The organism is Limosilactobacillus vaginalis (genome assembly GCF_025311515.1).
GTDB classification, from domain to species: Bacteria; Bacillota; Bacilli; order Lactobacillales; family Lactobacillaceae; genus Limosilactobacillus; species Limosilactobacillus vaginalis.
Genome location: NZ_CP104399.1, coordinates 1 through 230,686 on the forward strand (window position 1 = coordinate 1; position 230,686 = coordinate 230,686).

181 protein-coding genes, 6 tRNA genes, 6 rRNA genes, 7 pseudogenes, 1 riboswitch and 2 other annotated features (1 of these 203 cut by a window edge) are annotated in these 230,686 nt (G+C 41.7%); of the genes and pseudogenes, 165 read left to right on the forward strand and 35 right to left on the reverse strand.

The genetic code is table 11. The features are described 5' to 3' along the window. The 15 genes from dnaA to N4627_RS00075 all read left to right on the forward strand — a co-directional run bounded on the left by dnaA (nt 1) and on the right by N4627_RS00075 (nt 18,039). A complete protein-coding gene (dnaA, locus tag N4627_RS00005; protein WP_003716310.1) occupies nt 1-1,320 on the forward strand; it encodes a chromosomal replication initiator protein DnaA in 1,320 nt (439 codons plus the stop codon). A gap of 173 nt (nt 1,321-1,493) precedes the next feature. After that, a complete protein-coding gene (dnaN, locus tag N4627_RS00010) occupies nt 1,494-2,633 on the forward strand; it encodes a DNA polymerase III subunit beta (protein ID WP_098044944.1) in 1,140 nt (379 codons plus the stop codon). Nucleotides 2,634-2,845: 212 nt separating this feature from the next. Next, the gene (gene yaaA, locus N4627_RS00015; protein WP_003716308.1) at nt 2,846-3,067 is read left to right on the forward strand and encodes a S4 domain-containing protein YaaA; all 222 of its coding nucleotides are present in this window, start codon (nt 2,846-2,848) and stop codon (nt 3,065-3,067) included. 8 nt (nt 3,068-3,075) lie between these two features. Then, the gene (gene recF / locus N4627_RS00020; protein WP_003716307.1) at nt 3,076-4,200 is read left to right on the forward strand and encodes a DNA replication/repair protein RecF; all 1,125 of its coding nucleotides are present in this window, start codon (nt 3,076-3,078) and stop codon (nt 4,198-4,200) included. Next, a complete protein-coding gene (gyrB, locus tag N4627_RS00025; RefSeq protein ID WP_003716306.1) occupies nt 4,197-6,143 on the forward strand; it encodes a DNA topoisomerase (ATP-hydrolyzing) subunit B in 1,947 nt (648 codons plus the stop codon). The genes recF and gyrB overlap by 4 nt, the downstream gene beginning before the upstream one ends. Before the next feature lie 88 nt (nt 6,144-6,231). Continuing rightward, nucleotides 6,232-8,751: a DNA gyrase subunit A gene (gene gyrA / locus N4627_RS00030; protein ID WP_191336911.1), complete on the forward strand. Its 2,520-nt coding sequence runs from the start codon at nt 6,232-6,234 to the stop codon at nt 8,749-8,751. A gap of 198 nt (nt 8,752-8,949) precedes the next feature. Beyond that, nucleotides 8,950-9,246, forward strand: coding sequence for a 30S ribosomal protein S6 (gene rpsF / locus N4627_RS00035; protein WP_003716304.1), 297 nt, complete (start codon nt 8,950-8,952; stop codon nt 9,244-9,246). 36 nt (nt 9,247-9,282) lie between these two features. Continuing rightward, a complete protein-coding gene (gene ssb / locus N4627_RS00040; RefSeq protein ID WP_003716303.1) occupies nt 9,283-9,828 on the forward strand; it encodes a single-stranded DNA-binding protein in 546 nt (181 codons plus the stop codon). Between the two features lie 32 nt (nt 9,829-9,860). After that, nucleotides 9,861-10,097, forward strand: a complete 237-nt coding sequence (gene rpsR / locus N4627_RS00045; protein ID WP_003716302.1) for a 30S ribosomal protein S18 — start codon at nt 9,861-9,863, stop codon at nt 10,095-10,097. Nucleotides 10,098-10,271: 174 nt separating this feature from the next. Next, entirely contained in the window at nt 10,272-12,296 is a 2,025-nt protein-coding gene (locus tag N4627_RS00050; RefSeq protein WP_003716301.1) for a DHH family phosphoesterase, read from the forward strand. A gap of 5 nt (nt 12,297-12,301) precedes the next feature. Continuing rightward, nucleotides 12,302-12,754 carry a 50S ribosomal protein L9 gene (gene rplI / locus N4627_RS00055; RefSeq protein WP_040530596.1) on the forward strand — a complete coding sequence of 151 codons (453 nt, stop codon included), beginning with the start codon at nt 12,302-12,304 and terminating at the stop codon, nt 12,752-12,754. Between the two features lie 27 nt (nt 12,755-12,781). Then, a complete protein-coding gene (gene dnaB, locus N4627_RS00060) occupies nt 12,782-14,182 on the forward strand; it encodes a replicative DNA helicase (protein WP_003716299.1) in 1,401 nt (466 codons plus the stop codon). A gap of 160 nt (nt 14,183-14,342) precedes the next feature. After that, nucleotides 14,343-15,545, forward strand: coding sequence for an MDR family MFS transporter (locus tag N4627_RS00065; protein WP_003716298.1), 1,203 nt, complete (start codon nt 14,343-14,345; stop codon nt 15,543-15,545). 163 nt (nt 15,546-15,708) lie between these two features. After that, on the forward strand, nt 15,709-16,698 hold the full coding sequence (locus tag N4627_RS00070) for an asparaginase (protein WP_098044943.1): 990 nt from the start codon (nt 15,709-15,711) through the stop codon (nt 16,696-16,698). A 219-nt stretch (nt 16,699-16,917) separates the two neighbouring features. Continuing rightward, entirely contained in the window at nt 16,918-18,039 is a 1,122-nt protein-coding gene (locus tag N4627_RS00075; protein ID WP_003716296.1) for an NAD(P)-dependent alcohol dehydrogenase, read from the forward strand. 89 nt (nt 18,040-18,128) lie between these two features. On the opposite strand, the gene N4627_RS00080 is transcribed toward N4627_RS00075, so the two are convergent. Beyond that, nucleotides 18,129-18,201: transfer RNA gene (locus N4627_RS00080), tRNA-Lys, on the reverse strand. A 174-nt stretch (nt 18,202-18,375) separates the two neighbouring features. Between N4627_RS00080 and N4627_RS00085 the strand changes: the two genes are divergently transcribed. Beyond that, nucleotides 18,376-19,020 (forward strand): HAD hydrolase-like protein, encoded by a 645-nt coding sequence (locus N4627_RS00085; RefSeq protein WP_003716295.1) that lies wholly within the window; start codon nt 18,376-18,378, stop codon nt 19,018-19,020. Nucleotides 19,021-19,469: 449 nt separating this feature from the next. Here the strand turns inward: N4627_RS00085 and N4627_RS00090 are convergent, their stop codons facing one another. Both N4627_RS00090 and N4627_RS00095 read right to left on the reverse strand, forming a co-directional pair. Then, nucleotides 19,470-19,769 carry a MerR family transcriptional regulator gene (locus tag N4627_RS00090; protein ID WP_260964790.1) on the reverse strand — a complete coding sequence of 100 codons (300 nt, stop codon included), beginning with the start codon at nt 19,767-19,769 and terminating at the stop codon, nt 19,470-19,472. A 115-nt stretch (nt 19,770-19,884) separates the two neighbouring features. Continuing rightward, nucleotides 19,885-19,957, reverse strand: a tRNA-Lys gene (locus N4627_RS00095). 239 nt (nt 19,958-20,196) lie between these two features. On the opposite strand from N4627_RS00095, the gene yycF reads away from it, so the two are divergent. The 12 genes and pseudogenes from yycF to N4627_RS00150 all read left to right on the forward strand — a co-directional run bounded on the left by yycF (nt 20,197) and on the right by N4627_RS00150 (nt 33,548). Beyond that, nucleotides 20,197-20,904, forward strand: coding sequence for a response regulator YycF (gene yycF, locus N4627_RS00100; RefSeq protein WP_040530594.1), 708 nt, complete (start codon nt 20,197-20,199; stop codon nt 20,902-20,904). 13 nt (nt 20,905-20,917) lie between these two features. After that, nucleotides 20,918-22,786 (forward strand): cell wall metabolism sensor histidine kinase WalK, encoded by a 1,869-nt coding sequence (walK, locus tag N4627_RS00105; RefSeq protein WP_003716292.1) that lies wholly within the window; start codon nt 20,918-20,920, stop codon nt 22,784-22,786. Continuing rightward, nucleotides 22,764-24,056, forward strand: coding sequence for a YycH family regulatory protein (locus N4627_RS00110; protein WP_003716291.1), 1,293 nt, complete (start codon nt 22,764-22,766; stop codon nt 24,054-24,056). The genes walK and N4627_RS00110 overlap by 23 nt, the downstream gene beginning before the upstream one ends. Before the next feature lie 14 nt (nt 24,057-24,070). Then, complete coding sequence (locus N4627_RS00115) at nt 24,071-24,913, forward strand: two-component system regulatory protein YycI (RefSeq protein WP_003716290.1); 843 nt, start codon at nt 24,071-24,073, stop codon at nt 24,911-24,913. Between the two features lie 14 nt (nt 24,914-24,927). Continuing rightward, nucleotides 24,928-25,734, forward strand: a complete 807-nt coding sequence (locus tag N4627_RS00120; protein ID WP_260964791.1) for an MBL fold metallo-hydrolase — start codon at nt 24,928-24,930, stop codon at nt 25,732-25,734. Between the two features lie 91 nt (nt 25,735-25,825). Further along, entirely contained in the window at nt 25,826-27,073 is a 1,248-nt protein-coding gene (locus tag N4627_RS00125; protein ID WP_003716288.1) for a S1C family serine protease, read from the forward strand. A gap of 252 nt (nt 27,074-27,325) precedes the next feature. After that, nucleotides 27,326-27,823 carry a phosphatidylglycerophosphatase A family protein gene (locus tag N4627_RS00130; protein WP_040530591.1) on the forward strand — a complete coding sequence of 166 codons (498 nt, stop codon included), beginning with the start codon at nt 27,326-27,328 and terminating at the stop codon, nt 27,821-27,823. Between the two features lie 454 nt (nt 27,824-28,277). Then, on the forward strand, nt 28,278-28,757 hold the full coding sequence (rlmH, locus tag N4627_RS00135; RefSeq protein WP_040530899.1) for a 23S rRNA (pseudouridine(1915)-N(3))-methyltransferase RlmH: 480 nt from the start codon (nt 28,278-28,280) through the stop codon (nt 28,755-28,757). Nucleotides 28,758-29,020: 263 nt separating this feature from the next. Further along, the gene (locus N4627_RS00140; RefSeq protein WP_260964792.1) at nt 29,021-31,465 is read left to right on the forward strand and encodes a mucin-binding protein; all 2,445 of its coding nucleotides are present in this window, start codon (nt 29,021-29,023) and stop codon (nt 31,463-31,465) included. 18 nt (nt 31,466-31,483) lie between these two features. After that, nucleotides 31,484-31,588: pseudogene (locus N4627_RS09220) on the forward strand (hypothetical protein); the annotation flags it as partial. A 98-nt stretch (nt 31,589-31,686) separates the two neighbouring features. After that, nucleotides 31,687-32,235: an NADPH-dependent FMN reductase gene (locus N4627_RS00145; protein ID WP_040530588.1), complete on the forward strand. Its 549-nt coding sequence runs from the start codon at nt 31,687-31,689 to the stop codon at nt 32,233-32,235. 140 nt (nt 32,236-32,375) lie between these two features. Then, nucleotides 32,376-33,548, forward strand: a complete 1,173-nt coding sequence (locus N4627_RS00150; protein WP_098044939.1) for an iron-containing alcohol dehydrogenase — start codon at nt 32,376-32,378, stop codon at nt 33,546-33,548. A 109-nt stretch (nt 33,549-33,657) separates the two neighbouring features. Here the strand turns inward: N4627_RS00150 and N4627_RS00155 are convergent, their stop codons facing one another. The 5 genes from N4627_RS00155 to N4627_RS00175 all read right to left on the reverse strand — a co-directional run bounded on the left by N4627_RS00155 (nt 33,658) and on the right by N4627_RS00175 (nt 37,426). Beyond that, the gene (locus N4627_RS00155; RefSeq protein WP_124031524.1) at nt 33,658-34,524 is read right to left on the reverse strand and encodes a DUF4097 family beta strand repeat-containing protein; all 867 of its coding nucleotides are present in this window, start codon (nt 34,522-34,524) and stop codon (nt 33,658-33,660) included. Next, nucleotides 34,521-34,865, reverse strand: coding sequence for a hypothetical protein (locus tag N4627_RS00160; protein WP_003716280.1), 345 nt, complete (start codon nt 34,863-34,865; stop codon nt 34,521-34,523). The genes N4627_RS00155 and N4627_RS00160 overlap by 4 nt, the downstream gene beginning before the upstream one ends. An 18-nt stretch (nt 34,866-34,883) precedes the next feature. Beyond that, nucleotides 34,884-36,374: a cardiolipin synthase gene (gene cls, locus N4627_RS00165; RefSeq protein ID WP_040530585.1), complete on the reverse strand. Its 1,491-nt coding sequence runs from the start codon at nt 36,372-36,374 to the stop codon at nt 34,884-34,886. A gap of 152 nt (nt 36,375-36,526) precedes the next feature. Beyond that, entirely contained in the window at nt 36,527-36,988 is a 462-nt protein-coding gene (locus tag N4627_RS00170; RefSeq protein WP_040530582.1) for an NUDIX hydrolase, read from the reverse strand. 12 nt (nt 36,989-37,000) lie between these two features. Further along, nucleotides 37,001-37,426, reverse strand: a complete 426-nt coding sequence (locus N4627_RS00175; protein WP_003716277.1) for an OsmC family protein — start codon at nt 37,424-37,426, stop codon at nt 37,001-37,003. Between the two features lie 433 nt (nt 37,427-37,859). Here N4627_RS00175 and N4627_RS00180 point away from each other — a divergent pair, with 433 nt between their 5' ends. From N4627_RS00180 to N4627_RS00190, 3 genes are all read left to right on the forward strand, one after another. Continuing rightward, nucleotides 37,860-38,081: a transcriptional regulator gene (locus N4627_RS00180; protein ID WP_098044937.1), complete on the forward strand. Its 222-nt coding sequence runs from the start codon at nt 37,860-37,862 to the stop codon at nt 38,079-38,081. Between the two features lie 56 nt (nt 38,082-38,137). Then, nucleotides 38,138-40,339 carry an ATP-dependent Clp protease ATP-binding subunit gene (locus tag N4627_RS00185; protein ID WP_313957844.1) on the forward strand — a complete coding sequence of 734 codons (2,202 nt, stop codon included), beginning with the start codon at nt 38,138-38,140 and terminating at the stop codon, nt 40,337-40,339. A 102-nt stretch (nt 40,340-40,441) separates the two neighbouring features. After that, complete coding sequence (locus tag N4627_RS00190) at nt 40,442-40,792, forward strand: type II toxin-antitoxin system PemK/MazF family toxin (protein ID WP_003716274.1); 351 nt, start codon at nt 40,442-40,444, stop codon at nt 40,790-40,792. Between the two features lie 77 nt (nt 40,793-40,869). Here N4627_RS00190 and N4627_RS00195 read toward each other — a convergent pair whose 3' ends face one another. Further along, nucleotides 40,870-41,151, reverse strand: a complete 282-nt coding sequence (locus tag N4627_RS00195; protein WP_003716273.1) for a hypothetical protein — start codon at nt 41,149-41,151, stop codon at nt 40,870-40,872. Between the two features lie 38 nt (nt 41,152-41,189). Then, complete coding sequence (locus tag N4627_RS00200) at nt 41,190-41,768, reverse strand: GNAT family N-acetyltransferase (protein WP_003716271.1); 579 nt, start codon at nt 41,766-41,768, stop codon at nt 41,190-41,192. 131 nt (nt 41,769-41,899) lie between these two features. On the opposite strand from N4627_RS00200, the gene cls (N4627_RS00205) reads away from it, so the two are divergent. The 10 genes from cls (N4627_RS00205) (at nt 41,900) to N4627_RS00250 (ending at nt 59,677) form a co-directional block, all read left to right on the forward strand. Continuing rightward, nucleotides 41,900-43,378 carry a cardiolipin synthase gene (gene cls / locus N4627_RS00205; RefSeq protein WP_098045195.1) on the forward strand — a complete coding sequence of 493 codons (1,479 nt, stop codon included), beginning with the start codon at nt 41,900-41,902 and terminating at the stop codon, nt 43,376-43,378. A gap of 33 nt (nt 43,379-43,411) precedes the next feature. Next, nucleotides 43,412-44,179 carry a sulfite exporter TauE/SafE family protein gene (locus N4627_RS00210; protein ID WP_003716268.1) on the forward strand — a complete coding sequence of 256 codons (768 nt, stop codon included), beginning with the start codon at nt 43,412-43,414 and terminating at the stop codon, nt 44,177-44,179. Between the two features lie 129 nt (nt 44,180-44,308). Beyond that, nucleotides 44,309-48,085 (forward strand): PD-(D/E)XK nuclease family protein, encoded by a 3,777-nt coding sequence (locus N4627_RS00215; protein WP_191336918.1) that lies wholly within the window; start codon nt 44,309-44,311, stop codon nt 48,083-48,085. Beyond that, nucleotides 48,085-51,945: a helicase-exonuclease AddAB subunit AddA gene (gene addA / locus N4627_RS00220; protein WP_260964793.1), complete on the forward strand. Its 3,861-nt coding sequence runs from the start codon at nt 48,085-48,087 to the stop codon at nt 51,943-51,945. Before N4627_RS00215 ends, addA begins: the two co-directional genes overlap by 1 nt. Further along, the gene (locus N4627_RS00225) at nt 51,945-52,880 is read left to right on the forward strand and encodes a LacI family DNA-binding transcriptional regulator (RefSeq protein WP_240411372.1); all 936 of its coding nucleotides are present in this window, start codon (nt 51,945-51,947) and stop codon (nt 52,878-52,880) included. The genes addA and N4627_RS00225 overlap by 1 nt, the downstream gene beginning before the upstream one ends. A gap of 218 nt (nt 52,881-53,098) precedes the next feature. After that, a complete protein-coding gene (locus N4627_RS00230; protein WP_040530578.1) occupies nt 53,099-54,445 on the forward strand; it encodes an SLC45 family MFS transporter in 1,347 nt (448 codons plus the stop codon). Nucleotides 54,446-54,542: 97 nt separating this feature from the next. Further along, nucleotides 54,543-56,795, forward strand: coding sequence for a glycoside hydrolase family 65 protein (locus N4627_RS00235; RefSeq protein WP_260964794.1), 2,253 nt, complete (start codon nt 54,543-54,545; stop codon nt 56,793-56,795). A gap of 20 nt (nt 56,796-56,815) precedes the next feature. Continuing rightward, nucleotides 56,816-57,478 (forward strand): beta-phosphoglucomutase, encoded by a 663-nt coding sequence (gene pgmB / locus N4627_RS00240; RefSeq protein ID WP_191336922.1) that lies wholly within the window; start codon nt 56,816-56,818, stop codon nt 57,476-57,478. A gap of 184 nt (nt 57,479-57,662) precedes the next feature. Next, nucleotides 57,663-58,160: an Lreu_0056 family protein gene (locus N4627_RS00245; RefSeq protein ID WP_098045199.1), complete on the forward strand. Its 498-nt coding sequence runs from the start codon at nt 57,663-57,665 to the stop codon at nt 58,158-58,160. Between the two features lie 176 nt (nt 58,161-58,336). Beyond that, nucleotides 58,337-59,677 carry a glutamate--cysteine ligase gene (locus N4627_RS00250; RefSeq protein WP_098045200.1) on the forward strand — a complete coding sequence of 447 codons (1,341 nt, stop codon included), beginning with the start codon at nt 58,337-58,339 and terminating at the stop codon, nt 59,675-59,677. Nucleotides 59,678-59,718: 41 nt separating this feature from the next. Here the strand turns inward: N4627_RS00250 and N4627_RS00255 are convergent, their stop codons facing one another. Next, entirely contained in the window at nt 59,719-60,438 is a 720-nt protein-coding gene (locus N4627_RS00255) for a gamma-glutamyl-gamma-aminobutyrate hydrolase family protein (protein ID WP_098045201.1), read from the reverse strand. A 129-nt stretch (nt 60,439-60,567) separates the two neighbouring features. Between N4627_RS00255 and N4627_RS00260 the strand changes: the two genes are divergently transcribed. The 11 genes and pseudogenes from N4627_RS00260 (at nt 60,568) to N4627_RS00310 (ending at nt 71,802) form a co-directional block, all read left to right on the forward strand. Continuing rightward, on the forward strand, nt 60,568-61,434 hold the full coding sequence (locus N4627_RS00260) for an aldo/keto reductase (RefSeq protein ID WP_260964795.1): 867 nt from the start codon (nt 60,568-60,570) through the stop codon (nt 61,432-61,434). A 122-nt stretch (nt 61,435-61,556) separates the two neighbouring features. Then, nucleotides 61,557-63,083: a Y-family DNA polymerase gene (locus N4627_RS00265; RefSeq protein WP_098045203.1), complete on the forward strand. Its 1,527-nt coding sequence runs from the start codon at nt 61,557-61,559 to the stop codon at nt 63,081-63,083. Nucleotides 63,084-63,085: 2 nt separating this feature from the next. Continuing rightward, the gene (locus N4627_RS00270; RefSeq protein WP_260964796.1) at nt 63,086-63,505 is read left to right on the forward strand and encodes a hypothetical protein; all 420 of its coding nucleotides are present in this window, start codon (nt 63,086-63,088) and stop codon (nt 63,503-63,505) included. A gap of 63 nt (nt 63,506-63,568) precedes the next feature. After that, nucleotides 63,569-65,356 (forward strand): glycerophosphodiester phosphodiesterase, encoded by a 1,788-nt coding sequence (locus tag N4627_RS00275; RefSeq protein WP_260964797.1) that lies wholly within the window; start codon nt 63,569-63,571, stop codon nt 65,354-65,356. A 143-nt stretch (nt 65,357-65,499) separates the two neighbouring features. Continuing rightward, nucleotides 65,500-66,108, forward strand: coding sequence for a GTP pyrophosphokinase (locus N4627_RS00280; RefSeq protein WP_003716255.1), 609 nt, complete (start codon nt 65,500-65,502; stop codon nt 66,106-66,108). Nucleotides 66,109-66,120: 12 nt separating this feature from the next. After that, entirely contained in the window at nt 66,121-66,786 is a 666-nt protein-coding gene (locus tag N4627_RS00285; protein WP_040530896.1) for a response regulator transcription factor, read from the forward strand. A 6-nt stretch (nt 66,787-66,792) separates the two neighbouring features. Continuing rightward, nucleotides 66,793-68,055: a sensor histidine kinase gene (locus N4627_RS00290; protein WP_003716253.1), complete on the forward strand. Its 1,263-nt coding sequence runs from the start codon at nt 66,793-66,795 to the stop codon at nt 68,053-68,055. A gap of 290 nt (nt 68,056-68,345) precedes the next feature. After that, on the forward strand, nt 68,346-69,503 hold the full coding sequence (locus tag N4627_RS00295; RefSeq protein ID WP_040530571.1) for a 2-hydroxycarboxylate transporter family protein: 1,158 nt from the start codon (nt 68,346-68,348) through the stop codon (nt 69,501-69,503). A gap of 35 nt (nt 69,504-69,538) precedes the next feature. After that, nucleotides 69,539-70,690 carry a M20/M25/M40 family metallo-hydrolase gene (locus N4627_RS00300; protein WP_003716251.1) on the forward strand — a complete coding sequence of 384 codons (1,152 nt, stop codon included), beginning with the start codon at nt 69,539-69,541 and terminating at the stop codon, nt 70,688-70,690. 72 nt (nt 70,691-70,762) lie between these two features. Continuing rightward, nucleotides 70,763-71,419: pseudogene (locus N4627_RS00305) on the forward strand (nitroreductase). A 47-nt stretch (nt 71,420-71,466) separates the two neighbouring features. Then, nucleotides 71,467-71,802, forward strand: coding sequence for a HigA family addiction module antitoxin (locus N4627_RS00310; RefSeq protein ID WP_003716249.1), 336 nt, complete (start codon nt 71,467-71,469; stop codon nt 71,800-71,802). A gap of 257 nt (nt 71,803-72,059) precedes the next feature. On the opposite strand, the gene N4627_RS00315 is transcribed toward N4627_RS00310, so the two are convergent. Further along, complete coding sequence (locus N4627_RS00315) at nt 72,060-73,034, reverse strand: GMP reductase (protein WP_240410861.1); 975 nt, start codon at nt 73,032-73,034, stop codon at nt 72,060-72,062. A 200-nt stretch (nt 73,035-73,234) separates the two neighbouring features. Between N4627_RS00315 and N4627_RS00320 the strand changes: the two genes are divergently transcribed. From N4627_RS00320 to pyrF, 4 genes are all read left to right on the forward strand, one after another. Next, entirely contained in the window at nt 73,235-74,524 is a 1,290-nt protein-coding gene (locus N4627_RS00320; protein ID WP_260964798.1) for an adenylosuccinate synthase, read from the forward strand. A gap of 251 nt (nt 74,525-74,775) precedes the next feature. Beyond that, a complete protein-coding gene (locus N4627_RS00325; RefSeq protein ID WP_164476903.1) occupies nt 74,776-75,582 on the forward strand; it encodes a DUF5011 domain-containing protein in 807 nt (268 codons plus the stop codon). A 173-nt stretch (nt 75,583-75,755) separates the two neighbouring features. Continuing rightward, on the forward strand, nt 75,756-76,295 hold the full coding sequence (gene pyrR, locus N4627_RS00330) for a bifunctional pyr operon transcriptional regulator/uracil phosphoribosyltransferase PyrR (RefSeq protein WP_003716245.1): 540 nt from the start codon (nt 75,756-75,758) through the stop codon (nt 76,293-76,295). A gap of 114 nt (nt 76,296-76,409) precedes the next feature. Next, on the forward strand, nt 76,410-77,147 hold the full coding sequence (pyrF, locus tag N4627_RS00335; protein WP_098045213.1) for an orotidine-5'-phosphate decarboxylase: 738 nt from the start codon (nt 76,410-76,412) through the stop codon (nt 77,145-77,147). A 58-nt stretch (nt 77,148-77,205) separates the two neighbouring features. On the opposite strand, the gene N4627_RS00340 is transcribed toward pyrF, so the two are convergent. Then, nucleotides 77,206-77,607 carry a hypothetical protein gene (locus tag N4627_RS00340; RefSeq protein ID WP_003716243.1) on the reverse strand — a complete coding sequence of 134 codons (402 nt, stop codon included), beginning with the start codon at nt 77,605-77,607 and terminating at the stop codon, nt 77,206-77,208. Nucleotides 77,608-77,727: 120 nt separating this feature from the next. Here N4627_RS00340 and asp1 (N4627_RS00345) point away from each other — a divergent pair, with 120 nt between their 5' ends. Together asp1 (N4627_RS00345) and asp1 (N4627_RS00350) are read left to right on the forward strand one after the other, a co-directional pair. Then, the gene (gene asp1, locus N4627_RS00345; RefSeq protein WP_260964799.1) at nt 77,728-79,272 is read left to right on the forward strand and encodes an accessory Sec system glycosyltransferase Asp1; all 1,545 of its coding nucleotides are present in this window, start codon (nt 77,728-77,730) and stop codon (nt 79,270-79,272) included. Beyond that, nucleotides 79,272-80,768 carry an accessory Sec system glycosyltransferase Asp1 gene (asp1, locus tag N4627_RS00350; RefSeq protein WP_003716241.1) on the forward strand — a complete coding sequence of 499 codons (1,497 nt, stop codon included), beginning with the start codon at nt 79,272-79,274 and terminating at the stop codon, nt 80,766-80,768. Before asp1 (N4627_RS00345) ends, asp1 (N4627_RS00350) begins: the two co-directional genes overlap by 1 nt. A 68-nt stretch (nt 80,769-80,836) precedes the next feature. Here the strand turns inward: asp1 (N4627_RS00350) and rlmD are convergent, their stop codons facing one another. Continuing rightward, nucleotides 80,837-82,231 (reverse strand): 23S rRNA (uracil(1939)-C(5))-methyltransferase RlmD, encoded by a 1,395-nt coding sequence (gene rlmD, locus N4627_RS00355; protein WP_240412233.1) that lies wholly within the window; start codon nt 82,229-82,231, stop codon nt 80,837-80,839. A gap of 265 nt (nt 82,232-82,496) precedes the next feature. On the opposite strand from rlmD, the gene N4627_RS00360 reads away from it, so the two are divergent. From N4627_RS00360 to N4627_RS00425, 15 genes and pseudogenes are all read left to right on the forward strand, one after another. Next, nucleotides 82,497-83,063: an NADPH-dependent FMN reductase gene (locus N4627_RS00360; protein WP_040530564.1), complete on the forward strand. Its 567-nt coding sequence runs from the start codon at nt 82,497-82,499 to the stop codon at nt 83,061-83,063. Nucleotides 83,064-83,065: 2 nt separating this feature from the next. Beyond that, nucleotides 83,066-84,310 carry an NAD(P)H-dependent oxidoreductase gene (locus N4627_RS00365; protein ID WP_098045220.1) on the forward strand — a complete coding sequence of 415 codons (1,245 nt, stop codon included), beginning with the start codon at nt 83,066-83,068 and terminating at the stop codon, nt 84,308-84,310. Then, a complete protein-coding gene (locus tag N4627_RS00370; RefSeq protein ID WP_260964800.1) occupies nt 84,303-85,226 on the forward strand; it encodes an FAD:protein FMN transferase in 924 nt (307 codons plus the stop codon). Before N4627_RS00365 ends, N4627_RS00370 begins: the two co-directional genes overlap by 8 nt. 203 nt (nt 85,227-85,429) lie before the next feature. Beyond that, nucleotides 85,430-85,783 (forward strand): transposase, encoded by a 354-nt coding sequence (locus N4627_RS09195; protein ID WP_278791919.1) that lies wholly within the window; start codon nt 85,430-85,432, stop codon nt 85,781-85,783. Between the two features lie 423 nt (nt 85,784-86,206). Further along, nucleotides 86,207-86,983: pseudogene (locus tag N4627_RS09245) on the forward strand (transposase); the annotation flags it as partial. A 152-nt stretch (nt 86,984-87,135) separates the two neighbouring features. Then, nucleotides 87,136-87,357 carry a hypothetical protein gene (locus tag N4627_RS00380; RefSeq protein ID WP_260964801.1) on the forward strand — a complete coding sequence of 74 codons (222 nt, stop codon included), beginning with the start codon at nt 87,136-87,138 and terminating at the stop codon, nt 87,355-87,357. A 297-nt stretch (nt 87,358-87,654) separates the two neighbouring features. Then, nucleotides 87,655-88,950 carry a serine--tRNA ligase gene (serS, locus tag N4627_RS00385; RefSeq protein ID WP_098045218.1) on the forward strand — a complete coding sequence of 432 codons (1,296 nt, stop codon included), beginning with the start codon at nt 87,655-87,657 and terminating at the stop codon, nt 88,948-88,950. 269 nt (nt 88,951-89,219) lie between these two features. Next, on the forward strand, nt 89,220-89,507 hold the full coding sequence (locus N4627_RS00390; protein WP_191337222.1) for a PD-(D/E)XK nuclease family transposase: 288 nt from the start codon (nt 89,220-89,222) through the stop codon (nt 89,505-89,507). A 3-nt stretch (nt 89,508-89,510) separates the two neighbouring features. Further along, nucleotides 89,511-90,062 (forward strand): Rpn family recombination-promoting nuclease/putative transposase, encoded by a 552-nt coding sequence (locus tag N4627_RS00395; RefSeq protein ID WP_260964802.1) that lies wholly within the window; start codon nt 89,511-89,513, stop codon nt 90,060-90,062. Nucleotides 90,063-90,205: 143 nt separating this feature from the next. Then, nucleotides 90,206-91,309: a P-loop NTPase fold protein gene (locus tag N4627_RS00400; RefSeq protein ID WP_003716228.1), complete on the forward strand. Its 1,104-nt coding sequence runs from the start codon at nt 90,206-90,208 to the stop codon at nt 91,307-91,309. Between the two features lie 117 nt (nt 91,310-91,426). After that, a complete protein-coding gene (locus N4627_RS00405) occupies nt 91,427-92,557 on the forward strand; it encodes an IS30 family transposase (RefSeq protein WP_260964803.1) in 1,131 nt (376 codons plus the stop codon). Nucleotides 92,558-92,860: 303 nt separating this feature from the next. Then, the gene (locus tag N4627_RS00410; protein WP_098045150.1) at nt 92,861-94,321 is read left to right on the forward strand and encodes an ABC transporter substrate-binding protein/permease; all 1,461 of its coding nucleotides are present in this window, start codon (nt 92,861-92,863) and stop codon (nt 94,319-94,321) included. Between the two features lies 1 nt (nt 94,322). Then, nucleotides 94,323-95,066 (forward strand): amino acid ABC transporter ATP-binding protein, encoded by a 744-nt coding sequence (locus tag N4627_RS00415; RefSeq protein ID WP_191337219.1) that lies wholly within the window; start codon nt 94,323-94,325, stop codon nt 95,064-95,066. A 556-nt stretch (nt 95,067-95,622) separates the two neighbouring features. Further along, entirely contained in the window at nt 95,623-96,963 is a 1,341-nt protein-coding gene (locus N4627_RS00420; protein WP_260964804.1) for an amino acid permease, read from the forward strand. Nucleotides 96,964-97,741: 778 nt separating this feature from the next. Next, entirely contained in the window at nt 97,742-98,854 is a 1,113-nt protein-coding gene (locus tag N4627_RS00425; RefSeq protein ID WP_098045147.1) for a PTS transporter subunit IIC, read from the forward strand. A gap of 123 nt (nt 98,855-98,977) precedes the next feature. Here N4627_RS00425 and N4627_RS00430 read toward each other — a convergent pair whose 3' ends face one another. Next, the gene (locus N4627_RS00430) at nt 98,978-99,760 is read right to left on the reverse strand and encodes a MerR family transcriptional regulator (protein ID WP_098045146.1); all 783 of its coding nucleotides are present in this window, start codon (nt 99,758-99,760) and stop codon (nt 98,978-98,980) included. An 81-nt stretch (nt 99,761-99,841) separates the two neighbouring features. Between N4627_RS00430 and N4627_RS00435 the strand changes: the two are divergent. The 3 genes and pseudogenes from N4627_RS00435 (at nt 99,842) to N4627_RS00445 (ending at nt 104,420) form a co-directional block, all read left to right on the forward strand. Further along, a pseudogene (locus tag N4627_RS00435) lies at nt 99,842-100,597 on the forward strand (SDR family NAD(P)-dependent oxidoreductase). A gap of 272 nt (nt 100,598-100,869) precedes the next feature. Further along, nucleotides 100,870-103,146 (forward strand): glycoside hydrolase family 68 protein, encoded by a 2,277-nt coding sequence (locus N4627_RS00440; RefSeq protein WP_260964805.1) that lies wholly within the window; start codon nt 100,870-100,872, stop codon nt 103,144-103,146. A gap of 248 nt (nt 103,147-103,394) precedes the next feature. Continuing rightward, nucleotides 103,395-104,420 carry a hypothetical protein gene (locus N4627_RS00445; protein WP_098045144.1) on the forward strand — a complete coding sequence of 342 codons (1,026 nt, stop codon included), beginning with the start codon at nt 103,395-103,397 and terminating at the stop codon, nt 104,418-104,420. A gap of 77 nt (nt 104,421-104,497) precedes the next feature. On the opposite strand, the gene N4627_RS00450 is transcribed toward N4627_RS00445, so the two are convergent. Then, complete coding sequence (locus N4627_RS00450; protein WP_124032057.1) at nt 104,498-105,481, reverse strand: aldo/keto reductase; 984 nt, start codon at nt 105,479-105,481, stop codon at nt 104,498-104,500. Between the two features lie 515 nt (nt 105,482-105,996). Here N4627_RS00450 and rsmG point away from each other — a divergent pair. The 18 genes and pseudogenes from rsmG to N4627_RS00540 all read left to right on the forward strand — a co-directional run bounded on the left by rsmG (nt 105,997) and on the right by N4627_RS00540 (nt 124,333). After that, nucleotides 105,997-106,722, forward strand: coding sequence for a 16S rRNA (guanine(527)-N(7))-methyltransferase RsmG (gene rsmG / locus N4627_RS00455; protein ID WP_040530553.1), 726 nt, complete (start codon nt 105,997-105,999; stop codon nt 106,720-106,722). 18 nt (nt 106,723-106,740) lie between these two features. Continuing rightward, entirely contained in the window at nt 106,741-107,715 is a 975-nt protein-coding gene (locus N4627_RS00460) for a nucleoid occlusion protein (protein WP_124032058.1), read from the forward strand. Nucleotides 107,716-107,726: 11 nt separating this feature from the next. Next, nucleotides 107,727-108,497, forward strand: coding sequence for a ParA family protein (locus tag N4627_RS00465; protein WP_003716216.1), 771 nt, complete (start codon nt 107,727-107,729; stop codon nt 108,495-108,497). After that, the gene (locus N4627_RS00470) at nt 108,484-109,371 is read left to right on the forward strand and encodes a ParB/RepB/Spo0J family partition protein (RefSeq protein WP_003716215.1); all 888 of its coding nucleotides are present in this window, start codon (nt 108,484-108,486) and stop codon (nt 109,369-109,371) included. The genes N4627_RS00465 and N4627_RS00470 overlap by 14 nt, the downstream gene beginning before the upstream one ends. A gap of 15 nt (nt 109,372-109,386) precedes the next feature. Continuing rightward, nucleotides 109,387-109,587: a DUF951 domain-containing protein gene (locus tag N4627_RS00475; protein WP_003716214.1), complete on the forward strand. Its 201-nt coding sequence runs from the start codon at nt 109,387-109,389 to the stop codon at nt 109,585-109,587. A gap of 37 nt (nt 109,588-109,624) precedes the next feature. Further along, the gene (gene ychF, locus N4627_RS00480) at nt 109,625-110,722 is read left to right on the forward strand and encodes a redox-regulated ATPase YchF (protein WP_003716213.1); all 1,098 of its coding nucleotides are present in this window, start codon (nt 109,625-109,627) and stop codon (nt 110,720-110,722) included. Nucleotides 110,723-111,115: 393 nt separating this feature from the next. After that, nucleotides 111,116-111,892, forward strand: coding sequence for a DUF1129 domain-containing protein (locus N4627_RS00485; protein WP_098045141.1), 777 nt, complete (start codon nt 111,116-111,118; stop codon nt 111,890-111,892). A 174-nt stretch (nt 111,893-112,066) separates the two neighbouring features. After that, the gene (deoC, locus tag N4627_RS00490; RefSeq protein ID WP_240411299.1) at nt 112,067-112,738 is read left to right on the forward strand and encodes a deoxyribose-phosphate aldolase; all 672 of its coding nucleotides are present in this window, start codon (nt 112,067-112,069) and stop codon (nt 112,736-112,738) included. Nucleotides 112,739-112,755: 17 nt separating this feature from the next. Further along, nucleotides 112,756-113,949 carry a phosphopentomutase gene (locus N4627_RS00495; protein WP_260964806.1) on the forward strand — a complete coding sequence of 398 codons (1,194 nt, stop codon included), beginning with the start codon at nt 112,756-112,758 and terminating at the stop codon, nt 113,947-113,949. Between the two features lie 217 nt (nt 113,950-114,166). Further along, entirely contained in the window at nt 114,167-115,309 is a 1,143-nt protein-coding gene (gene guaB / locus N4627_RS00500; protein WP_003716208.1) for an IMP dehydrogenase, read from the forward strand. 807 nt (nt 115,310-116,116) lie between these two features. Then, nucleotides 116,117-116,662, forward strand: a pseudogene (locus tag N4627_RS00505) (LCP family protein); the annotation flags it as partial. 660 nt (nt 116,663-117,322) lie between these two features. Next, complete coding sequence (gene tet(W), locus N4627_RS00510; RefSeq protein WP_260964808.1) at nt 117,323-119,242, forward strand: tetracycline resistance ribosomal protection protein Tet(W); 1,920 nt, start codon at nt 117,323-117,325, stop codon at nt 119,240-119,242. A 34-nt stretch (nt 119,243-119,276) separates the two neighbouring features. Further along, nucleotides 119,277-120,146 carry a DUF4368 domain-containing protein gene (locus N4627_RS00515; RefSeq protein ID WP_449279980.1) on the forward strand — a complete coding sequence of 290 codons (870 nt, stop codon included), beginning with the start codon at nt 119,277-119,279 and terminating at the stop codon, nt 120,144-120,146. Nucleotides 120,147-120,219: 73 nt separating this feature from the next. Further along, a pseudogene (locus tag N4627_RS00520) lies at nt 120,220-120,729 on the forward strand (LCP family glycopolymer transferase); the annotation flags it as partial. A 351-nt stretch (nt 120,730-121,080) separates the two neighbouring features. Next, complete coding sequence (locus tag N4627_RS00525; protein WP_098045137.1) at nt 121,081-121,770, forward strand: response regulator transcription factor; 690 nt, start codon at nt 121,081-121,083, stop codon at nt 121,768-121,770. 28 nt (nt 121,771-121,798) lie between these two features. Next, nucleotides 121,799-122,941: a sensor histidine kinase gene (locus N4627_RS00530; protein ID WP_003716205.1), complete on the forward strand. Its 1,143-nt coding sequence runs from the start codon at nt 121,799-121,801 to the stop codon at nt 122,939-122,941. A gap of 136 nt (nt 122,942-123,077) precedes the next feature. Beyond that, the gene (locus N4627_RS00535; protein WP_003716204.1) at nt 123,078-123,959 is read left to right on the forward strand and encodes an AzlC family ABC transporter permease; all 882 of its coding nucleotides are present in this window, start codon (nt 123,078-123,080) and stop codon (nt 123,957-123,959) included. Nucleotides 123,960-123,973: 14 nt separating this feature from the next. Further along, the gene (locus N4627_RS00540) at nt 123,974-124,333 is read left to right on the forward strand and encodes an AzlD domain-containing protein (protein ID WP_003716203.1); all 360 of its coding nucleotides are present in this window, start codon (nt 123,974-123,976) and stop codon (nt 124,331-124,333) included. Between the two features lie 81 nt (nt 124,334-124,414). Here N4627_RS00540 and pyrE read toward each other — a convergent pair whose 3' ends face one another. Together pyrE and N4627_RS00550 are read right to left on the reverse strand one after the other, a co-directional pair. Next, nucleotides 124,415-125,065 (reverse strand): orotate phosphoribosyltransferase, encoded by a 651-nt coding sequence (gene pyrE, locus N4627_RS00545; protein WP_003716202.1) that lies wholly within the window; start codon nt 125,063-125,065, stop codon nt 124,415-124,417. Nucleotides 125,066-125,309: 244 nt separating this feature from the next. Next, on the reverse strand, nt 125,310-126,365 hold the full coding sequence (locus N4627_RS00550; protein WP_098045136.1) for an AI-2E family transporter: 1,056 nt from the start codon (nt 126,363-126,365) through the stop codon (nt 125,310-125,312). Nucleotides 126,366-126,502: 137 nt separating this feature from the next. Between N4627_RS00550 and N4627_RS00555 the strand changes: the two genes are divergently transcribed. The 4 genes from N4627_RS00555 to purB all read left to right on the forward strand — a co-directional run bounded on the left by N4627_RS00555 (nt 126,503) and on the right by purB (nt 131,049). Then, nucleotides 126,503-127,675, forward strand: a complete 1,173-nt coding sequence (locus N4627_RS00555; RefSeq protein WP_098045135.1) for an SAM-dependent methyltransferase — start codon at nt 126,503-126,505, stop codon at nt 127,673-127,675. A 418-nt stretch (nt 127,676-128,093) separates the two neighbouring features. Next, the gene (purE, locus tag N4627_RS00560; protein WP_003716199.1) at nt 128,094-128,579 is read left to right on the forward strand and encodes a 5-(carboxyamino)imidazole ribonucleotide mutase; all 486 of its coding nucleotides are present in this window, start codon (nt 128,094-128,096) and stop codon (nt 128,577-128,579) included. A gap of 1 nt (nt 128,580) precedes the next feature. Then, a complete protein-coding gene (gene purK, locus N4627_RS00565; RefSeq protein WP_260964809.1) occupies nt 128,581-129,696 on the forward strand; it encodes a 5-(carboxyamino)imidazole ribonucleotide synthase in 1,116 nt (371 codons plus the stop codon). A 57-nt stretch (nt 129,697-129,753) separates the two neighbouring features. Beyond that, nucleotides 129,754-131,049 carry an adenylosuccinate lyase gene (gene purB, locus N4627_RS00570; protein ID WP_098045133.1) on the forward strand — a complete coding sequence of 432 codons (1,296 nt, stop codon included), beginning with the start codon at nt 129,754-129,756 and terminating at the stop codon, nt 131,047-131,049. A 65-nt stretch (nt 131,050-131,114) separates the two neighbouring features. Here purB and N4627_RS00575 read toward each other — a convergent pair whose 3' ends face one another. Continuing rightward, nucleotides 131,115-131,867, reverse strand: coding sequence for an NADPH-dependent oxidoreductase (locus N4627_RS00575; protein ID WP_003716196.1), 753 nt, complete (start codon nt 131,865-131,867; stop codon nt 131,115-131,117). 69 nt (nt 131,868-131,936) lie between these two features. Here N4627_RS00575 and N4627_RS00580 point away from each other — a divergent pair, with 69 nt between their 5' ends. Next, nucleotides 131,937-132,683, forward strand: a complete 747-nt coding sequence (locus N4627_RS00580; RefSeq protein WP_098045132.1) for an alpha/beta hydrolase — start codon at nt 131,937-131,939, stop codon at nt 132,681-132,683. A 22-nt stretch (nt 132,684-132,705) separates the two neighbouring features. Here the strand turns inward: N4627_RS00580 and N4627_RS00585 are convergent, their stop codons facing one another. From N4627_RS00585 to N4627_RS00595, 3 genes are read right to left on the reverse strand one after another with little or no spacing between them, the layout of a single operon-like run. Beyond that, nucleotides 132,706-133,947, reverse strand: a complete 1,242-nt coding sequence (locus tag N4627_RS00585) for a homoserine dehydrogenase (RefSeq protein WP_124031956.1) — start codon at nt 133,945-133,947, stop codon at nt 132,706-132,708. A 21-nt stretch (nt 133,948-133,968) separates the two neighbouring features. Next, on the reverse strand, nt 133,969-135,258 hold the full coding sequence (locus N4627_RS00590) for an O-acetylhomoserine aminocarboxypropyltransferase/cysteine synthase family protein (RefSeq protein ID WP_260964810.1): 1,290 nt from the start codon (nt 135,256-135,258) through the stop codon (nt 133,969-133,971). Then, nucleotides 135,255-136,127: a homoserine O-acetyltransferase/O-succinyltransferase family protein gene (locus N4627_RS00595; RefSeq protein ID WP_003716192.1), complete on the reverse strand. Its 873-nt coding sequence runs from the start codon at nt 136,125-136,127 to the stop codon at nt 135,255-135,257. The genes N4627_RS00590 and N4627_RS00595 overlap by 4 nt, the downstream gene beginning before the upstream one ends. A gap of 85 nt (nt 136,128-136,212) precedes the next feature. Then, nucleotides 136,213-136,462 (reverse strand) — a binding site (T-box leader). Nucleotides 136,463-136,778: 316 nt separating this feature from the next. On the opposite strand from N4627_RS00595, the gene purC reads away from it, so the two are divergent. From purC to N4627_RS00695, 20 genes are all read left to right on the forward strand, one after another. Further along, on the forward strand, nt 136,779-137,498 hold the full coding sequence (gene purC, locus N4627_RS00600; RefSeq protein ID WP_003716191.1) for a phosphoribosylaminoimidazolesuccinocarboxamide synthase: 720 nt from the start codon (nt 136,779-136,781) through the stop codon (nt 137,496-137,498). Then, nucleotides 137,499-137,747: a phosphoribosylformylglycinamidine synthase subunit PurS gene (gene purS / locus N4627_RS00605; protein WP_003716190.1), complete on the forward strand. Its 249-nt coding sequence runs from the start codon at nt 137,499-137,501 to the stop codon at nt 137,745-137,747. After that, complete coding sequence (gene purQ, locus N4627_RS00610) at nt 137,748-138,428, forward strand: phosphoribosylformylglycinamidine synthase subunit PurQ (protein WP_003716189.1); 681 nt, start codon at nt 137,748-137,750, stop codon at nt 138,426-138,428. A gap of 3 nt (nt 138,429-138,431) precedes the next feature. Further along, nucleotides 138,432-140,660: a phosphoribosylformylglycinamidine synthase subunit PurL gene (gene purL, locus N4627_RS00615; RefSeq protein ID WP_260964811.1), complete on the forward strand. Its 2,229-nt coding sequence runs from the start codon at nt 138,432-138,434 to the stop codon at nt 140,658-140,660. After that, nucleotides 140,636-142,099 carry an amidophosphoribosyltransferase gene (gene purF, locus N4627_RS00620; protein WP_260964812.1) on the forward strand — a complete coding sequence of 488 codons (1,464 nt, stop codon included), beginning with the start codon at nt 140,636-140,638 and terminating at the stop codon, nt 142,097-142,099. Before purL ends, purF begins: the two co-directional genes overlap by 25 nt. Continuing rightward, the gene (gene purM / locus N4627_RS00625) at nt 142,096-143,133 is read left to right on the forward strand and encodes a phosphoribosylformylglycinamidine cyclo-ligase (protein ID WP_003716186.1); all 1,038 of its coding nucleotides are present in this window, start codon (nt 142,096-142,098) and stop codon (nt 143,131-143,133) included. The genes purF and purM overlap by 4 nt, the downstream gene beginning before the upstream one ends. 9 nt (nt 143,134-143,142) lie before the next feature. Then, nucleotides 143,143-143,721, forward strand: a complete 579-nt coding sequence (purN, locus tag N4627_RS00630; protein ID WP_003716185.1) for a phosphoribosylglycinamide formyltransferase — start codon at nt 143,143-143,145, stop codon at nt 143,719-143,721. Nucleotides 143,722-143,724: 3 nt separating this feature from the next. Then, nucleotides 143,725-145,263, forward strand: a complete 1,539-nt coding sequence (purH, locus tag N4627_RS00635) for a bifunctional phosphoribosylaminoimidazolecarboxamide formyltransferase/IMP cyclohydrolase (RefSeq protein WP_003716184.1) — start codon at nt 143,725-143,727, stop codon at nt 145,261-145,263. Nucleotides 145,264-145,328: 65 nt separating this feature from the next. Next, complete coding sequence (purD, locus tag N4627_RS00640) at nt 145,329-146,585, forward strand: phosphoribosylamine--glycine ligase (protein WP_040530546.1); 1,257 nt, start codon at nt 145,329-145,331, stop codon at nt 146,583-146,585. Nucleotides 146,586-146,715: 130 nt separating this feature from the next. Beyond that, entirely contained in the window at nt 146,716-147,402 is a 687-nt protein-coding gene (locus N4627_RS00645) for a 2,3-diphosphoglycerate-dependent phosphoglycerate mutase (RefSeq protein ID WP_003716182.1), read from the forward strand. Nucleotides 147,403-147,630: 228 nt separating this feature from the next. Then, a riboswitch (THF riboswitch) is annotated at nt 147,631-147,724 on the forward strand. A gap of 59 nt (nt 147,725-147,783) precedes the next feature. Then, complete coding sequence (locus N4627_RS00650) at nt 147,784-148,332, forward strand: folate family ECF transporter S component (RefSeq protein ID WP_003716181.1); 549 nt, start codon at nt 147,784-147,786, stop codon at nt 148,330-148,332. Nucleotides 148,333-148,531: 199 nt separating this feature from the next. Next, nucleotides 148,532-149,539 carry a hypothetical protein gene (locus tag N4627_RS00655; RefSeq protein WP_003716180.1) on the forward strand — a complete coding sequence of 336 codons (1,008 nt, stop codon included), beginning with the start codon at nt 148,532-148,534 and terminating at the stop codon, nt 149,537-149,539. Nucleotides 149,540-149,634: 95 nt separating this feature from the next. Further along, nucleotides 149,635-149,837: a binding site (T-box leader), on the forward strand. Between the two features lie 57 nt (nt 149,838-149,894). Beyond that, nucleotides 149,895-151,148, forward strand: coding sequence for a tyrosine--tRNA ligase (tyrS, locus tag N4627_RS00660; RefSeq protein ID WP_003716179.1), 1,254 nt, complete (start codon nt 149,895-149,897; stop codon nt 151,146-151,148). A 539-nt stretch (nt 151,149-151,687) separates the two neighbouring features. After that, nucleotides 151,688-153,262, forward strand: a 16S ribosomal RNA gene (locus N4627_RS00665). 89 nt (nt 153,263-153,351) lie between these two features. Continuing rightward, a tRNA-Ile gene (locus tag N4627_RS00670) sits at nt 153,352-153,426 on the forward strand. A 5-nt stretch (nt 153,427-153,431) separates the two neighbouring features. Next, nucleotides 153,432-153,504 (forward strand) — tRNA-Ala (locus N4627_RS00675). Nucleotides 153,505-153,662: 158 nt separating this feature from the next. Continuing rightward, nucleotides 153,663-156,584: ribosomal RNA gene (locus N4627_RS00680) — 23S ribosomal RNA — on the forward strand. A gap of 76 nt (nt 156,585-156,660) precedes the next feature. Further along, nucleotides 156,661-156,777: ribosomal RNA gene (rrf, locus tag N4627_RS00685) — 5S ribosomal RNA — on the forward strand. Together the 16S, 23S and 5S rRNA genes with 3 tRNA genes alongside form the textbook arrangement of a ribosomal RNA operon. A 5-nt stretch (nt 156,778-156,782) precedes the next feature. Then, nucleotides 156,783-156,855: transfer RNA gene (locus N4627_RS00690), tRNA-Thr, on the forward strand. A 495-nt stretch (nt 156,856-157,350) separates the two neighbouring features. Continuing rightward, a complete protein-coding gene (locus N4627_RS00695; protein WP_040531928.1) occupies nt 157,351-158,202 on the forward strand; it encodes an alpha/beta hydrolase in 852 nt (283 codons plus the stop codon). 23 nt (nt 158,203-158,225) lie between these two features. Here the strand turns inward: N4627_RS00695 and N4627_RS00700 are convergent, their stop codons facing one another. Next, nucleotides 158,226-158,603: a PaaI family thioesterase gene (locus N4627_RS00700; protein WP_260964813.1), complete on the reverse strand. Its 378-nt coding sequence runs from the start codon at nt 158,601-158,603 to the stop codon at nt 158,226-158,228. A gap of 32 nt (nt 158,604-158,635) precedes the next feature. Here N4627_RS00700 and menB point away from each other — a divergent pair, with 32 nt between their 5' ends. Together menB and N4627_RS00710 are read left to right on the forward strand one after the other, a co-directional pair. Then, nucleotides 158,636-159,457: a 1,4-dihydroxy-2-naphthoyl-CoA synthase gene (gene menB / locus N4627_RS00705; protein ID WP_003717942.1), complete on the forward strand. Its 822-nt coding sequence runs from the start codon at nt 158,636-158,638 to the stop codon at nt 159,455-159,457. 17 nt (nt 159,458-159,474) lie between these two features. After that, on the forward strand, nt 159,475-160,899 hold the full coding sequence (locus tag N4627_RS00710) for an o-succinylbenzoate--CoA ligase (protein WP_260964814.1): 1,425 nt from the start codon (nt 159,475-159,477) through the stop codon (nt 160,897-160,899). A 220-nt stretch (nt 160,900-161,119) separates the two neighbouring features. Here N4627_RS00710 and N4627_RS00715 read toward each other — a convergent pair whose 3' ends face one another. Beyond that, nucleotides 161,120-162,211: an FRG domain-containing protein gene (locus N4627_RS00715; RefSeq protein ID WP_003717940.1), complete on the reverse strand. Its 1,092-nt coding sequence runs from the start codon at nt 162,209-162,211 to the stop codon at nt 161,120-161,122. A 165-nt stretch (nt 162,212-162,376) separates the two neighbouring features. On the opposite strand from N4627_RS00715, the gene N4627_RS00720 reads away from it, so the two are divergent. The 4 genes and pseudogenes from N4627_RS00720 (at nt 162,377) to N4627_RS00735 (ending at nt 164,973) form a co-directional block, all read left to right on the forward strand. Continuing rightward, nucleotides 162,377-163,741 (forward strand): APC family permease, encoded by a 1,365-nt coding sequence (locus N4627_RS00720; protein WP_240411039.1) that lies wholly within the window; start codon nt 162,377-162,379, stop codon nt 163,739-163,741. 71 nt (nt 163,742-163,812) lie between these two features. Further along, a pseudogene (locus N4627_RS00725) lies at nt 163,813-163,917 on the forward strand (SDR family NAD(P)-dependent oxidoreductase); the annotation flags it as partial. A 187-nt stretch (nt 163,918-164,104) separates the two neighbouring features. Then, nucleotides 164,105-164,542 (forward strand): OsmC family protein, encoded by a 438-nt coding sequence (locus N4627_RS00730; protein ID WP_003717938.1) that lies wholly within the window; start codon nt 164,105-164,107, stop codon nt 164,540-164,542. A 17-nt stretch (nt 164,543-164,559) separates the two neighbouring features. Further along, on the forward strand, nt 164,560-164,973 hold the full coding sequence (locus N4627_RS00735; RefSeq protein ID WP_003717937.1) for an OsmC family protein: 414 nt from the start codon (nt 164,560-164,562) through the stop codon (nt 164,971-164,973). Between the two features lie 67 nt (nt 164,974-165,040). Here the strand turns inward: N4627_RS00735 and N4627_RS00740 are convergent, their stop codons facing one another. Continuing rightward, the gene (locus tag N4627_RS00740) at nt 165,041-165,316 is read right to left on the reverse strand and encodes a hypothetical protein (RefSeq protein ID WP_003717936.1); all 276 of its coding nucleotides are present in this window, start codon (nt 165,314-165,316) and stop codon (nt 165,041-165,043) included. 206 nt (nt 165,317-165,522) lie between these two features. Between N4627_RS00740 and N4627_RS00745 the strand changes: the two genes are divergently transcribed. The 4 genes from N4627_RS00745 to N4627_RS00760 all read left to right on the forward strand — a co-directional run bounded on the left by N4627_RS00745 (nt 165,523) and on the right by N4627_RS00760 (nt 169,561). After that, nucleotides 165,523-166,491: a DUF3114 domain-containing protein gene (locus N4627_RS00745; protein WP_260964815.1), complete on the forward strand. Its 969-nt coding sequence runs from the start codon at nt 165,523-165,525 to the stop codon at nt 166,489-166,491. An 83-nt stretch (nt 166,492-166,574) separates the two neighbouring features. Further along, nucleotides 166,575-167,618 carry a hypothetical protein gene (locus tag N4627_RS00750; protein WP_098045433.1) on the forward strand — a complete coding sequence of 348 codons (1,044 nt, stop codon included), beginning with the start codon at nt 166,575-166,577 and terminating at the stop codon, nt 167,616-167,618. 123 nt (nt 167,619-167,741) lie between these two features. After that, the gene (locus N4627_RS00755; protein WP_260964816.1) at nt 167,742-169,280 is read left to right on the forward strand and encodes a multicopper oxidase family protein; all 1,539 of its coding nucleotides are present in this window, start codon (nt 167,742-167,744) and stop codon (nt 169,278-169,280) included. A gap of 71 nt (nt 169,281-169,351) precedes the next feature. Continuing rightward, on the forward strand, nt 169,352-169,561 hold the full coding sequence (locus N4627_RS00760) for a hypothetical protein (protein ID WP_003717932.1): 210 nt from the start codon (nt 169,352-169,354) through the stop codon (nt 169,559-169,561). A gap of 74 nt (nt 169,562-169,635) precedes the next feature. Here the strand turns inward: N4627_RS00760 and N4627_RS00765 are convergent, their stop codons facing one another. Beyond that, a complete protein-coding gene (locus N4627_RS00765) occupies nt 169,636-170,475 on the reverse strand; it encodes a metallophosphoesterase (RefSeq protein ID WP_164476896.1) in 840 nt (279 codons plus the stop codon). 597 nt (nt 170,476-171,072) lie between these two features. On the opposite strand from N4627_RS00765, the gene N4627_RS00770 reads away from it, so the two are divergent. The 9 genes from N4627_RS00770 (at nt 171,073) to N4627_RS00810 (ending at nt 187,099) form a co-directional block, all read left to right on the forward strand. Then, a 16S ribosomal RNA gene (locus N4627_RS00770) occupies nt 171,073-172,647 on the forward strand. Between the two features lie 203 nt (nt 172,648-172,850). Then, nucleotides 172,851-175,772 (forward strand): 23S ribosomal RNA (locus N4627_RS00775). A 76-nt stretch (nt 175,773-175,848) separates the two neighbouring features. Continuing rightward, nucleotides 175,849-175,965: ribosomal RNA gene (rrf, locus tag N4627_RS00780) — 5S ribosomal RNA — on the forward strand. A 329-nt stretch (nt 175,966-176,294) separates the two neighbouring features. Further along, complete coding sequence (locus N4627_RS00785; protein ID WP_003717764.1) at nt 176,295-176,819, forward strand: GNAT family N-acetyltransferase; 525 nt, start codon at nt 176,295-176,297, stop codon at nt 176,817-176,819. 593 nt (nt 176,820-177,412) lie between these two features. After that, nucleotides 177,413-180,991, forward strand: a complete 3,579-nt coding sequence (locus N4627_RS00790) for an SEC10/PgrA surface exclusion domain-containing protein (RefSeq protein ID WP_260964817.1) — start codon at nt 177,413-177,415, stop codon at nt 180,989-180,991. A gap of 124 nt (nt 180,992-181,115) precedes the next feature. Continuing rightward, nucleotides 181,116-183,962: a DEAD/DEAH box helicase gene (locus N4627_RS00795; protein WP_098045399.1), complete on the forward strand. Its 2,847-nt coding sequence runs from the start codon at nt 181,116-181,118 to the stop codon at nt 183,960-183,962. Nucleotides 183,963-184,218: 256 nt separating this feature from the next. Continuing rightward, a complete protein-coding gene (locus N4627_RS00800; protein WP_260964818.1) occupies nt 184,219-185,172 on the forward strand; it encodes an aldo/keto reductase in 954 nt (317 codons plus the stop codon). A gap of 7 nt (nt 185,173-185,179) precedes the next feature. Further along, the gene (locus tag N4627_RS00805) at nt 185,180-185,680 is read left to right on the forward strand and encodes a phosphatase PAP2 family protein (protein WP_003717769.1); all 501 of its coding nucleotides are present in this window, start codon (nt 185,180-185,182) and stop codon (nt 185,678-185,680) included. Nucleotides 185,681-186,163: 483 nt separating this feature from the next. After that, nucleotides 186,164-187,099: a DMT family transporter gene (locus N4627_RS00810; protein WP_003717770.1), complete on the forward strand. Its 936-nt coding sequence runs from the start codon at nt 186,164-186,166 to the stop codon at nt 187,097-187,099. Between the two features lie 87 nt (nt 187,100-187,186). Here the strand turns inward: N4627_RS00810 and N4627_RS00815 are convergent, their stop codons facing one another. The 3 genes from N4627_RS00815 to N4627_RS00825 are packed head-to-tail and all read right to left on the reverse strand — an operon-like array spanning nt 187,187 to nt 190,077. Further along, a complete protein-coding gene (locus tag N4627_RS00815; RefSeq protein WP_003717771.1) occupies nt 187,187-188,422 on the reverse strand; it encodes an ABC transporter permease in 1,236 nt (411 codons plus the stop codon). After that, on the reverse strand, nt 188,409-189,107 hold the full coding sequence (locus tag N4627_RS00820; protein WP_056974611.1) for an ABC transporter ATP-binding protein: 699 nt from the start codon (nt 189,105-189,107) through the stop codon (nt 188,409-188,411). The genes N4627_RS00815 and N4627_RS00820 overlap by 14 nt, the downstream gene beginning before the upstream one ends. A gap of 1 nt (nt 189,108) precedes the next feature. Next, nucleotides 189,109-190,077, reverse strand: coding sequence for an efflux RND transporter periplasmic adaptor subunit (locus N4627_RS00825; protein ID WP_056974613.1), 969 nt, complete (start codon nt 190,075-190,077; stop codon nt 189,109-189,111). A gap of 241 nt (nt 190,078-190,318) precedes the next feature. On the opposite strand from N4627_RS00825, the gene N4627_RS00830 reads away from it, so the two are divergent. From N4627_RS00830 to N4627_RS00885, 12 genes are all read left to right on the forward strand, one after another. Continuing rightward, a complete protein-coding gene (locus N4627_RS00830; protein WP_040531763.1) occupies nt 190,319-191,710 on the forward strand; it encodes an MFS transporter in 1,392 nt (463 codons plus the stop codon). A gap of 154 nt (nt 191,711-191,864) precedes the next feature. Beyond that, nucleotides 191,865-192,854: a LacI family DNA-binding transcriptional regulator gene (locus tag N4627_RS00835; RefSeq protein ID WP_003717774.1), complete on the forward strand. Its 990-nt coding sequence runs from the start codon at nt 191,865-191,867 to the stop codon at nt 192,852-192,854. A 563-nt stretch (nt 192,855-193,417) separates the two neighbouring features. Then, nucleotides 193,418-194,695, forward strand: coding sequence for an MFS transporter (locus N4627_RS00840; RefSeq protein ID WP_260964819.1), 1,278 nt, complete (start codon nt 193,418-193,420; stop codon nt 194,693-194,695). A 224-nt stretch (nt 194,696-194,919) separates the two neighbouring features. Further along, nucleotides 194,920-196,278, forward strand: coding sequence for a glucose-6-phosphate isomerase (locus N4627_RS00845; RefSeq protein ID WP_152378507.1), 1,359 nt, complete (start codon nt 194,920-194,922; stop codon nt 196,276-196,278). Between the two features lie 12 nt (nt 196,279-196,290). Next, nucleotides 196,291-197,169, forward strand: coding sequence for a fructokinase ScrK (gene scrK, locus N4627_RS00850; RefSeq protein ID WP_003717776.1), 879 nt, complete (start codon nt 196,291-196,293; stop codon nt 197,167-197,169). Between the two features lie 215 nt (nt 197,170-197,384). Then, entirely contained in the window at nt 197,385-197,795 is a 411-nt protein-coding gene (locus N4627_RS00855) for a VOC family protein (RefSeq protein WP_003717777.1), read from the forward strand. Between the two features lie 71 nt (nt 197,796-197,866). Further along, nucleotides 197,867-198,886 carry a zinc-dependent alcohol dehydrogenase family protein gene (locus N4627_RS00860; RefSeq protein WP_191337225.1) on the forward strand — a complete coding sequence of 340 codons (1,020 nt, stop codon included), beginning with the start codon at nt 197,867-197,869 and terminating at the stop codon, nt 198,884-198,886. A gap of 155 nt (nt 198,887-199,041) precedes the next feature. Continuing rightward, nucleotides 199,042-199,308 carry a SemiSWEET family transporter gene (locus N4627_RS00865; protein ID WP_040531767.1) on the forward strand — a complete coding sequence of 89 codons (267 nt, stop codon included), beginning with the start codon at nt 199,042-199,044 and terminating at the stop codon, nt 199,306-199,308. A gap of 149 nt (nt 199,309-199,457) precedes the next feature. Beyond that, nucleotides 199,458-200,645, forward strand: a complete 1,188-nt coding sequence (locus N4627_RS00870) for an MFS transporter (protein ID WP_260964820.1) — start codon at nt 199,458-199,460, stop codon at nt 200,643-200,645. A 53-nt stretch (nt 200,646-200,698) separates the two neighbouring features. Continuing rightward, complete coding sequence (locus N4627_RS00875) at nt 200,699-201,565, forward strand: PPK2 family polyphosphate kinase (RefSeq protein ID WP_003717781.1); 867 nt, start codon at nt 200,699-200,701, stop codon at nt 201,563-201,565. Between the two features lie 85 nt (nt 201,566-201,650). Further along, complete coding sequence (locus tag N4627_RS00880; RefSeq protein ID WP_003717782.1) at nt 201,651-202,634, forward strand: zinc ribbon domain-containing protein; 984 nt, start codon at nt 201,651-201,653, stop codon at nt 202,632-202,634. A 156-nt stretch (nt 202,635-202,790) separates the two neighbouring features. Then, nucleotides 202,791-204,116 (forward strand): MFS transporter, encoded by a 1,326-nt coding sequence (locus N4627_RS00885; RefSeq protein ID WP_040531770.1) that lies wholly within the window; start codon nt 202,791-202,793, stop codon nt 204,114-204,116. Between the two features lie 53 nt (nt 204,117-204,169). Here N4627_RS00885 and N4627_RS00890 read toward each other — a convergent pair whose 3' ends face one another. Both N4627_RS00890 and nth read right to left on the reverse strand, forming a co-directional pair. Next, a complete protein-coding gene (locus N4627_RS00890) occupies nt 204,170-205,342 on the reverse strand; it encodes a mandelate racemase/muconate lactonizing enzyme family protein (protein ID WP_260964821.1) in 1,173 nt (390 codons plus the stop codon). A 258-nt stretch (nt 205,343-205,600) separates the two neighbouring features. After that, nucleotides 205,601-206,242, reverse strand: coding sequence for an endonuclease III (nth, locus tag N4627_RS00895; protein WP_098044821.1), 642 nt, complete (start codon nt 206,240-206,242; stop codon nt 205,601-205,603). Between the two features lie 745 nt (nt 206,243-206,987). Here nth and N4627_RS00900 point away from each other — a divergent pair. The 7 genes from N4627_RS00900 (at nt 206,988) to N4627_RS00930 (ending at nt 214,471) form a co-directional block, all read left to right on the forward strand. Continuing rightward, nucleotides 206,988-208,415 carry an APC family permease gene (locus N4627_RS00900; RefSeq protein ID WP_040531773.1) on the forward strand — a complete coding sequence of 476 codons (1,428 nt, stop codon included), beginning with the start codon at nt 206,988-206,990 and terminating at the stop codon, nt 208,413-208,415. Between the two features lie 81 nt (nt 208,416-208,496). Further along, nucleotides 208,497-209,843, forward strand: coding sequence for an aspartate aminotransferase family protein (locus tag N4627_RS00905; protein WP_040531776.1), 1,347 nt, complete (start codon nt 208,497-208,499; stop codon nt 209,841-209,843). A 79-nt stretch (nt 209,844-209,922) separates the two neighbouring features. Further along, entirely contained in the window at nt 209,923-210,354 is a 432-nt protein-coding gene (locus N4627_RS00910; RefSeq protein ID WP_260964822.1) for a MarR family winged helix-turn-helix transcriptional regulator, read from the forward strand. Beyond that, nucleotides 210,341-211,723, forward strand: coding sequence for an MFS transporter (locus tag N4627_RS00915; RefSeq protein WP_040531779.1), 1,383 nt, complete (start codon nt 210,341-210,343; stop codon nt 211,721-211,723). The genes N4627_RS00910 and N4627_RS00915 overlap by 14 nt, the downstream gene beginning before the upstream one ends. A gap of 41 nt (nt 211,724-211,764) precedes the next feature. Further along, nucleotides 211,765-211,837: transfer RNA gene (locus N4627_RS00920), tRNA-Thr, on the forward strand. Nucleotides 211,838-212,192: 355 nt separating this feature from the next. Then, entirely contained in the window at nt 212,193-213,341 is a 1,149-nt protein-coding gene (locus tag N4627_RS00925; protein ID WP_240410717.1) for a trans-sulfuration enzyme family protein, read from the forward strand. A 5-nt stretch (nt 213,342-213,346) separates the two neighbouring features. After that, on the forward strand, nt 213,347-214,471 hold the full coding sequence (locus N4627_RS00930) for a trans-sulfuration enzyme family protein (RefSeq protein WP_098044817.1): 1,125 nt from the start codon (nt 213,347-213,349) through the stop codon (nt 214,469-214,471). A 440-nt stretch (nt 214,472-214,911) separates the two neighbouring features. Here N4627_RS00930 and N4627_RS00935 read toward each other — a convergent pair whose 3' ends face one another. After that, entirely contained in the window at nt 214,912-216,267 is a 1,356-nt protein-coding gene (locus tag N4627_RS00935) for a ClC family H(+)/Cl(-) exchange transporter (protein WP_124031666.1), read from the reverse strand. A gap of 136 nt (nt 216,268-216,403) precedes the next feature. Here N4627_RS00935 and N4627_RS00940 point away from each other — a divergent pair, with 136 nt between their 5' ends. The 4 genes from N4627_RS00940 (at nt 216,404) to ndk (ending at nt 222,084) form a co-directional block, all read left to right on the forward strand. Further along, a complete protein-coding gene (locus tag N4627_RS00940; RefSeq protein WP_098044815.1) occupies nt 216,404-217,567 on the forward strand; it encodes a cation:proton antiporter in 1,164 nt (387 codons plus the stop codon). Between the two features lie 79 nt (nt 217,568-217,646). Beyond that, the gene (locus tag N4627_RS00945; protein WP_260964823.1) at nt 217,647-219,191 is read left to right on the forward strand and encodes a gluconokinase; all 1,545 of its coding nucleotides are present in this window, start codon (nt 217,647-217,649) and stop codon (nt 219,189-219,191) included. 42 nt (nt 219,192-219,233) lie between these two features. Next, complete coding sequence (helD, locus tag N4627_RS00950) at nt 219,234-221,546, forward strand: RNA polymerase recycling motor HelD (protein ID WP_390893937.1); 2,313 nt, start codon at nt 219,234-219,236, stop codon at nt 221,544-221,546. Nucleotides 221,547-221,640: 94 nt separating this feature from the next. Beyond that, the gene (gene ndk / locus N4627_RS00955; RefSeq protein WP_260964824.1) at nt 221,641-222,084 is read left to right on the forward strand and encodes a nucleoside-diphosphate kinase; all 444 of its coding nucleotides are present in this window, start codon (nt 221,641-221,643) and stop codon (nt 222,082-222,084) included. A 112-nt stretch (nt 222,085-222,196) separates the two neighbouring features. On the opposite strand, the gene N4627_RS00960 is transcribed toward ndk, so the two are convergent. Continuing rightward, complete coding sequence (locus tag N4627_RS00960; RefSeq protein WP_260964825.1) at nt 222,197-223,030, reverse strand: AraC family transcriptional regulator; 834 nt, start codon at nt 223,028-223,030, stop codon at nt 222,197-222,199. 291 nt (nt 223,031-223,321) lie between these two features. On the opposite strand from N4627_RS00960, the gene N4627_RS00965 reads away from it, so the two are divergent. From N4627_RS00965 to aguA (N4627_RS00980), 4 genes are all read left to right on the forward strand, one after another. After that, nucleotides 223,322-225,544 (forward strand): alpha-galactosidase, encoded by a 2,223-nt coding sequence (locus N4627_RS00965; protein ID WP_260964826.1) that lies wholly within the window; start codon nt 223,322-223,324, stop codon nt 225,542-225,544. Nucleotides 225,545-225,862: 318 nt separating this feature from the next. Further along, a complete protein-coding gene (ptcA, locus tag N4627_RS00970; protein WP_260964827.1) occupies nt 225,863-226,900 on the forward strand; it encodes a putrescine carbamoyltransferase in 1,038 nt (345 codons plus the stop codon). 53 nt (nt 226,901-226,953) lie between these two features. Beyond that, nucleotides 226,954-228,333, forward strand: a complete 1,380-nt coding sequence (locus N4627_RS00975; RefSeq protein WP_260964828.1) for an APC family permease — start codon at nt 226,954-226,956, stop codon at nt 228,331-228,333. After that, on the forward strand, nt 228,330-229,424 hold the full coding sequence (gene aguA / locus N4627_RS00980; protein WP_260964829.1) for an agmatine deiminase: 1,095 nt from the start codon (nt 228,330-228,332) through the stop codon (nt 229,422-229,424). Before N4627_RS00975 ends, aguA (N4627_RS00980) begins: the two co-directional genes overlap by 4 nt. A gap of 133 nt (nt 229,425-229,557) precedes the next feature. On the opposite strand, the gene N4627_RS00985 is transcribed toward aguA (N4627_RS00980), so the two are convergent. Further along, nucleotides 229,558-230,358, reverse strand: coding sequence for a MurR/RpiR family transcriptional regulator (locus N4627_RS00985; protein WP_260964830.1), 801 nt, complete (start codon nt 230,356-230,358; stop codon nt 229,558-229,560). A 12-nt stretch (nt 230,359-230,370) separates the two neighbouring features. Further along, nucleotides 230,371-230,686, reverse strand: partial view of an agmatine deiminase gene (gene aguA / locus N4627_RS00990; RefSeq protein WP_260964831.1) — the 3' end only. 773 nt of this gene lie beyond the right edge of the window; only the last 316 of its 1,089 coding nucleotides appear in the window; its start codon lies beyond the right edge, outside the window; the stop codon is at nt 230,371-230,373.

Sequence of the window (230,686 nt, forward strand, 5' to 3'; positions counted from 1 at the left end):
TTGACTGAGCTCGATTCTCTATGGGAAGCGATCCAAAATTCATTTCGTCAAAGTAAAAGCCAAGTTACCTTTGACACGTTAATTGCTCCGGCAAAACCACTCTCTCTCTCTCAAAATCAATTAGAAGTTGAAGTACCCACAAAAGTCCACCGTGATTTTTGGGAAAAAAACTTAAAGGCTGAACTAAAGCAGTATGCTAAAGCAGTTACTGATCAAGAGATTGAACCGCACTTTGTTCTTGAGGGAGAATTCGATCCTTATCAAAATGATCGACCAGCAGAATCAAATAATTTTGAAATGGATACGCCGCTTAATCCACACTACAACTTCAAAACTTTTGTTGTTGGTGAAGGAAACAAAATGGCCCATGCTGCTGCCTTTGCAGTTGCCGAAAGTCCCGGTGGTCTTTATAACCCGCTTTTCATCTATGGGGGAGTGGGATTAGGAAAAACTCACTTGATGGAAGCAATCGGTAACCATATGCTCCAACTCAATCCGGCAGCAAAAGTAAAATACGTTACTAGCGAAGAATTCACTAATGATTTTATCCATTCTATCCAAAGCAACTCTACGGAAAAGTTCCGTGAAGAGTACCGTAACCTGGACTTATTATTAATTGATGATATTCAGTTCCTTGCTAATAAGGAAGGGACTCAGCTTGAATTCTTCAATACTTTCAACGCTCTTCATGACAATAAAAAGCAAATTGTCATGACTTCTGATCGAATCCCAAACGAAATTCCAGAATTGCAGGATCGTCTTGTTTCACGATTCCGTTGGGGGTTAACGGTTGAGATTACTCCGCCAGATCTGGAGACTCGGATTGCTATTTTGCGGAGTAAAGTAGAGGAAGATCACATTAATATTGGAAATGACACCTTGAATTACATTGCCGGGCAGATCGATACCAATATTCGTGAACTTGAGGGGGCGCTAACCAAGGTTCAGGCATTCTCTAACTTAAGCCAAGAACCAATTACTCCCCACCTTGCATCACAAGCCCTGCGTGGACTGCAAAGGACTACTAAAACAACAATTACGATCACGTCAATCCAAAAAAATGTTGCTGAATTTTACAATATTACCCAAAGTGACATTATTGGGAAAAAGCGGGTCAAGCAAATCGTAGTTCCGCGCCAGATCGCAATGTACCTTTCTCGTGAACTAACTGATTACTCATTACCAAAAATCGGCAAAGAGTTTGGCGGAAAAGATCACACAACCGTTCTTCACGCAATTGATAAAATCGAAGAAGAGCTTCGAACTGATAATGAACTTCAAGAGCAGCTAAATACATTAAAAGCAAAACTAAAAGCATAGCTGTGGAAAACTTGAAAGTTATTCCCAACTTTGTCCACAGTTTATCCACAAGCAAATAAGTTGATTTTTCTTAGCCGAACTAAGTTATCCACAATATTAACAGGCTCTACTACTTCGACTATATTTTAAAGTATTAATATAAATATATATAACCTAACAAAGGAGCATTGATAATGAAATTTACCATCAATCGTTCAGCATTTATTAGTCAATTAAATAATGTTCTTCGGGCAATTTCGTCTAAAACTACTATTCCAATTCTGACTGGTTTAAAGATGGTAGTAGCTAATGATAGCATTACACTAACTGGTAGTAATTCAGACATTACGATTGAAAGTGTAATGTCAGCTAGTAATGAAGATTATGAATTAAAAATCGCTGAACCTGGTTCAATTGTTTTACCAGCCCGGTTCTTCAGTGAGATTGTTAAGAAACTTCCAGATAAACATGTAACTATTGAAATTACTAGTGGCTTTCAAGCTGATATTACTTCAGGTAGTGCAAAATTCCAAATTAATGGACAAGATGCAGAAAACTTCCCTCATTTACCAGAAGTTGAAGCAAATAATACTGTGGTTCTTGCCAATGACATGCTTAAAGAAGTCATTCGGCAAACCGTAATTGCTGTTTCTAAACAAGAAAGTCGGCCAATCCTTGCCGGGATCCACGTAACGTTGCATGATGGATTACTGACGGCAGTCGCTACTGATAGTCATCGACTCGCGCAACGGAAAGTGCAATTAGATGGTGTTGGCGACGTTAATTACGATGTTATTATTCCAGGGAAGAGTTTAGATGAACTTTCTGGAATGATTAGTGACGTTGACGATGACGTAAAGATGCAAGTTACCGATAACCAAGTTTTATTTATTTTTGGTAATACGCACTTCTATTCAAGATTGTTAGAAGGAAATTATCCGGAAACGAGTCAGTTGATTCCAGACACTTCAGATACGACAGTGGAAGTAGATGCCGGAACCTTCTTATCTTCAATTGACCGGGCTTCGTTACTTTCACATGAAAGTCGGAATGATGTTGTTAAATTAACCATTAAGCCTGGTGAAAAGCTGGTTCGGATTAGTGGTGACTCACCAGATATCGGAATGGTGGAAGAAGACGTTGCCACATCAGCGGTTGAGGGAAATGATTTGGAAATCTCCTTCAATCCTAACTACATGAAGGATGCGTTACGGTCCTTTGGTCAATCGACAGTTAAGATTTCATTTACTTCTCCACTACGTCCGTTTACGTTAGTTCCAACGGAAGATACAGAAAACTTTGTTCACCTGATTACACCAGTTCGGACATTTTAATACCATGGAAAAGGATTATGATAATTAGTTTGTCATAACCCTTTTTTATTTTAAAAATTTGCTGAAATCGTGTTTTAAGCAAATTAAGCGTTTTTAACTTGATTTTGACAAAAAAGACTAATAACCACTAAGAAGCCTAAAAAAGGCTATCTGCGCGTTTTTAACCTCTTAAATGTGGTATAATAGTATTTGTGAAAAGTAGGTGATTAAGTGTGGAAAACAAGACCATAAAAATAGATCGGCCTTTCATCACCTTGGGACAACTACTCAAGGAAGAGGGAATTATCCCAACCGGTGGTGCAGCCAAGTGGTTTTTGAAGGAGCATGATGTTCGGATTAATGACGAACTTGATAATCGGCGTGGCCGGAAGTTATATCCGGAAGATGTCGTTATCATTCCCGAGCATGAACCAATTATGATTAAGAGTAAGTAGGAATTTGCATGATTCTTTCAGAATTGCACTTACATAATTTTCGTAATTACGAAGATCTGACAGTTCATTTTGCTCCTGGAGTTAACGTCCTGATTGGTCACAACGCTCAGGGAAAAACGAATATGTTAGAGGCAATTTATGCATTGTCATTAACACGGAGTCACCGGACCCATAACAACCGAGAACTCATTAATTGGCAGCATAAATCAGCAACCATTAGCGGAATTGTTCAAAAGACGAGTGGACGTGTTCCGCTAGAATTAGAATTTACTTCTAAAGGAAAGCGAGCCAAGGTCAATCATCTTGAGCAAGCTCGATTATCTACATATGTTGGTCAGCTAAATGCCATTTTATTTGCGCCGGAGGACTTGTCCCTAGTTAAAGGAGCACCAGCACTACGGCGTCATTTTATGGATATGGAATTTAGTCAGATGAGTAGTAAGTATCTTTATAATGCCGGGCAGTATCGGACTTTACTGCGCCAAAGAAATAAGTATTTGAAGCAGTTAAAATATGGTCAGCAGCACGATAAGGTTTTACTTGGCGTGCTTTCTGATCAATTAGCTGCATACGGTGCAGAGGTTATTATTGCCCGTTATCAATTCCTGCAGCATTTGGAAAAGTGGGCTTCGCAGCTTCATGAGAAAATATCATTAAATGCTGAACAGTTAAGGCTGGACTACATTACCCAATTAAAACTGAACGAAGAAACGACTGTTGAACAGGCATACCAAGACTTGCTTGGCCTTTATCAGTCCCATGTAAATTGGGAAATTGAAAAGGGAACTACAATGTATGGACCGCAACGGGATGATATTCACTTTATGGTTAACGGGAAAAATGTTCAGTCGTTTGGCTCACAAGGTCAGCAGCGAACAACGGCATTATCTGTTAAGTTGGCGGAGATCGACTTAATGAAGGAGCAGACCGGGGAATACCCGTTGCTGCTTTTAGATGATGTCCTATCTGAATTAGATACGATTCGTCAGACACACTTATTGACTGCCTTTCAAGATAAGGTACAAACCTTTCTGACAACAACAAGCTTAAATGATGTTGCACGGCAGTTAATTCATCAACCGAAAATCTTTGAAATTGAACATGGTACTTTGAGCAAGGGGGAAACACAGTGAGCGACGAGCAAAAAGAAACAAAAGCTGAGTTAGCGAGCGAGTATGATGCCAGTCAAATTCAGGTCCTTAAAGGGCTTGATGCAGTACGAAAACGGCCAGGGATGTATATTGGTTCGACCTCGGCTCAAGGACTACACCATTTAGTTTGGGAAATTGTCGATAACGGAATTGACGAGGCCCTGGCTGGATTCTGTAACGAAATTAACGTGATTGTTGAACCAGATAATAGTATTTCTGTTACTGATAATGGACGGGGAATTCCTGTCGATACCCAAAAAGAGACCGGAAAACCAGCCCTTGAAACAGTATTTACTGTTCTTCACGCCGGTGGTAAGTTCGGCGGTGGCGGATATAAGGTCTCCGGTGGATTACACGGGGTCGGTGCTTCAGTCGTAAACGCCCTTTCTACAGAACTTGATGTTAAGGTTTCACGTCAGGGTAAGCGTTACTACATGGACTTTGATCATGGTCACGTTAAGACCTCAATGAAGGTAATTGACGAAAATGTACCGGAAGATATTCACGGGACAACGGTTCACTTTAAGCCGGATCCGGAAATTTTCCGCGAAACAACTACATACAACATTAAGACCTTAACAAACCGTCTTCGTGAGTTGGCATTCCTGAATAAGGGACTAAAGATCACAATTGAAGATAAGCGTGACAAGGAGTCAGAACGGCAAGAATTCCATTATGAAGGTGGGATTCGGCACTACGTTGATTTCTTGAATGAAGGGAAAACGACCCTCTTTGAACCACCAATTTACGTTGAAGGAAAAGAAAACGGCATCACTGTAGAAGTTTCTCTTCAATACACTGATTCTTACAGAAGCGATTTATTGACGTTTACTAACAACATCCACACCTATGAAGGTGGAACGCACGAAACTGGGTTTAAGATGGCCTTAACCCGGGTAATAAATGATTACGGTCATAAGGCAGGTGTCTTAAAGAGTAACGAGACACTTTCTGGTGATGATGTGCGTGAAGGATTAACCGCGGTTGTTTCTATTAAGCACCCGGATCCTCAATTTGAAGGCCAGACTAAGACTAAACTTGGAAACTCTGATGCACGAACGGCAACTGATCATGTTTTTGCAGCGACATTTAACCGATTCCTGCTTGAACACCCTGATGAAGCACGACAAATTATCGAAAAGGGACAACTAGCATCTAAAGCTCGGGTAGCAGCAAAACGAGCACGTGAAGTTACACGGAAAAAGAGCGGCTTGGAAATTAGCAACTTACCAGGAAAGCTAGCCGATAACACTAGTAAGGATCCAAATATTTCTGAGTTATTCATCGTCGAGGGGGACTCAGCCGGTGGTTCTGCAAAGCAGGGACGTTCTCGGTTGACGCAAGCTATTCTACCAATTCGGGGGAAGATCCTGAACGTTGAAAAGGCAACCCTTGACCGGGTCTTGGCAAACGATGAGATTCGTTCTCTATTTACAGCACTTGGAACTGGTTTTGGTGAAGACTTTGACATTACTAAGGCTAACTACCATAAACTAATCATCATGACTGATGCCGATGTCGATGGTGCGCACATTCGAACACTGCTCCTGACACTTTTCTACCGGTTCATGAAACCAATGATTACACACGGCTATGTTTACATTGCCCAACCACCGCTATATCAAGTTCGTCAAGGAAAGTTTGTAAAGTACATTGAATCAGATGAAGAACTCGATCGGGTTGTTAATTCACTTCAACCAAGTCCTAAGCCAGTTATCCAACGGTACAAGGGTCTTGGTGAAATGGATGCCGAACAATTGTGGGAAACAACGATGGATCCTGAAAAACGCCACCTGCTCCGGGTAAATCTTGATGATGCCAAGGCGGCAGAGGAAATCTTCCCAATGTTGATGGGGAATAAGGTTACACCGCGGCGTGAATTTATCGAAAAGAATGCTAAGTTTGTAGAAAATCTTGATTTATAAGATTGGTGTGTGAACCGAAGAAAAAGCTTGTTAATTACTAGAGCCTTTTTCGGGCTATACACTCAAATTTAAAGGAGGAACAACGATAGTGGCTGAAAACGATCTATCAAATAACCGGATCACGGACGTTAACCTGACTAGTCAGATGAAAAATTCATTCTTAGACTACGCCATGAGTGTTATCGTTTCTCGGGCGCTCCCGGATGTGCGTGATGGGTTGAAACCAGTACAACGACGGATCCTATACGGGATGAATGAATTAGGGGTTACTCCTGATAAGCCATATAAGAAATCTGCCCGGATTGTTGGGGATGTTATGGGGAAGTTCCACCCTCATGGTGATTCTTCAATTTATGAAGGGTTAGTACGGATGGCACAGGACTTTAGTTATCGGTACATGTTGGTTGATGGTCACGGTAACTTTGGTTCAATTGATGGTGATAGTCCTGCCGCCATGCGGTATACCGAAGCTAAAATGAGTAAAATTGCCGTTGAAATGTTACGGGATATTAACAAGAACACTGTTGATTTTCAAGATAACTATGACGGAACTGAAAAGGAACCAACTGTGCTACCAGCGCGGTTCCCTAACTTACTTGTTAATGGTGCTTCAGGAATCGCTGTCGGAATGGCAACGAATATTCCAACCCATAATCTCGGGGAAGTTATTAGTGCGATCCACGTATTGATGGATAACCCGGACGCTACAACTGAAGACTTGATGAAGGTCTTGCCAGGGCCAGATTTTCCAACTGGTGGCGTTGTGATGGGCAAGTCCGGAATTCGGAAAGCCTATGAGACCGGTCGAGGAACAATTGTTGTTCGGGCTAAAGTTGATATTGAAGAACGAAAGAACGGTAGACAACAAATTGTCGTTCACGAAATTCCTTATATGGTTAACAAGGCAAAGCTGATTGAACGGATTGCTGACTTAGCCCGGAATAAGGAAATTGAAGGAATTACTGACGTTAATGATGAAACCGACCGTGAAGGAATGCGGATTGTAATTGATGTCCGGCGTGATGCTAGTGCTGAAGTGATCTTGAATAATTTGTACAAGATGACCTTGATGCAGACAACTTTCAATTTCAATATGCTAGCAATAGTTAATGGTGCACCAAAGATCCTTAGCCTGAAGGAAATTCTTCAGTATTACCTAGAACACCAAGAAAATGTTGTTCGGCGGCGGACAGAATTCGACCTGAAGAAAGCCGAAAATCGTGCTCATATTGTTGCTGGGTTACGAATTGCTTTAGATCATATTGATGAAATCATTAATATTATTCGGAACTCCCAAACAAGTGAAATTGCGAAAAACCAATTGATGGAAAACTATGGACTATCGGATCGTCAAGCCCAAGCAATTCTTGATATGCGATTAGTTCGTTTAACCGGTTTGGAACGAGAAAAGATTGAAGCCGAATACAAGAAGTTAATGGCAGCAATTGCCGACTACAAAGACATCCTTGCTCATCAAGAACGGATCAACCAAATTATTTACGACGAATTATTGGAAATTCAAAAGAAATTTGGCGATAAGCGGCGGACAGAGCTTCAAGTTGGTGACATTACTAACATTGAAGATGAAGATTTGATTGAAGAAGAGTCAATTATTGTGACCTTAACGCATAATGGTTACATTAAGCGGTTGCCAGTAGATGAATTTAAGTCTCAACACCGTGGTGGTCGTGGTGTTAAGGGAATGGGTGTTCACAAGGATGACTTTATTGAGCAATTAATTTCTAGTGATACTCATGACCTGCTCCTCTTCTTTACCAATTCAGGAAAGGTTTACTCCATGAAGGGGTATGAAATTCCAGAGTATGGTCGTTCTGCTCAGGGAATTCCGATTATTAACTTACTTGGAATTGACAACAAAGAGAAGATTAGTGCTGTGATTAACGTTTCACATGAAACCAACGATGATGATAAGTTCCTCTTCTTTACCACTAAGCAAGGAACCGTAAAGCGGACACCAGTTACCGAATTTAAGAATATTCGAAGTAATGGGTTGAAAGCGATTAACCTTCACGATAATGATGAGCTGATCCATGTTGATATAGTTAAGGATCAACAAAACATGATTATCGGAACGCACCATGGTTACGCTCTAAGCTTTAACTCATCTGTTGTCCGGTCAATGGGACGTTCAGCGGCAGGGGTTCGCGGAATTCGCTTGCGGGATGATGATTATGTCATCGGTACTGCACCGCTTCATGATGATAGCAATGTCCTAGTAATTAGTGAGTTAGGTTACGGTAAACAAACGCCTGCTAGCGAGTATCCAATTAAGGGTCGTGGCGGTTTAGGTGTTAAGACCGTTAACGTAACTAAGAAGAATGGACCTCTGGTTGGCCTAACAACTGTTAAGGGAGACGAAGATATTATGCTGGTCACGGACCATGGTGTGATTATTCGTTTCGGTGTTGAAACAGTATCGCAGACTGGACGTTCAGCATTAGGAGTTCACCTAATTAAGATGGACAACGGAACGCATGTTGCTACGATTGCGAAGGTTGAAAAAGAAAGTGATGAAGATAGTGAAGACGATTCTTCATCAAATGAAAATTCAACTGAAGAAGCAACTACGGAAGAAAAAACTAAATAAATAAAATAGAAATCCTGATTTGTTACGTCTTTATTAATTAGACCGCAAATTCAGGATTTTCTTGTTACCTGTTCCTTGTTTTAAACCAATGTCTGTGGTATATTTTATTCTTGTGAGTATACGTAACAGACGTCTACTCTCCTTGTTCTTCTTAATCTTTACGGGAAGAGCCAGAGTCCATAAGGAGGTGTAACATTCATGGAAACACGTAAATATGAAATTACTTACATCATTCGTCCTGATATGGAAGAATCTGCAAAGAGTGACCTTGTAGCTCGCTTTGACAAGATTCTCGAAGACAATGGTGCAACCATCGCTGATTCCAAGGATTGGTCAACACGCCGGTTTGCTTACCCAATTGACAAGTACACTGAAGGTACTTACCACGTGGTAAACCTTACTACCGACACTGACGAAGCCTTAAACGAATTCGATCGTTTAGCTAAGTTCAACGATGATATCCTACGTCACATGATCATCAAGCGTGAAGCTTAATTTGATCTTCAATTAATAGAGAGGAGACGAGATCTAATGATTAATCGTGCAGTACTTACTGGACGCTTAACAAGAGATCCTGAGTTGCGGTACACAACCAGTGGAACAGCTGTTGTATCATTTACATTAGCTGTTGATCGTCAATTCCGAAACCAAAATGGGGATCGGGATGCTGACTTTATCAATTGCGTCATTTGGCGTAAGTCTGCTGAAAACTTTAGTAACTTTACTCATAAGGGATCCTTAGTTGGTATCGAAGGACGGATTCAAACCCGGAATTACGAAAACCAACAAGGTAACCGAGTTTATGTTACCGAAGTTGTTGTCGATAATTTTGCACTGCTTGAACCACGCCAAAATGGTGGTGGCCAACAATACGGCAACCAACAACCATTTGGTGGTCAAGGTCAACCGCAGTACAACGATAATCAACCACAACCTGGAAATAATGCTCCTCAGTCTAATTCGTCTAATGGCTTTGGTGGTAATAATAACCAACCAAGTCAACCAGATAGCCAATTTCCTAATAATGGGGACGATGGTCAATCCATTGACTTATCTGATGACGAATTACCATTCTAAAGAATTCTTTAACCAGATAGGAGGGTAATTTCATGGCACAACAACGTCGTGGCGGTCGTCGTCGTCGTAAAGTCGACTTTATCGCCGCAAACCACATCGACTACATCGATTACAAAGACACTGATTTATTACGTCGGTTTATTTCTGAACGGGGTAAGATTTTACCACGTCGGGTTACTGGTACTAGCGCCAAGAACCAACGTAAGTTAACTATCGCTATTAAGCGTGCACGGATTATGGGTCTTTTGCCATTTGTTGCTGAAGATTAATTCCGTAAAATAAAGAATCGTAACAATTATTTGTTGCGATTCTTTATTTTTAAAAGATTTTTCATTCCGGATGTGTTGAGATGCAGTCAAATAGGCCAATGTGATATTATAGATACTGATTTGTTTAACAAAAATTAATAATTAACGAAAAACGTTAAAATCGGGAGGACCAGTATGAGAGATCTTATTAGTCGAGAATACTGGCGAGAGCTGTTTAAACAGCCAGCAGTTCGGTGGAATTTTATTTACATTTTAATTTTAACGATTCTCAGTCTAGCGCTGGGATTCTATATTAACTGGCTTCTTGGGATTGCGATCCTGGTGGTAGCTCTTTTCGGTAGTCAGTTTAGTATAAGTCGTTTACGAACAATCGTTGTTGATGCTCATGAGTACTTAGCAGATTTAACTTATCGGGTTGAGCAGGGACAACAAGAAGCGCTGCTCGAAATGCCTTTAGGAATGATCTTGATGAATAAGCTGGGCGAAATTCAGTGGATTAACCCTTATATGGCTAAGTACTTTGATCTAAAAATTGTTGTTGGAAAAAAACTCAAAGAAGTCGATAACGAGCTTGCCAAACTAGAAAATGAACATCGGAATGATAAAAGGCCGACAATCGTTACGTGGCAGGATCGGCAGTTTGAATTCTTGGTTCAAAAAGATAATCACGTTATCTACATGATGGACGTGACAAGCTATGAAGAAATCAATAAACGTTATAAACAGCAACAAATTTTCCTGGGAAACATATATTTAGATAACTATATTGAATTAACCCAGGGGATGAGTGACTCAGATGTTTCTAATTTACATAACTATGTAACATCGGAAATTAGTAAGTGGGCAGCGGAGAATCACTTACTAATGAAGGTAATTGATGACGACAATTACTTGATTATCGGTCACCAAGTTTCATTGAACCGATTGGAAGAGAAGAAGTTTAAGATTCTCGATATTATTCGTGAAAATACTTCAAAGCAGAACTCGCCAGTAACACTAAGCGTTGGAATTGCTTATGGTGAAAATGATTTGGTAAAATTAGCTGATACTGCTCAAAATAACCTTGACCTTGCGCTGGGACGAGGTGGTGATCAGGTTGTTGTCCGGGCTCAAGATTCTGAAGCACGTTTTTATGGTGGAAAAACCAATCCAATGGAGAAACGGACACGGGTTCGAGCACGGATGATTAGCCAAGCTCTTCAGGAGTTAATGGCACAGGCGGATCAACTTTTTGTAATGGGGCATAAAAATCCTGATATGGATTCACTTGGTGCTTGCTTAGGGATTCGCCGAATTGCGGCAATGAATAACCGTGAGTGTTGGATTGTTATTGATAATGAGCAGGCGCACTCTGATGTTCAGCGTCTTTTAAAGCAAATGGATAATTTCCAAGAGATCAAGGAGCATATTATTACCCCTGAAGAGGCTCTTGAGAAAGCTACCCCTAATAGTCTCCTGGTGATGGTTGACCACGCTAAGAAGGGGATTACAATTGCTTCAGAGCTTTATGAACGATTGCAGAATCGCCTTGTGATTATTGATCACCACCGGCGCGGTGAAGAATTCCCTGAAAATCCATTATTGGTTTACATCGAACCATATGCATCATCAACCTGTGAGTTAATTACTGAAATGTTTGAATACCAGCCACGAGAGGGTAAAGGGTTGAATAAGCTTGAAGCCACTGCAATGCTGACGGGGATTCAAATTGATACTAAATCCTTTACCAAGAGTGCAGGGACACGGACATTTGACGCGGCAAGTTACTTGCGTTCTGCAGGGGCTGATGGGATGATGATCCAGATGTTCATGAAGGAAAATGCAGATAGTTTCATGAAACGTAATCACTTGATCTCATTGGCAGAATTAAATGACTCAATTGCGATCTGTGCCGGAGAAGAAGAACAGGTCTATGATCCAGTAACGGCTGCTCAAGCGGCTGATATGCTTCTTCAGGTTAACGGAATAGAGGCTTCGTTTGTTATTACTAAACGGGCTGATGGAATGGTCTGCATCTCTGCACGTTCAATGGGTGACGTGAATGTTCAATTAATCATGGAAAAGATGGGTGGCGGTGGTCACCTAGCTAATGCCGCAACCCAAATTAAGGGCAAAACAATTGCGGAAGTTAAGCAAACTCTGATTGACCAATTGGCTAAAACAGAGGATGATGGAAATAAAGAATCAACTGAGGAGTGACTAAGATGAAAGTTATTTTTATTCAAGACGTTCGTGGTCGCGGAAAGCGTGGACAAGTAAAAGATGTTCCCGATGGCTATGCCCAAAATTACCTCATTAAGCGGGGCTTAGCAAAGCAGGCAACCCATGCTGCAATGAGTCAGTTAGCGGGGCAACAACGTGCAGAAGAAAAGCACGCTGCTGAAGAACTAGCTGAAGCTAAAGAGTTGAAGAAGGTTCTTGAAAATGACAAGACCGTTGTTGAACTAAGTGGAAAGGCTGGAACTGATGGCCGGATGTTTGGTTCAATTTCAACAAAACAAATTGCAACTGCATTACAAAAGCAATTCAACGTCAAAATTGATAAGCGGAAGATTGAGCTTGCAGCACCAATTAAGGCGTTGGGTTATGTTAACGTGCCAATTAAATTGCACCCACAAGTAATGGCTGAAATTCGAGTTCACATTGCTGAAAAGTAAGCTCATTGATTAAAGGAGCGTATCGTCATGGATAATGCACCAGTGCAAGAAGAGCCACGTGACATCGATGCGGAAAAGGCAGTTCTTGGAGCTGTCTTTTTAAGTAAAGATGCCCTGGCTGATGCAATGGAATATTTAGAGCCACGCGATTTTTACCGTAAAGCCCACCAAATCATCTTTCAGAAGATGGTTGATTTAAATGATGAAGACCAGCCAATTGATGTGGTAACGATCCGGAGTGCGCTGGACAAGGATAATCAGACTGAAAATATTGGTGGAGTTGCTTATATTGCTGAAATTGCTACGGCAGTACCAACAGCAGCCAACGTTGCCTATTACGCTAAAATTGTTCATGATAAGGCAACGAGACGACGGCTAATTAATACAGCAACGAAGATTATTAATAATAGTTATGCTGATAATGATAGCGTGTCGGATCTGCTTGATAATGCTGAACAGCAAATCATGCAGGTTTCTCAAGATAATACCCAGAATGGTTTTCAAAACATTAAGGATGTCCTAGAGGCTTCTTTAAAACACGTTAATGACTTATCGAAAAACGATAGTGAAGTTACTGGATTGTCAACTGGTTATCAGCAATTGGATGAAATGACAACTGGTTTGCATAAGGACGAGTTAGTGATTATTGCTGCGCGGCCTGCTGTTGGGAAAACTGCATTTGCACTAAATATTGCCCAGAATGTTGCAACTAGTTCGGATACTGCTGTAGCAATCTTTAGTCTGGAAATGGGAGCGGAATCTCTCGTTAATCGGATGATCTGTGCTGAAGGAAATATTAACGCTAACCACTTGCGGACGGGGCAGTTAACTCAGGATGAGTGGAATAGTCTTTTTATTGCAACTGGGTCCCTTTCTAAAGCTAATATTTATATTGATGATACTGCTGGAATTAAGGTTGCAGAAATTCGTGCACGGTGTCGTCGATTAGCAAAAGAAAAGGGCAATCTTGGATTAATTGTGATTGACTACCTTCAGTTAATTGAAGGGACTAATCCCGATAACCGGCAACAAGAAGTTTCCGAAATTTCACGGCAGTTAAAGAAGCTTGCTAAGGAATTAGAGGTACCAGTTATTGCCCTATCTCAGCTTTCTCGTGGAGTTGAACAGCGACAAGATAAGCGACCGGTACTTTCAGATATTCGGGAATCCGGATCGATTGAACAGGATGCGGATATTGTTAGTTTCCTGTATCGTGATGATTACTATGAGCACGATGAAGATGGTGATGGCGAGGATAATCAGAATAATTCTCAGCAGGATAATGATGACGATGGATCGAACGTGAGTGAAGTTGAAGTCATTATTGAAAAGAACCGTAGTGGTCCGCGGGGAACGGTAAAGTTGTTATTTGCGAAGTCGTATAACAAGTTTGCTTCCGTTTCCTATATTCCAGAAGATAATAATTAATCGAATAATGAGGGCATCTAAGAGCGATCGTAGGGGCCCTTTTGTGCGTTTTTAAAAGAATGGCCGGTTCTATCCCAACCATTTGATAATAAAAAGGGTTATAGTCAAGATGGTAGATCTGTTTGGTTGAAAAGATGATTAAGAAAAGAGGAGGCGTAAGATGAACCGTCAAGGAATTGAATTAAAATGGTTGCTATTAGGAATGTTTTTAGGAAGTATCGGTAATAGTTTTGTTTGGCCGTTAACTACCATTTACATGCACCAACAACTACATGAATCATTAACTGTTTCAGGAATTGTCCTTTTACTCTATTCCGGTGCTAATGTTGTGGGGAGTTATATCGCCGGAACATTGTTTGATAAGAAGAATCCACGGCAATTAATGCTTGGCGGAACAGTTACGGCTACTGTAATTATGGCTCTGCTAATTGCATTTAATGGCTGGCCAGTTTATGGAATCCTATTAACTGGTGTCGGCTTTATGAATGGTTGGATAATTACCATGGTGAACTCTTACGGAACCCAGTCTGGACAAGATGGCCGATATGTTTTTAACATGTTGTACTTTGCCAATAATTTAGGAATGGTGATTGGAACAACAATTGTGGGGCCGCTTTACCAGTATGCTCACGGTAATATTTCACCGATGTTTTCAATTACGACAGTCCTTTATGTTCTTTTTAGTGCCGTTGTCTTTTTCTTCTTTAAGGATAACAAGAGCACTCGAAGAAGTAATCGGGAAGTTGACGTGGACATGGCAGAAGAAAAGGAACAGGTTAAGATGCCCGTTAGCAACCTGGTTATTAGTTGGACTTTCTTTGCGGCACTAATGATTATCTGGACGATGTATGAACAATGGGCAAGTAACCTTTCCGTCTTTATGACTGATCAGGGAATTTCAATGACCAAGTATAGTCTGTTGTGGACGCTTAACGGAGTCTTAATTGTGATTATCCAGCTGATCATTACCTGGATTAATCGGTACCGTTCAAACCTTTATTTGCAGGTATTCCTTGGGATCTTCACAGTCGGTTTCTCCTTTGTTCTATTGTTATTTGCTAAGTCCTACGTTTGGTTTGTCTTAGCAATGACGGTGCTAACAATCGGGGAAGCAACCGCGTTTCCAACCATGCCGGCAATTGTTAATGAATTATCACCGGTTAATATTAAGGGTAAATATCAGGGAATCCTGAACGCCTTCTCTTCACTTGGTAAGGCAATCGGACCGCTATTTGGCGGGATCCTAATTGAACTTTCCAGTTACCGGATCTTGTTCGTCGTTTGTGCGGTGGCGGTTTTTGCTACTTTAGCAGTTGTCTTCGTTGTAGTTAAGGCAAATCAATCGCGAACAGTTCGTTATTAGAAATATTACCCGGGAAATATAATAAAGGGGGAATATGAAACAGGATCGGGAAAGATCGCTGTCATATTCCCCCTTTATTATTAGAGTAGTTATTGGTTGAAAGTCACTCCAATTATTAAGGTTATGTTGTATAATCAAATTTAAAAATTATGGGAGTAATCAAATGAAAAAAATATTACTACTTTCAACGGGAGGAACCATTGCATCAGTTGCCTCAGATTCAGGATTAGTTCCTCGAGAATCTGGTGAAGGACTAATTAAGATGCTCGGCCAACTTCCATATAAGATTGAAGTTCGTGACATTTTACAGTTGGACTCATCAAATATTCAACCCGAAGAATGGGAATTTATTGCTAAAAAAATTTATGAATACCGAAACGATTATGACGGAATTGTCGTTTCACACGGGACTGACACGATGGCCTATACAGCATCAATGCTCTCGTTTATGCTACAAGGAATTAATTTACCGGTAGTGCTTACGGGAAGCCAGGTACCAATTAATGTTATCCTTAGTGACGCGCCAGATAATTTGCGGTTAGCTTTTGCCGCAGCTGCAAATTGTCGTCCAGGGATTTACTTAGCGTTCAGTGAGAAGGTGATGCTAGGCTGTCGAAGCGTGAAGGTCCGAACGACTAATTTTGATGCCTTTGAAAGTGTTAACGTCCCACCGGTTGCGACAGTAACGTCAGATGGCTTAGTCCTTAATCCGCAACAAGCAAACTTTCCCCATGCTGATCACTGTACATTAAACACGAAAATTGATCCCCGCGTATCCCTGGTTAAGTTGTTCCCTGGATTTGACCCGCAACTCCTATTTGCGATGGTTGAAAATGGCTGTAAGGGAATCGTAATTGAAGGCTATGGGCTTGGTGGAATGAATTTCATTCGTCGCAACATGGTTGGTGCGATCGGTGAATTAATTAAAAATGGGATTCCCGTAATTGCGACAAGTCAGTGTTTATACGAACGGAGTGACTTAACTAAGTACGAAGTTGGTCGTGAAGCCTTGCTAAAGGGAGCAATCAGTGCTCATGATATGACTTCTGAAAGCACCATTACCAAGTTGATGTGGGCTTTGGGACAGAAAATGGATGTTCATCAAGTTGCCAAATTCTTTGATCGGAATGTTGTTGGTGAGGTTAGTCTTTGATAAAAGTACTCTTCGTCAAAAAATGCTGAGGGAGAGTTATGAATGAATTTTCATGTATTATAAATAATAGCTATAATATGCAATTAATATAAATCCTGTTTTTACAAGAATTTGTTGTTATAATAAAGTAAGCGTTTTCTGATAAGGGCTTATCAAATGTTCAATTGTGATAGTATGAACATTGTAGAGATGTTAGCTAAATAAACAGGAGATATTTTTATGAAGATTAAAGCTGCAATTGTTGATCAAAAGGGAGCAAAATTTGATATTCGTGATGATGTTGAATTAGCAGATATGCAAGCTGATGATTTACAGATTCACATGGTTGCTTCTGGAATTTGTCACTCAGATGAAGCTTTACGGAAAGGTGACGCAGAAATCGGCTACCCAATCATCCTGGGCCATGAAGGTTCTGGGATTGTTGAAAAGGTTGGTCCTGAAGTTAAGAACTTCAAACCCGGCGATCATGTAATTCTTTCATTCTATGGTTGTGGTAATTGTATTAACTGCTTGAAAGGGAAGCCAACAAAGTGTCTGAACTATGCTGCTAATAACCTTTCTGGTGTTCGTCCCGATGGAAGTGCTCATTTTACTGAGGATGGTCATCAAGTTGACGATATGTTTGATCAATCTTCATTTACAACAACGACCGTGGTTCGTGAACGGAACGCCGTTAAGGTTCCTAAGGATCTTGACTTGCGGAAACTAGGTCCTCTAGGCTGTGGTTACGTTACTGGTTCAGGAACGGTCTTCAATACATTAAAGCCAGAACCAGGTTCTACAATTGCTGTAACTGGTACCGGTGCCGTTGGTTTAGCGGCAATGATGGCTGGTAAGATTTCAGGATGCACTAAAGTCATCGCTATTGATCGTGTCCCTGAACGGCTTGAGTTAGCTAAGGAGTTGGGAGCTACTGACGCAATTAACACTAATGACCAAGACATGGTTAAGTCAATCCAAAACTTAACTGATGGAAAAGGCGTTGATTATATTGTTGATACTACCGGTGTGACTAAGGTTATGGAAGATGCAATTCAATCGCTTGCCCAAGGTGGAACATTGGCACCAGTTGCGGTTACCGCAAACCATATTGATGTTGATACCTGGAACGATCTTTGCCCTAGTGACCGGACAATCGTCGGTGTTAACATGGGTGACTCGATTCCACAAGTTGATATTCCACGGCTAATCGAATTCTACAAGTTGGGAATGTTTGACTTTGACAAGACTGAAAAGTTCTATGACTTCGATCAAATCAATCAAGCCAACGCCGATTCAGTATCAGGAAAGACAATTAAGCCAGTTCTAATTATTGATAAGGACTATCAACCTGGCGACTAAAAGTCTAGCAGCAATGTTGGTAACTATGTTTTTAGAAGTCATTAATATATCAAAAAAGGCCACCGAATAATCGGTGACCTTTTTTACGATGGGCAGTCAGGGGATCGAACCCTGGACCCACGGATTAAGAGTCCGTTGCTCTGCCAGCTGAGCTAACTGCCCATGTCATTGACAACAGATATTATCTTATCAATCTTTAATTGAATTTGCAAGACCTTTTTTGAAGAAAGTGAGGTTAAAATGAGAACGAGAAGGAATAGAAATTGATTGAAGATTCTTGCTTGTATCTGTAAAGTAGGAGTTAAGAATAATTAATTGATAAAGGGATGAAAAATAGTGAAGGGTGCAATTTTAAGCCTCAATCAAATTATTTTGGATACCGATGAATTACAATTCGAAGCATGGCGTAATTTAGCGATGTACGAATTTGGCATGGGGCTACCTGGAAAGGTGGCTCATCAATTAGCTGGACTAGATCGACACCAAGCGTTAGAAGTGGTCCTAAGTCATTTTAACCAAACGGACGCCGACAAGGATGAACTGTTAAATGAGCAATATGAAATGTACACCAAGGTTATTGAAGGAATCGGTGAAGATAAACTTTACCCAAATGCTAAGCGATTACTAAATAACTTCTACGATCATTATGTTGATATGGCTGTTAATGATGTTGACGGGCATGCAAAAGAGATTCTCCAGAAATTAAAGGTCGATGATTTCTTTGATGCCTTTGTTTCTCCAGTAGATAGTGATAACCCATACCTAAAAGCAAGCCAAGAGTTAAATGTTCAACCAGCTGCATGTATTGGGATTGGGTCTAATGCTAAGCAAATTGCACTAATAAACGATACGGGTGTTGTTTCAATTGGTGTTGGTGATGCAACTGAATTGAAAGCTGCTAAGTATCAAGTAAGTCAAGTTGGTGATCTGAAGTACCCAATGATCCGTAAAGTATGGGAAGACAATGAATTAGATGAGTAGATAATAAATCCCCGAGTGTCAGGTTTAAGGCATCCGGGGATTGTTTTATCGATATTCTTCAACACAAAAATTTTTTTGATGACAATTCGGACACGTTAACCTTCTGGTGTTGGGAGTATGTGCGGCCCCAACCCATATTCTGAATGAGGGAACAAATTCAGATTGGCAGTGAGGACAAAGGTAGATTGAGTGTTGGTAATAAGCATAGGTGAGCTCACCACTGATAGCAAGAGAGAAAATTAATCCTAAAACAAACCACCAAATTGAAGCACCGTGGTAAATAACGTATATCAAACTTCCCCACAGCAGAAAATCAACAATAAGTCCCCATCCCAACATTTTTAACCGTAAATAGTGGAGTTTTTTGGTCATATTCATACTAGATAACACCTCTTTTTGTACTTCAGTTGAAAAATTATCTATAGAATTAAGCTGTTTTTGTAGGTGTTTCAACCCTTCAAGCTGTGATTCGACTTGGTGAAGTTGTTCTTGTAGCGAATTTGTTTATCAATTAATGATGATAGAATTTGAGCTGATTGGTCATGATCCATTAGCTTTTGAATATCGTTAAGCTTAAAGCCGAGCTTGCGGTAGGTAAGGATCTGTTGAAGACGTAAAAGATCTTTCTTATCATACTCCCGCCGATTACTGTGGCTTCTTTTAGCATGGAGCAACCCCTTTTGATCATAGTATTGAACTGTTCTAATAGAAGTATGACATCGTTGTGCCAATTGTCCGCTAGTAAGCACTGAATAATTCCTCCCTTCTAAATAACTTTATCTTACATAATGACGTTAGGTAACAATCAAGGAAAAATTTAAAAAAGAAAAAGACCACCAAAATGGTGATCTTGTAAACCTCTGATGGGCAGTCAGGGGATCGAACCCTGGACCCACGGATTAAGAGTCCGTTGCTCTGCCAGCTGAGCTAACTGCCCATATATCTTGTTCAATCAGAACATATATAAATGTATCATCATTCTTTAACACTGTCAATAATTTATTGGAATTTAAATTGATCTTTTACTGATGTGGTATAATGTTAAAAGAGTAATTGGGCGATCTATTAGTGATTTTCGCCCTTTTGGTGGAGTAATTTAAATTATAAACAAAGCTGGAAACTATAAATTTCCAGTCCTTAATAATCAACTGTACCTATGTGGAGGTAAGTATTGATATGGCAAAAAAAATCTTAGTTGTTGATGATGAAAAGCCAATTTCAGATATCATCAAATTTAATCTTGAAAAAGAAGGCTATGAAGTCGTTGTTGCCTTTGATGGGGAAGAAGCCCTAGAAAAAGTTGAAGGTGAAAAACCTGATCTAATTATTTTGGATTTAATGTTGCCTAAGATTGACGGCCTTGAAGTAGCTAAGCGAGTACGGGCAAAACACACTACCCCAATTATTATGGTTACTGCTAAGGACTCTGAATTAGATAAGGTCCTTGGCCTAGAACTTGGTGCTGATGATTATGTTACTAAGCCATTTTCTAATCGTGAATTAGTTGCTCGGGTAAAGGCAAATCTTCGTCGTCAAGCGGCAGTTAAGGCACCAGCTGAGGAGGATAATAACACTGACATTCAAGTTGGCGACTTAGTAATTCACCCGGAGGCATATACAGTTTCCAAGCGTGGCGAAAACATTAATTTAACTCACCGTGAATTTGAACTCCTCCACTACCTTGCAGAACATATTGGACAGGTAATTAACCGTGAGCACCTCTTGCAAACGGTTTGGGGCTATGACTACTTTGGTGATGTGCGGACCGTCGATGTTACAGTTCGTCGACTCCGGGAAAAGATTGAAGATAATCCAAGCCATCCTCAATGGTTGATTACCCGTCGTGGTGTTGGTTACTACTTAGCAAATCCTGATCAAAATTAGAGGCTAGCCAGTTGTGAACAGCAAATTAAAATTTTATCAGTCAATCAAATTCAAAATCGCCCTCGTTTTCGCGTTAATGTTGATGTTAACGTTGGAATGCGTTGGGGCGGTTTTTGTGCGTCAATTGGAACATCAGAATTTAAATACGTTTAAGCAAACAATTGAGCTTCCTTCTTACGTTGATAATTCGTTAAGTGAACAGCTAGTAAACACTAACCATAAGAAGGCTAATCAAAAGATCCGGAAAATTCTGGCTGAGGTTAATAACAACAATATTTCAGAAATTCGGGTAATTGATAGTCAGGGTGTTGTTCGTGGGACCAGTAATTTTGATAATCGAAATATGATTGGTCAAAAAACTACCGAGCAAATGGTAAAGGCAACACTGGTTAATAACCGTTCCCACACCGAAAATGTCTATGATAATAGCAACCATACACGCTACTACGTTAATATTATTCCGTTAGTGGATAATAGTAATAATAACGTGGTTGGGGTTGTTTATCTTCGTGCCAGCTTAGAGAGTGTTTACTCTAACATCAACAGCATTACGTTAATTTACCTTTCTGCTGCCCTGATCACGATCGTAATTGGACTATTGCTGGCAATTATTATTTCCCAGGAAATAACCCGACCGATTGAAGAAATGCGGAAACAGACCCTTCGAATTGCCCGTGGTGATTTTTCTGGTCAAGTTCGGGTAATGGGAAATGATGAGTTAGGTCAATTAGCCGGGGCAGTTAACAACCTTTCAGTTCGGGTTGAAGAGGCCCAGGAGTCGAGTGATTCTGAGCGACGGCGGTTGGATAGCGTCCTATCACACATGTCTGATGGTGTTTTAGCAACAGATCGGCGAGGCAACGTAACGATTGTTAACAATATGGCGCTTCAATTATTAGGGGTAGAACATGATGATGAACTAATCGGAAAATCAATTATTGATGTTCTTGATATTCGTCATGACTATACCGTTCGTCAACTTGTTAACAGTGAACAAAAAGAAATGATTCTCGATATGTCGAATTCCGGAAGTAATTTGATATTGAACGCTTATTTCTCACCAATTCAGCGGGAGTCCGGATTTGTTAGCGGGTTAGTCTGTGTTCTCCATGACGTTACTAGTCAGCAAAAAGAGGAACAGGAACGAAAGGAATTCGTTTCTAATGTTTCACATGAATTGCGGACCCCACTAACCAGTGTTAAGAGCTACGTTGAAGCATTAAGCGACGGTGCATGGCAAGATAAAGAAATTGCACCCCAATTTCTCAAGGTTGTTCAGGATGAAACTGAACGAATGATTCGGATGATTAACGACCTATTGAGTCTTTCACGGATGGATGCCGGTACTACAAAGTTAAACCTTGAATACGTTAATATTAACGAGCTTTTTAACTATATTCTGAATCGGTTCGACATGATTATTAAGAAGGAAGAAGACCCGAAAAAGAAAAAGTACACGATCGAGCGCTTCTTTACCAAGAAGGATCTATGGGTTGAGATTGATACCGATAAGTTTACCCAGGTTATTGACAATATCATGAATAATGCGATTAAGTATTCGCCAGATGGTGGTGTAATTACTGCCCGGTTATTAGAAACGCACAATCATGTTATTATGAGTATTTCTGACCAAGGGCTTGGGATTCCACGAAAGGATTTAAGTCATATCTTTGACCGTTTCTTCCGGGTTGATAAGGCACGAAGCCGGAAGCAGGGAGGTACAGGGCTTGGCCTTGCCATCTCTAAAGAGGTTGTAAACATGCTTGGTGGCCAGATTTGGGTTGACAGTGTTGAAGGAAAGGGTTCAACTTTCTACATTTCCTTACCATACGTACCATATGAAGAGGGGGACGAGTGGGATGATCAAAAAGATCAAAACTAATTGGTTAGCCATTGCGTTAACCATTGTAGTGGTAATCAGCTTATTCTTAACTGCTGCAATCTGGTCCAACCCTGTGCAATATGAGCGAACGAAAGATAGTTCGAGTTCACGAAACCTCAATACAACCCAGTCAATCGGTGATTTATACTTACCGACCCAAGTAGTGCATGTTGATGCTAATCAGCAACAATTCTTACTGTATAGCTCACGGAAAAATTTGATTATAACCATTAGGCACCAATTACGCAGTTGTCAGTTAGGACGCGCTAGTCTGGTAAAAAGTGATAATAGCGATGTTTACCTTAGCTATCTTCACCAGCCTAATTCGTTAATGGTGAGTTATCCGGATAGTATTACGGGCACGATTTTTAATGAGACTTTTTCGCAGTCGATTGATACTAGTCGGGTTAAGCAGATCGACCATATTTTAATTCCATTAAATAATCCGCGAAATGTTTATTTGCTAAATGATCGTGGTTATAAGGTATACCGGGCACGGATTAGTCAGACAAAGGGAAGTAGTAGCTTAAACGCCTTGATTAAGGGAACAGCAAAAGTAGAAGTTGATCATAAGATCATTCACGGTCAAACGATGCTTCTTTACCCAAAGAGCTTTACATTACCGGTTTTTGGCTACCAGGTAACAGCACAAAATATTGATACCTTAAGTCAAAACCTTATTAGTACAAATAAGCAGTCTTCAATTACAACCGAACGTAAGGGAGACACGACTATTTATCGTGATGGTGAAAATAAACGGGTAATTTATAATCATCAAAATGGTACCGTCCGTTATGAGAACTATGTAAGTCATGATGATGTGCCAAAATCTAGTCAGCTGTATAGTTATTTCTTTAATCGAATCGCGAAAACCGGAATTCCAATGGATAATCTCCGCTACGATGGGATTAGTGATCATCAGCGGACCATTAATTACCGGAGCTATGTCGAAGGATTTCCAATTTTTAACTCTGCTGGGTATGGTGATATTCGGATGTCATCAAAGGTTAACGGAATAAATAAAACTTGGTTGAGTTTATACAGCATTCAAGTTCCATTGCCGATTAACCATAAGCCGGTTCGTCTTCCCTCAACGACTACGGTCTTCAAACAACTTCGGGCAAGCAACCGGCTTAAGGATGTTAAGGGAATTCGAGTTGGTTACCTTTGGAAAGAAAATACAAGTGATAACAGTACTGTTAAGTTAACGCCAACCTACTTTGTTGACTATCATGGACAGTGGGTTGACTACACTGAATTACAGAAGTAAGGGGGCATTGGAAAATGGACTTTAAACGAATTCAATGGATCTTTTTCTTTGCCTTCTTGCTCTTTGATGTGATCATCGCAAGTTCATTATTGGTTGAAAACCGCTTTATCGTAACGAATAATCAAAGCAGCCGCTCATCCGTCATTTTGAAGGAAATGAAAGATGATTCGATTAGTTATGGAAAGATAAATAGTGGTCAGCAAAAAGGGTACTACCTTTCTGGTTATCGTTCTGCTGAAAATGGGGCTTTAGATGATGCTTCGACTCGTCTTCATAATCAAGAAACACACTTTTCAAGCAATACTTTAACGAGTGAATTTAATGAACCGATTAACGTTAATATTGAAACTCCTAATGTGCGGCTAAATGAATTAGTTCATAACAGCCATCAGATAGCATTAGGAAAGCATTACCAGTACAATCCAAATCTTTCAACGAAACGTGTAATTGTTTATACACAAATGGTTGAAGGACGACCGTTAATGAACAATGATGGACAAATTCGTTTTCGGGTAAATTCTAACCATGAAGTAACGAGTTATACGCAGACGTTTTTGGAGGGCGTACGGATTCTTCGTCCAGAAACCGCCACAATTAGTCAAAAACGAGCTGTTGTTTGGCTATATAAACATAATCAGATCCCTAATAATTCACGAATTCGGTGGGTTCAATTAGGGTATTCACGATTACTGAGTACAAATACGAATAACCGGAATGTTTATATTCCAACCTGGGTTGCGGAGATTAAAACTAAGAACTCGGGGGCAGTTGAGCAAATCTCAATTAATGCTTTTAACAGTACCATAATGAAAAATACAACTACTAGTGTTAATACTGAAGCACTAAATCAGAAGTAAAGGAGTAATCTGAGGTGACAGAACAGGATCCATTACGTTACAGCATTTTAGCGAGTGGGAGTACAGGAAATGTAACTTACTTGGAAACCGATGAGCACCGAATCTTGATTGACGCTGGATTAAGTGGTAAGCGGATCGAAAATTTAATGGCGAAGATTGATCGGTCACTAACAGATGTTGATGCAATTTTTGTAACGCATGAACATACTGATCACTGTCATGGAGTAGGTGTGCTCGCCCGACGCTATGGAATGGATATTTATGCTAATCAAGGAACTTGGGATGCAATGGCCAGCAAAATTGGCAAAATTCCGTTAGAACAAAAGCAGATTATTGCACCAAACAGCGTTAAGGATCTGGGAGACATTGACGTTGAGAGCTTTGCCGTTTCCCATGACGCGGCAGAACCCCAATTCTATCAGGTTCACCATAATAACAAGACCTTTTGTATCATTACGGATACTGGTTATGTCTCTGATCGGGTTGAAGGAACAATTCGGAACGCCGACGCCTACCTAATGGAGTGTAATCATGATACGGAAATGTTACGGATGGGACCATATTCTTGGCCGTTAAAGCAACGGATCTTAAGCGATACAGGGCACCTCTCTAATGAAGAGGGAGCTGATGCACTGATGGATGTCCTTGGCTCGCGGACCAAACGCATTTTTCTCGGTCACCGGAGTCAGCATAATAATATGCGTTCGTTAGCTCACCTGACCGTGGCAACGATTATGGAGAGGCATGATTTTGGTGTTAACCACGATTTTCAACTTGTGGACGCGGAACCAGACAAGCCAAGTAAACTTTTAACAGTGTAATAATCATCAAAAGACAGATGAAATTTCAAGCTTTTTTCATAATTTAACGATATATTGAATTTGATAATTATGAGATTGGAGGAGTTATTTGATGAGTGACCAAAACCAAAAACCGCGCAATACCAAAAATAAATTTTGGTTAAAAGTGGCTGGAGTTGGCCTTGTCGCTGGCTTAATCGGTGGCGGGCTTTCGCTAGGAATTGGTAATGTAATTGAAAATCATGTTCAGACCTCTAGTACGAACGTTCCTGCAGGTTCAAACAAGTCTGGAGGAACCAAAGTAAATAAAAATAAGGCGAACTTAAGCAACCAAGCGACGAAGGCTTATGATTCTACAAAGGATGCTGTTGTTAGTGTTATTAATAAGCAGGAAGTTCAGTCATCCAATCAAGGAATTATGGGAATGTTTGGTGGCCAAACTAGCGGTGATTCTTCTAATTCAGATAGTTCACAAAATCCTGGCAAACTTCAAACGGCCAGCGAAGGTTCTGGGGTAATTTATAAGAAGAGTGGTAACTCTGCTTATATTGTTACCAATAATCACGTTGTTAAAGGGTCAAATGCTCTCCAAGTAATTTTAAGCAATGGACGGAAAGTAAATGCTAGCTTGGTTGGTTCAGACTCAGCGACTGACTTGGCGGTCTTAAAGATAAATTCAGCGAATGTTAAAACGGTTGCTGAATTTGGAAATTCAAACTCAATTGCAGCCGGTCAAGATGTTTTAGCAATCGGGTCACCAATGGGTAGCGAATACGCTAACACTGTAACGAAAGGGATTATTTCTGCAAAGAGTCGGACGCTAAAGAGTGGTACAGACGGGACGTTAACCTCTGTTATCCAAACTGATGCAGCAATTAATTCAGGTAATTCAGGCGGTCCATTAATTAACATGGCTGGCCAAGTAATCGGGATTAACTCGATGAAGTTAGCAGGGAGCAGTGATGGCTCTTCCGTTGAGGGGATGGGCTTTGCTATTCCAAGTAACGAAGTGGTCAAGATTATCAACCAGTTAATTAAGAATGGTAAGATTTCTCGGCCGTCACTTGGAATTAGTATGATTGACTTAAGTCGGGTAACAACCGATCAGCAGCAGTCTGTTCTAAAATTACCATCAAGTATTACTAAGGGTGTTGTAATCATGGATGTTCAGAGTGGCTCAAATGCACAAACAGCAGGCCTTGAGCAATATGACGTTATTACCAAACTTGGTGATACCAAGATTACGAATACTAGCTCGCTGAAGTCAGCATTATATAAGTACAAAGTTGGCGACACGACTAAGGTAACTTATTACCGTGATGGTCAATCCCATACAGCAACATTGAAGCTGGCAAAATAAATTAAGTATATGAGAGAGGGAGCGTGACAGAAGTCATTTATGACTTCGTTTTCACGCCCCCGCGAGCGCAAATAGGGTTCCAGAGTTCGGTTATACCGGACACTGGAACCCATTTACGTACCGCGCTGTTCGTATTTGAACTTGGTAAAAGTACTTATGTCACAGTCCCCTTTTTTTGAACATTGAAGTAGGTTGTCCCTAGTATTATTTGCATTATAATGAAATCATTAATAAATGTTGGGAGAAGTGAAGATGAATAATCCTAAATTTAAGTATCCTGATACTAAGGCCTATAATTTTGTGATAGACCGACTCGCAAAACGTGGGGTAACCCAATCAGATTTGGCTAAGATTGTCTATGAAACCCAGCACCAGTATGAACCTGAAGTTACACTGAAAGAGTGTGAAGATGCAGTTGTTGATGTTATGCATAAGCGTGAGTTAATGAATAACGCAATGGTCATGTTGGAATTGGATCGATTAACGGAAGAAGGGCAAGTCGATGAACCGCTTGCTTCAATTATCAAAAATGATGCTGGAGTATTTGGGGTAGATGAAACAATCGCGCTCCAAATTGCAACGATTTACGGAACAATTGGAACAACAAACTTTGGCTATTTTGACCGAGTTAAATCTGGGATCATGAAGAAGTTTGATACCTCAGACTTGCACGTTAATACTTTTATTGATGATTTACTTTCAGCAATTGTAGCAGCAGTTTGTGGAAAGATTGCTCATAAGTATGCTTAATCTTGAGAAATAACGAATGATTAAACTATTCAGTTAGTTAAATATTCAGCTAACCACGGATTGTGATTCAATAACCACAATCCGTGTTATTTTTTAACTAAAATTAGCTGTGAATTAGCTTGTGGAAAAGTTAGTGGAAAAATCAGCGAAATTATTTTACTATTGTAAAAGTGCCTTAATAACAGTCATTATCGGTGTGCAAAACTTATCCACAAGTTAGAAACTATATTGTGGATAAGTGGATTAATTGAAAATCAACGAGGGCAAATCCTTGTTATATCAGGTGATTAGAGCATTGTGGACGAACAGCTGTTTCTGTTGATAACTGTGGATAAGTAAAAAATAGGTAAGCGCATTCACTATAGTTTTTCTACCGAACATTCGAGAAAAAGAGAATTATAATCAATCGCCTGTGGATAACTCTGTGGATAAAATGTTGAAAGTGGTGGATAAATTGAATATTAAAATTATCGGTGTTGGTAAATTAAAAGAAAAGTATTTTAAAGCAGGAATTGCGGAATATTCAAAGCGGCTTGGTCGTTTTTGCAAATTCCAAATTGTTGAAGTTCCAGACGAAAAGGCACCAGAGTCACTAAGTCAGGCGGAAATGGATGAGGTAATGGCGAAGGAAGGCGAGCGGATTCTGGAGAAAATAAAGGATAAGGAGTACGTTTATGCCTTAGCGATTAAGGGAAAAGAGCGGACTTCGGAAGAATTTGCTAAGGAGATTAACCAGTTAACCACGTATGGCCATAGTGATATTACCTTCGTGATTGGTGGTTCTTTAGGTCTTAGTCCAGAAGTTTTAAAACGTGCTGATACCCAAATTTCATTTGGTCGTTTTACCCTCCCTCACCAATTAATGCGGTTGGTATTAACCGAACAGATTTACCGGGCATTTACCATTATTAATGGTTTGCCTTATCATAAGTAACAAAAAAGTTCACAAATGCTTAAACTTTCATTTGTGAACTTTTTTTGATCAAATTCTTAAGAAATATTATGATCCAACTTAATAATATTTTCCCTGTGATGGCGTTATAGTAATATATTACATAAAGATTACGAGTATATTACAATAATGTATCTAAAAGCGGATAAAGATAGGTTTAACCCCCTATGAAATAGTGCGGATAGATAGGAAGTAACTTTGTAATAATGCTACTTTTTATTACTAACTCACAGGAGGATTAATACATGTTATCAAAGAAAAATATACAAATGATGATTCGTAAAGGTCAGCCGCAAAAACAACGGTTTGGTCTCCGAAAATTAAGTATTGGTGTAGCATCTGTTCTTTTAGGATTAACTTTCATTGGTGCGAGTAGTGCTTCAGCGGATGAAACAGTTAATCAAGAAGGACAAGCAGTTCAAACAGAACTAGCAACGCCCCAACCAGTAGAAATTACTGGGAGTGAAAGTGCGAGGCAACCGGACAATGATGAGGTAGCGAGTAGTAGTACAGCAGAAGCGACACCAGTTTCGAGTGAAGCTACTTCGCAAGTGGTGGCAGACTCAGCAGGCGCAGTACAAGATCAGACGCCACCTAGTGCACAGCCAGTAACTAGCACGGCTCCAGAAATTAGTGGGGGGGGGACGGTAGGATCAGCTAGTGACCCTGCTTCAGACATCCCGCAGCAAAATGGGGTAGAAATTAAGTTCCAAGATCAAGACGACCACGGTAATGTTCTTCCTGACTACGTTTACATCCCTGGAAAAAAACCGGGCGACAAAATAACGATGGATGAAATTATTAAGCATTTACCTGCAGGATTAGAAATTGTGGAAGGCCAGCCTCAAGAATTTGAAGTGACTGGTGAACCTTATCAAAGTATCCCAATCTACGTAAGGCATATTATTGAAGAAAAGACAGAAAGTAAAGATGTTGAACAAATTATCTACGGTCATTATGGGACTAATAAAGAAATCCTCAACCACCAAGTAGTAACGTTTACAAGGGTTGTGAGGTATGACAAGTACACTAAACAAATGGTTGTTGTTCAAGAATGGCAGCCAAGCCTAACGTTCCAAGACTACACGGTTGTTCCCAAGGATGGTTTTTCAGCTAACCATTCAGTGATTAAGGAAACAACGGTGGATAGTAATTCTGGTACAGTAAAGATCGATGTCTTGATGAAGAAGAACATTGTCAATACGGAAACCGACACAGTTACCCGGACAATCATCTTATACTTACCAGATGGGACAACAAGAGAAATTGTGCAGACAGTAAAGTTTACTCGTGATGTTATTACTAATCCGTGGACAAATGAGGCAACTTACGGTGAATGGACTACGGATAAAGATTCATTTGATAGTTACCAGGCAGGAGAAATTGACGGGATAGCGCCAGACCGGACAGAGATCAGTCAAGTTACGGTTAAGCCAGGAACTAATAGTTGGGTTGAGGAAATTAAGTATCCTCAAAACGAAGTAACAACGGAAACCCGTGATGTAACCCGGACAATCAAACTAATCTTACCGGATGGCAGTATCAAATATGTTCGCCAAACGGTAACTTTCACCCGTCAAGTAACTAAAAAGGCAAATGGTGAAATTGTTTATGGCGAATGGGATCAACCGGGAAAGATGTTTGATGACTATTATCCAGCTGAAATTGACGGAAAAAAGCCTGATAAAACATACATCCCAAGAGAGGTAGCTAATCCAGATACTAAGGATTATGAAGTTGAAGTTCGTTATGAAGCAGCATATTCAACTGCAACTGAAGAAAAGACAGTCAACCGGGTAATTCACCTTCACCACCCGAATGGGACAGTTGAAACGGTTAACCACACCGTAACATTAACTCGTGAAGTAAAAACAAATCTACAAACGGGTGAAAAGGAATATGGTGAGTGGTCAACTGGGCAATTTGCAGAATTTGTTGTGCCAACAGTTGAAGGCCATGTTCCAGATATTGAAAAGATTGAACTGATGGAAGTTAATGGTACAACAGAGGATCAGCTCCACCACGTTAACTACCTGGCCTACCAAGTTGATGCTGATACTAAGACTGTTAACCGGCTGATTCAGGTTACGATGCCGGATGGAACCGTAAAGACGATTACTCAGACAGTAACATTTGTTAAGCACACTACTAAGCACCCAGTAAACGGTGAAATTATTAGTGAAACTGAATGGCAAGTTGTTGATGGGGATGGAACATGGGCTGAATTTATACCAGAAAAGGTTGACGGGTACACACCAAGTCAGGAAAAGGTGGAGGCCGTAACACCAAATGTTAATACCGGGAATGTGTTGGTAGAAATTAGCTACAAGCAAAATGAAAAGCCAACAGATCCGGTAGGGCCGAGTGAACCAACTGAACCGGATACACCAGTAGATCCAGATAAGCCAATCACTCCTGATAAACCTGATAATCCAACGGAGCCGGACAAGCCGGTAAGTCCTGGACAACCGGGAACTTCTGATGGACCGGTAGACTCGGATAAGCCAGCAGGTTCAGATGGACCAACTAGTTCAGGCAACTCCGATCAGCAAGGAAACGAAAACTCAGCTTCTGCAACCACTAATGCAGCAAACGCAGCAGCTACGGCAACTGTTCAGTTAACTTCCGCAACAACAGTTGAACAAGCTGACGTAAAAGAAGTTGATAATAATGCTAAAAAAGCAAACTAGGATAACCAGCAACTACCACAAACTGGTGAAAAGCAGAGTCCAGGACTAATTACTGGAACAATGCTCGTCTTGGTAACTCTCCTTCTTCAATTACTAACGTTTGGTTTAGTGAAAAAGAAGTAGATTGGAGCTGGAAATTAACGTTTCCAGCCCCATTCTTTTGTTTTAAAAGCCAAATATGGTTATGATAAAGTCAAAGACAATTAATGGGAGTGATTTCAATGAAAAAGGTTGGAATAGTTGTTGGTAGTACACGTCCCGGGCGGCGGAGCAAGCAGGTTGCCGATTGGCTACAGAAGCAATTGGCTGTAAGTACAAAGCTAAAATTTAATGAAATTGACTTAAGAACAATCGACTTACCATTTTTAGATGAAAGTAAAATTCCAGCACTAGGTCAGTACGAACACAGCTATACTCGTGAATGGAGCAACTTAATCTCAAGCTATGATGGTCTGATCTTTGTCTTTCCACAATATAATTGGGGTTATCCAGCAGTGCTCAAGAATGCACTTGATTACTTAGCAAACGAATGGAAGAATAAGCCAGTTAGTTTAGTAACATTTGGTGCCCATGGGGGAGCGCAAGCGCAAATTGCAATGCGACTAGTAATTACCGGGTTTCACATGAAACAATTAGCGATTAATCCGCAATTAAAGATTAGTCCGTCCGATTCAGTTGCAGAGGTTGATCGAATTCTTCACACTTATGATCCGATTGCTCAATTACTACGGGCAGAGTTTGAAAAAGATTTAACAAAAAAGGCGGAATAAATATTCTGAAAACTCTTGTAATAAAACAAATGAGGTAATATGTCTAAATTCTCATTATTATTAGGCAATTCTAATTTGCAATGCTCTTCACAATGTTTTATAATGTAAGTGCATACAAGCAATCTAAGGAGTCTATTGCAATGAATAGACAATTTGACTTTCTGATGCCTAGTGTTAATTTCTTTGGCCCAGGTGTAATTGAAAAGATTGGTGATCGTGCTAAGATGCTGGGAATGCACAAGGTACTGGTTGTTACCCAAGATAACTTGGCTGCTATCGACAATGGACCAGTTAAGCAAACTCTTGCATCATTGGAAAAGGCTGGTGTTGACTACGCTGTCTTCACTGGTGTTGAACCTAACCCAAAGATTCGGAACATCAAGGCTGGTAAGAAGATGTACGAAGATGAAGGTTGTGACTCAATCATCACTGTTGGTGGTGGATCAGCTCATGACTGTGGTAAGGGAATCGGAATTATTTTGACTAACGGTGACGATATTACTAAGTTAGCCGGAATTGAAACTTTGAAGAATCCACTACCACCACTGATGGCTGTTAACACTACTGCCGGAACTGGTTCAGAATTAACCCGTCACGCAGTTATTACTAACGAAAAGGATCACTTGAAGTTCGTTGTTGTTTCATGGCGTAACATTCCATTGGTATCATTTAACGATCCAATGCTGATGTTAGATGTTCCTCAATCAGTTACTGCTGCTACTGGTTGTGATGCCTTTGTTCAAGCAATTGAACCATACGTTTCAGTTGACCACAACCCAATTACTGACAGTCAATGTAAGGAAGCTATTCAATTAATCCAAACTGCATTGCCTGAAGCAGTTGCTAATGGTCACAATATTGAAGCACGGACAAAGATGGTTGAAGCAGAAATGCTTGCCGGAATGGCATTTAACAACGCTAACTTAGGTTATGTTCACGCAATGGCTCACCAACTTGGTGGTCAATATGATGCTCCACACGGTGTTTGCTGTGCATTATTGCTTACTACCGTTGAAGAGTACAACATTATTGCTTGCCCAGAACGCTTTGCAGAATTAGCTGAAATTATGGGTTACGACACTACTGGTTTAACTACCATGCAAGCTGCTCAAAAGTCAATTGACGGAATGAGAGAAATGTGCAAGGCTGTTGGTATTCCAGCATCAATCAAGGAAATTGGTGCAAAGCCAGAAGACTTCCCATTGATGGCTGAAAACGCATTGAAAGATGGTAATGCATTCTCCAACCCACGGAAGGGTACTAAGCAAGAAATAATTGACCTTTACCAAAAGGCTTATGATGGTATCTACTAATAATTAGGTAAGATAACACAACTAAAAACTTAAATAACTCCTAAAAAGAGCTTCAAAGTTCGAAAAAACGAATTTTGAAGCTCTTTTACTATCTGTTTCATGTGAAACGTTACTTAATAATATTATCGCCACTAACGTTCTTGAGGTAGATGAAGTTTGGCTCAGTGGTATTTCGTTCGAGCGAACCACCGCTACGATGTTTCCGCTTTAAGTTGTTGTCACCACTCTTAGTTGTGAGTTTAGCACCGTCAATGGTCGATTTAGTAATCGAATTATCCCCGCTTTGGTTAGTAACTGAATAATGACCGATAATAGTTAATCGCTGACCATTAAAGTCACCAGATGTTAACAAAGAACATCCCTTGGTTAATGAAACCTTATTTAAATTAATATCGCCACTAGTTGAAGCAAGTTTTGTCTGGATAAGGGATGAGTTACGAATGGTAATATCTCCGCTGGTAGTAATAATTTTTCCTTGATCAAACTCGCTGTTAAGGACATTAATGTCGCCATTATTACTCTCTAAATTAATCTTTTTGGCAAGAATTCGATTAAGGAGAAGTTCATTATTGACGTGACCTTCTATTTTAGTAAGACTTGCCTTTTGGGGAACAGTAACGATGCAACGCTCTTCATCGCTACTGTTAAGTAACTGAAATTTAGCCAGTTTTGAATGAGTAACGGGTGTCTGCGTAATTTTTAGGACACCATCTTTAACCTGAGCATGAACTGCATGGTTTTTATTTCCGTAATAGGAAACGGTAAAGTGGTTTCCTTGCTTAATAATTACGTCAGCTGAACTAGCAGTAACCTTAATTTTATTAAATGACTTTCGGGTAAGAACATCACGATTAGCTGTTGATTCTTCAATTGGGGACATTGGATCAAATGGTTGTTTATGCCCCAAATAGGCGATTCCAGAAATGATTAATCCGCAAACAATAATAATGCTTCCCCACTTAAATGCTCGTTTCATTGTTTATCATTGCCTCCCAATCGCATTTTAATAGCATTGATCACCCATTTTACCGCTTTGATTAACCATTTAGCGGCCCAGACAAGGAGGGGAACAATGATAATTAAGAGACCAATTTCTGCAATTAATAATCCTAGATAAAAGAGACTTGTCCAGACATTGATTGACCAGTAACTCATCATTTCAACGAGTGCAATGTTAGCAAATGAAAAACCGGCAATAAGGGCAGAAAGGATGGTTACGATCGCAATGAAAATTGCTGGAAGGATAGCAAGTACACCAACGATTATTAGAATTGCAATCAGAACATCTTTAATGCGCTTGGCATTTTCCGTGTTCATTTTAATTCCTCCCGTAAATTAGAAAATTGGTGCTAGAAGGTGGGAGAACTGTTGCTTGAACTTCAGCCACCGTGATTGCTTTGCAAAGTACTCTTCCGTCATCGGTGTGCAATTAAGCAGGTCGGCTTCAAAGATCTTTTTAAGTTCACTGGAGAGCTGTGAATTATAGGTAAAAGCATTTACCTCAAAATTAAGTTTGTAGCTCCGGTAGTCCTGGTTAGCTGAGCCGACAGATGCGATGTTGGAACCACTGACCATTGTCTTAGCGTGGATAAAGCCATTATCATAGCGGTAAACCTTAACACCGTTTTGAACGAGATACTTAGCATAGTACTCGGTCATCCGGTAAACAAAGGGATGGTCGGGCATACATGGGACCATGATTCGAACGTCAACACCGCTTTTGGCAGCGATGATTAATGCCTCAAGAATTGAATCCTCAGGAATTAAGTAAGGGGATTGGATATAAACATATTTCCGTGCAGTGGCAATGATTCCCTCATACCCCCGCCGAATTGCGTAATTTTGGTTATCTGGACCAGAGGAGACGATTTGCATTGGGACTTCATCCGGGTTGGTTGATTGGGGATGCTTGATAGTGAAGTCTTTTAATTCATCATCAATGGAAAACTTTGGCTTACGAGTCTTTCGGCAGGTAGTGTTCCAATCCATCGCAAACCGAACTTCCATCATAACTGAAGCTTGGCCAACCACTCTTAGGTGCGTATCGCGCCAGTAACCAAACTTAGGACTATCACCGAGATACTGATCACCAATATTAAATCCACCAATGTAGCCAATCTGATGATCGATAATCACTAATTTTCGGTGGAGGTGGTAGTTAAGTCGTGGTGAAGTGTACCACTTAGATGAGCTTGAAATAAATGCTTGAGCTTGACCGCCGAGTTTTTCCAGTGGTTCGAAAAAAGATGGCTTGGTTCCGCGAGATCCGCTGGCATCATAGAGGACCCTGACTTTAACGCCTCGTTTGGCAGCATGGACAAGTGCATCAAGAATTCGTTTACCGAGATGATCAGCATAAAAGGTGTAGTATTCGACATCAACGATTTTTTTAGCATGATTAATATCGTCAATTAATTGTTCAAATTTAGCATGACCGTCAGTAAAGACTTCGACATGATTATCAAAGGTTAAGAGTGCTTCGTCATTATTAAGGTTTAAATTAACAAGCATCCGTGCTCGGGGCTTTTGATTGCTTTGCGGCAATAGTTCGTGCTGTTCTAAAAGCCGATGCTGCTTTTTAAGGAAAGTATTTTGATACTTGGCCTGTTCTTCTTGAATTGTGAAGATATCATCATGTGATAGCTGACGACCAACGAACATGTAGAGGATAAATCCGGCAACGGGAAAGACTGATAAAACAAGCAGCCATGCCCAAGTAGCAGCAATATCCCGCCTGCTCCGAAAAACGGTCCAAATAGCAAAACCAATGTTAATTAGCCATAGTACTTCAATGATGCGCCGGATAATATCCCAGGTCCAAATCATAATTTTTCTCCTTATTTCTCTGATTACACGTAATAAAACTATTCTAGCATAATTAATGATGAGGGTAATCAAGGCGAAAAAGGAGAAGACTAGAAAAAACGCCCCAGTGTTCTTTTTGGAATAGAACACCAGGACGGGTATCTTAAATTTAATTATCTGTTTTGCTCGACATATTTTTTAATGAGCTGCCACATTTCAGCATGTTGGTCATTGAAGAACTTTGGTGGCTCTTTTTCAAGATCAAAGTATTGAACTTTAACGGTTTCATCAGGCTTAGTATTAACGTGCTTTTGAGTAGCCAATTTAACGAGGTAAAAGGCATTAACTGGTTGAACCTGATCACCGTTTGGGTAGGTATAAAAATCCTGATCCTGAAGTTTTAGCAACTTTTCCGGGATAATTTCAAAACCAGCATCTTCTTTAAATTCGCGTTTTACAGTGTCGCTAAATGACTCACCGTATTCCATGTAGCCACCGGGGAATCCCCAATCGCCAGTATCAGCGCGTGCTTGAAGAAGAACTTGCTGATCTTGGTTAAGCAATGCTCCTGAAGCGCTAGTCATGATTAAAGGCTCATGGCCAACCATGCTACGGATCCTTTTAATGTATGGCATTATCTTAGCACCTTATTCCCGCACAAAGTTATTAGCAACAAATTTTGTCCCGAATTCAAGGGTGTTTCTTACAGGACACTTCTTTTCGACATCGGCAAGAAATTGCTTAATGTCTTCATCAGATTCGTCTGAACGAAGGTGAGGCGTAAAGCGAATCTCAGTAAATTTCCGTCGACTATCTCCGGCAGCGACATCTTCGCGGTCTAGATCGCCATCAATATCGATCCAAAAAGCTTGTAAGTCGAAATTTCGCTTGTCTGCTAAGGCTTGTGCTGTAATTGCAGTACAAGCACCAAAAGAAGTTAAGAGAATTTCTACAGGATTCATCCCCGTGTTAGTACTGTTTGGCTCATCAAAGGTAATTTCAAATCCTCGTGTTCCAGCAGAAACTTGCATTCCAGTAGTGGTTTTTGTGGCTTTTACTTTAAATGTACTCATATTGCTTATCCTCCTTTTATCGGTAGCAATGGAACTAATACTTCTATCCAACTGCTTTAAGTATGTCCGAATAGGTAATGGGAAGCAATAAAAATGCCTAGCTAAATTAATAGCTGTTACTTAGTAAATTTTAATAAAAAAGATAAAAGGATCATGACAAACAATCATGATCCTTTTACCGAATTGGAATGAGTAAAGTAGTAATTCCCAGACGCTTGGGGAACATCTGGGAATGGAATGTTAGCACACAAAAGAAAAGGGATTACAAGGATACTAAATTATTCATTCCTCAATTGATTAAGAGATTACTAATATTCTAATTCATTTTTAATCAAAGTCAATAAGTTTTTTGGATTTTTTGAAAAAATTGATACTTCACACTTGTGTTATTTCACAGATGTGATATAATATTAATCGTAAAGGAAGTGAAGATATGCGGATTGATATTAAACACTATCTGGCGGTTCACAACTTGACGATCTACCAGGTGTCGAAACGTTCCGGATACGGTTATACCACTTTACATAAGTCTTTTAACAAACCTCAGTCGAGCGCTACGCCACTGAATTTGAGAGACTTAGATGCTTTAGCTCAGGCGCAACACAAAAAAATGTGGGAGGTCCTGAAAGAATTGGAAGAAAATTATCTCGAATAAAGCATTGTAAATATATAAATTTAGTAATTAAAGAAAATTAAGGGAGGAATGTACTTATGGCACAAAACCCAATGAACCCATTTGATGGAGACATGAATGACATTTTTAACCAATTAATGGGGGATATGAACGGTCTTAATTCTGATAACCGCCGCTACCTCATTAACGGTAGAGAAGTCACTCCTGAAGAATTTGCACAATATCGTCAAACTGGAAAGTTACCTGGTGGAGCTGCTCCACAACAACAACCAGGCCAACAACCTAATGAAGGTAAGGAAAGTATCTTATACAAATTAGGCCGGAACTTGACTGAAGAAGCTCGTCGTCACGAACTTGACCCAGTTATCGGTCGGAACAAGGAAATTCAAGAAACCGCTGAAATTTTAAGTCGGCGGACAAAGAATAACCCAGTATTAGTTGGTGATGCTGGTGTTGGTAAGACTGCTGTTGTAGAAGGTCTTGCTCAAGCAATCGTTTCTGGCGATGTTCCAGCAGCAATTAAGGACAAGGAAATTATCAGTATTGATGTTTCTAGTCTTGAAGCTGGTACCCAATACCGTGGTAGTTTCGAAGAGAACATGCAAAAGTTGATTGATGAAGTCAAGAAGGCTGGAAACATTATTCTCTTCTTCGATGAAATTCACCAAATCATTGGTGCTGGTTCCGCTGGTGATGCTGGCGGCTCCAAGGGAATGTCCGACATCATGAAGCCTGCACTATCACGGGGAGAAATTACCGTTATTGGTGCTACTACTCAAGATGAATACCGGAACACGATTATGAAGGATGCAGCTTTGGCACGGCGATTCAACCCAGTAACAGTTAACGCACCAAGCAAGGCTGACACAATCGCTATCCTAAAGGGAATTCGTGACTTGTACGAACGTCACCACAACGTTAAGTTACCAGATGATGTTCTTCAAGCTGCAGTTGACTACTCAGTTCAATACATGCCACAACGGTCATTACCTGACAAGGCAATTGATTTAGTAGATATGACTGCTGCCCACTTAGCTGCTAAGCACCCAGCACACGATGCAAAGCAAATCGAAAAGGATATCGAAAACGAAAAGAAGAAGCAAAAGGAAGCAGCCAAGAAGGAAGACTACAAGACTGCTCAAGCCGCTAAGGAGAAGATTGCTGATCTTGAAAAGCAATTAAAGGAAGGCTCCGAAAATGACAAGGTTACCGCAACCCCTGAAGATGTTGCTAACGCTGTAGAACAAATGACTGGTATTCCAGTTTCTAAGATTGGCGCTAGCGATGTTGAACGGTTGAAGGACATGGATAAGCGGCTAGAAGGCAAAGTTATTGGTCAAGATGAGGCTGTTGAAGCTGTAACTAGAGCTATTCGTCGTAACCGTGCCGGATTTGATGAAGGTGACTCACCAATTGGCAGTTTCCTCTTCGTTGGTCCTACTGGTGTTGGTAAGACTGAACTTGCAAAGCAATTAGCTCTCGACATGTTTGGTAGCAAGAATGACATTATTCGTTTGGATATGTCAGAATACTCAGACCGGACAGCCGTTTCTAAGTTAATCGGTGCAACTGCTGGTTATGTTGGTTATGATGACAACGGCAATACCTTAACTGAAAAGGTTCGTCGTCACCCTTACTCAATTATCTTGTTAGATGAAATTGAAAAGGCTAACCCACAAGTTATTACCCTCTTGCTCCAAGTCCTTGATGACGGTCGTTTAACTGATGGTCAAGGAAACACTATTGACTTCAAGAACACGGTAATTATCGCAACCTCAAACGCTGGATACTCCAATGATGCTCCAGTTAAGTTAGGTAACGACAACGATGAAGAAGACTTGATTAAGAAGTTAACTAATTACTTCCGTCCAGAATTCTTGAACCGGTTCAACGCAATTGTTGAATTCCACAGTTTGACTAAGGAAGACTTGAAGAAGATTGTTGACTTGATGTTAGCTGACGTTAACAAGACCTTGGCTAAGAAGGGAATGGATGTTAAGGTTACCCCAACTGCAAAGCAATACCTTATTGATGAAGGTTACGATGAAGCAATGGGTGCTCGTCCGCTTCGTCGGGTTATCGAACGTGAAATTCGTGACAAGGTAACTGATTACTACCTTGACCACCTTGATGCAAAGCACTTAGTTGCTGAAATGAAGGATGGTAAGTTAGTAATCGTTGATGCTAAGGATGCTGCCGAAGATGACAGTGATCAATACAAGTCAGAAAAGACTGACAAGGGCGAAGACAACGATAAAAAAGCTGAAGACGACAAGTAATCGGTAAGCTTTTCAATGAAGAAAGAAGACAGGAAACTTGTTTCCTGTCTTCTTTCTTTTTAAAATGAGATCATAACGATAGCTTAAGGAGAAATTTATTGAATGAAGGCAAAAGAAGTAAAACGAGGGGACATTTTTTATGCCGATCTTTCACCAGTAGTGGGTTCGGAACAAGGGGGACAACGACCGGTTTTAATTATCCAGAATGATGTCGGTAACCACTTTAGCACGACTGTTATTGTGGCCCCAATCACTACGCACTCACAGAAGAAACCAATGCCGACACATGTTCCGCTGACAACTAAAGTAACTGGAATTCCTAAAAATTCAGTTGTTTTATTGGAACAGGTTCGGACGATCGATAAGCAACGACTGATGGATCGGATTGATCACCTTGATACTTCGGTAATGAAAAAGGTTAACCAGGGACTGCGGGTAAGTCTTTCTTTGTAATTAAAATAACGGTGGCCGGTAAATACGAAATGTTCCCCGGTCACCGTCATTTTATTTTTAACTATGTTAAGCGCTAATTAAGCAGCGTTCTTTTTTAGTTGGTTAATCTTAATTTCAATCAATCCGGCTCGTTCACCGAGATCAAAGAACTCTTTTTGAAGCCTAAAGAGGCGACTTTGGATTGCTGTACTAGTAGGCAACCATTGTTGGTTTAAGTACATCTTCCAGAAGTCATCATCTGGCTTTAAGCCAATTCGCTTACTAAGCTGCTCAATTTCTGGATGAATTTTTTGGATCTTATTAACTAGTTCATTGTGTTGGCGAACTAAATAACCCAGATCGTTTTTTGCGTACTGCATAAAATCCCTCCTATAAGTAAAATTATATCCTACACTTCCTATTTTAACAGTCCTTTCATAAAGTCGTTAGTAATTCTTGTAACTTTATAACCGTGATTGAGATTTAGTTCAAAAGCAAGCCGTTTTGGGTCGTTTTTGTCATTAACGGTAACTTCACCACAACGAATAAAGCCAAAATCATGAGCTAGCTTCTGCATTTGTTTGTTCTTTTCGTGAGTATCAAGGCGGAAGTTAGTCCGTCCTTGGAGTTGACCGACAGTAATAAGGTTACTGAAGAGGAACTTGGCGAGTCCCTGTCCACGGTAATTACTTGAAAGAGCTACTCGATGAATTGTGGCATATGGAGATTGAGGGTGACTCCACTGGCCATTATGAATGTTTTGGTATGAAGGCTCGGGAGCAAGTTGGAGAGCTGCAGTTCCGGCAACTTGATCATTTACCACGAGGCCCCAACTTATTTCCTGGGAAATATCATGAGCAATCATTGCACGATCAGGGTGACCATCTTGCCATTGAGGGTTGCCATCATTCTTAAGTGAATTTCGCGCTTCCTCGATGATCTCCATAATAGTATCGAGATCTGCTAATTTAGCGCGGCGAAGATAAATTGTTGACATGATTTAAATTAACCTCGGTTCACTAATAAATTTCTTTCATTATAGAACAAAAAAGAAAGATTTTGTAACTGCCGTTGGTTATCCAATTTTTATGAGTTAGAATTAAAGGGATAAAAAAGGGGAGTGCCGTAATGATATTAACGTGGAATGTTATTAAGTGGTTGCTGATTACAATTGTCGTTATTAACGAAATTGCGGCACTATTTACGGTCTTTAGAGAAAAGCGAGATATTGCGGCAACCTGGGCATGGCTGCTTGTGCTATTATTGCTTCCGGTAGTTGGATTTATTATCTACGCGTTTCTCGGACGAAAGTTGCCACAGCGTCGGTTAGAGCGAATTAAATCGCAGACGCAATTGAAATTGAAACAGGCTGTTGACCGGCAAAAGGTTCAGTTTCAAAATATGCCAAAACCGAAGCATTCAACTGCTCAAATGTATCGACGGACGGTAATGCTTTTTCAAAGTTTAGATAACGCCTTTCTGACCCGTCATAATAATGTCAAAGTTTATATAGATGGTGATAAGCTATTTCAACAGCTCTTTGCTGACATTGAAGCGGCCCAAAAGAGCATTAATATTGAATTTTATACAATCTATAATGATCAAATCGGGAATGAATTACGGACCCTGTTAGAGCAGAAGGCAGCAGAGGGCGTTGAGATTCGGGTGCTTTATGATTCATGGGGTTCGATGGGGGTTCGTTCTGATTTTTATAACGGACTCCGTAAACGTGGCGGCTATGCAACGCCATTCTTGATGACCCATAGCAACTTTATTGATTTTCGGTTGAATTACCGTGATCACCGTAAGATCGTTGTAATTGACGGCAAAATTGGCTATGTCGGTGGCTTTAATATTGGTGATCAGTACCTTGGGCGGGTAAAGAAGTTTGGTCCGTGGCGTGACACTCACCTCCGAATTATCGGTGGCGGTGTATATAGCCTACAACAGCGGTTTATTCGTGACTGGAATGCCTCAGTTAAGCATCAGGAAAGTCGAATTAAGCATTTTCGGCGCTTCTTCCCTGAAATTAAATTAGATAAGAGTCAGCTTAGGAACGAAACGTCACTGCAGATCGTTTCTAGTGGTCCAGAATCACCACAGGAAAACATTAAGTTAGGTTATTTGCGGTTAATTAACGCTGCGACTGATCATATTTGGATTCAAACCCCATATTTAATTCCAGATGATAGTGTGATTGATGCGCTTCAGGTAGCTGCTCATTCGGGAGTAGATGTCAGGATAATGGTTCCGTGCAAGCCGGATCATCCGTTTGTTTACCGGGCAACTCAATACTATGCTCGAGTATTGGCAAACCATGATATCACCATTTACTTTTACGAAAATGGTTTTTTGCATGCCAAAACGATCATGATCGATGGCAGAATGGCAAGTGTTGGTTCTGCAAACCTTGATTTTCGAAGCTTTAAATTAAATTTCGAAATTAATTCCTTTATTTACGATCGCAATATGACGGATAAGCTAGAACAGATCTTTGTAAATGATATTCGTAGTTCACGGGTGATTACGCCAGAAATGTTTGCCAACCAATCGCGGTGGTTGCGGTTTAAGCAGACATTTTCACGGTTACTATCACCTATTCTGTAGGATTTAATAAGTTAGTTTGATAGGGAGAGAGAAATGGCAGGAATTCCATCGATTGGAACATTAATTTACTTATTACTTGGTGGTGTCGTTGCGGGAATTTTAGCTTCGGCAGCTTCTTTTGCTTCATTGGCATCATACCCACTGCTTTTAAGTGTTGGTGTAGCTCCAGTCTATGCTAATGTGACAAATGATGCTGCACTGATTTGGAATAGCCTGGGCGCGGTATTTGCTTCTGGAAGGGAACTCCACGGTCACTGGCGTCAGGTATGGATCTACGGTTTCTTTACTGTGATCGGTTCAATTATTGGTTGCATTCTTTTACTTGCTTTTCCGGGGAAGGTGTTTGAACGAGTAGTCCCGTTCTTTATTTTGATTGCGGGTGCAATGATTTTAGTTTCAGGGAAGCACCAACCCGACTTAACTAAACAGAAACCTCAGTGGTTAAAAGTTTTGTATATCTTTCTCCTGATAGTTGTTGGGGGATATGCGGGTTACTTTGGTGCCGCAAGCGGGATTGTAATTTTAGTATTATTAACATACTTGACTGATGAGGACTTTTTAGTATCAAACGCAATCAAAAATGCGGTTTGCGGCTTTACTAACCTCGTTGCCTTGATTATTTATTCATTCACATCAAAAATTTATTGGTGGGATGCAATTCCAATGGCAGTAGGAATGTTTATTGGTGGTTACTTAGGACCAATTGTTTTACGATATGTCCCTGCTAAATTGATGCGCTGGGTAATTGCATTGCTTGCTCTAACTCAGGCAATCATCTTCTTTAAGCAGGCATACTTATAAAGAAATATTATTGTTGGGAGTGGGCCTTTATTACTAATGGACTGCTCCTTTTTAAATAATTTACCTAAACATTTGTTCGATGCGTATGGTAAAATTGAATTTGAATTTATGTAAAAAGGATGGATCACCATGGGAACTCTAGGCTTTGTTTTAGGCACTCGTGCAATGGATCATGAACTAGTAATGATCGATCAACTGGCAGACCAAATGAAAAAGGCCTCAGCTAAAGACCGGTTTTTCTACTTGGTTCCTAACCATATTAAATTTGAAACAGAAATAAGTATCTTGGCTGGTTTACGAAAACGAATGGGCCTTGATAATGATCAACGCTTTGCTTCAGAAAAGCTTCAGGTACTATCCTTTAGCCGGTTAGCGTGGTTCCTTTTACGTGATACACCAGCTTTTCAAACACCACGAATTTCTAAGATCGGAATGACGATGCTAACATCCCAAGTGGCTCAGGAACATGCTCAGGAGCTACACCTTTATGCAAGCGAAATTAAGCGGCCAGGCTTTATTCAGAAGCTGACGGAGCAATTAGAAGAACTAAAAAGTGCTAATATTTCAGCGGACGATTTTTCAGTGATCCTTGAGCAAATTCAGCAAGACCAATCATCAGGGGCTAACCGTGTCTGGCTAACTAAGATGCATGATATTGAGATTATTTACCATGCTTATGAGGAACAACTTCGGCAAAATTTCCTGGGAAATAATGAGCTTTATTTGCAGTTAGTTAAGTATTTACAAACTAATAAAGAAGTTCATCACATGCACTTCTTTATTGATCGATTTGCACAGTTTACTGCTAGTGAACAACGAATTGTTGATGCTTTAGTAGAAAATGGGGCAGCTACAATGGTCTCACTGGTTCTCGATCGGGGTTATCCTGACCAAAATCACCCTAGTCCAAGTGAAGTTCCTGCCGAAAATGATTTGTTCTATTCCTCGGCAATGGTTTATCGACGGCTCTGGAAGCTGGCTCAGCAAGAACCACAACAAATCCAACTTCAGCCGAATGTATGGTTTGCAACACAACCGCGAGTTAATGATGATCTTCAAAGGGTTGATCATTACTTTAAGCGGTATGCAGCAGGACCAATTTCAACAACGGAAACTAGCCAGTTGACGGTACCTTCAGCGGTTCAATTTTATACAATGGCAAATCGTCGTGAAGAATTAGAAAAAGTAGCCATAAAAATTAGACAGTTGGTCGCTAGTGGCAAGTATCGTTACCGGGATTTCTTAGTTTTGACCCGGCACCTCGATGGTTATCAGAACATGATCTCGCCGATCTTTGCACAAAATCAGGTACCGGTTTTTGATGATCATGAACGTAAAATGGATCAGCATCCGCTGGTAATCTTGTTAAGCACGTTGTTTAGTATTGACCAACGAGGGTATCAATTAGGAGATATTATGCAGTTGCTAAAGACGTGGCTATTGGTACCACGATTAGCGACTGGTGAGTTAATGCCAATCAAGACTTTTCAAGAAGCGGTATTCACTACCGAAAATTGGTGTTTAAAGCAGGCAATTCGCGGAAAACAGGATTGGATAAACTCAGACTTATGGACCGTTAAAGATGCTGAGGACCAGCGAGAAAAAGCAACCACTCCGCAAGTAGAACAATTAAATCAGCAATTAGCGATTGTTCATAATTACGTTGTTGAAACAATCGTGCCATTTTTAAACCAACTAAAGGAAGCAGAATCAGGCCGGGAGTTGGCAACGATGCTGTTTAACTTTTTGCAACAAAATGGGGTTACTGAACGACTATATCAATGGCAACAATATCAGAGTACTCGTGATCTTGATTTGGCACGTCAGCCACAACAAGTTTGGGAAAAGTTTTGCCAGATCCTTCAAGAATATGTCGAGATCCTTGGAGAAGATCAGTTGGACAAGGAGAATATCGACGATTATCTTGAAAAATTTAATGAGATTATCCAAGCCGGTTTCTCAGCAGCCCAATATTCCCAAATTCCAGCAACGCTTGATCAAGTGGTTGTTTCCGAAACGGGAATTGTGCAAAGTCAAAATAAAAAGGTTGTCTTTATGATCGGCTCAACTGATGATGTGATGCCAGAAGTACGCGAAAACGATGGATTACTGACTGATCAAGATAAGCAGATCTTAGCTCCATATTTAGATGATGATTTTCAATACTTACCGGCTGACATGATAACAGAATTGAATAATGAACCATTTGTGCATTATTTGGGGATGCTTTCTGCAAAGCAACAGTTGATTTTCACGGCTCCACAAGCAACCAATGATGATAAAGAGTTGACGATTTCACCATATATGCGCGACTTGGCTGCTTATCTCCAGCAACCGATTATTAATTCGCCATTAGTAACTAGTAAGGTTGGTAGGGAAAGTGCTCAGCAGTTCATCAGTAGTCCGGAAGCTAGTCTAAGTCAGCTAGTGCGGGTAGGCCGTCAGGTACGGGATGACCAAAAAGCAGTTGCTGCACCAGTCCAGATGCCATCGGCCTGGAAAAAAATTAAACAGGATTTGATTTTATTAGCAAAGCAGTGGCAGTTAAGCTCAGATGCTACTGATAATGCTTTAGGAAAAAGACTTCAACAGCGCTTAGAAATGGTAAATCAAGGATTTAATTACCATAACGTTGTGGACGACATTGGAGCAACGTTAGCGCAAGCATTATATCTCCACGGTACCCCTAATAAGGGTGGACAACGGGTTTTGTATGCTTCAATTTCACAGTTGCAAAACTTTTACATTAATCAGTACGAATATTTCTTAAAGTATGGTTTACAACTTCAAAAACGGGACCGCCTTGAAATGTCTTCTGATCGGATCGGGACTTTCTTCCATAAGGCGATGGAGACCTTTATTAATAACACTCGTCAACAACAAGTTGAATTAAAGGAGTTAGTAGCTGATTCGCAGGAATTAAGAAGGTTTATTGATGAGGCGTTACAGGCCGCTGAAAAGAACCAGCCTGAATTAGTCCGACTAACGGAATCATCAACCCAGGCAAAGTTCCAGTATCACCAGTTACGGACGATTGTGACAACAATGCTTAAAACAATGTGTCAGCAAGCTCAGTATACTGAGGCTCGACCTTTTAAGACTGAAGCGCAATTTGGCCGGATTGGCAGTCCAAATCAAGTTAACTTGAAAGCATTAGACTACCCATTAGCTTCTGGAGATCGGATTTATTTGCGTGGCCGAATTGACCGAATTGATCGCCTTCCTAAGGAGCAGTTAACTGATCTTTTACAGCCAAGTGATTTTCTTACCGTTGTTGATTACAAATCAAGCAACCATACCTTTGACCTTACATCGGCTTACTATGGCATTTCCTTACAGTTATTAACCTATTTAAATGGGTTACAAAGCAATCTGCAGGAATTAGACGAGCCAACAGCACGGCTTGCGGGAGCATTATACCTGCACTTAAATAATCCCAAGTTTGATTGGAAACGAAACCAGCATAAGGATTTAGAAGAGTTACAGTTAAGCTCCCACGAATACAAGGGAATTCTCCTGAATGAACCAGCGATCCTTGACTCGCTCGATCAGAAACTTCAAGATAATCAGTCGGTCTTGTACCCGTTAAAGGTTACTAAAAAGGGCGGCATTTCTGCTAAAAAGGACGCGCTCCTTGTTACTCCTGATCAGTTACACTGGCTCCAAGAATGGAATAAACAATTAATTATTGCCGCGGGAGATAAAATCCTTGAGGGACAGGTTAAGTTAAATCCTTACCGGTTAATTGAGGGAAGTAAACGGTCAACAGGATTAGACTATAGCGACTTCAAGGATATTTACCAATTTGACAATATGCTGGATCAGCAGCGTTACCGTCAGCTTGATCCACGGAAAGCGAAGGAAGATTTTGATAATGCAAAGAAAGAAGGAGGGACTAAAGAGTAATGGCAATATTTAACCCAACGCCAAGTCAACAACGAGCGATAGATGATCGTGGGAAGAACATTCTTGTTTCCGCTTCAGCAGGATCAGGGAAAACAGCAGTTTTGGTTGAACGTGCTATTAAATTGATCAGAGAGGGAATTCATGTCGATCGGATGTTGATGGTGACCTTTACGGATGCCGCGGCAAAGAGTATGCGGGATAAGATTCGTGAAGCTCTCCAAGAAGCAGTCCGCCAACCAGTGCATAACGCTGAAGAACAGCAACAGCAGCGGCGAATGATTAATGAAATTAATCGGTTAGCTACGGCCGATATTAGTACCATTCACGCCTTTTGCCTAAAACTAATAAAGCGCTACTATTACTTAATCCATTTAGATCCTCAATTTCGGCTATTAACGGATGATACCGAGCGTCTCCTTCTTCAAGAAGAAATCTGGCAACAAGTTAGTGAAAAACTATATGAATCACCACTTGAGCAAGCCAATGATGAGCGGGCAAGCTTTAGCGAACTGGTAACTAATTTCTCTAATGACCGTGACGCACAAGGATTAGATGATCTGGTTTTGAAGTTATATGAAACAGCAAATGCTCAGCCAGAACCGGAGAGCTGGTTACAAGGACTAGCTGACAATTATTTCCTGGGAAATGATTCAATTACTAGTACCAAATTCTATCAAGAACAGCTAAAACCAGTTGTTAAAAATAATTTGAAACAGCTGATGAATGACTATGCCGAATTGAGTATTCGAATGGCAGACCTTGGATATGATAAACCAGCTGAAATTATCAAAAGTGACCAGGAACAAATTAGGGATCTGATCACGAGTTTGGATCAAGACCAGTGGGGAGACATCCGTGCCGCATTTCAGGGAGTTAAATATGCTCGAATGAGTGGCGGGGCAAAGAAGAAGGATCCCGAATATGAGACTTACCAGTCATTAATAAAGGCGCGAAACGGACTCAAAGAACAACTGAAATCCTTAGCGACAGATTACTTTGAATATGATGAACAACGTTTCCGGCAAGTTGCAAATCATGCGGCCGGAATCCTAAATGAATTATCAGCGGTTACAATTGAGTTTTCACGAGCTTACCAACAAGCAAAATTGAATCGTCATGTTTTAGAATTTAGCGATTTGGAGCACTATGCTTACCAAATCTTAACGCCACCTGCGGATCAGCCAGATTGGGTTACCCTTGTTAACGAATTACGTGAACACTATCAAGAAATTATGATTGATGAGTATCAGGATACCAACCCGCTTCAGGAAAAGATCTTGATGCAATTAGCCAGTCCAGATCAGCAAAACTTATTCATGGTTGGTGACGTAAAACAGTCAATCTACCGTTTTCGTGAGGCAGATCCAACTCTTTTCCTTGCAAAATATGAGAATTATCGTAAGGGAAAGGGTGGTGAATCAATTGTTCTAGCAGAAAACTTCCGGTCAATGCAAAACGTGACCGGTTTTACAAATGTTCTATTTGAACAGTTGATGGATCGTCAGGTCGGTGAGATTGATTATGATAAGGATGCTCATTTGAAGTATGCCGCAACCTATTACGACGAAAATCCAGATAACCAGGTTACCCCTGCTGAGGTATTGCTTTATGATGCCAACGCCAATCCTAAACTTCCCCAAGAAGACGATAAGTTAACTGGAGAACTACGGATGGTTGCCATGCGAATCAAACAGATGGTAACTAATAAAGAATTGATTTACGATAAAAAAACACAGCAAATGCGGCCAGTTAAGTATGGGGATATCGTTCTCCTTGAGCGAACAAAGAACATTAATAATACTTTAATGGAACAGTTTAATGAGCTGGAAGTTCCGCTGACAGTTCATGATGTCGAAAGCTATTTTCAAGCAACGGAAGTCAGGGTAATGATGGCATTGCTAAAGATTATTGATAATCCTAAGCAAGATATTCCGTTAGTTGCAGTTCTTCGTTCACCAATTGTTGGCCTTAGTAATAAAGAGTTAGCTTTTATTCGGCTTCAAAACCGGCGGGCAGACTTTTATACGGCATTAACGACGTGTCAAAGCAACTTTGAAAGTCACCACCTTCAGCAATCGTCAGCATTGAATTCTGATCAGTTAACACGTCTTCAGCAGAAACTAACTACTTTCATTGAGCAATTAACTGAATTTCGGCAAGTAGCTCAACAACAAACCTTAGTTAATTTAATTTGGCATATTTATCAGGAAACGGGTTATTTAGACTACGTTGGTGCAATGCCGGGTGGGCAACAACGACAGGCCAACCTTCATGCACTATATGAGCGGGCGCATACTTATGAGCAAAGTAGCTTTAAGGGTCTTTACCAGTTCACGCGCTTTATTGAAAAAATGCAGGAACATGATCAGGATCTGGGGGTAGCGCCAACACAATTAGATACGAATACCGTTAACGTAATGACAATTCATGGGAGCAAGGGTCTTCAATTTCCAGTTGTTTTCTTGATTAATACAAACCATCATTTTAATAACGCGGCTGTTCGGGAAAATGCGGTTGTTGACCCGAATTCTGGAGTTGGTATTAAGGTAATGGATCAGCAACGGCTAGTTTATGATACGCCACAGCGACAAATTATTTTAAATAATATTCAGCAAGGCGAACGAGCAGAAGACTTGCGGGTCCTCTACGTTGCGCTAACCCGAGCTGAACAGCGGCTGATCATTACGGCATCGTTTAACGAAACGCGAAGGGGCCAAAAACTAGTTGAAGCATGGAATGGTTGGCAAAAAGCATTCCAAAGCAACCAGCAATTGATTGGTTCGCAGTTACGGATAAGTGTGAAGTCCTTTATGGATTGGATCGGTTTAGCGCTTGCACGGTATTCTAAGCAGTTTAATGCTGCTAAGTTAAGTATTTCAGGGGATGACATAACAGATAAGGGAATTATTTTGGAAGATAGTCCCCTTAATACGGGAAAAGGATTTACCGGAATGGCGACAGAACCATTCTTCGTTGCCCAAACTTTTACCGCTACTGATGTTGAGCAACAACTGGAAAAATTAACTAAGCCAATCAATGTAGCGGATGAAGTAGGTTCGCAATCACTTAAGTCCCCGTCAGCAAAGGAGATTGATCAAGTGCTTGCCTTTCGTTATCCACACGAAGTCGCAACCAAAACGACGGCCTATCAATCAGTTACGGATGTAAAACGGGTATTTGAAGATCCGGATAATCGTGAAATGGGTCAGTGGGATTATGAACAGCAACGAAAGGTGAAGAACCGCGGACTTTATTTAAGAAACGATTTTGCGACACCACAGTTTATTCAACAAGGTGATCAATCGCCAGCGGCAACAGAAGTCGGAACTGCCACGCACTTGGTATTTCAAAAATTACCGCTAAACGACAAAGAGATCACGGTGAAGCAAGTCCAAAAAGAGATTCAGCAACTAGTTAAGGAACACCTAATTAACTCTGCAGTGGCGCCATTTATTAATGTGGAAGGAATTGCTGCATTTTTCCAAACAGATCCAGGACGACAGATTATCGCCAATGGGCAAAACTATCATCGGGAAGAACCATTTGCGATGATAATGAATGGTCATGAACTATTTAAAGAGGTTCAAGCAAGGGATGATGAGCGAATCCTGGTTCATGGGATTATTGACGGCTATTTAGAAACGCCTAAAGGAATTACTTTAGTCGACTATAAAACCGATCATATTAATCCTCAGTATCGAGAATTTGAATTAGCTAAAATTACTGGTCGTTATCGTGGTCAGCTGGAGTTATATCGACAAGCATTAAATATTATGAAACCAATACCGGTTGTTCAGATGGGACTCTACCTGGTAGAATTAGGTGAGTTTATTCCATTTGAAATCGAGGGACGGCCGTAATGGTAACAATTAAGGACATTGCAAAACAGGCGGGAGTATCCGTTTCAACGACATCACGGGCGTTGAATGATAATCCGCGAATTAGTGAGGAGACACGTGAACGGGTTAAGAAGATTGCGGCAGAGTTAGGGTACCAACCTAACTACACCGCGCGGAATCTTACTCGCGGGGAATCAAATATGGTTGGGCTAATTTTTCCGGTCACTGAAGATACGGCGCCAGCAAACCCATTCCATATTGACCTCATGCGGGGAGTTAGTACGGCACTCCAGCCATTGCACTATGAAATGGTGGTTGCAATCGCTGCAACTCAGGATGAATTGCTTGAAGAGGTTCGTTCAATGGTTGATCAATCTAAAGTGCATAACTTCTTGGTTTTCTATGCAATGAGTAATGATCCCGTAACGGTTTATTTACGGCAGAATAACCTTAATTTTGTTATTATTGGTCACCCAACGGATCATCATCCAGATCGGTTCGTTGATAACGATAATGTTGCTGCCGGGAAAGCGGCCACAGAACAACTTTTAAAAACTCATCACTTAACTCATCCGGCTTTTCTTGAATCGGTTGATCCTTGGCTGTTTGAGCGCGAACGGGCTACTGGATATGATAAATGTATGAAAGCTCATCATCTAAAAGCAGTTGTTTGGCAACTAGGTACTAATGCAAATTCATTGGATGATTTTCTTAATAACCATCCCGAAACAGATGGCTTATTATTCTCTGATGATCTGTTATTTGTTCGGTTTTCTCATGAGGTGCAGAAGCGCTCGCTGCCGGTATTTTGCTTTAACAATAGTCGGTTGATGGGGATGCTGACAAATAGTGATGGGCGGATTGATCTGCGTCCCCGTGAGTTGGGAAGAGAAGCTGTTAAGCTGCTTTTTGATCCAATGAAGCATCACAGTTATGTCTCGTTTCAAGTTAAATAGTCTGAGCGTACACTAATTGATAATTAAAATTAAAGAAAAATTAGGCTGAAATTACTGGTATTTCAGCTTTTTTATTTTTAAACAAAGAAAACCCTTCCAAAAATTTTATGCAAACGGTTGCGCAAAAGTAAGGAATCTGGTATATTATTAATTGTAAAAAGTCATGAAGCGCTTTCATGACAAGAAGCATTAATTTTAAGATAAATAGGGGTGTAATTATGAGTCAAGAAAAGCCAGCAGGCGCAGGCTTGCCAACACTCTCCAAGAGTACAATTTGGATGATCAACTTCGGATTCTTGGGTGTTCAGACTGCCTTCACCTTGCAAAGTTCACAAATGAGTCGGATTTTCCAAACTATTGGTGCCGACCCTAACAACTTAGGATGGTTCTTTATCCTGCCACCTTTGATGGGACTTGTTGTTCAACCAATCGTTGGTTATTACTCTGACCGTACTTGGGCACCAAAGCTCGGTGGTCGGCGTCTCCCATACCTTCTTTTAGGGATGATTGTTGCTGTTATTGTTATGTTACTGTTGCCAAATTCAGGTAGTTTTGGCTTCGGGTATGGTTCACTAGCTGCACTGTGGTTTGGTGCTATTACCGTTGCCTTCCTTGATTTGTCATCTAACGTTGCAATGCAACCATTCAAGATGATGGTTGGGGACATGGTTAACGATGACCAAAAGAGTTATGCATACGGTATTCAAAGTTTCTTATCAAACACCGGTGCCGTTTTAGCCGCTATCTTCCCATTCCTGTTTACTTGGTTCGGGGTTAAGAACATTGCTCCTAAAGGGGTTGTTCCTGATTCTGTTAAGGTTGCTTTCTATGTTGGTGCTGCTTTACTGGTTGTTACTAGTCTGTTCACTGTTTTCCGGGTTCACGAATATGACCCAGCAACTTACGCTAAGTATCACGGAATTACTGAAGAAGATAACAAGGAAGGTGGAAACTGGTTCACCTTACTAAAGACTGCTCCTAAGGCATTCTGGACTGTAACCCTTGTTCAATTCTTCTGCTGGTTTGCTTTCCAATACCTCTGGACATACTCAGCAGGTGCTATTGCGAAGAACGTTTGGGATACTACCAACGCTACTTCAGCAGGTTACCAAGCCGCTGGTAACTGGTACGGTGTTTTAGCTGCCGTTCAATCAATCGCTGCTGTTGTTTGGTCATATGTTTTAGCTAAGGTTCCTAACAAGTACCACAAGCTAGGCTATGCTGGTAGTTTGCTTCTTGGTGCATTTGGATTCATTTCTGTCTTCTTTATCCACGACCAATGGACATTGATTATTTCATACATCCTTGTCGGGATTGCATGGGCCGGAATGAACACTTACCCATTAACAATTGTTACCAACGCATTGTCTGGTAAGCACATGGGTACTTACCTTGGACTCTTCAACGGTTCAATTTGTTTACCACAAATCGTTGCCTCATTGCTTAGTTTCGCATTGTTCCCACTCTTCGGTAACTCACAAGTTAACATGTTCATCCTTGGTGGAATTGTGTTAGCTCTTGGTGCCCTTTCAGTTGGTACAATTAAGGAAACCTACGCTGAATAAGGCGGATAAGCTGAATAATAAAGTAGATTAAACTAGAATAGGACTGTGACGGGAATTAGCCACAGCCCTATTGTCTAAAGAAGGAAGGAATTGAATTATGAAACAAACATTTGAAATTGCTCCATGGCACGTTGCAACTCATAAATGGGATCCTGAAGATAAGCGTCTTCAAGAATCAATGACTAGTTTAGCTAACGAAAACTTGGGAATGCGTGGCTTCTTTGAAGAAGGATACTCAGCTGACCACATGCAAGGTGTATACCTTGGCGGTGTTTGGTTCCCAGACAAGACTCGTGTTGGTTGGTGGAAAAATGGTTATCCTAAGTACTTCGGTAAGATGATCAACGCAGTTAACTTCATGAAGTTAATTATTAAGGTTAACGGCGAACAACTTGACCTTGCTAAGCAAACACCAAAGGACTTTAAGCTTGATCTTGACATGAAGCGTGGCGTCCTCGAGCGTGAATTTATTGTTGAAATTGGCGGTACCGAAATGTACTTCAATTTTGAACGGTTCGTAAGTGCTACCCAAAAGGAATTGGTTGGCCAACGTCTTCACATTAAGAACCGTGGCACTAATGATGCTAAGGTAGAAATTACCAGCATGATTGATGCTGACGTTTACAACGAAGACGCTAACTATGATGAACAATTCTGGAATGTTCTTAACAAGTCTGCTAATGGTGAACATGCCGAATTAACTTCCATGACCAAGAAGAACGATTTTGGTACTCCACAATTCACTGTTGGAATGAAGACCACTTCCAAGACCGACCTTGATCATGTTGGTGACGGAACTGACGAAAAAGATGCTTACAACAACTTTGCCGGAACCGTTGCTGCTGGTAAGGAAGTTAACTTTGAAAAGCGGACAGTCGTTGTAACTTCACGTGACTTTGATTCTCAAGAAGCAATCGAAAAGCACCTTGATGAATTAAGTGAAAAGCTTGATGGCCAAAGCTTTGACGATCTCCTCGAACCTCATGTTCAAGAATGGGCAGATCGTTGGGTTAAGTCTGACGTTGAAATTGATGGTGACGATGGAGCACAACAAGGAATTCGGTTCAATCTTTTCCAACTCTTCTCTACTTACTACGGTAATGATTACCGTCTTAACATCAGTCCAAAAGGATTCACTGGTGAAAAGTACGGTGGTGCTACTTACTGGGATACCGAAGCTTACTGTATTCCAGTTTACCTTGGGGTAGCTAACCCTGAAGTTGCACGGAACTTGTTAATGTACCGTTACAAGCAATTAGACGGTGCCTTTGTTAACGCTAAGCAACAAGACCTCGATGGTGCATTATTCCCAATGGTTACCTTCAACGGGATTGAATGTCACAATGAATGGGAAATTACTTTTGAAGAAATCCACCGTAACGGGGACATTGCCTTTGCTATTTACCTTTACACTAAATATACTGGCGATAAGTCATACGTTCTCAACGAAGGTGCAGAAGTCTTAACTGAAATTTCTCGCTTCTGGGCAGATCGTGTTCACTACTCACAAAACAAGAACAAGTACATGCTTCACGCCGTAACTGGTCCTGATGAATATGATAACAACGTTAACAACGATTGGTACACTAACCTTCTTTGCCGTTGGACTCTTAAGTATACTCTTGAAATCTTAGACGAAGTTGACGATAAGGTTGCTAAGAAGCTTAATGTTTCCGAAGACGAAAAGCGTCGTTGGAAGGGAATCGTTGATAACATGTACCTTCCTTACGATAAGGAACGTGACATCTTCCCAGAAAATGATGGCTTCATGGACAAGGACTTAACACCAGTTTCTGAAATTCCAAGCGATCAATTACCACTTAACCAACACTGGTCATGGGACCGGATCTTACGTTCACCATACGTAAAGCAAGGGGACGTTATCCAAGGTCTTTGGGACTTCATTGATGACTTTACTAAGGAACAAAAGAAGAACAACTTTGACTTCTACGAACAATTTACGGTTCACGAATCAAGTCTTTCTGCTTCTGTTTACTCAATCATCGCTGCTGATATTGGTTACGAAGACAAGGCTGTTGAATTATATGAACGTTCAGCTCGTCTTGACCTTGATAACTATAATAACGATACTTCAGATGGTTTACACATCACTTCAATGACTGGTTCATGGCTTGATATCGTTCAAGGATTCGCTGGCATGCGTGTTCGGGGTAACGAGTTACACTATGCACCATTCCTTCCTAAGAAGTGGAACTCATACCAATTCCGTCAAATGTTCCGTGGTCGGATCTTGAAGGTTAAGGTTGACAAGCACGGTACTAAGATTGACTTGGTATCAGGTGACCCAATTACCATTGATCTTGACGGTAAGAAGCTTGAATTGAAGTAATTACTGGGGGAATTTCGAGAATGAAGTTTGAAGATTTGAAAGGTTTTGCTTTTGACCTTGATGGTGTAATCGCTGATACTGCCCGTTTTCACGGTCAAGCATGGCACCAACTTGCTGATAAAGTTGGCACAGAATGGACTCCTGAACTTGCGGACAGTTTAAAGGGGGTTAGCCGGATGGATTCCCTAGAATTGATCCTGAAGGCTGGCGGTCATGAGAATGACTACTCTCAAGAAGAAAAAGAAGCATTGGCTACCGAAAAGAATGACAACTACATTAAGTTAGTTGAAACATTGACTCCTGCTGATATTCTTCCAGGAATGAAGGACTTCCTGGACGAATTAAAGGAAAACAACTACCATATCGTTTTGGCCTCAGCTTCTAAGAATGCACCTAAAGTATTAAAGTACTTACAAATTACTGATTACTTTGAAGGAATTGTGGATCCTGCTAAGTTAACTCACGGTAAACCAGACCCAGAGATTTATAGTGAAGCAGCTAAGCTAATGAACCTTCCTGCTGACCAAGTAGCAGGCTTAGAGGATGCTCAAGCAGGAATTGAATCAATTAATCGTGCTGGTGAACTTTCCATCGGCTTCGGCTCAGAATTGAAGGATGCCGATGTTAAGTTTGCTGAAACTGGTGATGTTTCGCTGGCAGCAATTAAGAAACAAATGAACTAATGTTAACTCTCTATCAAATGAATAATTAAGAATATTAGTTCAGTTGGATAATTGGGAGGAGGATGGATGGTATTAACAGTTAAATCCATTCTTGCTAAAAGTGAATATCACTGCATAATTAAAGGAAATGCAACGTTGAAATTCTTCGTTGTGTTTCCTTTTTGATTAGATTGAGGAATGAACGATGAAACGACAAAAGATAATTAAATTTCTAGGATTAGTAGTGGTTGTAATTGGAATAGGAGTAGGAGGAGCTGTTAATATTGCGCTAAAAGATAGTCATAATGAGAAGCCAAAAACCGTGCAGGAGACCAGTCAGAAGTCACGCCTAAGGTTAACCGATCAACAGTTAAGCATTTTAGTAGGTTTAGCAATGGATCCAAAGTGGTTAACAGAACAGCTTAATAGCAATCAACTAGTCTATGGTGTCGTTAAACCATCGGATACCGTTCCAAAAGGAATTGGAGAAAATGAAAGCTTCCTAATTGCAGCGGGTGAGAGGCAGAGAATCATCTATTTTTCAGTTAATGAAGATCAAACTGTTGAGATTAAGGATAGTCAAAATAACCAAATAAGACGAAAAAAGGAAGTAACGGTAAGGCAATTAGTAAGGAGATTTTATCAAACCTCGAAACAGCAACAACAAGTTAATGAGTTGGTTAGTGAGTTACGAACAGAGTAGGATAAGCGTTAGTAATTGAATAAATACTTAAATTTTATTTGTACTATTACTTAAACAGCGGCCTAGTTCAGTAGTGAACTTAATAATCTTTAGTATTTATGATTGAATATTGCCTTAGAGGAACATAACATGTATATTATTAGAAAATAATGAGAGAGTTATGAGGAGGGACAGCAATGTTCAGTCAAATTGGTCAATTAATCTTTGATAATGAGGCTGTTGCAAAGACTCAGGATTTTACAATGGGCCTTGAAATCGAAATGCAACGGGTGGATGAGAATGGTAACATTAGCCAGGAGCCATATCCATCGGCAATTGGTGATGAAAAGACCAATCCATGGATTACCAATGATTTTTTGGAAACAATGTCTGAAACGGTAACGCCGTCTGCTCAACACGCACTTGATGCAATGCACTATTTATACGTTATCAATAATTCGTTGCGTTCTGCACTAGCTCCTGGAGAATTACTTTGGCCCTTATCAATGCCACCACGGTTGCCAAAGGATAAGCGGAAATTGCGGCTGGCTAAGATGGGCCCCGAAAAAGAGGCGTATTTAAAGGAATGGGCAAAGCGTCATGGCTACTCACAGGGAACTCCCTGTGGTGCTCACATCAACTTAAGTATTGATCAACACGTTATTGCACTAGTTCAAAAACATTTCCCGGGAAAGTTTAAAGATGAGCGGGAAGTCCGTAACTACCTTTACACAATATTAGCGCAAGGCTTTGTTCGCTATCGCTGGTTTATCACTTACCTGTTTGGTGCTAGTCCAATTGCGGAAGCAAACTACTTTGAAAATGGTCAAGGACCTCAACACCCGCTTCGGAGCATTCGCCAAAGCAAGTACGGATTCGGTACCAAGTTTACTGGCGACTTTACCAATCTTGATCGATACATTGCGCGAATTGAAAAGGGAGTTAAGGATGGTGTCCTAACATCAGACTATGAATTTCACGGCTCAGTCCGTTTTAAGGGTAATCGCAATCTTAAGGATTTACCGAAAAATGGAATCGAATACCTTGAATTACGAATGCTCGATCTTGATCCAAGTAGTTCAGTTGGGATTCGTACGGGGACGTTACGGTTTATCCGGCTGCTTGCTAGTTACTTCATCATGCACCCAGCATTAAATGAAGAGGAAGTTAATGATATTCTAAAAAACGCTGATAAGATGAATGAGGTCGTTGCGGAAGAAGATCCACGGGAAAACTGCAAGTACCAAGCAACTGCTCGGGCACTAGTGAAGAGTCTTGAACGGTATGCAAATCAAATTCAATTGGGACCAGAATATGCTGAAGTACTTGAAGATTTAGAAGATCGGGTTGAAAATCCACTGACAACACCAAGTGCTAAACTGCTAAACTACGTCAAAGATGGTTCGTTAACGGAATATGCACTTCGTCGAGCAAAACGTTATCAGGTTGCAGCTCAGGAATCGATTAATCCGTTTAAGGGATTTGAAGATGGGAAAATTTATAGCTCAGACGAGTTACGAAAAGCATTAAGTAGATAAATAAAGAGAAGAGGCAAGTTTTTCTTACCTCTTCTCTTTATTTATTCTTGTGCTCGTTGAATTAGATCAGCGAAAAGCGCTTGTGAATAATCATAATGCTTAAACATGTTTTCTGGATGCCATTGAACAGCCAGAACACGATCATTATCGATCGATTCAATAGCTTCGGGAATTTGGTCATCAGCTCGTGCTGTTACTCTTAGGTCGTTTCCAATTTGGTTTAATGCTTGGTGATGACGAGAGTTAACATAGGGCCGTGAACCAACCAAGTTAAAGATTCGACTGTCCTGTTTTACATTAACATGGTGGGACGGAAAGTTTCCCGGAGCATTTTGGGAGTGCTTTAGGGTTTGCCGCGGATCTTCTGATAAGTCTTGAAAAACAGTTCCACCGAGAGCAACATTGATTACTTGCATTCCGCGACAAATTCCCATTAATGCCTTATTTGCTTCTAGCGCGGCTTTAACTAACGCAACTTCAAATAAATCGCGTTTGAAGTATGTAGATCCTAATTCTTGATGCGGCTCTTCACCGTAAAAAGTGGGATCAACGTCACTGCCACCCGCAAAAATAATCCCATCGAAAAGATCAAGATAGTTGGGAATTAACTCAGGATCCACACTAGGAAAAATTACCGGGAGGCCTCCTGATTTAACAATTGCTTCGATTAGTGGCCGAGGAGCATAAGCAGCGTTACGCTCATTAATAATATTAGTAGCCTCAGTTAAAGTGTCTGCTGGAATTGCAATTCGTGGTCGCATAGAAAACCTCCTTGAATTATTTTAATAGTATTATAATAGAATTTTAATAAAGTAGAAAGAGACATTTTAAAAATTACCCTAAATGAGAGAAAGACTATATAATAGTAAGTATGAAAGAAGTGAAAAAGAATGATTGAATTAACTGATATTAACTCAAAGATGAATTTAAATAACGGGACCCAAATTCCGTGTGTCGGTTACGGGACGTTTCGGACTCCCGCTGACGTTGCCGAAAAAGCGGTTGCTGATGCAATCAAGGTTGGTTACCGTCACATTGACACGGCAGCTGTATATGGTAATGAAGAAGCGGTTGGTAAAGGAATTAAGGATTCTGGAATTGACCGAGAAGACCTCTTTGTAACCAGCAAGTTGTGGAACGACAATCGGGGTTATGAATCGACAAAGAAAGCCTTTCAAGAAACTTTGGATCGGCTTCAAATGGACTACCTTGACTTGTACTTAATTCACTGGCCAGCAAACCAAAAGCAATTCGGTACTGATGCAAGTAAAATTAACGCTGAAACCTGGCGGGCAATGGAAGACCTGTATAAAGAGGGCAAAATTAAGGCAATCGGTTTAAGTAATTTTATGCCGCACCATATTGTTGACTTAATGAAGACCGCAACGGTAGCTCCAGCTGTTGACCAAATCGAGGTTCATCCTGGTTGGCCCCATACTGAACAGGTAAAGTATTTACAAGCACATAATATTCTGGTAGAAGCTTGGGCCCCGCTTGGCGGACAAGGAGCAAGCGTAATGACTAACCCAACAATTCTGCAAATTGCTGATAAGTACGATAAAACGCCTGCACAGGTTAGTTTACGGTGGGTTATTCAGCAAGGAATTGTGCCGCTGCCAAAGTCAGTTCACGAAAATCGGATGATTCAAAACAAGGACATCTTTGATTTTACGTTAACTGATGACGAAATGAAGAAGATTAGTCTTTTGACTAACCTCGGTGGCCAATGTGCAGATCCGGATGATGTTGATTTTTAAGATCTAAATATTTAAATGGATGATCCTAGACATATTGTCGGGATCATTTTTTTGCGTTTTTATCGACCGTTTGTTCGATTAAGATGTTATAATAAATAAAAACAGTGAAAGGAAAATAGCTGATGAATGACCAACAAAGAATCTATATGGCGATTGATCTGAAATCATTTTATGCATCGGTTGAGTGTATTGCTCATCATTTGAACCCGTTAAATGCTAACTTAGTCGTTGCAGATCGGTCACGAACTAATAAGACAATTTGTTTGGCTGTATCACCAGCTTTAAAGCAATTTGGAGTCCCTGGTCGACCGCGCTTATATGAAGTTCAACAAATCGTTGATCGGTTAAACCGGGAACGAGCAAAGAAAGCAACGTGTCACCACCTCTCTAAGCATAGTTCAATCTACCGAGGGAAGTTGTTAAAGTCGCCTAACTTACGGGTTGGCTTCCGGATCGTTCCACCACGAATGCATTTTTATATGGAAAAGAGTGCAGAAGTCTATGGAATATATCTACGGTTTATTAAACCCGAAAACATCCATACCTATTCGATCGATGAGGTGATGATGGACGTTACAGACTACCTTCATGATCATCAAGTATCGCCTCATACACTGGCAAAACAAATTATTCAACAGATTCAGTTAGAAACCGGAATTACTGCAACGGCCGGGATTGGTACAAACCTTTACTTAGCAAAAGTGGCGATGGATATTGTTGCAAAACGGATTCCTGCTGACCGAGATGGTGTCCGGATTGCTCAAATGAATGAGTACCAATATCGACGCTATCTTTGGGCACATCAGCCCCTGACAGATTTTTGGCGAATTGGTCGCGGTTATGCAAAACGATTGGAAAAATTAGGCTTGCATACCATGGGGGACATTGCCCGTTGCTCGCTCGGTAAGTTATCGGATCCGTTGAATGAAGAGATCCTTTATCGTGAATTCGGTAAGAACGCGGAACTACTCATCGATCATGCGTGGGGACATGAAACAGCAACGATTACGGATATTAAGAACTACCATTCAGAAGAACACGGGATATATTCTAGTCAAGTCCTAATGAGGCCATATAAGTATCATGAAGGGTTAGCTGCGGCTCAGGGGATGGTTGATTCAGTTGCATTGAGTATGGTCAAACGACATGTAGTTAGTGCTGATTTTGGGATTGTCATTAACTATGATCCGCAGAGCCTTCAGTATGCACCTAATTACCAGGGACCGGTAGTTGAAGACTTTTATGGTCGGAGAACGGCTAAACCCAGTCATGCACATCAAAAACTTGACCTGCCAACAGCATCCGGCTCAGAGTTAAGGCAAATTTATAAGCAACTTTACGAAAAATGCGTTAATCCTAACCTGCTAATCAGGAAGATAACGTTAATTGTTACTCACATGATTGATGAGGATATTGCAGCAAAAACACCGCACTTCAAACAGGTTAATCTTTTTGAGGATCCGCAAAGGGAGATTAAACAAGAGCGAGTAGCGGCAATTAAGCGTCAGCGTGACCAAAAGCTACAAACGACGATCCTTAAACTTCAGCAGAAACTAGGTAACAAAAATGTTGTCCTGCACTTAGCAGATTTGAAAAAGGGATCGACAACTAAAGAACGAAACGCTCAAATTGGGGGTCATCAAGCATAGCAATGGATGAAAAAGAAATCATTGAGCAGAAATTATTTACCGATACTTCTCGGTATAACGACATCATGAAGCGTCCTTATCAACATTCAAAGGGGCATTTGCCAATGCCACAATCAGATCGCGCGGGTCAATTTTCACCTTTTGCAGCATTGACGGGATTTAATAATTTAATTCACCAAAAGGCAGTAATATATTCTCATAAAAAGTATCTTCCGGCTAAAGTAGAAGCACACCTGCTTAATGTCCTTCAGTCCTTAGCAGGAACGAAGCAAACGGTTGTGATTAACTGCTTTAATGATGACGTCGGCTACTATGAAGAGTTCTGTGATCAGGTATCGGTAGTTAAGCCCGAGCGCGGGAGAGTCTTCTTTAATCATCATTCAGCCATTGCGCTTGCCAATATTAAGCAGGTTCGTCAATGATGAGTGCTGTATAATGGTAAGGACATAAAAGACACTGAATGAATAGTTGAAGAGGGAGTAGTTTTGAAAGTAATTTGGCGTAACCTTTGCCAGTATTCAAAGAATTTTTGGCAACATTGGATATCTTTTATCATTTTATTTGTGGGGATGGATCTTGCTAACCAGCTGATCTTTATCCCGCTTTTTCGGTTAGCAACGACCTATATTTTGCAAGCGGGCGGAATCCCATTTATTTCTTACCAAAACATTGGAATACTAGTAACACAACACACAATGGTAGTGATTGGGCTATTAATCGAACTAGTGCTCCTGCTTCTTGTGATTTATTGGCAGTTTGCGTTCCTTCTATTGGGACTGCGGTTGATTCTGGGTAACCAGGCTAGTTTCAAACGACTGATGAAAGAATCGTGGATAGCGATACAGAATATTCGTCCTGGCTCGTTACCACTAATGCTTCTTTACTTTATTCTCGTTCTGCCTTTTGTGGATCTGGTATTTCGGACGCCATTACTTTCGAAGGTTCAAATTCCTGAGTTTATTTTCGACTTTATGACGCGGAACAATATGCTGTTAGCTGGCTTGATTGTTTTCTACGTTATCATTACAATTCTTGGGATTCGGCTGATTCTCACTTTGCCCTTAATGATTTATCAACGTCGCCGTACTCGTGATGCTCTAGTTAGAAGCTGGCAGCTCACACGGAAATTAGAGTGGTGGCAATATGTTAAACGTTTAATTGTACTTGGGGTAGTAACCACAATAAGTCTAGGCTTATTTTACCTATTAATTTTTGGTTTACAGACGCTAATGGATTTATTTCCCGGGAAATTTGCTTTTGTAATGGCAATTTTTAATTTGACATTAGTGCAGGTTATTAGTGAATTGCTAACAATTTGGACGGGGACCATTGCCTTACAGATAGTGATTTCTTTACTCGATGATTTTTCAACAAGTGATGAACAGGTAAGAAAGAGTAGTTGGCATGGTTGGACTGCAATTACCTTGCTAGCAGTCTTTGCCGGTAGTTTAGCGGTAGTTAATAATTATTACTACCTCAAAGGTTCTGGGTTGACGCGGCCGGTCACAATTTCTCATCGCGGGGTTGCGGAAGAAAATGGGGTTCAAAATACCATTCCTGCAATGAAGAAGACTCACCGTTTACACCCAACCTATGTTGAGATGGATATTCATGAGACAAAGGATCATAAATTTGTGGTTCTCCATGATGAAAACCTAAAGAAATTAGCCGGGGTTAACAAGACGCCACATGAATTAACACTAGCCCAACTGACTCGTTTAACTGCTCACGAAAACGATCACCATGCTAAAATCGCTAGCTTTGATCAGTACCTCAATGCAGCGGAAAAGCTTCACCAAAAATTGTTGATTGAGGTGAAGACCACGCCTACAGATTCTAAGGGGATGCTTAAACGGTTTAATCGTCAGTACGGAAAACGAATTATTAAGGATCATGACTTAGTCCATTCACTCGATTATCACGCTGTTGCGAGATTGAAACAGTTGAATCCGAAGTTAAAGGTGCTTTATATCCAACCGTACAACTTTTCTTATCCAAAGAGCGTTGCCGATGGGTACTCAATGGAATATTCCACGTTAAACTTTGAATTTATTCAGCAAGCCCACCGTCAAAAAGATGTGGTATATTCTTGGACTGTTAATGATAGTAATGTTATGAAGCAGATGATGTATAACCATGTTGACGGGATTATTACCGATAATTTAGGCGAACTAAACTCGACCATTAAAGACTATATGGGTTCAAAGAGCTATGCTAATCGAATCCTCAACTTTATTTTAGCCGTTCCTACAAGTGGTGGGCTAGAACCATGATGATAAAGAATTAATTGCAAGGGATCCAAACTTGAAGGATCCCTTGCTTTTTTATATTTATATTAAGGATCCCTTATTGTTAAAGGGTTTACGGAAAGCTTGTTATAATAAAAAGAGTTAAAAGATGACAAGGAGTGTTGATCATGTCGATCTATGGCCCTTATGAAGGAACGTTAGATAATATTCTTCTTGATGTTGAAAAGCGGATTCGCCAATTAAACCAACAAGAAGTTGCTAGTCAACAGCCAAAATTATATGAACACTTAATTGGCCGGGTAAAGACACCAGCCAGCATGGAAGAAAAGTGTCAAAGAAAAAATTATCCGCTAACGGCTGAATCAGCATTACGAAAGTGCAAAGATGCTGTAGGAATTCGGATTGTTTGTAATTTTATTAGTGATATTGAGCGGTGTCTGACGATTTTACGTAATAGTGATTGGTGTTCAGTCGTTAAAGAAAAAGATTACATTACGAATGCTAAGCCGAATGGTTACCGAAGCTATCATTTAATCTTAGACGTAACCGAAAACTACCAAGATATTGATGGGCAGAATCCAGGTCACTTTTATGTCGAAATCCAGTTGCGGACAATTGCAATGGATTCATGGGCCAGTTTGGAACATGAAATCAAATATAAGCATAAGATAAAAAATCCAGAACGAATCGGTAAGGAATTAAAGCGATGTGCAGATCAGCTTGCCTCGTGTGATATTCAAATGGAAACCATTCGTCAGTTAATTCGGGAAGATTAGGTGGTAATTAAGATGAGAATTTTACTTGCTGAAGACGAAGAACAACTAGCGCGAGTTTTGAAAATGGCAATGGAACAAAGCGGTTATCAAGTTGATGCCGTTGAAAATGGTCAGGCTGCAGTTGAACTTTCGCAAAAGAATGCCTACGATGCGATAATCTTAGATATTATGATGCCAATAAAAAATGGGATCGAGGCTTTAAAAGAGATTCGGGCGCGCGGTGATCGGACCTATATCATGATGTTAACTGCAATGGCTGAAGAAGACGACCGAGTTAATGGATTAGACTCGGGAGCCGATGACTACCTAACGAAGCCATTTTCGCTTAAGGAATTACTTGCACGGTTGCGCTCGTTAGAACGGCGGGCGAAGGATTATGGTGATGGCGATCTTGAGTTTGCTGATTTGCACTTGGATAGTGATGAGCAGGTCCTTGAAAGCAGTAATTCAATCAGCCTTTCTCGTGAAGAAACCCAAATGTTAGGGTACTTTATCCTCAATGCAGGCAAGAAACTAACTGCTGATGACTTGCTTAACCACGTTTGGAGTGCTGATGATGAAGCCGATGCTGAAGATGTTTGGATAAATATTTGTTACTTAAGGCAAAAATTTCAGTCAATTCAATCTACGGTAAAAATTATTGGTGAAAAGGGTGGGCCATATAGTTTGGAGGGATAAGGAACAATGATCCGGCATTTTCGAAAACAATTTATTATCTTTTCAACGTGTGCATTATTACTAGTAATTGTCACAATCGTTGGTAGTATCAGTTCGATTACTTATTTCCGGGCCCATCAGGAAGTAAATTCGGTTTTGCAAATTTTGAGTAATAATGAGGGAGAGATGCCGGCGAGGACGGTTTCTAGCCAACCACAGCTATTTTCGCAGAGTCAATTTACCAAAGAAAGCTTGTATCAGTACCGCTATTTCAGCGCAACTTTTAATAAGAAAAATAAGCAGATGCAGATTGAGGACAGCCACATCTTATCTGTTTCACCAGCAGAAATTCAAAAATTAACGCAACGGGTATTGAAGCGCCACCGAACACAGGGAAGGATCTTTTATCATCAGACCTTTTATGCTTACCGAGTGAAAAACAATAGTAAGCGGACTAACGTTGTTTTCCTGGATGAAAGCCTAATGTTAGCCAAAGCGCGGGAAGTTACATACTTAGGAGTCTTTCTAGGAATAATTAGTTTGCTGCTCTACACAATCGTGCTTATTCTGTTTTCTAATGCCGCAATCCGCCCAATAATTCAAGCGGAAAAACGCCAAAAAGAGTTTATTACCAATGCAGGACATGAACTAAAGACGCCACTAAGCGTTATTTCAGCTAATAATGAAATGCAAGAGTTGCTGAATGGGGAAAATGACCTCACAAAGAGTACAAAAGAGCAGGTTGGGCGATTAACTAAGCTGATTAATTATTTTGTTTCTCTGGCCCGTCTCCAAGAACGGCCACAAATGACGCTTTCCGTGATTGATGCGAGTCAAATCACTAACCGGGTTGCTGATAATTTTAAGAACGTTATTCTTCAGGATGGCAAGCATTTTAAGAAGTCGGTAACCTCAGGCCTTAAAGTAAGGGCAGATGAGAATTACTTCTATGAATTAATCAGCATCCTACTTGATAATGCTAATAAATACTGTGATCCGCATGGCGATGTTTTCCTTAATTTAAGACTAGGTAAACGAAAAAAGAACGTGATCCTTTCTGTTACTAACTCATTCGCGGCTGGCAAGGATGCTGACTACCAACGATTCTTTGAACGGTTTTACCGTGAAGATAAAGCCCGAACGGTTAGTGAGAAAAAATCAGGTTATGGGATTGGCCTATCAATGGCCCAGAGTATTGTTAAAAGCTTTGGTGGCCAGATTAAGGCGAGCTATTCCAATGGTAAGATTTCGTTTATCATCACAATTAAAAGACAAATTAAAAATAAGTGATTGACATCTGGGAAAATCAGTGTAATATTCTAATCAAGATTTAATGAAAGGAGCCAGAATAATGAAAACACGTTATCAAAATAGTTGGCAAGCATGGTACACTTTTGATCGTATTTAGTGTTTTCACACGGGTACGGTCATTTTGAGATTTCTCAAAGCGTACCTGTGTTGGCTCGATAAATTATTAAAGACCACACAGTTCAGTACTGCGTGGTCTTTTTTGGATCTTCCAAACCATTTACGCTTCGAGATCGGTTTTTGAACAGTAAATGATATTGGAGGATTTTTTTATGTCTGGAGTAATTTCTTTAACAATCCTGCTAGTGATTTATGCTGCTAGCGAATATGTTTCCCGAAAAACTAACGGAATTATTGATACGGTACTAACAATTTCAGTTTTAGCGTTAATCGGCTTCTGGACCGGAATCTTGCCGAAAAATCTTTTCTCAAATAGTGGGGTTGAAGAATTCGGGATGGCAATTGTTGGATTGATGCTAACGTCGCTTGGAACCACCATTAATCTTACTGAACTAAAGCGTCAATGGAAGGTAGTTGTGATTGCGATTCTTGGTGCAATCGGTTCATGCGTTTTAATTGTTGCCGTTGCCTTATTAGTAAAGCAGAAGAACTTTGGTGTTGTCGGTGCCCCAATTTTTGCTGGCGGAAATGCCGCGACGTTGGTCTTACTGAATGCTATGCGGGCAAAGAATATGCAGATGCTGTCCACCTACGCCCTAGCAGTGCTAACGTTCCAAAACATAATTGGAATTCCAATTGCTACTTATGCAATGCGGCGGGAAGCTCACCGACTTCTCCAAGACGGTAAATCAGAGCTTCAGGAAAAGCAGACTGAAATGACTCCGCACCGTCGACCATTACAATTATCAGCACTTTTTGATACACCAATTATCAATCTTGCTAAGCTGGGTCTCGTTGCCTCGTTAAGCTACGGGGTTAGTCTCCTGATTCACGGTACGATTAATTACCTGGTCCTGTGCTTTATCTTAGGGATTATCTTCAATCAATTAGGTTTTCTTAATGACCACATCATGGATAAAACGGCTTCTAGTGGGATGATTACATTCTTGGTAACCATCGTGATCTTAGCAAGCCTTGCGAATACAACGCCACAAACTGTAATGTCTGTTTTACTCCCATTATTGGTTTGCCTGATTGTGGGAACAATTGGGGTAGTAATAACTTCTTTCTTTACCGCAAAGCTCTTCAATGTTTCACGTGAAATGGCAGTTGCGTTGGGGATGACATGTACTTTTGGCTTTCCCACTACAATGATTTTGTCTCAGGAAATAGCAGCAAGTACTGGTCAAACAGAGACAGAACAAGCGGCATTAGAAAATTATTTCTTACCAAAAATGATTACTGCTGGATTGGTCACCGTTACCTTAGTGTCGGTTTTCTTTGCTGGCTTTGCAATTAATTATTTATAAGAATTAAGACGATTAATTGAGCGGAGGAGATAACAATGAATCAAATTACAGACTACTTACAAAAACAATTTTCGGCAATGGTTGAGTTAACAGAGGAAATCATCAATGTCGATAGCCCGTCTAATGACATTGCTGGTATTCAAAAGGTAGCGGATATTCTTAGCGCAAAAATGCGCGAAATCGGAATGCAAACTCGTCAACGAGATAGTGGAAAGCAGGGGATGGCCCTAATTGGCGAGTTACCAGGAGAAGAAGGCCTTCAACCAGTGATTCTGCTTGGTCACATGGATACCGTTTTTCCAAAGGGAACTGTCGAACAACGGCCATTTAAGCTTGAGAAGGATCGAATGACGGGACCAGGGATCTTTGATATGAAGCCTGGATTGGTGATTGGCCTATTTGCAATTCAGGCTCTGGTAAAACTGAAGTTGAATCGGCGCCCGGTTAAAATGATTGTCGTGAGTGACGAGGAAAAGCTTCATATGGATTCAAATACGTATAACATTATTGCGAAAGAGTGCCAAGGTGGTGCCTATGGTTTTAACCTTGAAGGGACAAAGGACGATCCAAGTCATGTTGGAACCCATAACCGTGGCGGGATGATCGTTGATGTTACTGTTCATGGCCGAGCTGCCCATTCAGGAGCGGAACCGGAAAAGGGACGGAGCGCGATTATTGAATTGGCCCACCAAATCATTAAATTAAGCGCACTCAGTGATTTGCAAGCGGGTGTCCATGTGAATTGTGGAGTGATTAATGGGGGAACTAGTGAGAATATTATTCCGGATCGGGCAACGACTAGCCTCGGTGTTCGGTTTAAGACGAACCAGCAACGGGATCAATTATTGGAGCGGATTAAATCAATCGCTGCTACGCCAACCGTTTCAGATACGACAACTACAGTGAAAGTGCGGACGAAGATCGATAGTATGGAGGACACGCCAGCAGTTAATAAGCTTTTTGCTGAGTTAAATCAGGTTGCCCAACAGGTTGGTTATGGTAAGCTCCGAGCTGTTGGTGGCGGTGGAGCATCCGATGCGGGAATTATGGTTGCCCGGAATGTACCGACAATTGATGCTTTAGGGGTTGTCGGGGATGACGCCCATAGCGAAAAAGAACATGCTAGTGCGAAGTCGTTGTTAACGAGATCATCATTGATTGCTAACTTTATTGCTCAAAAAGGCTAGTGCTGGTTCCGTTAGTTAATAAAAATAGGTTAAACTGTAACTAACGAATAAGGTAATTAGGGAGCGATCAGAATGAATTTAACGGAAGCAATTAATTCTCGTCATTCAGTTCGGCAGTTTACTGATCAACCTGTTGAACAGGATCTCATTAAGAAAGTTGTGAAACTAGCACAGCGGGCCCCATCGTGGGTTAATTCGCAACCGTGGCAAGTTTACTGTGCAATGGGCAAATCGTTGGCGCAAATTAAGACGGCATATCATGAGAAAGATCTAGCAGGAAATCACGGACATCCCGATTTGACAGTGATGTCACGGGAAGACTGGAGCGATAAAACGCAGGCTAATATGAAGCAGTGGCGCCATGGCATTGTTCATCATTTTCCAACGTTTGACGAGGCTCACCAATAAATGACCGAAGCTAGTCAGACTCTCTACAATTCTCCGGTAATCCTCTATATTACGATTCCAAAGGCTTCACCGGATTGGTCGATTCTGGACGCGGGAGCTTTTGGCCAAACACTAATGTTAGCGGCAACTGATCTAGGCCTGGGATCAATTCCAACCTATAATAGTGTTCGTTTTCCCGATATTTTGCACCGGATCCTGGATGTTCCTGACGACGAGCGCTTTATTGAAGGGATTTCACTGGGCTACGAGAAAAAAGCGAAGATTAATTCTTACCGGTCCGAGCGCCGTCCTTTGGGTGAGGTTTTGCATTTTAGTGATTAGAAATAAATGATAAAGTACTCTACTGAGCATTAAGGAGCTGATGAATAATGTTGCATCGTGAAAATAGAATAAAACAGTATCATACTAGCTCAGCTGCTGATCTACTCAAGGAAGTAATGGGCTACTATGGAATTACGCAGTCTGATTTAGCAAAACGGATTGGAGTAAGTCAGAAAAATATTTCAGATATTCTTAATCGAAAACGATATTTAACAGAGATCTTAGCTCTTCGTATTGAAAAAGTTATGGGGATTCCTAGTAAATTACTACTATCTTTAGACTCTAATTATAAGCTTCAGCTAGCTGAACAAGAATCTAAGCTTAATAAAGAAAAAGGAGATTCACCATTATTTCTTCAACGGTACAGTTGGGTAACCGTATAGCAAAAAAGAGATCGTGAAAAATCAGCTGATTCTTCACGATCTCTTTAGACTTTTATTAGAAGTTAGTGGTGTTCTTACTGCGATATGGCTGAGATCTGCTCGCAGGGAAGCTCCTATAGACAACATAGTCAAGATCTGCTCGCCAGGAGCTTGCTAGAGTTAGCAACCTCCTTCCTAGGCGTAAGACGCCTTCGTCAGGAGAAATTGCTAACTTTCCGCAAGCTCTTTGCTGGCTCGCACTCTGTCGCACTCTGACTTTAATAATCCCCATTCATGATAGAGTTTTTGACGATTACGTAATCGACGCGGCGGATTGATTCAAGATCACGACCACCAGCGTATGAAATTGATGATTGAAGATCCTCTTGCATTTCGCGAAGAGTATCTTTGATTGAACCACGGTAAGGAACGAGCATTTGTTTACCTTCAACGTTCCGGTAAGCGCCTTTTTGAACTTCAGAAGCAGAGCCCCAATATTGCTTATAGCGCTTGCCATCAATTGTGATCACGTGACCTGGAGATTCAAGGTGACCAGCAAGCATTGAACCGATCATTACCATTGAAGCACCGAAGCGCACGGACTTAGCAATATCACCATTATGACGAATACCACCGTCAGCAATGATTGGCTTACGAGCGGCTTTAGCACAGAGGCGGATTGCAGCGAGTTGCCAGCCACCAGTACCAAAACCGGTCTTTAACTTAGTAATGCAGGCCTTACCAGGACCAACACCAACTTTAGTAGCATCCGCCCCAGCATTTTCTAGGTCACGAACTGCTTCGGGGGTTGCGACATTTCCAGCGACTACGAATGCGTCGGGAAGGTTTTTCTTGATGTATTGGATCATTTTAATAACAAAATCGGAATGACCATGGGCAACATCAATTGTAATGTATTCTGGATCTAAATGTTCGGCTTTTAGTTGATCGATAAAGTCGTATTCAGCATCCTTAATTCCAACAGAAATGGAAGCAAAGAGGCCGCGCTCATGCATCCGTTTAACGAACCCGGCACGCTTCTCGGGTTCAAACCGGTGCATCACATAGAAGTAATCATTTTGGGCGAGCCAAATAGCAAGGTCTTCGTTGATCACGCTTTCCATGTTTGCCGGTACAACAGGGATCTTGAATGTTTTTGGTCCAAATTTAATGCTGGTATCAGCCTCTTTTCGGCTTTTAATAATGCACTTGTTTGGGATTAGTTGGATGTCATCGTAATCGAATGTTTGCACGAGAACAGCTCCTTTACTTTCTTAAAAATTCCGTATGCTATTATGCACTGTTTAATGATTATCGTCAATAAAAAACATCGGACAATTATAAAAATGCTTAGAAAAATCGTTCGTTATCTCCTTGACGAAGATTCTGAAGTCCGGTAATATAGTGAAGTAAAAACGTCTTTTACAAATTAATAGTTTGAGGTGAAAGAATAATGTCATCAGTTGTGATTGTTGGTAGTCAATGGGGAGACGAAGGGAAAGGTAAAATGACCGATTACCTTAGTCAAGAAGCGGATGTTGTAGTCCGTTCCCAAGGTGGAAATAATGCCGGTCACACAATTGCGTTCGATGGAAAGAAGTTTGCCTTACGGTTGATCCCATCTGGAATTTTCGGTAAGGATAAGTTGGCGGTTGTCGGTAACGGGGTTGTTATTAATCCACCAGCAATGCTTAAGGAAATGAAGTATCTGGAAGACAACGGAATCGACCTTTCTGGCTTACGGATTTCTTCACGTTCACACATTACTTTCCCTTACCACATTCTATTGGACAAGTGCCAGGAAGCTGCTAAGGGTGATCACAAGGTTGGTACCACTAAAAACGGGATTGGACCTACATATATGGATAAAGTTTCCCGTGTAGGTATTCGGATGTGTGACTTGTTAGAAAAGGATACGTTCGAAATTAAGTTGAAGCGTAACTTAAAGGAAAAGAACGAATTATTCACTAAGTTGTACCACGTTGATCCAATTAACTTTGATGATATTTTTGAACCTTATTATGAATATGGTCAACAGTTGAAGAAGTACGTTACTGATACTTCACGGGTTGTTAATGACGCTTTGGATGCCGATAAGAAGGTTCTCTTTGAAGGTGCTCAAGGGGTAATGCTTGATGTTGATCAGGGTACTTACCCATACGTTACTGCTTCAAACCCAATCGCTGGTGGTGTTTGCACCGGTGTTGGTATTGGACCTAACAAGATTAATACTGTTGTTGGGATCTGCAAGGCTTACTCAACTCGTGTTGGCGCTGGCCCATTCCCAACAGAATTGACTGATGAAATTGGTGACCAAATTCGTGAAACTGGTCATGAATACGGTACTGTTACTGGTCGTCCTCGTCGGGTTGGTTGGTTTGATACCGTTGCTATGCGGCACGCACGTCGTGTTTCAGGACTTTCTGTTTTGAGCTTGAACTTGTTGGATGTTTTGACCGGCTTAAAGACCGTTAAATTATGCAAGGCCTACAAGCTCGATGGCAAAGTAATCGACTACTACCCTGCTAGCTTAAAGGAACTCGACCGTTGCGAACCAGTTTACGAAGAAATGCCTGGTTGGGATGAAGATATTACTGGTGTTAAGAAGTTCGAAGATTTACCAGTTAACGCTCAAAACTACCTCAAGCGAGTTAGCGAATTATCCGAAACCCCACTCGCCACCGTTTCCGTCGGTGCCGACCGAATTCAAACCATTATTGTAAAGGATCCGTGGGAATTATAGAGTGCCTTCGCTTCAAAGAGTTTCCGGAAAGCTAGCAATTTCTCCTGACGAAGGCGACCTGCGCCTAGGAAGGAGGTTGCTAGCTCTAGGAAACTCGAGCGAAGCACGTTTCGACTGTGTAGCAGTAGAACTCTAGCTTACCTAATAATTCAATAGACATTCTAAAAGCTAATCGCTAGGAAAACTTGCGATTAGCTTTTTCATCATGTGCTATAATGCAAACGAATTAACGAGAAAATATGGAGGATATTATGGCACAACCAGTTTTAACGATTCAACGACACTACCTTGATTGGCCACTGGGACAGTCAATCGTCAATTCAGAATTGATTAATCAATTTGGAATTAAAGCAACGAGTGATGGTCGTGACCTCACCGATAAGATTACGTTTAACTTAACTCAGGTTAACATTAACCAGCAGGGTGAGTATCCAATTGCCGTTACAGTAATGGATAGCGATGGTCAAACCGCGTCAGATCACTTAACCTTAAACGTTAAGCCTCGAGAACAAGTTCAATCACAATCAAATCGGGGTCACCAATCAACTGCGCTGAAAAGGCATCATTGGGGTTGGCTAGTAGCATTGATCGTCTTACTGGCAATAATTATTGTGTGGTGGGCAGTTTCAGCACATAACCGCAATCAGAATCAGCAAGCCAATAACGAGGAACAAAGCAGCCAAATTAGCGATAACTCCAGTAGTATTAGTAAGCTGAGTTCTGATAATCAAAAACTTGCGGAACAGGTTGCCGCGCTTCGTGGTGCTGCTCGACAATACGAGAAAGATCATGATCAGCAAGAACTCCAGAACCACTTGAATAATATTTCAAACCAAAATCAACAGATCGAAAATCAGCTAAGTAGTAATTCCGCTAAGCAAAAGCTAAATGACATTGATCAAACTATTACCCAGGTTCAACAAGACCCTGATAACGCTACTAGCACAGTCAATAATCTGAAAAATAAGGATGGGTTCAGTCAGATTTGGGATAATATCACTTCCATGATGGAAAACTGGTTGAATAAGCACGCTAGCCAGAGTAATAGTAACCAATGATAATTATTGACAGGCTTAGGCGAGACGCTTAAAATACTGGTAATAAGAGAAATATCGCCTTTAACCTGATTCCGTGAAATCAAGAAGGAACGAATAAGTAATTAGACCCTTCCTCACAGTTTCAGTGGAGAAGGGTTTTGTAAAAATAAATTGATTAAGGGGAAGTGACCAGGATGGCCCATGAAATTGTTGATGGATCAAGTATGCAACGGGCATTAACACGAATTACTTACGAAATTATTGAACAGAATAAAGGGGTCGAAAACCTTGTCTTTGTTGGGATTAAGACTCGGGGAGTTTACCTTGCTGAACGGCTAGCTAAGCGGTTAAACCAACTTGAAAACGTTGAAATTCCAGTTGGTGCGCTTGATATTACCTTATATCGGGATGATCGGCACATTCCTGATCATCATAAGGAACCAACAGTTAAGACATCTTCACTTGGAATTGATATTAACGATAAGCATGTCATCCTTGTTGACGATGTTCTCTTTACCGGGCGGACAGTTCGGGCGGCCCTAGATGCCTTGATGGATATGGGACGACCACAACAAATTTCACTTGCTGTGCTAGTTGACCGAGGCCACCGTGAATTACCAATTCGGCCTGACTTTGTTGGTAAGAACATCCCAACTGCAATGAATGAAACAGTTCATGTTGCCGTTGAAGAATATGACGGTCACGAAGATATTACAATCGAACATCACGAATAAATTATTAACCATTTAATCTGCTCCAGTGAGGGCGAAACGGTGTTATGAGCGAGAACGCAAAAGCACCAGTCTCCCTTTTCTGAGGAGCACTGGTGCTTTTTTAGGAGGAAAATTATGGAACGCTTTGAACCAATTGTTGCTATTGATGTCCCTGATAAGCGGAAGGCTGTTCAACTCTTTGATCGCCTTTCTAACGACACTGATCATATGCCAATTATCAAAATCGGAATGGAATTATTCTATGCTTTTGGTCCCGGAATCATTAAACAAGCTAAGGAACGTGGATTTAAGATTTTTCTTGATCTGAAGGCGCACGATATTCCGAACACGGTTGAACGGGCGATGGCTCAAGTTGGACGGTTAGGAGTTGCGTTTGTTACCGTTCATGCTGCTGGTGGCAGCGAAATGATGAAGGCTGGTTTACGCGGGTTGAAGCAAGGTGCTGCCGAAGCGCGTAATTCAGTTCCCAAGATGTTGGCAATTACCCAGTTGACATCCATTGACGAGGAGATCCTTCACAACGAACAGAAGATTAACGGTACCGTAATGGAATCCGTTCAAAATTATGCCCGGTTGGCCGATGAGAGTGGCTTAGCAGGAGTAGTTTGTTCCGCCAAGGAAATTTCTGCAATTCGTGAAGTTACCAATCCGGACTTTCTCTGCATCACACCAGGGATTCGGCCTGACTTAAACACACATGATGACCAGAAACGGGTTGTGACACCAAAGCAAGCTGCTGAAATGGGAAGCAACGGAATTGTTGTTGGTCGGCCAATTACCCAAAGTGACGATCCGGTAGCAGCATACAAGGAGATTCGTCATGAATTTTTTGAAGGCGAAAACGCTGATTAGGCTGTTATTCTAATAATAAAATAAGGAATTGGAAAAATAATTTGTTTTTTCCAGTTCCTTATTTTTTTAGATAATGAAATCTTTCTAGTAGTTCGCGTGAACGCTGGTCAGCGGGACGATAGCCAATGTTGAAGGAGTGCTTGAAGTACATCATGTTGTAGAGGATTGCAAACACAAGTGAAGGCCATGGAAATTGCGTTAACCAGTTTAAACCGAAAAAGAGAACTACTAATGCGTAATCAAGGTCAAGGACGATCATTAAGATAAAGTTATAGTAGTCGCCCCGGAATAGTGCCGGTAGGGGACCAAACCAGAGTGTTGTCCATGAAATTCCCACTTTGGCGATCCTAATTTGCCCCTGATCATTAACGATTTTGGCATAATTTGGCGGTAATGGGAGATTATTGAGATCAAACGGGTTTTGGTCATTGTTATTGTTATTACCAAATGGGTTTTGCATTAATCTTCTCCTTCTTTCATATTATAAGTATAAATTTTAACACAAACTGTTTACATGTCCTAATATCACTGCTTTTGTTATGGTACACTTAACCTGTTAACGTAGAAAAGGAGAAAAGCAATGTTATTCTTTCTGAACGATAATATTCAGCATAACAAGTCAGGCATTGAACACGCGCAAATCAAGCGGTTGCACCTGTTTGAGATGTTTGACGAACCAGCTAAGATTGTTACCCGGAAGTATTCAAATGAACTTCACATGGTAACTGCAGAAGCCGGGATCGCTGATGAAGACTTTGTAAACTTATTTGATTATTTCCAAGAAGCACGAATCTTTCCACAAAAAGATGTCACCATTAAGGATCTTAATATCGATCCTAGCTGGGAACGTAAAGCTGACGGAATCAACTATAACTACTATCGGAACGGTAACCGGATTATGTATGTCCGGCGACGCAATGATAAGGAAAAGCACATCATTAACCTTCAGTACTTTGATCACTTTGGCAAGTTGTTGAAGGTTAGTTGGTACGATAATCGTGGATTCATCTCGGTTGAACAAGTTTACGACTGGGATGGCAACATTGCAACTGAAAACTACCTCCGTCCAGATGGCTCTATCGCTATTCAGTTGGAACACCAGAAGAATAAGCGGAATAAGGTAGTTGATACTTACCACCTCTTCAATTACAAGGGACAGGACTACCAGTTTGCTAATCTCGATGAACTGACGCGGTTCTTCTATGATGAGATCGTGACTGATCCCGAATTGGTCGGGGATGGCCCAGTTGGTTTGGTGGTTGACCGGACATACGAAGTTGGTTGGTCAGTACTCCACATGAAACACCGGGTTTTCCGGACAATGCAATTGCACAATGATCACGTTAATGATAACAGTGATATGTTGCATTCAACCTTAAATTATAACTATACTTGGGGACTTAACCACGTCAAAGATTGGGACGGGATCATCACTTTGACTCCCCAGCAACAAAGGGATGTTAAGGACCGGTTTGAAAAGTACGGGACAAAGATTTACCGGATCCCAGGTCCGATTGTTCCTAAGGCAGTCTTGGAAGCTAAGCACATTCCATTCGAACAGCGGACAAAGAACCAAGTCGTAATGGTTGCGCGGCTTTCACCAGAAAAGCAACAGGATCATTTGCTTAAGGCATGGCCAAAGATTTTAGAAAAGGTTCCTACGGCAAAACTGGACTTCTGGGGATACGCGAACGATAACTTTGACAAGACGTTAAAGAAGATCGTGAAGGATGAAGATCTCGGTAATTCCGTAACTTTCCATGGTTACACTAATGATCCTAATGCGGTTTATAATGATGCCCAATTACTGATTCTGCCAAGCCGTGCCGAAGGGTTGCCTTTATCATTAGTTGAAGCACAGTCACACGGTTTGCCAATTGTAGCGAACGACATTAAGTATGGACCAGCTGACGTTGTGATTGACGGCCAAAACGGGATCCTTACCCAAAATGGGGATGTTGATGGCCTAGCCAAGGCAATTATCGACCTCCTGACAGATCAAGAAAAGTTGGCAAAGTTCAGTGAAAATGCCTACCAAGATAGTGAACGTTACTCTGAACCCAATGTCATGAAACTATGGAACGAACTAGTTGATGATATGAAAACAAAGGAGGCCGCTAAATAATGTTCTTTTTCGTTAACCAATACTTATTGAGCAACGATTCAAGTATTGAACACGCTGAAATGAAGCGGCTGAAGCTCTTTAAGGATCACAATGCCGAAGCCAAGTTAGTTACGCGGAACTATGACCAAATTATCCACGCCACCCTGCAACGGTTCGGTTTAACTGATGACCAGCTTGTTAATATGTACGACTTCTTTGCGGGGACAACTGATTACGTGGGGCATGATCTCCACGTCAGCGATCTGAACCTACCGATCGAATACCAGGTAGGAACCGGGAACAACTACCAAGAAGTTAAGGATGGTGATCGCCTGGTCTGCATCGTTTACTTTACCGGTGGAACTGTTGGTCTAGTAAACCACATCGACTGGTTTGATGTTGCGGGGAATGTAACTCTTCGCCAACAGTACGATCTTCGGGGATTCAAGTCTGTTGATCAGTTTATTGGTGAAGACGGTCAAATTAGTTTTGAACGGTATTACCGTCCTGACCAATCCATTTACATGGAACGGTATTACGTTAAGTCTGTTCAGAATACGCCAATCAACTCGTTGAATGTTCTGAAGAATTACCAGGGACACGATCGCTTCTTTGATAGTGAGGAGGATCTCTTTGCCTTCTTCCTTGATGAATTGAATAAGGCAAATGGCGAAAATAACGTCTTCATTGCTGACCGGCCAGCAGTCGCAATCCAGCCAGTGATGAACATGCAAACTGCCGCTAAGAAGTATCTCTGGATGGCCATGAACCACGTCAACGATGGTAATAACCTTAAGACCGGGCCACTTAACCCAATGCTTCAAGGACCACTTACTACTGACCTTGATAAGTGGGACGGGATCATTACCATGACTGAAGCTCAGGCCGAGATGATTCGGAAGCGAATTGGTGACAAGAAGCCAGTTTACGCAATTAACGGTGTTCCGGTTAAGAGCAATAACCAACGGACCGACATGAAGTACCGGATTGCGGGACAAATTATTTATGTTGGTCGTCTTGGTGAAGACAAGCAGACCGGGAAGCTAATTGAAATCTTTACCCGGATTCACAAAAAGGTGCCAACTGCTAAGCTAACTCTTTATGGTTACGGTAATCCTGAAGACGTTAACCGCTACAAGAAGCAGGTTGATGATGCGGGCTTGACTGGTACCGTAGTGTTTGCCGGTTACCAAGTAAAATTAGATCCGGCTTATAATACTGCTCAATTATTCATGGATACGAGCCGGATCGATGCCCAGCCATTAGCAATGGGTGAAGCATTATCCCACGGTGTCCCAGTTGTGACCTACGATTACATGTATGGCCCAAGTGAAATGGTCAAGTCTGGCGTCAACGGTGAGCTAGTACCACTAAATAACGCGAAGAAGATGGAAAAAGCTGCCGTAGACATCCTGACCGATCCAAAACTCCTTCAAAAACTAAGCACCGGCGCCTACGATTCCCTCGATGCAATCAGTAACCTTAATACTTGGAAGCAGTGGAATGCATTAGCCTAAAAATTCGTAAATTAAAATGCCAGTATTGTTTCTTCTTGCGAGAAAAATACACTGGTATTTTTTATTACCTATTTTCTAATTGATAACTTCACCACCGCTTCGCAACGGGTGGTTTGCGGCATCATGTCGACTGGTTGGATATAGTCAACATGGTAGACGCTGGTTAATCGACCGAGGTTACGAGCAAGGGATGCCATGTTACATGAAACGTAGGCGAACTTGGCAGGGCGTTCTTTGATGATCTGTTCAATCAGATCATTGTCTAAACCGGTTCGTGGCGGATCGACTACTAACGCGTCAAAGTGATGACCTTCCTTTCGCCATTGCGGGATAACATCCTCTGCTGAGCCGACTTCGTAATGAGCGTTTGTAATGCCATTAAGGTTAGCGTTTTGTTTGGCGTCTGCAACGGCTTCGGGGATTGTTTCCATTCCCCAAACCTCCTTTACCCGGTTAGCCAATGACAATCCAATCGTTCCAATTCCCGCGTAAGCATCAATCAGGGTATCGTCAGGGGAAAGCTCTAGTGCCTTGGCCGCTTCCTCATACAACGTTTCCGTTTGTTCTGGGTTTAACTGTAAGAAGGAACGGGCGGAGAGGCGGAAGTCCAACCCCATTAGACTTTCGGTAATGTATTCTTGTCCGGCTAAGTGGATCATTTGCTCGCCCCAAATCAGCGGGGTATCGCCAGGATTAACGTTTTGCATTACGGAGACAACCTTTGGGAGCTGTTCCTGAATGGCTTCCAGTAGTTGACGCTTATGTGGCAGTTTTGATGTATTAGTAATTAATGTCAATTGAACTTCACCGGTCGCTGCTGATTCACGGACAACCAGGGTCTTGATGATCCCGCTGTTACGTTCCTCATCGTATACCGGAATTTGGAGGTCTTCGATTGCTTGAACAACAGTGCGAATAACCTTCATTGTGTTTGGCATCTGAACGGCACATTCTTGAATGTCTACTAGGTCATGACTGTTTGCCTTGTACAACCCAGCGGCAACGTGACCATCAATCATCCGCACTTGGAATGAAGCCTTATTCCGGTAGCCATATTCATGTGGTGCTGCAATAGTAGGGCGAACGTCATAGTTGCGATAACCATATGGCTTGAATTTTTCGAGACTATCCAAAACGACCTGTCGTTTAAACCGCAATTGGGCTGGATAAGCCAGCTTTTCTAATTCAAAGCCCCCCGCAACATCGGCATAGCTATCGCGGGGTTCAACCCGATCACGACTAGTTTTGCGCAGTCGGTGGATTTTAGCTTCAAGAAAGCGGGGATGGACCCGGGTTACTTCAGCGACAACGACTTCGTGCGGAAGGGCACCAGGGACAAAGCAGACCTTGTGCTTAAAGTAGCCGATTCCTTGACCGTTAACCCCCAGTCGACGAATCGTTAATGGGAAACGATCCCCAACCTGTACTTCGATGTTTTGTTGTCGTTGCCGTGATTGAACCATGATATATTTTCGATCCTTTCAAAGAGTATTGTCTTATTTTAGCATATCGCTCTTAACAAGTGATTGCTGAACAATAATGTTATTATTTGAATATTACCTTAGCCGACGATAATTAAAATTTATTGGTTTAAAGGGTTTAATTATAATCAAAAGTTTGAAAAATGTCTAAAAATAATCAAAATACTAATAATCTATTTTTTAATCGGTTAAAATATAGTAAAATGGTTGTGAATTAATGAATAAACTGAAAGAGGAAGTGACATACTTGAAAATTGCTGCAATTGCTGGGTCAAATGCTAATCATTCATATAACCGGATGTTGTTAGAATTCATGGCTCAACATTTTAAGGATCAAGATCAGATTGATGTGATTGATATTCGCCAAGTACCAATGTTTAACGAAAGCTTTAAGGGTGATGCCCCTGAAGTAATCAAGGACATTGACCGCCGGATTAAGGATGCCGATGCCGTGATCATCGCTAGTCCTGAATATAATCACTCAATTACCTCAGCGTTGAAGAGTATTGTTGAATGGTTGTCTTACAGTGTGCACCCCCTTACTGGGAAGCCAGTAATGACGATTGGGGCCTCAACGCATGATCAGGGAGCATCACGGTCCCAGGTTCAATTGCGTGATATTTTAATTTCCCCAGGGATTAATGCAAATGTCTACCAAGGTGACGAATTTTTCATGAGTAATGTTACCAGTTTGATGGACGAAGAAGGAAACATTACTGATAAGGGAACAATTGGCTTCTTAGAAAAATGTATGAACGGCTTCCGTTACTATGCGAAAGCAATTGATCGAATGAACGAGGAGATGAGTAAGTAATGATGAAGATTCTCGCTTTTGTCGGTACCAATGCTGATTTTTCATACAACCGGTTACTGTTGCGGTTTATGAAGAAGCACTTTAAGCAAATGGCTGATATTGAGATTTACGAAGTTGGTAAACTGCCACCATTTAGCGTTGACACTCCCCTATCCGAGCAAACAGAAGTCTGGAAATTAAAGCAAAAGGTTAAGGAAGCTGATGGCTTAGTATTCTCCACTCCTGAATACGACCACGGGATTCCTGCCGTTCTTAAGTCAGCTATCGAGTGGCTTTCCTACAAGACCAAGGTACTTTCGGAAAAGCCTGCAATGATCGTTGGGGTAGCTTATGGTCGTCAAGCATCTGCACGTTCACAAGTTCAAATGCGGCAAATCTTGATTTCACCAGATTGCAATACTAACCTGATTCCAGGGAACGAGGTCTTAATCGGGAATGTTCGTGATACCTTTGCTAAGGACGGACGCTTGGTAGACCAAGAAGCAATTGATAACCTAGAAAAGTGCTTTGAACATTTTATTGAATATATTCAAATCTTCAAGAATACAGATAGGGAGGGTCTTGATATGGCCATTAAGCAACCAACGATCAGTGATGCATACATTAATTTCCCTACTGGTCGTTTGACACTCAAAGAAGTTCAGCAAATCTTTAGTACGATTCCGTTTGAAGTTGATTTGATCGATAGTACCGATCATTTCGCTTGGTTCTCAGATAAGCCAAACCGGGAGCACGTTCGGAATACAGCTTCCCTCGGTGAAACTGTTCAAGAATGCCATCCACCAATGGCTGTTCCAGCAGTAATGAGCATTATCAACAGCTTCCGTGAAGGGAAGAAGGACGTTGTTACGCGGCCACTCTGGATGAATGGTCACCGTTCATTGATCCAATACTACGCTTTACGGGACATCAATGGTCATTACCTTGGGACCATCGAATTTACTGGAAGCGTCGAATACATCTTGAACCTCTTTGAAAATGGTGCCTGGAGCAAGGATGCAACTACTGGCGCATCCAAGAGCACTAATGATTCTGCACCAGAGGAAGAAGAACCAGCAGTCGATGCCTCAACTGGTGCTTCAGAAAACAGCGATGATAGTGATGATGAGGAAAATACACCAGTAGCTGCCGACGAAAGACCAGCAGAGGAGACCGACGCCACAACTGGTGCCTCCGAAACTGGTAGTGTTGATGCGGAAGACGATACCGCTGATGCATCAACCGGGGCTTCAGAGAACGATGACTAACGAATTAGTAAATCAACGCCATTCAATGGTCCACCATGCGTTAGGAACAAAGATTGTCCTAACTCTTTTTGGCGATCGCTATTATCCGTTGCTGGCGAGATCAATGCGGTTAATTGATGAATATGAAGATCGGCTGACGGTTAACCGCCCTGAATCAGAGGTAATGAGTGTTAATCATGCAGCAGGAAAGGAGCCCAAGGTTGTTTCACCATCAACTTATGAGTTAATCAAATTAGCTGTTAAGTACAGTCGGGAAAACTTTGGCTTTAACGCCTTGATTGGGCCGCTAGTGAAGCTGTGGAAGATCGGCTTTACGGGAGCGAATGTTCCTCAAGATGCTGATATTCAAGAGCGGCTCAAATTAATCGATCCCTATAAGGTTCTATTGGATGATGACTACCGAACCGTTTTCTTGGAAGAAGCGGGGATGGAGTTAGATCTTGGTGGAATTGCCAAGGGCTACATTGCTGATCGAGTTCGTGACTTTTGGATTGAGCAGGGAGTTCAAGCGGGAATTATTAACCTTGGCGGGAACCTTCTGTTTGTGGGAAAGTCACCGCGTCGTGAAGATGGTCAATGGGTAATTGGCGTTCAGGATCCGCGGTTGAAGCGGGGGGATGACATTGAAATCGTCCGTAAACCAGCTTGTTCTGCTGTTACTTCAGGGATCTACGAACGCTTCTTGGAAGTGAATGGCAAGAAGTATCACCACTTGCTGGATCCACGAACCGGTTATCCTTTACAAACAGATCTTTCTAGCGTGACCGTGTTTACTGAGCAGTCGGTAATGGGAGAAATCGAGGCTAAACGATTGTTCTTTAATGGTGAACCGATAAATGGTTGGCAAAAGCAACCGGGAAATCTTGGTGCGGTCTTTATTAAACAAGATGAATCATTACTAGAAGTCAACGTTTAAAGTACAATTAAGAAAATAAACTAAAAGGGGGCTGTGACATAAGTCCCTAATAATAAGCGGAGTTAGATGAAATCTTCGGATTTCATTTAACTCCGTTTTCCTTTAAAATATGTGTTAGTAAAAGAAAAAGACACCGACCAGCCCGTCGATGTCTTCAAAATACCCTCGAAAGGATACATAAAACATTGGAAACTAATTATAACATGAATCAACTTAGTTTGAACATACCTACTGCCTATGAACCTGAATTAAACCATCCTGCTCGTTATATTAATCAATTAGTTGAAGGCCTTGCGATCCGCAAGCCTAATATTATGGGGCGACCAAGGGAATACGATCCGAGAATGTTATTAAAATTGGTCCTTTTAGCCTACAGTTACGGTATTATTTCCTGTCGGAAAATTGAACGCTTTGCTCGTGAAAATATTGTCGCAATGTGGTTAACTCAAGAACAGCGACCGACTTACCGTACGATTGCTCGCTTTGTGATTTCTAAGGACTTAGCAGAAATGATCCAAAGCAGTTTTAAGGAATTTCATGACTACTTGAAAGCTTAAGGAATGATTGATGAGGCTTCATTTATTGATGGCACTAAAATTCTGGCTAACGCAAATAAGTACTCCTTTGTTTGGAAGAAGCGTACGATCAAATATCGTGAATTAAACGTTGAAAAAGCCCGTAAACTGCTTCAAGAAATCAAGCAAGTTGAAGTTAAAATCGCCGTTGACGAGAATAACTTTGACGTTGATCAGCTCGATACTATTATTGCACTTCTTGAACAACGTATCGAAGAATTGAATCAACAGGTAAGCGAAACCGCTAAGGTTTCGCCTAATCCAGCCAAACAAGAACGACGCCACGCCAAAAAATATCGCCGCGCTTTAGAACACTGTCGCCAAAAAAATTTAGAATATCGTACTCAAATACAGATCGCTGGTTCACGGAATAGCTACTCTAAAACAGATCACGCAGCTACTTTTATGCGCGTTAAAGAAGATCCGATGCGTAATGGACAAACTAAGCCGGCATATAATCTTCAAATTATGACTAGTTCGCAATTTACGCTTGGTTATGACTTAATGCAAAACCCCACTGATACGAGAACACTAATTCCATTTCTTAAGCAGCTCGCCCAGAACGAAGTTTTGGGACGAGAAATTGTAGCCGATGCTGGTTATGGGTCTGAACGTAATTATAAATATCTTGAAGATGAGTTGCCTGATTGTACCGCCTTAATTCCTTATAGCACGATGATTAAAGAGAATAGTCGCAAATGGCGCTCTGATGATCGAAAGGTTATGAATTGGGAATACCATGAAGATGATGATTACTATGTCAATCCAGCTGGAGTCCGCTTTAATTTTAAACGATACGCTTACCGAAACGATAAATATAAGTTCCATCGCGACTTTAAGGTATATCAAGCCGAAAAGTACGATGAAAATCACCAAGTTATTCCTCAGGCATTAACGCCACGTGGAAACACTAAGTATATTATGGTTAATCCACAATGGGAGTATTTTAAAGCTAAAGCACGTAAGTCGCTTTCAAAGTCCACTACGTATTCTCGTCGCAAGTACGATGTAGAAACTGTTTTTGGAAATTTGAAAGCTTATTTGGGTTTCAAGAGGTTCACGGTGCGTGGTCTCAAGAAAGCCAAAAGTCAGATTGGAATTGCCCTAATGGCACTGAATATGAAAAAGATCGCCGGGAGGCTGTCCATATTTAGTATTAATTTTAAGAAAAGGAAGAACCGCTCAGAATTTCAAATGAAATTCCGAACGGTTCTCTTAATTTAAAGGACTTATGTCACAGCCCCAGTCAATGGGTTATCCAACCTGATTCACCAAAGGAATGGGCTGAATTTGATGCTCCTGAAATTAAAGGCTGTGCACCTGATCGGGCATTTTTGCCAAGTGAACAGGTAAATGCCTGGACTCCTGATTCAAAGATCGTAATTATCTACAATAAGTTTGATAATGAACGACTTGATGACCGGTATACCAAGACCAGTTCACGTCCACCGTTGATTCATCGTCCAGCTGAACCAAAAAAGACAAATATTCTTCATGGTCTTGGACTACGGATTGCCGGGTTAACTTCACTATTTGGTTTGCGTCATGCAAATTAAAATAAATTTTATTAAAATATCGATTGCTAAATAACGCCAGATGTAATATGATAATGGCGAATATTAAACACGGATGCATTTCAAGTAGATCATTCAGAGAGACAACGGTAGGTGCAAGTTGTTGATCGAAACTCCGGTGCAAGTAAATGTGGGCGGGTAATGCCGCACGGTTGATGGCCGTTATCCATCGCGAGGGTGACATTTAACTGTCAAACTTGGGTGGTACCGCGGAACTAAGAGCCATTTCGTCCCAAAATATTTTGAGGATGGAATGGCTCTTTTTGTTAGGAGGATACAATGTTAGATATTAAGAAGATTCGTAAAGATCCCGAATTCTTTAAGCAAAAATTAGCTACTCGGGGCGTTAAGGCTGAAGAAATTGATGAAGTAATCGAACTTGATCAAAAGCGTCGTGACTTGCTTCAAAAGACTGAAGCTTTGAAGGCTCAACGGAATGATGCTTCAAAGAAGATTGGTGAAGCTAAGCGGAATGGTGAATCAGCTGACGATGCAATCAAGGAAACCCGTGAATTGGGTGACCAAATCAAGGAACTCGATGAACAAGTTGAAGCAAATGATGAAGTCTTCCACGATAAGATGTCTCGCTTGCCAAACATTCCTCACGATGGCGTTCCAGTAAGTTTGACTGAAGAAGGTTCCGTTGAATTACGGAAGGTCGGCAAGATCCGTGACTTTGATTTCGAACCAAATCACCACTGGGATGTTGGTGAAAACTTGGGAATCCTTGACTTTGACCGTGCGCGGAAAGTTTCTGGTGCCCGGTTTGTTTACTACCTTGGTTTAGGTGCCCAGCTTGAACGTGCCGTTTACAACTTCATGCTCGATGAACACATGAAGGACGGCTACACTGAAGTATTGCCACCATACATTGTTAACGCTGCTTCAATGTACGGAACCGGTCAATTCCCTAAATTTAAGAAGGGTGTTTACCAAGTTAACGGTGAAGATATGACCTTGATCCCAACTGCCGAAGTACCATTGACTAACTACTACCGTGGCGACGTTATTCCGGCAGAAGAATTGCCAGTTTACGTTACAGCCTTGACACCATGCTTCCGTTCAGAAGCTGGGGCCGCTGGGCGAGATACCCGTGGTCTGATCCGGATGCACCAATTTAACAAGGTTGAAATGGTTAAGTACACGAAGCCAGAAGATTCATGGGATGAATTGGAAAAGATGACCGCCAATGCTGAAAACATCTTGAAGAAGCTCGGTTTGCCATACCACGTCATTACATTGACTACTAGTGACATGAGTTTCACCGCTTCTGAAACCCATGACCTTGAACTTTGGATGCCAGCTCAAAACAAGTACCGTGAAGTATCAAGTTGTTCAAACTGCCTGGACTTCCAAGCTCGCCGGATGCACACTCAATACCGTGATGAAAATGGTAAGTTACAATACGTTCACACCTTGAATGGTTCAGGTCTTGCCGTTGGTCGGACCGTTGCCGCTATTTTGGAAAACTACCAAAACGAAGATGGTTCCGTAACCATTCCAGAAGTCTTAGTTCCATACATGCACGGTGTTACTAAGATCACCAAAGAAAACGCGGTACCGTTTAAAAAGTAGAGTGCGAACCGCGACGGACTAGCCACCGAGTACTAAGGAATCCCGGACGATGATTGTTTACAATCAAGGACGGGATAGTTAGACGGAGGTGGCGGTCGCGGTGAGCAGATCTTGACTATGTTGCCTAGAACCACTAGCTCTAACAAGTCTCTGCCGAAACATAATTAAACCAGGAATAACCTCCTTAACAGGTGGTTGCTCCTGGTTTTCTTTTGAATTTAGTTAAAAAGTCCATTTTTTCCGTTCTTTAGTTAGTAGGAGGCGAAAAAATGAACTTAATTCAGAAATGGGAAGATGCCGGATTATCAAATGACTTTGTTTTCAGTAAGGTGATGATTGATCCAAAGATTTGTCAGGAAGTAATTCAACGTGTTTTACCGGAGTTGAAAATTGATCATATCAAACTACCAAATAGCCAAGAAGAGATTAATTTTGCTCCAGATGCGAAGGGAGTCCGCTTTGATGTATTCACTCGGGATACGAAAAATAATTGCTATGATATAGAAATGCAGGTTGCAGATGAAAAAGATCTGTTAAAACGAGCGCGATATTACTAAGCGATGACATCACTTGATTCGTACGAAAAAGGGAAAAATTACCAAGAAGCTAATAATTCATATGTGATTTTCTTTTGCTGCTTTGACCCGCTTGGCTTAGGTTTGCAGCAATATACCATTCATCGACACGTTGATGAAAGTCCAGAACATATCGCAGACGATGGGACAACAACAATTTTCTTAAATATTCCGAGCTTGCGGAAAGATGTTAATCAGCCTTTACAAAAATTTTTGGACGTGATTGCTAATCGTAAAGTTGATGGTGACGATCGTTTCATCGTACAATTAAAGAAAAGAATCGCATTCGTCAAGCATAATAAGAAATGGAGGGCGGAATACATGTGTTTATCGTTATATGAAATGGATCGTCGCCATGGATTGAAGGTCGCGCGGCAAGAGGGTATAGAAGAAGGAAAAGAAGAAGCAATTTTACAGGTTACAAGCTTGTTCATCAAACAGCAATTGCCAAAAGAACGAATCATTGCTAATTTGAAAGAAGCGTATGACTTAACGGATGAGGAAGCTGAGCAATACTATAAACGGTGTCTGAAATAATGAGTAGATAAAAATTAGCAGTTCTAGCTGGTGGTAATACCAATTAGACCTGCTTTTTAGGTTTAAAGTATAAAGAAGTATAAAAGTAGATTTAAAGTATAAAGAAGTATAAAATAAAATAAAAAGTATAAAGGAGTATAAAAATGGTGGAGAAGAATCCTTTTAATCCAAGCTTCGGGCGAGTTCCTCGGCTGTTCTTGGATCGTAGTAAAATTGTGAAGCAACTCGAAGAAGATATTCAAGATCCAGATAGTCCATTTTTAACCACTCTTGTTTACGGGATGCGTGGGTCAGGAAAGACGACACTTCTAACAGATATTAGTCACAACATGATGAAACATGATGATTGGCTGGTTGTTGATTTAACGATGGGAAAAAGGTTTATTCCAACGTTAATTGAATCAGTTTACGCACAAGCAGATAATAGTTTAAGAAAATTGCTTACAGGGATCGATGGAATAAAATTGAGTACAAATGGACTAGAGATTGATTATAATCATCGAGAGACACTGTCTACTAATTTGCCATATCAGGTTCTATTGGAGAAAATGGCAGAAATGTTAAAGAAGCGTGGTTTATCATTATTAATAACGATTGATGAAATCAGTTCAACCCCGGAATTACGTGAATTTGCGGGAATTTATCAATTGTTGCTGAGAAATAACTACCATATTGCCTTATTAATGGCTGGGTTGCCAAATAAGGTATCTGAATTACAAAATGATGAATTATTAACTTTCTTATTACGTAGTCAGCGAATCTATCTTGAACCATTAAGCTTATTAACTATCAAACAAAGCTACCGTCGAGCGTTTAATCGAAAGGGACGGACGATAGATGATGACACCCTTAACCAAATCACAAAGATGACAAATGGTTATGCATATGCATTTCAGCTGTTAGGATTCCTACTATGGCGGACAAAAGAAACAGAGATAACGAGTGCGGTAGTCCAGAAAATTTTACCGAACTATCAAGCGGAACTCTATCGAAATGTATATATTAAAATGTACCAAGAGTTATCCAACAAGGATCGAGAATTTATTAAAGCAATGTCGGAGAGTGGTAAAGCTAGTGTTAAAGTTGCAGAGATTGCCAAAAAGATGCATCGAGATAAAAATTATATTTCAATTTATCGACGTCGACTATTGGATGATCAACTCATTACGGCAACAAAATGGGGAGAAGTTGCTTTTACACTACCGTTCTTTGCTGATTTTATTAAAGAATATCAAACACTATATTAAAGGTGGATTATAGAATGAAGTTAGCCACCCAGTTGGTGGTAAATAAAAAACGCCATTCGGCGTGACATCAGGTATCATATTAAGTGAACCAAACCTATATGAAAGGATGTCCGTCAAATGACGCACTTAAATGATACCATGTCTACTAGTTTATTGACTACTCATAAAAAGAATGCTCATCTTACTAAAGAAGAACGTGTGATGATTGCGACTTTAAAGTCGCAAGGACTTTCCAATCGCGCAATTGGTCGCCAATTAGGAGTTAATCATCAAACAATTAATAACGAGCTCAACCGTGGTACGGTCCGCCAACTTCGTCGTCAAAAATCTAATGGTAAGATTTACGAATATTCTTACTACATCTATAGTTATGAAGCTGGTCAGGACACATATCTTGAACATCACCGCCATTCTGGTCGTCGTCGCTTATATTATTCTTCAAAGCAATTTTTACGATTAGCTGATCAGCTAATGCTTGGTGAGTTTGACGACCACCATTACTCCCCACAAGCGGTTATTTATAAGGCTCGAGATTTAATGAATGATGGCACCCTGATCCCAAAGTCGGTTGTAACTTTATATCAATGGATTAATGAGGGTGTGCTTCGTACGTCCAATTTAGACCTCTTTGAAAAAACTAAACGTAAGCATCATCGAATTCATCCGCGAGCTAAAAGGTGCTTAGGGCCTAATATTGCTCAACGACCTCAAACTGCGGACCAACGGTCCGAAATTGGCCATTGGGAACTGGATACAGTTCAGGGACAGAAAAACGGTAATGACAGTGTTGTACTAGTAATGACTGATCGCCTTTCACGAGTTAATATCACGAGTAAAATTGCTGGTAAAACTGCGCATGCAGTAAATCAGTTCTTTATAAATTTGCGCCAGAAAATGGGCACAGATGCTTACTATCGCATCTTTAAGACAATCACCTCTGACAACGGTTCAGAATTTAGTGAGTTAACACAAGTTCACGATCATGTTTTCTATGCTGATCCGTATTCCCCTTGGGAACGTGGATCCAATGAGATCAATAACCGGTTTCTCCGCAAGGAGATTACCAAAGGTGAAGCTATAAATAACTATAGTAGTGCTCAGATCATAGCGACTAATGATTGGATGAATCACTATCCACGAGCTATGTTTAATGGACATTCGTCAATGGATATCTATCGTAAGGCCTTCTACCAAGAGATATCACAGCTCCATCAACCAATAATCAATTGGTCAGTATTATTTATTTGAGTCCAGTGGCTAACTTATTCTTGAAATTTAGGACACTATATTAAAGGGGAACTTTGGCGTTTAATAATAAATGTCAAAGTTTTTTTGGATCATTTAAAATGAGAAATCTCTCATCAAAAATCATCCATCAAAATTTCACTTAATAAAATTAATCAAATTGTGGGCATTAGCCTTTAAAAAGATTAGTTTAAACCGATTTCATCTTGGATAAGCACACGATTCACTTAAAACTATTCACTTCTTTTTGGCTGAATGATAATGTATTACCAACGTTAAAATTTGATTAAAGAGGAGTCGGTATAGATGCAAAGCAATCATTGGAAAAAATTAATCACTGCCTTTATTGCGATTGTTGGAATTGTAATTGGGTGGGTGGTCGTCGAACAGCAACCGGCATCTGCTGACCCAACCTATACCTTTGCAACAAACAATACGTTTGAACCCTTTGAAATTCAGGATAGCAAGGGTGGGTATTCTGGAAAGAACCCAGGAATTGAAATTGAAATTCTTAAAAAAATTTCTAAACACGAGCACTTTAAGTACAAGCTAAAGCCAATGAGCTTTAACGGTGACTTGCAGGCGCTTGAATCAGGTCAAGTTGATGCGGTAATCGCCGGGATGAGTGTTACTGATGAACGGAAAGCCAAGTATGATTTCTCAACTCCCTACTACACTGATGGTGTTGTTATGGCAGTTGCCAAGGATAGCAACATTAAGTCGATGAAGCAGTTGAAAGGCAAAACCGTTTCAGCTAAGTCAGGAACTAGTGCTGCATTGTACCTGAAGAAGAACCAAGATAAATATGGTTACAAGATCCGGTACTTCGATTCATCGAACACCATGTGGAACGATGTAAAAAACGGCAACACGGCCGCAACCTTTGATGATGGTCCGGTTCTTCAATACGGGATTAAGACCGGAGTTCCGCTAAAGATTGTTACTAAGAAGCCAATTGATGCGCAACCTGTTGCCGTTGGTTTCCAAAAGGGCAAGAACTTGGAACTCCAAAAGAAGGTTAACGATGGGATTAAATGGTTAAAGGATACTGGTCAATTAGATAAAATTATTGATAAGTACACTAAGGGTAACGGGACAACTAAGACTACCGCTGCTGACCACACAATTTTAGGATTATTAAAGACTAACCGTGAAGCACTTCTTCGTGGTTTGTGGATGACGATTGAGTTAACCGTTGTCGGGATTATCTTTGCAATGATCTTTGGTGTAATTCTTGGTGTCTTGGGTGTCGTTAATAATAAGTTTGCTAACGGTATTTCAAGTACCTTAATCTACATCTTCCGGGGGATCCCAATGATTGTTTTGGCCTTCTTTATTTACATGGGGGTTCCAAACGTGATTGGTCATAAGGTTCCGCTATTCCTTGCCGGGATTTTGACATTAACCCTTGATGAAGGGGCCTACATTGGTGCCATTGTTAAAGGTGGTTTCAAATCCGTTAGCCAAGGACAGTGGGAAGCCGCTCGAAGTTTAGGATTACCATACAGTAAGGCTTTAATTAAGGTTATTGCTCCACAAGGGTTCAAGTTGATGGTGCCATCATTGGTTAACCAATTCATCATTACCCTGAAGGATACTTCAATCCTATCGGCAATTGGTGTCATGGAATTAACCCAAACCGGGACAGTAATTATTTCGCAAAACATGGAAGGGTTTAGAATGTGGACCATCATTGCGGTAATCTACATCATTATCATTACCCTATTAACATGGTTATCAAACTACGTACAAAAGAGGATGGCTTAATATGGATAAAAAATACAAAGTTCAAGTTAAGGACCTACACAAGAGCTACGGCAGTAACGAAGTGCTAAAGGGAATTGATCTCAACGTTAAGCCAAGCGAAGTGGTTTGCATGATTGGCCCTTCTGGTTCAGGGAAGAGTACCTTTTTACGGTGCATTAATAAATTGGAAGAACCGAATAGCGGACACGTTTACGTTGATGGTTATGACATTGCAGATCCAAAAGTAAACATTAACCAAGTTCGGCAAAATATCGGAATGGTTTTCCAGCACTTCAACCTCTTCCCGAACATGAATGTTTTACAAAACATTACATTAGCTCCGGTAGAACTGGGGAAAATGAGTAAGGACGAAGCGAAGAAGGCAGCAATGCATTACCTAGATATTGTTGGTTTAAGTGAAAAGGCTGATGCCAACCCAACTAAGCTATCCGGTGGTCAACAACAACGGGTGGCAATTGCTCGAGCATTGGCGATGAAGCCTGACGTAATGCTGTTCGATGAACCAACAAGTGCCCTTGACCCAGAAATGGTTGGGGACGTTCTTGAAGTTATGAAGCGGTTGGCTAAAGAAGGGATGACGATGATTGTCGTTACCCACGAAATGGGCTTCGCTAAGCAAGTTGCCGATCGCGTTGTCTTCTTCCATGACGGTGACATCCGTGAGCAAGGAACACCCGACCAAATCTTCGAACACCCTCAACATCCCGACACCAAGAGTTTCTTGAATAAGGTGCTGAATGTTTGAGTGAGTGCGAGCCGTTACGGATTAGCAACTGAGCACTAAGGAATCCCGGACGATGATTAGTAATAATCAAGTCCGGGATATTTAGGCTGAAGTTGCGGTCACGGCGAACACGTTATGACTGTGTAGCAGTAGAACGACTATGCTAGCTCTAGCAAGTCTCTGTCGAACACGTTACGACTATGCAGCAGTAGAACCTTTTTTAAAAAACAATTGAAATCCTAACAATATCGTTATGAGTAGGCTTTCAAAATCCGAAAGATTACATAAATATTCAAAATATTGTTTGACATTAGGCGTAAAATCATTATAATTATGAGTAATCTTTAATGTTAGTGAACAGAGATTCCGATGTTAGCTGAAATTCGGGACTAACAAAATGGCATGTACGTTTGAATTGGGTGGTTCCTTTATCAACTGAGAGGTAGTTCATTAATTTGAGCTATAAAGATGGGTGGAACCGCGTTAAAAGGACGTCCCTGGTATAAAAACCAGGGGCGCCCTTTTTATAAAAGCGATATATGCAAAAGATAGAAGTTAAATTTTAAGGAGGCAGATTATGGACGAACAGCAACAACAGAAGCTAAAGCGCTCATTAAAGAGTCGACACGTAACGATGATTGCCATTGGAGGTGCAATTGGTACTGGACTATTCCTTGGTTCAGGGAAGGCAATTCAACAAGCCGGATCAGCGATTATCCTTTCGTACCTAATCGTCGGTATCTTTTGCTTCTTTATGATGCGTGCGTTAGGGGAACTAATTCTCGCTGATACTTCTAAACACTCGTTTATTGATTCAGTTAAAGAATACCTTGGTGACCGAATGGAATTCGTTGCCGGATGGATGTATTGGGCTTGCTGGTTAACATTAGCAATGGCTGACTTAACCGCAACGGGGATTTACTTGAAATACTGGTTCCCATCAATGCCTCAGTGGGTTGGTCCGCTGTCAATCGTTGTTCTTTTGATGTTGGTTAACATGGTGAATGTCGGTTTATTTGGGGAACTAGAAAGTTGGTTCTCAATGATTAAGGTGTTGGCAATTATTGTCCTGATTGTGATTGGTGCGGTAATGCTCCTGATGCATAGCCATATCGACAATCGAACAGTGGAACTAAGCAACCTTGTTAATCATGGTGGTTTCTTCCCAACCGGACCCATGGGCTTTTTGATGTCATTCCAAATGGTTGTCTTTGCCTTTGTTGGAATTGAAATGGTTGGTTTGACTGCCGGTGAAACTAAGGATCCGCAAAAGGATATTCCAAAGGCAATCAACACTTTGCCGGTACGGATTGGTTTGTTCTACATCGGTTCAATGATTGCAATGATGGTAATTTACCCATGGACTCAAATCAAGACTACTTCTAGTCCGTTTGTTCAGGTGTTCGCTGCAATTGGTATCCCAGGAGCAGCCGGAATCATTAACTTTGTGGTATTGACTGCCGCAATGTCCGCAACTAATAGTGCAATCTTTAGTACAAGTCGGTCACTGTACTCGCTTGCTCAGAGCGGAAATGCACCAAAGCGGTTCGGTGAGTTGAGCGCCAAAGCAGTTCCTAATCATGCTTTGACTTTCTCGTCATTGATTCTCTTCATTACCGTAATTTTGAACTACATTATGCCAGCTGGAATCTTTGATGTGATTGCCGGGATCTCCACAATTACCTTTATCTTTACGTGGATCATTATTTTAGCAGCACATATTAAGTACCGGCAAAGAAATCCAAAAGGGGTTAGCTACTTCAAAATGCCAGGTTTCCCCGTTACTAGTTGGTTAACGATTATTTTCTTCCTTGCCGTCTTGGTAATATTACTCTTCATCGATTCAACACGAATTCCGTTGATCTTATCAGTAATCATCTTTGCCCTATTAGCTTGGGGATATGGGTTGAAGAAGTAGAGTGCGACCTCGCAAAGAACTCGCGGAAAGCTAACGATTTCTCCGGGGAGTGGTGTTCTACACCGCTTCACGGAGGTAGTTAGCTCTAGCGAGTTCCGAGGGAGCAGATTTCGACTCAGTTGCCTAGAACACCAAAAAAAGGCCAGAAAATTTTCTGGTCTTTTTCCGATCCTAAGCGGGCAAAAATGAATTATTATTCATGAGTATTAGGACAAATTTTCTGAATATGTTTGATTAGTAAAAGTGCTTTCATCCTTGATGTGACGCGGCTAAATTGATCTTTGCAAGTGGAGAATATATACTAAAGGTGTGAAGGGATATTAAGTGATTTCATCGAACATCTTCTCATAATAAACTACTTTGAAAGTATGTTGATATTAATCTGTAAAAAGTTAACAAAGACACACCCCACTCCACATAAAAACAATTTAGTTTCCTTGAAAAGCATGTTTAGCTAATTACTTAATTAGAAGGCCATATCTACAGAGCCCTTACGATAATAATCTCAGTTTAGTTCTCCCATTTTGAAGAACTGCAGAATACAATCTAACGGATCTTGATAACAAACAGTATCACTTGATTATCCCTTCAGCGGAAGCACGGAGACTTTAATTAGTCTCCGCTTTTAATTTTAAATGGTGAATTCGTTTTCAATGATTAAAGGTATGGGTCTGATATTAAAATTAAAAACAAATTAGAAAATAATGAGAAAAACTATTGATTTAGTTAGCGTCTCCATGTAGAATCAACAACATCAAAAATATTTAAGGAGGCGTTAATGATGGAAAATACTCAAGTTAATGCGCGACAAGCAAATGCAACTTATGCCAATTCGTCAGTAGTGAAAGAGGCGGCTTATCGAATTTTTGCGGCGGTGGCCAATGCCATTTTAGTCATCTTGGGAGGAGGACTTTTAGTACAGACTATTGGTAACTTATCTGGTCTGCATGTATTAACTTTGGTTGGTGCAGAAGCCCAAGTCCTCTTAGCGCCTGCGATCGGAGTTGCGGTTGCCTCACAAATGAATACCAACACTTTGGTAACCTTTGCTTCGATGATTTCAGCTACTGTTGGTGCTAATGCTGTTCACTTTACTACCACAGCCGTTAAGGGAGCAACAGCTACTGGTCAGGCTGCAGTTGCCGCAGTTGGTGCACCAGTATTTACAACTGGTCAGCCTGTTTCCGCTGTTTTAGCAGCTGTAGTAGCAGTACTGGTTGGTAAATACCTCACCGGGAAGACACCACTGGATATGGTATTAGTACCATTCGGAGCTTTAGCAGTTGGGATTAGTTTTGGCTTGCTGGTTGCAGCGGTAGTAACTCCAGCATTATTAGCTGTTTCTGCCTACATCGCTCACTCAATGCAAGTATCACCAGTGCTTGGTTCAGCTGTTATCTCTGTTGTTTGGGCCTTATTCTTAATGACCCCAGCTTCTTCAGCTGCCCTGGCCGTTGCCCTAACACTTGATCCTGTTTCTTCTGCGGCTGCTTTAATCGGGACAACCGCTCAATTCGTTGCCTTTACCGCAATGTCCTGGCGGCAAAATAACCTGGGAGCTAATATTGCTCAAGGATTGGTTACCCCTAAAGTTCAGTTCCCTAATATCTTGATCAACCCATACCTTTTAGTACCATCAGTTGTTTCCGCAGCGGTTTGTGCACCACTAGCAACAGTGCTGTTTAACTTCCGCTCAACTTACACGCTTGGTGGTTTGGGATTGAATTCATTGATTGCCCCGATTGCTTACCTTTCTCGGGGATGGGACCAATTCGCAACCTACATGGCACTCGGGGTTGTTGCTCCGGCTGTGATGTCAGTGGCACTCTACTTCTTCATGAAGAAGTCCGGATTGATCGGTGATAATCAACTTCACTTGAAACTTGTTTAGTGATAAAAGAAGTTTAAATTAGAACTATGTAAAATTACGATCCTAGATTAACGTTCATAATGAGTGAACCCCTTGAATACTAGACCTTAGCTAGTTTTCAGGGGGCTTTTACATGAGTATTGATTAAATCGACTTATTTACGGGAATATTTAGTTGGACAATTCTTTTATTCTTGAGAATTGCAATTTGACGGACATAAGGGCAATTACATATTTGATAATGGAGCTTATTTAGGAGAGCCACTTCGGGATGAATATTTAGAGTATCGTTCATTCTTTGTGAAATGACTCTATAACTTTGATAAATGCAATCAAAGGAATGATGGACTAATTGATTTGTTTCAATACTTAAATTATCAACTATTCCTTTTGAAATTGCAGTTCCACCGTTAGTAAAGCTAAGCTCGTCATTATCAGTTATTTTAGTAAATGCAATAAAATCAGAGAATGGAAAGTCGCTCGTCTTTGATAGATTGGTAAAGTTAGGGTATTTATCATTTCCAGCAAAGCCGTGTTCTTCAGAATATGCGAGATCATAATAAAAATCATCTTTTATAAATGATTTCCTGCCTTTTGAATAGGCAACTAATTCATTCATTTTCCAGGTCAGTCTTGTTTCTAAAATTTCATCGATCCTAATTTCGGATTTTAGGTGCTTAATTTGATTGGTTAAGACAAACTGAAAATCGCTTATATGATTAGCTGATCGGAGCTTCTTTATCTGTTGTAGTGGAAATTTGAATTCTCGATATTTTAATATACGAGCTAGATTTTCTATGTCTAAATCATCGTAATAATGATATTTAGTAGCGTTAACTTTTCCGTGAATAATTCCAATTTTTTCATAATATCTTATAGTCTCACGACCAATCCGAAATATTTTTTGTAAATCTTTTGAAGTATACATATTCTGTACTCTCCCTTGACTTGGTGGTTACCACCACCCTTAAACTGAGGATACACAAGTATTAAGGATGGTGAACTTATTATGAAAGGAAATATCTTAGTTATAACTGGCGGTTTAAGCGGTATTGGTAAAGGAACTGCTTTAGAACTAGCTAAAGAAAATTTAACGATTATTATTCTTGATGTACAGGATAAAAAGGCACCTGATGTAATTAAACAAGTTGAATTGCTTGGCAGTGAGTGTAAATACTTCCATTGCGATCTTACCAAACGTCAAGAGGTTGATAGGGGGTTTGAACAGATAGGAAAGCAATATTGACGGGTAGATTATGCATTTAATAATGCTGGACGTGGTATTTTATCGAAGCCGTTTGCTAAAGTAAATGATTCTGAGATTGATTCTTTGATTGATTTGGATATTAAAGCTGTAATGTATTGTATGATTAATGAATTAAAATTTATGACTGAACAACACTTCGGACGAATCGTGAACACTACTTCTGGTGCTGGGCTAGTTGCTGGTAAGGGGATGGCTCTTTATAGTGCTTGCAAGCATGCGGTTGTGGGCTTGACTAAGGCAGCCGCACTTGATTATGCTAAGAAAGAAATTACAATTAATGCAGTTGCTCCGGGAACAATTGCCACTGAATTAATTTTGCCTTACAAAGAAACCGCGCCTGAAGAATTCAAAAAGTGGGAAGATTCTAATCCGATAGGGCGGTTAGGTAAACCAGCAGAAATTGGTCATGCAGTTAAATTCTTTTTTGAGGATGGATCAGAATTTGTAAATGGCGTTATCTTACCGGTTGATAGTGGCTGTGTCGCTGGTAATTTTTAAAACTTATAAATAATATTAAAGCATTTATCAATTAAATTTGACAAGTGCTTTTTTGATTGCATTAATTAAATATTAATTTAGTAGAATAATTAATATTAGTTCCCTAAGGATTTAATCTAATAATTTTTAGGGGACTTTTTGTTTAACATTTTCTTTTTAACTAACCAATAACTGAAAAAGAAGGTCATTGACTGAAAAAACATTGACATGAAGAATCAGTGATACTATCCCTGTTGGATTTTGATAAACGTTTGATATTGGGAGGAAATGTTTTGGAATATAAAGAACATAAAAAGATGTACAAAGTGGGTAAGAATTGGGCAGTTGCGACTTTAGTGTCTGCCGGAATTTTAATGGGGGCAACGACAGTTCACGCTGATACAACGACAGTTTCTGCGACTGATAATGATGTAACTACTACTCAACCTGTAGCAGTTACACCTGTGGAAACAGTATCTGCAGAAAATGGTGCATCGCAACCAGGTACCACAGAGCACCCAGGTGATGTTGCCCAACCTGGCAAGCAAATTAATGATCAAACTACTCAGACAAAGGATCAATATGGATTGACTCCGGATGCTGCTAAGGCGGTTCAAGATGCAGGGATGGATCCAGCAAAGTTAACTCAAGATCAGGTTACCAACTTGGATAAGATTAACTTTAAGAAGAGTGGTAGCGATAAAACCGGAACCCAAATGACTTACGAACAGTACCGGGCAATTGCAAATGACTTGATTAATCGTGATCATCGTTACTCAATTCCATTCTTTAATGCTAAGGAAATTCAAAATATGCCAGCAAGCCATACTCGTGATGCGGAAACTAACGAAATAGCTGATCTTGATATTTGGGATTCATGGCCTGTTCAAGATGCGAATACTGGTGAAGTCGTTAACTGGAATGGTTACCAACTCGCAGTTGCAATGATGGGAATTCCTGCTAAGAATGATTCACATATTTACTTGCTATACAACAAGTATGGTAATAATAACCTAGCAGACTGGAAGAATGCTGGACCAATTTTTGGCTTTAACCAGAATTCACTTCATCAACAATGGTCAGGTTCTGCAACTAAGAATAGTGATGGGACAATTGAATTGTTCTATACAGATGTTGATACATCAGATCATGGATTAAATAATCAACGAATTGCTGCTGCCAATCTGACACTTACAGTTAACCCAGATGGTACTGTTTCAATTAATAAAGTTAATAATAACCATATTATTTTTGCTGGTGACGGTTACCATTATCAAACGTATGCTCAATGGCGCGCCACTAATAAAGGTGCTGATAACGTTGCAATGCGTGATGCTCACGTTATTGAGGTTGATGGTCAACGCTACTTGGTCTTTGAGGCCTCTACTGGTACTGAAAACTACCAAGGTGAAGATCAGATCTATAACTGGCAAAACTATGGTGATAATGCCAAGACAAATATTGAAAACTTCTTTGGCATTTTAAATAATGATGATATGACTAGCCGGGCTAGTTGGGCTAACGCAGCTTTAGGGATTCTTCGCTTGAATAACGATGAATCAAATCCAAAATTAGCAGACGTTTATACTCCATTAGTATCTGCTCCAATGGTTTCTGACGAAATTGAACGGCCAGATATTGTGAAATTAAATGGTAAGTACTACCTGTTTGCCGCAACACGGTTAAATCGTGGTACTGGTGATGATCTTTGGTCCAAGGCGGATAAGACAATTGGTGATAATGTTGTCATGATTGGATATGTTTCTGATCATCTTACTTATGGTTACAAGCCATTGAACGGTAATGGTGTTGTCTTAACATCAAGTGTTCCATTTAACTGGCGAACTTCAACATATAGCTACTATGCAATGCCGATTGCTGGTGATGATAGTGATGTATTAATTACTGCCTACATGACCAACCGTGGTTATGTAGCTGGTCAAGGTAATCGTTCTACCTGGGCACCAAGTTTCCTTGTTAAGATCAACAACGATGGCACGACTCAAGTATTGTCTAAAGCCACCAATCAGGGTGATTGGATCTGGGATAGTAGTTCAGAGAATGATAAGATGTTGGCTAAAAGCATTGATGAAGCTAAGCTAACAGGAGAAGCAGTACCAACTCGGGTACCTGACCTGTCATCTGGATCAAAAAAGGATGATCCAGATCCAGTTCCTGGTTACCAACCTGGCAAGGGCTCATGGGCTGTTGGTCCTGATGATGTTGCACCTGAATTGCCTGAATTTCCACTTCCAGATAAGCCAACACGGACTACACCAGACCGACCAGAAAAGCCAACCACGCCAGATCCAGATAATCCAGGGAAACCAACATCAAATACCCCTGGTACACCAGAGCAACCATTAAATCCTGGTCAACCAGTTATTTCAGGAACTCCGGGTACTTCGGATGTACCGAGTGGTAAGCCTGCAATTCAGCAGACTAATAATGTCAAAAATGATCCAGCAACGTTACCACAAACCGGTAACGAAAGTGGAGTAGTAGCACTTTATGTAGGGTCATTATTTGCACTATTAGGGCTTGCTGGTATTCAAAAACGCGTAAAGTAATTTAAAAAATATCCTTATAATAAACCCCCTAAAAATGAGACAGGCAGAAACAAAGGAAGTTTTTACCTGTCTCGTTTTGTATTTTATGTATGTTGTTCGACATTGGGTTAAAATAGAGTGAGAGTTAGTTAGATTTCTGAATAGGGCTTTTTGGATCATAAAGGATGTTTAAGAATTTTCTGGAGACTCTTTTTAAGCCTATAAAGAGTGATAAAATATATTGGAAGTTTATGGGGAGGTTAATCACTGTGAGCAATAACGATTCAGGAAGCAATGCCAAAGCAAAGATTTCGTTTGATATTAAGAATGTCAAAAAAACAGCCGATACTGAGGAAGGATCTTTAGCAAAGCGTCCCGTTTTTTCGATTAAAAGTAGTCAAACCGATCAAGCAGGAACGGCTGAAGAAAATCCAGAAACACCCGGCAATCAAACCCCGGTTAGCCAACGACCGGTATTTGATATCCATACTGATGCTGAGCAAAAAAATGGGGGAGATTCAGTATCAGTGTCAAGCGATTCGTTAATGAACGCTGAAGCTGCACCACAGATTACGGTTCAAAGCAAGGTGCCAGAATCTTCTGTAGATGGTGATTTTGGGTCACAAGCAATTTCACTAACCAGTGATGACTTGAAGACAGCATCTCAAGGCTTTTCGTTGGCTACTTCTCGGGATCCAGAGAGTTTAGAAACAGAAGAATCACAAAGTTCAGAAATAAATTCTGAAGATATGGGAAGCTCCCTTGATTCGTTAATGTCATTAAATCAAGAATTGTCCAAGCTTCAACAAGAATTAGATGCCAACTCGCTTTCACTAGCATCTAATAATAGCAAAATTGAAACAACGAATGTTGAACAGTCGCTAACCCGTGAAGCATACCGTAGCTCGGTAAGTGAAGTACAAAGCGGGCAAGAAGAGATTAAGTCAGACGAATCTACGGTGGCACAATCGCAGGAAAGCCAAGTTGCTCGGCCACAACCACCACGTCCGCAAAAGAATGGTGGAGAAAAGGTAAAGCCGCTCTTTACAACTCCTGAGGAAGAGCAAAATAAAGAGAAACAGCCTAAAGTTGAGTGGAACGGTCCCCAAGTACAAAGAAGAGAAGAACGTAAGCCGTCACGTGCTGAAAGTCGCCCTTCTTCACGGACCAAAAGTTCAGTAAACCATTCGCGGAGTGCTAGTCGCCGAACCAGTAACCATCAGTCAAAAAAGCAATCAGGTGTCCTTGGTAAGAGCTTCTTAGCGATGCTGGGATTTGGCCAAAAAGATAAATAATAAGTCAATAAATAGAATAGAGGCTGAGAAAATGCGTTTCGCTTTTTCTCAGCCTCTAACTATTTACCGATAATTTATTAGTCAGGATCCTTTAGTGATTTACCGCTCTTCGTATTCTTAAAGTGGTTGAATGCTAATTCAATGGCCTGGTACTCATCATCTGTTAAGGTAATGCCCATTGCCTTGGCGTTAGCGATAACTTGCTTAGCCTTCTTGGCGCCGGGGATGACGACAGAGATGAGCGGATTCTTTAAGTACCAAGCTAAAATGGTTTGAGCAACGGTAGCATGATGAGCATCCGCAATATCCCGAACCATATCAACTGCATCGAGAATGCTGCTGTATCGTGGCTCCTTGAAGTCAGCAATTTGACTTCGGATATCATCTTCAGGGAAGCTAACATCTTTAACGTATTTACCCGTTAATAGTCCCGAAGCTAATGGGAAGTACGGAACAAAGCTAATTTGATTATCGTGCAGGTAATCGAGCATTCCCTCCGTCAAATGATCCTGGTGAAGGAGACTGAATTCATCTTCAACGACATCAACGTAGCCATCCGCGTTAGCTTCCTTGATTTGGTCTAAGCTAAAGTTGGAAATACCAATTGCCCGAATTTTTCCTTCTTCCCGGAGCTTTTGCAGAGCACCCACGGCTTCGGCTTTTGGCGTGTCATGATCAGGAAAGTGGATGTAATAAATATCAATGTAGTCTGTCCCTAATCGTTTAAGACTCTTATTTACTTGGTCAGTTAAAAATTTAGGATCGTTATTGATTACTTCTTCCCCAGTAGAAAAATCATGAGCGCCCTTAGTTGCGATGACAATTTTATGACGATCGTAATCCTTGATTGCTTGACCAACTAATTCTTCTGAGTGACCAAGACCATAAACATAGGCCGTATCTAAGAGGTTGATCCCGTTATCAAGAGCAGCTTTAACTAATTTGATCCCATCTTCATCCTTGAGATCGGGGAAAAGATTGTGTCCACCAACCGCGTTAGTGCCCAGGCCAAGCGGGTTTGCGACAACATCAGAATGACCAATTTTAACAGATTCTACCATTATATAAGCCCCTTTCAATTTACTTGTAAGCGAATACATGCAACTACAATTATTATATCGTGAATTATGTAGAAAGGCGACTAGAGAGCGGTGCAATTGCGTCAGTTTAAGAAAAATTATAGAATAGGGATCCTTGGCAGGGAGAGTGGCTAGGTTGGTCAAATGCTGATTTATCAGCGTTTGAACTGCCAGCCAGCTACTGCGTTGTTGCACTATTATCTATGTAAGATAGCAAAGAGGCTGGGGTGTTTCCCAGCTTTTTTCTTTGGGTAGAGTTGATGGGTGTGGTGAATGAGGAACTGCTGCGGCTGAGCTGAAACGTGTTTGCCGTGACCGCAACTTCCGCCTAGCTATCCCGTCCTTGATTGTAAAACAATCATCGTCCGGGATTTCCTAGTGCTCAGTTGCTAGTTCGTCACGGCTCACACTCTATTTTCCCCTTGAAAAAACCCGGTAATTAAGTTACAGTAGTAAAAGACGTGAAACAAAATTGTTTCACGAAAGGAGAAGCTAAAATGAATCCAGAACAATTTCAGCAGGCGCTTGCGGAACGGGGAATTAACCTTAGCGATGCGCAAATGAAGCAGTTTGCTGAGTATTACGACTTACTAGTCGCAACTAACGAGCATGTTAACTTAACACGAATTACTGAGAAAAAGGAAGTCTACCTTAAGCACTTTTTTGATTCTATTAGCGGAGTGTTTGCAGAGCCAAAGTTAATGACTGATGAATTAACGCTTTGTGACATTGGTGCAGGCGCGGGTTTCCCATCGATCCCAATAAAAATTGCGTTTCCACAGCTAAAGGTTACGATTGTGGATTCACTAAATAAGCGGATTATCTTTTTACAAGAGTTAGTAGATCAGCTAGGCTTGTCTGACGTCACCCTTGTTCATGATCGAGCTGAGACTTTTAGTGCCAAAAGAAGCGATCATCGTGAGCAATACGATATTGTTACAGCTCGGGCGGTTGCGCGGTTAGCGGTTCTGAGTGAATTATGCCTGCCAGCAGCGAAAGTTGGCGGTGAATTTATTGCTTATAAGGCAAGTGCTGCTCCAGAAGAAATTCAGCAAGGTGGAACAGCAATTAAGAAACTTGGAGGACAAATCCGGAAGACGGTTAAACTAGAATTGCCGGGAACTGATGAAGAGCGAAACATTGTCGTTATTGATAAGGTTGCAGCAACGCCCAAGAAGTTTCCGCGACGTCCTGGATTGCCAAATAAGAAACCAATTCAATAAAAGTGAGGGAGAGAGAATATGGCGTTTTCATTATTCGGTATCGGTAAAGATCACTCTGGCGATACAAAGAATAAGGTTGTTGAGATTAAGGTTGATCAAATTATTCCAAACCGGTATCAGCCACGGAAGGTCTTTGACCAAGATGCAATTCGTGAATTAGCACAAACAATTGACGAACACGGTTTACTACAGCCAATCGTTGTTCGTGAATATGAATCAGCAAAGTATGAAATTATTGCCGGTGAACGGCGGTACCGTGCTGTGAAATTGTTAAACTGGGATACTGTTCCAGCAATTGTTGAGAAGATGAGCGATAAAGAAACCGCCTCATTAGCGTTGATTGAAAATCTTCAGCGATCACAATTAAGTTCCGTTGAAGAAGCTCAGGCTTACCGTCAGCTAATGGACTTGAACCACTTGACTCAAGCAGCGTTGGCAAAGGGGATGGGAAAGAGTCAATCCTTTGTTGCTAACAAGCTTCGTTTACTGAAGCTGATTAAGCCGGTTCAAACAGCAATTCTCGATCATCGGATTTCTGAACGGCATGGTCGGGCGATGCTGGACCTGGATGAAAAGCAACAACGAGAAATGTTAATGCGGGTCGTTAATGAACGGTTGACAGTTCGCCAGACTGAAGATGAAGTTGCCCGGACTCTTGGCCGACCATTACCGTCAGAACTTGCTAAGCAACGAGCTGAAAAGAAACGGCAAGAATTAGCTGATCTTGAAGGAATGCCAGCTGAGGAACCAACCACTGAAGAGACCGTTGAAAGCTCAAAACAGGCACAACCAAAGAAAAAGAAGACTAGTAAACGGCGAAAGAAGAGTGCTACTAGTAAGCAGTCCGCGAAGGCTACCGATGCTCGGTTGGCTTTGAACACCATCAAAAAGTCAATTAAACTAGCCACTGATAATGGCTTTACTATTACGACTCACGAAAAAGATGATGATGATACTTACCAATTAGTTATTGAAATTCCGAAGAAACAGTAGGAGGCAGAAAAATGGGGTATGTTATTGCATTAGCCAACCAAAAAGGCGGCGTTGGTAAGACGACAACAAGCGTTAACCTAGGAGCTTGTTTGGCAGACGCCGGTAAAAAAGTCCTCCTGATTGATCTTGATCCTCAGGGAAACGCCACAAGCGGTTTGGGGATTGATAAGAAAGATATTGATGAGAGCGTTTATGACGTTTTGATCAATGATGTTGATCTGAAAAACGTGATCTTGCCGTCAAGTCATCAGGGCTTAGATATTGTTCCAACTACAATCGCTCTTTCTGGTGCGGAAGTTGAATTAACTAACCTGATGGCTCGGGAAACCCGGTTGAAGGATGCTTTCGGTGATGTTAAGGATGAATATGATTATATTTTGATTGATTGCCCGCCTTCCCTTGGATTGTTGACGATTAATGCTTTTACTGCTTGTGATTCGATTCTAATCCCGGTTCAGAGTGAGTACTACGCGCTTGAAGGGTTAAGTCAGTTGTTAAATACCATCAAGCTGGTTCGCAAACACTTCAATTCTGCATTGAAGATTGAAGGAGTGTTGTTAACAATGTACGATAAGCGGACAAACTTGGGTCAGCAGGTTAATGCGGAAGTCAAGAAGTACTTTGGTGACCAGGTCTACGAAACGATCATTCCACGAAATGTTCGTTTATCCGAAGCACCGAGTCATGGACAAGCGATCGTTGATTACGATAAACGATCAACAGGAGCGAAAGTTTACCAACAATTAGCAAAGGAAGTGTTAGCTCGTCATGGCGAAAAATAAACAAAGCGGACTAGGACGCGGGATTGAAGCGCTCTTCGAAGAAAATGATTTTAATGAGATTAACGATAACGAAACGGTCCAAGATGTTAAACTATCGCTGATTCGTCCTAACCCATACCAGCCGCGACGGACGTTTGATCAAAAGGCACTCCGGGAGTTGGCATCCTCGATTCAGGAATCAGGAGTATTTCAGCCGATCATTCTTCGTCAGCCAGATCCAAAGTTAAAGCGGTATGAGTTAATCGCTGGTGAACGGCGCTTCCGAGCATCTAAACTTGCTAAACAAACCACGATTCCAGCCATCATTCGAACCATGAGTGATGAAAAGATGATGGAAGTTGCTGTCTTGGAAAACCTTCAGCGAGAAGACTTAACACCGTTGGAAGAGGCACAAGCTTACCAGACATTAATGGATAAGCTGTCCCTTACTCAAGCTCAGGTTGCGGAACGACTAGGGAAGAGTCGTCCGTACATTGCTAATTACCTGCGTTTGCTGGGCTTGCCGAATGAGATTAAGGAATTAGTTTCTGCCGGGAAGCTATCAATGGGTCAAGCACGAACGTTATTAGGTTTGAAAGATCGCAAGCAATTGGTTAAACTTGCTAAGCAGGCAGTTGAAAAGAATTTAACTGTCCGGCAGCTTGAAGAACTAGTTGCCCAAATGAACGGGACAGCTGAAAAGAAACGGGCAAAGCGTCGCCAACGAAAGCCAGCCTATGTTCGTGAAGCAGAATCTCAGTTGCAAAGTAAATTTGGGACAAAGGTTGCGGTGGCGCCGAGTCGGAAGAAGAATGCCGGGAAAATTGAAATTCCGTACACTTCCGCTGACGACTTTAACCGGATTTTGGAAGTGTTAAACATTTCGTTAGATTAAGGAGGATGATCACTGATGGCAGCATATGATAAGGGCGATATTGTGATGATGAAGAAGCAACATCCGTGTGGTACCAATCGGTGGTTAATCACACGTGTCGGTGCGGATATTAAAATTCAATGCACTGGTTGCGGCCACATTGTGATGATGACACGGCAAAAGTTTGATAAGGGCTTTAAGAAGGTCCTGGAAAAAGCCGCTGAGTCTGAAGATTAGAAATAAAAATTAAATTGAAAAGGAAAGTGAACAACTTATGTCATTAACTGCAGGGATTGTTGGATTACCAAACGTTGGTAAGTCAACCCTATTCAACGCGATTACTAAAGCAGGAGCCGAAATGGCTAATTACCCATTTGCCACGATTGATCCGAACGTGGGGATGGTTGAAGTTCCAGATAGTCGTCTTCAACGAATTGATGAAATTATCCCAGCCAAGAAGATCGTCCCAACAACGTTTGAATTTACTGATATTGCCGGGATCGTTAAGGGTGCCAGCAAGGGTGAAGGACTTGGTAACAAGTTCTTGGAAAACATTCGGCAAACCGATGCGATTGTTCACGTTGTCCGGGCTTTTGATGATAATGACATTACTAGTGTTACCGGGAAGGTTGACCCGATCGATGATATTGATACCATCAACCTGGAATTAGTAATGGCTGATCTGGATGCCGTTAACAAGCGTCTCTCTAAGGTTCAACGGGCTGCTAAGGGTCGTGATAAGGATGCCTTGGCTGAATTAGATGTTCTTAACAAGATCAAGCCAGTTCTTGAAGACGGGAAGAGTGTTCGGTCAATTGACTTTAACGATGACGAAAAGAAGATCGTTAAGGGACTCTTCTTGCTAACCAGTAAGCCAGTTCTTTATGTTGCCAACATCTCTGAAGATGACATGGCAGATCCAGATGCTAACAAGTACATGGATCAAATTAAGGAACATGTTAAGGGCGATGGTGAAGTAATCGGGGTTGCTGCCGCTGCCGAAGAACAAATTGCTGAAATGGACGAAGCAGACAAGGCTGACTTCCTTGAAATGGAAGGCGTTAAGGAACCAGGATTGAACCGGTTGATTCGTGCTGCCTACAAGCTTTTAGGGCTTGAAACCTTCTTTACTGCTGGTGGCCCTGAAACTCGTGCCTGGACTTTCAAGAAGGGTACCAAGGCACCACAAGCAGCCGGAATCATCCACTCCGACTTCGAACGGGGTTTTATCCGTGCCGAAGTGATGAGCTTTGACGATCTCGACAAGTTAGGATCCGAAGCCGCCGTTAAAGAAGCCGGTAAACTCCGCCTCGAAGGAAAAGATTACGTCATGCAAGACGGCGACATTGTGGAATTTAGGTTCAATGTCTAGAGTGCCTTCGCCCCAAAGAGTTTCCGGAAAGCTAGCAATTTCTCCTGACGAAGGCGACTTGCGCCTAGGAAGGAGGTTGCTAGCTCTAGGAAACTCGGGCGAAGCACGTTTTGACTATGTAGCCTAGAACTCTAGCAAGACCCTGGCGAGCACGTTTCGACCATTTAGCCTAGAACATCACGGCGAAGCGCAGTAGCTGAGTGACTTTTGCCATCAACAAGTTGATAGTCAAAAGCCTACTCATCCTTGCGTGGGTTCACAGACGAAATTGATAAATCAATTTCTGGTTCACTCCAACGTTTCGACCATGCAGACTAGAACTCTAGCCGATCCCTGGCCAACCCATTTCAAACAACCAACCTCATACCAAGAGATAAAGAGAGGAGTCTCATTGTGAGCGAAAATCAACCACGAAACGCTCAAGCCGGTCAACGACAAAAAGAACATTTAAAAGAAGACCGGCGTGAAGCGGGAAATGCAATTAGTAAGCATAACTTAACAAAGAAAAATGAAGAATTCGTTTTTCAACTAAATAAGCAGCTTGAACGTCAAGGAGTTGCTAAAGAAAAGCGTCCTGAGATTATTCAAGATACTATTACCCAACTTAAAGAAGGACAAAAGACGGGTAAAACTGCCAAAGCGTTATTCGGAACCCCGACAGAATATGTCAAAAATCTAAAGGACCCGAAGAAAAATAATCAGCCTAACCACATGAGTAAGCAATCTATCAAGCTGCTTGCCCTTGATAATATGCTGATCTTCTTCAGTATCTTTACCTTTATGTTCGGATTAATGTTCTGGATCTCACCAGCAGCAATGAAGATGACCCACTATGGTAGCAGTGGTCTCTTGGCAATTGTGCTAGTATCCGTATCTGGTGGTCTCTTATATGGCTACGTGGCTTCCCAGTTACAACCGGTCAAGAAGAACGGTAAGTGGGTTCAAGCAAAGCCAGTTTGGTTCCGGATCTTAACCGTTGCTTTTGGATTAGTTGTTTGGCTAGCCGTTTACATGGCTTCCAGCTTGTTGCCTAATGTAATCAACCCTCGATTAAATGCTTGGGCCTACATTATCCTTGGTGTAATTGCCTTTGCTGGAGATATTATCTTCCGGCGCAAGTACCACATTACCGGTGCTTTCTACGGCAACCGAAATAATCGGCGTAAGTAAATCATTATTCTAATCAAATTAGCGGGAACGCAATTGTAAAATCCAGTCTGGTTTTACAGTTGCTTTCCCGTTTTTTAGATCGGATTGATGTTACTTAATGGCCCCTAACAGTAGCTTTTTTACTAATAAATTGATAATATGAAAGCGCATACAAAAATAAAGGGCGTGACTGAAATGAAGCTAAGTTGTAATCAATTAGCAAAATACCTGGATCATACGATGCTCAAACCCGAAGCAACTGCAGCGATGATTGATCAAACGGCGTTTGAAGCGATTAAGTATCAGATAGCTTCTGTTTGTATTAATCCATACTGGGTAAAGCGGGTTCACCAGAAATTATCTGAAACGGGAATTAACACTTGTACAGTGATCGGCTTTCCGCTTGGTGCTACTTCAACAGCCAGTAAAGTTCTTGAAAGTCGTCAGGCGATTAAGGACGGAGCAGACGAGTTAGACATGGTAATTAACATTGGTGAGCTGAAGGCTAAACATGATGATGCTGTAGTAGCTGATATTAAAGCTGTTGCGGATGAAGTTCATCATGCACACCGTATTTTGAAAGTGATTATTGAAACAGCCCTGCTAACTGACGAGGAAAAAGTTCGAGCATGTCAGTTAGTGATTGCTGGTCAAGCTGACTTTGTAAAAACTTCTACTGGCTTTTCAACTTCTGGTGCTCAAGTGGCAGATGTTGAATTGATGCGTCAGACGGTTGGTGATGCAATTAAGATTAAGGCTGCTGGCGGGATCCATAGCTATGAGGAAGCGATGGCAATGATCGATGCTGGTGCAGATCGCTTGGGTGTTTCTGCGTCAGTTAAGATCCTTAATGGAGCACCAAAATAACAAGGAGGAGTGTAATAATGGCATATCAACGAGTATTTGTAATCGTTCTGGATTCGGTGGGAACCGGACAGGCAGGGGATGCAGCTAAGTTTGATGATTTTGGTGCAGATACCCTTGGTCATGTTGGTGAATATTATCAGGGGAGACTCCAACTACCAAACCTAGGTAAAATGGGATTAAGCAATCTTCGCAACACGCCAATTGAGGGAGTTTCCGTTGCTACTCCGGCAATTGGAGATTATGGACAAATGGCAGAAGTATCGGCTGGTAAGGATAGTATGAATGGTCATTGGGAAATGATGGGGTTGCCGTTAGCTAAACAGCTTAATACCTTTCCTGATGGTTTCCCACAAAAATTGATTAAGCAGATTGAGGATTTTTCTGGGAGAAAAGTGATCGTTAATAAACCATATTCTGGAACACAGGTAATTCATGACTATGGTGAACGGCAGATGAAAACTGGAGAATTAATCATTTATACTTCGGGAGATTCGGTAATGCAGATTGCAGTTCACGAAGAGGTAATTCCAGTTGATGAGCTTTATAAAATTTGTCAGTATGCGCGAACATTATTAAATGGGCCGGAATATACGGTTGGTCGAGTAATTGCACGGCCTTATGTTGGTCCAGATCGCGAGCACTTTGTCCGGACTGCTAACCGGCATGACTTCAGCTTAGCGCCAACGGGAAAAACTGACTTGGAGCGGCTGCAGGAAGCTGGTTACGATGTAATTGGAATTGGTAAGATTAACGATATTTTCTCTGGTAAAGGGATTGATCGGGGATTTCATAATGAAAGTAACGCGGATGGGATGGATCACCTAGATGAGGTAATGCAAGAAGACTTCACTGGCTTCTGTTTTACTAACCTAGTTGACTTTGATGCAAAATATGGTCACCGAAGAAATCCTCAAGGTTTTGGTCAGGCATTAATGGAACTTGATCAACGGCTTGGTCATGTCCTTGACGAACTGCGACCGGATGATTTGCTGATCATTACGGCTGATCACGGGAATGATCCGGGATTCCGAGGAACCGACCATACTCGGGAAAATGTGCCCCTGCTTGTTTATTCACCAACGATGAAGGAGAAAAATCAGTCGTTAGGGGTTCGAAAGACCTTTGCTGATCTTGGTGCGACGATTCTGGATAACTTTAACGTTCAAGGAGAAAACGGGACGAGTTTCTATCATGAAATTAGAAATGATTAAAAGGCGGATTTCTAAAGCATCAACTAAAATGTAACCACTTAATAACCGAACTTTTATTTTAAAAACCGGCTGATTTAAGTGAATAATTCGTAATTAGTCCCTGAATAGCGAACATTATCCGTCAATTCAAGAAATAATTTACCGATTTTGTTGATTTTTAGAAAAATTACTAGTAAAGTATACCTAATCAAAATTCAAAAAAGGAGTGTCTAGTCACATGTCAAATTGGGATACTAAGTTTGTCAAGAAGGGTTTAACGTTTGATGATGTCCTTCTGATTCCTGCAGAAAGTCACGTTTTACCGAATGAGGTTGACCTTAGTACGAAGTTAGCAGATAACATTAAGTTGAACATTCCGATTATTAGTGCCGGGATGGATACCGTTACTGAAGGAGCAATGGCGATTGCGATGGCGTTACAAGGTGGACTTGGGGTTGTTCACAAGAACATGTCCATTCAAGCCCAAGCAGGCGAAGTAGCTAATGTTAAGAGTGTGGTTGTTCCAGCTAGCGCAACCAAGGCTGCAGTTGACGATCAGCACCGGTTGCTTTGTGCTGCCGCAGTTGGTGTGACTAGTGATACGTTTGAACGGGCACAAGCTTTGCTAGATGCTGGTGCAGACGCAATTGTTATTGATACTGCCCACGGTCACTCTGCTGGTGTTCTCCGTAAGATCAAGGAAATTCGTGATCACTTCCCAGATGTTACATTAATTGCCGGAAACGTTGCCACTGGTTCAGCTACAAAAGCCCTTTATGATGCCGGAGTAGATGTAGTTAAGGTTGGTATTGGACCTGGTTCAATCTGTACTACTCGGGTTGTTGCTGGTGTTGGTGTCCCACAAATTACTGCCATTTACGATGCTGCACAAGTTGCTCGTGAATACGGCAAGCCAATCATTGCTGATGGTGGGATTAAGTACTCAGGTGACGTTGTTAAAGCCTTAGCTGCCGGTGGAAATGCCGTAATGCTTGGTGGAATGTTATCCGGAACCACTGAAGCACCTGGTGACGTTTACGAAGATAATGGTAAGAAGTACAAGGCTTACCGTGGAATGGGTTCTGTTGGTGCAATGGCTCAAGCTCATGGTTCATCAGACCGGTACTTCCAAGGTGGTGTTAACGAAGCCAACAAGTTAGTTCCAGAAGGGATCGAAGCTCGTGTTCCTTACAAGGGTGACGTTGCTGATGTTCTCTTCCAAATTGATGGTGGTCTTCGTTCAGGAATGGGTTACGTTGGTGCCCCTGACATCCCAACAATGATCGAAAATGCCCAATTTGTTCAAATTACTAACGCCGGTCTCCGTGAATCCCACCCTCACGATGTTCAAATCACTAAGGCGGCTCCAAATTATAAGTAGAGTGCCTTCGCTCCAAAGAGTTTCCGGAAAGCTAGCAATTTCTCCTGACGAAGGCGACTTGCGCCTAGGAAGGAGTTTGCTAGCTCTAGGAAACTCGAGCGAAGCACGTTTAAAATAGAGTGTGAGCAGGTATAGAAGACCCGTAAGACAACAATTTCTCCCGACTGGATGCTGGAAGCATTTGGGAGGGAGTTTGTTGTCTATAGGGGCTTCCCTGCGAACACGTTTTGACTTTGTTGTAGTAAGAACATCATCTAAGCAGAGGTCGTTAGCTCTAGCGAGTTCCGAGGGAGCAGATCTCGGCTTGGTTGCCTAGAACGCTAGGCTGCGTTTTGACTCAGTTGCAGTAGGGACAAGCTCCTGACGAGCAAATCACAACTTAATCACCAAATAAAGAAGAAGTAGTTAGTGAATTTTTCACCAACTACTTCTTCTTTATTGCTTATTAGTGGAACGGTGAGTCTTGGTATCCTTGACCGAAATCAGTAATGCCGGAAAATACCATCAAGCAAATTATAATAATTCCTGCGATCATCAGGAGAATAAAACCGACTTTCTGGTAGCTCTTTAATACGTGCCAGATATTCTTTGGTGTAATGAATAATAAGATAAAACCAATAATAGCAATTATATCAAGTAGCGATTTCGTGAAAATCTCCTCCCTTTGCTACTAGATGGTTTTATTATGCACAAGATCGAAACCGATTTCAACGCTGTAATTCCTGGATAATATGTGTTTATGAATAGAGATCGTGTTAGAATCAACTTATAAATTTTGAAATGAATAAATAATCTAGGGAGAAAAAGATGGACAATCAATCAGAGAGCGAATTTCCGTTAACAAGGGCTGAGTACCAGCGGCAAATTCGTCGTGGCAATAACCAAAACGGCGGTAATGGACCGCACCGTCACCGAGGAAGGAAAATTTTCGGGATCATTATCTTGATTCTTCTAGTTATTGTGGTAATTTTTGGTGGTCTTGCTTGGCATAACGCCAAACAAACAAGTGATCAAATGTTCACATCAGCTGGAGCTAATAAACGGCGAAATGCTCAAAAAGTGCTTGCTCAGAAGCGACCAGTATCAATTCTTTTGTTAGGAACGGATACAGGTGACCTAGGGCGAATTTATAAGGGACGGACAGACACCATTATTGTGATGACGATCAATCCGCAAACCAAGAAAACCATGTTAATGAGTGTTCCACGGGACATGAAAGTTAACCTTCCTGATTATGAGGATGAATCTCCAGCAAAGATCAATGCAGCCTACGCATATGGCGGTACTAAGGAGACAATTAACACCGTTCAAAAGTATTTCAATATTCCGATTGACTACTACGCCCTAGTTAATGCTCATGTACGGTAAAGAAGCAAGCAACCGAAAACAATAGATAGACCGCCAGCACTACACTATTCCGAACCAAAGACCAAAAGATAAGCATTTTGAGAAAATCTAAACTTTTGGATTTTCCTACAATGCCGACTACGGCGGAATCCCTCCCACTCCTTATATATTTCTTTCTGTATACATTGAATTTGTATTTAGTAAAATGCAGACAACACCACGGATCGGCTTTTGGCTGGACAATTCCAACCAAACACCGCAGCAGACAGTAGAAACCATTCTGAACGTTAGGAAGCCGGTATGATTGTTACATATAAGGGGAAGAAAAATTTCTTTTAGATACTTGTTTTCCTAAAACTGATGTGATATAATAATTAAATTCCATAAAAGGAGTAAAAAATATGCGGCAAGGTATTATTAAATAAAACTATAATCAAATAGTGGGAACAAAGGATTATGATAGTCCCTTTTGTAGGGGCTTAGTTTTTTGTACCCAATTTAAGAATACTTTTGCCTTATCAATTTTGACATATCCCCAAAAACAGCACTCACAAACAGGTGTATGCTGTATATGTGTATGTCCGCAAATTATCATCCCCAGTGGTAAAAGTATTTTACTGCTGGGGATTTTTATGCCCTTCGGGGCAGTAAAGGGAGGACAATCACATGAAAATAATCAATATTGGAATTCTTGCCCATGTAGACGCTGGAAAGACGACCTTGACGGAGAGCCTGCTATATGCCAGCGGAGCCATTTCAGAACCGGGGAGCGTCAAAAAAGGGACAACGAGGACGGACACCATGTTTTTGGAGCGGCAGCGTGGGATTACCATTCAAGCGGCAGTCACTTCCTTCCAGTGGCACAGATGTAAAGTCAACATTGTGGATACGCCCGGCCACATGGATTTTTTGGCGGAGGTGTACCGCTCTTTGGCTGTTTTAGATGGGGCCATCTTGGTGATCTCCGCTAAAGATGGCGTGCAGGCCCAGACCCGTATTCTGTTCCATGCCCTGCGGAAAATGAACATTCCCACCGTTATCTTTATCAACAAGATCGACCAGGCTGGCGTTGATTTGCAGAGCGTGGTTCAGTCTGTTCGGGATAAGCTCTCCGCCGATATTATCATCAAGCAGACGGTGTCGCTGTCCCCGGAAATAGTCCTGGAGGAAAATACCGACATAGAAGCATGGGATGCGGTCATCGAAAATAACGATAAATTATTGGAAAAGTATATCGCAGGAGAACCAATCAGCCGGGAAAAACTTGTGCGGGAGGAACAGCGGCGGGTTCAAGACGCCTCCCTGTTCCCGGTCTATTATGGCAGCGCCAAAAAGGGCCTTGGCATTCAACCGTTGATGGATGCGGTGACAGGGCTGTTCCAACCGATTGGGGAACAGGGGAGCGCCGCCCTATGCGGCAGCGTTTTCAAGGTGGAGTATACAGATTGCGGCCAGCGGCGTGTCTATCTACGGCTATACAGCGGAACGCTGCGCCTGCGGGATACGGTGGCCCTGGCCGGGAGAGAACAGCTGAAAATCACAGAGATGCGTATTCCATCCAAAGGGGAAATTGTTCGGACAGACACCGCTTATCCGGGTGAAATTGTTATCCTTCCCAGCGACAGCGTGAGGTTAAACGATGTATTAGGGGACCCAACCCGGCTCCCTCGTAAAAGGTGGCGTGAGGACCCCCTCCCCATGCTGCGGACGTCGATTGCGCCGAAAACGGCAGCGCAAAGAGAACGGCTGCTGGACGCTCTTACGCAACTTGCGGATACTGACCCGCTTTTGCGCTACGAGGTGGATTCCATCACCCATGAGATCATTCTTTCTTTTTTGGGCCGGGTGCAGTTGGAGGTTGTTTCCGCTTTGCTGTCGGAAAAATACAAGCTTGAAACAGTGGTAAAGGAACCCACCGTCATTTATATGGAGCGGCCGCTCAAAGCAGCCAGCCACACCATCCATATCGAGGTGCCGCCCAACCCGTTTTGGGCATCCATCGGACTGTCTGTTACACCACTCCCGCTTGGCTCCGGTGTACAATACGAGAGCCGGGTTTCGCTGGGATACTTGAACCAGAGTTTTCAAAACGCTGTCAGGGATGGTATCCGTTACGGGCTGGAGCAGGGCTTGTTCGGCTGGAACGTAACGGACTGTAAGATTTGCTTTGAATACGGGCTTTATTACAGTCCGGTCAGCACGCCGGCGGACTTCCGCTCATTGGCCCCGATTGTATTGGAACAGGCATTGAAGGAATCAGGGACGCAACTGCTGGAACCTTATCTCTCCTTCACCCTCTATGCGCCCCGGGAATATCTTTCCAGGGCTTATCATGATGCACCGAAATACTGTGCCACCATCGAAACGGTCCAGGTAAAAAAGGATGAAGTTGTCTTTACTGGCGAGATTCCCGCCCGCTGTATACAGGCATACCGTACTGATCTGGCCTTTTACACCAACGGGCAGAGCGTATGCCTTACAGAACTGAAAGGGTATCAGGCCGCTGTCGGCAAGCCAGTCATCCAGCCCCGCCGTCCAAACAGCCGCCTGGACAAGGTGCGCTATATGTTTCAGAAGATAATGTAACGTCTTGCGCAATGCAAGCGTTCATTGCTGGCTATTGCGAAATATCATTGATAAAATCAGTATCAGAACGGAGAAGCCCTCTTACAAGGTCAAGCACAGCGTTGAGAACCCCATCGAGAAGCAGGCTATCTTCCCAAATCACCATGAGCCGATTATCGACACGGAAACATGGGAGCGTGTGCAGGAGTTACGCAAGCAGCGAAAACGCCCGAACCGCTATGATGAAGTGGGGCTGTTCTCTGGTATGCTGTTCTGCGCCGACTGCGGCCATGTGCTGTATCAGCAGCGGTATCAGAACAAGAACCGCAAGCAGGACTGTTATATCTGCGGCAGCTACAAGAAGCGTACCCGTGACTGTACGGCACACTTTATCCGCACCGACCTTTTGACGGCGGGCGTGCTTTCCAATCTCCGGCAAGTGACGGAATACGCCGCCAGGCATGAGAGCCGCTTTGTAAAGCTGCTCATCCAGCAGAACGAAATCGGCGGCAAGAGAAAGACCGCCGCAGCCACGAAGCAGCTTGAACAGGCCCAGACACGCATTGCCGAAGTGAACCGCATTATCAAGCGGCTGTATGAGGACAATGTAAGCGGCAAAATCAGCGACGAGCGTTTCATGGAGCTGTCGGCGGACTATGAGCAGGAGCAGCGGGAACTGAAAGACCGGGCTGCCGCTTTGCAGGAGGAACTTTCCAAGTCGCAGGCCGCCACCGTCAACGCCGAGAAATTCATGGGGATTGTGAGAAAGCACCTTGCTTTTGAAGAATTGACCCCCACCCTCTTGCGGGAAATGATTGAGAAAATCGTCGTGCATGAGTGCAGCTATGACGAGAACGGCACCCGCAGGCAGGACATTGAGATTTATTACAGCTTTGTCGGCAAGATAGACTTGCCGGAAGCCTAACGCCTGACCTATCCGACACAGCCCTAAGTGCCGGATAGGAACGGCAAAATTTTTTACACTTCTATTACTTCTTTATCGCACATTAGCAAATATGGCGGGGATGAAGCAGGCCATTAATCAAGTTGGCGGGGTCACCGTTACTTCACCATTAACCTTTACGTATGAAGGATATTCCTTTACCAAGGGAGTCCCTGAACACATGAACGGAACAAAAGCATTGAAGTTCTGTCGAATGCGGTATGATGATCCGCAAGGTGACTATGGCCGTCAACAGCGACAAAAAATGGTAATTATGGCACTGCTGAAGAAGTCCGCATCTTACAAGACAGTTCTTAACCAAAAATTCTTAAAGACAATCTCGAAGAATGCTAAGACAGATTTGTCATTCAGTAATATGATGACCCTTGCGAAGTCTTATCGGGGAGCAACTAAGAATATTCAACAGGGACACGTCCAAGGAACTGATGATGATTCTGATGGTCAAGCTTTCCAAAGTGTTTCTTATAATGAACGACAGCGAGTTTCCAATATTTTGCGTAAGAATCTTGGCCTCGATCCGGTAGATATTGATGAGGGAGAATAACTAAAATTAAGAGAGAGGATGGAAAAAAACTAGGCGTTCTTTCATCCTCTTTCCATATTTAGCGCTCTCCGAACCTATAGAGTCTCCAAATAGGCTCACTTCGTATCGTAACTGAGGGACTCGAGCCTAACGCAGCGAAGCAAGCCTATTCGGCTACGAACGATTCTGATGATTTCATCATCATTCATCGTTCTAGGTTAGCCAACCGTCCCTCCGAGAAAGTTAATTCCCAGCTTCTTGTTCCAGCTTCTTCTAAGTTTCTTTAAACTATTCCGCTAAATCTCGCCGTTAAGATCGATAAACGCTTATAATAGTATGTTAGTAAGAAAGTTCTCAAGGGGTGGATAAAGGATGAAGATTTTAGTAGTCGATGATGATAAAGAGATCGTTCAATTATTAGAAATTTATATTCGTAATGAAGGCTACGAGCCAGTTACCGCATACGATGGTAAGGAAGCCTTGACTAAGTTAAATACTAATCCCGATATTGGGTTAATCATTCTGGATTTGATGATGCCTGAAATGGACGGGATGCAGGTCATCAAGCAGGTACGGAAGGATTCAGACATTCCAATTCTTGTTCTCTCTGCTAAAACCGCAGACATGGATAAAATTCAGGGATTGATTAGCGGTGCTGATGATTATGTTACCAAGCCATTTAACCCGCTTGAAGTAATGGCACGGGTAAAGTCCTTGCTGCGGCGGAGTCAGGGAGAGGTAACCAATGATACTCCTGATATTTTGAATGTTGGCCCATTAACAATTAATAAGGACTCCCATGAAGTTAAGACGATTAAGGGTGATACCATTCAATTGACTGCTTTAGAGTTTGGAATTCTCTATCTTTTGGCTAGTCATCCTAACCGGGTATTTTCCGCTGATGATATCTTTGAGCGGGTATGGCAGCAGGAAAGCGTTGTTTCTGCTAAAACTGTTATGGTTCACGTTAGTCACTTGCGGGATAAGATTGAAGAAGCAACCAATGGTGAAAAGGTGATCCAAACCGTTTGGGGCGTTGGTTACAAGGTAGAAGACCACTAGAATTTAGCGAGGTTATGGAGGAGAAACTTTGAAGCTAACAGGACGGGAGAAAAGTTCATTAATCCTTGAAGGGGTTATTACGGTTATCCTGCTTATCTTGCTGGATATGGCGATTATCACGATTGCTCAGGATGTCATCCAGAGTAATCCAGGAATTACCAGCGGTATTTTCATGATTAAGCAATCAATGAGGATCGGGCCAATGCAGGCGCAAATTTGGAGTTACCAGCGGATCCTGATTGCTATTTTAGTTGTGATTGACATCTGGGTTGTTTGGTGGCGGTTGCGTCGACGATACCACTTGTATCAAATGAACCATATTATCCGGGAATTGCATTATATCGCTCAGGGACACCTGGATCACCGAATCCCGTTTCGACTAAAAGGGAGCGAACAACACGTGATTACCAGTGTTAATGCCCTGGTTGATAGTGCTGTTCGGTCGATGGACGATGAACGAAAAATTGAAAAATCAAAAGACGAGTTGATCACGAATGTTAGTCATGATCTCCGGACACCGTTAACTAGTATCATTGGCTATTTAGGGTTGATTGAGGATAAGCAATACCGAAGTGAAGAAGATATCCTTAAATATACTCATATTGCTTATGAAAAGGCTAAGCAAATGAAGAACCTGGTTGAGGATCTCTTTGAATATACAAAGGTTCAGCAACATGGCAGCCCGGTTAATATCATGAAGATTGACCTTAACCAGCTTTTGGAACAGTTAACGGCAAGCTTTGAACTAGAGGCCCAACATAAGGGAATTGAAATAACATCATCTGTTGAGCCTAACCCGTTGATGATTGAAGCGGATCCGGAAAAATTAGGGCGAGTTTTCAGCAACCTTGTGGCAAATGCCTTAAAGTATGGTAATGGTGCAAGCTATATTAAGGTAGCTGCTCATCAAAAGCAGGATCAGGTTGTGGTAAAGGTTAGCAATGATGGGACGCCAATTCCAGCGAAGTCAATTGAGCACTTGTTTGAACGGTTTTACCGAGCAGAGGGTTCACGGTCGCGGGCAACAGGCGGAACTGGACTGGGATTAGCAATTGTAAAGAGCATTGTTGATCTGCACCACGGGAACGTTCAAGTAACATCTGACGATAACGAAACGAGCTTTATTGTTACTTTGCCGTTGAAGCAAAAACAGCCGAAAAAGAAAAATTAACAAGAAAAACATCAGGACTTATCAATTAAATCCTGGTGTTTTTATATTCAGTTGATTTTGAATGTGTTAAACTGAAGATTGGTTGTATTAACTCTCGCTGTAGAGTCAATTAACACATTTTATTGGAGGAAATTCTGTGGCTAAAGCGCAACAAATTAATCCCGAAAAAGCACGCTGGCTAGAAGTCTTAGGCATTGCAATGCCGCTCTGCTTGAGTTATGTCCCGATTGGGGTAGCTTGTGGTATCTTATTGCACGCTGCGGGCTTTAACTTTATCATGACGTTGATCGTTTCGATCGTGGTCTTTTCCGGTGGTGCCCAGTTTATTTTGGCATCGCTGTTAACGATCCATGCACCGTTAACTTCGATCTTCGTGACTCTTTTCTTTCTTGAATTACGGTATGCTTTACTCGGCTCAAGTCTTTCAAAATATATCAAATCCGAATCGCAGCACTTTATTTGGCTATTTGCTGTGTCAATGAACGACGAAAACTATGCCGTTAACTATTTAAAATTTGCAACTGATAAAAAATGGAAACCGAAAGATGCATTACTGGTTGAACACTATTCATTGCTTTCTTGGTCGGTATCGAACATGGTTGGGGGCTTAATTGGAAGTACGATTTCAATTAACCTTGAGGTGGTTGACTTTGCACTGACCGCACTCTTTATTTACATGATTGTGATGCAAATGCGAAGTCACCTAACTCTTATTATTTGCTTGCTTTCAGCAGTGCTTGCTGTTTTCTTCATGGTAATTACGCACAGCATTATTGGTGTCGTAATTGCTACCCTGATTGCATCATTCATTGGTTTCTTGATCGAAAATGCTGTTCGGAAGCATTCAAAGAAGCCTGATGACAATTGGTTCCTTTCTAAATTATTCCGGCCGCGGGCTACCCGAATTACGGTTGAGGATCAAGAGGCTGAAGAAAAACAGGTTCTTGAAGAAAAGAAAGAGCAGGCAAAGGAACGGTCGACTAATTCACAGTCACCTGAATCAAGTCAGCATGATTAATTGGAGACAGTAATATGGAGTTTTTAGTATCTCGAATCGGTAGTAATCAAATTCTTTACCATATCGTCGTAATTATCTTTGCGGCATTTGCGGCATTCATTCCACGATATTTTCCGATCCATTTCTTCTCCTCAAGGAAGATTCCTGAGTGGTTTAATGAGTGGATGAAATATGTGCCAATCAGTTTGTTTACGGCACTGGTAATCAAAAATATCTTTATCACCACTAAGGGCTATCATTTTGTCCCTTATGGTCATCCGGACCAGATTTTTGCTGCGTTGATCGTCATGGTGATTGCTTACTTTACCCGTTCAATGTCTATTTCAGTCATTGCTGGGCTAGTTGGCGTTTGGCTTCTAAATATGGTTTTATAAATTTGAATAACAAAAGAGATTGAGAAAAGATGTTTTGCTTTACTCAATCTCTTTTGTTATTTCAAGGAGTTATGGATTATATTAGATTGCTTGTAATTGTTGGTTGTTACTCCACTTCATTGGGTCTTCACGCCATTGTTGAAGTGACTTCAAGTGGTCGGCGCTGATTAAACCAGTTTCTTTAGCAAGGTTGATTAAAGTGGTGTAATTAGTTACTGAGAAGTATTGAAGGTCGTTAGCTAAGAAGTTTTGTTCAGCAGCTTGTAATTGGTAGGTGAAGATGGAAACAACACCGATTACTTCAGCACCTTCATTTTCAACGGCGTGAACGGCATTCAAAACACTACCACCAGTGGAGATTAAGTCATCGATAACAACAACTTTTTCACCTTCATGAAGAACCCCTTCAACTTGCTTTCCTTCGCCGTGGTCCTTTGGCTTGGTGCGAACGTAAACCATTGGCAGACCCATTTCTTGTGCAACCCCGGTAGCGTGAGGAATTCCTGCGGTTGCGGTTCCGGCGATGGCATCAACGTTGCCGAAGTGGAGCTTGATTTGTTCTTCCATACCGTTAACGATTGCCTGACGAACAGCTGGGTATGAAATGGTAAGACGGTTATCAGTGTAAATTGGTGCCTTCATTCCGCTAGCCCAGGTGAATGGCTTTTCTGGGCTAAGAGTAACAGCATTGATGTCTAAAAGTGCTTTAGCGACGCGTTGTGAGTATGTCATAAATATTTCCTCCTAGGTGAATCAAAAAAGTAGCTTATTCCAAAATACCTAGTTGAAATAATTGACGTTGGTTCGTGCTGCCTGCCCATTACATAAAAAGAAAACCCTTCTAGTAATGGACTAGAAAGGTAGATCGAATACTTATGACGTTCAATTAAATCCTTCCTAGCCTCTCTGGACTAAGTTAAAGGTATTTCATTGCTCACTATAATAGTCGGCTGAACATTAAATGTCAAGAGAAAAATTAACTTTCATTTTTTTCTTGATGATGCACTCTAAGCGAATGTGGTTTTTTCTTGATTGACTTAACACCGAGAATGTCTAACAGGAAGGTGAAAATTGGGACCCCAACGATTAATCCCCATGTACCAAAGAAGTGCTCAGCAACCAGGAGGACGATGAAAGTGTAAAAGATTGGCAATTCTGTTTTGCTGGCCATGAATTTAGGGTTTAAAACATATGCTTCCAAAGCGTGGATTACACAAATCATAATAATGATATAGATAACATCCCGAATTCCCCCGACAGAGTATGCAACCATTGAAAGAGGGATTAGCGAGATGATAACACCAGCGACTGGAACCAAGCTGAAAATAAAGACCATTAACGCAAGAGCAAAAATTTGTGGCATGTGCATGAATGCAAGGCAGATTGAAGTAATTACTGTATTGCAGATGGCGATGAAGAACTGGGCTTCCAGGACAACGCCAAAGGTATTTACAAATTTTTTGCCAAAGTAGTCAATATCGCTGAAGAACCAGCCAAAGTCACTATCAAGAAATGTTCGGGAAAATGCATTCATTTGCTTCAGCTCAAGGGTGTAAAAGAAGCTGAGAATAAATGACAATAGGAAGGTAATTGTCATTGTGCCAATACTGGTTAATGTACTTACGGCGAGAGTAACCCCGTGCTTCATCTGGGACATGATCGTTCCCCAGCTAATGTAGTGGTTAACGTAGTGCATGATCTCGATTGCCTGCCGGGAGCTGTAGAATTTGATTACGGAGTTAACCATTTTAATAACTTGGTTAACCAGAACTGGCAGATAGCGGGTAACCCCAAAGTAAATTGCCACGATTAATGCAATGTACGTAACAACCACGGTAAGTTTTATTGATATTTTGGGAACGTGTCGTTGAAGCCAACGAACCCAACTAACAACGATAAACGTTAGGATAAACGTAAACAGGATCAAGTTCATCATCGGGCGAAGAAGCCATAGAATAAAGATAATTAGGGCTAAGACCACGAACCGACGTAACTTGACGTTGGCAATAAATCGGTGCCAAGCATCAGTCATTGTATCTCCTCCTCTGTTTTATGCATCAATTATCCTAATCTTAGCAAATAATTAAGGGCATGAACAATAATATCGCTGTATTTTGCTGCGGAGTGTTATAATAATCTCATACTTTTTTGAAAGAGGGATTCGTAGAAATGTTAGAAAAGACGTTCTATAAGTCACTATTAAGCCGCTCATTTAATATTCCGGTTAAGGTTGTTTACTGGGATGGCAAGAGTGCGGTTTATGGTGATGGTGAACCAGAAGTAACTATTACTTTTAAGGAAAAGATTCCTATTCGTGATGTTACGAAGAACGCCTCTATTGCCCTTGGGGAAGCCTACATGGACGGCAAGATCGAAATTGATGGTAGTATTCAAAAATTAATTACCGCTGCGTATGAAAGTGTCGGTAGTTTTATGCGGAATTCTAAATTTCGGCGGTTCTTACCAAAGCAGGGACACTCTGAAAAGGAAAGTGAAAGCGATGTTCAGAGCCACTACGATGTTGGTAACGACTTCTATAAACTATGGCTTGATGATACGTTGACTTATTCCTGCGCTTATTTTGATCATGGTAACCGTGATGATTTGACTAAGGCACAAATTGACAAGGTTCACCATATTTTGAAGAAGCTCGATCCAAAGCCAGGGAAGACTTTACTAGATATTGGTTGCGGTTGGGGAACCTTAATGCTTACCGCTGCCAAGGAATATGGCTTGCGAGTCACTGGGGTAACCCTGAGTGAAGAACAGTTCAACCTTGTTCAAAAACGGATTAAGGATGAAGGACTAGAGGATGTTGCGGAAGTTCTCCTGATCGACTACCGTGAGCTTGGTGACCGGAAGTGGGATTACATTACATCAGTTGGGATGTTTGAACACGTTGGTAAAGAAAATCTTGGTCTTTACTTTAAGGATATTTACAAGTACCTCACTAATGATGGTGTTGCTTTGATCCACGGAATTACTCGTCAACAGGGCGGTGCCTACAACGGCTGGATTAATAAGTATATTTTCCCAGGTGGCTATATCCCTGGATTGCAAGAGATGGTTGGGCACATCGTTGAAAATAACATGCAAATTGCTGACATTGAGATGCTTCGTCGTCACTATCAACGAACCCTAGAAATTTGGGACATGAACTTTAATGCTCATCGTTCCCAAATCGAAGACATGATGGGCGACCGCTTTACCCGGATGTGGGATCTCTATCTCCAAGCCTGTGCTGCTTCTTTCGAATCCGGTAATATTGATGTTATTCAATACCTTATTACTAAAGGTGCTTCCGGTAAGAATCTTCCAATGACGAGGGATTATATATACTAGAGTGTGAGCCAGCAAAGGACTTACGGAAAGTTAGCAATTTCTCCCGACGAAGGCGACTAGCGCCTAGGAGGGAGGTTGCTAACTCTAGTAAGTCCCTGGCGAACACGTTTTGACCGTGTTGCCTAGAACGCTCAAGGGAAATTAGGCTGAGCGCGTCTTAGCTATGTAGTCTAGATAGCTAGGCGGAAGTTGCGGTCACGGCGAGCAGATCTTGGCTACGCTGCAGTAGAAGTTAGCTCAAGCTAGCGCATACTAACTAAAATAATCTGGCAAAGAACGTTAATATTCTTTACCAGATTATTTTTTACCCCCTATATACACGAACTATTAATCTTTAAAATAATATTTAGTTCGTAAAATGGTTGTATTTAACACAACTATTTGGTATCCTTAAAGCAGTTTTTAAGGAGGTCCAATTATGAGTGCGATCAGTGTTGTAATGGGTAGTAAATCAGACTGGCCAACTGTTAAGGAAGGCTGCAAGATCCTTGATCAGTTTGGCGTAGACTATGAAAAGAATGTTATTTCCGCTCACCGGATGCCAAACGAAATGTTCGCGTTTGCTCAAAATGCTGTGGAAAAGGGAACGAAAGTAATCATTGCCTGTGCGGGTGGTGCCGCCCATTTGCCAGGAATGATTGCAGCAAATACTCCGTTACCGGTAATCGGGATTCCAGGTCAAACAAAAGCGCTTGGCGGAATGGATTCACTTTTATCCATCGTTCAAATGCCAGCGGGAATTCCAGTTGCTACTCAAGCAATTGGGGTAGCAGGAGCGAAGAATGCGGCCTTATTAGCACTCCAAATCCTTGGAATTAATGATCCAGCAATTCAACAACAGATTCTTGATTACCGGAAGCAAATGCATGATCAATCAGTAGAAAGCGGTGCTCACCTTGACTAGGATGATTCAACAGGGACAAACGATTGGTATTATTGGTGGCGGTCAGTTGGGTCAAATGATGGCCTTGGATGCTAAGTATACGGGGATGAAGGTGATTGTACTTGATCCCACCCCCGCTTGTCCGGCTGGTCAGGTTGCTGATGAACAGATAGTTGCGGAATATGCAGATGTAAAGGCAATTGAAGAACTAGCTCGCCGGTCAGATGTTTTAACCTACGAATTTGAAAATGTCGACCTGAATGCCTTACGGGACGTTGCTGATCGGGTTTACATTCCCCAAGGAACCAATTTGCTATACACCACTAAAAACCGGATCCGTGAGAAGAGCTTTTTACGCGATGCGGGATTAAAGACTGCTCCGTTTATGGCAGTGAAGAATCGTGATGATCTTGAACAAGCTATTAAGAAAATTGGTTACCCAGCGGTTTTGAAGACTTGTGAAGGCGGCTATGATGGTCATGGTCAAGAAGTTTTGCTAAGTGATGATGATCTCGAAAAATGTGCAGGAATCCTTTCAACGAAAGATGCAATTCTTGAAGGGTGGGTACCATTTAAGCTGGAATGCTCAGTAATGGTTGGTCGAAACGAAAATGGAGAAGTAACTGTTTTCCCCGTTTCTGAAAATATCCACCATGATGAGATTTTGCATTTGAGTATCGTTCCCGCGCGAATTAGTGCTGAGCTGCAAGAAAAAGCACAAAAGATGGCGGTTCAGATTGCTCATGCGATTGATTTACGTGGAATCTTAGGCGTCGAAATGTTTGTCGGTAATGACGGTGAGATTTACATTAATGAACTAGCCCCACGACCACATAATTCAGGCCACTACTCGATTGAAGCTTGCAACTTTTCCCAGTTTGCAATTCATAATCGGGCAATCTGCAATTGGCCATTGCCAAAGATTGAATTACTTCATCATGTCGTGATGGTCAATGTCCTTGGCCAACACGTTGCGGGAGTTCGCGATGAGATTGCTAAGAAGCCGAACTGGCATTTTCATGATTACGGAAAGGCTGAAATTCGTCATAACCGAAAGATGGGCCATGTTACAATTTTGACTGGTGATTTTGCTAAGACATTGAAAGAGATTGACGATACACATATTTGGGATAAATAATTCCCAGAACATGGTATATTGTTACTGAGAGAAATAATTAGAGAGGATTTTTAACTAATGATTGATCGTTATACTAGTCCAGAAATGGCGAAAATTTGGAGCTTGAAAACCCAATACCAATGTTGGTTAGAAGTTGAAATTGCCGCAGATGAAGCTTGGAGTAAGCTTGGTCACATCCCAGCTGAAGATGTGGAAAAAATTCGCAAAAACGCAAAATTTTCCGTTGACGGAATCGCTGAAATTGAAGCGGTTACCCACCATGATGTGATTGCTTTTACCCGTGACGTTTCAAAGTCGCTTGGACCTGAGCGGAAGTGGGTTCACTACGGGATGACCAGTACTGACGTTGTTGATACTGCTCAGGGTCTTCGCCTGAAGAAAGCTAACGATATCATTCGGAAGGATATTGACGACTTTATGGCAGTCCTAAAGAAGATGGCTGAGAAGTATAAGTACACTGTCTGCATGGGACGGACCCATGGTGTTCATGCGGAACCAACGACTTTTGGCTTAAAAGCTGCCCGTTGGTATTCTGAAATGAAACGGAACAAGGAACGGTTTGAACATGCGGCTCGTGGTGTTGAAGCAGGGAAGATTTCTGGTGCTGTAGGAACATTTGCTGAAATTGATCCTTTCGTGGAAAAGTATGTTTGTGAACGACTCGGATTGCGGGCTCAAGAAATTTCAACCCAGATTCTTCCTCGTGATCTTCATGCAGAATACATTTTCGCAATTGCGTTAATGGGGACTAGCTTGGAAAATATGGCAACTGAAATTCGGTCACTGCAACGGACTGAAATTCATGAAGTTGAAGAACACTTTGCTAAGGGACAAAAAGGGTCATCCGCAATGCCTCATAAGCGGAATCCAATTGGTTCAGAAAACATCTGTGGCTGTGCTCGTGTCCTTCGCGGAAACGTTGTAACGGCGATGGAAGATGTCACTCTTTGGCATGAACGGGACATTTCTCACTCCAGTGCTGAGCGGATGATTTTACCAGATTCTACTTCCTTAATTGATTACATGCTTCGTCGCTTTGGTCGCATCTTAGATAATTTAGATGTCTTCCCAGAAACAATGAAGAAGAACATGGATAAGACCCTTGGCTTGATTTACAGTGGTCGGGTTCTTTTGAAGTTAGTTAACAGTGGGATGACCCGTGAAGCGGCATATGATTTGATTCAACCATATACTGCAAAGTGCTGGGCAGAACAAATTCCGTTCCGGCCATTGCTTGAGGCTGACCCAACAGTTCAAAAGCAACTTTCAAAAGAAGATCTTGACGATGCCTTTGACTATCACTGGCACCTCCGTCACGTTGACGATATCTTTAAGCGGGTTGGCTTGGATTAATTTGATTAATGAAAAACAGGTTTCGATATTGCTGAACATCGAAACCTGTTTAGTAGTTTAAAATATTAATTTAAGGCTAATCCCTGATCATGCAATGCTTGAAGCAGTTTGTCCCGACTAGATTCGTGCTGGTTTAATTTTGGCCCATTGATTTGATTGGTGAATGAATCAATGCGCTTATTAGCATCCCGGAGATCGTAGTAGGTGGTAACTGTTTGGTCGTAATTTTTAAGCTCACTGATGTTAAAATTACGCGGATAATTATTATCAAAGGTTATTTGATCAAGGGGTAACCGAGGCTTTAACTGTGGTTCTTGGTCGGGAATCCCAACTTGGAGGCCAAGAATAGGGAAGGTCATTTTAGGCAGGTCGAGTACCTGAATTAGCTTTTCGGGATCGTTCTTGATTGACCCGAGAACGACGCCGCCAAGTCCCATGCTTTCGATTGCTGTTAAAGCATTTTGCAAGGCTAAAATTGCGTCCTCCGCAGCTTGCATAAAAATATCCGTAGTGTGGAGACGACCGTCATCATTACCGAGTTGGTGCCGAATTTGTTGGTTCCGGTATAGATCGGCAATGAAAATAAAGAGATCGCCATTAGCGCCAACATACGATTGTTTTGAAATTTCACGGACCGCAGCCCGCTTTTTCGGATCGGTTAAGTGTAGGATGCTGAATTGCTGAAGAAACATGCTTGATGAAGTGTGACGGGCCGCTTCATACAAGGTTGTTAGCTGTTCGGCAGTTAATGATTGATCCTTAAACTGCCGAATTGAACGGTGATTAACCTGGTGGTCTGTCGTAAAGTTATGAATCATTTTAAAGCACCTCCTACCCTATTATAGTAAAATGACAGAATAGAAGACAAAGTAAAAGGAGTCAGTAAAATGGATGTGACTGTAAAACGCGACGGCCTCACTCTTCGGGGAGTTTTAGAGGGAACGGAACAATTACAAAATAAGCGAGTAGCGATTTTGATGCACGGCTTTCAAGGCGATCGGGGTTATAAAGCAGGCAATTTTTTGTACGACTTGTCTCATGAATTGAATCAAGCAGGAATTCCGACGCTGCGGTTTGATTTTGCTGGTTGTGGTCAAAGTGATGGTTCCTTTACCGATATGACCGTACTGAGCGAAATTAGCGATGGAATGAAAATAATTGATTTTGCGCGTTCAGAAATGAAAACCCAACAAATATACCTGATTGGTCATTCTCAAGGCGGTGTAGTAGCTTCGATGTTGGCGGCTTATTATCGGGATGTTATTACGAAGGAAGTGCTTCTCGCTCCTGCCGCAACATTAAAGGATGATGCGTTACTTGGAACCTGTCAGGGAACTAAATACGATCCTAACCATATCCCGTTAACGGTTGATGTTCATGGTGAAGCAGTGAGCGGCGAGTACTTCCGAACAGCTCAGTTGCTACCAATCTATGAAACCGCCCAACACTTCATGGGACCAGCGCTATTGATTCACGGTCTTGCGGATACGGTAGTTTCACCCGAAGCTTCCAAAAAATATAATGTTATTCTGCCAAAGAGTGAGTTGCACCTTATTGAGGGAGAAGGACACAGATTTATGGGTAAAGATAAACCAGCGATCCTTAAACTTGTGACAAACTTTCTTCAGGAGTAAGGGCCATAAAACGATTCTTAGTTTACAGTTTAGCGGTGTTATAGACTGGTAAATAGCTAACTGCTGAACTCTTGGGGAAGCTTTTGAGTAGTGACTCTAATTCTTGATGAGAAATGACTGGTGTAAGGCCACTCCAGTAGTTATTGCCACTAAATTCTCCTTGCCAGTTAACCGTACTATTCGGCTTAGCAGAAGTCCCGTAAGTGGTAACCAGATATGATTGGGGAACGGTGGTCAAACTACAGGGTTCTAATTCGTTGTGATAATTATTAAATTCGCTCCCGCAATCATAGTCTAAAATGTCGTTTGCTGCAGCGGCAAGATCACTCAAAATACTATTAGCGGTAGGTTTGGCACCAGCACCAGGCCCAGTATAAACACTTGAACCAAGAGCATTGCTTTCGACCGCAACTGCATTTTGAACGCCATCAACTTGGGCGAGCGGATCGTTATGCGCAATCAATGCGGGGCCAACGAAAGTGTAAAGCTTGTTGGCTAGTCGTTTAGCGATTGCTAGTAGCTTAATTGTGTAACCAAAATGGTTTGCGCTAGCTAATTGGGCTGCAGTAATGTTCTCGATACCACGGATACCAAGTTTATTGGGATCCAGTGCTTTTCCAAATGCAAACTGGCTAAGAATACTAAGCTTGTTGGCAGTATCAATCCCTTTGACATCATTAGTCGGGTTTGCTTCCGCGTAGCCTTTTTTCTGGGCATTCATTAACGCTTTATCGTAACTAACATTATTGCTGGTCATTGCCGACAGAATATAATTAGCAGTTCCATTAATGATCCCGGTGATTTGGCTAATCTGGTCTGTTGCAAGACTGCTGCTTAGTACCCGGAGAATCGGGATCCCACCAGCAACGCTCGCTTCATAGAGGAAATCAACGTGACGGCTTTTAGCAAGCTGGGCAAGGCGCGGGCCATCGATTGCCAAGAGATCCTTGTTGGCAGTGATTACGGATTTGTGGTTGTAAATTGCCTGAGTAATTGCCTGACGAGCAAGGTTGATAGTCCCCATTGTTTCAACGATTACTTGAATTTCCGGATCGTTAAGGACTTCATCAAGTTGATCGGTAAGAATTGTATCATCAGGAAGGGTTACATTTCGTGGCTTATCTAGGTGGGCAACCGCTACTCGCTTAAGGACGAAGTGAACGTTGGTGGTTTGCTCGATTTTAGCAGCGTGTTCTTGTAATAGCTTCACAACTCCTCCGCCAACGGTTCCCAGACCGAGAAGACCAATCGTAATTGTCTGCATAACAGGGCCTCCTTTGCTTGGCTAAATCTTTGCTAGTGCTTGGTCAAGATCCGCAATTAGGTCATCCGCGTTCTCAATTCCCACAGAAACCCGAATGAGATCGGGAGTCGCACCAGCGGCCTTTAATTCTTCGGGACTTAACTGGGCATGGGTTGTTGAAGCTGGATGAATAATCAGCGACTTGGCATCGGCAACGTTTGCTAATAATGAGAAGAGCTTGAGGTTGCTGATAAGCTCCTTGCCTGCTTCTTCGCCGCCCTTGAGACCAAGGGTGAAAATTGAACCGACACCGTGAGGGAAGTACTCATTTGCTAATGGCTTATATGGACTATCTGCTAATTCTGGGTAGTTGATCCAAGCGACTTTTGGATGATCGTTAAGGAACTTAACAATTTTTCTGGTGTTAGCAACGTGACGTTCAACCCGGAGTGAGAGTGATTCAAGTCCTTGAAGAAGAAGGAATGAGTTAAATGGACTAATGGTAGCACCAAGGTCACGAGCGGTTTCTGCCCGAACTTTAGTAGTAAACGCAGCGGGTGCTAGATCGGCAAACACAAGGCCATCATATTGACTATTAGGAGTGGTGAAGCCAGGATAGCGACCACTAGCCTTATAATCGAACTTCCCGTTTTCTACAATGACACCACCCATCGTTGTTCCGTGACCGCCAATGAATTTAGTTGCTGAGTGAACGATAACATCGGCACCGAGGTCGAGCGGTTTAACGAGGTAGGGGGTGCCAAAAGTGTTGTCAACAATAAAGAGGATCCCGTGCTTATGAGCGATTTTGGCAATCGCCTTAAAGTCAACTAGGTTAATTCCAGGATTCCCAATACTTTCGACATAAAGAGCTTTAGTATGCTCGTTGATCTGTTTTTCAAAGTTTGCGGGATTATCAGGGTCGACAAAATGAGTTTTGATTCCTAGTTTAGGAAGGGTAACGGCAAACAGGTCATAAGTTCCACCGTAAATTGTACTTGCGGAGACGATTTCATCACCTTCTTGAGCGATATTTAAGATTGCCGCGGTGATGGCAGCCGAACCAGTCGCAAGGGTAATTCCGGCAGTGCCGTGTTCCAGAGCTGCGACCCGCTTATCAACGACTTCGGTAGTTGGGTTGGTTAGGCGGGTATAGATATTGCCGGGTTCTTTTAAGGAGAAGCGGTCAGCGGCTTGTTTAGCGTCTTTGAAAACGTAAGAAGTTGTTTGGTAGATTGGTACCGCGCGAGCACCAGTTTCGTCTACGGTTTGACCAGCGTGAACTTGGAGGGTTTCAAAATGGTATTTTGGTGATTGTTCTTGATTACTCATACTAATGTACCTACTTTCTGTTGTGTGAATGTGTTTAACCAATTTTGATAGATTTGTGTACTTGATTTTCGCCATGAATATTTAATCTCACCGGTATTCCGGTTAGAAAAGTAATTACGCGGTTCCTGAATAGGCAGCCGCTTTTTTAGATCGCGGTAATATTCCTGCGCAAGCGTATCTGCTTCATATTCCGGGTGGCCTGTAATGTAAGTGCGGTGTTTGCCAGGGGAGTGATAGATTAAGGGACCAATTTCATTATTTTCAGCGACAATTTGCAAATCATCGGGAAGGTTCTCTGGATCAACACTAGGATTGGAGTGGCGTGATTGGGGAATGACTAATTGCTGGTTAGTAAAATGCTTTGCTAATTGGTTACACTTATTGATTCCTGTTGCTTGATAGATTCCAAAAATTTTTTGCGACAACTGGTGCTTATTAATTTGATAGTCGTTATAGAGACCGCCAAGAGCAGCCCAACACTCTAACAAACTTTGCTTGGTATGACGCTCTGCCCAGTCACAGATTGTGCGAAATTCTTCCCAATAATCAACCTGCTGAAAAGCAAGCTGTTCAACGGGAGCACCAGTAATGATTAAACCGTCGAACGAGTAATTCTCAATTTCTGCTAAGCTAACGTATGCTTTAGCGATTGTCGAGAAGGAAACATTTTTGAAATGGTGAGTTGCTGGATAAAGAAAAGTAAGTTCAACATCTTGAGTTAATTGATTGAAGCTTTCAAGAAATTGGCGTTCAGTTATCTCTTTGGTTGGCATTAGGTTAACCACCACGATTGATACTGGATTGTTAAGATAATGATTTTGCCACTGACCGCTACTGAGTAAAAAACCATTTTTTGCGTTTGCTGTCATTACTGATTCTCCTTTCCTGGATGATGTGATTAAGGAAGATTAGATTTTAATAAAAAAAGCTTCCATCCCAGTCGTTCAAATAGAACTATGGGACGAAAGCTTTCGCGGTACCACCCTGAGTTTATTGTTACCTTACAATAACAACCTCGTTAAGTACTCATTATAAGATATGAATACTCCGCAATGTAACGGTTGCTATCCGTCTAGCCTAGCCGGGATGACCAGGTTAGATGACTCAGAGCTCATCTTCATACCGTTGTCGAATATCCTCTTTCACCAAATAAGGACTCTCTGCAGAAACGACGAGGTACTACTCTTCTCTTCAAAGTCTAATCATAATTTAATTTTTTATTAGTTTAATATTAATTTTTGAAAAGTCAATAATTATCTTGAGAAATTAAAAATATTTATTTGGGGATAGTTAACGATGGGTTGAAAGACAAATTAGGTTAATTTTATAAGAATTACGGGTTCTAGGAGTGAAAATTAGTGTAAAACGCGAACTATTATAAAGAAAGTATAGATAAAGTTAGTGAATTGTATTGACAATTACTTATGACTGAGAGTATATTAATGACAGAATTTAACGAATGAAATCGTTATTAATTATTTTAATGTTCGTCTTTTATGTAAAAGGAGTCTTAATTAACAATGGAAAAGTTACTTTATACCGGAAAAGCAAAACAGATGTGGCAAACAGACGATCCCGAAGTACTGCGGGTTGTATATATGGACCAAGCAACTGCGCTGAACGGGAAAAAGAAGGAGCACTTTGCTGGAAAGGGTGAAGCTGCTAATGCCATTTCAAGCTTGGTTTTTCAATATTTAATCAAGCACGGGATTGAGACTCACTTCATCAAAAAGTTGTCAGCTAATGAAGATCTAGTTAAGAAATGTACGATGTTTCCGCTAGAATTTGTTACCCGGAATGTGGTTGCGGGACACTTTGCTAGTCGGTATGGGTTGGACGAAGGAAAGAAGCTTCCAGAACCGGTTGAGGAAACTTTTTATAAGAGTGATGAATTAGACGATCCATTTATTAATGAGTCGGCAACGATTGCGTTAGGAATTGCTACCCATGCTGAACTTGAAAAAATGTGGGGCATTTGTCGAGAAGTTAATGGCCTGCTGACACCTCTTTTTGAAAAAGCAGGAATGCAATTAGTTGACTTTAAATTAGAGTTTGGTCGGTTAAGTAATGGTGAAATTATCCTGGCAGATGAATTTTCGCCTGATAATTGCCGGTTATGGGATATTAAGACCGACCAGCACATGGATAAGGATGTTTATCGGCGGAAATTGGCTGACTTAACTCAAACCTATGACCAAGTATTAGCGCGGTTGGAAGACGTTATTGCGGAGGATAAGTAAATGACAAAAGTACGGATTTTCGTTACCTATAAGCAATCAGTTTTTGATCCTCAAGGGGAGACCATTAAAGATGCAATTCATACGCTGGGCCATGACGAAGTGAAAGATGTCCAGGTTGGTAAATTCTTCGATGTAACTGTTGAAGGAACTGGAAAGGCGGTTGAAAAAACAATTGAGGAAATTGCGGATCAACTCTTAGTTAACTTCAATATGGAAACTTATAAGTACCAAGTGATGGAGGAAGATTAAATGAAGATCGCGGTGATTGTTTTTCCTGGTTCTAACTGTGATATTGACCTCTATGAAGCACTCCACTCTATTTGTCATGCTGATGTGGAATATGTTTCGCATCGAGAAAAGAGTTTAGCAGGGTTTGATGCTGTGATGTTGCCAGGTGGCTTTTCCTATGGTGACTACTTAAGAGCGGGGGCAATTGCTCGCTTTACTAATATTATGCCAGCGGTTATCAAGATGGCAGAAGAAGGGAAACCAGTATTTGGAACCTGCAATGGTTTCCAGATTTTAACTGAAGTCGGTCTTCTTCCTGGGGCGTTAAAGCGGAATGATAGTCAAAAGTTCGTCTGCAAGACCGTTCCCCTGGAAGTGGTTAATAATGAAACGATCTTTACTCAACAATATGAAAAGCACGAACGAATCGCTTTGCCAATTGCTCATGCTGACGGAAGCTATTTTGCAGATAAAGAGACACTTGACCGCCTTGAAAAGAATCATCAGGTTGTTTTTCGGTATGCTGAGGAAAACCCAAATGGCAGTCTGCGTAATATTGCGGGGATTACTAATGAACGGGGAAATGTTTTGGGAATGATGCCTCACCCAGAACGGGCTGTTGAAGCACTTCTTGGTAATACTGATGGATTACGGTTATTCAAATCGTTGCTCGCAAATGGAAATGCAAAGGTGGAGGAATAGACAATGGAACAGGCAATGACCCCTGAAGAAATTAAAAAGCAAAAACCATATCTTGACTGGAGTCTAAGCGAAGATGAGTACAACTACATTAGCGAAAAGCTTCTTGGCAGGTTGCCAAACTATACTGAAACCGGATTGTTTTCCGCAATGTGGAGCGAGCACTGTTCTTATAAAAAGTCAAAACCTGTTTTAAGGCTTTTTCCAAATAAGAATTCCCGTGTTTTGCAAGGCCCTGGTGAAGGTGCAGGAGTTATTGACATTGATGATGGTCAAGCCGTGGTCTTCAAAGCAGAAAGCCATAACCACCCAACTACTGTAGAACCATATCAGGGAGCTGCTACTGGGGTTGGCGGAATTCTTCGTGACATTTTCAGTATGGGTGCTCGTCCAGTTGCCTCACTTGATTCTCTTCATTTTGGCGAACTAACTGATCCAAAGATGCGGATGAAGGTCGATGGAACGGTGCGGGGAATTGGTGATTACGGTAACTGTATGGGAATTCCCACAATTGCCGGTGAAACAACTTTTGATCCGTGCTACCAAGGAAATCTTTTATGTAATGCGATGAGTGTTGGCTTGATGGACCAAAAAGATCTCCAAAAAGGGAAGGCAGCTGGAATCGGTAATGCGGTAATGTATGTCGGTGCGCAAACCGGTCGTGACGGAATTCATGGTGCAACCTTTGCATCTGCTGATTTTAGTGATGAGAATGCCACCCAGCGTTCTGCGGTTCAAGTCGGTGATCCCTTTATGGAAAAGCTTCTTTTAGAGGCTTGCCTGGAAGTTATCACTAAGCACCCTGACTGGCTAGTTGGTATTCAGGATATGGGGGCAGCCGGAATTGTTTCTTCAAGTGCCGAAATGGCATCTGAAGGGCAAAGCGGCATGGAGCTAAACCTTGACCTCGTTCCTCAACGTGAACCAAATATGTCAGCTTACGAAATTATGTTAAGTGAATCGCAAGAACGGATGCTCCTGTGTGTAAATAAGGGCCACGAAGAAGACGTTAAAAAGATCTTTGACTTTTATGACCTAGAAGCAGTGACGATTGGTCGGATTACTGCTGGTCACGATTACGTTCTCTACCATGATGGACAAGAGGTCTGCAATATTCCTGTTTCTAGTTTGACCGATGATGTATTGGAAGAAGCTAGTGAGGAAAAGAAACCAGCGCGGATTTCAGTAGCAGAAAAGCAAACTGCCTGGGTACCAACCATTAGCGATGCTGAACAAACATTACGAAATCTTCTTCAACAATCAACAATCGCGGATAAGAGCATTTTTTATCAACAATATGACTCGCAGGTACGGACAAGCACGGTGGTCGGTCCCGGAAGCGACGCTGGTGTCTTGCGTGTTCGTGGGACCCGTAAAGGCCTTTCAATGACAACCGATGGTAATGGACGCTTCGTCTATTTGAGTCCGGAAATTGGTGGTCAAATTGCCCTTGTTGAAGCAGCGGCTAACATTGTGGCTAGTGGTGCTGAGCCATTAGGAATTACCGATTGCTTAAACTATGGTGACCCTAATGATCCCGAAATTTTCTGGGAACTTCACCAATCTGTTAAGGGGATGGCTGATGCCTGCCGGGTATTTGATACTCCGGTTATTTCAGGAAATGTCTCGTTATATAACGAAAATAATGGTAAAGCAATCCACCCAACACCAATGGTCGGAATGGTTGGACTGATTAAGGATATTCAATATGTTATCCCATCATTTGTTCAGCATGCTGGCGATAAGGTATACCTTGTTGGTAAAACGGGGAATGACTTTGCGGGTACAGAAATTCAAAAGATGCTTACCGGTGATATTAGTGGTGTTCTTAACTCGTTTGATATGGAACACGTTCATGACTACATGATGCGTCTTCTTACTGCAATGCAGCAGGGCAATGTTGCAAGTGCTCATGATCTAAGTGAAGGTGGCCTTGGAGTTGGCCTTGCTGAAACATTGTTTAAGACAGATTTGGGAATGAATATTGATATTCGTCACCTGACAGCTGCTCAATTATTTAGTGAAACTCCGGGACGGTTTGTTGTGACAGTTCCTGATGCCAAGACAGTTGCTTTTGAAAAAACGATGGGTGCGGATGCACTGCTAGTTGGGGAAGTTACTAATACCCATTGGCTTGAAGCGCACTTGCAAGATGCTGAGATTAATCAAAATGTTGCTGAACTACAAAAATTGTGGGAGGAGGCGATCCCGTGCCAGCTGAAATCAAAGGATTAAATGAAGAATGTGGTGTCTTTGGCGTTTTTGGTGTTCAAGATGCAAGCCAGTTAACATACTATGGTCTTCATACCCTTCAACATCGTGGTCAGGAAGGTGCCGGAATCGTTTCGACCGATTCAAAAGAACTTTACCAGCATCGTGACCGGGGACTCTTAGCAAAGGTGTTTGCTAACCCGAATGAATTGAAGCGGCTAGTTGGTGACGCAGCGATTGGCCATGTTCGTTACGGTACAAGTGGGCATAACTCAATTGCCAATGTCCAACCCTTTTTGTTTCACTTCCACGATGGCGACGTTGCGTTAGCTCATAACGGAAATTTAACTAATGCCGTTACGTTACGGCGCCAGCTTGAGGATGATGGAGCGGTTTTTCAGTCAGATTCCGATACCGAAATTCTGATTCACCTAGTTCGGAAATACATTAAAGAAGGTTTTATTCCGGCCTTAAAAAAGAGCCTGAACATTGTCCACGGTGGTTTTGCCTTTCTCTTGCTACAAAAGAACAGGTTAATTGCAGCACTAGATCCAAATGGGATTCGCCCTTTATGTATTGGCCAATTGGAAAACGGTGCCTATGTAGTTGCTAGTGAAACATGTGCTCTAGACATTGTTAATGCTAAATTTATTCGAGATGTTCAACCTGGGGAACTGATTGTAATTGATCGTGATGGGTTACATATTGACCACTACACAACGAATACTCAATTAGCAATCTGTTCAATGGAATATATTTACTTTGCTCGTCCTGATTCGATTATTCACGGGGTAACAGTCCATAATGCCCGTAAACAGATGGGAAGGTTACTGGCAAAGCAATACCCGATTGATGCAGACATGGTTATCGGGGTTCCTAATTCATCACTATCCGCAGCATCAGGCTATGCGGAAGAGTCCGGATTGCCGTACGAAATGGGCTTGATTAAGAGCCAATATGTTGCCCGGACATTCATCCAGCCAACGCAGGCCCTTCGTGAACAAGGCGTTCATCTCAAACTATCTGCCGTTCGCGGGGTTGTTGCTGGCAAACGAGTAATCGTAGTCGATGATTCGCTTGTCCGGGGAACCACTTCTAAGCAGATTATTAAAATGCTTCGTCATGCAGGAGCTAAGGAAGTCCACATGTTGATTGCTTCACCGCCATTTAAATTTCCGTGCTTCTATGGGATTGATATTTCAACGCGGTCAGAGCTAATGGCTGCTCATTATTCAGTGTCAACAATGAAAGAGTTGATTGGCGCCGATTCCCTTCACTTTCTGAGTGTTGAGAATTTGATTAAGGCAATCAATATTCCGGATGCGGGGGATGCACCATATGGCGGCCTAACAGTAGCTTACTTTAATGGTGACTACCCAACTCCGCTTTACGATTACGAAGAAGGATATTTGAAGTCGCTAAACGAACAAGAAAAGCGGGCACGAAAGGAACTGAAATCATGAATCGCTATCAAAAAGCCGGTGTTGACGTAAATGCCGGATACGAATTAGTTAATCGGATCAAAGCGGCTGTTAAATCAACTGATCGCCCTGGTGTTGTTAGTGGCATTGGTAGTTTTGGTGGGATGTTTGACTTGGGAGAGTTACACATGGAACATCCAGTTCTCGTTTCGGGGACAGATGGTGTTGGAACTAAACTCCTGATTGCTCAACAAATGGGAAAACATGACACGATCGGTATTGATGTGGTTGCAATGTGTGTTAACGATGTCCTGGCTCAAGGGGCGGAACCATTATTTTTCTTGGACTACATTGCTACCGAACACAACCAGCCCGAGAAAATGGCAGAAATTGTCAGCGGTGTTGCTGCGGGTTGCCGTGATGCTGGTGCAGCGTTAATTGGTGGCGAAACAGCTGAAATGCCGGATATGTACGCGAAAGACGAATATGATTTAGCGGGAACGGTGACTGGAGTCGTAGAGAAAGAGGAGCTTTTAACCACGGCTCAACCACAAGCTGGCGATGTTCTTCTGGGATTACCATCTAGCGGGATCCACTCAAATGGTTTTTCCCTTGTTCGCCAGATTCTCTTTAAGGATCATGATGTTCAACTCGACGAAAAACCAGAGGCCCTTCATGGTGAGACGGTTGGCGAGACCATTTTAAAACCAACCCGGATTTATGTCCGTCAGGTTCTTCCCCTGATTCATCAAAAATTAATTAAAGGGGTAAGTCATATTACTGGCGGCGGACTGATCGAGAATGTTCCCCGAATGATTAGCGATCAATTACAGGCGGTAATCGATCACAAGTCATGGCCGACATTGCCAGTCTTTGATTATTTACAACAGCTTGGTCAGTTACCGCTGGCAGATTGCTTCCAAACATTCAACATGGGGATTGGCTTAGTGTTGGCAGTTGATCCTACTAATGTTAAACAGGTTCAAGAGAAGTTAAAAGAAGCAGGTGAGGCAAGCTACCAAATTGGTCACCTGCGTCAACGTCCTGAAAATGCTGAAAAGATTGAAATTAAGTGAGGTTTGAAAATGAGAGTTGCCATTTTCGCTTCCGGGAACGGAACAAACTTTGAAGTGCTAGCAAAGCATTTTCAAAGCGGTGATATTCCTGGTGAATTATCGCTGCTCTTTTGCAACCATCCAGATGCACCGGTAATGAAACGGGCACAGCGCCTTGGTATCCCTGCTGAAAGTTTCACGGTGAAATCCTGTGGTGGGAAGGAAGAGTACGAAAAACAGCTTTTACAGTTGCTGAAAAAGTATCAAATTGACTTTATTGCTTTGGCCGGTTACTTAAGGGTAGTTGGCCCAACGATCCTGAATCAATATGAACACCGGATCGTCAACCTTCATCCTGCATGGTTGCCAGAGTATCCAGGATTGCATTCGATTGAGCGGGCATTTAATGACCAGCGGAAACAGACTGGGGTAACTGTCCACTATATCGACGCTGGTTTAGATTCTGGACCAATTATTGCTCAACGGCACGTGCCAATTTTGCCTAGCGATACGGTAGAAACGTTGGAAGAACGGGTCCATGAAACCGAACACCAATTATATCCTGAAGCAGTAAAACAAGTTTTGACAGAGCTAGAGAAGGAGAATTAACTTATGAAACGAGCATTAGTAAGTGTATCTGATAAGACAAATTTGGTTCCTTTTGTTAAGGGACTGGTAGAAAACGGCTTTGAAATTGTTTCTACTGGCGGAACAAAGAAGGTTTTGGATGATGCAGGAATTAATACGATTAGTATTGAAGATGTTACCCATTTTCCTGAAATTCTGGATGGTCGAGTAAAAACATTAAATCCATATGTTCATGGGGGCTTACTGGCTCGTCGTGAATTACCAGAGCATATGAAGACTCTTGAAAAACTTAACATTACGCCAATTGATCTTGTCTGTGTAAACCTCTATCCATTTAAGGAGACAATTGAAAAGCCAGACGTAAAGCTTGCGGATGCGATTGAAAATATTGATATTGGCGGCCCAAGCATGGTCCGTTCAGCAGCTAAGAATTACCGTGACGTTACAATCGTCGTTGACCAAAACGACTATGATCAGGTGTTGGGTGAACTTAAGGAAAACGGCACGACAACATTGGAAACCCGTTCAAAGCTAGCTGCCAAGGCCTTTCGTCACACTGCCGCTTATGACGCATTGATTTCTCAATACCTAACTAAGGAAAATGGCCTAGAAGATCCTGAAAAGTTAACCTTGACTTGGGACTTGAAAGAAACGATGCGTTATGGTGAAAATAGCCACCAGAAAGCTTGGCTATACCAGGATGCACTACCAAAATCATTCTCGATTTTATCTGCTAAACAGCTTCACGGAAAGAAGCTTTCCTACAATAATATTAAGGATGCAGATGAGGCTCTTCGTTGCATCCGGGAATTTGATGAACCAGCAGTCGTTGCTATGAAGCACATGAACCCTTGTGGCATTGGCCGGGGTGAGAACCTAGAACAAGCCTGGGATCGTGCCTATGCTGCAGACACTGTTTCAATTTTCGGCGGAGTGATTGCGCTAAACCGAAAAGTTGATTTAGCAACTGCCCAAAAGATGCATAAGATTTTCCTTGAAATCGTGATTGCACCTGGCTTCGATGACGATGCATACGAAATTTTGGCAAAGAAGAAGAATATTCGTTTACTCAGTCTTGATTTCAGTAAGAAAGATGAACCAACCAAGCATGAAGTCGTTTCTGTAATGGGCGGGATGCTAATGCAAGAACAAGATACCCTCAAAGAAGACTATCATGACTGGAAGTGCGTAACTGATGTTCAACCAACCGAGGAACAATTAAAGACACTGATGTTTGCATGGAAGGCAGTTAAGCATGCTAAATCAAATGCAATTGTCCTCGCAAATGATGAACGGACGCTCGGTGTTGGTGAAGGTCAACCGAACCGGATTGATTCTCTCAAGATTGCTGTTAAGCATGCCGGAGATGATATTGACGAACGAACCGTAATGGCTTCAGATGCTTTCTTCCCATTTGGCGACTGTGTTGAATACGCTGGTAAGCATGGCATCAAAGCAGTCGTTCAACCCGGCGGCTCCATCCGTGATCAAGAATCAATCGACATGGCCAACAAATACGGTATCGCCATGGTCACCACTGGGGTAAGACACTTTAGACATTAGAGTGCGAGCCAGAACACAAGCCACCAACAAAAATGATTATCCAACATCGAATTCAGGAGGATCTCATGACAGATAAAGTTAATTTATTAGTGATCGGCGAAGGGGGTCGCGAATTTGCGATTGCCAAAAAGCTGAAGGAAAGCACTAGTGTAGACCATGTTTACTGTGCACCAGGGAACGTGGGGATGCCAAGCGTTGGAGTTGAGCCAGTGGCAATTGCTGAAAACGACTTTGCCGGTTTGATTAAATTTGCAAAAGATCACGATATTAAATGGACGTTTGTGGGACCCGAAGATTGCCTGGTTGATGGTATTGTAGATGACTTCCATGCAGCTGGATTAAAGATTTTTGGTCCTGATGCTCGGGCAGCGCAACTAGAGGGTTCAAAAGATTATGCTTTGAACTTTATGAATAATTACGGTGTACCAACTGCTAAGCATGCTTCCTATCGTGACCAAACAGCGATCCTTGAACACGTGGATCAATTTGGGTACCCGGTTGTTATCAAAGAAAATGGCCTCGCTGGAGGTAAAGGAGTTGTGATTGCCCAGGATCATGATGCTGCGGTCCAGACGATTAAAGAAATGTTTGCATCGGGGCAAGCCCGGATAGTCCTTGAAGAATGTTTAAATGGCCCTGAATATTCGATGTTTGTAGTGATCAGCAACGGTCATTATCGAATCTTGCCAATGGCACAAGACCATAAACGGGCTTATGACGGTGATAAGGGCCCGAATACTGGTGGGATGGGTTCGTATAGTCCGCTTCCCCAGTTATCGGCGGCTGATCGCCAACGAATGATTGATGAAGTGGTTAAACCAACGGTAGATGGGCTAGTGAAGGGCGAATACCATTATCATGGGGTCCTTTATATTGGACTAATGCTGACTACGGATGGCCCGAAGGTGATTGAATATAATGTTCGTCTTGGCGATCCAGAAACTCAGGTCGTCCTTCCACGCTTAGATACGGATCTTTATCAACTTGTTGATGCGGCAATTAATGATCAGCCTTTACCGGCAATTAGCGAGACCGCTGAAGCTAGTTTTGGTGTTGTGTTGGCTTCCAAAGGTTATCCACAAAAACCAATCCATGGTCAAGAATTAGGTTCCTTCCCTGAGGGCAGTGAAGTTGAAATCGACTATGCTAATGTGACGGGAACACTTAGTCATTTGCAGGGCGCTGGGGGACGACTGTTAATGGTTCTGGCCCAAGCAGGAACTCTTCAGGAAGCGCATGATCGTGTTTACGCATATTTAGAAAAGTTAGATCAACCGGAATGCTTTTACCGTCATGATATTGGCGCAAAGGCGGGGTTGTAGATCCATAATCGCGATTAATTTCACAAGATCGATGCTTCTCCTATTGGATTTTTTCAATGTTTGGATTAAAATGATTAGGTAATGCTGTATAGTAGTATAGCGATTTTAAGAAGAAAGAGGTCATTAAAACATGGCAAAACTAGTTTTAATTCGTCACGGCCAAAGTGAATGGAACCTTGCTAACAAGTTCACTGGTTGGATTGATGTTGATTTGAGCGAAAAGGGTGTTGAACAAGCTAAGGATGCTGGTAAGGCCCTTAAGGAACATGGTATTCAATTTGACTATGCATACACTTCAGTATTGAAGCGTGCTATCAAGACATTGCACTATGCTCTTGAAGAATGTGACCAACTTTGGATTCCTGAAACCAAGACTTGGCGCTTGAATGAACGTCACTATGGTGCTTTACAAGGCCTTAACAAGAAGGCTACTGCTGAAAAGTACGGTGACGAACAAGTTCACATTTGGCGTCGGTCATACGATGTTTTACCTCCATTGCTAAAGGCTAGTGACGAAGGTTCAGCATTACATGATCGTCGTTACGCTAACTTGGACCCACGGACAGTTCCTGGTGGTGAAAACTTAAAGGTTACCTTGGAACGGGTTATTCCTTTGTGGCAAGATGAAATTGCTCCAAAGCTTCTTGATGGCAAGAACGTTATTATTGCAGCCCACGGTAATTCTCTCCGTGCTTTGAGCAAGTACATCGAAAACATTTCTGATGATGACATCATGAACCTTGAAATGGCTACTGGTCAACCAGTTGTTTACGACTTTGACGATAAGCTTAATGTTTTAAGCAAAGAAAAGTACTAAAATAATTAATTGAAGATAAGAGCCTAATAGGGTTCTGGAGTTCGGCATTACCGGGCACCAGAACCCTATTTTTGATAATTAAATGGTTACTCTGAACCAATATGGTAATTCTTTGTTAAATAAAACACGAACTATATATATTTATATCAGTATTTAATTTAAGCAATTTTCCATATAATTTTACCAAAATCATTGAATATTATCCGTGGTTGAGATATATTATTGGGTGTTGGGGTAGGAATTACCGAGTTATTGTCCAGCGGAACGGAATGTGAACGCTGGAAGGAAGCATTAGCTGCTTGATAATTTCGCATTCACCACAGAGACACCGGTCAATGTGTTCCCTAACAGAATAAATTTTTAAGTAGGGAGTGGATTGAGATGTCATCAATTTTATCTTTTGCTGGGCCGCGGTTTACTACTAAGCGGCTAACTCTTGCTGGAATGCTGATTGCCCTTGAGGTTGTTTTAGAAAAAATCTCAATTGGTGATCCAACCATTCTTAAATTTGGCTTTGGCTTTATTGCAACTGCCTTGATAGGTTACTATTTAGGACCGTGGATTGGTGGTTGGGCAATGGTGGTTAACGATATTATCAGTAACACTATTCTTAACTCTGGGACTGCCTTTTTCCCAGGCTTTACCTTTTCAGCCTTTATTTCTGGTGTGTTAGCGGGAATGTTCCTGTACAACCAAAAAATCACTTGGCAACGGGCGCTAATTTACGAGTTCTTCCAAATCCTAGTAACCAATGTCATCTTTACAACGCTTTGGATTTATATTATGAGCTTAAATACCGGAAGTACGGGGAAAACCTTCTGGGCACTTCTGCTTATCCGGTTGCCTAAAGAAGTCATTACTTGGCCTTTGGAGGGAATTATCGTTTTCCTTATTCTGAAGCGACTGAGCAAGATTAATTTGCGAGTATAATTTCTCTAGTAATTTAGTTAATTTTGACAAATAGTTTAATAGAGAATAATTAAAGTGCTGACCATCATTAATCGGCTTGCTGACTGTGGTGGCTAGCACTTTTTGAATTTTTTATGAAAAAAGCACCATGAAAATTGAGCTTTATTTGTTTTGTGTTATGATGAAAAATATATTCTGAAATAATTGGAGAGAGTATTAAATGAAGAAACGTTATCATTTATCCTTAAAACAGTTCGTTCATGACTTGAAGGAACTAGTTAAGCCGCATTACCAAGCTTCAATGTGGCCGCTTGGCGGAGTGATGATTATTTTCCTCGCATTATCGTTTATTATTGGTTATTTTGCCCAAGGAATATTGAGTTCAATGGGGATGGCCATGATGATGATTATGTACGGGATGGCATCACCTGCAGCAATTGGATTGGCTTTGCTTGAGTTGCTTCTTGCAATTATTGTTTTAGTAGCATTGTCATTCTTCTATTCATTCTTTACCACAGCTGCACAATTTACTTATCAAGATAAGGTTCGCCACCCTGAACAAGTTGTTAGTGCTGGATCAGTATGGATGCACTATAAGCATTTGCGGAAGAATCAATTATGGCGGATCATTCTTTACACTGGATTATTCGTATTCCTGTGGAGCTTGCCGTTAGATATTATTGGTGGGTTAGTTGCTAAAAACCAAGCATTAGTAATTGTTTGCCGGGTATTAAACGATATTGTAATGGCATGGAAGGGGATTGAATATTCCCAAGCTAACTTCCTTTACCGTGACCGTCAGCCACAATTCCTTGGTCAATCAATGCGTCACGCCCTAACTGCTAGTCGACGGTTTATGGGTGGCCGCAAGTGGAACTACCTATTGATTATGCTTGTTGTAATCTTTGTTCCAATGGTTGTTTGGGAAGCTATTTTCGGTGCCTTAGCATACTGGGGTATTTACACCGCAACTTACGTATTGGTATACATTGGGTTGCTGCTAATGATTCTTGGCTTTGCAGCATATTTGCCAGTGATATTTGCCAGTGGTGCTCTATACTACGAAGAAGCGAAGAAGACCGCTAACTTGGATGAAGACTTTGCGGACACGTTTAAGCCAGTTGCTGAATTAACTGGTGAGGCTTACGTTCATGAAGTTTATACACCAAAGAAAAAAGCAAAGAAAGCTAAACAAAAGCAGGATAAAAAGAAGCAAGAAAATAAATAATTCTTAGCTAAAGGGAAGTCACGAAAGAAATAGTTCTGGTGGCTTCCTTTTGATCTTGACAAAGTACTAATTCTCTAGGTACAATGACGGCAACAATAAAGGCGTTGATGTAATTTAGTAGTTTACCAACCGGTAGATTAGAGATTAGACGGTTGCTGAAAGTCTAACGAGGTTGGCTGACGAATTACACTTACGGAGCTTTTCAACTAAGAACGGATCGTCTCGTTATCGACTAGAGAGGTAATTACCGGATTGGTAGTTGCAATTCAAGGTGGTAACGCGGTAAATCGTCCCTGACTTCAATATGAAGTTGGGGGATTTTTTTGATCTGAAAGATGTTATAGGAGGCAATACGATGAACATTATTGATGAACTTGAATGGCGCGGTGCCATTAACCAAACCACTGATAAAGAAGCATTAAAGGAATTAACCGAAAATAAGAACATTGGCCTATACTGTGGAACTGATCCAACAGGTGATAGTCTTCATATCGGTCACTTAATTCCCTTCATGATTCTTAAACGATTCCAGTTAGCGGGGCATCACCCAGTTATTATCATTGGTGGTGGAACTGGTGCAATTGGTGATCCATCTGGACGGAAGACGGAACGGACCCTTCAAACTGAATCACAGTTAGAGCACAACAAGAAGGCTCTTACCGAACAAATGAAGAAGCTTTTCGGCACCGAGAACTTTACGATTGTTGATAACTACACTTGGTTAAAGAACTTCACCATGATTGACTTCTTACGTGACTTTGGGAAGCTCTTTAACGTTAATACAATGTTAAATAAGGAAGTTGTTGCTAGTCGACTTGATTCAGGGATTTCCTTTACTGAGTTTACCTACCAAATTCTTCAAGCGGTAGACTTCTTGCACCTTTACCAAAATAACAGTGTGCAACTTGAAATTGGTGGGTCAGATCAATGGGGGAACATTACTGCCGGAATTGACCTGATTCATAAGGTAGAAGGCCCCGACGCAAAGGTATACGGATTGACCATTCCATTGATGCTAAAAGCTGACGGGACGAAATTTGGAAAGACTGCTGGCGGTGCTATTTGGCTTGATCCGAAGAAGACTTCGCCATACGAATTCTACCAATTCTGGATTAACCAAGATGATCGTGACGTTGTTAAATACCTCAAATACTTTACCTTCTTATCTAAAGATGAAATTGATGAGTTAGCCGAAAAAGTTCAAAAGGAACCATGGAAGCGGGAAGCCCAACGTCGCTTAGCTGAAGAAGTTACCAAGTTTGTTCATGGCGAAGAAGGATTAGCCGAAGCCCAACGAATTACTAAGGCGTTGTTCTCGGGGGATGTTGCTGATTTAACTACTGAGGAAATTGAACAAGCCTTCAAGGATGTTCCTTCAGTAGAAGTAGCTAATGAAAAGAAAAACATTATTTTATGGTTGGTTGATGATACCAAAATTGAACCATCACGTCGTCAGGCACGACAAGATGTTGAAAACGGTGCTATCCATATTAATGGTGAAAAGGTAACTGATGTTGATGCAGAAATCGATCCAAGCAGTCATTTTGATGGCAAGTTCGTGATCGTTCGTCGCGGAAAGAAACGTTACTTCTTGGTTCGGGTAAAATAATTTAAAAAATAAATTGTTCAGCTTATGAGTGCTTTTGCCAAAAAATGGCGGGCACTCTTTTATTTTATTTTGAAACTTATTAACTATATTTGCCAATTTGAATTTAATGTTCGAATTAGTCGAATACAAATGAATGACTCTTCATATTTGATGTTGACGAAGAAATCAAAAGAAGGTATAGTATAGTTCCTGTTGAGAGATACAAAAAGTTATTTGTTTATCTGATTAATTACTTTTATTTCAATAAACATGTTGACTCGCTCTTAACAAGATGATATATTATAAAAGTTGTCTGTTGAGACTGATTGATGAATTAATTTGAAAATTATCTAAATTAATCATTGACGGCTTGAATGACATCTGATATAATTGAGTTGTTAGTCAGCGCTTATCGCTGACTAAGGTAGACCTTTGAAAACTGAACAAAGTTTCGACGAATCAAATGTGTAGGGTCTTCAATCATTACGATTTGAAGCAAAACATTTGCGAAGTCAATTCGCTTAATTAATTTGAATTAGAGCTATTCAAGTTCTTATATTTTATATGAGAGTTTGATCCTGGCTCAGGATGAACGCCGGCGGTGTGCCTAATACATGCAAGTCGAGCGCACTGGCCCAACTGATATGACGTGCTTGCACTGAATTGACGTTGGATTACCAGTGAGCGGCGGACGGGTGAGTAACACGTGGGCAACCTACCCTGAAGTGGGGGATAACATCTGGAAACAGGTGCTAATACCGCATAACAACGAAAACCACATGGTTTTCGTTTCAAAGATGGTTTCGGCTATCACTTCAGGATGGGCCCGCGGTGCATTAGCTAGTTGGTAAGGTAACGGCTTACCAAGGCAATGATGCATAGCCGAGTTGAGAGACTGATCGGCCACAATGGAACTGAGACACGGTCCATACTCCTACGGGAGGCAGCAGTAGGGAATCTTCCACAATGGGCGCAAGCCTGATGGAGCAACACCGCGTGAGTGAAGAAGGGTTTCGGCTCGTAAAGCTCTGTTGTTGGAGAAGAACGTGCGTGAGAGTAACTGTTCACGCAGTGACGGTATCCAACCAGAAAGTCACGGCTAACTACGTGCCAGCAGCCGCGGTAATACGTAGGTGGCAAGCGTTATCCGGATTTATTGGGCGTAAAGCGAGCGCAGGCGGTTGCTTAGGTCTGATGTGAAAGCCTTCGGCTTAACCGAAGAAGGGCATCGGAAACCGGGCGACTTGAGTGCAGAAGAGGACAGTGGAACTCCATGTGTAGCGGTGGAATGCGTAGATATATGGAAGAACACCAGTGGCGAAGGCGGCTGTCTGGTCTGCAACTGACGCTGAGGCTCGAAAGCATGGGTAGCGAACAGGATTAGATACCCTGGTAGTCCATGCCGTAAACGATGAGTGCTAGGTGTTGGAGGGTTTCCGCCCTTCAGTGCCGGAGCTAACGCATTAAGCACTCCGCCTGGGGAGTACGACCGCAAGGTTGAAACTCAAAGGAATTGACGGGGGCCCGCACAAGCGGTGGAGCATGTGGTTTAATTCGAAGCTACGCGAAGAACCTTACCAGGTCTTGACATCTTGCGCTAACCTAAGAGATTAGGCGTTCCCTTCGGGGACGCAATGACAGGTGGTGCATGGTCGTCGTCAGCTCGTGTCGTGAGATGTTGGGTTAAGTCCCGCAACGAGCGCAACCCTTGTTACTAGTTGCCAGCATTCAGTTGGGCACTCTAGTGAGACTGCCGGTGACAAACCGGAGGAAGGTGGGGACGACGTCAGATCATCATGCCCCTTATGACCTGGGCTACACACGTGCTACAATGGACGGTACAACGAGTTGCGAACTCGCGAGAGTAAGCTAATCTCTTAAAGCCGTTCTCAGTTCGGACTGTAGGCTGCAACTCGCCTACACGAAGTCGGAATCGCTAGTAATCGCGGATCAGCATGCCGCGGTGAATACGTTCCCGGGCCTTGTACACACCGCCCGTCACACCATGGAAGTTTGCAATGCCCAAAGTCGGTGGCCTAACCATTTGGAGGGAACCGCCTAAGGCAGGGCAGATGACTGGGGTGAAGTCGTAACAAGGTAGCCGTAGGAGAACCTGCGGCTGGATCACCTCCTTTCTAAGGAATAAAACGGAAACCTACACATCGAAGAAACTTTGTTTAGTTTTGAGAGGTTTACTCTCAAAACAAGATTATGACGCTTATTTGGGCCTATAGCTCAGCTGGTTTAGAGCGCACGCCTGATAAGCGTGAGGTCGATGGTTCAAGTCCATTTAGGCCCATATATGGGGAATTAGCTCAGCTGGGAGAGCACCTGCTTTGCAAGCAGGAGGTCATCGGTTCGATTCCGTTATTCTCCATTGCTAACCGCGAGGTTAGCGAGCTTGTACTTTGAAAACTAAATAATATCAATTTTCTTTATTAATTAATAAAACAAACCGAGAACACCGCGTTATTTTGAGTTTTTTAGAAATAATCGCTAACTCAATTAATCGGATAATCACGAAGTGATTATCAAGGTTAAGTTATGAAGGGCGCATGGTGAATGCCTTGGTACTAGGAGCCGATGAAGGACGGGACTAACACCGATATGCTTCGGGGAGCGGTAAGTACGCTTTGATCCGGAGATTTCCGAATGGGGAAACCCAACCAACTTAGTCGTTGGTTGCTTGACTAGTGAATCTATAGCTAGCAAGCGGTAGACGCAGTGAACTGAAACATCTCAGTAGCTGCAGGAAGAGAAAGAAAAATCGATTCCCTCAGTAGCGGCGAGCGAACGGGGAAGAGCCCAAACCAACGAGCTTGCTCGTTGGGGTTGTAGGACTGAACATTTGAGTTACCAAAGAGCGACGTAGTCGAAACAGTTGGGAAGCTGTGCCAGAGATGGTGAAAGCCCAGTAGACGAAACGGCACTCTCTCAGTTCAGGATCCTGAGTACGGCGGGACACGTGAAACCCCGTCGGAAGCAGCGAGGACCATCTCGCAAGGCTAAATACTCCCTAGTGACCGATAGTGAACCAGTACCGTGAGGGAAAGGTGAAAAGCACCCCGGAAGGGGAGTGAAATAGTTCCTGAAACCATGTGCCTACAAGCTGTCGGAGCCCATTAATGGGTGACGGCGTGCCTCTTGCAGAATGAACCGGCGAGTTACGATTGCATGCAAGGTTAAGGTGGAAAAACCGGAGCCGCAGCGAAAGCGAGTCTGAAATGGGCGTATGAAGTATGTAGTTGTAGACCCGAAACCAGGTGACCTACCCATGTCCAGGTTGAAGGTGCGGTAAAGCGCACTGGAGGACCGAACCCGTGTCAGTTGAAAATGGCTGGGATGAGGTGTGGGTAGCGGTGAAATTCCAAACGAACTTGGAGATAGCTGGTTCTCTCCGAAATCTCTTTAGGGGGAGCCTTGGGAATTAGAATCGTGGAGGTAGAGCTACTGTTTGAACAAGGGGCCCGTCATGGGTTACCAACTTCAGATAAACTCCGAATGCCATTGATTTATGCCCAGGAGTCACACGATGAGTGATAAGATCCACCGTGTAAAGGGGAACAGCCCAGATCACCAGTTAAGGTCCCTAAATATATGCTAAGTGGAAAAGGATGTGGAGTTGCATAGACAACTAGGATGTTGGCTCAGAAGCAGCCACCATTTAAAGAGTGCGTAATAGCTCACTAGTCGAGTGATTCTGCGCCGAAAATGTACCGGGGCTAAGCATATTACCGAAACTGTGGATGTGCACTACGTGCACGTGATAGGAGAGCGTTCTAAGGGCGGTGAAGCTAGACCGTGAGGACTGGTGGAGCGCTTAGAAGTGAGAATGCCGGTATGAGTAGCGAAAGACAGGTGAGAATCCTGTCCACCGAATGACTAAGGTTTCCTGGGGAAGGCTCGTCCTCCCAGGGTAAGTCGGGACCTAAGCCGAGGCCGAGAGGCGTAGGCGATGGATAACAGGTTGAGATTCCTGTACCAGTTAACTGCGTTTGACGATGGAGGGACGCAGGAGGCTAAGCAAACCTCACGATTGGAAGAGTGGGGCCAAGCAGTAAGTCAGGATGTGAGTCAAATGCTTACATCCGGGTTGACAAGCTGTGATGGGGAGCGAAATTACAGTAGCGAAGTTGCCGATGTCACACTGCCGAGAAAAGCTTCTAAGGAGCACGTTAACTGCCCGTACCGCAAACCGACACAGGTAGTCGAGGAGAGGATCCTAAGGTGAGCGAGTGAACTCTCGTTAAGGAACTCGGCAAAATGACCCCGTAACTTCGGGAGAAGGGGTGCTGGTCGCAAGACCAGCCGCAGTGAATAGGCCCAGGCGACTGTTTATCAAAAACACAGGTTTCTGCAAAATCGTAAGATGAAGTATAGGGGCTGACGCCTGCCCGGTGCTGGAAGGTTAAAAGGAAGGGTTAGCTTCGGCGAAGCTCTGAATTGAAGCCCCAGTAAACGGCGGCCGTAACTATAACGGTCCTAAGGTAGCGAAATTCCTTGTCGGGTAAGTTCCGACCCGCACGAAAGGCGTAACGATCTGGGCGCTGTCTCAACGAGAGACTCGGTGAAATTGAAATCCCTGTGAAGATGCAGGGTACCCGCGACAGGACGGAAAGACCCCATGGAGCTTTACTGTAGCTTGATATTGAGTGTTTGTACTGCTTGTACAGGATAGGTAGGAGCCATAGAAGTCGGAACGCTAGTTTCGACGGAGGCGTTGGTGGGATACTACCCTTGCATTATGACCACTCTAACCCGCAGCACTGAACGTGCTGGGAGACAGTGTCAGGTGGGCAGTTTGACTGGGGCGGTCGCCTCCCAAAAGGTAACGGAGGCGCCCAAAGGTTCGCTCAGAATGGTTGGAAATCATTCGCAGAGTGTAAAGGCACAAGCGAGCTTGACTGCGAGACAGACAGGTCGAGCAGGGACGAAAGTCGGGCTTAGTGATCCGGTGGTTCCGCATGGAAGGGCCATCGCTCAACGGATAAAAGCTACCCTGGGGATAACAGGCTTATCTCCCCCAAGAGTCCACATCGACGGGGAGGTTTGGCACCTCGATGTCGGCTCATCGCATCCTGGGGCTGTAGTCGGTCCCAAGGGTTGGGCTGTTCGCCCATTAAAGCGGTACGCGAGCTGGGTTCAGAACGTCGTGAGACAGTTCGGTCCCTATCCGTCGCGGGCGGAGGAAATTTGAGAGGACCTGTCCTTAGTACGAGAGGACCGGGATGGACATACCGCTGGTGTACCAGTTGTTCCGCCAGGAGCACCGCTGGGTAGCTATGTATGGACGAGATAAACGCTGAAAGCATCTAAGTGTGAAACTCGCCTCGAGATGAGATTTCCCATTCCTTCGGGAAGTAAGACCCCACAAAGATGATGTGGTAGATAGGATGGAAGTGGAAGTGCCGTGAGGCATGGAGCGGACCATTACTAATCGGTCGAGGACTTAACCAAGTTAAGCGGTAAGGTTTGGAAGAAGAGCGATATTGTTTAGTTTTGAGAGCGCAAGCTCGAACCCGCAAAGGGTAAGTGTGGTGATGATGGCTTGAAGGATACACCTGTTCCCATGCCGAACACAGAAGTTAAGCTTCAACACGCCAAAAGTAGTTGGGGGATCGCTCCCTGCGAGGATAGGACGTTGCCACGCTTGATGCTGACTTAGCTCAGTTGGCAGAGCACGTCATTAGTAATGATGAGGTCGGAGGTTCGAATCCTCTAGTCAGCATTATTAATATTTAAAGTCTATAGATTAAGTTAACCTTAAGTCTATAGGCTTTTTTGTTACGTTTAAATAAAATTGGTTATTTTTTAAAATCTGCTTTTAAATACGTGTAGTAAAAAGGAAACAATTATCAATTCTGGTTACTCCACTAAACAGTATAAATTAAAAATATTACTATAATCTTTTAACGCCATAGTGCATAAATCAAGATCGCTAAAATAATTACTCCCCACCAATTAAGGGAAATTTTTACTTTCAAGGATGTCCACACTCCTTCTAAAGATTAACAATCAACTATTTTACTATATTAAGTAGAGAAAATATACTAGGTGCTGTACTTGTGAACAAGGAATCATAGTTTTAGTAGATATTTACTATTATGAACCTACTCTTTTTATTTTTAACTTTTACTAAAAAACACCTTAGTTTATCAATAGTAAATTATTTGTTACAATCAAAACGGCTGAGAGATTTTGCATCAAAGGAGTTATGACTGAAATGAAGAAAACAATTGATGTTAAGACAGTTCGTGATGGTTTATGGATGGATACGAATGTTACTTACGCTCAAGTACCAGGCTGGCTGGGTAATACTACCCGGGATCTTAAATTAACAGTTATTCGTCATTTTCAGAATGATAGTGATAAACGTTATCCGGTAATTTTCTGGTTCGCTGGTGGTGGCTGGATGGATACTGATAATAATGTTCACTTACCTAACCTGGTTGATTTTGCCCACGATGGTTATATTTTAGTGGGGGTTGAATACCGTGATAGTAATAAGGTTCAGTTCCCAGGACAATTAGAAGATGCCAAAGCTGCTATTCGCTACGTTCGGGCTAATGCAGATCGTTATCAAGCTGACCCAGATCGCTTTGTTGCAATGGGCGAATCTGCCGGTGGTCATATGGTTAGTATGCTTGGTGTTACTAACGGTCACCGAGAATTCGATAAGGGTGATCATCTTGATGTTTCAAGTGATGTTCAGGTTGTTGTTCCATTCTATGGAGTAGTTGATCCCCTGACAGCTAAGGAGGGGAGCGCTACTGATGACTTTGATTTTGTTTATCGCAACTTATTAGGTGCAGAACCTGAAGACGCGCCAGAACTCGATCGGGCAGCTAATCCACTATCGTATATTGATCAACAAACTGTACCATTCTTAATTCTCCACGGAACTAAGGATATGGTGGTTCCGCTAAAAGATAGTGAGCAACTCTATGATAAGTTAATCGAAAATCAAGTGCCTGCTGATATGTATATTCTTAACGGTGCTGGTCATATGGATGCTCAATTCCTACAACCACAAGTATTTGAAATTATTAAGAACTTTTTGGCAAAGCATTTATAAAATAAAATTAGCGGTAGGAATAACTAGCTATCTAGAGTGGTATTTAGCAAGGAAACGGTGCTATTGCTAGTAATTTGATCATCATTAAAGGTTTGAACTTGCCAAGTCTGGATTCTTCGACCCAATTTCAACGGAGTAGCGACGGCTTTGAGGACCCCTGTTTTAACGGCACGTAGGTGGTAAGTATTAATATCGACCCCTGTTGCTACTTGGTGACGATCATTGTTAGTTAGCCAAGCATTGGCCCCTAGAGAAGCAGCCGTTTCGGCTAGAATGGCGTTGATTCCGCCATGAACAATGCCAAAGGGCTGTTTTATTTGATCAGTGACGTTGATACTAATGATTACTTGATTAGCAGTTACCGTTTGAATTTTAATTCCTAAGTATTGTAATAGATTCATAATATTCACCTCATATTGGAAGGAAGCTTAAAATGACAAGTGTAGATTGGAAAAATGTTAAAGATTATTCGGAAATTATTTTTGAACGAGCTGGAAAGATTGCAAAGATTACCATGAATCGTCCCAAGAAAATGAATGCCTTTACGCCAGTAACAATTCAAGAAATGATTGATGCTTTTACGATCTGTCGTGATGATAGCACAATTGGCGTGATTATTCTAACTGGAGCGGGTGATAAGGCATTCTCTTCTGGCGGTGACCAGGGAGTTCGTGGAAACGGTGGATATGTTGGTCCAGATCATATTGCTCGCTTAAATGTTTTGGATCTTCAGCATCTCATTCGAATTATTCCTAAACCAGTAATTGCAATGGTTAAAGGATGGTCCGTTGGCGGTGGTAATATTTTGCAATTAGTTTGCGACTTGACAATTGCTGCTGACAATGCAAAATTTGGCCAAACTGGTCCAAAAGTTGGGAGCTTTGATGCTGGTTATGGTTCTGGTTACTTAGCTCGAGTAATTGGTCATAAACGAGCTAAAGAAGTTTGGTTTTTAAACCACTTTTACTCAGCTGAGGAAGCTTACCAAATGAACTGGATTAACAAGGTTGTACCATTGGATCAGGTTGAATCAGTTACCCTTGATTGGTGTAATGAAATTCTAAAAAAATCACCAACTGCATTGCGCTTTATCAAAGCAGCAATGAATGCTGATACGGATGGCCTAGCTGGTCTTCAGCAGCTTGGTGGAGATGCTACGATGCTTTTCTACACGACTGATGAAGGAAAAGAAGGTCGCGATGCGTTCAATCAAAAACGGGATCCAAACTTTGACCAATTTCCAAAATTTCCTTAAGCTGGTGATGTTACAAGATGAAAACGCAAAATTGGTTGCTTAAACAATCGAGTACTCAACCCGATAAGGTAGCAATTACCGATGGACAAAAACAATTAACCTTTAGCGAGCTACGAGACGTTGTCGCTGCTAATATTGGGCGATTAAATCAGTTAAAGCCTGGTAAATTTGTAGGAATTTTGACAGATAATACACTGATTGGGTATGAAATAGCGATGACGGTGCTGGCGAGTGGAAGGACGATCGTTTGGTTAAATTGGCGACTGGCTAAAGATGAATTGGACCGCCAAATGGCAGACAGCCGATTAACTTGTTGCTTAGTGGCTGATTCACTAGTTCGTCCTACAATGGATAAACGATTCACGAGCTTTGAACATTTCCTGCAATTACCAGCACAAGATGGTCAATTAGTTCCCGAGTTCGACTTCGGGCAAGTTGCCAGCATTATGTATACGTCTGGAACGACTGGGAATCCTAAAGGGGTTTTACAAACATTTGGCAATCACTTTTATTCAGCGGTTTCGTCTGCACTTAATTTGGGCTTAGGATCAAATGATGAATGGCTCTGTGTAGCTCCGATTTTTCATATAAGTGGCTTTTCAATTTTAATGCGGGGATTAATCTACGGTATTACCGTGCGTCTAGCTAAAAAGTTTTCCGAAGCGACAATTGAAAAAATTCTAGTAAACGAACCAGTAACGATCATGTCAGTTGTACCATTTATGCTGCAAAAACTGCTTGAACAGCGTAAAAATAGTCAATGTCATTATAACAAGTATTTTCGTTGTATGTTACTTGGTGGAGGAACAACTGATATGGCAACGTTAAAGCAATGTGCTAAGCTTCAAATTCCTGTTGTTCAGTGTTATGGAATGACGGAGACCTGTTCACAAATTGTTGCGTTGCGAGCACAGGATGCGTTAAGAAAACTTGGTTCTGTTGGGCAACCACTTTTTATGAATCAGATACGGTTAGCACCAGAAAATAACGAAATTCTTCTAAAATCACCTGCGTTAACTCCTGGTTATCTTAACCAGCCAGGAAGATTAGAGTGTAAAATGACGGCTGGCTGGTATCATACTGGTGATGTTGGTCGCTTGGATAATGAAGGTTATCTTTATGTTGACGGTCGGTTAGACGAGATGTTCATTTCAGGCGGAGAAAATATTTTTCCCCAAGAAGTCGAGCAGGTTTATCAACAATATCCAGGAATTAAGCAAGTTGCGGTTGTAGGTCAAAATGATCCTAAGTGGGGTGCAGTACCAGTCGCGTTTATTGTTACTGATAGTGAACCAGATATTGAGGATCTAATTCACTTTGGCTATCAGCACCTGGCTCATTTTAAGGTTCCGCGGCGCTACATTCGAGTTGCAAAGTTACCAACGAATGCTAGTGGGAAAATAAAACATTATTTATTACGACAACGAGTTAATAAAAAATAGTTGTTTTTCAACTAGTATGGATGAATAGATAGCAATGCCACTCACAAGAATGTGGGTGGTATCTTTTTTATACAAATAGATAATCAGTAAAGCGTATACCTAAAGTAAGTAGGAGCACGACCAAAAATTGATAATGGCAATTCAGTCACATTGCCAATTTAAAAACCTAAGCTTATCCACGATAACTAATTTCATTGTGGACTAAGCTTAGGTTCTTCTTTTAAAGGCCAAGGTACTTTGCCTTAATCATTTCTGCTTTTTTAGCGTGATCTTCGGGATAGATGAAGCTGTAATCAATCCCTAATTTAGCTAACTCATCAAGAATTGAGCGTTTATACTTTGCTGGGATGATATATTTTTCTTTTTCAGCCGGATTTTCAGCATTATAGAGACTAAGAATGTCGATTGCTAACTGGGCACGACGTTCGACTTCTGAATAATCAATATTAATTGTTGGATCATATTCTTCACCAATAAAGGGAACGAAGAGGAAAAGGCCTTGTTGGTTTTCCATTCGCCGACTCATCCGTTTAATTGTTACGATTTTGGGGACAATTAATTCTAGGGGATTCAACTTGTTGGCAAAGCTTGGAATATCCCGCTTGGCTTCTTCAAACAATCGCAGGAATGGTAAAGTTTGCAGATCACGCTTGAATTCCGCAAAGTAATCAGAATCTTGATCATCAAAGTAACTGTCATAACTATGGCTCCATAGTTTGTGCTGCTGTCCAATGTAATCATTATCTAGTTTGTAGAAATTCTTAATTGATTGGAAAAAGGCGGCTTTATCAGCTAACGATTGTCGAGCGAGAGAAGATTCAAGCTGCATTTCATTACTAAAGGCGTTTTTCTTAAAGTAATTGTGGCTGGTTAGCTTATTCTTGCTTTTATATTCGGCAATTAGATTTTGCCATCCCCGCTGTTCCAACATTTCAGCCAGCTTATCAGGGTTAGGTTCATCCTTATAAACATAAACTTCACCATTTCCTTGTCCGCCCTTTACTGCAAAGAACAGGGCAATTAAGGGATTTGAACTGACATCTAATAACCTGGTAGGGAGATGGTAGTGTTCCATTAAGGCTAACCGTTCAAAATTAGTTCGGCATTTTTCAAAAAGCTGGGGATCCGTCATCAAGAAGTCATTGAATAGGTTATCCTCGTTGTCAAGAAGCTTTCGGCTCCGAAAAATGGCTGGCAGGGTATTGCAAAATGCGTCATCTTGCCCACGAAAATAATAGTTATGGTGCTTATTATTAATTAACTTTTCAATTTCTTCAATATAATTAGAAACAGTCTGGATATTGTGGATCACTAGGCTAACCTCCCTTGTATCCTTAAAAGACTCATTTAAGCAAATTTTAGTCTAGCTTAGTAAGAAATACCAGTGGGAGTTTAGAATGTCAGGGGATGAGTTACCATTTCCTAAAAAAACGACTACAATATAAATTAAGTTATTTTTTAGTTATGAGGGGTTACTATCGCTAGTCAAAAGTCAATTCCTAAAAAACTTTCATTTATTTCAATTTACTTTTTAGGAATTAATGGGGTCATTGGTTCAGGAACATTCTTACTTCCGTCAGTGATTTATCGTTACATGAACTTATCGGCAGTCGTAGTTCTTCTTTGTACTGCTGTTACGGTGTCTTTAATTGCTTTGTGTTATGCCGATATGTCAAGTCGGTTTACCGGATCTGGAGCAGCGTGGCTATATTCTTACCATGCCTTTGGTCGCTTTACGGGTTATGAATTAGGGATCTTTACCTGGTTCTTGGGGTGTTGCACACTTTCGGCAGAAATTGTTGCATTATTAACAACTCTCAAAAGTTTCTTACCAATATTTAAGAACCCCGTTGCTTACGGTATCGGGGCAGTTGGTTTAATTCTTCTTTTTGCCCTGATTAACTTCTACGGTCGAAGTATTGTGAAGGTGGTCAATAACGTTTCGGCAGCTGCCAAGATCTTGACACTGATTATCTTTATCGTGGTTGGGGTGTTCTTTATTCACAAGGCTAACTTTACGCCAATAATTCCCCAGGCAGCACTTAAAGGACCCATGCCGTTCTTCCACCATTTTGGAGAAGCGTTCACACCAATTTTCTACTTATTTACTGGCTTCTCCTTCTTGCCAATTGCTGCTCAGCAGATGAATAATCCTGAGAAAAACATTCCTCGGGTACTGATCGCCGTAATGGTTAGTGTTACGATTTTGGATGCTCTGATGATGGCGGTTGCTGTTGGCCTTGCTGGGACAAAGTTAGGCGGTTATTCAACCCCATTAGCAAATGCCCTTGGGACCGCAATTGGTAAGTGGGGCTATTCAATTATTATCTTTGGGATGCTAGTAAGTATCTTTGGAGTGGCTTTTTCCGCTTCATTTAACACCCCGTCGTTAATTGCGTCACTGGCTAATGAGCATGGGATGTTACCAAAATTTGTTGGAAAAAAGAATCGTCACGATGCACCGTGGGTTGGAATTGTGCTTACTTCGGTTCTTTCAGCACTATTTTCGACTCAGAGTTACCTCTTTTTGGTTAGCTGTACGGTTTTGGCTTCGTTTATTCAGTATGTTCCAACGATTCTTGCCGTTGTTAAATTTGAACATACTAATCAGTACCCGACACACGGGTTTAAACTACCTGGAAAGTATCTAATTCCCGGGTTGGCATTACTGGTTTCATGCTACATGGTCACTAACTTTACATCGAAGACCCTGCTGCTGGGAACAGTGATTGCAGTTCTTGCGGCAGTGGCTTACTTCTTTATTAAGGGAGACCGGAAATATGAAGAAAAGCATGAAAAATGGCTGAAAGAACTTCAGGCTGAAGGGCAAAAATTGAAGTGAAACTAATTAAAACATTTTTCAATAGTAATTTTGCTTGTAAAAAGTAAGCAATAAGATATAATTAATCAATACAAGAAGTTGGTCGCTTTACCGCTTTTGTTGCTAGTCCGTATTCATCTTCCTTCTCTGGTGAAGCATTGCGACTAGATGGCGGATTAGTCCCAACTATTTTCTAAAACAATAATGAGTGGTATTAAAAAGATTCGTGATTGGTTTTAACCAGTTACGAATCTTTTTTGGTAGTTCAATTAATACTTGTTCCTTTTCTCAAGAATTCTTTAGTTCCTCAACAGTTTTTGAAAACGTTTTTCAAAAGGAGGAAGAAACCTATGATAAAGGTAACAAACTAAGGGAGGGTAATCAATGGAATACTATAACGCAACTGCACGGAAAACTAAGCAGGGACTTCAAGTAGATACTCATTCTCATGGTGTACATTATTTAATTGATGAACCTAAAAATGCTGGTGGAACTAATACGGGGATGAACCCGGTTGAATTAGAACTTAGTACTTTGGGTGCTTCTTTGCAAGCTACCGCAAAGCAACTAGCTGCAGATGAAGGATTTCAATACGACCAAATGGTAATCGATCTTGAAGGGGATCTCGATCCTCGTGGGTTTATGGGGAATCCAGATGTGCGGAATGGCCTTCAAGAAATTCGAATTAACTATCAGGTTAAGACTACTGCTTCTGCGGAAGAGTGCGCAAAATTTATGCAACAGGTTGAACAGCAATCACCGATTATGGATAACTTGCGTAATGGAGTCAAAATAGTTGTTGGACAAGTGACTACAAAGTAGAAAGCTGGTGGAAAGCGATGACAACGTATAAGGCAAGTGTTACTAGTACTGGAGAAGCAAATGTTTACCAAGCACAAGTTCGTGATTTCAAAATTAAGTATGACTTAACAGGAAGAAAAAACGGGTATAAAGAAGGATTAGATCCTAAAGAAGCATTGTTATGTGCCCTTGGTGCTTGTGAGTCAATTGTTGCTGGGTCGTTTTATCGAAAGCAGCATTTTACATACCGTTCCTTCTACTTGGTATTAAACGGGACTATTAATGATGATCGTCCAGGATTCGATGAGATAAAAATGGATGCTCATTTTGATACAGATGAGTCGAAAGAAAGTACAGAAAAGTTTGTAGAATTTATGGAGAATACCTGTCCAGTTCGTGATAATTTAGTAAATACCGTTCCAATTAAGAGTCAAGTAACGATTATTAAATAAGAAATAAAGAATCCAACTTTCGTTTTTTGCTGAACGTTGGATTCTTTATTTTTCTTCAATATTAAAATTAATCTTTAAAGACGTCTTCTAGCTTTCCTGATAATGAAATCTTATCAAGGCCGTTAGTTAATTCATAATGATCATCATCAACCTTGCTGTCACGGTAGCCGGCACGTGAGAAAGCAGCAACTAGCTTGGTCATGAATTTTTGCCCTGATTGAGCTGATTCGTAAATCATGTTATCAATGTACATTGGCAAATCAGGACTCTTACGAACTAGAGTAATTGAGTAAACCTGTTGGTCGGTTTTGCTAATTTCTGAAGTATTTTGCATTAGTGACATTCTAATCCCCTCCTGTAGTTAATTATACTTTATATCTTTTAATAGCCAACATAAAAGTACCAATTACTGAGAAGAAATTTAAGAAACCGAAACCGGTTAGCTAATCAAAAATACTTAATATTATTAATTATTTAAAGGAATTGGTTACATAATCTTCTTATTTTAGTGCTAAATTTAAACCACTTTAAGAAGGGACGGTGAAACTGATGACTGAAAAGCTAAATCAGTTAATAAGAATCTTAGATCTGGATATTTCACCTAAACAGCGATTAAAGATGGTGCTTGATGATGAGTTTGCTGTCTCGGTAGATCAAAATGAATTTCTCCAAATTACTCCCGCTTATTTAGGATTAAAGATTTCTCCGCGATCACCGTTTTTTGTTAAATTTCGCCAACTAGTAATGGATGCTTACCCGACTTCTCGTGGATTGAAAGAAGATGAACTCGGGAGAAAACTCCACCTTTTTCGGAGTTACCTTGACTTGTTTTATTTGAATTATATTCATCAGTACCCCGGTCAAAACGATTTTCAGCGATTATTAAATTTTGCTCACAGACAAAAAATACAATTAGACTACGAGACAGCTAGTAATTATCACAACCGAACCAGAAATGGTGCCTGTTATCCTCATAATATGAAGGTTCAACTAATGCGTAATTCTTGGCGGCTTCGTAATAATCCCGCACGAATGGTTGAATTTATTATTAATATTGATCGAGGCGAGTTTATTAGTGAGTGGAATACATATAAGCTAACTGAAAATGGTGAAGTTGATAGTGATCTAACGCATTACTCAATTGAAGAGTTAGGGGAAGTTGCGAATACTGAATCGTTTAACTATGGGATTCCGCATGGCGGTTATTACGTTTACCCGCGTTTTCAACGAACCCACCAATTCTTGGATGTTCAACAGCCACGCGACAATTTGGTTCGTCAACGGGCAAAGAAAATTTATCGGGCGCCAAAGGGATATCATAACGGTGGGCAGTTTGCCGACTTAATCAAATCAGGCGGAGTTAAAGATGCGAAAGCTTGGCAGCGGATTCCGCATGATTTTCGCGCAGAAGTATATCAATCATTTGTTAAACATTTAGTAAGTTCAGGAATGCCTAATTGGGGAATCAATTATTATCTAAGCTCAACGATGCGGTATCGGCAGTACTCTGTGATTTAGGGAACAATTATCTGCCAACCAATTATGATTTATCAAAAAAAGCGTTGTATACTAATGCTAAATCTTAATTGGAGGGGTAACCAATGAAAACGCAAAGTATTAGTAAGCTGATGATTGCTGGGCTTGCATTGCTGTTAGCAGGTTGTGGTAGTCAGCAGGCCAGTCAGGTTAAGGATTCCTCTTCTTCCAGCAGTAGCAGTTTGTTGGTAGCAAAGAGTAACGAAAAGGTCAGCACTGATAATCTTTCACCACAACAAGCAGTAAGTCTGATTGCAACCTATGCCGGGAACAAGTACGGTAACGATTGGGCAAGCATGGCAAAGAAAGCCCAAAAGCAGGGCCTTCAAGTTAACCTATACCCAACCAGTAAATATAAGTTAAGCGATAATGGACAAGGAGTTGCCTATGATGTAACAGCTGGTGGCAAATCAACCGGGTTAGTTTATACCATTAATAAGGACAACACTGTTAATATTTACCAGAACGTTAAAGAGGGGAAACTCAGTCATAAACTAGCAACAATTAGTAAGCAGGACATGGCTTCATACGTTAATCGCCAGGGTCAAGCAAAGCTAGTAGGTGATTTAGCTAAGAATGCCCAAGTAATTGATAAGCAATCCGGCAGTCAATCAAGCTCAACTAGCAGCTCGACAACTACTGGTCACCAATATGGTCGTCAAGGAGTAGTTACCGTTCCAGCAGAAATGCAAGGAACTTGGTACAGCTCAGACTATGGTTCAAACAGTAAGATTACATTTGGCAAGAACACAATCGTGGGTGAAGACGGTCAGCAATACCACCTTTACAAGCAGGACCCAAACTTTCTCGCTGGGGATACTCCTAGTACCAGTGTCCAAAACGCAACCCGGTACTGGTCAAGTGCTCACTTTGTGGATGTTCACGGCTTGCACTTCCTTAATATTCGTGGTTGGTGCCAAACTGCTGGGGATGGTTCATCGTATGCAATTCATACTGAAACCGTTAACGGTAAGCAAGTCAAAGTTCTTGTGGTTGCTGAAGGAGCTGAATACTGGACATCAGGCGTTTACTACCAGAATCCACAGCTGGCTAAGCAACAAGCAGACAAGAAATTTGATGATCTTCACTACATGGAAGATGATAATTAATTAGTTTAGAAGCAATCTTCGGGACGGTTCCTGAGATTGCTTTTTTATTATTGAAATTAAAATAGTCAAGTTTGACTGGGAGAACTATAATAAGACTGAATAAAGTCATTGGAGGGATTATCGATGAGTGAACCAAAAGTGATCAATCATTATTTTTATGATGAAGCGGCATATGACTACCATGACGGTGGTTACGTCCCGCTTGAAGAACCGAAGACACCAGGAAAGCCGTTAAATATTCCGGAAATTTTGAAACCCGATCAGGAAACAGCAACTGATATGTACTACACAATCGTTGCCCAAACGGGTGAAGTCCAATTGATGCCGGGAGAAAAGACTAAGACGTGGGGATATAACGCACCGCTTTTAGGAAAAACGGTGGTATTTAAGAAGGGGAAGACAATTCACCTTCATTTGGTTAATCATTTACCAGAAGTTACCACTTTTCACTGGCATGGGTTAGCAATTCCAGGTCCAATTGAGGATGGGGGATGCCATGCACCAGTGTACCCAGGTGAAAGTCGTGACGTTGCTTTTAAGATTGACCAGCCGGCTGCCTTTGTTTGGCTCCATGCGCATCCGTGTCCATCAACCGCTGAGCAAGTCTGGCATGGGCTTGCTGCTGGAGCAATTGTTCAAGATGACCACGAAAGCAGCCTTCCATTGCCACGGAACTACGGGGTTGATGATATTCCGGTTATTTTACAAGACCGGCGATTCCATGAGAATAATCAATGGAATTACCGTGAAGACTATGATCCAGATGGTGTTGCCGGACCAACGCCAATGATTAATGGAACAATCAATCCGTACTTTGACGTTACAACACAGAAGGTTCGGTTACGGTTCTTGGATGGAGCCAACCGTCGGGAATTCCGGCTGCATTTCAGTGATGATCTTGAATTTACGCAAATTGCTGGTGATTTAAGCCTACTTCCTCATCCAGTGAAAATGACGAAGCTCCTAATTACCTGTGCAGAACGGCAAGAAATCATTGTTGATTTTGGTAAATATAAGCCAGGGGATGTCGTAACGCTTTACTCTGATGATGTTCCGCTATTACGTTTCCGGATTCATGAATTTCAGCCGGATACTACTGTACTTCCCGAAACATTATTTGAAACACCAGATCCAGCTGTTGATAAGGATCTTCCTGTTTACCATGTTACCCTTGATGGGATGGACGAAGCCGTTGCAATGAATGGCAAGAAGTTTAAGATGGACCGGATTGACTATAAGATGCCAATGGGAAAGGTTCAACTATGGGATATTTGCAACACTAATCCAGCACCGGGGATGATTCATCCTTACCACATGCACGGGACAGCATTTAAAGTTGTTTCTCGGAATGGTCACGCTCCATATCCAAATGAGTTGGGACTAAAGGATACAGTTGCCATTAATCCTGGTGAACATGTAGTTATTAAAGTTTGGTTCCATGTTTCCGGAGTCTTTATGTATCACTGCCACATTATTGAACATGAAGATGGTGGAATGATGGCCCAACTTCAGGTAATTGATCCAGCAAACCCTGATAAGAAGTATCATTTAATGAACCATATGACGTTGATGAAGGCCTTTGCTGAGGAGCGACACGTTCCAATGGATCAACTATGGCTCGGTGGAATGGATTCATACAAAAAGATGGGCGAAGAAATGTAGAAAAAAGTGTAAAAAGATCGTTCACTTTTTAAAAAGAAGACTACAATAGGGAGTGAAAGGAAGCATTAATCATGAATATTGATCAAGATGCTCTTAAGAACTTCCAAGCAAGTAAGTTCGATTTTGTAGATGCAAAGGGTAATGATGTTGACTTTAACAATCTGAGTGAAGATGTTAAGTACACCCTTCGTGATGGTGAAACTGTTGTTCAAGATGACATGACTGCTAAGGATGTTGTCGACACAATCAATGATGAATATGGAAAGACTATCAATGTCTGATCCCTATTCACAAAACAAAAGTATTAATTAAACGCCAATTTCAGGTAGCAGATCTGAAATTGGCGTTTTGAGTATTATGGGAGATTGATTACGCGGGTTGTAGTCAACCATTGATCATAGAGATTATCTTTTTGCCACTCATTAATTCGCTTATTGCTAACCCCGACTGACTGGTTTAAGTATGTTACACCGTGACGAGTGAGCGGGGGATGAATTCCGTGAAGGTGGCCGTAAAAAACGTAACGAACAATATTTGAATCTTCGAGGAGATTGCCGAGACGGTCGCTACCCATCATGGCGTTTACCATTTGATAAAAACGTTCTCTTCGGGGTGTGTTAACCTCTTTAGGCTTAGCCGCAAGCAATTCCTGGCGGGGAGCAAAGTGGGTAAGAAAAAGAACAGATTTATTATTATCCTTTGCTAAATCTAATTGATATTTGACCTGTGCAATAACCGTGGCCATTCTTTCTTGATCTGAGATTGGCTGATCAATAGAACTATCGAGCCAGTAAACGTTCTTCCACGTCTGAACCTTTTTTAATTGATCGTGATAAGTCGAAAAAGAATAATCATACCAGCCATTATTTCCAATTATTCGCCAGTCGCTATTTGGAAGATCAATAAATTGATTATGAATATAGGATGGGAAATGAGAATGTTCTGCTTCACTAAAGCTGAGATTGTTTAACATATCATGGTTGCCAAGGATATAGGCAATTCTTGTGTTTGTCGTTAATTGCTGTAATTGCTCGAAATAGGCTTTTGTTTTGGAAAAATCATTAAAAAGATCTCCAGCATATAGGTAGTAATCAAGGTGATTCGTGTTAAGCCAGTGTGCTTGAAATTCTAATGCGTCGCTGATATTTACCTTATTGACATCTAGGTGGTTATCACTACTGATTGCAATTTTAATTTCTATCATCTCCTTTCCCAATATTCAAAGTAACTTTGACTGCTATCATTACAGAATCAAATTAGAACGTCAATTTTTTAGGATTATTTTTAATTTGCTCTTGCAAAATAGGAAGGAAACCTATATAGTATTTAACTGTTGTCTTTTGAAATTAGCAAGTTCAAATTGGCTATACCAATTTAATTGCTTTAATTATATTGCTTTTTCGTTCTAAAAAATAATATGAAAAAAATATCATATTATATTGACAGATTCGTTGGGAGCAAGTATAATAATATTGCTAGTTGAGATGAATTAATGAAATTTGTTGTTGACCAGTTTTATGAAAGATGATATATTATAAAAGTTGTCTGTTGAGACTGATTGATGAATTAATTTGAAAATTATCTAAATTAATCATTGACGGCTTGAATGACATCTGATATAATTAAGTTGTTAGTCAGCGCTTATCGCTGACTAAGGTAGACCTTTGAAAACTGAACAAAGTTTCGACGAATCAAATGTGTAGGGTCTTCAATCATTACGATTTGAAGCAAAACATTTGCGAAGTCAATTCGCTTAATTAATTTGAATTAGAGCTATTCAAGTTCTTATATTTTATATGAGAGTTTGATCCTGGCTCAGGATGAACGCCGGCGGTGTGCCTAATACATGCAAGTCGAGCGCACTGGCCCAACTGATATGACGTGCTTGCACTGAATTGACGTTGGATTACCAGTGAGCGGCGGACGGGTGAGTAACACGTGGGCAACCTGCCCTGAAGCGGGGGATAACATCTGGAAACAGGTGCTAATACCGCATAACAACGAAAACCACATGGTTTTCGTTTCAAAGATGGTTTCGGCTATCACTTCAGGATGGGCCCGCGGTGCATTAGCTAGTTGGTAAGGTAACGGCTTACCAAGGCAATGATGCATAGCCGAGTTGAGAGACTGATCGGCCACAATGGAACTGAGACACGGTCCATACTCCTACGGGAGGCAGCAGTAGGGAATCTTCCACAATGGGCGCAAGCCTGATGGAGCAACACCGCGTGAGTGAAGAAGGGTTTCGGCTCGTAAAGCTCTGTTGTTGGAGAAGAACGTGCGTGAGAGTAACTGTTCACGCAGTGACGGTATCCAACTAGAAAGTCACGGCTAACTACGTGCCAGCAGCCGCGGTAATACGTAGGTGGCAAGCGTTATCCGGATTTATTGGGCGTAAAGCGAGCGCAGGCGGTTGCTTAGGTCTGATGTGAAAGCCTTCGGCTTAACCGAAGAAGGGCATCGGAAACCGGGCGACTTGAGTGCAGAAGAGGACAGTGGAACTCCATGTGTAGCGGTGGAATGCGTAGATATATGGAAGAACACCAGTGGCGAAGGCGGCTGTCTGGTCTGCAACTGACGCTGAGGCTCGAAAGCATGGGTAGCGAACAGGATTAGATACCCTGGTAGTCCATGCCGTAAACGATGAGTGCTAGGTGTTGGAGGGTTTCCGCCCTTCAGTGCCGGAGCTAACGCATTAAGCACTCCGCCTGGGGAGTACGACCGCAAGGTTGAAACTCAAAGGAATTGACGGGGGCCCGCACAAGCGGTGGAGCATGTGGTTTAATTCGAAGCTACGCGAAGAACCTTACCAGGTCTTGACATCTTGCGCTAACCTAAGAGATTAGGCGTTCCCTTCGGGGACGCAATGACAGGTGGTGCATGGTCGTCGTCAGCTCGTGTCGTGAGATGTTGGGTTAAGTCCCGCAACGAGCGCAACCCTTGTTACTAGTTGCCAGCATTCAGTTGGGCACTCTAGTGAGACTGCCGGTGACAAACCGGAGGAAGGTGGGGACGACGTCAGATCATCATGCCCCTTATGACCTGGGCTACACACGTGCTACAATGGACGGTACAACGAGTTGCGAACTCGCGAGAGTAAGCTAATCTCTTAAAGCCGTTCTCAGTTCGGACTGTAGGCTGCAACTCGCCTACACGAAGTCGGAATCGCTAGTAATCGCGGATCAGCATGCCGCGGTGAATACGTTCCCGGGCCTTGTACACACCGCCCGTCACACCATGGAAGTTTGCAATGCCCAAAGTCGGTGGCCTAACCATTTGGAGGGAACCGCCTAAGGCAGGGCAGATGACTGGGGTGAAGTCGTAACAAGGTAGCCGTAGGAGAACCTGCGGCTGGATCACCTCCTTTCTAAGGAATGAAACGGAAACCTACACATCGAAGAAACTTTGTTTAGTTTTGAGAGGTTTACTCTCAAGCTTGCACTTTGAAAACTAAATAATATCAATTTTCTTTATTAATTAACAAAACAAACCGAGAACACCGCGTTATTTTGAGTTTTTTAGAAATAATCGCTAACTCAATTAATCGGATAATCACGAAGTGATTATCAAGGTTAAGTTATGAAGGGCGCATGGTGAATGCCTTGGTACTAGGAGCCGATGAAGGACGGGACTAACACCGATATGCTTCGGGGAGCGGTAAGTACGCTTTGATCCGGAGATTTCCGAATGGGGAAACCCAACCAACTTAGTCGTTGGTTGCTTGACTAGTGAATCTATAGCTAGCAAGCGGTAGACGCAGTGAACTGAAACATCTCAGTAGCTGCAGGAAGAGAAAGAAAAATCGATTCCCTCAGTAGCGGCGAGCGAACGGGGAAGAGCCCAAACCAACGAGCTTGCTCGTTGGGGTTGTAGGACTGAACATTTGAGTTACCAAAGAGCGACGTAGTCGAAACAGTTGGGAAGCTGTGCCAGAGATGGTGAAAGCCCAGTAGACGAAACGGCACTCTCTCAGTTCAGGATCCTGAGTACGGCGGGACACGTGAAACCCCGTCGGAAGCAGCGAGGACCATCTCGCAAGGCTAAATACTCCCTAGTGACCGATAGTGAACCAGTACCGTGAGGGAAAGGTGAAAAGCACCCCGGAAGGGGAGTGAAATAGTTCCTGAAACCATGTGCCTACAAGCTGTCGGAGCCCATTAATGGGTGACGGCGTGCCTCTTGCAGAATGAACCGGCGAGTTACGATTGCATGCAAGGTTAAGGTGGAAAAACCGGAGCCGCAGCGAAAGCGAGTCTGAAATGGGCGTATGAAGTATGTAGTTGTAGACCCGAAACCAGGTGACCTACCCATGTCCAGGTTGAAGGTGCGGTAAAGCGCACTGGAGGACCGAACCCGTGTCAGTTGAAAATGGCTGGGATGAGGTGTGGGTAGCGGTGAAATTCCAAACGAACTTGGAGATAGCTGGTTCTCTCCGAAATCTCTTTAGGGGGAGCCTTGGGAATTAGAATCGTGGAGGTAGAGCTACTGTTTGAACAAGGGGCCCGTCATGGGTTACCAACTTCAGATAAACTCCGAATGCCATTGATTTATGCCCAGGAGTCACACGATGAGTGATAAGATCCACCGTGTAAAGGGGAACAGCCCAGATCACCAGTTAAGGTCCCTAAATATATGCTAAGTGGAAAAGGATGTGGAGTTGCATAGACAACTAGGATGTTGGCTCAGAAGCAGCCACCATTTAAAGAGTGCGTAATAGCTCACTAGTCGAGTGATTCTGCGCCGAAAATGTACCGGGGCTAAGCATATTACCGAAACTGTGGATGTGCACTACGTGCACGTGATAGGAGAGCGTTCTAAGGGCGGTGAAGCTAGACCGTGAGGACTGGTGGAGCGCTTAGAAGTGAGAATGCCGGTATGAGTAGCGAAAGACAGGTGAGAATCCTGTCCACCGAATGACTAAGGTTTCCTGGGGAAGGCTCGTCCTCCCAGGGTAAGTCGGGACCTAAGCCGAGGCCGAGAGGCGTAGGCGATGGATAACAGGTTGAGATTCCTGTACCAGTTAACTGCGTTTGACGATGGAGGGACGCAGGAGGCTAAGCAAACCTCACGATTGGAAGAGTGGGGCCAAGCAGTAAGTCAGGATGTGAGTCAAATGCTTACATCCGGGTTGACAAGCTGTGATGGGGAGCGAAATTACAGTAGCGAAGTTGCCGATGTCACACTGCCGAGAAAAGCTTCTAAGGAGCACGTTAACTGCCCGTACCGCAAACCGACACAGGTAGTCGAGGAGAGAATCCTAAGGTGAGCGAGTGAACTCTCGTTAAGGAACTCGGCAAAATGACCCCGTAACTTCGGGAGAAGGGGTGCTGGTCGCAAGACCAGCCGCAGTGAATAGGCCCAGGCGACTGTTTATCAAAAACACAGGTTTCTGCAAAATCGTAAGATGAAGTATAGGGGCTGACGCCTGCCCGGTGCTGGAAGGTTAAAAGGAAGGGTTAGCTTCGGCGAAGCTCTGAATTGAAGCCCCAGTAAACGGCGGCCGTAACTATAACGGTCCTAAGGTAGCGAAATTCCTTGTCGGGTAAGTTCCGACCCGCACGAAAGGCGTAACGATCTGGGCGCTGTCTCAACGAGAGACTCGGTGAAATTGAAATCCCTGTGAAGATGCAGGGTACCCGCGACAGGACGGAAAGACCCCATGGAGCTTTACTGTAGCTTGATATTGAGTGTTTGTACTGCTTGTACAGGATAGGTAGGAGCCATAGAAGTCGGAACGCTAGTTTCGACGGAGGCGTTGGTGGGATACTACCCTTGCATTATGACCACTCTAACCCGCAGCACTGAACGTGCTGGGAGACAGTGTCAGGTGGGCAGTTTGACTGGGGCGGTCGCCTCCCAAAAGGTAACGGAGGCGCCCAAAGGTTCGCTCAGAATGGTTGGAAATCATTCGCAGAGTGTAAAGGCACAAGCGAGCTTGACTGCGAGACAGACAGGTCGAGCAGGGACGAAAGTCGGGCTTAGTGATCCGGTGGTTCCGCATGGAAGGGCCATCGCTCAACGGATAAAAGCTACCCTGGGGATAACAGGCTTATCTCCCCCAAGAGTCCACATCGACGGGGAGGTTTGGCACCTCGATGTCGGCTCATCGCATCCTGGGGCTGTAGTCGGTCCCAAGGGTTGGGCTGTTCGCCCATTAAAGCGGTACGCGAGCTGGGTTCAGAACGTCGTGAGACAGTTCGGTCCCTATCCGTCGCGGGCGGAGGAAATTTGAGAGGACCTGTCCTTAGTACGAGAGGACCGGGATGGACATACCGCTGGTGTACCAGTTGTTCCGCCAGGAGCACCGCTGGGTAGCTATGTATGGACGAGATAAACGCTGAAAGCATCTAAGTGTGAAACTCGCCTCGAGATGAGATTTCCCATTCCTTCGGGAAGTAAGACCCCACAAAGATGATGTGGTAGATAGGATGGAAGTGGAAGTGCCGTGAGGCATGGAGCGGACCATTACTAATCGGTCGAGGACTTAACCAAGTTAAGCGGTAAGGTTTGGAAGAAGAGCGATATTGTTTAGTTTTGAGAGCGCAAGCTCGAACCCGCAAAGGGTAAGTGTGGTGATGATGGCTTGAAGGATACACCTGTTCCCATGCCGAACACAGAAGTTAAGCTTCAACACGCCAAAAGTAGTTGGGGGATCGCTCCCTGCGAGGATAGGACGTTGCCACGCAACAAAGAAAGACCAATTCAGTTTTAATTACTGAATTGGTCTTTTTGTTATTCGAGCCAATTTGGCAGGTGGTACCATAACTAATCAGTGAAAGTTTCATATAAATCCGTAGTGATCAGAACTATGTAATAACCGGGAACATTTACTTTAAGGGTTGCAGCAAACAAAATTGGTAATTGCTAAAAGGAAGAAAATAAATACTGCAAGGCAAACACCACAAAGAGTTGTTAACAATGAGTACAGTTGATTTTGATTAATGAAATTCTGGTATTCTTAACTGAATGGCAAATTGAAAAAAGGTATAATAATGGGAAAAGGAGGAAGTCGAGATGAAACTTGATCAGGTTAGGGTAGCTCAATTAAGCGATCTTGAGGGAGTTGTGGCATTATATAAAACTGTATGTGATCATCAGTCATTAGATAAATACGGTGCTAAGTGGACCTGGGGAGAGTACCCGAGTGTCGATGGCTTACGTGACTTTATTCAACAAGCCACGGTAGTAGTTGGGATTAAGGATAACCAAATCATCGCAGCTGGGGTAATGACGACTGGAGAGGAATATCCTGATGTGGACTGGCCTACAAAGGCAAGTGAACAAGAAATTGGTATCTGGCATTTAATTGCAGTTCATCCAGATTATCGACGAACGGGAATTTCTCACCAGCTTTTAGATGGCCTGCTTGATGAAGCAAGGCGAGAAGGGAAAAAGGTAATTCACCTTGATGTCTTAGCTGATAATCTTCCTTCTGAAAAGCTTTATTCAAAAATTGGTTTTCGGATCATCAAAGAACTAATTATTCACTATGATGATATTGGAGATCAACAAGCTAAGGTAATGGAATATCAATTATAAGATAACCGTTCTCTAGTAGGAATTACTGCTAGGAAACGGTTATTTTTATTTGAAAGTAGACTGATGATTTTTAAGAGCACCACTAGCAAGTGATAAATAATCATTTTAATTTATTGAACAAAAGCGCTAAAATCCTCTATTTACACTGTTTTAATTACCAAAATTATGAAATATAAAATATAGTATTTATGGTAAAAACGCGAAACATTGGTTCAATAGATGAAAAATCCTTCATTACAGTTATTCGTAATTTAAGGAAAACTTTAGGCTTTTAATATCAAAAAAGTTTCAGTTATATTTATCAATTGAAAGACAAATAGAGTTACTGCTATAGCAATAAATTAGCTTCATAAATGGGAAAATTGTCTAACTTCTTGCTCTTGTTTTTTAACTGATTAATTTAAAAAATAAAAAATAATTGATAAATAAATTTGTCGCGACTACAATGATAATAGCATCAAACGATTATTTACGGAGGAAGTTGGTATTGTGAAAAATCGAAAGAGGATAAGCGATAAAGTTCTAGTCGGAACTGTGGCCGTTACTGGTCCACCCTTCTTGGGGCTTCTACCTTAAACGCACAGGCTGATACTGTGCAACAGACAGTTAAGAATAATGATGTAAACGTTAACCCGCAGACGCCACAACAGGCTGCTCAACAACGTGTCGATACTGCTCAACAACAAGTTAACACTCAACAACAAGTTGTTAACTCTGGTGTTCAAACAGTTAATAGTGCTCAAAATACGGTTAAAGCTGACCAATCTGCAGTTAATGCTCAACAAGCAGTTGTAAATAGCGCTGCGGCTGAAGCAAATTCTGCTAGTGCGGCAGTTGAGTCTGCTGTAACAAGTGCCGCTCAAAGCCAGGGTAATGTTCAATCCGCTGCCAGTGCTGTCCAAGCAGCTAATAGTGCTGTTTCTGGTCAGCAACAAGTAGTAAATAGTAATAGTGCTCAGGTAAATAGCGATCAAAGTGCTGTTAGCTCTGCTAAGGAATTACAAGCAAGCGCAGAAGCACGGTTAAGTGACTACATTGTTGCTTCACAGGCTGCGGCAACTTCGGCCTTTAACTTTGCGTTGGAAAATGCACAGAAGGCAGTTAATGATCAACAAGAGGCTGTTAATGCTGCATCACAAGCTGTTAATACGGCTCAATCAGCAGTGCAAGCTCAACAAAATGCTGTTTCAATTGCTCAGCAAACAGCTTCACAGGCTGCTGCTCAAGTTGCTAAGGATGCTTCTGCTGTTGCTGATGCTCAACAACGTTTGGATGCATTGAAGAATAACGGTAGTAATGACAATGTCACCGCAACTGCTCAATTGCAATCAACAATTTCTCAATTACAAAAGCAATTGGCAAATGACAAGCAAGCGGCTCAAAATGCTCAACAGATGCTTGAATCTGCCCAACAGAATTATGATCATGCTACTGCTGCTCAAAAAGCAGCTGAAGAAAAGGTTAACCAAACTAAAGCTGCCTTAGCAAAGGCGCAACAAGCAGTGACTACTGCTCAGGCTAATGCTACTGCTGCTCAACAAAAGGTGGCTACTGCTAAGGCCGATGCACTGAAGGCTTTGGAAACTTACAACAATTACAAGAATGATAATGGTGTACCAACTGTTAAGACACCAAGTGATATTGTTCAACAGTACGAAAGCTACATTAACGGTAATCGTTACAATAGCCCACAGGTTAAGTCTGATTGTGCAGAAGGAATTGCCCTGAATGGTGGAGACCCTGCCAAGGGATTAATGGCAGCAGGGTGGACAAGTACTGATGGCGGTAAAACCTGGACTCCAATATTGAAGACCAACTACCAAGCAACTGATCAAGATAAGGCTGAGAAAGTTGATCCAAGAAACATGACTGCTGCTCAGCAAACCGAGATTACAAAGTTTGCTGCCCAGATTGTTAATAGCTTCCGTGATAGTTTCCAATCGACGGCTGCTGGTGCCGCTCACAGTTACGGCAAAGTTAAGGTTTCACCTTACGCCACTGAACTTGGTAACCAAGTAATTGACGGTGCTTATAACAATAGTGGTTGGAATAAGAGTAATAACGCAACTGGTTCACCACATAATGAAAATGGGATGGTTGCCGCTGCTAATAAGGCGGGTCTAAACACTGGCTTTGTGGGTGAAAACCTTTCAACCGGGTTATTACTTGACCCTGCTTCACTTCACCGGAACCTTACACAAAGCATGTCAATGGCTGATGTTAAGCAAAGTATCTACGCTGGAATTCTAGCAATGATCTACCAAGATGTTGAAAATTCAGCTGCTGCTCCCCTTTACTATGGATTCGGTGGTCACACAGAAGCATTTCTTAATGATCCAAAGGGAATGAACGGTATTTCCTATGATGATAACGGTAATCAGTACATGACCGTTACTATTGATAAAGATGGTTGGGTTCACTACAACTTCTTTGATGATGGTCGCGCTAGTCAAGCAGTAAAGAATAAGCTTGCTCAAGGGGCAATAACTCCTGAAAATGCTAGTGCTGCACAAATCAACAATGCTCACAACGATTACCTTCAAAAGGAAGGTGCAGTTACTACAGCTCAAAATGCCGCAACTGCTGCCCAAAACGGGGTAACAACAGCACAAGCTAATGTTGCTACCGCCCAAACTGCAGTTAATAATGCTACTGCTGCTCAACAAAAGGCTGCTAACGAAACTCTTAACCAGAAGGCTGTTATGGCAAATGCCCAAGCAGCAGTTAACTCAGCAAACGAAAATATTAATAATTTGCAAGCTAAGTTAGCTAAGGTTCAAGCAGATTTGAATGCTATTAACGGAAGTGTTCAAGATAAGGCTCGTCAATTAGCCCAAGCTCAAACAAACCTAGCTGCTGCTCAACAGAAGTTAAATGCTTCAAAGAATGTTCAAGCTAGTCGGGACGCTGCTGTTAACGAAGCCAACGCTAAGTTGAACCAGTTACAACAGAACGTTCAAGCAAAGCAAAACGACTTACAACAAGCCCAAAGCGAACTTCAAAATAAGAAGAATGAGTATTCTCAATTGAATAGTCAAATTCGGTTGGCTAAGGTCTTTGGTACATCCCTTGCCGCTGTTTCACCACAAAGCAACTACGAGAAGGCAATTAGTGATGCTAAGAAGGCAGTTGCTAGTGCCCAACAAAAGTTAAGCGATGATACTCAAGTTTACAAGGCAAGTCAGGCAAAGCTCCAAGAGTTAACTGCAACGGTTAGTCAACTTCAGACAATCTATGAAGCAGCTCTTTCAAATGCTAAGAAGTCTGACGCAGTTCAAAATGATGCAGCCGTTAAGAAAGCTAAGACTGCTCTAGCTGCTGCCCAGTTGAAGGTTCAAGTTGAAACTGGTAAATTAACGCAACTTAAAGGAACCTTGGATAAGGATCAGACAACCCTTGATGTTGCTAATGGTGACTTAACTAAGGCTCAAGAAAAGCTAAATAGTCTTCAAAACGAATTGAAGCGGGCTCAGATTACTCTCGATGGTTTGAGTCACCCATACATCCCTTCAACTCCTGCTGTTGAAGGAACTGATTCTGAAGGCGAAACTACTACGAGTTCAAAAGTTACTAGTGACGCTAATTCAGCTACTGACCAAACTGAAGCTAACTCAACAAGTAATGATAATGCTTCAACTTCTGAAGCTGCTAATGACGCTTCACAAAATGAAACTCAAGAAGCAAACGTCACGACTGAAGCTAATTACGAAGAAAACGATCAGCAGGTTCTTACTAACAAGGTTCAAAACCCAGGTAACTTGAACCGGGCCTCTGAAGAAGCATCTGTGAAGAGTGAAATTGCTGCTCAGATTGCAGCACGGAATGCTCACGCTGCTAATGACAACATGATGGCTGGCTTTGATGATCCGTACGACAATTACTACGACCTTCAACAAGAAGCTGCAAGTATTCCATCTGCTCCGCTTGAAGGGTATACTCGTCAACTTAGTGGTGGAAAGATCAACGCTAAACTTGAAGCTGCTATTAAGAGTGGTCAAATCAAGTTGCCTTCAAGCAACACTAAGTCTGAAGCAAAGAGGCAACCAAAAGTTAACAAGGATAGTCTTACAGCCATGACGGTAGTTGCTGCAGGAGCTGCTCTTGCTACTGGTGCTTCATTGAATAAGAAGCGGAAGAACAAGGTTGCTAAGAAGCTAGAAGATAATGAATAGTTAAAATTTGAGTTAAATTACTCAAGATAAAAAGAGTGAAGCTGAGAATTAAGTTTCTCGGTCTCACTCTTTTATAGTTTTATGATAAGTTATTAGGGAAGATAAATGAAAATTGAGGGATACGATGACAGAGAAAGCAACGATAAAAAATGCAATTTTAAATGGGTTATACGATCGAAATTATCAAGCCCACCAGCAATTTACACCAAAATTGATCGGAAATGAGGATGGCACAATTTGGGAAACGCTTCGTTATGAGTTAATGAATTGTAAGTCATTTACTTGGGCGGTGGCGTTTATCACCAGTGATATATTGACACCACTTAAAGTTATCTTGGCTGATCTGGCTCGTCAGGGGATTCAAGGAACACTCATTACCAGTGATTACCTTGGCTTCAATTCTCCACAGATGTTTGCGGAATTGCTTAAGATTCCTAATTTAAAGGTCATGCTTACTACGATTCCCGGCTTTCACACCAAGGGGTACTTTTTCACTCATGATGGATATTCGACAGCGTTAATCGGAAGTGCAAATTTTACCCGAGCAGCCTTGCTCCAAAACCATGAAACGATGCTGAAGGTAACTTCAAGCCAAAATTCAACCTTATTTTCACAAGTTGCCACTGGGATAAGTCACCTTCAAAATGAAAGTCACCCGTTAACCGAAGAGTGGATTGCAAATTATGCTAAAAGTTGGCAGTCACCAAAAACGAGTAATGGTTCAAACCAAAGTAATCGGAAAATTATCCCAAATCAAATGCAACGGGCAGCTCTCATAGAACTTCAGGGCCTAATCGATCGGGGTGCACACCGGGGATTAGTAGTTTCGGCAACGGGGACCGGCAAAACCTACTTAGGAGTATTTGCTGTCAAGGAGAACCGGCCACAAAAATTTCTCTATGTTGTTCACCGGGAACAGGTTGCACGAAAAGCAATGCAGAGTTTTCAGCGGGTTATCGGTGGTTCGCAGGAAGACTTCGGCCTCATAAGCAGTCAACACCATGACTTTTCACCACGGTACCTTTTTGCAACGGTCCAAACATTAAGTCAGAAAAAGGTTCTTGAGGGACTCTCTCCTCAAATGTTTGACTTTATTTTAGTGGATGAAGCACACCGGGCAGCTGCTCCTAGTTATCAACGGTTAATGGATCATTTTAAGCCAAAGTTCTGGTTGGGGATGACGGCAACTCCAGACCGGATGGATAACCAGGATGTTTATGGGATCTTTGACTACCATATTGCTTACGAGATTCGCCTGCGAGATGCTTTGAACAACGACATGCTAGTTCCATTTCACTATGTGGGGGTTCAGGATTATGAAGCTAATGGTGAAGTGATTGATGAGACAACTAATCTAAAACGGTTAGTAGCTAGTGAACGGGTAAAGTATGTTTTAAGACAGTTAGAATACTATGGCTATTGTGGGCGGCAACCGCGAGGACTGGTCTTTTGCAGTCGGCAAGCAGAAGCACGTGAATTAGCGAAACAATTCACTGCTTTAGGGCATCCGGCAATTGCATTGACAAACCAAGATAGCAATTATCAACGTCAAGAAGCTGTAAAGCGACTGGAAAATGGTGAACTTGAATACCTGATTACCGTTGACCTATTTAACGAGGGAGTTGATATTCCGTCATTAAACCAAATTGTGATGCTGCGAAATACTGAATCACGGATTGTTTTCCTCCAACAACTAGGACGTGGATTACGGAAATACCCGGGGAAAGACTTTGTCACTGTGATTGATTTTATCGGTAATTATAAGCACAATTACATGATTCCGTTAGCGCTAAACGATGATTCGAGCCGGGATCAGGATCAAGCACGGCGTGAAGTCCAACTTCCACAAAACATTGGTGTTTCCACGATTAACTTTTCACGGGTTGCCAGCGAGCGCATTCTAACCTCGTTGGAGAAGACGAAGCTTGATTCAATGGCGGAACTTCGTCGAGCATACCATGAGTTGGAACAGCGATTAGGGCGAGCACCGCTATTAATAGACTTTCTTCAATCCGGTTCAGTGTCCCCCGTTGTTTTTGCCCGAAATAAGCTTCTTGATAATTACGGGAGCTTTTTGGTTAAAATGGGTGAAAAGGTAAAACTAAATCGGTACGAAAACCAAGTCTTGACATTTATTACGAAGGAACTTTTAAGCGGGAAACGAGCACACGAATTAATTCTTCTTTCACTATTGAAGGATCAAGACGTCACTAAGGAGCAGTTGATTAGTGCTTTAGAGCAAAACAACTGCTATGTTAATGCGGCAGTTTTGCGTTCCCTAACAGATGTTCTTAGTTTACGGTTCTTTGATGTAAAAGCCGGAAAGCAAACGAAGAAGCAACAGTATGGTGATCAGTCAATCATTGCGGTTAACCAGGGTATATACCAGTTGAATTCCCAAATTAAGGATTCGCTAAAACAGAATTCAGCTTTTCAGCGACTCTTTGTTGATGTGCTTGAAACTGGGTTAGCATTAAGCAAAAAATATGATCAACGTCAGCAATTCACCCTTTACCAGCAATATGATCGGAAGGACGTTTGTCGACTATTAAACTGGCCATTAGACGTTAGTGCTCCGATGTATGGCTATCGAGTTGCTGAAAGCGAGTGCCCGATTTTCATCACGTATCACAAGAAATCGCCAAAGCAACGGAATGCAATATATGATAACCAGCTTCAGGATGGTCAATCATTACGCTGGTATACTCGGTCACCGCGTCATCTATCCTCTGCTGAGGTACAGCGTTTGCTTGCAGGAGTTGATGAGGGTCACCAACGGGAGAAACTGCATCTTTTTGTTAAGCGGAGCGATGCCGTAGGAAAGCAATTTTACTACTTAGGAACCGCTAAGATTGATCCGGCTTCAGTGAGGGAAGAAATGCTTGGTGAAAAGAAAAAAGCGGCGGTGGGGATGAACCTTGTTTTAGAACATCCGCTACCTACCACGATGGCAAAAACATTATTTGAATGATGATTTTGTAGTTTAAAACGACAAAGAGACCGAGATAATTCTCGATCTCTCAAAGTAAGTAAGATAGGTAGTTATCGCTACCTGTTTTTAAGTTTATCATAATTGCTTTAATAAGCAAATTATTATTAGACAATCCTAACTAAAATGTTAAACAATCACATATTTAAAAGCGATTTCATCATGAGAATGCCAATGCTAGTCAATCAAAGCCGTTTGGATTAAAATATAAGAAGTTACGAATAAAAAGGTGATTAAGATGAAAACAGTAAAAATCGGGAACACAAATTGGCAGGTATCGAATATTGCATTAGGAACGATGCGGATGGGAAATTTGGCGGTTTCTAAAGTAGTTGATGCTTTACAAGCCGCTCATGAAGCTGGAATTAACTTTATTGATTCGGCAGATATCTATGGTAATGATCCAGAATTAGGAAGAGGTTCGTCAGAAATCCATTTTGGTGAGGCTTTGGCCCAGAGTGGCTTAACTCGAGCAGACTTCTTTATTCAGTCTAAAGTGGGACTGTTTGCCAATGCAGATAATCAAATTATCCGATATGATTCATCCAAATCTCATATCCTTAAGGCTGTAGACGGCATTCTCAGTCGGATGAAGGTGGATTACTTAGATTCCCTACTAATTCACCGTCCTGACACGCTAATGGACCCTAGCGAGGTTGCTGAGGCGTTTGACGAGCTTCAGGCTGCAGGGAAGGTTCGTCATTTTGGCGTCTCCAATTTTAATCCTCAACAAATAGCCCTATTACAATCAGCAGCGGACCAACGATTATTGATCGATCAGCTTCAATTCGGCTTGAAGCACACGGGGATGATTGACTTTGGCCTACACACAAATATGACGGATGATGGGTCGGTTAACCATGACGGTGGTCTTCTTGATTACCTACGATTGAATAAAATGACTATCCAGACATGGTCGCCATTTCAGTATGGGACTTTTGCGGGAACATTTATTAACAATGAGCAATTTCCAAAATTAAATGCTGAATTAGCTAAGTTAGCTGATAAGTATGGCGTTAGCAAGAATGCCATTGCGGTAGCTTGGATTTTGAAGCACCCAGCCAATATGCAGGTCCTAATTGGGACAATGAATCCGCAACATATTCAAGATAGTGCAGCAGGAAGCGATATTACGCTGACTAACCAAGAGTGGTATGACTTATACCTTGCCGCAGGAAACACTTTGCCATAAAAGACTCATGAAAAACTACCAAACCTTTTATCGACGAATTACTAAGCCATTTGTTCAGCATCCCTGGCTAATTCGCAGTCTTCGCTGGTTAAATGGGGCAATTGTGGTAGGAATGTACGTTTCGTATATTTTATTATTGCTTTGGGTTGCCCTTTTTGCAGGTGGTATTAATGAGCTTCTTCCGTTAGTGTTCATTCCGGGAGTTGGTTTCGTTCTTCTATCGTTAATTCGGCATCATCTTAATTACCCGCGGCCATATGAGGAATGGCCGATTAAACCACTGATCCCGCGAAAAGGCAGTGGAGATTCTTTACCTAGTCGGCACGTGTTTTCAGCAACCGTAATCGCAATGAGTGTGATGAGTGTTTCACGAGTGTTAGGGTTAATCTTATTAGCTCTTGCGGTGATCTTAGCCATGGTCCGCGTGATTGGCGGAATTCATTATCCCCGAGATGTTATTGCCGGATTCTTCTGTGGCTTGGCGTGTGGCATAGTGCTAGTAATTTAAAGTTAATAACAAAAAATGAGGCAATGAACCAACTCGTGATTCTTTGCCTCATTTTCTTAATAATGAAACGTTATGAATAATTGCTTTATGCTCGGTTATTCATTATGTGGGCGCTTGTCGCAATAATCAGCCCTACAAAACTTACAGCAGCGATAACATTACTCATAATAGACATCATATTGAACAACTCCTTTTAACATAATTGTTTTTTCTTCTAACGGGATTCAACAACCCCTCCACAAAGTATATTAACATGTTTTGAAGCCCGTGATGATAATAATTAGATAAGCTTTTGCTAAGCAAATTTCTTAAAAATCAGTGGAATTTATTAACAAATTCTTAGTATTTGTTAGCGCTTACATGACGACCCTCTAATTTAGCGTGATCAGCTTAATTTTTTTAATTTAAGATTGGAAAAGCTATCGCCCAAAAAGAATAAATGTTAAATTTAATTATTGGTAACTGAATGGGCGGGTGAGAAAAATGACAAAACAAATGAAAGGAATTCTCCTTGCAGCTGGCGGCGCTTCGTTATGGGGTGGATCGGGAGCTGCAGCACAATACTTATTTGAACAAACGGGCATTACCACTTCATGGTTGGTGGCAGTGCGGTTGCTCTTGGCGGGAATTGTCTTAACAACAGTTAGTTTACTTAAGACGCCCCAACAAGTCCGCCGAATAGTCAGCAATCGCCGCCATTTAGTTTCGTTAATTGGTTTTGCTCTCTTGGGGATGCTTAACTCACAACTGACGTATTTTTTGGCAGTGAAATATAGTAATGCGCCGACAGCAACTGTAATTCAATACCTTCAACCAGTAATTATCATTATTTGGTTAGCTATTGCTCAGCGACAGTGGCCACGACGAATTGATTGCATCTCAATTATTATTGCGTTAATTGGAACTTTCTTGTTAGTTACTGGGGGTCATCTTGGAACGTTAGCGTTAACGCCAGCCGCAATTTTCTGGGGGCTTTGGTGTGCCGTGGCCGCTGCACTATACACCTTATTACCACGACCATTACTTGCAAAGTTCGATGCGTTAGCGGTTTGCGGACTAGCAATGCTTTTGAGCGGGATCGGGATGCTACCAGAAATTATCATTCATCGTTTGCCATCATTGAGCCTGATGGGGTGGCTCTTGGTTGCCTATATTGTTGTTTTTGGAACAATGTTTTCCTACACTATGTTCTTACAGAGTATGCGTTATATTAGTCCGGCCGTTACGGGAATTCTTAGTGCTTTTGAGCCACTTGTTGCGACATTTTTAGCAGTAACATTACTCGGAACAAGATTAACGGGGGCCGCAATTGTTGGTTCGTTATTAATCTTGTTAACTACTTTACTCCAATCGATTCCATCAAATTACTATCAGAGAATTTTCTTTCTTACTGGTAAGCATAAAACAAAAACTAAATAGTCAAAAATGGACCTGTACATTCAACTTTGGTGTGTCCCAGTTTAACTACTGGAACCACATAGTGAATGTTGAGGTCCAATTTTATTATTATCTTAGGATGTCAATGAGGTTTTTATTAGCGGCTTGTCGGGCGGGAAGAATTCCAAAAATTAATCCAACCGCTGCTGATGTTCCGAATGCGAGGAAGAAAGCATTCATCGAGATGTGGGCATGAATATGGATCCCCTGACCACCAATTGCATTTGATAACAATGGTGCCAATAAATGTGCTAATCCTGCTCCGCCAAGGAAACCAAGTAATCCTCCCGTCACCGTTAAAATTACCGCTTCAACTAAGAATTGCATCATAATGTTAAACGGTGTTGCGCCAACTGCCAAACGAATCCCAATTTCTTGGGTTCGTTCCGAAACCGAAATGTACATCATGTTCATTACCCCGATTCCGGCGATAAACAGTGAGATAGCAGCGATAAAGCTAATGAAGGTAGTAATAATCCTCATTTGTGAGGAGAATTGCTTCAAGGCCTTTTCCATATCAATGTATTCATAGGTCCCTTGATTTCTCGCTGGACCGTTTTTCTTTAAATACTTAGCAACTTTGCGTGAGATGCTGCTAGCATTGACTCCTTGGCTAAAAGTCAGTTTTAGAGTATTTCCCCGAGTAGCTCCTTCACCATGATAATATAGCGAATCTGGGACTAAGAGATCAGCACCATATGGGTTTTGATTACCATCACTTGTATATTGCCCCTGCGCTTTATATATTCCGATTATGTTATAGGTGACATCATTAACTGTTACCGTTGTTCCCAAAGCATTTTGGGCTGTACCGTATTGTTTTTTGGCAATCTTATCGCTCATTAAAGCACTTGCTTGGCCTACCGCTAAATTATTTTTGGTGAAATTTTTTCCGGCAATCAAGCGAATTTGGTGACTCGGCTTCTTCAAAAGACTGACGCTAGTATTTTTAGTGGTATCACCAATCTGCGCTTGTGCTGAGAAATTATCGTTTTCACGCTCAATTTTGATATTGTTAATCTCGCCACCAAATTGAGTTTTAATGTTATCTACTTCATTTTGGGTAAAGCCATAGGTGTTGGAAGTAATGTTGTCGGGATTAAAGGCAATTTCGGTTGTTTGCTGTCCTTGCTTAGCATTATTGCCGAATTTGTCGTACATTGTCTGGGTAATCCCATCCCCAATTCCCAGGATTGCGATCACAGCAGCGATTCCAATCATAATTCCGATAATCGTCAGAAAACTCCGCTTCTTATTTGCCCTTAACGATTGGATCGCTGTTTTAAATAATTCAATTACCTGCACGCTGGTTTTCCTCCTTACTATCACTGATTACCCGGCCATCAATGATTTTAATTACCCGCTCACACTGTTCAGCAACGTGAGGATCGTGAGTAACCATAATGATGGTCGTGCCTTCTTGCTGATTAAGGGATTTAAATAAGTTCATAATTTCTTGACTTGTTTCACTATCGAGGGCACCAGTCGGCTCGTCGGCAATCAAGAATTGGGGATGCGTTGAAATTGCCCGGGCGATCGAGACCCGTTGTTGCTGACCACCAGACATGTTTTTCGGTAATTGTTCTTCATAGCCTGCTAGGCCTACTTGTTTAAGCGTTTCAGAAACTCGGCCATTAATTTCTTTTCGGGATTTTCCCGCATATAGCAACGGTAATGCGACATTATCCGCAACCGTTGACTCTCGTAATAGCTTAAAATTCTGAAAAACAAAGCCAACATTCTGGTTCCGTAAACTGGAGAATTGCTTCCGGGTGTAATCGTGAATAGGGTGATCCTGGTAAAAGTAGGTTCCCTCAAAATCATCATCTAAGAACCCGATAATGTTAATGAGCGTTGATTTGCCCGACCCGGATTCACCAATAATGGCGACTAATTCGCCTTGGTCGATTTCAATATTAATATCATGCAAAACATGGAACCGTTGGCTGCCTTGATGATAATACTTATTAATATTCTTTAGAGTGATCATTTTAATCAACCTTTGTATTATTCTTCAACTTGCTATTAGGGTTAATTACGATTTTATCGCCTTCATCAATCCCATCCGTAACAACGTAGGAGCTGTTAACAGCGTGACCGCTAATCTTGGCTTTACGAGCTTTTCCATCGGTATCAACGACAAATACTTTTCCGTTACGGACAGCCTTTTTAGGGATTAAAATGCCATCCTGTTTAATTGATGCCTTAGCGGTTTGGCCGGCCATGAACTGATTTGCGTTAACGCTTGCGGTCACCTTATAGCGAGTATTGTTGCCGGTACCCTTTGTTGGGATTGTGGCTAGGTAATTAACTTGAGTATTAGCTACGTGGTTTGTTGCTAGTGCCTTAACCTTTAAATCAGTGCTTTGATGTAATTTATCATAGTCATATTCAGAAACTTGACCGACAAATTGGAGGTTGTCTGAATAGAGGGTTACTACCGGGGCATCTTCCTTAGATTGATCAATGGACACATACCCGGAATACGGCGCCACAAGAGTCTGGTTAACTTTTTCTGAAATATTTTTTAATTGTTGCTGCATTGAACTACCAGTGGTTTGGTCATCTGAAGAAGCACTTTGCGACTGATCTAGTTGGTTTTGCAAATTAGCAACTTGACTCTGCAAATCATCATTATGCATCGTTAGGATTGCTTGTCCTTGAACTACGTGATCACCATTTTTAACGTTAAGACTTTGAAGTTTCCCAGAAGGTACGGTTAGCATTTGGGTTTCTACCGGTTCGATTTTCCCGGTAAGGTTAAAACTGGGTTGAGAAGTAACCCTCATTGTTGAAAATGTAGATTGCGACTTATCCTTTTTAGTGTTTGAGTGTTGAATTCCGATAATGATTAGAATCAGGATTACGAGAATACTAATAATCATTATCAGCCGTCGTCGCTTGGTTGCTAATAATTTTCGCCATCGTGATTGCTTTTGGCTGGTTCGTTTCGCAGTCATTTAAGAATTCCTCCCAATTTTAGGTTAATTAGTTATGTAACTAAGTGTATAAGGTGGAAAATTAAATTGCAAGGAAAACTTAGAATTACAATTAAGAAGAAATTTACCAGCAAAAACATAAATAAGAGTAAAATCTTAAATTTTTTGTTTAAATTTGCGCAGAAAACGCTTACAATGTTAACAGTGATTAAATTTCACTTAGTTGTTTACCTATTTTACTTTTTATAAGGGAGTGTTTCATTTGTTTAAGTTTTTGAAACCGTCTCCGGATGCAACCAACCTTGTGCCAAAAGATAAAATTCCTAGTGTTTATCGGCGCAAGCAGACGGGGGTTATTTTAGCAACCTGTTTTACTTACCTGGCTTACTACATTATTCGGTTGATTTTTACAACTGAACAGAAGCCGGTAATGAAGGAATACGGCTTTAATATTGGTCAAATTGGGCTGATTCTTTCAACATTTGGGATTGGTTATGGTGTTGCTAAGCTATTTATGGGTGGCTTATCTGATAAATCAAATACGCGGGTCTTCCTCGCATTTGGCCTTTATCTTTCTTGTATTTTCAATGCTTTCTTGGCATTTACTAAGAACTTTTACCTGATCCTATTCTTAATGCTCCTCATTTCCATTACCCAAGCCATGGGAGCACCTGCTTGTCAGCGGGAAATTTCGTTATGGTTTGCTAAAAAGCACCGGGGAGTTGTCTTCGCTGTCTGGGCCTCAGCACACAATGCCGGAGCCTTTGCCTGTGTTGCTTGTATTCAAATAGCAACGTTCCTGTTCTCTGGTTCATTACCAGCTGTCTTCTTAACCGCTTCTGTAGTTTCTGCAATTATTGCTACTATTATGTTATTGATTAATTCGGAGCGTCCGGAAGTAGCTGGTTTGCCGAACATGGCCGTTTATTCTGGTCACGTTGAACTGGATGAAAATGGTAATTCAACTGCTCAAGAACTGTCTAACAAGACTTTCTGGCAAATCCTTTACCAAGATATTCTGTGCAATAAGGTTGTTTGGGCGGTTACGTTAACTTCCATGTCAATCTACATTGTACGTTATGGGATCATGAGTTGGATTCCAAGTTACTTACCAACAAAGGGCTTCAGTGTTGATTGGGCTAAGTGGCTAGTCGGAATTTTTGAATTGTCAGCTGTTCCAGGAGTTATTATCCTTGGTGGTATTTCTGATCTTCTGAAGGGTCGGCGGTCATTAGTTTGTTTGATTTGTGTAATCTGCTTAATCATTTGCTTGATCACTTACTTTACTAGTACGAGTCATGCAGTTATCGTTGCGGTCCTCTTTATTATGGGGAGCTTGATTTATGCACCACTTTCACTAGTTGGTTTAATGGTTAATGAAGCTGTGCCAAATTACGCGGTTGGGTTATCGACCGGATTCATGGGCTTCTTCCAGTATGTCTTCGGTGAAACGGCCGCCACAGCTTTAATTGGTCAATTAGTTAACCATTTTGGTTGGGGCGCATCATCAGTTACGATTTATGTTGCTGCCGGAGCTGCCTTCCTGCTTCTCGTTTACCTTGTCTTCAAGGAACGTCATATTCTTCGGATGGAAGCTAAAGTTAATGCAGCTGACCATGCTAAAGAAAATAATGGTGAAAAAGCTCAAAACTAGTTAACATTAGTCTTGAATAAGTACCGAGTCTTCTCGTAATTTGAAGGCTCGGTGTTTTTATTACTTAGTAGTAAAGCCTGTTCAACCCTTGAGAAGATCCATTTCTCGTTTTCTCTTATGCTATAATATCTAGTGACAAGTAAGAGGAGTAATTATGGTAGAAAAAAAGACAATCAAGTTAGATGACGTGGCAGAATTAGCAGGCGTTTCAAAAACAACCGTTTCGCGGGTCTTGAATAATCGCGGATACTTAAGCGACAAGACGATTAAAAAGGTCCACGATGCAATGGATAAGCTAAATTATCGGCCAAATGTAATTGCTCGACAGTTATTTAAACAAAAGACCAACCTGGTTGCCTTAGTTTTTCCTACAGTGGACAACCCGTTTTTTGCTGAGCTTGAAGCAGAATTGGAAAAGCGGTTTGATCAATTAGGCTATCGGGTTTTGATGGGGAATAGTCAGAATAACCCTGCCAAGGAACAGGATTATTTGAAACTATTATTGAATCATCAGGTTGATGGCTTAATTGTGGGTTCCCATAACCAGGGAATTTCTGAATACCAGAAGACGACCAGACCAATTGTCTCGATTGAACGATTCGTTGGGAAACAGATTCCAGTTGTTTCTTCTGATAACTACCAGGGAGGGCTCCTTGCGGTTCAACGCTTACTGAATGATGGTTGTAAACACATCATTCATACCAACTACCCGATCAATTTAGTATCGCCTAATGAGTTGCGTCAGCAAGCTTATGAGGATCTGATGAATAGGCATCACCGAAAGCCAATTACCTACAGTGTTTCGTTTGATGTATCTGATGAAGAGAAGGAACGGGTTTTCCGTAAAATGTTCCGGGAACATCCAGAAGTTGATGGAATTTTTGCCGATAATGATACTAACGCAAGTTTAATTATTCGGGTGGGGAAAGAATTTAATCGCCACGTCCCAGATGATCTCAAGGTTGTTGGTTATGATGGAGCCAATATTACCCGAACCCTATCGCCAGAATTGACTACAATCCAGCAGCCAATTCCTGAAATGGCAACTAAAGCGGTTGAATTACTCCTTCAATTGATTGATGGAAAGACAGACGTTAAGTCAGTTACTCTTCCGGTAAAGATGATTAATAGTACAACGGCATAATTTAAGCTGGGAATTAACTTTCTCGGAGGGACGGTTGACTAACCTAGAACGATGAATGATGATGAAATCATCAGAGTCGTTCGTAGTTAGGCTTGAGTCCCTCAGTTAATTCCCGCGATTGGACACTATTAGTTCGAAATTTATTAAGTATAGTATAGAAGAGGGTAAGGGAAAGTTTTCCCCTACCCTTAATTTCTAGTGTTATAAAACCACCTGTTAATTACTGATCAAGTCGGCAAAGAAATAGCTATTTTACCATTAATTTCGTTATTTTCTATTAATAATTGGGCTTTTTTTAAAAGATTCTGTTAACCGGTTGCATATAAGCAGTTAACAAGTAAAAAAATTAGTAAATTAGTAAACGGTCTAATGTAAGCGCTTACCATGTTTTGGGCTGAAGATACCGTTAACTACTGGTTTCAAGCGGAAAAGAGTGAAATCGATCACTAAATGTAAGCGCTTTACTAACCTATGTTTACCGGTTACCATAAAGATGTTGAAAGAAATTAGATGAAATAAAAATTCGTTACTTTGTATTAGCAAGTTTGGAGGTTGTTTTTACTATGAAACAAAGTCAGTCACTGGCAACTAAACTTGCGTTCTTGTCCGCATCATTTATGGTTACGAGCGCCTACGCAATTCAAAGTGCCTTGCCACAGATTAAGTCAGCGCTGAATGTTAGTCAGCCGCAAGTTGAGTACTTAGTCACAGCGCCATCCTTTGCGGTAATGTTCTTCGTTGTTCTCTCACCATTGCTTCAGGATTGGTTTAATATTTCTGATAAGCATATTATTATGGCCGGGATTACGATCGTTGGGATTGCTGGATTGATTCCATCATTTGTTAGCAACTACATGGTGATTTTGATTTCACGGCTCTTCCTTGGTGCTGGATATGGTCTTTATAATTCTCAAGCAATTTCGTTGATTTCTGTTTGGTATCAAGGCCACGAACGAACAAGTATGCAGGGCTGGCGGTCAGCATTTGAACAAATTGGGAATGCCTGTACGTTAACGATTTCAAGTTTGCTGCTGATTTATGCTGGTTGGCACGCAGCATTCTTGGTTTACGGATTGGCTTTTGCGGTAATGGCATTCTTTGCATGGCGGGTACCAAATGATGCTCACAGCAACACGACGACTAGTGATAACCAACAAGCAACAGAAACCATTTCACCAATTACTAATGAACCAGTAACTAAGATTAGTCCGTTAGTAATCGCAATTCTGGCATTTGTTCTATTAATCAAGATGGACTTTATCGGAATGGAAGACCGTTTTCCTGGATTAGCCGTTGCAATTAACGGTAAAACTTTCACGGGTACCGGGACCTATCTTTCATTAATGCTGATTGGCGCAACTCTTGGTGGTGCTTGTTATGGAGTTTTGCAGAAGCATTTCGGCTATGTAGGAACGATTTACATTGGCTTAATTCTTTTGGCGATTGCTAACTTCCTGTTTGGCTTCGGTGGAAATAGTTTTCCAATTATCGCTGCCGGGATCCTTTTGGTTGGCTTCCCAATGCAAGTCCTTACACCGTTGATCTTCAATATCCTGCCATTTATGGCGCCAATGAAGCTTCAAACCAAGGTTACATCATTTGTACTAATTGGGTTTAACTTTGGGGCTTTCTTCTCACCAACAGCCGATGCTTGGTTTAACCACCTATTAAGTCAACCGCTAAACGGATTAGGCTTAGCAGCACCATTTCGGATTTATGGAGTAATGATGCTGATTATTGCTGGCTTACTCTTTATGGGGAAGCACCTATACGAACTTAAGCGGATGGATAATACTGTTGAAAAGAAGCAACCTGCAACTGTTCACGTATACACCAAGTAACAGATTTAAATAAAAATACCGTGGTCGAATGACTTTTAATTGTTGTTGGATCACGGTTTCTTATTTTAAATTGGGCTGATAATTTAACCTGAAAATAAAATTCAAAAAATTTCTGTCAACCGATTGACATATAAAATAGAAAGCGCTAACATAATAGTCGTTGAATAGTTAAGCACTTCCAAATGAATGAAGTAAGCTAATTAATAAAAAAGGGGACTGGAATCATGGCTCATATTTCATTTGATCAAACAGGCTTAAAGAAATTCGTTAACGATAACGAGTTAGGCGAAATGCAAGCAATGGTGAATGCAGCGGATGATGAATTACGCAACGGTACTGGTGCCGGGGCAGACTTCCGTGACTGGCTCCACTTGCCAACTGATTACGACAAGGAAGAGTTTGCGCGGATTAAGGCCGCTGCCAAGAAGATCCAATCAGATTCAGACATCTTAGTGGTCATCGGGATTGGTGGTTCTTACCTTGGTGCCCGGATGGCAGTTGACTTCTTGCACAACACCTTCTACCAAGCTCAAAAGGCTGCAGACCGGAAGTACCCATTAGTACTCTTTGCCGGAAATTCCTTAAGCTCAACTTATGTTCATGACTTGATTGAATTAATTGGCGACAAGGACTTCTCCGTTAACGTGGTTTCCAAGTCCGGGACCACAACGGAACCATCAATTGCTTTCCGGATCTTCAAGAACCTCTTGATTAAGAAGTATGGCGAGGATGAAGCTAACAAGCGGATCTACGCTACCACTGATAAGGCTAAGGGTGCTTTGAAGACTGAAGCTGACGCCCACGGCTACGAAAGCTTTGTCATTCAAGACGGTATCGGTGGTCGTTACTCCGTTCTTTCCCCAGTTGGCCTCTTACCAATCGCTGTTTCTGGCGGCGACATTGACCAGTTAATGGCTGGTGCCGCTCAAGCGGAAAAGGACTACACGGATCCAAAGTTAGAAAATAACGAAGCTTACCAATACGCTGCTTACCGGAACATCTTGTACCGGAAGGGCTATGAAACTGAATTGCTTGAAAACTACGAACCAAACATGACGATGTTTGCTGAATGGTGGAAGCAATTAGCTGGTGAATCTGAAGGGAAAGATCACAAGGGCATTTATCCATCTAGTGCTAACTTCACGACTGACCTGCACTCCCTTGGTCAATACATCCAAGAAGGTCGGCGCTTCTTGATGGAAACCGTTGTTAAGTTAGACCAGCCAAATCACGATATGGAAATCCCCAGCGAACCGGATAACCTGGATGGCTTAGGCTACTTGGAAGGCAAGACGATGGACTTCGCTAACACCAAGGCTTATGAAGCCGTTGTCGCTGCTCATACGGCTGGTGGAGTACCGGTAATGACCGTTCACATTCCAAAGGAAGACGAATACACCCTTGGCTACCTGATCTACTTCTTTGAAGTGGCTATGGGAATCTCCGGTTACCTCAATGGGATCAACCCATTCAACCAACCAGGCGTTGAAGCTTACAAGGTTAACATGTTTGGCCTGTTAGGCAAGCCAGGTTACGAAGAGATCGGCAAGAAGCTGCGGGCTGAAATGGGCGAAAACAAGTAAGGAGGAATTGCTATGCTACTAGGAAGTATTGAAGCAGGAGGGACAAAGTTCGTTTGTGCCGTTGGTAATATTAACTACCAAATTCAAGATTCAATCCACATCCCAACAACGACTCCTGAAGAAACCATTCAAAAGTGTATTGAATGGTTTGACCAATACAAGGATGATTTGAGTGCGATTGCGATTGCATCATTTGGACCAATTGAAATTCGTAAGAGTTCACCTAAGTATGGTTACATTACCAATACGCCAAAGCCGGGTTGGCAAGACACTGATTTTGTGGGCCCATTCAAGAAGCACTTTAACGTTCCAATTGCTTGGACGACAGACGTTAATGGTTCCGCATACGGTGAATATGTTCTTTCAACGTTATTTAACAAGCGGATCAATTCACTGGTTTATTACACCATTGGGACTGGTGTTGGTGCCGGTGCTGTAATTGACGGTAAGTTTGTCGGTGAATTAGGTCACCCTGAAATGGGACATATTCGGTTGAAGCGTCACCCTGATGACCTTGACTTTAAGGGAATTTGCCCATTCCACGGTGATTGTCTTGAAGGACTAGTTAGTGGGCCAACCTTTGAAGCACGGTTAGGCAAGAAGGGAAAAGATGTTCCATTAACTGATCATGTTTGGGACATTATGGCTTACTATGTTGCCCAAGCTGCTGTCGATGCAACCCTTATGTTCCGTCCAGGACAAATTGTCTTTGGTGGTGGTGTTGTTAGCGAAGAATTCTTAAAGAAGATTCGTCGTGAATTTAAGAAGCTGCTTAACGATTATGTTGAGGTCGGCGATCTTAATGAATACATCACCATGCCATTAGCCCAACACAACGGCTCCGCAACCATCGGCGACTTTGCCTTAGCATTGAAGGCGGCAACAAATTAGAGTGCGAGCCATGACGAACTAGCAACTGAGCACTAGAAAATCCCGGACGATGATTGGTTACAATCAAGGACGGGATAGCTAGGCGGAAGTTGCGGTCACGGCGAGCACGTTTTGGCTCTGTCGCAGTAGAACTTTATCTCTAGCAAGTTCCTGGCGAAGCACGCTCTAGTCTTAATAAATTAGATATTAAAGTCCATTTAAAGGAGGTGAGACTTATGTCATTTAACAAGAGTTTAGCAGGTTATTATGACGACTTGGCACACGTTGGAATTCCAACTGATGATTTGAAGAAGACAATTGCCTTCTGGGAAAAGTTAGGTTTCAAGAAGCAAGGCCAATTTGATACTGATGATCAAGGACACCAAGTGGTATTTATGAAGGTTGGCCACTTAATGTTAGAGATCTGGGACAGTGATGGTGCTGTTCACAAGACCGGTGCAATTAACCATATCTCATTGAACGTTGAAGATGCAGATAATGCATTTAAGGCCGCTAAAGAAGAAGGATTCGACGTTAAGGAAGACGAAGTACAACACCTTGACTTCTGGAAGCATGGAATCAAGTTCTTCAACATTGTTGGTCCAAACGATGAAACTATTGAATTTTGTGAAGTTGTTAAGGATTAATCCCGCTAGAGGCATTAACCTTTAGTCCAGATCGACCCTAAAGCACTTTGTTAGTGTAGGAGGAATATCTGATGAAAGCTTTAGTAATGACTGGTAAGAAGAAGTTAGAAATTGATGACAATTACAAGAAGCCAGAAGTTAAGCCCAATGAAGTTTTAGTTCACACTGCCTGGGCTGGTATCTGTGGAACTGATAAGGCATTATACAATGGTCTTCCTGGTTCAGCAGATGCTGTTCCACCAATTGTATTGGGACACGAAAATTCTGGTGTAGTTGCAGCTGTTGGGAGTGAAGTTGAAGATTTCAAGGTTGGCGATCGTGTCAGCGTTGATCCAAACATTTACTGCCACAAGTGCTACTACTGCCGGACATCTCGCCCAGAACTTTGTGAACACTTGGATGCTGTTGGTGTTACTCGGGATGGCGGCTTTGAAGAATACTTCACCGCTCCTGAAGAAGTTGTATATCATGTTCCTGACAACGTTTCACTTGAAGCTGCAGCTGTAATTGAACCAATCTCATGCGCAATGCATGCTGTTGATCTTTTGACTACTCACCCATATCAAAATGCATTGATCATTGGTGATGGTTTTGAAGGACAACTGATTGCTCAAATTTTAAAGGCTCGCGGAATTCGTGAAGTTACTCTTGCCGGAACCGTTGACGAAAAGCTTGAAAATAACCGGAAGCATTTCGGCTTTAAGACCATTAATAACATGACTCACCCAGAAGAAGTCAAGGAAGACTCATATGACATTGTTGTTGAAGCCGTTGGTCTACCAAAGACTCAAGAACAAGCTGTTGAAGCTGCTCGTCGTGGTGGTCAAGTATTAATGTTTGGTGTTGGTAACCCTGACTCAGAGTTTAAGGTAAATACTTACAAGGTTTACCAAAAACAATTAACGATTCAAGGAACCTTCATCAATCCTTACACTTTCGAAGATTCTATTGCTTTGCTTCAATCAGGAGATGTTGATCCACTTCCATTAATTTCAAATGTTTTGGACTTCGCTCACGTTGAAGACTTTGTAAGTGGTAAGTTAGGTAATATTTCAAAGGCTATCGTAAAAGTTGCCGGCGAAGAAGCCTAAGTTATCTAAGTAAGTAGGCGTATTTTCTACATCTTATTTCAAATCTTTTCCAAGGCTTTTTCACCGCTTGGAGTGGATAAGCAAATCTTTCCAAATTTGAGCTTTTATTGATTAGGTATAGAAAATTTATTTTATGAAAAGGGGAACGAGAATGAATGAATGAATCAAAGTTTATCAGCTGGCTCGGACGAATTGCCAGTATAATTGCTATCTTAATGTACGTATCTTACATTGCACAGATTTATAACAACCTGCATGGTAATTACGCTGCACCGCTTCAACCATTTGTTGCAGGAGTGAACTGTACTCTTTGGAGTATCTATGCATACTTTAAGAAGGACCGTGACTGGCCAGTATTCTGGGCTAACTTTCCGGGGGTATTCTTTAGCTTTGCGACATTCTTGACTTGTTTCCCTTGGTAAAATAGGTCAAATAACTCCACATATTAATTCAATCTGACTGACAAGAAATTATACTTCTTGTCAGTTTTTTGATAATATAAAGGAAAGATAAAGTTCAAAGTGGTGCCATCAAACGGGTGCCGCTTTCTTTTATGGAAAGGAACAGGAAAATGACAAAAGAAGTAAAGCGGATCATTGCAGTGGTCCTATTTTGCGAATTTTTAATCTGCTTAGGGATGAGTTTGGTATTTCCGGTAGAGCCATTTATTAAAAATGAGTATCACTTTACTGCTTTCGACATGGGAGTGATGTCATCATTATTTGCATTTGTTCAATTTGTGGCATCACCGATTATTGGCCGTTTTTCAGATAAAATTGGGCGAAAACCAATGCTGGTGTGGGGACTCTTAATTTTTGCCATTGCGGAATTTGTCTTTGCGTTAGCTCAACATCTGTGGGTCTTTGATCTTTCACGAGCAGTTGATGGCCTCTCAGCAGCAATGTTTGTCCCGACTTCAATGGCTTTAGCGGCAGATATTACAACTGAACGGGACCGGGCTAAAGTAATTGGCTGGTTATCAGCAGCGTTTAGTGGCGGACTAATTTTGGGACCAGGACTTGGCGGCCTGCTAGCACACGTTAGCTATAAATTCCCGTTTTGGGTTGCGGGAGTTCTTGGTCTAATCAGTACAGTGATTGCTTGGCGGTTTCTTCCTCGAGATGAGGACGAACGGTTCCAAAGTGAAACCAAGGATCCTGAAGGGGAACTTCTCGGCAGTAGTTGGCAGCAAATAAAGCAGATTATGACGCCAACTTTAGCGGTGCTCTTCGGAATGATCTTCGTTGCCGCATTTGGTTTGGCCGGCTTTGAGAGTATTTATAGTTTATACGTTAACGAAGTCCATAACTTTGATCTGGGAGCAATCGCACTTGTCCTTACCTTAAATGGGATCATCTCACTCGTCCTTCAGGTATTTTTCTTTGAACGGCTTGTACAGTGGTTGGGTGAAGTTCGCCTAGTAGAGTATAGCTTTCTATTGAGTATTGTTGGAACAATTTTGGTGATTTATGACCATTCACACTGGCAGCTGATTGTTGCAACTTTATTTGTCTTCGAAGCCTTTGATCTTCTTCGTCCTGCCATCACAACTCTCTTAACCAAGATGAGTAAGAGTAATCAAGGACTGCTTAATGGGATCAATATGTCGTTAACTAGTATTGGTAACATCATTGGGCCATTAATTACCGGGGCGCTGTTAGACGTTAATTACCAGTATCCGTACTGGTTCGTTATTGCCTTCCTACTGATAGCATTTATAATTGGTCTGCGCCTGCGAAAACTTAATGTTCAAGACTAATTTACCGGGGAACAGTGCTAGAATAAAGGTAACTTAATCTGGAGGCTGGAAGAATGGATTACAAGTATACGGGTGATGACTTTGATATTAAAAAGGCACCAACGAAAGTTAAGGATAGCGCCGACGAGCTCGATAAAATTAAAGAGCAGATTGAAGAAAATCTTCGTCATATTCGTCACGCCCAAAAGATGATGTATGCGCGGCATAAGTACGGGATCTTAGTCGTCTTTCAAGCAATGGACGCAGCTGGGAAAGACAGTATGATTGCTCACATTTTTTCTGGTGTTAACCCGGTTGGCTTTAAGGTCGCTAACTTTAAGCAGCCAACTTCTGCAGAATTACGCCATGATTACTTGTGGCGGATTAACAAGGAGTTGCCGTCTCGGGGAGAAATCGGAGTCTTTAACCGTTCATACTACGAAGATGTTCTAGTTTCTCGTGTTCATCCGGAAATTATCCTGAACGCTAATTTACCAGAGGTTGACTCTTTAAGTGATGTCAATGATCACTTCTTTAAGGGTCGGTACCAGGACATTCGCGATTACGAGAAATATTTATCACGGAATGGCTTTGTGATTTTTAAATTCTTCCTTCACATTTCCAAGGACGAGCAAAAGAAACGCTTCCTTCGGCGGATTAACCTCCCAAAGAAACACTGGAAATTTTCTTCTGCGGATATTCGAGAACGGCAATACTGGGATAAGTACCAAAAAGCATACGAAAAAGCAATCAACGCAACGGCTACCAAAAAGAACCCATGGTATGTCGTCCCAGCAGATGATAAGTGGTATTCGCGCTTAATTGTGTCAGATATTTTGACTAAGGAAATTGAAAAATTACCGTTAGCTTATCCTGTGTTATCTCCTGATGAAGCGGCAAGATTAGACACGGCTAAAGAAGAATTATTGAACGAAAAGTAACTTTAATTTACAAAAAATTCATTTTTTGTAAATCAGAGTTATAATGTGATTAGTGAAACGATTTATGATTGGGGGGGAATAAAGAATGAAGAAATGTCCTTGGTGTGGGAAAAACGTGCCGACAGAAGATCGGATCTGTCCTTCTTGTGGGTATGACTTTAGCCGCGGTGAAATGAGTTCGTTTTACGATCAACGGCAGCAAAAGCAAGCCAAGAGTAAGATTCGTCATAAGAATGAGATGGTAATCGTTGCGACATTGGCGATCATTGCTGGCGGAAGCTATATCTTTAATAACCAGCAGGAGCAAACCGAAGCTCGTCAAAACATCCAACAGACGACTAAGACCATTTCAGAATCGTCGACTGCGGATAGCAGCAGTACTGCTTCAAACAGTTCTAGCGAGAGTGCTGCTAAATCTAGTTCAGCAAAGGCAAAGAAAGCCTCTTCTGAATCAAAGCAAGCAGCCAAGACTTCTTCTAAGAAAGCCGAAAGTAAGAAGAATGTTGCTAAGTCTTCCCAATCAAAGAAGAGTGAGAAGAAGCAAGCTGCTAAATCTTCATCTTCAAAGGCAACGAAGAAGAGTAGTACTAAGGTTGCAGAGAAGAAGCCTGCCGTAAAGAAGCAAGTGACAAAGAAGAGCAACGGTGTGCAACTAAAGAACAATATGCAGCCAACTGAATTCGCAGCTGCAGTTGCTAACTATGCTGCACAAAAGAATGTTTCAAAGTGGAAGGATGTCGTTGATAATTCAAACAACGGTATTCTGATTAAGGAAACGACAGAACCAGATATTGTTAACTACCTATCTGCTAAGGGAAATGGTACGGTTTATGTTGCCTTTAACAGTAAGGATAGCAATAATGAGGTTGTCTACTCCGCATACACCATTAATCAGGATGGTAGTGTAAATATTTACGAGTTTGGAACACCAAGTGCACCACATACAGGAGATATTTACAATCCAGTTGAAACTGTTTCTCAACAGGATCTGATCAAGTATCTGAATAGCCATAAACAAGCAAAGAATGTTCAACAAATGGCTAAAAAAGTTGGTATTGCTCACGAATAAGCAGTAATATCGCGGATTATGCAAAAGTGGAAACGCGGATAAGATTATTTGATTCTTAACCACGTTTCCGCTTTTTGTGTATTTAGATAGTGTATAATCGTTAGTGTAAGCGCTATATTGTGTGTGGGGAGAAATTATATTGGAGGAGTTGTCAATATGTTCAGTTTTTTGAAGCCACGACAGAAGGCCCAAGTGCCAGCTGATAAGGCACGGTCCCTGTTTAAACGGTATAAGTGGATGTCCTTGTTTGGGGTTTTTATTGGTTATGCTGCTTTTTACATTGTGCGGAATAACTTTACACTATCAACGCCACAACTAAAGGCATCGTTGGATCTTTCCAAGGGTCAAATCGGGATGCTGTCTAGTTGTTTGCTGATTGCTTATGGATTAGGGAAAGGAGTTATGAGTGCCTGGTCAGACAAAGCTAATCCAAAACGCTTTATGGCAACGGGATTAATTATTTGTGCCTTGCTTAGTATGTGCCTAGCATTCTTTGGCTTTAGTCTATGGTCATTAGCTATTATTTTAATTCTTTTGGGCTTGTTCCAAGGAATGGGAGTTGGGCCATCATTTATTATTCTTTCAACCTGGTTTGATAAAAAACAACGGGGATTTGTAACATCAATTTGGAACACCTCGCATAACCTTGGTGGGGGATTAATTTCACCACTTGCTGGATTTATGTTAGGAATTGTTGGTGCAAGTCACTGGCGGTTTGCAATTTATGTATTCCCAGCATTGGTTGCCATTGCGGTAGCTTTAATCGTGCTGGTCTTTGTTAAGGGTCGACCTGAGGAAGAAGGTCTGCCACCGCTGGAAGAAACAAAGCAAGAACAAAGCAACATTGATTACTATGATTTAAGCTCTTGGCAAATTCTTACCAAGTATGTCTTTAATAACCCTGGTGCCTGGCTAGTTTCGTTTATGGACACTTTCGTTTACATGATCCGGTTTGGGATTTTAACTTGGTTGCCAATCTTCTTAATTCAGGCTAAGGGCTTCACTCATGGTCAAATGATGATTGCATTTGCCTTCTTTGAATGGGCTGCTATCCCCTCAACGTTACTGGCAGGGATCATTTCTGATAAACTTTTCAAGAGTTACCGGATGCCACCAGCAATGATTGCCCTGGTTCTAATTATCTTCTGTATTTTTGGTTACTGGAATAGCAAGTCAGTGACTGCGGTTACGGTTTATGCTGCCCTTGCTGGATGCTTGGTTTACATTCCACAATTCCTTGATTCTGTTCAAACGATGGAAGTTGTTCCACCATTTGCTGTGGGTTCAACTGTTGGACTTCGGGGCTTTATGAGTTATGTTCTTGGCTCAACGCTTGGAACAAGTCTCCTTGGAGTGGCAGTCGACCATTACGGCTGGAATGCGGGATTAGTTCTCTTAATTATCGCAACTGTTCTTTGCTTAGCATGTTCTGTTGCTTTACACATTTTCTCATTAAAGAAACGTCACGCAGAAGCTAAATAGTATTTGACAGATCAAACTCTCAGTATTCAAATGATGGATACTGAGGGTTTAATTTATTTCACAGTAATTATATGACTATTTTTGAAGGCCATTGTAGAAAGTTCGTTGCCAATCCCAGGACGATCTGGTACAGTTAGTTGACCATTTTCTGGCTCATAATCATACTTTGTCAATGCTAACATTTTTGGCATTGCTGTATTAACGTTATACTCGTGAATAACAAAATTAGGTAAGGTTGCTTCTAAGTTTAAGGAAACTGCCGTCATCAAATTACTACCAGTAATGTGGATTTGGACACCAATATCAGAAATTGCTGCTAAATCACAGATCTTCTTGACCTCCGTTACCCCACCAGCAGTTCCAATATCCGGTTGGGCAACTTGAATGGCTCCCTGATCAAATACCCGTTTGAAATCCCAACGAGAATATAAACGTTCTCCAGAAGCGATTGGGAGACCAGTTTCATGGTGCACAGTGGCTAAGAGTTGAGGATCTGGTTTGACTGGTTCTTCATAATATAATGGTGAATACTGTTTAGCCAGTTTGCCGAAACGAATGGCTGCCAGTTTACCAGTCAGTGCGTGGTTCTCCAATATTAAATCGCCATTGGGGCCAAGTACCTGACGAACTGCATGTAGACGTCGGTGAACCAAATTTAGGTAGTCGCTAGTTAAGAGATTCTCCTGGTCGATATGGTTAACTGGCTGGCCTTCCTCATCGAAAGTCAAAAAGTTGATTTTAACAGCATCAAATCCCTTTTCTACCGCAATCCGGGTATTAGCCGCATAGTCTGCCGGTTGGCCAGCATGATGGCGACCAACTCCCCAGCCCATTTGTAACTGACTCGCATAAGCACGTACTCGCCGTTGCTGCTCACCGCCTAATAATTCGTGTAAGGGAGCATGATAATATTTACCCTTAATATCCCACAAGGCAATATCAAAAGCCGAAATAGCGCCAAAGATGACAGGCCCCGCGTTTAACCCAAAGAAACTCTGCCGATATAGTTTTTCCCAGATTACTTCGTGTTCTAACGGATTCATCCCAATTAGCAACGGTGCCAAATCATGCATTTCTGCAAATGCAGCATGACTAACAGCACCATAGGAAAGAGCAACTTCACCATCCCCATACAGACCGGTATCAGTATAAATTCGGCAAAATGATGGTCGCCAGCCATCTTCTACCGGAGCACTATACAACAAATCAATTTTCTTTATTTTCACGATTGTTATCTCCCATTAACGATTTCTAAAATCACCTTAAGCTTAAATGATTGCTAATAGTAAATGAATATTTTCAAAAACGATTAAGCTACTAAAAAGTTTTTGAGGGAAAACTTGAGAAAAATTAAAGAAGTGCTACCCGATTGATGATTAATTCACCAACCGGGTAGCTATTGTTTTTTACAATGAAGTCCAGAGTCATGACAAATTATCACAATTCTTGGTTTTTAAGTTTCAATTTATTTAGTATTAGTCATCTTAAAAGACGTTATCTCGACCATATTTGCAGATGGGGAGAAGGGGACACTTAGTACATTTAGGATTTTTAGCGGTACATTGGTAGCGGCCGAAAAAGATCATTGCGTGGTGAGCATCTAGCCATTCATCTTTGGGAACTGCCTCTTTTAGGCGCTTTTCAATCTGTAAAACGGTTGCGTTCGGTTTAACCATTCCTAAACGTCGTGCAACCCGACTAACATGTGTATCGACAGGGAAGGCAGGAATATTAAAGCACTCTGCAAGGACAACGTTAGCGACTTTACGGCCGACACCGGCTAAACTAGTTAATTCTTTCATTGTGTGGGGAACTTCACCATTAAAATTAGTCACAATTCCCTGAGCGGCTTTAACAAGGTATTTAGCTTTATTATGGTAAAGGCCGAGTGATTGAATAAATGGTTCAATGTCTTCGGGCTCGGCACTTGCTAGTGATTCAGGTGTTGGGTAGCGGGCGAAAAGTGGCGGAGTAACCATATTAACTGATTTATCCGTTGATTGTGCACTAAGAATTGTTGCTAACAAGAAATGAAAAGTTGTGTCGGCCTTTAACGTTGTTCCAGCTTCGGGAAACATGGCGCGCATTTGATGAATGGCATTGACAATTTCACTATCTGTGAGCATGAAAGATCCTCCTTATATTTTCTTTTATTATAAAACAAATAACGCTTTTTAAAACAATTAATAGGCGATTAGTTATCATCCGATAGTGAGACGAAAACATGCGTGGCAGTACATGCTTTTACTGTCTTAAAGCCAAAAAAGATTGAACATTAATTGAGCTATTACTTGATTTTTTTGTCATAAGAAGGTATAACTAAAGATGAACAAGCGATAAATAATGTTATTGCTTGGTTTATAACTGAAAATATTTTATGATTTAGTAGTTCTACTAGATCGCATTGTATATATGATGATTTTTCAGTTATCATGTTTAAACTGAATTTAATTTAATTAGCTTGTGCTTTATCCTTAAATGAGATCATTGTCGCCTCCCCATGACTGTGGTTTCGAAAACAATAATATTGGCTGTTGCTATGACTTAGGTACACACTATCTAAACTAAAACGCTTACCCCCTAAATTAACCTGAGTCGTAAGTAGTTATCAACCACTCTAATTAAATTAATGATGCTTAGACATGCCCTATGAGACCTGCTAGATTGATCTCTAATTAAAGGCTTTTCAGAATTCCCCATTTCTGAAAAGCCTTTTTATTTTAATAATTAGAATTCTTTCATAAACGAATTACCGAGTAAAAATAAAATATTTATTTAATTAACAATTGACCAATGTGCAATCGGTTGTTAGAATAAGTTAATGTTTTCTTATTATTCTAATCTAAATTTAATAGATAAGGAGGAATGGTTATGAGTTTTTGGAAAACAATTACCCGAAAAGAAGACCCGCAAGTATATGCCAATAAAGACGGGCATCTAGTTCGTTCACTAAAGGTGCGGGACTTTTTAGCACTTGGGGTCGGTACAATTGTCTCCACCTCTATTTTCACTCTTCCTGGTGAAGTGGCAGCGATGCATACCGGACCTGCCGTAGCAATTTCGTTCTTACTTGCCGCGGTAGTTGCAGGACTAGTTGCGTTTGCTTATGCAGAAATGTCTGCAGCAATGCCATTTGCTGGTTCAGCATATTCGTGGATTAACGTTGTTTTTGGTGAGTTCTTTGGTTGGATCGCCGGTTGGGCACTTCTTGCTGAATACTTTATCGCATTAGCCTTTGTTGGTTCCGGATTATCAGCGAACTTTCGGGCATTGATTGCTCCACTGGGGTTGAAGCTCCCGGCATCATTATCAAATGCTTTTGGGACTGATGGCGGAATCGTCGACCTGGTTTCAGTTGTTGTGATTGCTTTAGTAGCTGCATTGATTTCTCGCGGGGTTTCTCGGGCAGCCCGAGTTGAGAATGTTTTGGTTGTATTGAAGGTTTTCGCTGTTTTACTGTTTATCGTTGTTGGCTTAACTGCTTTGCATGCTGCTAACTATGTTCCATTTGTTCCCAAGTATCACGAGACCACAAATGGACCATTCGGTGGTTGGCAAGGAATTTATGCTGGTGTTTCAATGATTTTCCTGTCATACATTGGTTTCGACTCAATCGCTGCTAACTCTGCAGAAGCTATTAATCCGCAAAAGACCATGCCACGGGGGATCCTTGGTTCACTTGTAATTGCCGTTGTTTTGTTTGTGGCCGTTAGTTTAGTTCTTGTCGGCATGCTTCCATATAGCAAATATGCAAATAGTGCTGAACCAGTTGGGTTGGCACTCCGGGCTGCTGGTCACGGCGGTGTCGCAACTGTTGTTCAAACAATTGCTGTTGTGGGGATGTTCACCGCATTGATCGGAATGAGCATGGCCGGATCACGGTTGATTTACTCATTTGGTCGTGATGGAATGTTGCCAAAGTGGCTTGGTAAGCTTGACAAGAGTAATCGGCCTAACCGGGCATTATGGACTTTAACGATTGTTGGGATCTTGATTGGGGCATTCTTCCCATTCGCGTTCCTTTCACAATTGATTTCTGCCGGAACATTAATTGCATTTATGTTCGTTTCAATCGGAATTTACCCATTGCGTCGTCGTGAGGGTAAGGATATTAACGATCCAGCATTTAAGGTACCGCTTTATCCGGTTCTTCCGGCTCTTGGCTTTCTGGCCTCATTGATGGTTTTCCTTGGACTAGATTATCAAGCTAAACTATACGCCGGCATCTGGTTCGTCCTTGGCCTAGTCATCTACTTCGCTTACGGGGTTCGTCATTCATACCTTAGTAAGAAAAATTAAAGTGTGAACTGTTGCCTAAACTTTTACCCAAGAAAATTACAATCATTTACTAACAACAAAATAAGATTGGAGGAATTGCTAATGGGATCAATGGAAAATAACCACAAGATCTTAGCAAAAGAAAGTGAAGCATTTGCCACAGCAGCACGGGTTAAATATTACGATATCGTAATTGACAGTGGGCGTGGAGCCATTTTAACTGATGTTGATGGTAATCAGTACATTGATCTCTTAGCAAGTGCTAGTTCTACCAACACCGGGCATTGCCACCCGAAAGTTGTTAAGGCAATTCAGGATCAAGCAGCTAAAATTATTCAGTATACGCCAGCTTATTTTGCGAATAGTCAAGCGGCACGGTTGGCACCGCGATTAGCAGAATTAGCACCGATGTCAGGTCCAGTGGAAGTTGCCTGGGGGAATTCCGGCTCTGATGCAAATGATGCCATTATTAAGTTTGCCCGAGCATCTACTGGTCGTCAGTATATTGTTTCCTTTACGGGGGCATACCATGGTTCCACATACGGTTCAATGACTCTTTCTAGCGTTTCCCTAAACATGGCACGGAAAATGGGACCATTGCTTCCAGGAGTTGTTAAAGTACCATTCCCTGATCCATGGGATAAGCTTCCTGATGAATCAGAGGAGCAATTTGTTGATCGCTATTTTAAGATGTTTAAGTTGCCATTTGAAACTTACTTACCGGTTGATGAGGTAGCCGCAATCCTGATTGAACCAATTCAGGGTGATGGTGGAATCGTTAAGACGCCACCAGAATTTATGAAAAAGATTTATCAATTTGCTAAGGAAAATGGGATCCTCTTTGCAGTTGATGAAGTTAACCAAGGAATGGGACGTACCGGTAAGTGGTGGTCAATCCAACACTTTGGAATTGAACCTGATTTGATGTCAGTTGGTAAGTCGCTAGCTTCTGGGATGCCGTTGAGTGCTGTTATTGGACGAAAGGAGATCATGGAATCTCTTGGTGCACCTGCTAACGTTTATACAACTGCCGGGAACCCGGTAACCACAGCGGCTGCTAATGCTACTCTGGATGTAATCCAAGAAGAACACCTTCTCGAACGCTCAGCTAAGTTAGGTGAGAAGGCTAAGCAGTTCTTTGAAGGTGAGCAAAAGAAATATGACTTTATCGGTGATGTCCGGATGTACGGCCTAGATGGTGGAATTAATATTGTTAATCCGCAAACAGGTAAGGGTGATACCGCAGCAACTACGCGGATCATGTACCGTGTCTTCGAACTTGGTGCAATTATCATCAGTCTTCGGGGTAATATTCTTCGGTTCCAACCACCACTGGTAATTACTGAGGAAGAATTAGACCGAGCCTTTGGAATGCTTGACCAGGCATTTGCAGAAGAAGCAGCCGGGAAGTTAACTCTGCCGGATAATGCTGATGAATTAGGCTGGTAAATTATCACTTTAATAATTGAAGATAATCTCCTATAATATTTTGTTAGACAGCTAACTAAATGCTATAGGAGATTTTTTGATGGAGTTAATTGGTCGATTATTAAAAATGGCAACGAATAGCCTGAATCAAGAATTTAACCGTTTTGTCCAGCAGTATGATTTGACCGGAACGCAGATGTCGGTAATTGACTTTATGGCTAACTGTGAGAGTCAAGAATGTGATCAACACATGTTGGAGCGGGAATTCAATATTAAACGGTCAACAACGACAGTAATTATTCAACGGTTAGTGAAAAAGGGTTTGATTGAGCAGCGACAGTCAGTCACTGATCGACGACAAAAGGTAGTTACATTGACAGCAAAGGGAAGAGACTTAGCACCCAAAGTTAGGGATTATATTTTAGCATCTGAAGAACGATTAAGAACCAACTTTACTGCTGAGGAACTTCGTCAGTTCAAAGAGATTCTGAAATTTATAATTGGGGAGGATGAAGATAATGACCAAAAATGAACCAATTCCGCCTAGGGTAGTTGCGGCCGTTGTTGCGACGGGCTTAATGTCATTCTGTGGTGTGATTGTTGAAACCGCGATGAACGTTACTTTCCCAATTTTGATGGGTGAATTTAATTTAACCACGAATACAGTACAGTGGATGACTTCAATCTATCTATTAATTGTTGCCATCGTTGTTCCGCTTTCAGCCGTCTTAAAAAGCTCGTATAAAACCCGGACCCTTTTTACCGTAGCAAACCTGTTTTTCTTTAGTGGCTTATTAATTGATGCCTTTGCGCCCAACTTTACCCTGCTGCTTTTGGGACGGGCAGTTCAGGGGGTTGGTGCAGGAATCGCATTACCGTTAATGTTTAATATTATTATGGAACAGGTTCCGCAAAGTAAGATTGGTTTCATGATGGGAATCGGAAATTTAATTACAGGAATTGCCCCAGCAGTAGGACCGACATTTGGTGGGATCATTGCTAGCAAACTGAATTGGCGGTGGATCTTTTACATTCTTCTCCCATTTATGGTTGTTTCGTTTATCCTCGGACGTTGGGGAATTCAGCAGAAGTCTGCCATTAGAAAACAACGGGTTGATTTCCTTAGCCTTTTGATGATTATGTTCATGTTTAGCGGATTGGTTGATGGTTTTAGTAATGTCGGAAGCGTCCCCTTTATGAGTGTTAATGTTCTGGGAGCTTTCTGCCTTGGAATTATTGGAATGATTGGCCTAACGTGGCGTTCACTTACAATCGCAACGCCAACGTTAGATCTGCGTCTATTTAAGAATCACCGGTTTGCTGGTCATGTTCTTGGTTTCTTTCTTACCCAAATCATGTCGCTTGGCTTTGCCTTTCTTTTACCAAACTATATCCAGTTAGTTAACGGTAATACTTCCACGATTGCCGGATTGGTTGTTTTGCCAGCGGGTTTTGCTGGGGCAGTCTTCGCACCGCTTGGTGGTAAAATTCTTGATCGATTTGGTGCGCGACGGCCGATTCTTTTGGGAATGACTCTTTGTTTCCTTTCCCTGCTTGTTTTTGCTGTAATTAGTCGGCAAATGAGTAATGGCATAATTGCAACTGTTTATTGTTTCTATATGGCAGGAATGGGGATGTGCATGGGGAGCGTAATGACAAGCGCACTCAGGACTATTAGTTTTTCAGAAACGGCACAGGGAAATGCAATCCTGAACACTCTTCAGCAGTTTGCCGGTGCAATGGGAACGTCAATTGCTGCGATGATCGTTGCTAGTAGCCAAGCACAGCTTAAAGTTAATCGGACATTATCAACCGCAATTGGAACCCAACACGCGTTTATTGTTCTGACGATTTTTAGTATCATTGTTTGGCTGAGTTATTACCGAAATGTTAAAGATTAGCCTGCTTGCAAGTTGTTAACAATTTCGGTTATACTTTAATCGCCGTCTTAGCTCAGATAGGTAGAGCACATCCATGGTAAGGGTGACACGGCGGTTCAACTCCGCCAGACGGCTTAAATTTCTTCTTGACAATTTAAAAATCGCCCTTTATACTAATTATAATTTAATTTTTCTAATGATTTTATAATAATACGTTGATGAGAAGAGTAAGAATAAAAGCTCTCAGAAAGTGACCGCTGATGGTGAAAAGGTGGGAGAGTAATTATTCTGAAGATGAGCTCGGAGTAATTGAAAGTCGGTCAGTAATGGCTAGCTTTCCGGAAGGATCCGTTACCATCCCTGGCATTCTAGTTGAGTGCTGTTGAGGCTGATTAATTCAGTGAAATTGGGTGGTACCACGTTGTTGACGTCCCTAGGTAGTTTCAATACTACTTAGGGGCGTTTTTGTTTATACGAAAGGAAGAGAGCGATGACGAGATTTGATACAAAACTGGTTCATGCGCCAGCACAACATGATAATAATACTGGAGCGGTGACCACTCCTATTTACAAAGCGACTACTTTTGCGTATCCCGAAATCGGTGCACCGGTAAAGGATGATTATTCACGTTCTGGTAATCCGACCCGACGTGCTTTGGAAGAGCAACTGGCAGCGTTAGAGGAAGGAACGGCTGGCTTTGCCTTTTCATCCGGGATGGCTGCTATCCATGCAGCTCTGGCAATATTTAAGCAAGGCGACCACCTAATCGTTGGCAATCAAATCTATGGCGGAACCTTTCGCCTGCTTCACCAATTTTTTGAACGTTGGGGTTTGAAGATTACTGCTGTTGATACCCGTAATCTCGCGGCAATTGAAGCAGCGATTCAGCCCAATACTAAGGCAATTTATTTTGAACCAGTGACCAATCCGCTATTGCAAGTAACATCGGTGCAAAAAGTTGCTGCTTTAGCCCAGCAGCATCACTTGTTGACGATTGTTGATAACACATTTCTGAGTCCATACCTATTGCAACCGTTAACTTTGGGAGCTGACATTGTAATTCATAGTGCCACTAAGTACTTATCAGGGCACTCTGACGTTTCAGCAGGGGCAGTGATCGTCAAGGATCGTGAATTAGCTGAGCGGGTTTACTTTATTCAGAATGCTCTCGGCAGCATTTTGTCACCTGAGGATAGTAATGAATTAGCAAGAGGAATTAAGACTTTGAGCCTCCGCCTAGACCGTCAAATTGCTAATGTTAAGGAGTTAGTTAACTACTTGCAAGGCTTAGGCGAGGTTAAGAAGATCTATTATCCTGGTATTAAAGGCTTGCCAGGCTACCAGGAATTACGTCAGGAAGCTAAGGGGGCCGGCGGTGTGTTCTCGTTTGAGTTAACAGAAAGTGTTGATCCAGTTAAATTTGTCAACAACCTGCGCTTATTTAAACTAGCGGTTAGTCTTGGTGCAGTTGAGAGCCTGGTTGAATTGCCAAGTAAAATGAGCCATGCCGAATTAAGTCCTGAGGAGCAGTTAGCAGCCGGAATTAAACCAGGATTAATCAGGATGGCGGTAGGAATCGAAGATTTTCATGATCAGATTGCCGACATTCAACAAGCCATTGCAAAGTCAAGAAAATAGGGGGAATGATTACTATGTGTAAATATTCGGTTGAAACGATTGCGGCACAAGCAGGAAACCATATTGACGACAAAAAAGCGGTTGCTCTACCGTTATATTTTTCTTCGAACTACCGCCACGATTCCCTTGAAGAAGCTAAAAATTTTGATCCAAGCAAGGGTTATACATATTCCCGAATTTCGACTCCTAATCGTCGAGCACTTGAACAAACAATGGCAAAGCTTGAAGCCGGTCAGCGTGGTTTTGCTTTAAGTTCAGGGATGGCTGCGATCCAACTAGCCTTAAGCATCTTAAAAACTGGTGATCAGTTAATTTCACTGGATGATTTATATGGAGGCGATTTCCGCTACTTCCGTTACCTTCATTCGCATGCTGGAATTAATTTTGATCAATGGGATGGCAGAAAGGTTGAGGATTTGATCGCTAAAATTACTCCCCAAACGAAAATCATTTGGTTAGAAACACCTTCAAACCCGACAATGAAAGAACTTGATATTGCTAAAATCGCTACTGCGGTCCATAAAAAGGATTCCCGGATTTTAGTAATTGTGGATAATACCTTCTACACACCGGTTTATCAACGACCGTTAGAACTTGGCGCAGACGCTGTTGTCCATTCCGCAACCAAGTATTTATCAGGGCATAATGATCTTTTGGGAGGAATATTAGTTTGTAAGGACCAGCAGCTTGCTCAACAATATTTTGAATACTACATTACGACTGGTGATACCTTGGATTCTTTTGATTCGTGGCTATTGTTACGGAGCCTGAAAACTTTAAATATTCGGGTAAAACAACACACAAAAAACGCTCAAGAAGTGGTTAAGTATCTTAAACAGGATCCTCGAATTGAGCAGGTCCTATATCCGGGAAAGGGTGGGATGATTAGTTTTTACCTTAAAAATGAAGCTGACGTTGCCAAACTTTTAGACAATGTAAAGCTGATTACCTTTGCGGAAAGTCTAGGCGGAATTGAGAGTCTAATTACAATTCCGTACTACCAAACCCATGCTGATGTGGAACTTGATCAACGGCAACGACTGGGAATTACGCCACGACTATTACGACTATCTGTTGGTTTAGAAGATCCAGCAGATGTGATTGCTGACATCCAACAAGCATTAGGATAATAAGGAAACGGGAGCGTGACAGAAGCCATTTATGACTTCGTTTTCACGCCCCCGCGAGCGCAAATAGGGTTCCAGAGTTCGGTTATACCGGACACTGGAACCCATTTGCGTACCGCGCTGTTCGTATTTGAACTTGGTAAAAGTACTTATGTCACAGTCCCGTTTGACATTTGTCTGATTTTTTACTTGCTCGAGCTAACGTTCTAGATAACTGAGTCGAAATGTGTTCGCCAGGGTCTTGCTAGAGCTAGCAAACTCCTTCCTAGACGCAAGACGCCTTCGTCAGGAGAAATTGCTAGCTTTCCGCAAGCCCTTTGCTGGCTCACACTCTATTAAATGTGTTCGCAGGGACCGCAACTTCCGCCTAGCTATCCCGGACTTGATTGCAAGTCAATCATCGTCCGGGATTTTCTAGTGCTCAGTTGCTAATTCGTCCCTGCTCACACTCTGTTTAACATTTCCATCCTCAATGCTTCATAGATGGAGTTCTTGGAGCCGAGGGTCATGCTGGTGAAGTAAGCGATGAAGGTGAGAATGGTCATTGGCAGAATTTGGTCAACTGAACCGCCCATTTCGGTAACGAGGAGAATTGCGGAAATGGGGGTTCCTTCAGTAGCGCCAAAGTAGGCTGCCATTCCCATTGCGATTAGGTTTAGGTAGCAACTTGCCGGAACAATACCAAAGTGAATCAGGATGATTCCAGCAATCGCGCCGAGAACACTACCGAGAACAAAGATCGGCATAAAGATACCACCAGGAACAGTAGCACCAGCAGCAATCATCGTTCCGGTATACCGCAGAACGAAGAAGAGGATGAGCATTCCTAGAACTAACAGCCAGTTTGCCTTCAATGACATTCGCGTGATGTACATGATGAAATTATGACTCCCACCAAGAATATGGCAATTCCATAGACCAACGGGGATAACAAGAAGCAACGGGAGAATACTGTGGTAGTAGTTGGGAAGAATGGTAAATTTACGGTACCACCAACCAAGATTAAGCATTCCGTATTGGAAAAGGTAGCCGCCTGCACCAATAACGATCCCAACCAAAATCAGCCATGGGTATGATGATAGTGGCAAACGCGCGGAGATTGGCATTGCTAAGCACGGCTTTGTTCCGAAAAAGAGGATTGTCATTAGATCGGCAGAAATTGCGGCAGCTAAAGCCCCTGCAATTACCTTGAAATTAAAATGCCGAGTGACTTCTTCAAGCAGGAAGACAGTTCCGGCAATGGGAGCGCTAAAAGCAGCGGACAATCCAGCGGCAATCCCGCATTTGATTAGCAGATCGCGTTCTTCAGTATCCTGATAGTGGTAAACATCTTCCGCAAATCCTTGACCAATACAGGCACCAATTTGAATACACGGGCCTTCTCGACCAAGAAAAAGCCCTGGACAGATGGTTAGAAGTCCACTGACAAACTTCCGCCAGAGGACACTCCACCAATTCATTTGATGCTTACCGATTAGTATTGCTTCAATCTGGGGAACACCAGAACCAACGACATCAAACAGTTCAGGACGGATTATCTTTGCAATTAGCCAGACAACAATTAATGTTCCCAAAATATATGGAATAATCATCAGCGGGTGGCTACCCAGATAAGGGTACACAATTGTTAAAAGAATTAGTGTTTGATCAATAATCCACCGGAAGGTACCAACGACTAATCCGGTAATAACGCCCACTAAAATCCCAGGAATTACATAGCGTAAGAATTCAGCGGTAAAGGGTTTTCGTAAAATATCTTTTGCACGCAGGATTGTTCCTGTGTCAGTCGATGAATTCATTTCTTCACTTTCAATCTACACGTTCCAATTATATTCTTTTCAGGATCCTTTCACAATTCTAAAGAAGCGCTGTCATTAGGGTTAGTATGGTACAATATGGTTTTAATTAGGTATGAACGGGAACGGAGGTCTTTTAATGGAATTTATTGCAACGCTAGCGGGATTATTGCTAGCAACCCAATTAGTAGCGCATCTTTGTCGACGGGTCGAAATTCCCGAGGTTATTGGGCAGATCCTGGTTGGGATTATTGCAGGTCCAGCGCTATTGAACTGGGTCCACCTCAATTCAATGATGAACGAGTTTCAAGAAATTGGGGTAATTATTCTAATGTTCATTGCCGGCTTGGAAAGTGATCTTTCGTTATTGAAAAAATACCTTAAACCGGCAGTGGTTGTGGCAATTGTCGGCGTTGTGGTTCCGATTGCAATTATGGCTCCCGCAAGTTACTTTTTCGGCTTCACAACCCTTGAATCAATTTTCATCGGGGTTATTTTTTCCGCAACTTCAGTGAGCATTTCGGTTGCGGTTCTGCGGGAATTCAAGCGGTTGGATAGTCGTGAAGGAGCGACAATTTTAGGGGCCGCTGTGGCCGATGATATTATTGGCGTGATCCTCTTAAGTATCATGATTAGTGTGGTTAACCAAGCTGAAGGAAAAACTGGCGGTCAGCCGTTATGGGCAGTCCTGCTTCTCCAGGTCCTGTTCTTTGGTGGAACTTACCTGGTTGTTAAGTGGCTGGCTCCATACATGATGCACCTCAGTGAGCGGCTATTGACTGTTGCGTCGCCGTCCGTAATGGCGATGATCATCTGTTTAGGGATGGCAGCACTTGCTGATTATGTTGGCTTAAGCGGGGCGGTTGGCTCCTTCTTTGCTGGGATCGCTGTTGCTAATACCCACCGGAAAGAAACGATTAACCGAAGCTTTATTCCAATTGGCTATGCAATGTTTATCCCGTTATTCTTTGTGAGTGTCGGCTTAAACATGCGAATTGATCGATTAAATGAGTCGTTTGTTTTTGTGATTGTGATGACGATTCTTGCCTGCCTGACTAAGCTAGTCGGGTGTGGTACTGGAGCTTATCTTTCAGGATTTAACTTTAACAGTTCATATGTTGTTGGTAGCGGAATGATTGCTCGGGGTGAAATGGCGCTGATCACTGCTCAAATCGGCTATCAAGCACATCTCTTGTCATCAATGTATTATTCTGATGTAATAACGGTAATTATTGTGGCAACTGTTTTAGCACCATTTATCTTGAAACATGCTTTAGTAAAAGCAAATGAGGTTACTGAATAGAAGAATATTTTGCAGATAAAGGAGGTCGGTGAGAAGTAAAATTTGCCGACCTCCTTTGAATGCTGAGAGGGATGAAAAAATGAAATATTTAATTGGGATTGACGTTGGGACAACCGCGACTAAAGCAGTATTGTATGATGAAGATACAACGATCATCGGCCATTTTATTAAGAATTACCCCATTTACCGTGACTCCCAGGGAATGGCGGAACAGGATCCAGAAGAAATCTTTCAAGCAGTTGAAACGGTAATCCGGGCAGCGATTCACCGGGCTGATTTAAAAACGGGCCGATTACTTGGCGTTGCTTTTTCAACGGCTAATCAAAGCTTACTGTTGCTTGATGAACATTATCATCCTTTGACCAGAATTATTACCTGGGCTGATACCCGTGCCCGCCAAGATGCTGTGAAGCTGAAGGAGACACCAGAAGGAAAGCAGCTTTACCAGAAGACGGGGACGCCAATCCATCCGATGACGCCCTTAGCTAAGTTAATCTGGATTAGGCGTAAACGACCGGAGCTCTTTCGCCAAACGCACCATGTAGCAGATATTAAATCGTATATTTTTTGGCGCTTGTTTAAAAAATTCAAGGTTGATCTTTCTGTCGCGAGTTGTACGGGCTTATTAGATATTCATACCGGGAAATGGGATCAGGCCGCCTTACAATTAGCTGGGATTGATGAAAAACAACTACCGCTTCTCGCTGAGCCAACTTCCCAAGAGACAGTGATGGTAGAAAGCGAACGACAGAAAATGGATGTTCCACACAGCACGCCATTTGTATATGGTGCCTTTGATGGTGCGCTTTCTAACATTGGGGTTGGTGCAATTAAACCTAATCAAATTGCCATTACAATCGGGACATCAGCTGCCGTTCGGGTAATCACGGATCGGCCAGTGATTGATCCAGAAGAACGACTATTTTGTTACATGGTAGACAAGAAACACTGGATTGTTGGCGGCCCGTTAAATAATGGCGGGGATGTTTTTCAATGGGCAGTTCACCACCTAATTGATCAGGGGGCCCTAGAGAACGAGCAAGTTGATCGCTATACACTTGCTAACCGGATAATTGAAGGTACACCGACTGGGAGTCACGGTCTGCTATTTCATCCTTACTTAGGTGGTGAGCGGGCGCCAATTTGGGATGCTAATGCCCGCGGTGATTTCTTTGGCCTGACTGCACTGCATACACGGGCCGATATGCTTCGGGCAGTTCTTGAGGGGATTAACTTTAACATTGCAAGTGTCTTTGAAGCGGTGACTAAGCTGGTTGGCAAGCCCCAGTCTGTTACGGCAACGGGTGGCTTTGCCCGGTCAAAAGTTTGGCAGCAAATGTTGGCAGATATTTTAGATTGTCAAGTTAATGTCCCGGTTTCCTTTGAATCAGGATGTCTTGGGGCAGCGATTCTGGTAATGCAAAGTATCGGGATTGCCAGTAGCTATGATGTTGTAGCAAATTATCTCGGTGATGAAACAGAATATGATCCACAACCACAGGCAGTTGCGGTTTATAAGCAACTTCTTCCGGTATTTCGCCAGGTTGAAAAATTACTGGCTCCAGCTTACCCGACAATTGCTAATCTCCAGAGTGAACTTGCCTTGCTTCATGGGGAAGATTAAATGGTGCTACAATAGTTAGACTGATTTAGAGGAGGTTTTTGTGTGAACGAAGAACAAGAACGACACATTGAGCAGCAGCGGGTCGATTTAGTAATGAAACAGATCGACAAGCAAATAGCTGAAACTAAAAAGGCACTTGCTGATGCTCACAAAGAAACTCGAGCAGTTGAAAAGAACTACAGTGAAAACGCCTCAATTAACCGGTACGAAATTGATGATATTGCTGAATCACGAGCAATGATTGAACAGCAGCGGCAGTTAGTTTCACGAGCAGCTGAGAGTGAAACGATCCTTCGGCGGCAGTTAAAGACACTCCAAAACCTTAAGCGGACACCATACTTCGGTAGGATTGATATTCAGGATCCCGGTAAGGATAAGCCAGAAACGTTATACATTGGAACGGCTTCGCTAATGAATGATGATAAAACTGCCTTCCTCATTTACGATTGGCGGGCACCAATTTCGGGTGTTTACTATAACGGAACATTAGGTGAGGTACGGTATGAAACACCGAATGGAATTAGAGAAACGGTCTTAATTAAGAAACGCCAATTTACCATTAAAGATGGGCGGATCGTTAACATGTTTGATACTAATGAAACGGTGGGGGATGAATTACTCCAGGCCGCTCTTGGTGAGCAAAATGATCAATACATGCATAATATTGTTGCAACGATCCAGCAGGAACAAAATGATATTATTCGTGATACCCATAGTGATCTCTTGCTAGTACAAGGGGTTGCCGGGTCGGGGAAAACTTCAGCAGTTTTACAACGGATTGCTTACCTTCTGTATCATAGTCGAACCGCATTAAACGCTGATCAGATCGTCCTCTTTAGTCCCAACCGGCTTTTTAGCCATTATATTTCTCAAGTTTTACCGAGCCTGGGGGAACGAAACATGCGTCAAGTGACGATGTCGGGTTTTGTTCGGCGCCGGTTTGAGGGTTTACAGGTAGAAAATATTTTTGAGAGGTATGAAAAGCGTCAACGAGCATCGAAGCAGGATCAACGAATTGCCGACTTCTTAGAAAGTCAACCGGCAATGAGTGATATTCACCGCTATGTCACCCACCTAATGGATGAACAGCTTCAATTTAGTAACATTACTTTTGAAGGACGGGTCTTTTTTACTGCGGAACATATTCAAGGACTTTACCAAAAACAGCCAAATGCAATGAAGGCTGCTAATCGAATGGTTCAGTTAAAAAATCAATTGATCCGCGAACTTCAGCGACGAGTAAAAAAAGAAGCAAAAAAGGATTGGGTAGCTAAGGAACTGGATAGCCTTGATACTCAGCAGCTTCATAATTTATACAGTAAAAAGACGGTTGACGATTTTCGGGATGAAGATGAACAATATGCCTACCTTGCATATCGTTGGGCAAAACGGCGGCTAAGGATTGTCGCCGATGCAATTTATAATGACTACTTTATTGATATTTATAGTCAGTACACAAATTGGTTGCGACAGTTATCGCTGCCTAAAGAGATTCATCAGAACGAATGGCAGCAAATGATTGCTAATTATAGTAATGAATTAGAAATGCACCGTTTAGAAATGATGCACGCGGCTCCACTGATGTACTTGCGCGATTTGCTAATGGGGACTGGGCAGAATCATTCATTCAAGTATGTCTTTATTGATGAGATGCAGGACTATTCAGTAGCCATGATGATTTATCTGCATCATGCGTTTCCCGGAGCAAAGTTTACCGTCCTTGGCGATAGTGAACAGGCATTGTTTAAGCCGTTAGAACTACCTGAGCAATTATTGGAACGCCTGAGTAAGACCCTAGTTGCTAAGCATCCTAATCTGATTTCGTTACGACGAAGCTACAGATCGACCAAGGAAATTACGGACTTTGCTAAAGCACTGTTGCCTGATGGTGATCAAATAATGTCATTTACTCGTCATGGACAACGACCAGCACTCCTGGTTCGTTCTTCAATTGATGCTGTTGGACAGGCGTTGCAAGATAATGTTGAAAAGTACCAAGAACAATACGAAACGGTTGCCGTTCTTACTAAGAATCAAGAGCAAGCCCAGCAAGCCTACCGTCAGTTGCGGCGCCAATTTTCCAATGTTCACTTGTTGGACATGAACGATACGGAGCTGCCAAGCGGAATCTTAGTTCTGCCTGTTTATCTGGCTAAAGGGCTTGAATTTGATTCAGTGATTGCCTACGATGTTTCGCAAGCAAACCTTAAGGGAACCGATGAAATTGGGATGCTCTATACAATGGCTACTCGATCAATGCATGATCTGACGATGATTAGTAACGGCCAAGTAAGTACTGCTATTAATGAAAAAGCTAGTCGACAGCTAACGATTGAGCATGAATTAATAAGGTAAAAGGCTAGTAAAATAATTGAAAAAGCGCTTTCATTATAAATTGACTTATGTTAGTCTAGATATGTTAGATTGATATGTGAGGAGATGTTTCGCCATGGTAAAAGACGAATACACATTAGTTTTAGTAAAGCCCGATGGTGTTAAGACCCGCCATATTGGGGAAATCATTACCCGAATTGAACGAAAAGGCTACAAGATTGAAGCCTTAAAGATGATTCAACCAACCGAAGAATTGCTCCGTCAACACTATGCAGACAAGGTTGACAAGCCTTTCTTCCCTGAATTGCTTGAATACATGACTGAAGGCCCAATTGTTGGAATTGTCGTTTCAGGAACCAATGTTATTAAGGCTATCCACAACATGGCCGGTGCAACTAACCCAGTTGAAGCCGAATGGGGAACTATTCGTGGTGACTACGGTCGTGAATGGCCAGATGGTAACCTGCGGAATATCGTTCACACTTCTGATGAACCAGCATCTGCTACTAAGGAAATTAAGATTTGGTTCCCAGAATTTGAATTTACTCAAGGAGAATAAGTCGACTCCTGATCATTCAGAAATACAGGAAAGCAATTTCTTCTAATAAACACTAAAAAAATACTGAACATTCGTAAGATGCGGATGTTCAGTGTTTTTTGTGTTATGCAAATTAATAGGATACCTTTTGACGATATATTTTAGGACTAAATCCGCTATACCGTTTAAAAGCCTTGGAGAAAGTGAATTCATCTTTATAACCGACTTGTCGGGAAATTGCCTGGACCGATTCATTAGTGGTACGGAGGAGCTGACTAGCATTTTCCATCCGTAACTGGGTTAAGTACTTTTGTGGAGAAATACTTAAATGATTTTTGAAAAGGGTATAGAGGTAACTTCGGGAAATGTTTAAGTGATGGCTGAGGTCTTCAATGTTGCAGGTAACATTCTGGTAGTTTTCTTTGAGATAGTATTCAGCCAGTTGGAGTTGGTTGGCAGCTTTGTTGTTTAACTGTTGCTTCTTTGCGGGGTATTCGGTTACGAGATCGTAAAACATCTGGTAGGTTAATGCTTCTACTCGAATATCATTTGGAAGTGAGCTTGGTTGTTTGAGTGCTTGATAGAGTTGAAGCAAGTGTTTGTAGAATTCACTATCTTGGACCTGACGTAAGTATCTTTTCGTGAATAGTTGCGAACCAGAAAGCATCGTTTTGATTTTGGTCCCTGATAGGCCAATCCAAAAGTATTTCCACGGCTTTTCACCATCGGCCTGGTAGAAACAAGGAACCCCCTTAGGTAGGATAAAGGCGTCGCCGCGTTTCAAAGTTACTGCTGGATGGTTAGCGGATGAAAATGTTCCTTGTCCTTCTTGGATAAAATGGATCACGTAATTGTCGCGAACGTTATTACCACGATAAAAGTAATTTGGTGGACAACTATATTGCCCGATAAAGAGAATGGTGCTTTCAAAACTTTTGCGGGAAAAGTTTTTGTACTGATCGTCCATTTTGTAATCCCCTCTACAACTAACATGGGTATTTGTTAACAAATAACTAATTGATACTGTTTATTATCGTACGATTGATCTAGAGAATATGTCAATTTGTTTTTTATTATAAAGCCATCCTTTGAAACGCAAATGCCATGGATCGATAAATAAAACTCCAATATAATGAACTTAAATCACTGAAAGCGGATACAGAATGTAACTGCGATAATAATCTGACTAGTGATCACCTAAAAACAAGGTTATAATTGTAATGTAAATGCTTACAATAATATAAAGGAGTTATTTGAAATGAGTGTCCATGTTAATGAAGAACATCAATTATTCCACTTACAGACAAACAAAACGAGTTATGTCTTTAAGATTTTGGAAAATGGTAACGCGGGACAATTGTATTATGGTCCCAAGATTCCGGTAAAGAGCGACTATCCAAACTTAGCTAGTCGTGAGGAACATGATTGTACAAATACTCTTACGGTTGAACAAAATGACTTTCAATTAGAACTGATTAAGCAAGAGTACGCCGGTTTAGGTAAGGGTGATTATCGTTACCCAGCATATCGGATTACTTACGCTAACGGAGCACGTACTTCTGAATTTGAATACACCGGTTATGAAGTGGAAGATGGTAAAAAGCGTCTTGCTAACATGCCATCATCATTTGATGACAAGGGTGACGATGCTCAGACATTAACTGTTACCTTTAAGGATAAGTTAGCTAACCTTACTCTCCAACTTCATTACACAGTCTTTGAAAAAGAAGACGTGATTGTGCGGAGTGCGACATTCATCAATCATGGCCAAGAAGCTGTGACATTAGACCGTGCTTTGAGTTTGCAACTTGATTTGCCAGATCGTAATTATGACATGTTACAATTCTCCGGTAGTTGGGCTCGTGAACGTCACTTAATGCGGACACCACTTCGTCCAGGAGTACAAAGTATTAGTAGCTTGCGGGTTGCTTCAAGTCACCAACACAATCCGTTCTTTGCATTGGCTCGTCCAAATACTGATAATAACCAAGGGGCTGCATTTGGTTTCAACTTTATCTACTCTGGTAATTTCCTCGACTCTGTAGAAGTTGATCAATTCGATACCACCCGGGTTCTTGTGGGAATTAATCCTGATGGCTTTGGCTGGAAGTTAAACAATGGTGAAAGTTTCCAAACACCAGAAGCAGTAATGACATATACCAGTGATGGGCTTAACCAAATGAGCCAACAATTAGGTGAATTCTACCAAGATCACATTATTAACCAACACTTTGCCCACCAAGATCGGCCAATTTTGATCAATAACTGGGAAGCAACCTTCATGGACTTTACCGAAGCTAAGTTAATGAAGATTGTTGATAAGGCCCACGAATTAGGGATCGAAATGTTTGTCCTAGATGATGGTTGGTTTGGCCATCGGGACGACGACAAGTCTAGTCTAGGTGACTGGTTCGTTGACCAAAAGAAGTTCAGTAACGGAATTAGCGGCTTTGCTAACAAAGTTCATGATAAGGGAATGAAGTTTGGCCTCTGGTTCGAACCAGAAATGATTTCAATTGATAGTAAGTTGTATGAAAAGCACCCTGACTGGATGATTGCAACTCCAGGTCGTCATGGTACACCAGCACGGAACCAGTACGTCCTTGATATGACTCGCCAAGAAGTTGTTGACTATCTTTACGATCACATTAGTGCAATCATTAAGCAAACCAAGCTTGATTACATCAAGTGGGATATGAACCGGAATATTACTGAAATGTTCGGCGCTCAATTACCAGCTGATCAACAGTTAGAATTCCCTCACCGGTACATTTTGGGAGTTTACCAACTATATGCTCGTTTGACTGAAGCATTCCCTAATGTTCTCTTTGAATCCTGTGCTTCCGGTGGTGGTCGCTTTGACCTAGGAATGATGTACTACGCTCCACAAGCATGGTGCAGTGATGACACTGATGCTGTTGAACGGATTAAGATTCAAGATGGAACTTCATATGGTTACACTCAAAACATGTGGGGTGCGCATGTATCTGCCGTACCAAATGACCAAGTTGGTCGGTTAACTTCACTTGATACTCGTGCTGCTGTGGCTTACTTTGGTGACTTTGGTTATGAATTGGATATTACTAAGATGTCCGCTGATGAACTGGCAACCATTAAGAAGCAAGTTGCCTTCTACAAGCAGTACCGGCATCTCTTCCAATTTGGTAAGTTCTACCGCTTAGACAATGCTGATACCGCAAATGATAACGTTTATGACTGGCAAGTTGTTAACGCAGACAAGAGTGAAGCAATCTTGGCACGGTTCCAAATCCTTAACGGCGCTAACCCAGCATATATCCGGGTCTACTTTACTGGACTTGATCCAGAAGCTACTTACACTGTTAATGACGGTAAAGAACGCTTCTCTGGTGCTGAATTAATGAATGCTGGTTACTTTGTTCCGCGGATTATGGACCGGACAAAGCCAGAGAAAGATCCTTCTGACTTCAGCTCACGTCTATTTATTGCGAAGAAGGCATAGGGATTTAAAAAGCTTGTTGCATTTTGAGTAGCTTTCTTTCAAATAGCGATAATAATCAAGAAATCAAATAAAGAGTCTAATAATTGTTACAATTATCGGGCTCTTTTTTGAATATTTATTAGAAATAATCACTCGTTGGTAAATGGAGAACTTGTTGTATATGACTTTAAATCGATGAAACATGTTTCACCAAATGAAACGTGTTTAAGGTTGATAAATGCCGTTGCATAAGGGTTGATAACGGTTCCAAAATGATAGTTCATAGTTTAACATAATAACCGTAAAGAAGAAATCAACAAATATAAGGAGCTGTTAATTATGTCAAAGCGGGATTATATCGATACATATACATACAGTAAAGAAGAACTTCAATTCATGGTAGATCTTGGATTAAAGATCAAGGCTGCTATTAAAGATGGTTACTACCCACCACTTTTGAAGAACAAGTCATTGGGGATGATTTTTGAACAAACTTCAACTCGGACACGTAACTCTGCCGAAGCTGCAATGACTGAATTAGGCGGTCACGCACTTTACCTTGCACCAGGTCAAATTCAATTAGGTGAAGGTGGACATGAATCATTAGATGATACTGGTCATGTTCTTGGTCGTTTACTTGATATTATCGGTGCTCGGGTTAACCGTCATTCAGAAATTATGGATTTGGGTAAATATTCCAAGGTTCCAGTTGTTAACTTTATGAGTGACCAAAGCCACCCAACACAAGCACTTGGTGATTTAACTACAATCGAAGAACACATGCCAGCAGGTAAGAAGTTGGAAGATTGCAAGATTGTCTTTGTTGGGGATGCAACTCAAGTTTGTGTATCAACAATGTACTTTGCAGTTCAAATGGGGATGAATTTCGCTCAATTTGGTCCAAAGGGTAAGCAAATTCCTGAAGAAGATCTTAAGCGTGCACAAGAAATTGCTAAGAAGTCTGGTGCAACAATTGAAATTACCGATGACGAAAGTGTCCTTGAAGGTGCTGACTTCATTTACACAGATGTTTGGTACGGTTTGTATGATAAGGAATTACAAAAGGATGAATACATGAAGATCTTCTATCCTAAATACCAAGTTAACGATGAATTATTAGCTAAGACCAATAATCCAGATGTTAAGTTCATGCACTGCCTTCCAGCAAGTCGTGGTGAAGAAGTCACTGATTCAGTACTTGATGGTGAACATTCAATTGTTTGGGATCAAGCAGAAAACCGGAAGACTGCTATGCGTGCAATCTTTACTTATCTTCTTAACCCTAACATGAAGGTTGCTACAAAGGCATTGGCTGATAAGTACCAAGGTGAATTAGACGAAATGTTAGCTCATGAACCATACAAGGCTGACAAGTAATCATTCGAAAAAATAATTGATTAAGAATAAATGGAAAGAGACAGGTGATACAAATGGATGCTAAACCAAAGAAAAAATTCCGTTTGTTTGACGCCGTCTTGATGTCCGTGGTTGTTATTATGACGGTCGAGTCAGTTGCACCTGCTGCCGCCATTGGTCCATCACAATTCTTCTGGTGGATCTTCTTACTAATCTTTTTCTTCTTGCCATATGGGTTAGTTTCATCTGAGTTAGGAACTGCCTATGCTGGTGAAGGAGGCATCTATGACTGGGTTAAACAAGCATTCGGTGATCGCTGGGGTGGACGACTAGCTTACCTTTATTGGGTAAATTATCCGTTATGGATGGCAAGCCTAGCAGTTCTATTTACAGGAGTTGCTAGTCAAGCTTTCCAGCTCCATTTAGGAACGTGGGTAACAATTATTATTCAGCTAATATTTGTTTGGGTAGTAACTTTAATAGGTAATAAACCCGTATCTGAAAGTAAATGGCTGACTAATATCTCCGCAATTTTTAAGATTATCATTATTGTTTCGATGGCTGGACTAGGAATCTATGTTGCAGCAACAAAAGGAGTGGCTAATAACTACAGTGGGACAAATCTTTTACCTAAAGCTAACTTAGGTAGTTTGAGTAATTTGTCTGTAATTATCTTTAACTTCTTAGGATTCGAAGTTGTAGCAACGATGGCTGATAATATGGATGATCCAAAGCATCAAATTCCTAAAGCAACTATTTACGGTGGAATTATGATCGCAATCTTCTACCTATTAGCTGCGTTTGCAGTTGGGGTAGCTATTCCAACATCAAAGCTTTCAGCTTCTAGTGGATTACTTGATACATTCTTGGTATTAATGGGTAAGATGAACTGGTTTATTGTCCTCGTCGGAATAATGTTCATGTTTATCTTAGTTTCGGAAATGATTTCTTGGGCACTTGGGATCAATTATGTTGCTGAGTATGCTGCAAAGAATCATGATTTACCAGCGATCTTTGGTAAAGAAGACAAAAATGGGATGCCAATTGGTGCTGGAATAGTTAATGGAATTATTGCATCAATTCTTTGTGTTGCAGCGCCATTCATTCCAAATCAAGATATTTTCTGGGCATTCTTCTCATTGAACGTTGTTACATTGATCTTATCCTATGCATTAATGTTCCCAGCATTCTGGAAGTTACGTAAAATCGATCCAGATCATGAGCGTCCATTTAAGGTTCCTGGTGGTAAAGTCATGATTAATCTCTTTACTTGGATTCCAGAAATTCTAATTATCTTAAGCGTTCTTCTAACAATTTTACCAACCAGCAAGAGTGACTTTAGTAGTAAGATGCCAGTTTTGATTGGGACAATCATTGCACTGATTGTTGGTGAAATTATGGTTCATGTTGCACAAAAAGGAAAAATAACTAATAGAAAGGATAATGAATTATGAAAACATTAAAAAGCAGTCCTAAAAAAGATGGTTTCCGCATGCCAGGAGAATTTGAACCACACAAGGGTGTATACATTTTGTGGCCACAACGTCCCGATAATTGGCGTAATGGTGGAAAACCAGCCCAAAAGACATTTGTCGAAGTAGCAAAAGCAATTTCTCAATTTGAACATGTTACTGTTGGAGTTAATGATGATCAATATGAGAACGCTTTGACAATGCTTCCTGATAATGTTGAAGTAATTGAAATATCTAATAATGATTCATGGGTTCGTGATTGTGGTGCAACCTTTGTTAAAAATGATAAAGGTGACATGCGCGCAGTTGACTGGCACTTTAATGCCTGGGGTGGCTTAGTTGATGGTCTTTACTTCCCATGGGACAAAGACGATCGTGTTGCCGCTAAGATGGCAGAACTTGAAGGCGTTGATCGTTATCGTCTTGATGACTTTACCCTTGAAGGTGGTTCAATCCATGTTGATGGTGAAGGTACATTAGTTACTACTGAAGAATGTTTGCTTTCTGAAGGACGGAACCCACAACTTTCTAAGGAACAAATTGAAGAAGTTCTTAAGGAATACTTGAACCTAGACAAGATTATTTGGCTTCATAAGGGAATTTACCTTGATGAAACTAACGGTCACGTTGATAATATCTGTAACTTCGTTGAACCAGGTCATGTTGTATTGGCTTGGACAGACGATAAGAGTGACCCACAATATGAAATTTCTCGTGAAAACTTAGAAATCTTAGAGAACTCTACAGATGCTAAGGGCCGGAAGATTAAGGTTACAAAGCTTTATGTTCCAAAGCCAGTTAAGATTACCAAGGAAGAATCAGAAGGTGTTGACGCTGTTGATGGCACACTTCCACGTCAAGAAGGCGACCGTTTAGCTGCATCATATGTTAACTACTACACAGCAAATGGTGGAATTGTATTCCCAATGTTTGATGATCCAAATGACGAAAAGGCTCGTGAAACATTACAAGCATGCTACCCAGATCGTAAGATTGTCGGTGTACCTGCACGTGAAATTCTTCTCGGTGGTGGTAACATTCACTGCATTACTCAACAAGTACCTAAAAAGTAAAGTGTTGATTTGACAGTCTGAAACGAACATCACTCTCTTTGTCCATTTCCACTTATTTTAATAAATTTGATAGTAGCTATTTATAATCCTAAAGCTTGCTAAAAAGCCTACCGAAATAAATCGGTAGACTTTTTTATTTTCTAGGCTCAAAATTGAAATCTCTTCCACCATAGTTCTCAATATATTGGTAGAGGATTAACTCCATGATTGCGATTACTGATATTCGCGAACCAATATCTGTATCATTAACTGTAATCTCATCAGTAAATAGGTAAAAGTTAAGATCGCTAAGATTTTGAATAGTATTGTTATCAGCACCAGTAATTGAAACAATTAGGGGTGAAATTCCTTTCCTCATTAAATTATTGATTAGGCGAATAAATTCTTCATTTTCACCATTGAAACTCATGATAAAGACAAGAGAATTATCATTAATTTCTTTTTCTGCAAGGCGACGATAATCCTTATCTTGAGGGAAACTGACATTAAAGCCCGACATTGAATAAAGGTACTTAACATATTCAGTTAAATGTTTAGTAGTATCCTTTGAAAAAAGAAAAATATGAGGATGCTCAGCAAGCTTATCAGCGATTCTTTCCAATTGTTCAGGCTTTAGGACCCTAATTGTTTCTTCGATGTTCTTAGTATACTCATTTCGGTAATCAGCTTGAGAAACAGTAAATGGGTTGCTAGATTCTTCTTGCTTATTCATCAAGGTGAATTTAATTACTGTTGTAAATTCACTAAAACCAGAAAAACCAATTTTCCTTACAAATCTAAGAAAAGTAGCGGTTGAAACAAAGGCCATTGAAGCAACTTCACGAATACTACAACCATTGATCTTTTCCATGTTTTGAACGACAAATTCAAAAAGATGGTGTTCATTTTCAGTTAGTTCTTTTAGATGCGGTTCAACAATATCAAAAAAGTCCATATTATTACCTCGCTAAGGCTTAGGAATACTATTTACAATTGTATGGAGGCCACCACCACCAATTAAAATTTCACGAACAGGGAAACCAATGATTTTACGATCTGGAAAAAGCTTCTCAAGGATTTTTTGTGTTTTTTGATCTTGCGGATCATTGAAAAGTGGATAGATAATTGCATTATTAATAGTGATGTAATTAACGTAAGAGGCTGTTAAACGCTGGCCAATAGCACGAGGCATTAATCCTTTAACTAAGTCAATTCCCTCTGACTCTTCTTTCGTTAATGTTTGGATTGCTGGAATTGGTAACTTGTGGATTTTAAAGTGGCGA

What these genes read in the sequence shown, in the direction of transcription:
- dnaN (WP_098044944.1), top strand. Translation starts at nt 1,494, where the DNA reads ATGAAATTTACCATCAATCGTTCAGCATTTATTAGTCAATTAAATAAT.
- recF (WP_003716307.1), top strand. Translation starts at nt 3,076, where the DNA reads ATGATTCTTTCAGAATTGCACTTACATAATTTTCGTAATTACGAAGAT.
- rpsF (WP_003716304.1), top strand. Translation starts at nt 8,950, where the DNA reads ATGGAAACACGTAAATATGAAATTACTTACATCATTCGTCCTGATATG.
- ssb (WP_003716303.1), top strand. Translation starts at nt 9,283, where the DNA reads ATGATTAATCGTGCAGTACTTACTGGACGCTTAACAAGAGATCCTGAG.
- rpsR (WP_003716302.1), top strand. Translation starts at nt 9,861, where the DNA reads ATGGCACAACAACGTCGTGGCGGTCGTCGTCGTCGTAAAGTCGACTTT.
- N4627_RS00050 (WP_003716301.1), top strand. Translation starts at nt 10,272, where the DNA reads ATGAGAGATCTTATTAGTCGAGAATACTGGCGAGAGCTGTTTAAACAG.
- rplI (WP_040530596.1), top strand. Translation starts at nt 12,302, where the DNA reads ATGAAAGTTATTTTTATTCAAGACGTTCGTGGTCGCGGAAAGCGTGGA.
- dnaB (WP_003716299.1), top strand. Translation starts at nt 12,782, where the DNA reads ATGGATAATGCACCAGTGCAAGAAGAGCCACGTGACATCGATGCGGAA.
- N4627_RS00065 (WP_003716298.1), top strand. Translation starts at nt 14,343, where the DNA reads ATGAACCGTCAAGGAATTGAATTAAAATGGTTGCTATTAGGAATGTTT.
- N4627_RS00070 (WP_098044943.1), top strand. Translation starts at nt 15,709, where the DNA reads ATGAAAAAAATATTACTACTTTCAACGGGAGGAACCATTGCATCAGTT.
- N4627_RS00075 (WP_003716296.1), top strand. Translation starts at nt 16,918, where the DNA reads ATGAAGATTAAAGCTGCAATTGTTGATCAAAAGGGAGCAAAATTTGAT.
- yycF (WP_040530594.1), top strand. Translation starts at nt 20,197, where the DNA reads ATGGCAAAAAAAATCTTAGTTGTTGATGATGAAAAGCCAATTTCAGAT.
- N4627_RS00110 (WP_003716291.1), top strand. Translation starts at nt 22,764, where the DNA reads ATGATCAAAAAGATCAAAACTAATTGGTTAGCCATTGCGTTAACCATT.
- N4627_RS00115 (WP_003716290.1), top strand. Translation starts at nt 24,071, where the DNA reads ATGGACTTTAAACGAATTCAATGGATCTTTTTCTTTGCCTTCTTGCTC.
- N4627_RS00125 (WP_003716288.1), top strand. Translation starts at nt 25,826, where the DNA reads ATGAGTGACCAAAACCAAAAACCGCGCAATACCAAAAATAAATTTTGG.
- N4627_RS00130 (WP_040530591.1), top strand. Translation starts at nt 27,326, where the DNA reads ATGAATAATCCTAAATTTAAGTATCCTGATACTAAGGCCTATAATTTT.
- N4627_RS00140 (WP_260964792.1), top strand. Translation starts at nt 29,021, where the DNA reads ATGTTATCAAAGAAAAATATACAAATGATGATTCGTAAAGGTCAGCCG.
- N4627_RS00145 (WP_040530588.1), top strand. Translation starts at nt 31,687, where the DNA reads ATGAAAAAGGTTGGAATAGTTGTTGGTAGTACACGTCCCGGGCGGCGG.
- N4627_RS00150 (WP_098044939.1), top strand. Translation starts at nt 32,376, where the DNA reads ATGAATAGACAATTTGACTTTCTGATGCCTAGTGTTAATTTCTTTGGC.
- N4627_RS00155 (WP_124031524.1), bottom strand. Translation starts at nt 34,524, where the DNA reads ATGAAACGAGCATTTAAGTGGGGAAGCATTATTATTGTTTGCGGATTA.
- N4627_RS00160 (WP_003716280.1), bottom strand. Translation starts at nt 34,865, where the DNA reads ATGAACACGGAAAATGCCAAGCGCATTAAAGATGTTCTGATTGCAATT.
- cls (WP_040530585.1), bottom strand. Translation starts at nt 36,374, where the DNA reads ATGATTTGGACCTGGGATATTATCCGGCGCATCATTGAAGTACTATGG.
- N4627_RS00170 (WP_040530582.1), bottom strand. Translation starts at nt 36,988, where the DNA reads ATGCCATACATTAAAAGGATCCGTAGCATGGTTGGCCATGAGCCTTTA.
- N4627_RS00175 (WP_003716277.1), bottom strand. Translation starts at nt 37,426, where the DNA reads ATGAGTACATTTAAAGTAAAAGCCACAAAAACCACTACTGGAATGCAA.
- N4627_RS00180 (WP_098044937.1), top strand. Translation starts at nt 37,860, where the DNA reads ATGCGGATTGATATTAAACACTATCTGGCGGTTCACAACTTGACGATC.
- N4627_RS00185 (WP_313957844.1), top strand. Translation starts at nt 38,138, where the DNA reads ATGGCACAAAACCCAATGAACCCATTTGATGGAGACATGAATGACATT.
- N4627_RS00190 (WP_003716274.1), top strand. Translation starts at nt 40,442, where the DNA reads ATGAAGGCAAAAGAAGTAAAACGAGGGGACATTTTTTATGCCGATCTT.
- N4627_RS00195 (WP_003716273.1), bottom strand. Translation starts at nt 41,151, where the DNA reads ATGCAGTACGCAAAAAACGATCTGGGTTATTTAGTTCGCCAACACAAT.
- N4627_RS00200 (WP_003716271.1), bottom strand. Translation starts at nt 41,768, where the DNA reads ATGTCAACAATTTATCTTCGCCGCGCTAAATTAGCAGATCTCGATACT.
- cls (WP_098045195.1), top strand. Translation starts at nt 41,900, where the DNA reads ATGATATTAACGTGGAATGTTATTAAGTGGTTGCTGATTACAATTGTC.
- N4627_RS00210 (WP_003716268.1), top strand. Translation starts at nt 43,412, where the DNA reads ATGGCAGGAATTCCATCGATTGGAACATTAATTTACTTATTACTTGGT.
- N4627_RS00215 (WP_191336918.1), top strand. Translation starts at nt 44,309, where the DNA reads ATGGGAACTCTAGGCTTTGTTTTAGGCACTCGTGCAATGGATCATGAA.
- addA (WP_260964793.1), top strand. Translation starts at nt 48,085, where the DNA reads ATGGCAATATTTAACCCAACGCCAAGTCAACAACGAGCGATAGATGAT.
- N4627_RS00225 (WP_240411372.1), top strand. Translation starts at nt 51,945, where the DNA reads ATGGTAACAATTAAGGACATTGCAAAACAGGCGGGAGTATCCGTTTCA.
- N4627_RS00230 (WP_040530578.1), top strand. Translation starts at nt 53,099, where the DNA reads ATGAGTCAAGAAAAGCCAGCAGGCGCAGGCTTGCCAACACTCTCCAAG.
- N4627_RS00235 (WP_260964794.1), top strand. Translation starts at nt 54,543, where the DNA reads ATGAAACAAACATTTGAAATTGCTCCATGGCACGTTGCAACTCATAAA.
- pgmB (WP_191336922.1), top strand. Translation starts at nt 56,816, where the DNA reads ATGAAGTTTGAAGATTTGAAAGGTTTTGCTTTTGACCTTGATGGTGTA.
- N4627_RS00245 (WP_098045199.1), top strand. Translation starts at nt 57,663, where the DNA reads ATGAAACGACAAAAGATAATTAAATTTCTAGGATTAGTAGTGGTTGTA.
- N4627_RS00250 (WP_098045200.1), top strand. Translation starts at nt 58,337, where the DNA reads ATGTTCAGTCAAATTGGTCAATTAATCTTTGATAATGAGGCTGTTGCA.
- N4627_RS00255 (WP_098045201.1), bottom strand. Translation starts at nt 60,438, where the DNA reads ATGCGACCACGAATTGCAATTCCAGCAGACACTTTAACTGAGGCTACT.
- N4627_RS00260 (WP_260964795.1), top strand. Translation starts at nt 60,568, where the DNA reads ATGATTGAATTAACTGATATTAACTCAAAGATGAATTTAAATAACGGG.
- N4627_RS00265 (WP_098045203.1), top strand. Translation starts at nt 61,557, where the DNA reads ATGAATGACCAACAAAGAATCTATATGGCGATTGATCTGAAATCATTT.
- N4627_RS00270 (WP_260964796.1), top strand. Translation starts at nt 63,086, where the DNA reads ATGGATGAAAAAGAAATCATTGAGCAGAAATTATTTACCGATACTTCT.
- N4627_RS00280 (WP_003716255.1), top strand. Translation starts at nt 65,500, where the DNA reads ATGTCGATCTATGGCCCTTATGAAGGAACGTTAGATAATATTCTTCTT.
- N4627_RS00285 (WP_040530896.1), top strand. Translation starts at nt 66,121, where the DNA reads ATGAGAATTTTACTTGCTGAAGACGAAGAACAACTAGCGCGAGTTTTG.
- N4627_RS00290 (WP_003716253.1), top strand. Translation starts at nt 66,793, where the DNA reads ATGATCCGGCATTTTCGAAAACAATTTATTATCTTTTCAACGTGTGCA.
- N4627_RS00295 (WP_040530571.1), top strand. Translation starts at nt 68,346, where the DNA reads ATGTCTGGAGTAATTTCTTTAACAATCCTGCTAGTGATTTATGCTGCT.
- N4627_RS00300 (WP_003716251.1), top strand. Translation starts at nt 69,539, where the DNA reads ATGAATCAAATTACAGACTACTTACAAAAACAATTTTCGGCAATGGTT.
- N4627_RS00310 (WP_003716249.1), top strand. Translation starts at nt 71,467, where the DNA reads ATGTTGCATCGTGAAAATAGAATAAAACAGTATCATACTAGCTCAGCT.
- N4627_RS00320 (WP_260964798.1), top strand. Translation starts at nt 73,235, where the DNA reads ATGTCATCAGTTGTGATTGTTGGTAGTCAATGGGGAGACGAAGGGAAA.
- N4627_RS00325 (WP_164476903.1), top strand. Translation starts at nt 74,776, where the DNA reads ATGGCACAACCAGTTTTAACGATTCAACGACACTACCTTGATTGGCCA.
- pyrR (WP_003716245.1), top strand. Translation starts at nt 75,756, where the DNA reads ATGGCCCATGAAATTGTTGATGGATCAAGTATGCAACGGGCATTAACA.
- pyrF (WP_098045213.1), top strand. Translation starts at nt 76,410, where the DNA reads ATGGAACGCTTTGAACCAATTGTTGCTATTGATGTCCCTGATAAGCGG.
- N4627_RS00340 (WP_003716243.1), bottom strand. Translation starts at nt 77,607, where the DNA reads ATGCAAAACCCATTTGGTAATAACAATAACAATGACCAAAACCCGTTT.
- asp1 (WP_260964799.1), top strand. Translation starts at nt 77,728, where the DNA reads ATGTTATTCTTTCTGAACGATAATATTCAGCATAACAAGTCAGGCATT.
- asp1 (WP_003716241.1), top strand. Translation starts at nt 79,272, where the DNA reads ATGTTCTTTTTCGTTAACCAATACTTATTGAGCAACGATTCAAGTATT.
- rlmD (WP_240412233.1), bottom strand. Translation starts at nt 82,231, where the DNA reads ATGGTTCAATCACGGCAACGACAACAAAACATCGAAGTACAGGTTGGG.
- N4627_RS00365 (WP_098045220.1), top strand. Translation starts at nt 83,066, where the DNA reads ATGAAGATTCTCGCTTTTGTCGGTACCAATGCTGATTTTTCATACAAC.
- N4627_RS00370 (WP_260964800.1), top strand. Translation starts at nt 84,303, where the DNA reads ATGACTAACGAATTAGTAAATCAACGCCATTCAATGGTCCACCATGCG.
- N4627_RS09195 (WP_278791919.1), top strand. Translation starts at nt 85,430, where the DNA reads ATGAATCAACTTAGTTTGAACATACCTACTGCCTATGAACCTGAATTA.
- serS (WP_098045218.1), top strand. Translation starts at nt 87,655, where the DNA reads ATGTTAGATATTAAGAAGATTCGTAAAGATCCCGAATTCTTTAAGCAA.
- N4627_RS00390 (WP_191337222.1), top strand. Translation starts at nt 89,220, where the DNA reads ATGAACTTAATTCAGAAATGGGAAGATGCCGGATTATCAAATGACTTT.
- N4627_RS00395 (WP_260964802.1), top strand. Translation starts at nt 89,511, where the DNA reads ATGACATCACTTGATTCGTACGAAAAAGGGAAAAATTACCAAGAAGCT.
- N4627_RS00400 (WP_003716228.1), top strand. Translation starts at nt 90,206, where the DNA reads ATGGTGGAGAAGAATCCTTTTAATCCAAGCTTCGGGCGAGTTCCTCGG.
- N4627_RS00405 (WP_260964803.1), top strand. Translation starts at nt 91,427, where the DNA reads ATGACGCACTTAAATGATACCATGTCTACTAGTTTATTGACTACTCAT.
- N4627_RS00410 (WP_098045150.1), top strand. Translation starts at nt 92,861, where the DNA reads ATGCAAAGCAATCATTGGAAAAAATTAATCACTGCCTTTATTGCGATT.
- N4627_RS00415 (WP_191337219.1), top strand. Translation starts at nt 94,323, where the DNA reads ATGGATAAAAAATACAAAGTTCAAGTTAAGGACCTACACAAGAGCTAC.
- N4627_RS00420 (WP_260964804.1), top strand. Translation starts at nt 95,623, where the DNA reads ATGGACGAACAGCAACAACAGAAGCTAAAGCGCTCATTAAAGAGTCGA.
- N4627_RS00425 (WP_098045147.1), top strand. Translation starts at nt 97,742, where the DNA reads ATGATGGAAAATACTCAAGTTAATGCGCGACAAGCAAATGCAACTTAT.
- N4627_RS00430 (WP_098045146.1), bottom strand. Translation starts at nt 99,760, where the DNA reads ATGTATACTTCAAAAGATTTACAAAAAATATTTCGGATTGGTCGTGAG.
- N4627_RS00450 (WP_124032057.1), bottom strand. Translation starts at nt 105,481, where the DNA reads ATGGTAGAATCTGTTAAAATTGGTCATTCTGATGTTGTCGCAAACCCG.
- rsmG (WP_040530553.1), top strand. Translation starts at nt 105,997, where the DNA reads ATGAATCCAGAACAATTTCAGCAGGCGCTTGCGGAACGGGGAATTAAC.
- N4627_RS00460 (WP_124032058.1), top strand. Translation starts at nt 106,741, where the DNA reads ATGGCGTTTTCATTATTCGGTATCGGTAAAGATCACTCTGGCGATACA.
- N4627_RS00465 (WP_003716216.1), top strand. Translation starts at nt 107,727, where the DNA reads ATGGGGTATGTTATTGCATTAGCCAACCAAAAAGGCGGCGTTGGTAAG.
- N4627_RS00470 (WP_003716215.1), top strand. Translation starts at nt 108,484, where the DNA reads ATGGCGAAAAATAAACAAAGCGGACTAGGACGCGGGATTGAAGCGCTC.
- N4627_RS00475 (WP_003716214.1), top strand. Translation starts at nt 109,387, where the DNA reads ATGGCAGCATATGATAAGGGCGATATTGTGATGATGAAGAAGCAACAT.
- ychF (WP_003716213.1), top strand. Translation starts at nt 109,625, where the DNA reads ATGTCATTAACTGCAGGGATTGTTGGATTACCAAACGTTGGTAAGTCA.
- deoC (WP_240411299.1), top strand. Translation starts at nt 112,067, where the DNA reads ATGAAGCTAAGTTGTAATCAATTAGCAAAATACCTGGATCATACGATG.
- N4627_RS00495 (WP_260964806.1), top strand. Translation starts at nt 112,756, where the DNA reads ATGGCATATCAACGAGTATTTGTAATCGTTCTGGATTCGGTGGGAACC.
- guaB (WP_003716208.1), top strand. Translation starts at nt 114,167, where the DNA reads ATGTCAAATTGGGATACTAAGTTTGTCAAGAAGGGTTTAACGTTTGAT.
- N4627_RS00525 (WP_098045137.1), top strand. Translation starts at nt 121,081, where the DNA reads ATGAAGATTTTAGTAGTCGATGATGATAAAGAGATCGTTCAATTATTA.
- N4627_RS00540 (WP_003716203.1), top strand. Translation starts at nt 123,974, where the DNA reads ATGGAGTTTTTAGTATCTCGAATCGGTAGTAATCAAATTCTTTACCAT.
- pyrE (WP_003716202.1), bottom strand. Translation starts at nt 125,065, where the DNA reads ATGACATACTCACAACGCGTCGCTAAAGCACTTTTAGACATCAATGCT.
- N4627_RS00550 (WP_098045136.1), bottom strand. Translation starts at nt 126,365, where the DNA reads ATGACTGATGCTTGGCACCGATTTATTGCCAACGTCAAGTTACGTCGG.
- N4627_RS00555 (WP_098045135.1), top strand. Translation starts at nt 126,503, where the DNA reads ATGTTAGAAAAGACGTTCTATAAGTCACTATTAAGCCGCTCATTTAAT.
- purE (WP_003716199.1), top strand. Translation starts at nt 128,094, where the DNA reads ATGAGTGCGATCAGTGTTGTAATGGGTAGTAAATCAGACTGGCCAACT.
- purK (WP_260964809.1), top strand. Translation starts at nt 128,581, where the DNA reads ATGATTCAACAGGGACAAACGATTGGTATTATTGGTGGCGGTCAGTTG.
- purB (WP_098045133.1), top strand. Translation starts at nt 129,754, where the DNA reads ATGATTGATCGTTATACTAGTCCAGAAATGGCGAAAATTTGGAGCTTG.
- N4627_RS00575 (WP_003716196.1), bottom strand. Translation starts at nt 131,867, where the DNA reads ATGATTCATAACTTTACGACAGACCACCAGGTTAATCACCGTTCAATT.
- N4627_RS00580 (WP_098045132.1), top strand. Translation starts at nt 131,937, where the DNA reads ATGGATGTGACTGTAAAACGCGACGGCCTCACTCTTCGGGGAGTTTTA.
- N4627_RS00585 (WP_124031956.1), bottom strand. Translation starts at nt 133,947, where the DNA reads ATGCAGACAATTACGATTGGTCTTCTCGGTCTGGGAACCGTTGGCGGA.
- N4627_RS00590 (WP_260964810.1), bottom strand. Translation starts at nt 135,258, where the DNA reads ATGAGTAATCAAGAACAATCACCAAAATACCATTTTGAAACCCTCCAA.
- N4627_RS00595 (WP_003716192.1), bottom strand. Translation starts at nt 136,127, where the DNA reads ATGACAGCAAACGCAAAAAATGGTTTTTTACTCAGTAGCGGTCAGTGG.
- purC (WP_003716191.1), top strand. Translation starts at nt 136,779, where the DNA reads ATGGAAAAGTTACTTTATACCGGAAAAGCAAAACAGATGTGGCAAACA.
- purS (WP_003716190.1), top strand. Translation starts at nt 137,499, where the DNA reads ATGACAAAAGTACGGATTTTCGTTACCTATAAGCAATCAGTTTTTGAT.
- purQ (WP_003716189.1), top strand. Translation starts at nt 137,748, where the DNA reads ATGAAGATCGCGGTGATTGTTTTTCCTGGTTCTAACTGTGATATTGAC.
- purL (WP_260964811.1), top strand. Translation starts at nt 138,432, where the DNA reads ATGGAACAGGCAATGACCCCTGAAGAAATTAAAAAGCAAAAACCATAT.
- purM (WP_003716186.1), top strand. Translation starts at nt 142,096, where the DNA reads ATGAATCGCTATCAAAAAGCCGGTGTTGACGTAAATGCCGGATACGAA.
- purN (WP_003716185.1), top strand. Translation starts at nt 143,143, where the DNA reads ATGAGAGTTGCCATTTTCGCTTCCGGGAACGGAACAAACTTTGAAGTG.
- purH (WP_003716184.1), top strand. Translation starts at nt 143,725, where the DNA reads ATGAAACGAGCATTAGTAAGTGTATCTGATAAGACAAATTTGGTTCCT.
- purD (WP_040530546.1), top strand. Translation starts at nt 145,329, where the DNA reads ATGACAGATAAAGTTAATTTATTAGTGATCGGCGAAGGGGGTCGCGAA.
- N4627_RS00645 (WP_003716182.1), top strand. Translation starts at nt 146,716, where the DNA reads ATGGCAAAACTAGTTTTAATTCGTCACGGCCAAAGTGAATGGAACCTT.
- N4627_RS00650 (WP_003716181.1), top strand. Translation starts at nt 147,784, where the DNA reads ATGTCATCAATTTTATCTTTTGCTGGGCCGCGGTTTACTACTAAGCGG.
- N4627_RS00655 (WP_003716180.1), top strand. Translation starts at nt 148,532, where the DNA reads ATGAAGAAACGTTATCATTTATCCTTAAAACAGTTCGTTCATGACTTG.
- tyrS (WP_003716179.1), top strand. Translation starts at nt 149,895, where the DNA reads ATGAACATTATTGATGAACTTGAATGGCGCGGTGCCATTAACCAAACC.
- N4627_RS00695 (WP_040531928.1), top strand. Translation starts at nt 157,351, where the DNA reads ATGAAGAAAACAATTGATGTTAAGACAGTTCGTGATGGTTTATGGATG.
- N4627_RS00700 (WP_260964813.1), bottom strand. Translation starts at nt 158,603, where the DNA reads ATGAATCTATTACAATACTTAGGAATTAAAATTCAAACGGTAACTGCT.
- menB (WP_003717942.1), top strand. Translation starts at nt 158,636, where the DNA reads ATGACAAGTGTAGATTGGAAAAATGTTAAAGATTATTCGGAAATTATT.
- N4627_RS00710 (WP_260964814.1), top strand. Translation starts at nt 159,475, where the DNA reads ATGAAAACGCAAAATTGGTTGCTTAAACAATCGAGTACTCAACCCGAT.
- N4627_RS00730 (WP_003717938.1), top strand. Translation starts at nt 164,105, where the DNA reads ATGGAATACTATAACGCAACTGCACGGAAAACTAAGCAGGGACTTCAA.
- N4627_RS00735 (WP_003717937.1), top strand. Translation starts at nt 164,560, where the DNA reads ATGACAACGTATAAGGCAAGTGTTACTAGTACTGGAGAAGCAAATGTT.
- N4627_RS00740 (WP_003717936.1), bottom strand. Translation starts at nt 165,316, where the DNA reads ATGTCACTAATGCAAAATACTTCAGAAATTAGCAAAACCGACCAACAG.
- N4627_RS00745 (WP_260964815.1), top strand. Translation starts at nt 165,523, where the DNA reads ATGACTGAAAAGCTAAATCAGTTAATAAGAATCTTAGATCTGGATATT.
- N4627_RS00750 (WP_098045433.1), top strand. Translation starts at nt 166,575, where the DNA reads ATGAAAACGCAAAGTATTAGTAAGCTGATGATTGCTGGGCTTGCATTG.
- N4627_RS00755 (WP_260964816.1), top strand. Translation starts at nt 167,742, where the DNA reads ATGAGTGAACCAAAAGTGATCAATCATTATTTTTATGATGAAGCGGCA.
- N4627_RS00760 (WP_003717932.1), top strand. Translation starts at nt 169,352, where the DNA reads ATGAATATTGATCAAGATGCTCTTAAGAACTTCCAAGCAAGTAAGTTC.
- N4627_RS00785 (WP_003717764.1), top strand. Translation starts at nt 176,295, where the DNA reads ATGAAACTTGATCAGGTTAGGGTAGCTCAATTAAGCGATCTTGAGGGA.
- N4627_RS00795 (WP_098045399.1), top strand. Translation starts at nt 181,116, where the DNA reads ATGACAGAGAAAGCAACGATAAAAAATGCAATTTTAAATGGGTTATAC.
- N4627_RS00800 (WP_260964818.1), top strand. Translation starts at nt 184,219, where the DNA reads ATGAAAACAGTAAAAATCGGGAACACAAATTGGCAGGTATCGAATATT.
- N4627_RS00805 (WP_003717769.1), top strand. Translation starts at nt 185,180, where the DNA reads ATGAAAAACTACCAAACCTTTTATCGACGAATTACTAAGCCATTTGTT.
- N4627_RS00810 (WP_003717770.1), top strand. Translation starts at nt 186,164, where the DNA reads ATGACAAAACAAATGAAAGGAATTCTCCTTGCAGCTGGCGGCGCTTCG.
- N4627_RS00820 (WP_056974611.1), bottom strand. Translation starts at nt 189,107, where the DNA reads ATGATCACTCTAAAGAATATTAATAAGTATTATCATCAAGGCAGCCAA.
- N4627_RS00825 (WP_056974613.1), bottom strand. Translation starts at nt 190,077, where the DNA reads ATGACTGCGAAACGAACCAGCCAAAAGCAATCACGATGGCGAAAATTA.
- N4627_RS00835 (WP_003717774.1), top strand. Translation starts at nt 191,865, where the DNA reads ATGGTAGAAAAAAAGACAATCAAGTTAGATGACGTGGCAGAATTAGCA.
- N4627_RS00840 (WP_260964819.1), top strand. Translation starts at nt 193,418, where the DNA reads ATGAAACAAAGTCAGTCACTGGCAACTAAACTTGCGTTCTTGTCCGCA.
- N4627_RS00845 (WP_152378507.1), top strand. Translation starts at nt 194,920, where the DNA reads ATGGCTCATATTTCATTTGATCAAACAGGCTTAAAGAAATTCGTTAAC.
- scrK (WP_003717776.1), top strand. Translation starts at nt 196,291, where the DNA reads ATGCTACTAGGAAGTATTGAAGCAGGAGGGACAAAGTTCGTTTGTGCC.
- N4627_RS00855 (WP_003717777.1), top strand. Translation starts at nt 197,385, where the DNA reads ATGTCATTTAACAAGAGTTTAGCAGGTTATTATGACGACTTGGCACAC.
- N4627_RS00860 (WP_191337225.1), top strand. Translation starts at nt 197,867, where the DNA reads ATGAAAGCTTTAGTAATGACTGGTAAGAAGAAGTTAGAAATTGATGAC.
- N4627_RS00865 (WP_040531767.1), top strand. Translation starts at nt 199,042, where the DNA reads ATGAATGAATCAAAGTTTATCAGCTGGCTCGGACGAATTGCCAGTATA.
- N4627_RS00870 (WP_260964820.1), top strand. Translation starts at nt 199,458, where the DNA reads ATGACAAAAGAAGTAAAGCGGATCATTGCAGTGGTCCTATTTTGCGAA.
- N4627_RS00875 (WP_003717781.1), top strand. Translation starts at nt 200,699, where the DNA reads ATGGATTACAAGTATACGGGTGATGACTTTGATATTAAAAAGGCACCA.
- N4627_RS00880 (WP_003717782.1), top strand. Translation starts at nt 201,651, where the DNA reads ATGAAGAAATGTCCTTGGTGTGGGAAAAACGTGCCGACAGAAGATCGG.
- N4627_RS00885 (WP_040531770.1), top strand. Translation starts at nt 202,791, where the DNA reads ATGTTCAGTTTTTTGAAGCCACGACAGAAGGCCCAAGTGCCAGCTGAT.
- nth (WP_098044821.1), bottom strand. Translation starts at nt 206,242, where the DNA reads ATGCTCACAGATAGTGAAATTGTCAATGCCATTCATCAAATGCGCGCC.
- N4627_RS00900 (WP_040531773.1), top strand. Translation starts at nt 206,988, where the DNA reads ATGAGTTTTTGGAAAACAATTACCCGAAAAGAAGACCCGCAAGTATAT.
- N4627_RS00905 (WP_040531776.1), top strand. Translation starts at nt 208,497, where the DNA reads ATGGGATCAATGGAAAATAACCACAAGATCTTAGCAAAAGAAAGTGAA.
- N4627_RS00910 (WP_260964822.1), top strand. Translation starts at nt 209,923, where the DNA reads ATGGAGTTAATTGGTCGATTATTAAAAATGGCAACGAATAGCCTGAAT.
- N4627_RS00915 (WP_040531779.1), top strand. Translation starts at nt 210,341, where the DNA reads ATGACCAAAAATGAACCAATTCCGCCTAGGGTAGTTGCGGCCGTTGTT.
- N4627_RS00925 (WP_240410717.1), top strand. Translation starts at nt 212,193, where the DNA reads ATGACGAGATTTGATACAAAACTGGTTCATGCGCCAGCACAACATGAT.
- N4627_RS00930 (WP_098044817.1), top strand. Translation starts at nt 213,347, where the DNA reads ATGATTACTATGTGTAAATATTCGGTTGAAACGATTGCGGCACAAGCA.
- N4627_RS00935 (WP_124031666.1), bottom strand. Translation starts at nt 216,267, where the DNA reads ATGAATTCATCGACTGACACAGGAACAATCCTGCGTGCAAAAGATATT.
- N4627_RS00940 (WP_098044815.1), top strand. Translation starts at nt 216,404, where the DNA reads ATGGAATTTATTGCAACGCTAGCGGGATTATTGCTAGCAACCCAATTA.
- N4627_RS00945 (WP_260964823.1), top strand. Translation starts at nt 217,647, where the DNA reads ATGAAATATTTAATTGGGATTGACGTTGGGACAACCGCGACTAAAGCA.
- ndk (WP_260964824.1), top strand. Translation starts at nt 221,641, where the DNA reads ATGGTAAAAGACGAATACACATTAGTTTTAGTAAAGCCCGATGGTGTT.
- N4627_RS00960 (WP_260964825.1), bottom strand. Translation starts at nt 223,030, where the DNA reads ATGGACGATCAGTACAAAAACTTTTCCCGCAAAAGTTTTGAAAGCACC.
- N4627_RS00965 (WP_260964826.1), top strand. Translation starts at nt 223,322, where the DNA reads ATGAGTGTCCATGTTAATGAAGAACATCAATTATTCCACTTACAGACA.
- ptcA (WP_260964827.1), top strand. Translation starts at nt 225,863, where the DNA reads ATGTCAAAGCGGGATTATATCGATACATATACATACAGTAAAGAAGAA.
- N4627_RS00975 (WP_260964828.1), top strand. Translation starts at nt 226,954, where the DNA reads ATGGATGCTAAACCAAAGAAAAAATTCCGTTTGTTTGACGCCGTCTTG.
- aguA (WP_260964829.1), top strand. Translation starts at nt 228,330, where the DNA reads ATGAAAACATTAAAAAGCAGTCCTAAAAAAGATGGTTTCCGCATGCCA.
- N4627_RS00985 (WP_260964830.1), bottom strand. Translation starts at nt 230,358, where the DNA reads ATGGACTTTTTTGATATTGTTGAACCGCATCTAAAAGAACTAACTGAA.